This window comes from Thermodesulfovibrio aggregans (genome assembly GCF_001514535.1).
GTDB classification, from domain to species: domain Bacteria; phylum Nitrospirota; class Thermodesulfovibrionia; order Thermodesulfovibrionales; family Thermodesulfovibrionaceae; genus Thermodesulfovibrio; species Thermodesulfovibrio aggregans.
Genome location: NZ_BCNO01000001.1, coordinates 1011012 through 1241697, shown reverse-complemented (window position 1 = coordinate 1241697; position 230686 = coordinate 1011012). Strand labels below are relative to the sequence as shown.

Here is a 230686-nt window from a genome sequence, read left to right as displayed (position 1 = left end):
TACCCATGATTTTGAATAGTTCTTCAAGGAAACTACAGAAACACTTAATATTTCCATAGGCAAAAGCTGTTGAGACAAAGGCAGAAACTTCAATATCAATGGGTTCATTATATCTTTTTGGAAATTTAATTGGATCATGCTCAATGGCGCTTTTAAAATCAAAAGAATAATATAGTTTTTCAAGTGTATTCTTTAAGTTATCCACACTTTATTTTTGATTAAAGAGCCCATTTTGTGCAATAATTAAATTCTATAAAGGATAAAAAGGAGGAAGTCTATGGGAATGACAATAGCTGAAAAAATTCTTGCAGATCATGCTGGAAAAAAAGAAGTCTCTGCCGGTGAAATAATAAATGCAAAGGTTGATCTTGTTCTTGCCAATGATATTACAGCTCCTATTGCTATAAAGGAGTTTGAAAAGCTTGGACTAAAGGATGTTTTTGACAGAGAAAAAATAGCTCTTGTGCCTGATCACTTTACTCCTCAAAAAGATATAAAAGCTGCTGAGCAGTGTAAGATGCTTAGAGAGTTTGCATATAAATACAAAATCAAACACTACTTTGAAATTGGAAGAGTTGGTATTGAACATGCTCTTTTACCTGAGCAGGGATTGGTACTTCCAGGTGATCTTGTAATTGGAGCAGACAGTCATACATGCACCTATGGAGCGCTTGGAGCTTTTGCAACAGGTGTTGGTTCAACTGATGCAGCTGTTGCAATGGCTACTGGTGAATGCTGGTTTAAAGTGCCTGAAACTATAAAGTTTATTTACTATGGAAGTCTTCAAAGATGGGTGGGTGGAAAAGATTTAATTCTTTATACAATTGGAGACATTGGAGTTGACGGAGCTTCATACATGGCGATGGAGTTTACCGGTGAAGTTATTGACAGAATGCCAATGGCTGGAAGATTTACAATGTGTAACATGGCAATTGAAGCAGGTGCAAAGGCTGGCATCATTGTTCCTGATAAAATTACAGAGGAATATGTAAAAGGGCGAGCTAAAAGAGCTTATAAAATCTACAATTCAGACCCTGATGCACAATATGCAGAGGTAAGAGAGTATGACTGCTCAAAAATTTCACCGATGGTTGCCTGTCCTCATCTTCCATCAAATGTAAAACCAGCAAAGGAACTCACTCACATAAAAATTGACCAGGTTGTAATTGGTTCATGCACAAATGGAAGACTTGAAGACCTGAGAGAAGCAGCAGCAGTTCTTAAAGGAAGGAAAGTTCATCCAGAGGTGAGAATGATAATAATTCCTGCAACACAGCTTATTTACATGGAAGCACTAAAAGAGGGATTAATAGAAATATTCATAGAAGCTCAAGCAGTGGTCTCTCCTCCAACATGTGGTCCATGCCTTGGAGGACATATGGGAATCCTTGCAAAAGGAGAAAGGGCAATAGCTACTACAAACAGAAACTTTGTAGGAAGAATGGGACATCCTGAAAGCGAAGTTTATTTGAGTTCTCCTGCTGTGGCAGCTGCAAGCGGAGTGCTTGGAAGAATTGGAGTACCTGAAGAATTAGGACTGTAAAAAACTCAGAATCTTTTCTTCAAGCTTGCGCATTTTTCTTGCTTCATAGGCAGAGCCTTCATGGTCATAGCCTATAAGGTGAAGAATGCCATGAACCAGGATTCTATCAAGTTCCTGTGAGAAGTTTACATTGTACTGTTTTGCCTGAGATAAAACTTTTTTCGGATCAATGATAATCTCTCCGAGAAATAAACTACCTGAAGGTTCCTCTTCTAAATAGGGAAAGGATAGAACATCAGTGGTTGATTTTTTACCTCTGTATCTGAAATTGAGTTCTTTCATTTTTCTCTCTCCAACAAATATTACTGATACGGAAAGCATGGTTGAATTTTCCCCTGTTAGTTTGAATAGATTTTTATTTTTAACTTCATATAAGAACTTGAGTATTTTTTTTACTAAATTTATCACTCTTCGGGATGAAACTATGATTTTTCTCTGTCTGTTGATGACTTCTACTGATACTTTCATGTAGATTTTTCTTTCACAGGTTCTGGATAGGAGATTCTTCTGTGGAATATCCCTGTAAGAATAAATTCAAACTTTCTTTTTATCTCACTTAGGTCTTTCAATGTAATTTCACATTCATCAAGCTGTCCATCAAGGAATATGTTTTTAATTATTTTATCTACGAGTCCTGAAATTCTTGCAGGCGTTGGATCATCAAGCGTTCTTGATGCAGCCTCTACTGCATCTGCAAGCATAACTAAAGCTGCCAGTTTTGTTTGTGGTTTTGGACCTGGATATCGATAATCCTGTTCAGATGGAGGAGTTTCCATCTCTTTTAAAGCCTTTTGATAAAAATATGTAACAAGTGCTGTTCCATGATGTTGCTGGATTACATCTTTTATGGTTTCAGGAAGATTATATTCTTCTGCAAGTTCAACCCCGTCTTTTACATGAGAAATTATAATCATGCTGCTAAGATGAGGTTTAAGTTTTTCATGTTTACTTATACATCCTGTCTGATTTTCAACGAAATACTCGGGCATTCTGATTTTACCTATATCGTGATAATAGGAAGCTACCTTTGCAAGCAAAGGATTAACTCCCACAACCTCAGCTGCTGCTTCTGCAAGAGAACCAACTATCATGCTATGATGATAAGTTCCAGGAGCTTCGACTGAAAGTTGTTTCAGTAGAGGATGATCAATATCAAGTAGTTCAATAAGACTCAATGGAGTTGTTACATTAAAAACTTTTTCTATTAATGGTAGAATAAGAAAACACAATGCTGATACTGATAATCCACTAATAACAGAAAAAAGAGATGAAAAATAAAACATTGAAAAACTAAATTCTTCCATAATAAAAAGAAGAGCTATTGAACTAACTATGTTAGCAATTGCAATGTATATGCCTGCATTTATTATATCTGTTCTTCTTTTGCATCTGATTAAAGTAAATGCACCGATAAGGCATCCGATAAAGACATAAATAGGCATGAGAGAACTTTTCAACCATATTCCAGACATTAAGCTGAGGATTAAAGAAAATGTTATAGCAGTATGGAAGTCGAATAATAATACCACAAGCACAGAACCTATTGCAAAGGGTATTGCAAAGGTGTGAATAACCATACCATCAATTCCTAATCCTTTGGAAAAAACTGAAAATATGTGGTCAAATATTCTTATAAAAATCAATGTTGAAAGCATTAAAGTTACAAGTAAAGTCTTCATTTTTTTCTTCTTAAGGTAAGCAGGTTTGTATCTAATAAGGTCTCTGTAGAAAAAAACAATAAGAAGGAAGATAACGATAAAATTTCCCAAAAATGTCATTTCCGATTTAAAATCATAAAGTAAAAAGGCATTCAAAGCTGATAAAACAATAAGAAAAGGCAATATCTCCATGTCAATAAATTTTTTCTTGTCCTTGCCGTTTTGAGAAGATTTAAATTTTTCAATAAATTTTCTTAAGTAAGATCTATCAGGAGTGACAGGTTTAAGTGGAGTCGTGTCTTTCATATTTTTCATATGCCTTTATTATTTCCTGAACAAGTCTGTGTCTTACGACATCTTTGTCAGTAAAATATATTACCTTTATTCCTTCAATGTCTTTTAGTATCTTTAATGCTTCTACCAATCCAGATACTTTCTGAGGAGGAAGATCTATCTGTGTAATATCTCCTGTTATCACAGTTTTTGACCCAAATCCAAGCCTTGTAAGATACATTTTCATCTGCTCTGTTGTCGTATTTTGGGCTTCATCAAGAATAATAAAAGAATCATTAAGTGTTCTACCTCTCATAAATGCAAGAGGTGCTATTTCAATTGCACCTTTTTCAATAAGTTTTGATGCTCTGTCAAGGTCAAGCATGTCATAAAGAGCATCATAAAGAGGTCTTAGATAGGGGCTCACTTTTTCTTCAATCGCTCCAGGTAGAAATCCCAATTTTTCTCCTGCTTCGACTGCCGGTCTTACAAGTACAATTCTTGATACCTGCCTAGTAAGTAAAAAATGAATTGCCATAGCCATGGCGAGATAGGTTTTCCCAGTGCCTGCAGGTCCTATTCCAAAAACTATGTCATATTTTAGCATAGCTTCCATATATTCTTTTTGAGTTGGTGTTTTTGGAATGATAACTCTCTTCTTGGAAGGGATAGGAATTCCACCTTTGAAAAGACTGACTATTGAGAACTCTTTATCTTCCTTAATTTTCTGAATAGAGTGCATTACATCTTCTGGTTTAACTATGTAACCCTCTCTGTTAATAGCTCTTATGTCTTCTATTACTTTTTCAGCTTTTTTAATGTCTTCTTCGTTTTCACCCTGAATAATTAGTTTATTCCCCCTGATGCTTAGAGTAACATCTAAAACCTCTTCTATCAGTTTGAATATCTTGTCTAACCCTCCATGAATGAAGGGATATTCTCTTTCTTCATCAAGCTCTAATATGCGTGCTATGGCTTACCTCCTTTTATTTTAACTATAAAGTTTTCAAATCCTCTGGAATGCAATTGTTGTGATAGTTTTTTGGCATGAGAAAATCTTTCAAACTTCCCTATTCTCAATTTATACAAATCTTCCTTTACCACAAAAGCATCATATCCTGAATCCTTTAATTTTTTCTGTAATTCATAAACATTTGCCATATCCGAAAATGCCCCAAGCTGAATTGTATAAACTGCTTTTTTATGAGTTTTATATTTAGCGACTTTTGTAAATTTTTTTACCTGTTCTGTCTTGATCTGCTGCTCAGAACTTGTAGTTTGCTTATTTTTATCAATCTGTGCAGATGTTTTCTCCTGTTGTTTTTCTGTAATTTCAGTATTTGACTTTCCTGAACTTTTTTCCTCACTCTGTTTAGTCTGCTCCTGTTTAACTTCTATCTTTGGAGTTTCCTGTCTGTTGGCAAAGGCTGTTCCAACAGTTGTTGATAAAACAGTTTTTTCAGACTCATCAGTCTTGCTTACATATATTTCCTTTACAGGAGTTGTAACATATCCAATGGTATAGCCTATAACAATTCCGACAAAAGCAATTCCTAATAATATTAAAAAAAAGACTTTCTTGCTTATCACCAGAAGTTCCTCACTTTTTTGTTTCATAAGATTAACATAGCATCACCATAAGAAAAAAATCTATACCTTTTTTCAACAGCTTCCATGTATGCTTTTTTAACCTTTTCAGAATCACAAAAGGCATAAACCAATGCAAGAGGAGTTGATTTTGGCAGATGAAAATTTGTAATCAAGGCATCAACAATCTTAAACTCATATCCTGGATAAATAAAAATATCAGTCAGTCCTCTTATTTTAAAATCATCGGTTCCCATATCTTCGTACTCCTCAGAAGCATAACCCTCTAACGCCCTTGTTGTGGTTGTGCCAACTGAAAAAATTTTTTTACCTTCTTTTTTAACCAGGTATATTTCTTCTATAAGTGACTTTTCTATTTCAAAATATTCAGAATCCATTTTATGTTCCTCTAAATTTTTTACTTTAATTGGTTTAAAAGTTCCAACACCCACATGAAGCGTTATCTCTCTTAATTTAACTCCTCTGTTTGCTATATTCTTAAGAAGTTCATCGGTAAAATGAAGACCTGCTGTTGGTGCAGCTATAGAACCATTTGCTTTTGCATAAACTGTTTGATAATACTGTCTGTCAGACTGACTGGGCTGTCTTTTTATGTATGGTGGTAGAGGCATAAAACCTTTTTCATCTAAAAGTTTTTTTACATCCTGAGGACTCATAGAAAAAATAATTTTTTTTCCATCGCAATTAATTCTTATTTCAGCTTTGATATCATCTATGAAAACGTCTCCTTCATATTTTCCTTTTGTCATTATTTCCCATTCCACCTCATTAGATAAAGCTTTCTTCTGTTTGATGAGGAGAATTTCTATTTTTCCTCCTGTTGGTTTCCTCCCTACAAGTCTCGCAGGAATAACCTTTGTATTATTGATAATAAGCATATCACCTTCTTGAAAATAATTGGTAATTTCATAAAAAATTTTGTGCTCTATCTGTCCTGTTTTTTTATGCAAGACAAGAAGACGGGCTTTATCTCTCTCTAATATAGGCTCCTGAGCTATTAAATCTGCAGGTAATGGATAATCAAGTTCAGTTATTTTCATTGATTGTAGTTATTTCTGTACCAGGATAGAAATATTGAAGTATTTCTTTATAATTTTTTCCTTCATGTGCCATCTGAAAAGCACACCACTGACACATCCCTACTCCATGACCAAATCCATATCCTTCAAACACTACACCATCTTCCTCAACCTTTACTGAATTGATCATAGTGCTTGGAATTGCTGTCCACTGAAGAATTCTTCTTAATTCAGTTGTCCTTATTGTTTTTTTATTCTTTCCATCACTAAATTCAAGTTCTTTTACCCTTCCAGTACTGGTGTAACTTTTTATTTTAACATCTGATATTTTATCTATTGATAAAGCTTTTTTAAGAGTATCAAATGAAATTTTTTTCTCCCATAAAGTATAAGGTGAAGGAGTTGATGGTACTTCTACAGACTTTAAGTAGGGATAATTTTTGCCGAAAACTTCCTCTGGATTTTCAGTTTTTCCTATGCTACAGGCATGATAAAAAGCCATTATAGGCTGACCTTCATAAGTAAGTATCTGCCCTTTTGTTTCCCTAACAGCTTTTTCTATCTGTTCCGCACCTTCATCTTGTCTGTAAACCTGATGAAATACAGATGATGTAACATCGTAAAAATTTCTATCTCTATTACGAATAATTTGTGCCACAGCATATGTTCTTGCTGCAACAGCCTGGGCTTTTAGTGCTTCCTCAGGCCAATTAATTCCAACTTCTGATGTCACAACTCCCTTTACATAATCCTCAAGATTAACTACATTTATAAGGAAATAGCCTTCAGAACCTTTCCATATTTCAATTTCTCCAGAATAAACTGAACCATCTATGATCGCTTTTGATGCCACTTTTTTTATGTGTTTTAAATCATTTAACTTTGGTCTTACATCTCCTAAAAGAACTCTAATAAATGACTTATCATTTCTATCAATTCCATAGACCGGTAAACTAAAAAATACAATAATCACAATTGATAAAATTAGCCTCATTATACTCATTTTTTGCTCAAAAGATAAAATATTAAAGAGAGGATAATGCTTAAGAGAACTGATGTGCCTAGTGGAAAATAGAATACAAAGTTTCTTTTCTCAATTATAATATCACCCGGAAGTCTACCAATAAATGGGATTTTTCCCACCATCATCAACAGTAAACCAATTACCATGGTTACTATTCCGATAAGAATCAAAAATTTTCCAATTTCATTCATAATTTATCCTCTTTAAGTATCTTTCAGCTTCTGAATATATACATCCACAGTATTTCTGTCTGTAGAGTTCAAGTTCAACTGCGCTCTTCATTGCCTTTTTAAAACCTTCTCTAAAGTCTTCTCCGATAAAATTAACACCAAAAACTCTACTTAATTCGTTTCCAATTTCTATTATTTTATCAAATTTTTGATAGGGGCTTACCAACAATGTGGTTGAAAATCTTTCAATTCCGATTTCCTTGGCTTTTTCTGCAGTTCTTTCAAGTCTCATTCTATAACATATTTCGCATCTCTCTTTCTCTTTCCCTGCCACAGCCCTTAAAAACTTATAAAATTCTCTGTAATTGTCATCATAAATAACTCTAAGATTCCAGAGTTGTTCAAGCTTTTTTAAAGAATGCATTCTTGCTCGGTATTCAGTGTAGGGATGAATATTGGGATTATACCAGAATAAAATAACATCATATCCTTTCTCTGTTAAAATCTCTATTGGATAAATAGCACAGTTGCTACAGCATGTATGAAGCAGTATTTTCATTAAAAAAGTCTCTCCGGAATCTTCTTTTTCAAAACCTCATAGGCAAGACGGGTAGCAACTCTGCCTCTTGCTGTTCTCTCAATAAAGCCTTCCTGCATTAAATAGGGCTCATAAACATCCTCAATTGTATCCTTGTCTTCTCTTAAAGAAGCTGCAATTGATTCAATACCAGCAGGACCACCATTAAATTTCTCAATTATTGTTAGAAGAATTTTTCTATCCATCTCATCAAGTCCATAACTGTCAACATCCATTGCAGCAAGAGCCTCTTTTGCTACTGTTAAATCTATTGTTTCTTTACCCTGAACCTGAGCAAAATCTCTTACTCTCTTAAGAAGTCTATTTGCTATTCTTGGGGTTCCGCGAGACCTTCTTGCAATCTCCATTGCAGCATCTTCCTCTATTGAAATTCCCAAAATTTTTGATGATCTTCTTATAATCTCTTTAAGTTCATCGGCACTGTAAAACTCAAGTCGGAAGACAACGCCAAATCGGTCTCTTAGAGGAGATGTAATTAATCCTGTCCTTGTTGTAGCTCCTATAAGTGTAAATCTTGGAAGTTTTATCTTTATTGAACGAGCAGAAGGTCCCTGACCAACAATTATATCAAGAGTAAAATCCTCCATAGCAGGATACAAAATTTCCTCAACAACTCTTGGAAGCCTGTGAATTTCATCAATAAATAAAATATCTCTGTCAGAGAGATTTGTAAGAATTGCAGCAACATCCCCTGCTCTTTCAAGAACAGGCCCAGATGTACTTTTAAGATTTACGCCAAGTTCATTTGCTATTACGGTTGCAAGCGTTGTTTTTCCAAGACCAGGAGGTCCGCAGAAAAGAACATGATCAAGAGGTTCCTGTCTTATAAGAGCAGCCTTTATAAAAACTTCAATATTTTCTTTAATTTTCTTCTGACCTATAAATTCTTTTAATGTCCTTGGTCTAAGCGTTATGTCTAAAAACTCATTATTTTCCATCTTTCCCCGTTAAAATGCTAAGAGCTTCTTTGATAATTGTTGCTTCATCTTTTTCATTATTATAAACCTTCTCAAGAACTTCCTTTGCCTCCAATCTCTTATATCCCAAACTTACAAGAGCTGATAATAAATCTTCATATCTCTGATCTCTTTCGTATTTTAATGAAGGTAAAACTCCTTTTAGTTCAAGAAAAATTCTTTGAGCAGTTTTCTTACCAACTCCTGGAATCTTACTTAGTGATTTTATATCCTCATCCTCAATTATTTTTAAAAGAGTTTCTCTATCATAGGTAGAAAGAATATTAATCGCCATCGTTGGACCAATACCTGAAATTTTTATCAACTTTTCAAATAGATCTCTTTCAGAACTATCCAGAAATCCATAAATCTCTATTAATTCTTCCTTTAAAATCAAAGCAGTGTAAATCTGAACTTCCTCATCTGTGTTTATGTATCTGGATAGTCTAACTGGTATTTTGATTGAATAGCCAATTCCACCTGTTTGAACAACAACTCTGTCCTGTTTAACAGTAACAGCTTTACCTATTATAAAATCAAGCATTTATTTATTTTAACACTTTTAAGAACTCTCTTGAATGGATATGGCATATTGCAACAGCCAAAGCATCAGCACAGTCATAGGAAATTTTTCTATCAATATTAAGAAGGTTATATACCATGCTTTTAACCTGAATTTTGTGAGCTCTTCCATATCCTGTAAGTGCTTTTTTTATCTCTGTGGAACTGTATTCATAAACAGATATATTTTTTTGAGCTGCCGCTAAAAGAGCTACTGCCCTTGTATATCCAAGAATAAATGAAGAAGGAATTTTTTTACCTGCAAAAATTTTCTCTACGGCCATCTCGCAGGGATTGTGTCTATCAATAACTTCTGACAAAAGATCATATATATACTTGAGCTTTCCTGGTAAACTCATACTTAGAGGTATGTTGATAGTAGCAGCATCTATTAATTTCATCTTCTCAGAATCAATAATTCCATAGCCAAAATGTCTGCTACCAGGATCAATTCCTATAATGGTCATTGTTTTACTTTCTTTTTAGTTGCCGGAAGCTCAAATAAGATATCCTCAACAACTTCGCATATAATGTGCCCAAGAGTAATGTGGGTTTCCTGAATTCTTGGTGTATCCTCTGATGGAACAGCAAAGGCATAATCAACCTTTGAAATCAGTTTCTCACCTTTAGTGCTTGTAAAAGCTATTGTTTTGAGTCCTCTTTTTTTTGCAACCTCAACTGCTTTAATAACATTCCTTGATGAACCTGATGTACTTATTCCAATTGCTATATCACCAGAGTTTCCCAATGCTTTAATCTGTTTTGCAAAAATCTCTGAATAGTCATAATCATTTGCTATAGCTGTAATAACAGCCATATCTGTATTTAAGGCAATTGCTGGAAGTCCTGGTCTTTCTCTTTTGAATCTATTAACAAACTCTGCAGCAATATGAGATGCATCTGTGGCACTTCCACCATTTCCAAAAATTAAAATTTTTCCACCTTCATTAAGAGTTTTTGCAATAATTTCTGAGACTTCTTTAATCAAATTAATATTTTCCTTAAAAAATTGCTCTTTAACTCTGATTGACTCTTCAAAGGCTTTTTTGATTTTTTCCTCAATTTCCATTATTCTTCCTCCTTAAAGCATGGATAAAGTTTGTCATAGGTTGCAAGGATGTGTTCTGGTACCACTCTTATGTCATCAAGTATTGTCATAAATCCAACATCTCCTGCCCAGCGTGGTACAATATGCCAGTGAAGATGTTCATCAATACTTGCAGAAGCCACTACTCCAATATTGAGTCCTACATTGAATCCATCTGGATGCATTACTTTTTTGAGACACTTCAGACATTTAACAGTAAGAACCATGCATTCTGTAAGTTCCTCTTTATTCAGTTCTTCAAGACTGTGCACATGCCTGTACGGTACTACCATGAGATGTCCTGAACTGTAAGGATATTTATTCATGATAATAAAAGAAAGTTTGCCTCTGTAAAGAATAAGATTATCTCTGTCTCTGTCCTCTTTGGGTTTATCACAGAATATACACCCCTTTTCTTTCTGCCCGAGTATATACTCAATCCTCCATGGTGCCCATAAAACTTTCATTTAAGCCTCCTTAGAGCTTCTTGTGCATCATTCCATGTAAGCCATTTGTCTTTTCTGTTTCTTAGTAAATAAGCTGGATGAAATGTGGGAATAACAGGAATCTGCTCGTAAAAGAAAACCTTTCCTCTTATTTTAGATATCTGTAAATCCTTAAGCTTCCCATGCATTCCCATTAAAGTATATGTTGCAACTTTACCGAGAGTCATAATAACTTTTGGTAGAACTATTTTAATTTCTTTTTTTAAATATTCAAAGCATGAAGATATTTCAGTTTCAAAGGGATCTCTATTCATTGGAGGATGGCATTTCACTGTATTTGTTATATAAACCTCCTCCCTTTTAAAACCCATTTTTTCAATAAGGCTTGTTAAGAGTTTACCAGCCTCACCCACAAAAGGTCTTCCCTGCAAATCCTCATCAACACCCGGAGCTTCACCAACAAACATAAGTTTTGCTGTAATACTACCTTCACCACATACAGGATTTGTTCTTGAATTACTCAGAGGACATTTTTTGCAGTTCCTGATTTGTTCATTCAATTTTTCAATTGAGAGTTTTTCTTGGTCTGAAGATGTATCATAATCTGAAGCTAAAACGTTTAGTGATTGTCTTTCCAGTAAAGAATTAATGAACTGTTCAGGTAAATCTTTAAATCCAAGATTTTTATAAAAATTGAGTATCTCAACTACTTTGTCTATCTCTCGCCCCATCTTAGTTTGTCTCTTAAAATCTTAAAATAATCTCTGCCAACTGGTGCTATCAGATAAGTTTTTTCCTCAGCAATTCTACATCTCACTCTATCATTTTTCTGCAAAGGAAATCCGATCTGACCATCTACTGTTAAAAAAATGTCCTTCCCATGGGTAGATATAACTACATCAATTATAAAATCATCGGGTAAAACAATAGGTCTAACAGTTAGAGTATGGGGACAGATTGGGGTAAATACTAAGCCTTTTAGTGTAGGATAAAGAATAGGACCTCCTGCAGAGAGATTATAAGCTGTTGAGCCTGTTGGGGTAGATATTATTACTCCATCAGCTTTTATTGTTGAAACATAAAGATTATTTATAAATAAATCAAAATCTGAAATTTTTGCCATTATACCCTTACCAATTACAATGTCATTGAGACCAAGATATTCGTTTATTATTTTTTCATCTCTCAGAATCTTGGCATTTATCATACTTCTTTCTTCTATCTCATAATTACCTGAAAATATCTGTTCCAGAGTTTCAAATAAATCAATTCTTGAAATCTCTGTTATGAATCCAAGCTTACCCATATTGATTCCAATTATTGGAACTTTTTTCCCGCCAATAAGTCTTGAAGCACTGAGCATTGTGCCATCTCCACCAAGAACAATGACCGTATCAGAGTTCTGAATTGCCATTATTTCTGAATGACTGAAACTGGATAAAACTCCAACGGAGTGAAAAATTATGCATTCTGCATCTTTATTTTTCAGCCAATCCTGAACTTTAATAGCTGTTTCAAGAGCCGAATTATCATTCTCTTTATAAAGAATTGAAAGCTTTTTAAACATTTACATCTCCATATTAAAAACTCTTGTTGTCTCTGTAACCAAATCTATTTTAATTTTTAAAGTATTTTCGGGTATTTCACTCAGTCTCTCAGCCCATTCTATAACACAGGTACAACTGTCAAAGTATTCCCATAAATCAATATCCTCATCCTTTAAATTATCAAGTCTGTAAAGGTCAATATGACAGAAATCAAATTCTGGATAGTGAGAAACTATCACAAAACTTGAGCTTGCAATATTTTTCTCATCTATTCCAAAGGCAGAAGCAATTCCTTTTGTAAGAACGGTTTTACCTGCTCCCATCTCTCCATAAAGAGCTATGACTTTTATTCCCTCTTTTTGCACAAAACTTCCAAGCATTTTACCTAAAATCTTTGTTTCTTTTTCAGAATAGGTAAAAACTTTCATTTTTTCAGGTTCTTGTAAAGAAAAAGAACAATTCCTATGGTTATAGCTGAGTCAGCTACATTAAAAGCAGGCCAGTGAAACTCTCTCAGATGAAGGTCTATAAAATCTATCACATGACCATAAATAATCCTATCAATAGTATTTCCCAGTGCTCCTGCAACTAAAAGTGAGTAAATAAACCAGTTTTGAGGATCCTTAATATGCATATAAATAAGAAACACTGTAGCACCTAAAGCTATTAAAATAAAAATTTCATTACTTAAAAATTTAAACATTCCAAAGGCTGTGCCTGTATTTTCAACATAAACCAGATTAAAAAAAGGCAAGATCTTAACTACTCCAGATGGAGCTAAAAACTTAATGGCAAGATATTTTGTAAGTTGATCAAATATAAGAACAGGTAAAATTAAAACCAGAGCCTTAGGAACTTTTGAGAACATGATAACATCTTTGGCATACATCAGCAACTTCGAGTTTCCCAACCATAGGAGAATAATTCCAACAGCGCTGACATTTCTCTCCTTCAGCCTTTTCCACTGTAACAGTAAATTCAGTGTCTGTAGATTCTAATTTCTTTAACTCTACCTGGGAAACAATAAATAGAGCTGGTAAAAAATCATAATAGGATTCCAAAAAACTCTTCAATTTTTCATTGACAAATAGTATTATCTTGGCTTCAAGAGAGTTTCCTATGAATTTTTCCTTTCTTTTTACCTCAAGAGCTCTATTAACCTCATCCCTTATCTCAATCAATTTATCCCATCTGAGCTGAAGATTCTCATCTATAAAACTCTCCTCTATCTCAGGCATTTTTTCTAAAAATACGCTTTCAGTTTTCTTAAATGGAAGATGTTGCCATGCCTCTTCTGCTGTAAATGAGAGAATTGGAGCAATCAGTTTAATAAGAGACTCTGCTATGTTATATAAAACCCATTGTGCTGCCCTTCTTTCCAGGGAGTCAGATTTAAATGTATAGAGCCTGTCTTTTAAAATATCAAGATAAAAGGCGCTCATATCAGTAACACAGAAGTTATGAACTGCATGAAATACCTGATGAAACTCAAAATCTTCATAAGCTGCTCTTACTTTTTTAATTAGTTTTTGAAGTCTCATCATTGCCCATCTATCTATCTCAAGAAGATAGGCTGAATAGTCTCTGCCATCATAGTCATAGATATTGCCAAGAAGATATCTCAATGTGTTTCTAATTTTTCTGTATGCCTCTGTAAGTCTTGATAAAATTTCCTGTGAAAGCTTTATGTCATCCCTGTAATCTTCTGCTGAAACCCACAGTCTTACAATATCAGCACCATTAGTTTTTATAATCTCCTGTGGAGCTATTACATTTCCCAGTGACTTGGACATTTTTCTACCCTGTCCATCAACTGTAAATCCATGAGTAAGAACAATCTTATAAGGTGCTTTCCCTTTATTTCCCAGCGAGGCAATCAAAGAACTCTGGAACCATCCCCTATGCTGATCACTTCCCTCAAGATACATATCAGCAGGCCAGCTGAGTCTTGGATCTCTCTCAAGAACTGCAGCATGACTTACTCCTGAGTCAAACCATACATCAAGAATATCTTTTTCCTTTTGAAAATCCTTTGAACCACACTCTGGACATGAATAATCGGGAAGTAAATCTTCTAAATTCAGTTTAAACCAGACATCAGAGCCTTCCTGCTCAACAAGTTCGCAAATTTTATCAAATAATTTTTCATCCTTAACTACATAGCCACATTTTTTACAGACAAATAACGTAATCGGAACTCCCCATGCTCTCTGACGGGAAAGACACCAATCTGGCCTTCTCTCAACCATTGAGTAAATTCTTTCTCTACCCCATGAAGGAATCCATCTTACTTTATCTATCTCCTGAAGAGCTCGCTTACGGAGGTCACCATGGGTCATTGAAATAAACCACTGAGTTGTTGCTCTGAATATTATGGGCTTTTTACATCTCCAGCAATGGGGATAAGAGTGAGTAATACTGCCATGCCAGAGCAGTGAGCCATTTTCTTTCATGTGCTCTATTATTGCCTTATTCGCTTTAAAAACATTCTCACCTGCAAAATAAGGGACATCATCTGTGAATCTTCCTCTATCATCAACAGGTGCATATATTTCAAGCCCGTATTTCAATCCAACTTCATAGTCTTCCTCACCATGTCCTGGAGCGATATGAACAACACCTGTTCCTTCACCAGTTTCAACAAAGTCAGCAACCACAACCTCTGAGATTCTGTCAATAAATGGATGCTTTGCTTTTATACCCTCAAGCTCTTTACCTTTAATCTCAAAAAGAGGTGACTCATCTATTTCAACTTTGTCTTTTAAATTCTTGATAGCTTCTTTAACTACTATTAAAACACCCTTTGGGCTTTTCAATCCCACATAATCAAAATCTGGATGTACTGCCAGTGCTAAATTGGCAGGTAAAGTCCAGGGAGTTGTTGTCCATATTACAATGTATACTGGCAAATCTTCAACTGGTAATCTTTCTTTATCAATTACCTCAAAGGCAACAAAAACTGACGGAGACTCTTTATCAGCATACTCAACCTCTGCGTCAGCCAGAGCTGTTACACAGGAAGGACACCAGTAAACAGGTTTTTTACCTCTGTAAACATAACCATTTTTAACAAATGTGAGGAACTCTCTTACAATTGTTGCTTCATAGTCATTGGACATGGTGATGTAGGGAGTATCCCAGTAACCAAAAACTCCAAGACGAATAAACTCTTCTCTCTGAATATTGATAAATTTTTCAGCATATTCTCTGCAAAGCTGACGCTTTTTAAAAATATCTATACTTTCCTTTTCTTTGCCAAGTGATTTATCTACCTGTAGCTCAATTGGCAGTCCATGACAATCCCATCCTGGAACAAAGGGACAGTACTGTCCAAGCATTGAGTGATATTTGACAATTATATCTTTAAGTATTTTATTCAATGCGTGCCCGATATGAATATGACCATTAGCATAGGGAGGACCATCATGAAGAATAAAACATCTTCCTCCTGTGTTTTTGTTTTTCTCCTGAAGTTTTTCATATATTCTGTTTTCTTTCCAGAACCTTAAAATAGCAGGTTCCCTTTCAGCGAGATTCGCCTTCATAGGAAATTCTGTCTGAGGTAAGTTAAGAGTATCCTTGTAATCCTTAAGCATAAAATAAAGAATACCACAATAGTTTATCAAAATTCAAACTCTAAAGTAGCCATGATGATTTTAACAAAATATTAGAACTTTGCTAAAAAATGATATATTAGAAAAATAACAAAACAAGGAGGCATTGATGGATTTGTTCAGTGATATATTGACTAAGTTAGACGGTGATTATGTTGATGTATTCCTTGAAGAAAAAAATACAACTCAACTTCAGATGGAAGAAAATAAAGTCCAAAAGTGTTCTTCAGTTTTTGATAAAGGATTGGGAGTTAGAGTAATTAAAGAAGGAAAAATATATTATGCCTATACAAACGATTTAACAAAAAATGGAATTGAGGAACTAATTTCTTCATTAAAAAGCAACTATTCAAGTAAAAACATCAACTTGAAAAAAGTTAATCCAACAACTCAATTTTTTATAAAAAATAATCCAGACAGTATCACCATATCAGAAAAGACAGGTTTTATAAAAAGAGCTAATGAAGTATCATGGAAGGAAAGCACAAAGATCAAACAAGTAAAAGTCTTATATGCTGATACTATTCAGAGTATTAAAATAGCTAATTCACTCGGAAATTTTACTGAGGAAAAGAGAGTTCAAACACTCTTTTTAGTCCAAATTGTAGCCTCTGAAAATGGAATTATTCAGACAGGATATGAAGCAGTAGGAGGATTAAAAGGAACCGAACTTTTTGAAGAAATTTCGCCGGAAGATATTGCCCTTAAAGCAGCAAAGAGAGCACTTATGATGCTTAAGGCAAGGCGCATACAGGGAGGAAGAATGCCTGTTGTAATTTCCTCAGAAGCAGGCGGAACAATGATACATGAAGCAGTAGGGCACGGACTTGAAGCAGACCTTGTTCAGGAAGGTCTTTCAGTTTATAGTGAAAAAATCGGTGAAAAAATAGCCTCAGAATTAATAACAGTGGTGGATGATCCCACACTTCCCAATATGAGAGGATCCTATGTTTTTGATGATGAAGGAACACCCTCTCAGAAAACAATTTTAATTGAAAAAGGTGTTCTTGTTAACTATCTTTATGACAGATATACTGCCTTGAAAGAAGGCAAGCCATCAACAGGAAATGGAAGAAGACAATCCTATGAACACTATCCGATCCCTAGAATGAGTAATACTTTTATTGCACCCGGAAAACACTCTCCAGAAGAAATAATCCGCTCTGTTGACAAAGGGCTCTTTGTTAAGAAAATGGGCGGTGGACAGGTTAATACTGTTAATGGAGAGTTTGTTTTTGAGGTTCAAGAAGGATATCTTATAGAAAAAGGTATGATTGGAGAGCCTGTAAGAGGTGCACTGCTGATTGGCACCGGGCAGGAAATCTTAAAAAGTATTGATATGGTTGGCAGTGATCTGGGATTTTCTATTGGAACCTGCGGTAAGAATTCTCAGGGAGTTCCGGTAACAGATGGAATGCCAACAATAAGAATCCCAGAGATAGTTGTAGGTGGAGAAGTAAATTGAATGTTCTATTTTTTCCATGACTGTATCTTTTTAACCACATTAATATTTTTATTGAGCAAATAATATCAACAATTTTATTCTGGCATTATTTTTGTATACTTTTCTTTGATGCCTTTTCAGAAAACAATAAAATCAGAAATAACCCTGTCTGGTATAGGAATACATACTGGAAAAAAGATTAATATAAAGCTTATTCCTGCTCAAAGGGATACAGGTATAGTTTTTTACAGAACAGACAAAGGCGTTCCTGTTAAGGCTAAACTTCCTTTTGTAATTGATACATCTTTAGCAACAACCATAGGAATTGATGGAATAAAAATTAGAACTGTTGAACACCTTCTTGCCACACTATATGCCTTTGGAATAACCAATCTTATCATAGAGATTGATGGCTCAGAAGTTCCTGTTCTTGATGGTAGTGCCCTTGAATTTGCAAAAACCATTATGAAGACAGGAACTGCAAAACAGGGAAAAACAATACCATTATTTAAGATAACAAAGCCTTTTTTGTATGAAAGCTCTCGTTCACGAATTGTAGCTAAACCATACAAAGGATTTAAAATAACCTATAAAATCTTTTATGAACATCCTTTGATTTTAGAACAATCTCTCTCAATTGAAATTAACGAACAAATCTTTCTGAGAGAGATAGCACCTGCAAGAACATTTGGGTTTTTAAAAGATATACAATATCTGCTTCAAAATGGTTTTGCCCGTGGAGGCTCTCTTGATAATGCTCTTGTACTTGATGAAAAAGGAGTTGTAGGAGGGAAACTGAGATTCAGAGATGAATTTGTTAGACATAAAATTCTTGATGCAATCGGTGATTTATCTTTAGTTGGGTATCCAATTAAAGGACACTTTATAATTGAAAAAGGTGGACATACTGCTCATATAAATTTCTTAAAGCATCTTATTGAATCAGGATATTACGAATTAGAGGAAGAGCCCTATTTTAATTTTCAACTGTCAACTCAGGCTGTTTAATCTTCTGTCCAGTGTCTGGGATCAAGAGCATCCCTCAATGCTTCGCCTAAAAGATTAAAGGACAGCACAGTTAAAAATATTGATAAGCCAGGAAATAAACTCATCCACCATGCAACAGTAATGTAGTCTTTGCCAACACTTAAAATCCCTCCCCAGCTTGGCTCTGGTGGTTGAATTCCGAGACCGAGAAAACTAAGTCCACTTTCAATTAATATTGCTCCACCAACAGAAAAAGTCGCAGCAACAATAACAGGATAAATCGCATTTGGGAGAATATGTTTAAAAATAATTCTACCAGAACCTGCTCCAATTGCCCTTGCAGCAAGAACAAACTCTCTTTCCTTTAAAGATAAAACCTCTGCTCTTACAAGCCTTGCCACATCCATCCATCCAGTAAGACCAATCACTACCATAATTATGTAAATGCTTGGTTCCAGAACAGCTACCACAGCTAAAATCAAAAACAGTGTCGGAAAAGCGAGCATAACATCAACAACTCTCATTATAACTGTATCAATCCACCTTCCATAGTATCCTGCTATTGCACCAAGTATTGTTCCAGTGAAAATAGCAATACCCATGGCAAGAAATCCTACTTTAAGAGAAATCCTTGCCCCAAAAATAATTCTCGAAAAAACATCCCGTCCAAGCTCATCTGTGCCAAAAAGATGTTCAGTTGAAGGTGGCTCAAGAACCTTATAAACATTGATTTTGTATGGATCATACGGAGCAATATAAGGTGCAAAAACAGCAATAAAAAATATAAACCCAATAAATGTTAAGCCAGCAACTGCAAGGCGATTCCTTAAAATTCGTTTAACTATCAGCTTAAACATCACCTTTAACCCTGATTCTTGGATCAACTATGAAATAGGCAATATCTGCTAAAAGATTTCCAATCAGCGTTAATAATGCACCTATCAACAATATTCCCATTATTGTTGGATAATCCCTTGCCATGGCAGAAGCGTAAAAAAGTTGCCCCATTCCAGGAATTGAAAAAATGCTTTCAAATATAACACTTCCACCAATAAGTCCAGGAATTGCGAGTCCTAAGAGAGTCACAACAGGTAGTAAGGCATTTCTCAAGGCATGTTTCATAATCACAACCCTTTCAGGTAATCCCTTTGCCCTTGCTGTTCTTATAAAATCCTGCCTCAGAACCTCGAGCATACTTGAACGGGTATATCGGGACATTCCAGCAAGGCCTGCAAAGGACATGATTGTAACAGGTAAGATAAGATGTTTAATCCAATCAATTATTCTCTCGTGAAATGGCAATGTCTCTGCACCAATACTTTGAATTCCAGAAATTGGAAGCAATCCAAGATTTACACCAAAAACAATCATCGCAAGCAGAGCGATCCAGAAAGTGGGCACAGAAAAACCGGTAAATACAAAAACAGTGAGAGCTCTGTCAAAAAAGCTTCCCGGTTTCAGGGCCGAGTAAACTCCAATTGGAATGGAAACGACAAGTATAAGAAGAAGTGAGAGCATATTAAGAGTTACAGTAATTGGAAGTCTTTCTTTAATTTTTTCTTTTACCGGTCTTCCATCGACAAAACTTTTTCCCAAATCCATTGTAATAACCATCCTGAGCCAGTTTAAATATCTTTCATGAATTGGTCTGTCAAGTCCGTAAAGCTTTTTAAGAGCTTCCATAGCCTCTGGAGAAGCCTTTGGTGATAATTCCTCAGTAAAGCTTGCAGGTGAGCCAGGTGCAAGATTTATTACGATAAAACATATAAAGGTGATACCAAAAAGAATTGGAATCATCAAAAGGAATCGCCTGAGTAAATAAAAAAGCATAGATTAAATTTTACAATAAAAAACTAACTATTTGAAAATCTTATTTTTTCAATTTTTAAGCGTTCCGTCTATGTCTACTACTTTTTCTTCAAAGGGAATTTTAACCCCTGCCCTATTCATTGCTTCTTTTACAATCCAGCTTAATCCTCCGCAACAGGGAACAGTCATTCTTACTACAGTTACCGATTTAATATTATTTACTTTGAAAATTTCTGTAAGTTTTTCAATGTAGAATAAGGCATCATCAAGCTTGGGACATGCAATGAGTAACTTTTTATCTTTCAGCAAGTTTTCGTGAAATAGCCTGTATGAAAAGGCTGTGCAGTCTGCAGCAATCACTAAATCTGCTCCTCTAAGGAAAGAAGCATTAACAGAGACAAGTTTTAGTTGAATAGGCCAGTTACTGAGTTTAAGATTTTTAACGAATGCCATACATTCACAAAGTGGTGATTCTGTTTTTTTAAGAAATTCCAGATGCTTTTTGGTTGCTTCTTCATCAAAAGGTTTTGCTTCTCTTTCAACAATAGTTATAGCACCCTTCGGACAACTTCCAAGACAGGCACCCAATCCATCACAGTAGACTTCGTTAACCAGTTTAGCCTTTCCATTAACAATCTGAATAGCACCCTCTGCACAGGCATTAACACAAAGCCCGCATCCATCACATTTATCTTCATCAATCTGAACAATTGGTCTTTTAATCATTTTTCTGTCCTCCATTTGAAAAATTTTTCAACTGCTTTAATTGATTCTATCAGATGACATGGGAAGGAATTTATGATCAAAATCATAAAAATTCATATATTTTTTTCATTTCATCTGTATATTCTCCGTTTTCAGTGTAAATAAAAAGCGGTGGCTCTACCTTAAGAGCAACCCTTCCGCCTTTTACAGCCTCTATAAGTACCATTTTTGCCTCTGTATGTAGTTTTGAATGAACAAAACGGATTCTCTTAACTTCAAGAGAATAACTTCCCATGACTCTAATAATCTCAGTAAGTCTTTCTGGCAGGTGAATCATACAAAGTCTTCCCCTATGTCTTAAAACTCTCTGCCCTATATGAGAAATGTCTCTAATCGTAAGACTTAATTCGTGTCTTGCCAGAGCCTTTTCTTCCAGAGGACTCATCTTACCTGTTCCAGGTCTTCTGAATGGTGGATTTGTAACTACAAGATCGTAATCGGACTCTTTAAAATCTTTTGCATCGGCACATAGGATTCTTACTCTATCTGAAATATTGTTTAAATCACAACTTATTTGAGCAAGTTCTGCAAGTTCTGGTTGAATTTCTATCATTGTAATATGTGATTCAGGATATCTTTTTGCCAGTATAATACCAATTACTCCTGTTCCTGCACCAACATCTAAAATTTTATTAACTCTCTTTAAATTTACAAAGTGAGCAAGAATTAAAGCATCTACACTAAAGCGATAACCTTCTTTTGGCTGGCAGATTTTTATGTCTCCTATTGAATCAACTGTATATTGCATCAAATGATTATAACACACAGGGACATTACTAAAAATTGAAATTTTTGATATACTTAAAAAAAGAAATGGAGGTGTAAAAATGATTGACAGAGAAAAACTTGAAGAGGAAATAAGGCAGGTTGCCTATGAACTTTATGTTAAAAGCGGATGCATTCCTGGAAGAGACCTTGATAACTGGCTTGAAGCGGAAAGAATTGTTTTAGCAAAATATCAAACTGAAGAGATATCAGGATGTTGTGAACCATCTGAAGCAGAGGAAAAACCAAAAAGGAAAAGAGCAGTCAAAAAAGCTTCAAAAGAAAAACCCAGAGGTAAAGGCAGAGGCAAAAAATCATGAAAGAAGCTTTATTTTATGAAAAACTCTCTGATGGAAAGGTGAAATGCGGACTATGCAATCACCATTGTATAATCTCTAATGATGCAAGAGGTATCTGCGGAGTAAGAGAAAACAGAGATGGAAAGCTTTATAGCCTTGTTTATGGGAAAATAATTGCCTATCATATTGACCCTATTGAAAAAAAGCCCCTTTTTCATTTCTATCCTGGTTCTGTATCCTATTCAATTGCTACAGTAGGATGCAACTTTCGGTGTCTTCATTGCCAGAACTACACAATCTCTCAATATCCGAAACTTTACAAAGACATCCCTGGAGAGGAGTTTACACCTGAGGATGTTGTAAAAGAGGCAAGAGCAAGTGGTTGTAAGAGCATTTCCTATACCTATACTGAGCCAACCATTTTCCTTGAGTTTGCCTACGACTGTATGGTTTTAGCCCATAAAGAAGGGATTAAAAATGTATGGGTAAGCAATGGTTACATGTCAGAGGAAGCTCTAAGATTCATCGCACCATATCTTGATGCAATAAATGTTGACCTTAAAGGAGATGACGATTTTTACAAAAAAATCTGTGGTGCAAGGGTTGAGCCTGTAATGAAAAATATTAAACTTCTTAAAGAACTTGGAGTATGGGTTGAAGTTACGACATTAATTATTCCTGATTTAAATGATTCAGAAGAATTTTTAAGAAATACAGCCCGTTTTCTCGTATCAATTGACCCTTCAATTCCATGGCATGTAACGCAGTTTTATCCCACATATCAACTTACAGACAAACCAAGAACTCCTGTGGAAACCTTAAAAAAGGCAAGAAACATTGGCTTTGAAGAGGGGCTCAAGTTTGTGTATGTTGGTAATATTCCGGGGGAAGGAGGAGAAAATACTTACTGCCCTAATTGTAAAAATCTTCTCATTGAGAGATTCGGATTTTTTATCAACAAAATAAATATAAAGGAGTCCCGCTGTAAAAACTGCGGAACTCCAATTGAGGGGGTGGGACTTCCTTAAAGTTTATAATTAATTTTTCTCAAAAACTCTTTTCTGTGCTCTCTGTCTTCAGGTTTTTCAACTCCTTTTGGACTTGCTCCGTCAATAACACCAAGAATTCCTCTTCCGAGCTCGGTTTCTGCAACTACAACTTCAAGGGGATTTGCTGTGGCACAGTAAATACTGCATACTTCCTGACACATCTTTATAGCATTCAAGACACTGATTGGGAAAGCACCTTTCATGAGAATACAGAATACATGACCAGCACCTATGTTTTGAAGATTCAGAATACATGCCTGTCTTAGCTCTTCATCATTTCCTTCAGAACGGATAAGACATGGTCCAGATGCTTCTGTAAAGGCAACTGCAAACTTAGCATGGGGAATATGGGTTGCAAGTATCTCATAAAGATCTTCAGCGGTTTTTATGAAATGGGTCTGTCCAAGTATAATGTTACATCCCTCAGGAATTTCAACTTTTATTGCTTTGATTTCCATAACCCACCTCCAATTAAAAATTTTAACTTTTTAATTTTTCTATTTCTTCTAAAAATTTTTCGAATTTTTTAACCTTGCTGCTCTCTTCAATAGTTTTGCTTGTGATGACAAATGTGCCATCTGTATCAATTTCAGCAATTGCTCTTCCTTTTTTAGCAGGATGTTTAACAACTAAATCACCATCTTCATCGAGGGTGATAAAGAAAACTTTTATCTTTTTTGTTAACCTGCTACTTTTAAGCTTTAAAAACCAATATCCAGTTTGAGCAACTCTCTCTCTTAATGTCGATTTAGATGAAATAACTGCTAAAGCTTTACACTCTTCAGGATTAAAAATAATGACATCAGCATCTGGCAAGTGCATACCAAATTTGCCATAGTCGACCACTAAGCTTCTTTTTACTTTTGATAAACATTCATTTAACTTACTTTCTTCTTTTTCTAATTTATTACCTTTTAAAGCTTTTAAACCTGCTTTTTCAACTTCAACAAATATATTTTCAAGTATGATTTCTTCTAGCAGATTTCCCTTAAATGGTTTCCAGCTTTGTTCAGTGTCTTTAATACCAAACTTTGAAATTTCTTTTATGTAAGTTTCTCTAAAATTTTCTAAAATTTTCGATAGACTCCCAATTCCTTTATCTTTTATCTCTTTTTTTATATTATTTTTGATCTCAGTAAAAAATTTAGTTTTCTCATCTTTCATAGGTGTTCCACTTAATTTTTGGTTTTCTTATTTTTTTATCATTTGAAGAATCTTTCTTAACTATAATGAGATACTTAAACCCTCGTAAATAAAAATTGTGCTTTATTGCCTTACTATGCCAAAAGGGTGTGTTTGAAGCTTGATTTCTTCTTGCTACACAAACTATATCAACAGGGCTGAAATATTTTGTAAGTCTTTCATAAATTTTTAATCCTACTGGAACAAACACTCCTTTTGCCCATTGATCTCCAATAAGCCATGCTAAAATTTTTCCCTCTTTTAAGACTCTAAAGCACTCTCTCATTACATTTTCAAGTTCATCAAAGAACTCTTCAGAAGTTGCTGGGATATTTCCAATGTTGAGAGGATGTGGATTGTATTTTATGTTATCACTATAAGGTGAATCAATGAATATCATATCAATAGAATTGTCCTTAAGAGGCAAACTTCTGGCATCAGCCTGTATTATATCTTTTCTTGTAGGCACAATATCAAATGCAATAATATTCCTTTTTTCTTCTCTGCAAACATCAATAGTAGTTCCAGAGCCAGCCATTGGATCACATACTAAATCTCCAGGTTCAGTATACCTCCAAATAAGGTTAAAGATTATAAATGCTGGAGTAACACCTGGATATTTATTATTTCCCTTTGGTGTATCGCCATAACTCTGGTATGGATAGTCCCAAAATGTTGTAGAAAAAATTGGGGGTCTGTAATTTTCATCAATCAATTTTTCTTTATTCAATGAAACAAAAATCATGTTATCTAAAATAGACCTTAGATAAAGCGCTCCATTTTCATTTAAAATATCTCTCCAAGAAATATTTAATTTATTAAAAAATTTACTTGCATTTCTTATCTCTTTGACCTCAGAAACTGGTTCAACAGCAATGTAATAGGGATATTTACCATTAAAAATTTTCAATGAACTATCAAATGATGGCTCTCCCCTTGCTAAAAAAGTGCCTAAAAGAGTGTCAGTATCAAGATTATACAGAAAAACATAATCTCCATCTCTAACAGCAAAAATTTTATGAGCATATTGCTTCCCGGTTACAATTATTTTTTTTGAAAGCATCTCATTTTCACTCTTTTTAGTACAGGCAAAAATGAAACCGTGTTTTTTAAGCTTATTTGCTGTAGGAGTTTTTCTTGCATAAACTGTGGTCAAAAATTCATCATTACTTATCTCTGCGTTATTTTCCTTGTAATAAAGTTTCTCGTTCATAAACACTTATAAAAATTATATCATTTTTCTCTGCTTCTTAAAAAACTCTGAAGCCTATCCATGTAAAGATAAAACACCGGAGTTACAAACAAAGTCAACATCTGTGAAAAAAGCAAGCCTCCTACAACAGCCAGTCCAAGGGGCTGACGAACCTCACCACCTGCTCCAATCCCAAGTGCAATTGGCAGAGCTCCAAAAAGTGCTGCAGCAGTTGTCATCATGATTGGACGAAACCTTATAAGGCAGGCGCTATAAATTGCTTCCTGTGGTTTCATACCTTCATTTCTCTGGGCATGAAGGGCAAAGTCTATCATCATAATTCCATTTTTCTTTACAAGTCCAATAAGCATTATTATTCCAACGAAAGCATAGATGTTTAATTCAACTCCAAAGACAAGCAATGTAACCAGTGCTCCAAATCCTGCAAAAGGAAGGGCAGAAAGAATTGTCAAAGGATGAATAAAGCTTTCATAGAGAATTCCCAGAACTAAATATACTACAAAAACTGCCACAATCAGCAAAAACCATAGTCCCTCAAAAGACTCTTTAAACGCCTGAGCAGCACCCTGAAAACTTGTCATTATCGTATCTGGAAGAGTTGTTCTTGCAACTTTTTGAATCTCTGTTACTGCTTCACCAAGTGAAACTCCTGGTTTAAGATTGAATGATATCGTGACTGAAGGAAGCTGTCCTGTATGATTTACAGTCAATGGACCTATGCTCTCAGATACAGTGGCAACAGAATTAAGAGGAACAAGCTCTCCCTTTGAGGAGCGAATATAAAGCATTGAAAGTGCTGAAGGATCTTTCTGATACTCGGGCTTAAGCTCAAGAATAACCTGATACTGATTATTTGGAGCATAAATTGTTGATACCCATTTGCTTCCAAAGGCATTCCAGAGCGCATTTTCTATCTGCTCTGCGGTAACACCAAGAGACTCTGCCTTTGCTCTATCAATCTCTATATTCAGTTGCGGAGTTTTTATTTGTAAATTGGATGAAACGTCCTGAATAACTGGAATCTGTTTCATTTTTCCCTCTAAAATCTGGGCATAGTGATAGAGTTCCTGAAGATCACTTCCTGAAAGAGTGAACTGATATAGAGCTTTTGTAAGAGTTCCACCTATACGAATTGTTGGAGGATTTTGAGGATATACTTTAAGCCCGGGAATTGAATTAAGCTTGGGTCTGAGTTGTTCTATTAACTTATCAACATGGGGTCTTTCTGAAAGAGGTTTTAGATGAATAAACATTCTTGCATTATTCGGAGCAGGAGATGCAGGGCCAGGACCAACAGATGTCATAAATGCTCTAACTGTTTGCTCTTTTAAAACAATGTTAGCCAGTTGAAGTTGATGTCTTACCATCTCGTCAAAAGATATGTCTTCTGAAGCTTCTGTTATTATAAAAATCTGACTTTTATCTTCACTTGGTAAAAAACCTGTTGGAATTTTGACAAAAATATAAATCGTAAGAAGCAAAATCACTGCAGAACCAAGCATCATCAATTTGTGATGCTTCAAAGACCAGCTCAAGCTTACTTTATAAACATTAACCATCCACTCAAACCCTTTTTCTAAAGCTAAATAGAGCCTTCCATGTTTTTGATCCTCCACCCTAAGGAATCTACTACACATCATTGGTGTAAGAGTTAGAGAAACCAGTCCTGAAATCAAAATTGCAACTGAGATTGTCACAGCAAACTCTTTAAAAAGCCTTCCTACAATTCCACCCATGAAAAGAACAGGAATGAAAACTGCAACAAGGGACAGTGTCATAGATAGAATTGTAAACCATATTTCTCTTGAACCATTTAAGGCTGCTTCAAAGGGTTTTTCTCCCCTCTCAATGTGTCTTACAATGTTTTCAAGCATAACAATGGCATCATCTACTAAAAAACCAATTGAAAGAGTAAGTGCCATGAGAGAGAGATTATCAAGGCTGTATCCAAGAAGATACATAACAGCAAATGTTCCAATTATTGAGATTGGCAGAGCAACAGAGGGAATTACAGTCGCAGATAGTCTTCTTAAAAAGACAAATATAACCATAACCACTAAAAAAACAGTAAAGAGCAGAGTAAACTGCACATCTCTTACAGACTCTCTTATTGATTTAGAACGGTCATAAAGAAGATGTAGCGAAACAGAGGCTGGCATCTGTTTTTTTAGCTCCTCTACTTTCTTTTTTACATCATCAGCTACTTTAACAGTGTTTGTTCCTGGTTGTCTGTAAACTGCTAAAACCATTGCTCTCTGAAGTTTTCCTTCACTTCCATACCATGCAGCAAGTTTATCATTTTCAACACTGTCAACAGCTTCACCAATATCCTTAATTCTTACAGGAGAGCCTTCTTTGCTTTTTATTATCAATTCATTGTATTGGGAGGCATTGAAAAGTTGACCCGTTGCCTCAATGGTAAATGCCTGATAATTACCATAAAGTGTTCCTGTTGGAAGTTCAACATTTCCTTTTTTTATTGCCTGTTCAACCTCATCAATTCCTATTCCTCTGCTTGCAATTTTCTGAGGGTCTATTCTTACTCTCACAGCATATTTTTGAGCGCCAAATATCTGAACCTGTGCTACACCATTTACCATTGAGATGTTCTGTGCTAAAAGTGTGTCAGCATATTCATGAAGTTTATAAAGAGGCATTGTGGGAGAAGTTATTGCAAAATAAAGAATTGGCATATCAGCAGGATTAACCTTATTATAAGTTGGAGGTGTTGGCATGTTTGAAGGAAGCTGCCTTGATGCCCTTGCAATTGCTGTTTGCACATCCTGTGCTGCCGCATCTATATCTCTATTTAAATCAAACTCCAGTGTTATTTGCGTTACACCTTTTGCATTGACCGAGTTCATTGATTTTAACCCTGAGATGGTTGAAAACTCTTTCTCAAGAGGAGTTGCAACAGCAGATGCCATTGTCTCTGGAGAGGCACCCGGAAGATTCGCTGATACAAGTATTGTAGGAAAATCAACATTTGGAAGTTCAGCTATTGGAAGATAACGATATCCCACCAAACCAAATACAACAATAGCCACCATTAAGAGAGTTGTCATTATAGGACGCTGAATAAAAATCTGGGAAAGATTCATTACTTTTTAATCTCCACCCTTGCTCCTGGTGTGAGCCTTAACTGTCCGTCAATAACAACTGTGTCCCCTGGTTTCAATCCTTTCTCAATTGTAACGTCATCGCCAAACTTAAGCCCTGTTGTAACTTCCCTCATCTCAGCGGTTTTATCATCTTTAACAACCCATACATACTGACCTTTCTGACCTGTCTGAACAGCTCTGTATGGAATTACAACTGCGTTTTTCTTTACTCCAAGAGTTAAAACAACATTGACAAACTGTCCGGGCCAGAGCATCTTGTCTTTATTTGGAAACTCAGCCTTTAGCTTAACTGTCCCTGTTGCCACATCAACAGCATTATCAATGAACACAACCCTGCCCTGTGCAGTATAGCTTGCATCAACACCTTTAACAACAGCTTCAGTTTTAAGCATTCCCTCAGACATTGCCTTTTTAATTCTGAAAAGCTCCTGCTCTGGCACTGAAAAACGGACAAATATTGGAACAATCTGATTTATTACCGCAAGCTGAGTATCATTTGCTTTTATCATGTTTCCGGTATGAACAAGTAGGGAGCCGATTTTTCCATCAATAGGAGAGTAGATATAACAGTAACTTAGTTGCAATCTTGCGTTATTAAGGATTGCTTCATCTGCCTTTACAGTTGCTTTAAGAGATTCATAGTTTGTGCGAATTTTTTCATACTGCTGCCTTGATACAAGCCCTTCTTTTATAAGTTCATCGTATCTTTCAAGATCAGCCCTTGCAAAATCAAGTTGAGCTTTATCTCTCAATAAATTTGCCTCAGCCTGTCTTACAGCTTCTTCAAATGGTCTTGGATCAATAACAAAAAGAAGTTGCCCTTTCCGGACTTCATCACCTTCTTTAAAGTTTGCTTTAATGAGCTGTCCTTCAACTCTTGATTTGATTGTCACTGAAGAGTAGGCTTCCACATTTCCTACTGCTGTAATCTGAACTGGAACATCCTTTACTGATGCCTGAGCAACAACAACCGGAACTGAGGGAGTCTGTTTCTGTTTAGAAGACTTTGAACAAGAAAAAAGAAGAAAACAGCAAAAAATTATCAGAAATGTTTTAAGTATATTCATTCTGCCCCCTTAAATCACCAGCATGTAAGCACTTACTAAAATAAAAGAAAAATGAAGAATTTGTCAATGGATTCATTTAGATTAAACTATATAGGATTAAAAAATTTTTACTTAGTCAAGTTGTCTAATCTTTTCTAAAAATTCATGAATAGTGAAAGGTTTTGAAAGTAAACTTAAACCTTCTTTTATAAGTTCATTAACCTGTTCAATGTTGTTTGCGTATCCAGTCATGAAAATAAACTTTATGTCAGGCTTGACTTTCTTTAATCTTCTGTAAAGTTCAACTCCGTTCATTTTAGGCATAATTATATCGGAAAGGCAAATGTCAAACTTATCTCTGTATTCATCAAAACGCTCAAGCAATTCTAAGGCAGAGGAAATTGAATGAACCTCAAATCCGTATTTATTTAACAACTCTTCTATTCCATCTCTTACTTCATCCTGATCCTCCACAAGAAGAATTCTCTTTTTCTCTAATTGTATTTCTTCAATCTTTGAATCCACTTTTTCTGTTTTTGTCTCAACAAGAGGAAAATATATTTTAAACGTTGTTCCTACGCCTACTTCGCTGTAGACATTAATAAAACCTTTATGTTGTTCCACAATGCTGTAAACAGTTGAAAGCCCAAGTCCTGTACCTTTTTCTTTTGTAGTAAAAAAGGCTCAAATATTTTATCCCTGATTTCCTCAGGTATGCCATGTCCTGTATCGGAAAAACTAATGCAGACAAAATCCCCCTCTTTTAAATTAGAATAAACTCTATATATCTCTCTGTCTATTTTTTTTCTCTCAACTTGAATTTTTATATCACCTCCATTAGGCATTGCATCAATTGCATTTACTACGAGATTAAGTAAAATTTGAGTAAACTGAGTTCTGTCAAGATTCACATATAGAGGTTCAGGGTATAATGTATAGCTAAAAATAATATCCTCTCTTATCGTCGGTTTGAGAAGTTTTATCTCTTCTTTAATGACCTCATTTATATCGTAACTGCCAAATTCAAAAACCTGTTTTCTTGAAAAGGCAAGAAGTTTTTTTATGAAATCTTTTGTTTTATCAACTGCATTAGCTATTCCCTCTGTATATTTCTTTATCTTCTCATTATCTTTGTTGTAAAGCTGTATCAATTGATTATTACTTGAAATAACTGTAAGCATATTGTTGAGATCATGGGCAATGCTACCTGCAAGTCTACCAATGCTTTCCATCTTCTGGGATTGAAAAAGCTGTTCCTGCATTTTTATCTTTTCTGTAATATCTTTTATAGTAGAAATAAGAAAAAGAGGATTTCCTTTTTCATCTCTTACAAGAGACGAAGATATGAGACCATAAAATAAGCTTCTATCAGCACGTTTTAATTTAACTTCAAAACTCTCAACATATCCCTCTTTAATTATCTTTTCTAATATTCTCTTCCTGTCTTCTATGTTGTAATAGAAATCAGTAACGCTCTCTATCTGATTTTTATCCTTATATCCAAAAATCTTAAGTCCCTGAGGATTTATGTTCAAAAGCTTTCCATCAAGAGTAGAAAATACAATTGCATCCCTTGATGTTTCAAAAAGTTTTGACAACTCCATCTCTCTTTCAGCAATTGTCCTTCCCATTTCAATTATGTTTTCAGCAAGAGTATTGGTTTCTTGAAAATATAATGGCTTGGCTTTTATATCATAGTTTTGCTTTTTTATATTATTTATAATTCTAAATAACTCTAAAACAGGTTTCTGTAAAAAAGAAGAGATCAACAAGCTCAAGCCAAGTGATAAAAAGGTAAAGAATATGAAAAGGGAAAAAAGCTGCTTTTTAAATGCATTATATTCTGCAAAAGCCTTTTCATATTTATTACCAATAAAAATATATTTATATAAACAGTTGCAAAATTTTGAATATAAGAGATATTTTTCGCCATCCATTATAAACTCAGTTGGTTCTTGGGTCTCTGATATTTCATTTAATTTAGGGATTAACATCTTTATGTTAGCACCCTCATTTACATATTTCTCATCATAATGAGCTATAATTTTGCCTGCTTCATCAACAATAAAAGAAACATAACCATTTTCATTTAACTCTTTTAAAAAATTATTAAAATTCGGAATATCAACAAGCATGAGGGCATAGCTATCACCAAATTTTTTTGATTGAGCATAATAGGACTTCCTATCAAATAAAAAAACATAGGGACCTGAGAATTTAGCTTTCTCAATATTTTTAAAAAGGGCAGTATTTCCCATATAGAGATTTAAAGCATCTCGTCTGAAAGGATACATCTCTTTAATAAAACCCTCTCTATCAAAAACAATCACATATTTAGCAAAAGGATATAAATTCATGATTTCCTTAAGTTTGTTTTTCTTTTTTTCTAAGTTTTTCTCTTTATCAATTATGTTTATTGCCAAATCAAGAAATTTCTCATTTTCTATTATTGTTTTTTCAAAGTATTGTCTAAAATTACTAATTATGGCTTCGTATGCATTCTGTTTGTCTTTAATTGTGACTACCTTGGTTAATATATATGTTATTGCATTGACAGAAAAAAGGAAAAACAGGCTAAAGATAAATAGTAAAAGGAAAATAAAACTCTTAAAGTTAAAAACTATTCTCATGATTCTATCCTTTCAAAGATGCCATTTTTAATTACTATTACAAAAGGTTCAATTTCAGAATCTCCATATTGGTTTATGCTAATATCTCCTAAGGGAAGATTGAATTTAGAATTCAGAATGTTTTCTCCGATAGAGCCTGATTTAGCAGATTTTAAAATTGCCTCTTTGATAATCATCACGGCATTATATCCATTTATAACTGAAGAATCAGGAGGATAGCCAAATTTTTTCATAAATTTTTCTTTGAATTCCATGTATTTTTTTGTTGACTGATCATAAAAATCAACGCTCAAAACTCCTTCTGAAAAATGACCTGTAAAAACAACTAATCCATAAAATCTTGCCCATGGTGCAATACCCAATTGGACATGACTATTTATTCTTCTTATTTTTTGAATTATTATTGATGCATTAAATATATCCGTTATAATTAATACAAAGTCAGGTCTATAGCTTAATGCATGATTCACTAACTCATCAAAATCTGAAACCTTCTCGCTAATGGTTAAAGTATAAATAGAAGAAATCTTTTTAATTTGATTAATGAAAGAGCCTGCAAAATCACCTGTATAAACTGGATTTCTCTCATCTATCATAATTAAAGTTTTTTTAGGTTTGATTTTTTCTCTTACATATTTTCCAAAAACTCTGGCAAACTTATTATTGCATGGTTCAAGTGTTATGAAATAATCATCTTTTCCTGTAAATTCAGTGGCAGAAACAGTTGGTGATATGGCAAGAAGTTTATGCTCATTAATTAATGGTAAAAGTGCCCTTGCAATTGTGCTTGTTGCAGGACCAATAACTGCAGTCACGCCTTCATTTAAAAATTCTAAGTAATTTTCTTTAGCTATCTCACTATTAGCCATGTTATCCTTTATAATCAACTCTATCCTTCTACCATTAATTCCTCCGCCATTGTTAATTTCCTCTACTGCCATAAAAGCACCATCTCTTATCTCTCTGCCAAGGTCAGGTGAACTTCCTGTAAGAGAAACCATCAATCCCACTTTTATTGGAGGTTTGGGTGGTGGATAAAAGAACCAAAGAAAAATTCCTACAAAAAAAAGAGTTAATGTTGTTATATAAAAAGACTTGGACATTGTTCAGTTTAAATTATATCATGTTATCTTAGTTTTCAAATAGATTAACTATCTTGAAATAAAGTGAAATTGATATCATGGATAAAACTCGTAAGCACCTAAGTCTACACCTGCGCCAGCAGGTCTAACTTTTCCCTCTAAATCATAATTTGGAATTCGCCCCCCTAATTCACCAACATTTAATCCCCTATCAATGGCAGGACTGCCAATCTTCAAATGAGCATCTATATTATTTATGTCATTAAAACGAACAAATAATGGATCTGCATTTATATTCGTAACACCAACTGGCACATCAATCTGAACCCTATAAAAAAGATTGTGATGTATAGTCTCAGGACGGGTGAACTTACCGGGGTCTCCATCACCAATTAGATCAGGCCAATCACCAACTTTTGTTACATTAGGAAATGCATAAAAGATATTATTTACAAGATAAAGCCTCTCATTACCTTTGCATGGTGGAGCATCTGGAAAATCATTAGTTTGACATAAAATCTCTGTCATTGCCCATCCCTCACCAATTATTGTGCTATTTACTACATAATTTTTATTGTTAGGACCTGCTGACAACGAAACGCTTGCTCCTCCTGCACGACAGGCATCCCCAGAGTTTACATCACCCATATCTGGTGCAAAGGGTTTACCTGTAAAGTAGTTGCAGTTTCCGATGATAAGGGAATTATCTATTAAACTCTGTCCGCCAATTTTTATCTGGTTTCCTGCATTTCCATAGGCTTGAACACGATGAAGTTCTACAAATGTATTTGGTATGCCTACTCCTACATAAAGTAAATCTAATCCATCAGAAGTATTATAGCGAAAGATAGAATCCTCAATGATCCAATGCCCTCCTGTGCGTCCTGTCCCAACTCCATCTCCATATCCACCTGCTGACTGAGCCCAGCAATATGAAGGCTGTCTGTCAGGATAGGTTTCAACACAACCATTCCATTCAATTGTAACTTGAGAGAATCTTATTTCTCCACTATTTGAAGAACCTCTATCTTCTTGTAAATCACCATCCCAACCACTCCAGCCATTGCCAGCTATCCTGACCCTCAATAGTCTCCAGTTACTGATACGCCCTGCTTTAATTCCCTCTACAGCAAAACCATGAATATTAAGATCTTGCAAAGTTACATTTTGAGAGTCTTTTGCAAATATACCTCTCTCTCCCCAGTGACCAAATGGTGGATTTTCACGTTGACAACGGGCATTTCTGTTTTTATGAAAATCGGCACAACTTGCATGGTCTGTTAAATCTAAGCAGGCAAGTATCACCTTGTTAGAACCGGTAAGATTAAATATCTGTAAAGCCCTTTCAGTTGCCCAAAGTTCTGGAGGATTGGGACATCCTTTATCCCACCCTTCACCCAGAATCCTCACATTGGATGGAAGTGGTGGTAATACACAATCCCAAGAGAAAGCTCTATCACACCATCCTGTATTTGGTGCTCCATATCCCATCATATAACTTCCTGATTTGATAATCAATGTATCACCTGAAGAAAGGCGCCACCGGGGTAAGCCTCCCTCAATTTTTAAAGCCCAGAATGGATGTGACCATGCACACGGTTGATTTATCCCACTTCCCGGATATGGTTTATCAACTAATCCTGTGCACTGCTTTGCAGTTCCGCCATCTGGTCTTACATAGTAAGTTGCTGAAAAAACTTTAGAAGGTAAAGTTGATAATACAATTAAACTTAATATGGCTATTATAAAAATGCCTTTTCTTTTCATAGCTAAACTCAAGTTCTCTAATTAAACTTTGCTGTATAATGTATAGCAAAAAAATTTAAAAGAATTCAAGTAAGCAAATTCAGATTCTCTCTTTTTGATTTTTGTTGAGATTACGTTCATCATTCTTGGAATTGTTAACCGGTTACCATAAAATATTCTTTTACAATAAACTCTGCAAATGAAAAGGCAGAAGTAAAGGCTGGTGATATGGCATTGAGAATATGAATTGTATTTGAATCCTTGATTACTAAAAAGTCCATTACAAGCTCTTTTTTATTCAAATCAATAAGCTGCGGTCTTATTCCTACTTTATTGGATGGCAAAAGGTCATCAATACTGACTCCTTCAATCATATCCTTAACATCTTCATAAAACTTTTTCTTAAAATATTTTCTCATCTCTGTGAAAGCTGTGTTTCTGAATTTTTCATTGCTCAAAAAAAGAGATAAATCTCTCCAGAGAATTTTCAGGGTTTCAATGCCGAGATCATCAAATACTTTGTAGTTTTCCCTTCCAAAAGCAGGTGTTGCCGTAGGTCCTACATAAACAGTGCCATCATGAATTTTAGTAAAATGAACTCCCAGAAAAGGATTTTTTATATCAGGCACTGGATAGATGTTTCCTCTTACAAGAAATGATTTGCCTTTATTTAACTTCTTATAAAGCCCCTTAAATGGAACGATTCTGTATTGCTTTGCCAATCCAAACATATGAGCGATTCTATCTGCATGAGCACCTGCTGCATTGATAAAATGGTCAAATTCCATATCCCCTCTATCGGTTATAGCAGTTCTGCTTCCCTTTACATCATGTAGTGTAACTCCCTTTATTATCTTCACTCCTTTGCCTGAAAGCTCTGTTTCAAGGGTATTTAAAATTTCTTGAGGATTTATTACTGCTGTCTCAGGAGAAAATAGAGCTTCTTTAAAGGTTTTTGCGTAGGGTTCAATTTTTTTTAAAGCTTTTTCATCTATGAGTTCAACGTTAGCTCCATTTAGCTTTGCTCTTCTGTAAAGTTCATTAAGTGTGGTGAGTTCGCTTTCTTTTTTTGTAACAATTACTTTTCCAGATTCAATAAGAGTTAAACCCTTTTGTCTACAGTATTGCTTCATGAGTCTGTTGCCTTTAAGGCAGAACTTCGCTTTCAAGCTATCAGGCGTGTAGTAAATTCCTGCATGAAGCACACCGCTGTTTCTTCCTGAGGCGTGTTTTCCGAGATTCTGCTCTTTTTCTATAATTGTTATGTCAGAAAATCCATAATTTAGAAGTTCTCTTGCAATTGAAAGTCCTGTAATTCCTGCACCGCAGATTAAAATCATATTTTATATCCCTCTTCTGTATTCAATGAATTTCCTTAATGATATAAGAAATACAAACCATGCAAGGACAAAAAGAATGATTGTAATCCCGATTAAAGGAATATTTCCTGAGGGAAGAAATTTCTTAAACAGAAGAAACCCTAAAGAATAAATTGTTGTTGCAAGCATGAAAATCGCAGGAAGAACTGTAAAAAGTCTCTTCTTATGCATCATTGTAAGCCACAGTGATATGGCTATCAATGCAAGTGCTGCCATGAGTTGATTTGCTGAACCAAAAACAGGCCAGACTACAGCAAATCCATTTTTATAAGCAAGCAAAAACATGGATACAATCATCACAGTAGAGTTAAAAAATCTGGAAAATACAAATCTTGGTGGTTTTTTAAAAATATTCCTCCAGAATTCCTGTAAAATAAGCCTTCCAAGCCTTACTGCTGTGTCAAGAGTGGTTATAACAAATCCTTCTATCATGAGTATTCCGAAAATAGTTCCAATATATGAAGGAATCCCTATAACCTTTTCCATAAACAAACCTGAACTCAAAGAAAAAGCCAAAACAGGATTGGATTTACCTCCTGCGGGGAAAACTATTTCTTTGTATGCCGTATAGGTAAGTCCTGCTCCAATAGCAACAATTACACCAACAGAGAGAAGTCCCTCAAGAAGCATTGCTCCATACCCTACTCTTCTTGCGTCAGACTCTTTTGAAAGCTGTTTTACAGTTGTGCCTGTTGCTACAAGAGTATGAAATCCGCTTATTGCCCCACAGGCAACAGTTATGAAGAGAATAGGCCAGATAGGACCGAGTTTTGCAGTGCCTTCAGCGATATTCAATGATGGTGCTGTAACCTCTATTCCCTTAAATCCTCCAATAATTGCTGAAACTATTAAAGCAACTATACCACTATAAAGAAAAAAAGAATTGATAAAATCTCTTGGCTGAAGCACTATCCACACAGGAATTGCAGAGGCAATAAAACAGTATATGGAAACAAGCACCATCCATGTTTCACGGGAAAATCTTACAGGTAAGACAAAGCCAATAAAAACTGATAAGGCAATTACAATTAAAGAAAAAACAAAAGCATAAAATACTCTCATATTCCTTCTGTATAGAAGGTATCCCATAACCGGTGCAAAGGCTGTAATTATTATCACTGAAGTTGAGGCAATTCCTCCGATTTGTGCTAAAACCTCTCCTGTTTTTTCATCTCTTATGGTTTTGAAAAGTGTCTGTGAATCAGAAAGATTGAGCAGTTTAAGTTTTACCACAGATGTCAAAGCAACACAGGTAAGATCAAGAAAAGCAGCACAGACAAGCAAAAGCATGAAAAATACAAAGAGAATAAACAGAGTAAATCCCCATCTGCCCATTGTTTTCTTTGCTATCTCAACAATGGATTTACCTTTTTCCCTTAAGCTAACAAATATGGAAGTACTGTCATGAACTGCTCCTATGAGTATTGCACCAAATAAAATCCACAACCATGTGGGATAAAATCCATATAACATTGCAACAACAGGACCTACTATGGGACCTGCGCCTGCAATTGAGGAAAAGTGATGGGAAAATACAACCAGTGTTTTTGAAGGCACATAGTCAACTCCATCATTTATTGTTTTAGCAGGAGTTGGATTTCTGTCATCTTCATTGAAAACTCGGGAGATATATCTGGCATAAAACCTGTATGCAATAGAGAAAATAAATGTTGAGATTATTACTACAAGGAGCGTGTTCATAGGCAGTATTTTATATCAAAAAACATGATTTTGAGAACTTCTCTTTCATGTTTTCAAATCAAGCAAAGCATAATGATGTCAAAAAACTAATAATTTGCTTGATAAAATAGACTATAGGGGTATTATTCTTTTTATTGACTTTATCTTTTGTTATTTTTATAATACAAATTATTAACTTTTTAAAAATAGGAGGGGTATATGGAAGGCAGCAGAATTAAAAATTTTCCCATTTCATTTTTTGCTGTCATAATGGGACTTACAGGTCTTGCAATTGCCTATATGAGATTGTCTTTTATAGATGAATTTTTAAGAAATTCTGGTATTTTTCTTACTTATTTTTCCACATCCCTCTTTGGTCTTTTTTTAATTGTATATATAACAAAATTATTTAAATATTCCTCTGAAGTAAAAAAAGAGTTCAATCATCCAGTAAAATCAAGCTTCTTTCCTACAATTTCCATTTCTCTTCTACTTCTCGCTGTTGCCTACGGAGAGATAAATGTTTATTTTGCCTTTTTATTTTGGCTTTTTGGAAGTATTCTACATTTTATATTTCTTGTAAGAACTCTTACCTTCTGGATAAATAAAGAATTTAAAGTGGAAATGATAAATCCAGCCTGGTTTATTCCTGTTGTTGGAGCAATAATTATCCCTATTCAGGGTATTAATTATTCTAAAGAACTGTCCTGGTTTTTCTTCAGCATTGGCATAATATTCTGGATTTGTCTCTTTACAATAGTATTTTACCGATTTATCTTTCATAATCCTTTACCTGAAAGACTATACCCTACATTTTTTATTCTAATTGCTCCACCGGCTGTTGGTTTTATATCATATACAAAAATTAACACCGGTATAGATGCATTTGGAAATATTCTTTTTTATTTTGCCCTTTTCCTGTGTATTGTCTTATTCGCCTTAATAAAGAAATTTATAAAACTGAAATTCTACATATCCTGGTGGGCATATACTTTCCCACTTGATGCTGTCACAATAGCAATTGCATTAAGATATAGAATGACAAATCTTCCGATATACGAATATCTAAGCTATATTTTTGTGGTAATCACAACAGCAGTAATTAGCTTTGTTCTCATTAAAACAATTTTTGCTGTAACAAGAAGAGAAATATGCGTTGAGGAATGAGTTTTTAAATTTTACCTAAACCCTAGATCTACATGCATCAGAGAACCTAATATGCCCTTTTCTGTCAAAAATATGCTTATTTTTATGATTCTTGCCTTTTCTTCATTATTGTTGTCCTTAAGCTGGAAAAGGCTTTCTATGTTATTTAAATACAAAGACCAGGGGTTTCTGTTGTAAGCTGTTCAGGTTGATTTAGGGACTCAGTTAACTACTTTTCAATGGCAGGCTCCTTTATCTTTATTTAAGATGCAGATAAATTGTTAAGACTTAAATTTTCGCATCCGGATTATGCATAAGAATTGCCTTTATTTTTTTCATTTCCTGAGAGTTGTTTCTCAAACTTTCAAGCCTTTTTATTTTATCAAGATTATCTCTGTAGAGCTTTTCATAGTAAAGATATTTTTTGCCATCTACTTTTATTGAAAAATCTCCTTTTATAAACCACTTATCCTTAAGATAAATCCATGAAGCAAAGTCAGATATCTCAAATCCGGGCAGAACTTTTATATTACTGTGCCAGAAGTCTTCAAGTCTCAAACCTCTTTCATCGGCAACTATTCGGTATCCTCCTCTGAACGGCTCTGCACCCTGAATATCTTCATACTGCCACTCAGATACGGAAATCTGCCTACTGCGGTGACAACTTTTACAATCTCTTGCTTTTCCAAATGGATGGGATACCTCTTCAATCTGTAACCATGCTAAATGTTTATTGGCAGATGGCAGTCCATCAAAAGTTCCTATTATGGCATACATATCCCTTGTCTGTCCCTTCTCCCATCTGAACTTAATTCCTGTTGCTGGCACATCTTTCTCTATATTTCCCACAATGTGAGGAAATATTTTTACAGGAAACCAGATACCCCTTTGGTCTTTCATTAAAATGAGAGGTTTTTGAATCCCATAATAGAGAGAGTATTTTTTAAATGGATTTGGTTTTTCTCCAATAAATCCTTTCCCCCATACAGTTATCTGATATCCACCAGCTTCTGTTACATGACAGGCTGTACAGGTAAGATTCTTATGAATTGACTTTGCGTGGGCTTTCTCTATTTCAATGTGGCAGTCTCCACAGGTTGCCTTTCTTTGCATATCCCCCATTCCTCTTTTACCTGTGGGATGACATTCTACGCAGTGAATTCCTTTTTGAAAATGAACATCCGGCTTTCTCCCCTGAGGTATGGAATAAAATTTACCAATATAAGTCTCACCTCTTCTTGAATGGCCTGAACCTGTATGACATACTGAATTACCCCTTCCCCTTCCCATGCAACTGTAGGAATCAGGCACTTTTATGAAAGAGTGTGAACCTTTATCTTTATTTGGTGCATAGTGACAGTCAAGACATCCTGCATGACATACATTGCAAAGTCTCTGCTTGGCTATTGCCTGCTCATCCGTAAATGGCAAATTTATCTCTTTTCTTATTTTTTCCGTATTTGTAAAATCAAATCCTGAAGTCTTTAAAACCTCTGCCGGTGGTAGGTCTGCAAAAGATGGTCCGCAGTTATGAGGTCCATAAGGTTCAAGCCAGCTTCGCATTGTTCTTTGACGAAAATTTGCTCCCATTATGGTGTTCTTAAACTGTTTTAGCTCCTCAGTGTGACATCCTCTTTTGCCACAGGTCTTCTCTGCTATCTTCGGGTCAAAATTAAAGTCATTTGGATTTCTGTCATGCCAGAGAATATTTCGCACCTGAGGATGAAGGGAAATCTCTCCATTTTCTCTTTTCTTTGGTAGAAGTTCAAATAGTGAATTTTCGCCAGCCGGTATGATTTTATTTAACTCTGTTTCCTCTTTAGTGTAAATTTTCTTTCTGTCAACAGGCTCTGCACTCTCATTTACAAAAATAGCCTTTAACATTCCCTTATGTGCCCTCTCCTTATCCCATGCTCTTCCATTTCCAAGATGACAGTCCCTGCATTGAACTGTTTTATGTCCTGTGCCTTTTCTTACATCCTCAAGGGTAACGTAAAACTGAGGATAACCGAATTCTTTCATCTTCTCCTCTGAACCATGACAGTTAATACAACTTTCAGATGAATCCATATAATATTGATATCCAAGAAAACCCGTAATTAGTATGAATTGAAGAAAAAATAAAGTTACTGTAAGAGGGGATGCAAGGTCACTTATTTTACCTAATTTGAAAGGCATTTAGAATTATAACAGAGAGAGGGGGCATAAAGCCCCCTTTAATTAGTTTTCAGTAATTTTATATTTACCACCTTTTTTAATCTGAATTGATGCATCAAGAAATTTTACATTGTATCCTGCTTCTTTAAGGATGTTATAAGCCATCTCTGCTCTCATTCCTGTAGCACAGTGAACGATAATTTCTTTGTCTTTTGGAAGTTCATTAAGTCTGTCCTTGAGTTCATTGACAGGAATGTTTTTTGCACCTTTAATCATTCCCATCTGGGTCTCTTCAGGATCTCTAACATCAAGGATTATTACATTTGGTGGAATCTTACCTGTAATTTTCTTAAATTCTTCAATTCCTATTGTTCCAGGTTTTGGTTTAGGTACATATACAATTTCCTTTTTTAGCTGTCCTGAAAGTACTTCACCTCCTGCCTTTTTCCATGCATCAATTCCACCTTCAAGATATGAAGTATTTATATAACCCCATTTTCTTACAATATCAAAGGCTTTTTGAGAGAGATTGTCCTTGGTGCAGTAGATTATTATGGGTGCATTTTTCTGTTTTGGAAAAAGTTTCTTAGCCTTTGCAAGCTCATCAAGAGGTATATTTACAGCACCTTTTATGTGTTCCTTTTCAGCCTCTTGTTTTGGTCTTACATCAACTAAAACATGAGGAATGTCTTTGCTTATGAGTTCCTGTAAATATTTAACTGTTGATGCAACTGGATAACCCTGCTTTTTCCACTCAGGCATTCCATCTACAAACTGCTTTACATTTGTATAACCTAAAGCTTCTGCTCTCCGAGCAGATGAAGGAGTGAGAGCTCAAGTAGGACCCTGACAGTAGTAAACTATAGGAGCATTCTTGTCTTTGGGAAGTTTGTCAATGTGTTTATCAAATTCTGCAAACCAGATATTTATTGAACCTGGAATATGACCTTCATTATATCTGCCAGCAGGTCTACAGTCAATAATCAAAGCACTCTTTTCATCGTAAATTCTTTTCATCTCAGCAACTTTTACAACTTTTGATGGATCAACGGCAACCGGTGGTTTAACATTAATTAAGGTTGCATAGAGCTCGCCATTTTTCTCTACATAGGTGATAGCTATCTCTTTTTCCTTTGGAAGTTTGTTAAGAGGTTGATTCCAGTTCTTTACTTTCGTGTTTTCATCAAACTTGACTGTCCACAAAGCACCTGTATCAATCTGAATCATCTCAGCTTTTCCAGAGACAGTTTTTAGATTACCCCATAGTTCCCCTGCTTTTGCCGTATGGCATCCAGGTAACGAGCATCCTTTAGCAATTATGGGTTTTTGCTGAGATATACCCTGTGAGGCTACCAGAGCTAAGGCTAAAAATAAAATAAAAACACCTAAAAACAAACCATTTCGTTTTTTACCCATAAAATACCTCCTATTTTTTTCTATAATTTTATCTTTATTTATAGATTTTGTCAATATTTATATACCCAGTGATGGTAAATTTTTTATTTTTTAATAACTTGACTTAACTTAAATCAGAATTATATACTCCTATAAGGTATAAAATCTGCCGTGGGCAGATTAATAACACGAGGAGGTGTAATGTGAGAAGCTTAACAAGAAGTTTTCTTATCATCGGAGCGATTCTTATTATGCTTTTCAACTTAACATGGGCAGCAACTCCACTGAGCGATGAGCGTGTTAAAGAGGCAAAACAATGTGGAATTCAGGAGGTTGATGTAAAAGGTGCAAAGGATTTAATTGCAAAAGGTGCTATCATTTTAGATGTAAGGGAGTATACTGAATACATTGCTGGTCACATTCCTGGAGCTCTATGGACCCCAAGAGGACTCATGGACTTTAAAGCTGATGAATGGATACCGGATAAAGATAAAGTTTATTTAGTTTATTGCAAAACAGGCGGAAGAGGTGCAATCGTTACCTGTGATTTAAAGAAACTTGGTTACAAGAATGTATACAATCTCAAAGGTGGATTTGATGTCTGGATAAAGGCTGGAGAAACCGTAGAAAAAGGAGAACCTCAGGGAATGGGTAAAGGTATAAAAAAGTAAGTTAGGAGGGTTTAAAAATGAGAAAAATTGCTTTGATTTTTTTAGCAACAATAATTCTTACTACATCTGCTTTTGCTTATGATACTGAAATGGCAAAAAAATTTGATACCATGTTTTCACAGATGACCCCTGAAGTTCTTACAATGAGACCATGCCAGATAACCACAAAGGACATACTTGAGATGATTAAAAAGAAAGAAGAATTTGTTATTCTTGACATAAGAACACCTGCTGAGCAAAAGCTAATTGCTCCGGTCTGGAAAGGCTCACTTTTAATACCGATGCATGAACTTTTTAAACCTGAAAATTTAAAAAAACTTCCAAGGGATAAAAAGATTGCTGTACTATGTCACACAGGAGATAGAGCTGCAGCAGCCACAATCGCTCTTAGAGCAATAGGTTTTAACAATGCATTCCAGTTTAAAGGTGGTATTGCTGAATTTGCTAAAGAAGTTGGAAGATTGGCAACAGAGTATGTAAAGGAATAGAAATTAGGGGAGCAGGTGCTCCCCTAATTTCTATTGCACTCATCAGTATAAGATTAAACAACCTTCCAGTTAAAACCAAATAGAAACTCAGAAAAAAGCTTAATTACTCAGATTTTTTAAAGCCTCTTTTGCCTCTTCAACTATGGCAGAATCGGGAAATTTACTGATAATTTCTTCATAATACTTCCTGGCTTCTTCCTTGTTCTCAGTTATTTTTGCCAGTTCAAACAATGAAACATCTTTCATTACAAGAGATTTTCCACTTACGATTTCTTTTAAAACTTTGATTGCCTGTTCTTTATCATTGTTTTTAAGATAAATCATTGCAATCTTGAATTTTGCAAGATTTGAAAAAGCTTCATCATTCATACCTGCCACTTTATTTAAGTATTCAATAGCTTTTTTACTGTCTTCTGCCAGAGAGTAAGAATATCCAGCATTCATAAGATAGATAATTTTTTTCTTTTTTTCATAGGCTTTTACAAATAAATCACCTGCCTGAGAAAATTTCCTCTGAAACAATGCCTTATATGCTTCATATTCAAGCTCTTTTGCATCGCTTTCCTGTTTAAGATTGTAAATATAAAAGCCTGTTATTAGAAAAACTATACCAAGAAATATAAAAACTCCAATTACCAACTTCTTTTTTTGAGCAACTAATTTTTCTTTAAGAGTCTCAACATCTTCTGCCTTATGCTTCATGAAATCTTCCTCCTTACAATTTCTTCCATATTCTGAAATACCCTGTAGATTTCTTCATCTTTAAGCCCTGCACCCTTTAATACTTTTATGGCAAACTCCTTTGAGATGAAATCTCCCGGTGAGTGTGAATCAGTATTAATAACCAGTTTTGCACCATATTTTAAAGCCATGATAGCAACATGTCCGTTACTCAAGCTATGACCTCTTCTTGAAGTAATCTCAAGATATATACCGCGTTCAACTGCCATAGTTACCTCTTCTTCAGTTATCAAGCCAGGATGAGCAAGTATGTCAATGTCTGACTGTAAAGCAATTCTGTTTGTACCTTCTTTAACTGGTTCAACAAGAGTCTCACCATGAACAATGATTATCTTTGCGCCAAGCTTGCGTGCTTCCTTTGCCAACTCTGGAATACTCTCAGGTGGAACATGAGTTAGCTCAACTCCAGGAAGTAAAACAACATTGGTAAAAGGTTGAATTTCCTTCATTACCTTTACAATTCTTGGAATAATCAGGTCTATATTTGAATGGTCTGCATGATCAGTTATTGAAAGAGCTCTGTAGCCTATTGCCTCAGCTCTTCTTATAATCTCTGCAGGTATTAACTCTCCATCACTGAATACACTGTGAATGTGAAAGTCAATCATTTTACAAACTCCAGCATCTTTTTAAACTCTGCTGTTCCTGCTTTCTTTAGAATCTGAAAAATCAGTGTTTCAGTACATGTTATTACTGCGCCTGCATCTTTCATAAGTTTTATACCGATTTTCCAGTTTTCTTTTGTTCTGCTACAAACAGCATCATATGGCACAAAAACATGATAATCTCGTGCAAGAAAATCAAGTGCTGTCTGCCATACACATACATGAGTTTCCATTCCTGTAAGAATGACCTCCTGCCTTCCAAGTTTTTTTATTTTTTCAGCAAACTTTTCTTCACCAAAACAGCTAAAATCTAATTTTTCAATAGCTTCTTCATATAAAAGACTTCTTATTTCCTCAAGAGTTTTTCCAAGCCCCTTTGGATACTGCTCAGTAAAAATAACTGGAATCTGATAAAGCTTACAAAGTTCAATAAATGTAATGATATTTTTCACTGTTTTCGCAAGAACTTCTTCTTTCATAGCTTTGGCAAGTTTTTCCTGCATATCAGTTATTATAAGTAAGGCATTTTCAGATCTTATAAAAAACCTTTCAAGACTCATTCATTCCCCCTCCGCAAGTTCTCTTAAAATTTTTATTATATCATCTATTTTAAATGGTTTGGTAACATACCATTTTACTCCCAACTCTTTCGCTGTCTGTTTATCGATTTCCTGTCCCTTTGCTGTAAGCATAACAATTTTCATATTCCATGAAGGAGGTTCTTTATGAAGAATTCTACAAATTTCAAATCCGCTCATCTTTGGCATCATTATGTCTAATAAAACTATGTCAGGCTTTTCTTTTTTTATTAATTCAAGACCTTCAACGCCATCAGATGCTTCAATTGCCTGTATTTCCATATCTTCTATCTCATCAATTACCTGTAAAATTAACTCTCTGATGAGAGGTTCATCGTCAACTATTAATATCTTCACTGCCTTCCTCCTTTTTCTTTAAAGGAATTGTGAAATAAAATGTGCTTCCTTTACCAACTTCACTTTCAACCCAGATTTTCCCTCCATGAGCTTCAACAATTTGTTTGGAAATTGGAAGCCCAAGTCCTGTACCTTTAGGTTTACCCCTTATTAAATCTCCTACCTGTTTAAATTTTTCAAAAATTCTTTCTTTTTCCTCATCTGGAATACCAATACCTGTATCCTCTACAGATACAATAATTTCATTTCCGTTAAATCTTGCCTTACATTTTACATATCCTCTTTCAGTAAATTTTAATGCATTTGAAAGTAGATTAATTACAACCTGAATAAGTCTTTCTTTATCACCCAGGACAACTGGAAGTTCTGGCGGAACTTCTATATAACAGGGAATCCCTTTTTGTTCAAAAAGCGATGAAAGAGCCTTGTATGCATTTGTTATAACTTCCTCCAATGAAATCTCTGAAAAATTCCATATTGCCTTACCTGACTCAAGCTTTGAAATATCAAGGACATCATTTATAAGTGATGTTATTCTCTCCCCTTCAGAAAGAATAATATTAAAGTTCTTATTAATCTTATTGACTGCTTTGGATAATTTTGGATCATTCATATCAAGATGAGGGAGAATAGTTTCAACGAATTTTTTATTTATTATCTCAACAAATCCAAGTATTGATGTGAGCGGAGTTCTTAATTCATGACTTACTACTGTTATAAATTCGGTTTTCAATCTGTCAACTTCTTTTTCCTGAGTAATGTCTCTTATTAAAATAACAGAACCAAGAATCCCTTTAGCTTCTGATTCTTCAGAGAAATACTCTTTTTTAATGCTTTTTGCAACAGCCTTCCCAACTTTCTGATTAACAAGATTTATTTCAGTTGATACAACTTCTTCAGTATTAAGAGATTTTTTTACTAACTTATCAAGCTCTTTTCCGAGAATTTCTATTTTTTTTCCAATCATCTCAAATTCGGCTTTGCCAAACATTTCTGATGCAGCAGGATTGATGTGATTTATAACTCCGTCTTTATCAACAACTATAAGACCATCTGCCATGTTGTCAATTATTGTGGTTAAATAGGCAAGTGTATCCTGAAGCTCAACAACAGCGTCTTTAAGTGCAAACTCATATCTATCAAATACCTCGTTTATATTGTTTGCCATTGATTGCATTGTATTGGCAAGAAGTCCTATTTCATCTTTTGATTTAATATCTACCTTAGCATCAAAATCATGTGCAAGAAGTTTTTTAGCATACTCAGTGAGTTGATTAAGTGGCTGAGATATTTTATTAACCATAAAATAAGCTAGAATTACACTAAAAACAAAAATTATAAATAAAAGTGTAAGCTGTTTACCAAGCACAGTCCACATCTTTTGATTAATGCTATTTTTATTCATTCCCACATGAACATATCCTACAGCTCCTTCTGTAATAGGAGAGACTACATCTAAAAAATCTCCAACCCCTTCTATACTGACATCTCTTATACCACTTTTATGTATCTGAGCAATCTTATTAATCTCTTCAGGGATTGTTGGAATGAATGTGTGAGAAATTATTTCTCCTGTTGAGTCAACAACAAAAACATAAGAAACTCCTTCAATTTCAAGAAACTGATCTATCATTGCCTGAACAGTTGCTGAATCAAGATTGAGAATTGTTTCTGCAGAAGATGAAGCAATACTGCTTGCAATGGCTGTTCCTTTTGATTTGTACTCTTCAGTAAGATTATTATAGAGATGCCAGCCTGAGAAAATACTAATTGTTACAAAAATGATGGCAAAAAGAAATATTATTCCAATAAGTGTTTTCTGAAAAAGCTTTGACATCCTCATTTTTTCCATTCACTCCAGTCTTTTATTGGAACAAATTTACCATCTTTATAGGTCGTATAATAAACTTTATTTAATGCCTGATGTTTTGTTGGAGAAAAACTGATTTTTTCATCAATTCCTATATCAAGATTTTTTATGTGCTCCACCACTTTTTTAATATTTTCTCTCTTTGGTTCTTTACCAAGTTTTTTTAGAACTTCAACAATAACCTTTGCATTAAGAAAGCCTTCAAAGCTTACAAAACTGTATTTAAGAGGTCTGTAGTCTGGCTCCATCAATTCTGAAGGGGGTAAAGGATTGTATCTGTCCATTAAATCTCTATATTCCTTTACAGCTCGTAAACTCATGTCTTCATAGCTTGGCACTACCTGAGAGTTTATCAAATTGTAAGTGTATTTTCTGCCAGTTTTTTTCTCTTCCTCAAGAAGAAGATTAATCATAAATTCACTTCCTACAAAGGACACATTAGCAATAGGAACATCCCATCCCATGTCTCTTGCATCTCTTATGAATCCTGCACAGGCTGCATAGGCACCCACAGAGATAACAGCATCAGCTCCTGCATTTTTGAGAATTTCAACCTGCTTTTTAAAACTGTCTGAATATTTAGCACCTCTTTTATATGTTGCCTCTGCTACTATTTTAGAGCCATACTTTGCAAGGGTTTTTCTTACGCCATCCCATCCACTTCTTCCATAAGCATCAGCCTGATAAAAAATTCCTATCTTCTTTCTTCCAATCTTTATGAAATTCTCAACAAGCCCGCCTGTTTCCTGTTCATAGGATGCTCTTAAATTAAATACATATTCGTCATAGGGAGGTTTTCTGTGAGGAAGTGCTCCTGTAAAAGGGAAAAATAAATAGATATTTCTATTGCTGTAACTTTTCAGTATCGGTAAAATTCTTGTTACTGTAGGAGTTCCAACATAGTTGAAAAGTGTGAACACATTATCTTCTTCAACGAGTTTTATAGTGTTTTTTATTGTTGGAATAGGATTGTAGCCATCGTCATAGGCTTTAATGACAATCTTTTTACCATAAATACCGCCATTTCTGTTGACATGCTCAAAATATGCCATTGCTCCTCTGTAAAGCTCTATTCCAAGCCCTCCTGTTGGACCCTTAAAAGCAGCTGACATACCAAGGACTATACTGTCACTATTTTGTTCGGCACCTAAAAAGGAAGGAATTAATAAAGCAATAGTGATGATTAAAAAAGTTTTTAAAACTGAACCTGACATCTTTTTACTCCGTTGCCTTCATCTCTTATCCATAAAAGAGTTTTATTGTTTCTTCTGCACCAGTTTTTAACATCATTTTCAAAGGTGGGACAGTCTGCAATGACTTCAAGAATATCTCCTTTTTTCATTTTCAATGCTTTGATTGTCATCTGAATTGTTGGCTGAGGACATTTTAAACCACGAGCATCAAGTAAAATCACTGCCATAACTTACCTCCTCAATCGCTTTCAGTATTCCATCTATTTCAGAGTAAATCTGTTCTTCACTGTAACCTTCCATATCAATTGCCTTTGAAGGACAGGATGCCACACATATCCCACATCCTTCACATAAAACTTCTATAATTTCTGGTTTTTCCTCAACTATCTCAATTGCCTTATAGGGACATTGAGATAAACATATACCACAACGGCTGCATTTATTATAATCTATTTGGGCTATAAATGGTTGTTTAGTTATTTTCTTTTTAAATAAACAAAGAATTTCTCCAATCTGCGCCATCGCATCAGTTTCTGCTTCCTCAATTGTCATTGGCTCTTTCACAGAACCTGCTAAAAATACTCCTGAAAGTTCGGGCAAGTTTTTATCAGAAACAATGGCAGGACAGAGAACAACAATGTCACAGAGAATTTTATATTCCTTGAAATAGATAATTAAAGAATCTTCCTTGTCAATTTTTAATTCATTTAAACTTTCATATCTTAAAATTCTCGTTAAAGGATCTTTAATTGCCTGTGAATAAAGTTTGTATGCCTTTTTACCAGGAAGGACTATTTCCTTAAAAAAGTGAACTATTTCAACATCTGGCAAGATCTGTCTGATAACTCTGTTAAACTTAAAAGCATACTGACAGCATATTTTACTGCAGTAGGGATAGAAATTTTCATCAAGACTTCCAACACAGTGAATAATGGCAATCCTCTGAGGAGACTGCCCTGAGCTGGTTAAAATTTCTCCCTTTGTGGGTCCTTCAGAGTTTAAAATTTCTTCAAACTCAATAGCATTATATACATCTTTAAATCTTCCATATCCAAACTGAGGAATAGTTTTACAATCCATAAGTTCAAATCCTGTTGCCCATAGCACAGACCCAACTTTTATATTTTCCTCTTTTCCCCTCTCATTAAAATTTATCGTATCTGGCACAGGGCATTCTTTTATACAAAGGTTACAATCCTCGCCTTGAAGTGCAATACATAGTTCAGGATTTATTCTTGCCACTGCTGGAAGTTTCATTGGTTCTACTCTGATAGCATTTACTGGACAGACTTCTTCACATTGACCACAGCCAATACATTTTTGAGGATTAACATAAACTGGCTTTGATAAAACCTTTGCAAAAAGGCTTCCGAAAAATCCTTTTAATTCTTTCAATTCTGAATTTAATCGCAGTTCTATATCAGAATTTAAAACCTCTTCAATCATTGGATGCACCACACAGGGTCCACAGGAAAGGGCTGGAAAGAGTTTTTCATATTTGGTGATTTTACCCCCAAGAGAATTTTCCCTTTCAATGAGATAAACTTTCCGACCAGCCTTTGAAAGACTAACTGCTGCCTTAAGACCTGCTATACCTCCTCCAACTATCATTACTTCATCACAGAAGGGAAATTGTTTTTCAAAAAGAGGTTTTTGTTTTTTTAATCTTTCCAAAGCTCCGTTAAAGAGTGCATATGCCTTTTTTAATGCATCCTCCTTTTTTTCAGTGACCCACACAACCTGTTCTCTCAGATTAACAAAGTTTATCATGTAAGGGTTAATTCCAGCCTGTTCAGCAATACTGTGAAATAGGGACTCTTTATTCTTTGGTGAACAGCCAAGAATTAATAATCCATCAGGTTTTCTCAGGGCTAATAAATTTATAATTTTCTTTTTAGTTTCCTCTGAGCAGGCTAAATCAAATTTTTCAAACCATGCGATTTTATCTTTTACAAAGAGTTTTATTTTTTCAAAATCAATTTTTTCAGCTATCTGACCGGCACAACTACAAAAAATAGCCCCAATTTTCAAAACTAACCCCGTTTGTGAAAGTTTTAGACTATTTTACCACAGAAAGGATTAATCTTCTACAAAGACCTCAATGGCTATCTCAGGACAAACAACTGCACACATTGCACATCCTATACAGTTTTCAGGATTTGAAAATCTGGCAGGGAAAAAACCTGATGCATTAAACTCTGATGAAAGTTCAATGCAGCCTTTTGGGCAGGTTAAAATACAGTATTTACAGCCTTTACATCTCTCTGAATCAATAACAATTAAGCCTTTTTTAACTTTTGTTTGCATGGGTTTAATTTTAAATGTTTCGGTGTTTTTATGTCAAATTTTTAAATGAGGGGGAATATCCCCCCTCATTATTAACAGCCTTCAACAGCCTTTTTCTTCTTTGGTGATGCCTCTTTCTTTTCTTTTTCCTTTGTTACAACACCATTCTTTACTTTAACTTTGTCTCCTACTTTAATGCCTTTCGCATCCTTTACCTCCACTGTGACTTCAGTTCCGTCATCCTTCTTAATTGTCAGTTTGTTCCCATCAATTTTTGTAACTGTTCCCTGTACTGTCTCAGTTTTCTTTGTTTCTGCAGCAAAACCAGCAAAAGTCACCGCAAGAATAAATGTTAGAATTACTGAAAGTACTAATGCCTTTTTCATTTTTTCACCTCCTTTCTTTTATGAATGATTAAATTATATCAATAAGGCGATAACTTTGTTAACTGTCCTGCATATACTATTGCTGCTCTTAAAATCAAAGTTCCTGCAATAACTAGCACAGCAGCAAAGTTCATCCTGAAAATCTGAGCCTTTGTAAACTCTTCATGAACTTCATTTTGAAATTCTTTTAATTCACCCAGCTTAATTCTTAATGCAAGAGGAAGCAGTAAGAATATAGCAATCAAAGCAACTGTAAAGATAAAGTGTTCACTGGTTAGTGAGAAAAATGGCTCAATGGCTTTCTTGTATGGTGCTGTTGAGGTATAAAGTCCATAGAAGAACAACGCTATCACTACAAGTTCTGCAACTATCAACCATATGTCAATTTTAGTGAATAAAAATTTTATCTCTGCCTTCTTTGCTATTATAACAATCATAGCTGCACCTGAGGACAAAGCAGAAATAAGAAAAAGAATTGGAAGTGTAGCATTATTCCAGAGAGGAATTGCTGAGAAAGAGCTGAGAAGTACTCCGGTATATATACCAAGAAATATTCCTAAAGCAAAGTTTAACTTTGCGATAGGTCTCATCTTAAGAGCAAGTTTTTCAGATATCTTTATTAAAAAAGAGAATTTTAGGCGATGTCTCTGGTCCTTTGGAATTACAGCTAAGATATAAAGGGCATTAGCAAAAAGTACAATTGGAACTCCCCAGGTACCCCAGGACATCAAAGAGAGAGGCTGAAATGTTAAATAACCCCATATAAGATTAAATGGAGAGCCAAGGTCAAAAATTATAAATAAAGCACCTACAGCAAGTACTATAAAGGCAATTAATGGTGCTCTAACGCACTGAGCAAGCTCTTCAACAGGCTGCTTCGGTATCCTTAAGTTCGCTATTGAGCACATTACAAGCATACCAGCAGAAAGACCTCCTAAAAAGAGATAAAGAACAATTCTCCAGTCCCAAACCTCCAGATAGGGAAATGTTATTGTATTTGTTCCTGTAATTCCTATCTCTATCATCATAGCCCTCCTGCAAATTTTTTGTTAATGTAAAAAACTCTTGGCTTTGTTCCTGCAAACTCAAGTCTGACCGCCGCATCATGCTTCTTCAAAAGTTGTGATACCTCAGAATTTGGGTCGTCAAGATCACCAAAAATTCTTGACTTACCAAGACATGTTTCAACACATGCAGGTTTCTTTCCCTCTTTTATTCTGTGTTCACAAAATGTGCATTTATCAGCCACTCCCTCAGGAGTTGAATATCTTGCATCATATGGACAAGCTAAGATACAGGCTTTACAGCCAATGCATTTCTTTTTGTCAATCTGAACTGTTCCGTCCTTTGCCCTATGGGATGCTCTTGTAGGGCAAGCATCTATGCATGGTGCATTTTCACAGTGATTGCAAAGTTCAGATCTTAATTCCATTTTCAAATAAGGAAACTCACCTCTTACCTCTTCAACAACCCTTGTTCTAAAGTATCCATCTGCAACATTATTTTCTTTTTTACAGGCAATGACACATGCCATACATCCAATACACCTTTCAACATCTATTACCATCACATATTTTGGCATGTTATACCTCCTTGGAAATCTTTACAAAATTAACTCTCATTCCAACACTTCCACTTATTGGGTCAATATCGTATTTTGTTATTAACTGCTGATCATCAGCTCCTCTTAAATATGCTCTATGGAGAAGTTTTGAAGTAGAGGAAAATCCATGAACAAGGTAAATACAATCTTCTCTGATTCTCTCTGTAACTTTTATCCGAACTTTGTTAGATTTTACGCCATCTTGATTTATCAATACTATATAATCTTCATTTTTGAGTCCCATTTTTTTTGCCACCTTTGCATTTACCCAGGCTGTATTTTCTTTCATAAGTTCCCACAAAGATGGATTATTGGTTGTTCTTGAAAAAGTGTGCACTGGAGCTCTTCCATAAATAAGTCTGAACCAGCCTTCCGGTGGTTGCTTGTGTTTTGTGTATTTTGGAACAGGATCAAAACCTTTTTCTTTAAGTTCTTTGCTGTAAAGCTCTATCTTGCCTGATGGGGTCTTAAATTTTGGTTGATTATCAGATGTTATGTACGGGGCTTCACTTTCTGGAAAACTTATATATCCTTTCTTTACAAGCTCGCTGTAGTCTATTCCCCAAGTTTCGCACTTCATTTTTAAGAAATCTTCAAAAGTATTCCATGGAAAGTAATCTTCAAGTCCAAGCCTTTTACCGAGTTCCTTTGCTATCCACCATCCAGGTTTTGAATCATACATAGGCTGAACAACTGGTTGACGAATTGAAATTCCAAAGGCTCTCTCTTTAACAGTGAAGAGGTCGTCATGACGCTCAAGATAGGTGCACTCTGGTAGCACCACATCAGCAAGCATTACTCCATCATAAGGCATCATATCAACAGCTACAAGAAGTTCAAGTTTTTGAATAGCACTCAATGTATCTCTTTGATTTGGCATAGCCTTCATTATGTTCGTTCCTGTAATAAACCAGCCCTTTATTGGATAGGGCTGTTCTGTTAAAGTAGCTTTAACAATTACATGAGTTACCCCTTCTTCACCTGCAAATGGATAGTCACCTTTGTTTAATGCAGGCTTTTGCGGCTCTGGATAATCTTTATCTGATAGGAATACTGGTTCAAGTTTTTTCTTTGGACTGAGATATATTCCACCAGGTCTTCCATAAGCACCTAAAAGTGCTGTCAATATGGCAACAGCACGCTGACGCTGAACATTATCTGAATACCAGGCAGTGTGTCTTCCAGGATGGATTAAAACATGCGGTCTGTTTTTACCAATTACTCTTGCTGTGTCAACAATTAAACTAGATGGAATATCAGTCTCCTTTTCCGCCCACTCTGGTGTATATTCTTTTACAGCCATAGCAACTTCATTAAAACCACTGGTATATTTTGCAACATACTCTTTATCGTAAAGTCCTTCGTTTATTATTACATTTATCCATGACAATAAAAGGGCTAAATCAGTAGCAGGCTTTATTGGCAACCAGTATTTTGCCTTGCCTGCAGCAGTAGAAAATCTCGGGTCAACCACTATAACAGTAGCATCCTTGCCCACTGCTTCTGCAAACTCCTGACATTGAGAATTATGAGCATTCTCACCAAGATGACTACCTATCAAAACAACTACTTTGCTATTCTGAATATCAAGTCTTTCAGGATTACCTACATCTTCTCCAAATGTAAGCTCAAAGGCAACTCCACGAGCACCTCTACATAAAGCAAAAGATGGCATCGCAAAATTTGGAGAACCAAAAGCTTGAAGAAGATGCATGAAATAGGTTGAAATTGTTCCATGTGTAAGTAAAGCTATTGATTCTGCTCCGTATTTTTCCTTAATTTTCTGCATTTTATCTGCAACAAAGCCAAGCGCCTCATCCCATGATGCTTTTTTAAATTTCGCTTCTCCTCTTGCACCTGTATTAATAAGAGGAGTTTTAAGTCTGTCAGGATCATAAAGAAGCCCTATTCCACCATGTCCTCTTGCACAGAGTTTACCCCGAGAGTTTGGATGAAGGGGATTTCCATCAAGCTTTACAACTTTTCCATCAACAACTTTTGCAATTACACCGCATCTCCAGAAACACATCTCACAAGTAGTAGGGATATATTGGGGTAAGGAAACAGGCTTTTTACCAAGACCTAAGACAGAGGTTACAGTTGAAGTTCCAGCTATTGCAAGACCGCCTGTGGCAGCAGCAATTTTTAAAAAATTTCTTCGGGTAATACTCATACCCTCACCCCCTTTATTTTTGTTATACTTTATAAATAGTATCTAAAAAAAATTTTTTTGTCAACAATTTTTATAAGTGTATAGGGGTATGAAAAAAATTAAACCAGAAAATGATAGTTTAGGTAACCAAAAAAGAAGGCTTTTTTTAAAAAAGATAATCAATTTCCTATTTTTAATTACAGGATTTATGTTCGTGATTGTTAGTTTAGTCTCTTTAAAACCCAAAAACCCAAAAAACAGAGCATACAAATTTTTTGAAATAGCTCAAGACAAAATTCCAAAAGAAGGTGTAAGAAAAATAGACATTGTCATTGAAAAAGAAAAATCTTTGAAAATTTTTTTAGTAAAGCAAGAAAACTCAATCATTGCTCTTTCACCTGTATGTACTCATTTAGGTTGTCTTGTAAATTTTGACAGAACAATGAATGAATTTGTCTGTCCCTGTCATGGTGGAAGATATGATATTCAAGGAAGAGTGATTAAAGGTCCCCCGAAAGAGAATCTTCATAGACTTCCTGTTAAAATAGAAAATGGCAAAATCTTTATAGGAATAAAAATATGAAACTTATTGATTGGTTTCTTGATAGATTCAGATTAAAATCAGCGCATAGAGGAGTTTTTGACAGAAAAATTCCAGAAGGAATTAACTATTTCTATTGTTTTGGAGGAATTGCCTTTACAGCTTTTTTAATATGTTCTATCTCTGGATTTTTTTTATCATTCTACTATATTCCCTCTGAAAATGAAGCTTACCTGAGTATTCAGAGAATTCATGAAGAAGTATATCTTGGGAAATTGATGCGGGGAATTCATAAATGGTCTGCCAATGTTTTGATTATAACCCTTATAATCCATTCAATAAGAGTCTTTGTAACTAAAAGTTACAGGCCACCAAGAGAGTTAAACTGGATTGTTGGAGTTATCTTATTTATAATTGTAATGGTAGAAGGTTTTACAGGATATTTGCTTCCATGGGATCAGAAAGCCTACTGGGCAACTGTAGTTGGAACAAATATAGTGGGTTCAATTCCATTTATAGGTGAAACTTTATTATTAATTGTAAGAGGCGGATACGAAGTAACAGGAGTAACTCTCAATAGGTTTTATAGCTTGCATATACTCTGGTTTCCGCTGATTATCATGCTGCTTCTTTGGGCACACTTTCACATGATAAAAAAACTCGGAATATCAAAACCCTTATGAAAAAGAAATTTTATCCCGATTATCTTATTGAGATTTTGTTCTTTATTCTAATTACCTTTGAAGTTATACTTGTCCTGAGCTTTCTTTTTCCTCCTGTTATTGGCAGAGAAATTGATTTTACAGCAGCCTATCAGCCAAGACCTGAGTGGTACTATCTGTGGCTTTTCTGGCTGTTGAGATTTTTTCCAGCAGATATAACCTTTGTAGGCGGTCTATTAATTCCTGGAATTATGGTGCTCTTTCTAATTTTTATCCCCTGGATAGAGAAATATATTGGCTGGAAATGGACCGCATTAATAGGAGTTATTTTTTTCCTATTATTTATCATTGGTACTATAATTGAGATGGCTACATAAAACTTTTTTTAAGAGCCTATCCTATGGAATATCAGGTGGTTTAATCTTGATTTCTTCACCCGATAAAGCCTCTATGAGAAAAGTTTTTAATGCTTTCTTTTCATAATCAGTTAAATTTAAAGGCTTCAACGCTTTGTTGCCCTCTCCTCCTCCTTTATTAAAGAAATCAATTACTTCATCGAGGCTCTTAAATATACCGTTATGCATGTATGGAGCAGTTTTTGCAACTTCTCTTAAAGTTGGTGTTTTGAATGCTTTATAGTCTCTCTTTTCCCTTGTTTTAAAATATCTACCTAAGTCCTCTCTAACATTTACATAGTCTGGATACTTATTTATCTTAGCTACATATCTACGAGTTACAATAAATTTGGTCTCATTTGCATACTTTGGATTTTCTGGAACATGTAATGCATGAAACTTGTTATCACTGAGATAAGCTCCATAGTGGCACTCAATGCATTTGCCCTTTCCTGTAAATACCTCAAGTCCCTTCTTAGCCTCATCACTTAATGCGTTTTTGTCACCTCTTAGATATCTATCAATGGGAGCATTCTTAGATATAAGTGTTCTCTCAAAGGCTGCTATAGCCTGTGCTATTAGTTTTATATTTACGTCTTTACCGAAAATTTTCTTAAAAGACTCTCTGTATTCAGGGACAACTCTTATCTCTTCCTCAACAAAATCAAGATTTTGATTCATTTCAAAGGGAGACATAATTGGAAACTCTGCCTGTTCTTCCAGTGATTTTGCTCTTCCATCCCAGAAAAGATATTTTGCATAGGCTACATTTATTAATGTTGGTGCATTTCTGAAATTTCGTGTTGTTGGATAACTGAGTGAAATTTCTGATGCATCTGTAAATGCCTTTTCAGGATCATGACAGCTTGCACAGCTTGTTGTTCCATCTCCTGAGAGTCTGCGGTCAAAGAAAAGTTTTTTTCCAAGTTCGATTTTCTCAGGTGTCATCGGATTGTTTTTAGGAATAGGAGGAAGAGGTAGAGGCTCAAGCTTTTTTTTAGTTTTATCGGCTGCAATGCTTTCAATAGTTATCAGTAAATTTATAAAGAATAAAAGAGATAAAAAAACTATGGTACTACTTTTTCTCAACATTTTTGAGCTCCTTTAAAATTATTTCTTTGAAGTATTCAGCATCTCTGACTCCAAGAACTTTAATTCCATTGATATAAAAGGCGGGTGTACCATAAAGATCCAATTCTTTTGTAAGTTTAAGATCTCTCTCAATAATTGATGAGCCTTCCTGATTGTCTATAGCTCTTTTGAATTTTTCAATATCAAGATTTAACTCTTTTGCATATTCAATTAAAGAGTCTCTGTCAAGTTTTGGCGATCTCTTTAGTAATAATTCGTGCATCTCGGCAAACTTACCCTGCTTCCACGCCTCAACTGCCGCCTCTGCAGCAATCCTTGCATAATCCCTATATTGATAAGGGAAAAACTTAATTACAAGTTTTATTTTTCCTTCAAATTCTTTTACCAAACTTTCAATGGTCGGACCGACCTCTACGCAGTGTGGTCATTGATAATCAATAAACTCAACAACTGTAACAGGGGCATTCTTATCTCCAATAACAGGAGAATTTTCAGTAGGTATGTCATATCTCTTTTCAGTTGCATTAGCACTTAAAACGTAGAATAAGATGAAAATTATAAAAATTAAGGTTTTGAAAGTTTTCATATTTGTCTCCTTTTGTTTGTTACATTAATTATAACAAATTATTGCAAATTGACAATAAAAAAAGGGGAATATTATAGCACCTCAATTTAAATTTAATAAAACGTTTCTTATTCCTTTACTTTTTCAGTAAATTTCTGACTTTAAGACCATTCAGGGATTAAAACTACAACTCCTGGTAAAGGAAACCCGTGCTCTATTATTATTATTGACCGTGTTGTAAAAAGCGATTGTAAATCTCAGATTTCAAATGAAAAGAACTTGAAAAATTGATTATATTTAAGGTATAAAAAATAGTTATGAAAAACTTACTCAGCCTAATCGCTCTTCTTATTTTTATTCTTTCAATTCCATGTTACGCTGAAGATAATCAGGATATTACACCTTCTCTCAAACAGGACGATAAAAAAGAAGTAATATTCTCAGGAGATGAAAATTTTAAGCTTTTGCCTGATACTAAAGAGAGTTTTATTGAAAAGATTGAGAAACACATTAATCTATTTTCAGAAAGATTGAAAGAGAAATTTTCCCTCTGGTTAAACCGTTCAACAAAGTATATTGAAAAAATGAAGGAAATACTTATAGAAAAGGGTTTACCAGAGGATCTTGTTTATTTACCATTAATAGAAAGCGGATTCAATGTGAATGCTCGATCAAGAGCAAATGCAGTAGGACCATGGCAGTTTATTGAAAGCACCGCTAAAAGATACGGTTTGGTAATTGACTGGTGGAGAGACGAAAGAAAAGATCCTATTAAATCAACAGTGGCTGCTGCAAAATATCTTAAAGATCTCTACAAAATGTTTGGAGATTGGTCACTTGCTCTGGCAGCTTACAATGCCGGTGAAGGAAGAATATATAAAGCAATGAATAGGATTGGTGAAAATGATTACTGGATGCTGCTTAACACCAAGTATTTACCAAATGAAACAAAAAACTATGTACCCAAGTACATTGCTGCTTTAACAATTGCAAAACAACCTGAAAATTTTGGATTTGAAAATATAGAGGAGCAAGATTCCATCGAATATAGTGAAGTTGTAATTCCTTCTCCAACTGATATTGATGTAATTGCCAAGTGTGCAGAGGTTGATGTACGAACCATCAAAGAACTCAATCCTGAACTTAAAAGGTGGTCTACTCCAATGAATGTCAAAGAGTATATTATCAGAATTCCCGAAGATAAAAAAGATACTTTCCTTTCCAACTTTGAAAAAATATCGCCTGAAAAACGCTTTAGCTATGATACATATCTAACAAAAAAAGGTGACACAGTTTACAAAATTGCCAAAAAAACAGGATATTCAACCACTGTTCTATACGAGATGAATGGAACTGAAATATTTAAAAATTTAAAACCGGGCACTAAAATAATGATTCCTCCCCGTGATAAATTTACACCTTCACCGGAGGACAAATTTTATGAAAAGAAAAAATCAAATAAGAAAAAAGCCTCAAAATCTAAGAAAAATTCACAAAACAGTAAAAAAACTATAAAATCAAAAGCCCACAAAAAAGTTTGATTATTTTCGTATAAAGTCTTATCTTTAAATCTATATTAGAAAAACTGGTAGAATTCCAAATATTACAACACCGGTTGCACAGACAACTATGGCTATCTCAAGTTCTTTTGAACGAATTGGTTTAAGCACTGTTACAGGATCTTTCATGTACATATACATTATCACTCTAAGATAGTAGTAGGCTGATACTACTGTAAACAGGACCGCAACTATCACAAGCCAGGTAAATCCTGATTTTACAGCCTGAAGAAATATGCTGAATTTAACTATGAATCCAGCTGTAGGAGGCACACCTGTAAGAGAAAACATAAATATTAACATGGCAAGAGAAAGTGCAGGATGAAACTTGTGAAGTCCTTTATAGTTTTCAATATCTTCTTCATTGAAAGCTATAACCATTGCAAATGCTCCGATGTTCATTAAAGTATAGATAAGCATATAAACAATCACTGCATTTAATCCTGTCTGAGTTCCAACAATCAATCCAATTGTAATGTATCCAGCATGTGCTATACTTGAGTAGGCAAGCATTCTTTTTATGTTTCTTTGAGCAAGGGCAAAAAGATTTCCCACTGCCATTGTAGCAATAGAAAGCACTATCAGAAAACTACTCCAGTCAATGTAGTAGTCTCTAAATATCTCAATCAAAATTCTACCAAAAGCACCCAGAATAGCTACTTTTGGCAAAGTTGATATAAATGCTGTAACTGGTGTTGGTGCACCTTCATATACATCAGGCGCCCACATGTGAAATGGAACAAGTGCTATTTTAAAACAAAGTCCAATCAAAAAAAGACCAATACCTATATAAACCAGTGCAAAATTATTTGAGAGAGATTTAATCAAAACTGAAAAATCAGTAGTATTTGTAGCTCCATATAGAAAGGCTATTCCAAAAAGCATAATCGCTGAAGATAATCCACCAAGCATAAAGTATTTTACTGCTGCCTCATTTGACTTCATATCATATCTTCTTATTCCAACTAAAACATATATGCTTAGTGACATAAGCTCAAAAGAAACAAAAAAACTTATTAGTTCCTTTGCAGATACAAGAAGCATCATACCAACTGCTGAAAAAAGAATAAGAGCTATACTTTCCTTAAGCAAAATCAACTTTTCTTTTAAATACGAATTGAGAACAAGCAGGGACAGAGCGGCTCCAATAAGTATTATTAACTTTAAGTATATTGCCAGGAAGTCATTTAAAAACATTCCTCCAAAAGCTTCACCTTCCTTAAATGGAACTATTAAAACAAGGATGAGTAAGAATAAAACAGAAATCCATACTAAGATTTCATTTTTGATTTTTAACAATCCAGTAAGCAAAATCAATGAAGCAAAACCTGTAAGAAGCATCTCAGGAATCAAAGCTTCGAAATTTAAAGGAATCTGAGGTATATTCATTTCACCGCCCCCGCTGATATAACATGACTAATTAGTTCTCTTACTGATTGATCCATAAAACTTAATAGGGCATTTGGATAAAATCCTATCCAGAGCACTGCTACAAGAAGTGGCATTAATGTAGCTATCTCTCTTGCATTCAAATCTCCATAACCATGTATGTGATGTAAGAAAGCTGGATTTGTTTTTTCAAAGAAAACTCTTTGATAAAGCCAGAGCATATAACCTGCACCTATAATCAATGCAGTTGCAGCAAGTACACACATTAATTTCCATGATTTGAATGCTCCAAGAAGTATCAAAAACTCTCCAATAAATCCATTGGTTCCTGGTAGCCCAATTGAAGCAAGAGTAAAAGCCATAAAGAATGCCGAATAGGCAGGCATTACAGAAGCAACTCCTCCATATTGAGCTATCTCACGGGTGTGGGTTCTCTGATAAATAATTCCAACACATAAAAATAGAGCTCCTGTAATAATTCCGTGATTGAGCATCTGAAGGATTCCACCCTGTATTCCCTGCTGATTGAGTGCAAAAATACCAAGTGTTACAAATCCCATATGACTTACGGAACTGTAGGCGATAAGACGCTTTAGATCTTTCTGTACCAGACATATTAAAGCACCATAAATAATTGCAATCACAGAAAGAATCATCATAAAGGGCTTCATGGCAACTGTTGCCTCTGGAAACATTGGAAGATTGAACCTTAAAAATCCATATGCTCCCATCTTAATGAGAATTCCGGCAAGAATAACGCTTCCTGCAGTTGGTGCCTCTGTATGGGCATCTGGAAGCCATGTATGGACAGGCCACATGGGAACTTTCACTGCAAAGGCAGCAAAAAATGCCCAAAAAAGCCAGAGCTGCATTTTATATGGATATGAAGTTTTCATTAGCGTAAGAATGTCTGAAGTGCCTGTATGGAAATACAAAACTAAAATTCCCACAAGCATGAGAACGCTTCCAACAAAAGTATACAAAAAGAACTTTATAGCTGAGTAAATTCTTCTCGGCCCACCCCACACTCCTATAATCAGATACATGGGAATGAGCATAGCTTCCCAGAATATGTAAAAGAGGAAAATATCAAGACTCATAAAGACACCAATCATTGCAGAATGGGTAATAAGTAAAGCTGCATAGAACTCTTTTATCTTTTTGTTAATCTCCTTCCATGAAACTGTTACGCAAAGAATTGTAAGAAGACTGCTAAGTAAGATAAAAAGCACGCTTATTCCGTCAACTCCTAAAGAATACTTAATTCCCCACTGAGGAATCCACAGATACTCTTCCCTGAATTGCATATGATGTGTTGCTTTATTAAAGGAAACATACAGAGGAATACTTAAAATAAACTCAACAATTGAGATTAAAAGGGCTGAAAACTTTATTAATTCCTCTTTATCTCTTGGAAGGACTGCTATTAAGGCAGCACCTGCAACTGGGAAGAAAATAAGAACTGAGAGAAGTGGAAAATGTAGATTATTTATCCCTAATCCAAACATCAAAATAGTTCCACCAATAAGGAAAAGAATCAAAAGTGAAACTAAAAGATGTTTTCCAAGTTCTTTGTTATTACTATTTTGAACTACCACTTCCTCATGCATATATCAACCTCTGCTTTCAAAATTTTCCAATTGAGAGAACTATTAAAACAAAAATAATGACTCCTGCAATCATTAACATAGCATACTGCTGAAGTTGTCCTGTTTGAACAGGTCTTATCAATAAGCCTGCTTTGTAAATAAGCTTAGGAATACCATTTACAATTCCTTCTATTATCTTTATATCTGTTATTCTTTCAATTAATTTGTCGGCAATCCATAAAGTGGGTTTTACAAAAAGTGAACTATAGAGCTCATCAACATAGTATTTATTCCATAAGATTTTGTATAAGCCTTTGAAAGAGGTTGTCAATTTCTCTGGAACCCATGGCTTTAAAATATACATGTACCACGCAGTAATTATTCCAAGCAGTCCAGCAATAATTGAAATTGTCATTACAACTTTTTCCTTCTCATGAGAAACTGCAACTGCCGGTTTACCAACTAATGGTTCAAGAAAGTGAGGAACTGAAAAATATCCAACCAAAACTGAACCGATGGCAAGAATCACTAATGGAACAGTCATTACTGAAGGTGATTCATGGACATGTTTAAACTCATCTACAGTTCCTCTGAATTTGCCATGAAATGCAACAAAAACGACTCTAAACGTGTAGAAAGCTGTAAGTGCTGCAGTAATTGTTAAAAGAAACCACACAAATTTTCCATAAGGCTTTGCAGAGGCAAAGGCATACCAGAGAATCTCATCTTTACTGAAAAATCCAGAAAGTCCTGGAATTCCTGAAATCGCTAAAGCAGCTATTAAAAATGTTATATATGTGATTGGCATCTTCTTTCTTAATCCACCCATTTTGTATATATCAAGCTCTCCAGCCATTGCATGCATTACACTTCCTGCACCGAGGAACAATAAAGCTTTAAAGAAAGCATGAGTATAAAGATGAAATACACCTGCACCATAGGCAGCAACTCCACAGGCAGCAAACATGTATCCAATCTGGCTTATGGTTGAATAGGCTATTATGCGTTTCATATCTCTCTGGACAACTCCTATCGTAGCTGAATAAAAGGCTGTTACAGCACCGATGATTGCTACTACTGCCAGAGCTGTCTCTGAAAGACTATAGAGAGGACTTAATCTTGTTACCATAAATACTCCAGCAGTAACCATTGTGGCAGCATGAATGAGTGCGCTTACAGGCGTAGGACCTTCCATTGCATCAGGAAGCCATACATAAAGTGGAATCTGAGCTGACTTTCCAACAGCACCGCAGAAAAGTAAAAGTGCAATAAGAGTAATTAACTCAACATTACAGCCCAATAGATTTATTGTCTGCCCCTGAAGTCCAGAAATTTTTGGGAAAACATCAGTATAATTAAGTGCATAAACGTTTATAAACAAAAGAAATATACCGAGGGCAAAACCAAAATCCCCTATCCTGTTAACTATAAATGCTTTCTTACCAGCATCAGCAGCTGATTTCTTTTTATACCAGAAGGCAATTAAAAAGTACGAGCAAAGTCCAACTGCTTCCCAACCAAAATAGAGCATGACAAGATTATTTCCCATTACGAGCATGAGCATTGAAAACACAAAAAGATTTAGATAGGCAAAGTATCTTGAATAACCGGGGTCTCCGTGCATGTATCCAACAGAGTAAATGTGAATGAGCCAGCCAACAAAGCATACAACAAAAAGCATTACTGCAGTGAGCTGATCTATAAGATATCCAAAGCTTACTTTTAAGTCATCTGAGAGTATCCATGTATAGAGATTGTATTCAATTGTTTTTCCTGAAAAAACTTCCTTAATGGCAAATAGGGAAACAACTAACGAGCCAAGAATTGACAACACCCCAATCCAGCTAACCCACCTTGTGTTCACAAATCTGCCAATAACAATGTTAAATAGAAATCCTGCCAACGGAAATAAAAGTATTAAAAAATAAAGTCTCTCATCCATATTAATTCCTCAACTGAGTAATTTCATCGGAGTGATTAATCCCAGTGTTTCTTACCAGAGCCAGAACAATAGCAAGTCCAATGGCAGCTTCAGAGGCAGCTACAGCAATTGTAAAGAGAACAAAAACCTGTCCTGTTAAACTGGCATTATAGTAACTGAAAGAAGCAAAAGCGATATTGACTGCATTGAACATAATCTCAAGACACATGAGCATCACAATAAGGTCTTTTCGTATGATAAATCCAACTAATCCAATGGTAAAGAGAGTTGCACTTAAAGTTAAATACCAGCCAAGAGGTATCATCTATCCTCCCTGGGTAACTTTTTTGCAAGAATTATTCCTCCAATCAGCGCTACCAGCAAAACTATAGAGAGTATTTCAAAGGGTAAGAGATAATAGGAATATAAAAGCTTTCCAACTAAACTTACATCTACCTCTGGCAGATTTTTTTCCGTAATTTTTGCGTCTTTAACAAAAAGATAAACTCCAGAGAAGAACACAGCCCCAATTAAAACTCCTGCCAATGCGAACCTTACAAATCTTTTATGTTTTAATTCTTCCTTTATATTCATCACCATTATTGCAAAAATAAACAGAGCAAGAACACCACCAACATAAACGATAATCTGAATAACCATTAAAAACTCTGCATTTAAGAATAAAAAGACTGCTGCCACATGAAGAAGAAAAATCAATAAATAAAAGGCACTGTGAATAATATTTCTGGAGGCAATTACTCCAATACTTAAAATACAGAGACTTATAAAAAAATACGTAAAAAAAGCCTGTTCAACAACTGGATTCATTCATCTTTCTCCTTCTCTATCTCAATAACTCTTTTAATTGGAATAGGCTTTTGCTCTCTCTTTGTTTTAGGCCATCTTGATGGATCAATTCCAGGAGGTTGCCAGAATTTGTTGAAGTAAAAATCGTGAGGCCATTTACTTACAAATTCATCCCAGTTTTTAAGTAGCTGTTCTTTGTCGAAGATAAGGCTTTTTCTTGTATAAGATGAGTATTCAAAATCTTCTGTCAAAACTAAAGCACATACAGGACAGGCTTCAACACAGTATGCACAGAATATGCATCTTGAAGCATCAATAACATAATCTGTTACAACCATCCTGTTTTCTGTTTTTTCTCTTTTAATGTAAATGCATCTTGAGGGACAAACTGTTGTACATCTCATACATCCAATGCATTTTCCGTCTCCTGTAAATGGATCTCTTACAAGAGCATGCTTGCCTCTGAAACCGTCATGAATTTTTCTTCTTTCAAAGGGATACTGGATTGTCACAGATTTGCTAAAAAGCATTTTCAGTGTCAGTAAAAGCCCTTTAAATATCTCAATCAGGAAGATTTTGTCTATTATATCTCTAACTCTCATAGCCTCTTACGAATAATATTTAAAGATTGAAGTAATCATAATATTTACAAGTGCTAATGGAATCAAAATCTTCCATCCAATTGCCATAAGCTGATCATATCTGTATCTTGGAAGCGTGCCTCTAAGCCAGAAAAATAAAAATATGTGAAAGTAAACTTTTAAAAGAAACCATACTACTCCAGGAACAAATTCAAGAAATGGTAAATTCTTTATTAAAATTGGTGGAATTGTCCATCCTCCCCAAAAACATATAGTGGCTAGTGCGCTCATACAAAACATTGCAAGATATTCAGCAAGATAAAAGAGTGAAAATCTTATTCCAGAATACTCAACAAAGTAACCTGCCACAAGTTCTGTCTCAGCCTCTGGAAGATCAAAGGGAAGTCTGTTGGTTTCTGCAAGCATTGCAACCACAAAAACAAAGTACCCTATAATCTGCGGGAATAAAAACATTCCGTACCAGTATTCACTTTGTTTGTTAACTATCTCGGTTAAGTTAAATGACTCTGCCATTAGAATAACACCAACAAGACTTAATCCAAGAGCAACTTCATAGCTTATCATCTGTGCTGCTGAACGAAGACCGCCCAGAAAAGCATACTTTGAGTTTGATGACCAGCCTGCAAAAATAATTCCATATGTCCCTATTCCTGCGATACCAATAACATAAAGTAAACCAACATTTATATCTGCAATAACCCAGTTTTTATTTACAGGAATCACAGCAAAGGTGCTGAGAGCTGCAGTAAGACTTATAAGAGGTGCAACTTTGAAAATTGTTCTATCTACTTTTATTGGTATAACATCTTCCTTAAAAATGAGTTTTACAACATCTGCAATTGGCTGTAACAAACCGTGGGGACCAACAACCATTGGTCCAAGCCTCAGCTGAATATGTCCTATCACTTTTCTTTCAGCATATGTTGCGTAGGCAACATGAAGCATAAGAATTCCAAAATATATAGCAGTCTTAAGAATCGTTATAACTATAATATGAAGAGTATCCATTTATCTATCGCACTCTCCTAAAACAATGTCTATTGAACCAATATTTGCAATAACATCAGCAACTAATGAACCTTCACAGAGTTTAGGTAGCACACCAGCATGAACAAAAGAAGGTGCACGAACTCTCATTCTGTAAGGCTTTGAAGAGCTATCGCATACAATATAATACCCAAGCTCTCCACGGGGAGCCTCCACTGAGGCATAAACTTCTGTAAATTTCTGGATAAACTCCTGAATTTGTTTATCTTCAGTATATATCTCAAAAACAATATCTCTTTTATCAATCTTCAAAGGAGACTCGGGCATCCTTATTCTTAAAGCATTCTCTGCAAGGATAGGTCCTTCTGGAAGTTTTTCAATACACTGCCTGATTATTCTATTAGACTGTCTGAACTCAAGCATTCTACATTTATACCTATCGTATATATCTCCATTTTTACCAAGTGGAACCTCAAAATCAACTTTATCATAGGCATCATAGGGGAAAAATTTCCGGACATCATAGTAAACACCAGAGCCTCTCAGTGTGGGACCTGTGAGCCCCCAATTTATTGCATCTTTGGCAGTAATTACTCCAACTCCTTTTGTTCTTTTTAACCATACTCTGTTGCGATCAATTAAAGTTTCATATTCTTCAACTTTTTTGGGAAACTCATCTGTAAATTTATATAGTTTATCAAGAAATTCATTATTAACATCACATCTCACACCACCAACTCTTGGATAACTTACAGTTAGTCTTGCACCTGTCACCATCTCAAATAACTCAAGAAGATACTCTCTGTCTCTCATAGCATAGAGAAATACTGTCATCGCACCAATATCAAGAGCGTGTGTTGCAATCCATACGAGGTGACTGCATATTCTTGCCATCTCAGCCATCATTGTTCTTATAAACTTCGCTCTTTCTGGCACCTGAATTCCAATAAGTTTTTCAACTGCAATGCAGAAACCTACATTGTTTACCATACTTGAGAGATAATCCATCCTGTCAGTAAGTGGAAGGCTCTGCACATAAGTTAGATCTTCAGAAAGTTTTTCCACTCCTCTATGCAAGTAACCTATGTAGGGAATGCATTTTTTAATTACCTCTCCTTCAAGCTCAAGAACAAGGCGCAGAACTCCATGGGTCGCAGGATGTTGTGGACCCATGTTTACTGTGAGTTCTTTAATCTTTTTAACTAGCTTCTGCATTTTCTTTCCAGGCTTTTGCAGATTCTTTTAATTCCTTATATGTTTCCCATTCTTTATCACCCAAGTTACTTCTTACAGGATAGTCCTTTCTTAAAGGAAATCCATTCCAGTCTTCAGGCATAAGAATTCTTCTAAGGTCTGGATGTCCCTTAAATTCTATACCAAACATGTCAAAACATTCTCTTTCAAACCAGTTTGCAGTTGCCCAAAGATCAGTGACAGAATCAATAAAACACTGCTGTTCCGGTACTAATGCTTTAACTCTTATTCTATGTCTGTATTTAATTGACATAAGATGATAAACTACATCAAACCGACATTCTCTAAAACCAAGATAATCAACTGCTGAAAGGTCTACAAGATAGTCGAACTCCAATCCAGGTGCATTTTTAAGATAGCTCAAAATTTCTTTTATTTTTTCTTTTTTTACAACAATTGAACACTCATCTCTAAAACATACAAACCATAAAACCTCTTCTGGAAATTGCTCTTTAATCTTTTTCACTACTTCTGCAGGATTCATAACTACACCTTCTCTGAGATTGATCAATTAAACAGACACCAGAGATGCATCCTCTTTTTTTATGAGGTTCATTTTTTATTTTTTCCTGCAACTTTAACAATCCTTCAATCAAAGCCTCCGGTCTTGGTGGACAGCCTGGAATATAGATATCAACTGGTAAAATTTCATCAACTCCCTGAACAGTGCTATAAGTGTTAAAAACTCCACCGCTACAGGCACAGCTTCCCATGGCAATAACATATCTCGGTTCAGGCATCTGGTGATATAAATTAACTATTACAGGAGCCATTTTTTTTGTTACTGTTCCAGCAACTATCATGACATCTGCCTGTCGTGGTGTAGCCCTCATGATAATACCAAATCTGTCAAGATCATAGTGTGATGCTGCAGTAGCCATCATCTCTATGGCACAGCAAGCAAGTCCAAAAGTAAGAGGCCAGAGAGATGAACGCCTACCCCAGCTTGCTATTTTATCAAGTGTCATAATAATCGTATTAGCTGCTGGAATAATTTTTATGCCTTTTTCTACTTCTACAGGCTCTGTAGTTGTATCAACAACGTGAATCATTCTTTACTCCAGTTAAAAACTCCTTTGCCAATTGCATAAAAATATCCAATTAACAGAATGAAAATAAAAAGATACATCTCTACCAAAGCATAAAAACCAATTTTTTTATAAACTACTGCCCAGGGATAGAGAAAAATTGTCTCCACATCAAATACAACAAACACGAGTGCAACAATATAAAATTTCACATTAAATCTTTCCCAGGTATCTTCTATGGAGGGAATTCCACATTCATAGGGAGTGAGTTTTAAAAAATAAGCTCTTTTAGGGCGTAGAAGTTTGCTCAGAAAAAGCATGGAAAAACCAATAATTATTGAAACAACGATAACTATTAAAACAGCTAAATATCGCTGAGTTAAAACATGCCCTTCCATTCTATCTCCCAAAAAATGGTAGCAAATAGTATAACAAAAATTGATGAAAAAAGGAATGGCTCTCTGTGTTTTTGCACAGAGAGCCAGCAAAATTTATTGTGTTTCCTGTTTAGGAGCAAACATCTCTTCTTCTTTTAAGAGTCTTTCCCAGTTTTTATCAACCATTTCCTGAATCTGTTCAATGAGTTTTTCTTTTCCTGGTTCAAAGAGATGTTTAAATCTACCCTGTGCTTTAAGAAATTCTGTAATTGGCTTTTTTTCCTTTGGTTTTACAGTAATTCTTGTAACACCATTCTCAACTTCATAGAGAGGCCAGAAACAGGTTTCAACTGCAAGCCTGCTTAGTAGTATAGCATCGTCTGTTCTTGTTCTCCAGCCACGATTACAGGGAGTAAAAACATTGATAAATTTTGGACCTTCAATCTCAAGAGCTTTTCTCACCTTTTTCATCAAATCTGGCCAGTGACTTGGACTTGCTTGAGCAACATAGGGAATTCCATGGGCTGCCATTATTCTCGTTAGGTCCTTTCTATGTTGTGGTTTCCCGGGAATAACAGAACCAGCGGGACATGTAGTAGTATCAGCAAAAGTTGGTGTTGCTCCAGAACGCTGAATTCCTGTATTCATGTAGGCTCCATTGTCATAGCATACATAAAGCATGTTGTGCCATCGCTCCATTGCACCGGAAAGACTTTGAAAACCTATATCATAAGTTCCACCATCACCAGAGATGGCAATAAATTTAATATCCTTATCAATTTTGCCCTGCTTTTTTAAAGCTCTATACATTGTCTCAACGCCAGAAAGAGTGGCTGCTGCGTTTTCAAAAGCATTATGAATCCATGGCACTTTCCATGCCGTGTATGTTGATATGCATGATGAAACTTCAAGACATCCTGTAGCAGATGCTACAACAACAGGATAGTCACAGGCTGCAAGAAGAATCATTTTAACAACTGTTGGTGCTGCACATCCTGCACAAAGACGATGTCCTGCAGTAAATCTTAGTTCTTTTTTTGATAATTCCTTTAAATTAAGCGGTGTTGTCATATTACTCCCTCACTCCTATGTATTCTTTTAAAACTTTTACTTTACCTGTCTTTGCTATCTCTATAAGCTCTTCAATTACCTGCCCGGCATGTTCAGGCATGTAGTCTCTTCCACCAAGTCCGTATATTCTGTTAATTAAAATTGGTTTTTCTTTGAAATTACAAAGGCTTGCTGCAATATCAAGATAAAGGGGGCCAAAAGAACCTCCAAAAGCATCTGCTCTATCAAGAACACAAACTGCTTTTAAGTGTTTAAGGGCATTTCCAACCTCTTCATATGGGAATGGCCTGAAAAGCCTTGGCTTAAGAAGCCCAACCTTTACTCCTTTGTCTCTGTATTCATCTATAACATCCTTTGTTGTTCCTGCAGCAGAGTTTAAGATTACAATTCCTATTTCAGCATCCTCAAGTCTGTAGGATTCAAACAGACCATAGCCTCTTCCAGATATTTTTTCAAACTCCTTTGCAACTTCAAGCACAACCTGAGGAACCTTTTTATATACCTCAGAATGGGCTTTTCTTACTTCATGGTAAAGATCAGTAAGTATCAATGGACCATAGCTTTTTGGATTGTCCACGTCAAGAAGTGGATAAAGAGGTTTATATTCTCCAACAAAATTTTTTACCACTTCATCATCAAGATACTCAATCCTCTCTATTGAATGACTTATTATAAAGCCGTCATAACAAACCATTACTGGAAGTCTTATATCCATGTGCTCAGCAATCCTGAATGCCTGAATTGTGTTGTCATAAGCTTCCTGTGCATTTTCACTCCAGAGTTGTATCCATCCACTATCCCTTGCACCCATTGCATCTGAGTGGTCGCAGTGAATGTTTATCGGAGCAGAAAGAGCCCTGTTTACAACAGGCATCACAATAGGCAGTCTTAATCCTGAGGCAATAAATAAAATCTCCCACATAAGTGCAAGTCCCTGAGAAGAGGTTGCAGTTGCAACTCTTCCTCCGGCAGCTGCAGCACCAACACAGGCACTCATAGCAGAGTGTTCGCTTTCAACAAGAATCATCTCTGTTTTAACCTGTCCATTGGATACAAAAGCAGCGAATCTCTGCATGAGCTCTGTTTGAGGAGTTATTGGGTAGGCTGCACATACATCAGGCTCTACCTGACGAAAGGCATTAGCAACTGCTTCATTTCCTGTTACTGCAACTATCTTCGTCATTATTTTACCTCCTCTTCCATTACAATAGCTTTGTTACCTTTTTTACCAGGACATTCCAGTGCACAGATTCCACAACCTTTACAATAGTCATAGTCAAAATCTTCTCTCTTTCCATCTTTTACCTTAACTGCATTGTCAGGGCAGTAGAGCCAGCAAAGAAGGCATTGAATACAGTTTTCCTCAATCCATTTAGGTCTATAGGCAGCTCTCCATGAGCCAGTTTTAATTTTTAATGCACTTCCTGGCTCTAATATAACCATTCCTGGTGGTATGTCTTTCCATCCTATCATCCTTCCTTCACCTCCTCGTAACCTCTCTTTACTGCAAGAAGGTTACCATCAATTATTTTCTGGGAAAACTTTTTCCCAAAACTTTTTCTTACATCTTCAAGTAATGTTTCAAGATCTACAAGACCTGTGACTCTATTCAATGCACCAACCATCGGCGAATTTGGCATGGGTCTTCCAAAGCATTCAATGGCAATTTTTGTGGCGTCTACTGTGTAAATCTTTTGAGTTGGTTTAAGATTTAGCTTTTTTCTTAATTCGGCAGGTTCTTTGGAAGTATTGATTATAAACTTAGCATCTTCTTTAGCTCCTTCAGTAACATCAATGCTTTCTATCAAACTTGGGTCAACAACGACAACAACATCTGGATTAGTAACAGGACAATGCATTCTCAGCTCTTTTGAACTTATTCTATTATATGCTCTAAGGGGAGCTCCAGCTCTTTCCGGTCCATATTCAGGAAATGCCTGTACATATCTACCACCACTTAGGCAGGCATCTGCAAAAACCTTTGCCGCAGTTACAGTTCCCTGCCCTCCTCTTCCGTGCCATCTTATTTCTACTTTTTCCATAAAACCACCTCTCAAAAAAGAGTTTTAAATTATTTTACCAAAAATAAAATGATTTAATCACGAAATATTATTTGATTTTGTTACATACCTATAGGACAGATAAATTAAAATAATAATTATTGCCATTACAGCCAGAAAACCAGCAATATATTCCATGTATAACATGCCCTTTTTTACACTTTCTAAAAATTTTCCTCCAAGATATCCTGCTGTAACCATAATAGTAAGAACAACTGCAGAACCAAAGGAATCAATAATTAAAAATTTTGCCATGGAAACCCTTGTGATTCCTGAGAGTAAAAAAACCTGGGTTCTGAAACCAACAAGAAGCCTGCCAAGAAGCATTATAAGGGTGCTGTGTCTTCTGAATTTTTTTTCAATTATCAAAAACTTTGCAGGAGATAGAATCTTTTCAAATCTCTGATTTGTCACTATTTTTCTACCAAATTTTCTTCCTGCCCAGTAAAGCATAAAGTCGGATAAAATAAGTCCTGTATAAGAAATTAAAATTGCAGGAATAGGTTTAATAATTCCAACTGAAATCATAACTCCGCAGGCAATAAGAATTAAATCTTCAGGAAAGAAAGGAACTCCAAGACCGCCAAGAATTAATAAAAAAAATAACCCGGGATAGGAAAACTGCTCTATAATTGAATAAGAATCCATTGTTTTATAAAAGAACGGAGAGGCAGGGATTCGAACCCTGGGTGGAGCTTTTGGCTCCACAACCGCTTAGCAGGCGGCTGCCTTCGACCAGACTCGGCCACCTCTCCATGTATTTTAAATAATAACACTGTTTATCCTAATCTTGCAAGATAACCATTCTTAAGCTGCTCTAAAAGCCTGTTCAATCTTTCGCTATTTCTTTGAGCTTCATCAAGAAGTTTTTTTACCTTTTCATGGTCTCCAGCATTATGTGCCAAAACTATATCTCTTCCAAGAGTATGTGACAATCTGTGAACATCCTCCAGTTCTGAAAAACCTGACAGATCTCTGAATTTCTGTCCTTCTTCGCTGTAATACCACTTACCCAATCCACAGGAACGATAATCTGCAAGTCGGTCTGGATCAAGTCTGTCAATTCCCTTTACATGGGCATGAACTCTTATCATTAAGCGCTCATGATCTCCTTTAAATATGTCAAAAAGCATCTGCTGTGTTCTTTTTGTTTTTACAGCAGCTGCTGTATGTCTCAGATCTGAGGAAACATGTAAAATCTCATAGGAATCTTTAACTATAGTCTCTGCAAGGCGCTCTATCTGAGATGCTATCTTTGCAGATTCTTCAATGTTTCTTGTAACTTCCTCACTTGCTGCAGACTGTTCCTCAACAGCAGTTGCGATCTGTGTAATCTGATCCTTAAGCTTTACTACAGAAGAGACAATTTCTCCAAGAGCATTTCCTATGGTGTTAACAGCCTCTGTTACTTCTGTAACCTCTGTAAGCTCCTTTTTCATTGATTGAGCAGTATCTGAAGTTTCCTTTTGAATCATGCTGATTTTCTGAGCAATTTCCTCAGTTGCCCTGATTGTTCTCTCTGCAAGTTTTCTTACTTCATCGGCAACGACTGCAAATCCTCTTCCCTGTTCCCCTGCCCTTGCTGCCTCAATAGCCGCATTCAAAGCAAGAAGATTTGTCTGATCAGCTATGTCTTTAATAACTGTTACAATGTCTCCTATTTCAGAGGCAGAACTGCTAAGTTTTTCTATCATCTGCCCAAGTTCATTCGTTGTTTGATAAACGATATTAACTTTCTGAACAGCATTCTGAGATAGATTCTGTCCTTTCTTAGCAATCTCCATTGTTTCCTGAGCAGTTTCAGATGCTTTTGATGCATTGTTTGCTATATCTGTAATTGTCTGTGTCATCTCCTCAGCTGCTGTAGCAATCTGATTTGCCTGCTGTGATTGCTTTTTTGCTCCTTCTATTGTTTCGTCTATTACTCTGTTACATTTATCAACTGTCTCAGCAAGTCTTTGAGAATACTCAAAAGATTTGTCAGTAAGATTTATGAATGTTTGTAAAACCTTATCAATACTCTTTGCAAGCCTTCCTACAATATCAACTCTATCTTTAAATCCAACGCTTACAGTTAAATCTCCATCAGATATTTTTTGTAGTGTCTGAGCAAGAAGATTAACAGGTTTGTGAGTGACAATATAGGTTATGTAAACAATTGCCGAAGCTGAAATAATTCCCAGAAAACCAAGCACAGCAAAAACAAGCTGAAGTGTTCTTACCTCTTTCATTATTTCCTGTGGAACTTCTTTTGCACCAAAATGAACTGCTGAATCATAGGCAATTTTGTAAGCACCATAGCCAGTAACAATAACAGTTGCAATAACTCCAAAAGCAATAGCCAAAGCGAGAGGAATAACCATCTTCCAGCGTAACTTTACCTTCCTGTCAAGCTCACTTAAAAATTTTTTCATCTCCCGACCCCCAAACTATACTTTAAATCTAAAAGTTATTATGTCCCCATCTTTTACTTCATATTCCTTTCCTTCTAATCTTAAAAGTCCTTTCTGTTTTGCTAAATTAAGGTCACCTTCTAAAGATAAAAAGTCATCGTAAGATATTACCTCTGCCCGAATAAAACCCCTCTGAATATCAGAATGAATTTTTCCTGCTGCATCTACTGCCACTGTTCCTTTTTTAATGCTCCATGCTCTTACTTCCTGTGGTCCTGCTGTAAAAAAGGATATGTAATCGAGAATTTCATAGGCTTTTCTTATAATCTTTTTACTAACAGGTTCATCTATTCCGAGAGCAATGAGAAAACTTGAGATTTCATCCGGTGGAAGTTGTATAATTTCGCTTTCCAGAGAACCGCATATTGTTAAAATGCCTGTATCCTTGAATCTCCCTTCGTTAAAAGACTTTTCATCTGCATTTATAACTGCAAAAACTGGTTTAAGAGTTAAAAAATTCAAATGCCTTATTTGCTTCATGTTTTTTTCAGTAAGTTTAAGCTTCCGTAAAGGTTCTCCATTTTCAAGATGAGTTCTTAAAACTGTAAGAACTTCCATTTCACCTTCATTTATCTTCTGTCCCTTCTTTTTTTGTTCAGCCATTCTCTCAATTCTCTTAGTCACAAGATCTAAATCAATCATTATAAATTCATATTCAAGTTCATTCAAATCCCTTACAGGATCAATTGTATTAAATTGGTAAGGTACTGAAAGATCTTCAAACCCACGTAAAATGTATATTAAAGCATCAACATCCATTATTTCTCTTATAACTTTAGCATTATGTGAGGGATTGTCTTTAATAAATCCTGCTATATCAAGGCATTCAACCTGGGCAAAGGTTGTTTTTTTAGGTTTAACAATCTCACTTATCTTTTTTAATCTTGAATCATCTACCTGAAGAATTCCTCTGTGAACTTTATCTGCTTGAGTTGGATATGAGGAAATTTCAATTTTCTGGCAGGTTATTGCATTGAAAATCGTGGTTTTGCCTGAGTTGAAAAATCCTGTCAGGGCAATTTTCATATCTTACCTTCCATAAAGTTTTTTATTACTACCATAGCCTGATGAAGTCTTTGAAGTTTCATATTTCTTTTTCTTATTAGTAAAGGCTCATTGAATGGAAAAGGTTCTGTCCTTATCTGGCGTTCTTTTTTGATTAATACATCACGAAGTTCTTTTAAATCCTTTTCTGAAAATTTCTTTAAAAACAGAGGATTTACTGTAATAAATCCTTCTGCAATGTCAGATGCAATTGCTGAAATTGACTTAGTTCTGCCCTCCATCTTTTTTACCTTTTTTATTAAGTATTATTGAAACCCATATGCCGAGTTCATAAAGTATAATCATCGGAACTGCCATAAGTGTTTGATTAAAAGCATCTGGAGTTGGAGTTATAATTGCCGCTGCAACAAAAGCAAGAACTATTGCCAGGCGTCTGTATTTTTTAAGTGTTTGAGGAGTTATAAGACCCATTCTTGTAGTAATTACAATTAAAATTGGAAGCTCAAAAACAAATCCAAAGGCAAGAAGAAATTTTAATAAAAAGTCTATATAGAGCCCTACAGAAAGCATGGGCATTAAAAAGTCGCCCACTTTATAATTTAATAAAAAACTCATAGCAAAAGGTAGCACAATCAAATAGCAGAAAGTAATTCCTACAAGAAAAAGACTGGTGGCAGCAAGTACAAAGGGTAAAACATACTTCTTTTCATGAGAGTAAAGTCCCGGAGAGACAAATCTCCAGAGTTGATAAAAAATTACAGGAATTGTAAGAACAAATCCTGATACAAGCGCTATCTTCATGTTCATCCAGAATGCTTCAGCAGGACCTAAAAATACAAGTTTCGTATTCTGAAGTTTCTGATCAGGGACAAAAACTATACCCTCTTTTAGCGAAAACTGGGGAGAATAATTTAGAGGAAAAAGTAAAAGTTTGAAGATATATTCAGAATAGCTAAATGTTAAGACAAAAGCTATAAGAAGAGCAACGAGACAGACTACTATCCTCTTCCTCAGTTCTGATAGATGTTCCATCAATGACATTTTCTGCTCTTCCATCCATTACTACTCCTTCTTTTCAATCTCTTTTCTTGCAATATTTTCAATATGTTTATCTATTCTTAAATCTTCCAAAGAAGGCATATCTTTAAAAAGTTCATTTTTGAGTTCCAGTGGATCTTTTATATCTTTTTTAACATCATCCACTGTTTCCTTTACTTCATTTATCTCTTTCTCCATCTCTGATTTTGCACTTTGGAAAGCTTTCCTTATCTCATTCATTGTTTTACCAAGAGTATATCCGAGTTCAGGAAGCCTTTTGGGACCAAATATCAGCAGGGCAACTATAAATATTACAATTAATTCCTGAAATCCTAAATCAAACATGAAATTATTATACCATTAATCATTATCTTCTACAATTCTTCTGAATTTATTTTTTTCTGAAGGTAATACCACACTGATACCGAACATAAATCTAACATCAGGAGTTCTGTTTTTTATATCAAAACCGGTACTTACAGTAGTGTAGGAGATATCTGTTATCCTTACTCTATACCCAAGTCTCCATTCTAATAGGTCTATTTTGTTTTTGTTAATAGCTTTCCTTCCTATGACCTCAAAGAGAATACTTGAGTTATAGCTTACTTTAAGCTCTGAACCAAGATTAATATTCCATGTTTCTTTCAGTCCTTCTTTGTCTGGGCGAAAATATATTAAGTTTCCGTGAGCCTTTACGGGTCCTACCTTTTTGGTAACAATAAAACCACCTCCAATACCACCTTCTGTTGAAAACTCATCATTTCCCAAGTCTCCTGATACATAAAGCATGTATGCAAAAGCTGGCAAATATGTTGTTTCATCAACTACTCTGTGTTTAAAGCCAAAATTAATATCCTCAGCACCATTGTCATTTAAAGAATTATGATATGAGAGATTATAGGGAAGATTGGCAATAATTTCTACATTGTTGGTTAATCCATAGGAAAGATTTAAGTTTGTTCTTTTTATGTCAGGATCATTTGCAAATTCAAAACCAAAATCAATTGCTACCTGATTCTGTTTTGGAGACTCTGCAGAAAAAGTAGAGATTACGGAAAATGGTGCTGTCGGTGAAAATCCTTTTCTGTCAAAGGAATAGGCATTGGAGCTTAAAATTAAGAAAAAAATTGAAAAAATTATCAACCGTTTCATTTAAAAAAGAATATCAAAAAAAACAAAATCTGTCAAATTAATTGTTACTTCTGTTAAAATGTTATCTATGGATATTCATCAATTGAAAGTTTTTATCTCAGTATTCAAAAATAAAAGTTTTTCAAAAGCTGCTAAAGAACTATTTCTTACTCAACCAACAATAAGTGAGCATATAAAAACTCTTGAAGCAGAGTTAAACTGCAAATTGTTTGACCGATTTGGTAAAAACATCATACCTACTAAAGAAGCAGAAATACTTTTTGAACATGCTTACGGAGTGGTAGAAAAAGTTGAAAATCTGAAAGATGTTTTGCAAAGAGTAAAATCCAATCCCTCAGGCAATCTACATATTGCAGCAAGTAGCATACCAGGGACTTATATTTTACCCAGAATAATATCATCTTTTAAAAAGACTTATCCTGAAATTTCCATTCGAATTGACATATCAGATTCAAAAACTGCAATAGAAAGCATGCTTTCAGGAGAAATCTTAATAGCAGTTGTAGGAACCAAACTTAATAAATCAAAAATTGACTATGTCCCTTTTATGAATGACGAGCTTGTGATTGCCAGTCCTGACTTTATCAAGGAGTCCTTCATTGAGCCTGAGGAAATTCTCAAGTATCCATTTATAATGAGAGAGGAAGGCTCAGGCACAAAAAAAGAGATGGAGAAATGGCTTCATGAGATGGGAATAAATATAGAAAAACTCAATGTAGTATGCACCCTAAGCAGTACAGACAGTGTAAAAGAGGCAATTAAAAACAACTTAGGTATTTCAATTCTTTCAATTCACTCAATCAAAGATGAATTAGAATGTGGTAAACTTAAAATTGCAAGAATAAAGAACTACACGATGAGCAGAACATTTTACATAGCTACTCATACACAAAGAACTTTACCCTACATATACAATCTTTTTTACAAATTTTTGAAGGAAAAAGCCTTTAGTTTATAATGCTATCAAGTCCCTCAGGTGAAAATCCAATTACCCGCTTTCCATTAAAGGATATAAAAGAAGGTGTCCCATTAATATTAATTTTTTTCATAAGCGCAATAGAATCTTCTATTTTTTTTATTCCCTCGGGACATAGTGATCCTGTCCATTTTGAGTTAAGATAGTCACTAAACTGCATTCCCGAGCAAACTGCCCTTACAGACTTGTCTTTTGCCTCAGGATGAAGTCCTTCAAGAGGGAAAAATATTACTCTCACTTCCACTTTTTTTGAATCTGCCCATTGTTTAACTAATTGTTTTGCTTTTTCACAAAAAGGACAGTCTGGATCAGTAATCATATAAATATACTTGGTAGCACCCTCTGGTTTGTAGGAAAATGCAACAGTTTTTTCAATTTCCGATTGAAAGTCTTTAAAGCTTTTTTCCTGAATCCTTTCTAAAGCTACTTTACTTAAAAATACACCATCTTTATAGATGTCTCCAAATATGAAAGTTTTACCATCAGGATATGCATAAAAAACATTTAATCCTCCACCTCTTTTAATAACAATCTGACAAAGATTGGTTCCCTTTATCTCATTTTTTTCAACAATGCTATCAAAATCAATCTTTAGTGTTTCTTTTAAACTATTCTCTTTGATGCTCGAACATGGATTAGACGTTAAATTGCATGATAGCAGGAAAAGCATTGAAAATATCAAAATTATAAACTTTTTCATATAAACCTCACTTAAGTTTTAAATTAATTTAAAAACAATTTGTCAAAAAAATCAAGAGAGAGTTAAAATTAACAGATGGACATACTAAAAAAAGTAAAACAGACAGTTGAAAAATATAATATGCTCTCAACAGCAGACCATGTTCTTGTAGGTCTTTCAGGAGGATCTGACTCTGTCTGTCTTCTTCAAGTTTTAAATATGCTCAAAACTGAGTACAGATTAAAAATCTCAGCAGCATACATTGATCATGGATTAAGACCTGATGATGTTCCAAAGGAAATAGAATTCTGTAAACAATTGTGCGACTCTCTGAATATACCTTTTTACACTCAATCTATAGATGTTAGAGAATTTTCAAAAACTGAAAAAATCAGTATTCAGGAAGCAGCAAGAATCCTTAGATATGGAGCACTTGATCATATAAGCATTAACATTAAAGCACACAAAATTGCAGTGGCACATAATGCTGATGATCAGGCTGAAACCGTCATAATGAGACTTCTAAGAGGAGCAGGACCTGCTGGATTGAGCGGAATTCCACCGGTGAGAAAAAAAATAATAAGACCTCTTATAGAAGTTGAAAGAGCAGAAATAGAGAAATTCCTCTCAGAAAAAAATATTTCTTATATCATTGATCCATCAAATGAAAGCTTAAAGTATTTAAGAAACAGAATAAGAAAAACCCTGATGCCTGTAATAAAATCAATTTCTCCACAGGCTATAAAAATTATCTCAAAGACTGCAGAGATTTTGAGAGAAGAAAATGATTATATAAATGTATCTGTAACAAAAGCTTTAATGCGACTTATGAGCAGAAAAACTGACAAAACTGTTGAGCTTTTCTGCAATCCAATGGAGGTTCTAAATATTGTTATCTTAAGAAGAGCTTTGAGAGTTGCGATTGATAGCGTGAGAGATTTAAAAGGTTTAACATTTGATCACATAGAAGACATTATTAAACTCATAAAAACTGGCAAACCCGGTGACAGAATTTATCTTCCAAAGGGAATTAGAGCCATAAAGGGATATTCAACTTTGACAGTAACTGCAGAGCTTCCCAAAAAGCTTTCTACATACGAAATAAATGAACCTGCAGATTTAGATCTCAAAGAATGCAATAAGGTTTTAAGTCTAAGGGAGATAAAAAGAGAAGAACTTCAGGATTTTGGCGATGGAAAAAACACGATTTATGCAGATATGGACAAAGTTAAATTTCCTCTAATTGTAAGAGGAAGAAAACCTGGTGATTACTTCTATCCCTTTGGCTTTGGTAAAAAGAAAAAGCTTCAGGATTTCTTTGTTGATGAAAAAGTTCCAAGAGATGAAAGAGATACTGTTCCTGTAATTGAAAGTAACGGAGATATAGTTTGCATTGCAGGTTATAGACTTGACGACAGATTTAAAATTGATGATAATACAAAGAGATGTCTACAGATAAAAATTATGCCAAAGTTATAATTACAGTATTTATTTTTATCACGGCTATTTTATTTTCAAATAGCAAACTTTATTCAGAAGATAGTTTTTCCACGTCATTAAAAAACAAATTTGAGGCAATTTATAAGAATTTTTCATACTCTCTGATTCCTCTTGATGAAGCAGTAGCTGTTGCAATAGATAAAAACTATGCCATAATACCAGCAACAGTGATTGATAGAGCAAAAAATCCTGTAGTTGCTATAGATTCAAAATTAAATATTGCATTAATAAAACTACAAAGAGATCTCACTCCTGTAAATTTTGGAATTTTAAATACACAGGATGAATTATTTTTTCTTCTTACAGTTCTTGAAGAAACCTCTTTATTGCTGGTAAAGGGAGCTATCAATGATAGTAAAATCCTTATTCAGGGTAAACATATTCCTGGCTCACTCCTTATCTCTCTTGACTTAATCCCTCTGGGAATTGTGACTAAAAGTGATACTGTTTCCGAAGTTTTGTTAATTAAACCATTTTATTCAGAGATCAATAGGTTAATTAAAAGAAAACCTGGCTGGTTAGGACTTCAGGGACAGACAGTCACTCAGGAACTTGGAAAAATTTTACTTGTCTCTGAAGGAGTTGTTATTACCAATATTTATGAAGGTGGACCAGCAGACAAAGCAGGATTGAAAAGAGGAGATGTAATTGTTGAAGCAGACGGTTCAAGCATTAAAGAATTGAAGAATTTGCAAAGTATTATATCAACAAAATTTGCTGGAGAGAACATTAATTTAAAAATTTTAAGAGAGGGAATTCAGAAAAATTTCTCTGTAACTGTTGAAGAACCTCCAGAAATTCTAATTCAAACAAAATCTTCTATTACCTCTGGAATAAAGGGTGTTGAAATTACAGAAATTCCTGAAAAATTAAAGGCAAATCTGAAAAAGTCCATAACAGGTGCACTTGTTAAAAAAATCAGTGAAGACAGTCCAGCTCTGGGAATTCTGAAAGAGGATGATATAATTGTTGAGATTAATAAAAAAGCTGTAAACTCAGTAAATGACTTCTATGATATCATCTCAAAAGCTTCAGGGTCTGACCTGCTTATTCTTGTTTACAGACAGGACAGCTATCAATATGTGATAATACCAGGGCAAAAATCTCGTTAGATACAAGCATTCCTCTGTCTGTAAGTTTTACTCTGTTTTCCGAGAAAGTAAGAAGTTTCTCTCTTTCAAAATTTTTCATAAATTCAAGCAAACATTTCTGAGTAATAGTAATACCCTCTGTCATTCTAAGTCCAAGAAAAATCTTCTCTCTTAGTTCTTCCAGTTCATCAACTCTGTAATCCTCTATCCATGCTAATTCACCACTCTGTAAACTTTCTGAATAGGCAAATAAATCTGAAGGGTTATGAAATCTTTTTCTATCTATAAATGAGTGAGCAGAAGGACCAAGCCCAAGATAGGGCATTCTCAACCAGTATGTAATATTGTGTTTGCATTCAAATCCTCTTTTAGCAAAATTTGATATCTCATATTTTATAAAACCTTTTTCTCTTAAAAAATCCGTGGCAAATTCGTACATGCCAGTAATATCATCCTCTGAGGGAAGTAAAAATTTTCCTTTCAGGATTTCCTCTCTAAGAGGAGTATTTTTCTCAATTGAAAGCTCATAGAGCGAAATATGTCTGATGTGCATATTGACAGCTATGTGAAGACTTTCTTCCCAGCCTTTTAATGTCTGCCCCGGAATTCCATAAATCAAATCAATTGAGATGTTTTCAAAGCCTTTTTCTAAAGCAATTTCAACTGTTCTAACTGCATCTTGAGCATTATGAATCCTTCCTAAAAATAAAAGTTCTTTATCATTAAACGACTGAACTCCTATGCTTAACCTGTTAATGCCGTAATCTTTTAATAAATCAAGCTTTTCTCCGCTAACTGTTTTAGGATTTATCTCAATAGAAAACTCAAGCTCTGAAGCTATTTTAAAACTCTCTCTCAAACTTGAAAGAAGCTTTTTAAGTCCATGAATACTCAAACATGAAGGCGTTCCTCCACCTATGTATAGTGTTTTAAGAAGATGAGGAAGCTGTTTTGCAATCTCAATTTCTTTCAGAAGTGCTTTAATATAAAGCTTTTCTAAATCTTCATCATAGGGCAATGAATAGAAACTGCAATATTTACACTTTTTTACACAAAAAGGAACATGAACATAAAGAGATGAAAAAAATGCAGTCATAGTTTATAATAACTCAAATGAAATTCATTGAAAAAATCTTAATGCCCCATCTTGACTGGATTCAAATTGAAGTCTCAGGACTTTGTAATGCCTCTTGTTTTTACTGCCCCCATACAACACACAGAAAACTCTGGAAAGGTAAAAACATGAGTTTAGAAGAATTTCTAAAAATAAAGCCATATCTTAAAAAAGTTGGACTTCTCTATCTTCAGGGATGGGGAGAACCTTTCTGTAATCCTGATTTTTTTAAATTCGTAGAAATCGGTAAAAAATCAGGATGCAAAGTTGGAACAACCACAAATGGAATGTTAATTGAACAATCCCACATAGAAAAAATTATCGAGCTTCAAATGGATGTAATAGCTTTTTCACTTACAGGAATAAAGAAAAATGATATATTGCGTGCTGGAACGAAAATTGATAGAGTTTTTAAAGTAATTAGTGAGTTAAACGAAATGAAAATAAAAAAAGAAACCTCAAATCCAAAGATTCACATTGCCTATATGCTTCTCAGGTCAAATCTTGATGAGCTGGAAGAAATTCCTAAACATTTAAGCTCCTTAGGTATTGACCATATTGTAATCAGTCTTCTTGATTTCATTCCTGATAGTTCTCTTGAAAACGAATCCCTAATACCAAAAACAGAAGAAGATTTCAATTTTCTAAAAGATTTAGCATCCAATTTTGTAAAGGAAGCTAAAAAGTTCAATTTATCAGTTTCTTTTAACATACCCCATCCATTTAAAAAAGGAAAAACCTGTTCTGAAAAACCTCTTAATGCAGTTTTCATAAACTCGCTCGGATATGTATCTCCCTGTGTATTCACAGGAATTCCAGCAGAAGGGTTTAAAAACACTTATTTTGGTAACATAAATGAGAGAACTCTTCCATCTCTCTGGAAAAGTTCAAAGGATTTTAGAAAAAAATTTATTTCAGATAATTCTTCTCTTCCCTGTTATAGTTGTCCAAAACGAAGGATAGTAGAATTTTAAAATTCAGGGGAGGACTGAGCCTCCCCTGAAGTAAAACTATTTCTTTACTTCCTCTGTAGATTTCTGAGCAAGATATTTGATAAAGGATGGTGTTGTTGAACCACTTCTTCCTACAAGTGTTCTCAATACAGAGCCCCAGAATGCAACAGACTCGGATACACGAGGATTCTCGGTAAGCTGGTATACCTTTGGTGAATCCTTAAGAGCAAACACTACTCCCAATCCTCCAAGATCTGTCTCTCCATAAAGCTTGAATCCCTTTGCCTTTGCTTCCTTTATCAATGCGTCTCTGTCTCCAAATTTAATTGCTCCTGTTGGACAGGTCTTTGCACAGGCAGGTGTAAGTCCAGCCCTAACTCTGTCTATACAGAGATGACACTTTGAAATCTTACCCTTACCACCCTGATCATATCTTGGAATATCAAAGGGGCAGGCAGAACGACAGGCATGACAGGCTATGCACTTGTTCTTGTCATAGTAAACTATACCTGTCTCTTTGTCCTTAATCAATGCTCCAACAGGACATATCTGAACACATGCAGGCTCACCACAGTGCATGCATCTTTGGCTTACAAAAAGCCAGCGAACTCCCTTTGCATCAGCGTGTTCAATGAATCTAATTCTATTGAAGTTATTTGCATCAAGGTCTGGCGGATTTTCATGGGTTCCATTATTCTTTGTCTTTGTTGCAGGAAGTTGATTCCACTCCTTGCATGCAACCTGACAGGCTCTGCATCCTATGCATATATCTGGTGTTATTAACAGTCCCTTACGTGCCATTTTTCACCTCCTATGCCTTCTCTATGTTTACCATGAATGCCTTGGACTCAGGTATCATGGTATTTGGGTCACCAATTGACGGAGTAAGTAGATTTGCACTGTCTCCACCAGAACCATCTTCAGGGAATCTCCAGCCATAATGCCATGGCAGACCAACAATGTGGATTGTCTGTCCTAAAACTTTCATTGGCTGCAGTCTTGGTGTAACTATAGCAATAGCCCATAGTTTTCCTCTTGCTGAAGAGACAATTACTTTATCTCCACTCTTTATTCCCTTTTCTTTTGCAAGTACAGGGTCAATTTCAGCGAAAATCTGCGGTTCGAGTTCTCTTAACCAATCTGTATGTCTTGTCATAACTCCTGTCTGCCAGTGCTCTGTTACTCTGTATGTTGTTCCAACATATGGATATCTGTTATCACAGAATACAAATGCATCGGCATCTGTATCAAAAAGCTTTACTGTTGGATTTATTCTGTGTTTCTTGTAAAGTGGATTTTCCTGGAATGGACACTCAAGTGGCTCATAGTGTGTTGGGAATGGTCCATCTGCCATTCCTGCACCAAATATTGCACCAACTCCAAGAGGCTTCATTATAAATGGAAGTTTTCCACCTTCCATTGCAAGTGGAGGAGCTGGTCCGTCAGGTACATCTCCAACCCATTTTTTGTTTGCTGCATCCCATTTAATAACAGCTCTCTTTGGATCCCATGGATTACCCTGTGGATCTACACTTGCACGATTGTAAAGTATTCTTCTGTTTACAGGCCAGCACCATGCCCAGTTTGGATAGAGCCCAAGTCCTGTTGGGTCTTCCTTTCCTCTTCTTGCCATCATGTTGCCTGCATCTGTGTAGCTACCTGAATACAGCCAGTTTCCACAGGCTGTGCTTCCATCATCTCTCAGTAAAACGAAACTTGGTACCTGTTGACCTTTTTTGTATGATTTTTTGTCAACAGGATGTTCCGGTATGTCTGTTGTGAAATATCCATTTATCTCTTTGGCGACCTTATGTATATCTATATGCTTAATCTTACCGTTTTTATCCTTCTCTCCATAGTCCCATGAAAGATTAATTATTGGTTCAGGGAATGCTCCCTTTTCTTTTTCATATAGTTTTTTAACTCTCCAGTAAAGCTCATTCATAATTTCTGCATCGGGCATGGTTTTTCCATATGGCTCAACTGCTTTATATCTCCACTGAGCAATTCTTCCAGAGTTAGTAATGCTTCCTTCTTTTTCTACTGAAGATGCACAGGGTAACATGAATACTTCTGTCTTAATCTTCTTTGGATCCATACCAGGACCACGCCAGAATGAAGCTGTTTCATTATCCCAGAGGTTTACACAGACAAGCCATTCAAGTTTGGCAAGAGCTTTTCTGGTTTTATTTGAGTTTGCACCTGAGCACGCTGGATTCTGTCCCCATGCAAAGAATCCTTTAATTTTACCTTTATACATCTGGTCAAAAATCATTAACCAGGAACAGTTCTGCCCATCATCTCTCTTAGGTAAATAACTGTAACAGAAATCATTTTCTTTTGTGGCTTTATCACCATACATTGCCTTAAGATAACTTACAATATACTTTGGTCTGTTAGACCACCAGTTAACACTCTTTGGCTCTTTTGTTTTAGGAGTGTATTTTTCAATGTATGTTTTAAGGTCTACATCACTTGCAACAGGTGTTGGATTGTATCCTGTTAGAATATGGAAAAGAAGTCCATAGTCTGTTGAGCCCTGAACATTTGACTCACCTCTGAGAGCATTGATTCCTCCACCAGCCATTCCTACATTACCAAGAAGCATCTGAATTATTGCCATTGTTCTGATGTTCTGAGCTCCAACTGTGTGCTGGGTCCATCCCATTGCATAACATTCTGTCATAACTCTGTCTGGTTTACCTGTTGATGCAAGAATTTTATAACATTCCTCAATTTTATCTTTCGGTGCACCTGTTATTTTTGAGACCGTATCAATTGTATATCTTGAGTAGTGCTTCTTTAAAAGCTGAAATACGCAGTTCGGATTCTGAAGGGTTGGATCTTTCTTAGGAAGACCGTTTTCATCAAGCTGGAATTTCCATGTTGATTTATCATAGGCTCTCTTTTTCTCATCATAGCCAGAAAATACTCCATCAAGGTCATCAGGTAACTTGAAGTTAGGATCAACAAGATATGAAGCATCAGTATAATTTACCACATAATCCTTAAAGTATAGATTATTATCAATGATGTACTTTACTAATCCACCTAAAAATACAATGTCTGTTCCAGAACGAATCGGAACATAAAGATCTGCTTTAGAAGCTGTTCTTGTAAACTTTGGATCAACAACTACAAGCTTTGCACCTCTCTGTTCCTTCGCTCTCATTATCCATTTCATTGCTATAGGATGGTTTTCTGCTGGATTACCACCCATTACTAAGATTACATCTGCGTTTTTAAGATCTTGATACTGATTGGTCATTGCTCCTCTACCAAACGACTCTGCCAGAGCCGCTACAGTAGGGGAGTGTCATATACGGGCTTGATGTTCAATATAGACTAGCCCCCATGAACGCATTAATTTTTGAAGAAGATAACATTCCTCATTGTCAAGGGCTGCTGAACCAACATGGGCAATAGCATCTACTCTGTTTACAACCTGCCCCTTTTCATTCTTTGTGATAAAATATTTGTCTCTTGTTTTCTTAACTAATCTGGCAATCTTATTGAGTGCCTCTTCCCATGATATTTTTTTCCACTCAGTTGCTCCAGGTGCACGATAAAGGGGTTCTTTCAATCTGTAAGGATTGTTTGCTATCTGATAAATTGAAGCACCTTTGGGACAGAGTGCTCCTTCATTGATGGGACTGTCAGGATCGCCTTCTGTGTTAACAACCTTGCCATCCTTAACAGAAACAATAATGCTGCAACCAACTGAACAGTAGGGACAGATTGTGGTTGTCTCCTTGGCACCCTTTGTTCTAAGCTCAGCTGCATAGGCTTTTGCAGGTTCAAGATTGAGTCCCAGCGAGCTAAGGAGCAGGGCACCAGTGGAGATTTTCAAAAAATCTCGTCTTGTAAGCTCCATAAAACCTCCTCCTTTTTAGTTTTTTAAAATAAAAAGGGGATACTTCAAGGTTTTAAACCTTAAAGTATTCCCCTTACCATCGATTAAAATCTTCAGGGGGCTGTATGGAAGATTTAATCGATTCATCTATTTATTCTATTAACAATTACTATGCCATAGTATTTTTCTATATTATTCAAGGAATTAACAATTCATAGGGGTGCAACTATGGTTGCTTAAAACGCTATTTAGAAAAAATTTTTTCAGAGGTTTTTTTATGTAACTTATGTAATCTTTTATTAAGTGCCTGTCTGGTTATGCCAAGTATTGAAGCTGCAATACCCTGGTTTCCCTGGGCTCTTCTCAGAGCTTCTTCAATGAGAAGTTCTTCCATTTCCTTTAAGGTTGGTAATTTTTCAGGAAATCTCATCTGTAAGTAAAACTTTACTACTTCGCTTTTAAGCTCTTTGTCAATGCTATTACTTATATCTATTGTGTCTTTAAAAGCATCCAATGATAAAAAATGAGATTTGCATCTTGCTACGGCATCATAAACTATCATCTTTAATTCTCTTATATTTCCTGGGAAAGAATAGTTCATCAGATAGGTTATTACCTCTTTTGGATACTTAGGTGGCTTTTTCCCGAGAGAAATAGAAGCTTCCTCAATAAAATATTCAAGCAAAACAGGTATATCCTCCTTTCTTTCTCTTAGGGGTGGTAAATGAACATGATGAGCTTTAAGTCTATAAAAGAGATCTTTTCTAAATTTTCCTTTAGAAACCATTTCATGAATGTCTTGATTGGTTGCTACTATAATTCTTGCATCAGTACTCTTAGGAATATCAGAACCAAGAGGATAATAAACTTTTTCCTGAAGAACTCTTAAAAGCTTTAACTGGGAAGCTTCAGATAAATCACCAATTTCATCAAGAAAAAGAGTCCCTCCATTTGCCTTTGACATAAGCCCTTCCCTGTTAGAGATTGCCCCTGTGTATGCTCCTTTTTTATGTCCAAATAATGTATCTGAAAACATTGTATCATCAAGTCCCGCCACATTTACTGCTATAAAATCACCTTTTTTCCCGCTTATTTTATGAATTGCTCTTGCAATAAGTTCTTTTCCTGTTCCTGTTTCTCCAGTTATTAAAACAGGCTGGTCTGTTTTTGAGATTACCTCTAGGTATTTAAAAATACCTCTCATTTTTTGATTGACAGTAATAATCTCTGAGAAAGCCTCTTTATATTCAAGTTTATCCTCTATCAATCTTTGTTTAAGTCCTAAAATTTCTTCCTTGAGGCGATTCATCTCAAATGCTTTTTTTATTGATGAAATTAGTTTATTTCTTTCAACTGGTTTTACCAGGTAGTCACTGGCACCCATCTTTATACATTCAACAGCTGTCTCTATTTCTTTTATTGCTGTAAGCACAATCACAGGTATTTCAGGATATTCCATTGATAGATACTTTAAAAGCTCAAAACCCGATATATGTGGCATAGAAAGATCAAGAAGTAAAACAGAAAATGCTCTTTCTTTTAAAACTAAAGGAAGTTCACGGGGATCTTGAATCAAGAAAACATCATTAATTCCAGATTGTTTTAGAATTAATGAGTAAGTATACAAAGACTCTTTTTCGTCGTCTACTATTGCTACAGAGTACTTAAAGTTATCCATTTTTGTCATGATAGGGGATATAAATCAGTATCTGTGTACCCCTGTTTTCTTCTGAATTAATTACAATTTCCCCACCAAGCTCTTCTATTATGGATTTTGATAAATAAAGTCCAAGTCCTGAACCACCGGCTGAGTATTTCGTTGAAAAAAAGGGCTCAAAAATATAAGGCATAATATCTTTTGAAATTCCTATGCCTTCATCTTTAATTTCAATATATATCCTACCATAAGCTAAGCCTGTGGATAAAAAAACTCCTTTTTTTCTATCAGGTAATGACTGTAATGCATTCATCAGTAAATTTATTATAACCTGTTCAAGTTTTTGTGCATTCCCTTTAATTTTTGGTAATCTTTCTGCAAGGGCAAGATTAAAATTTTCAGTGTGTATAAAAATATGATGATTAAGAATTGTTATCACTCTCTTTATGATTTCATTAATGTCGATGATTGTAAATTCCGATTTTAAACCTTCCTTTATGTATTTTCTGAAATCATCAATTGTATCTGAAATTCTATTTATGCCTTCAATTATTGACAAGACAAGTCTTGGAATAATTTTATCAATCTCAGAAGAAGAAATCCCTCCTAAAAGAAACTCTCCATTGTCATTTTCATATTCTTTAATAAGATTAAAAACATCCTGCCATGCCTGCAATGTTATTCTAAGATTATTAACCATAAAGTTACAAATGTTATTTATCTCATGAGATATACTTGAAGTAACCAAATCAACTGATTTTAGTTTATCCTGCAGTATCAATTGGGCCTCTCTTCTTCGGTTTTCTTCTTTTTTCTTTATTTTTTCTGTTATATCATTGAAATTGAAACATACAACCCTTTGATCTTCACATGCTATTGGATACAAATTGAAAAGTAAAACTCCTTTGCTTCCATCAGGCTTTTTATAACTCATAACTCTTCTTTTTTCTATATCATGACATTCATGAATTAATTTAATAAAGTTTTGATATTCCTGTTCTTCAAAAAATCCTGATAACTCTGATTGCTCACCTAAAAAACTCCTTGCAGCCTGATTCATGTAAACTATTTCTATTCTTTCAGGATCAAAAAATACAAGAGGCTCTGAGTAAGATTCAATGAACTTTAAGAAAAATTCTAATAATTGAACTTCTCTCTGAAATATCTTCATACTATTCTGACTTTTCCTTTTCCTCTTATTACCTCACCAATCAAATAAGCTTTATATTCATTCCTGTTTAAGATATTTAATGCCTTTTTTGTATCATTGCTGTCAACAACAAAAACATAACCTATTCCCATATTAAAAACTCTAAACATCTCTTTTTTGTCAATGTTACCAACTCTTTCAATAAAACTAAATATTGGCGGGATATCCCAGCTATTTTTATCTATCTTTGCAGAAATTCCATCTGGAAAGATTCTCGGTAAGTTTCCAGGAATACCACCTCCTGTAATATGAGCCATGCCTTTAATTTTTACTTTATTTTTAAGAGCAAAGTAAGCTTTAACATATATTTTAGTTGGCTTAAGCAACTCTTCTGCAAGGCTACAGCCAAGTTCAGGGATATGGTCTTCCAGTTTAAACTTTCCAATATCAAAAAGAACTTTTCTTACCAGTGAAAAGCCATTGCTATGAAGACCTGATGATGCCAAACCTATTATTGCATCTCCTTCTTCTATCTTCGTTCCATCAATAATTTCGCTCTTTTCAACAACTCCTACAGCAAAACCTGCAAGATCATATTCATTTTCCCTATAAAAACCTGGCAATTCAGCTGTTTCACCTCCTATAAGAGCACAGCCAGACTGTTTACAACCTTCCACAATCCCCTTTATTACCTTAGAAGCTTTTTCAGCACTCAATTTTCCTGTGGCAAAATAATCAAGAAAAAATAAAGGTTCGGCACCAACTGTCAAAATATCATTCACACACATTGCAACAAGGTCAACTCCAACTGTATCGTGTTTGTCTGCTTCAAAGGCGATTTTAAGCTTTGTTCCAACTCCATCAGTACCACTCACAAGCACTGGCTGTCTGTATTTTCTTGTATTAAGCTTAAATAGTCCTGCAAAAAGACCTATATCAGTAAGAACCTCTTTACGAAAAGTAGTTTTCACCATAGGAGAAATTATCCTCACAAATTTGTCAGCTTCATCAATATCAACGCCTGCCTGTTTATAAGTGATACTCATAAAACCTCCTTAATTTTCATACTTATATCAACAGCTTTAGCAGAGTGCGTTAAAGCACCAATAGAGATAAAATCAACACCTGTTAAGGCTATTTGTCTCACATTTTCAAGATTGACTCCACCAGATGCTTCAAGTAAAACTCTACCTTTAGCAATTTTTACTGCTTTTTTCATCTCTTCAATATCCATATTATCAAGCATTACTATGTCTGCACCAGCCATGATAGCTTCTTCAAGTTCTTCAATAGATTTTACCTCAACTTCAATTTTATGATAACCATATGAGCTTTTTGCCTTTAGCACTGCTTCTTTTACTGAACCTGCAATTTTAATGTGATTGTCCTTTATCAAAACTGCATCATAAAGAGCAAAACGATGATTATATCCTCCACCTACTCTTACAGCATATTTTTCCATAAATCTTAATCCAGGTGATGTCTTTCTTGTATCAAGGATTTTTACCCTTAAATCTTTAATCCTTTCAACAAATTCTTTTGTAAAAGTTGCTATTCCTGAAAGTCGCTGTAAAAGATTTAAAGCAATTCTTTCTCCTGCAAGCAATATTCTGGCATTTCCCTTTAATACAGCAATAATACTGCCTTTTTCAACGAAACTTCCATCTGAGTAGTATTCATCAAAAGATAAAATACCATTTTGAATGTTAAAGTATGAAGAAAGGATAGTAAAAAATCTCTTTATAAAGGGTATTCCAGCAAGAACTAAATTTTCTTTACAGATTATCTCAGCAAAAGCAACACAGTCTTTAGGAACAACTATTTCTGAAGTTATATCACCATGTCCAATGTCCTCTAAGATTGCTAGTTTGAAAAGCTCATCAACTAATGAATAATACATTATCTTTTAAAAAATAGTCTTAAAAGTCCGTAGATGCCTCCTGCAACTGCTGTAATTGCAAGAGCACTTTTCCAGTCAAAGAGAGTTGTAACATTACCCTCAATATTTTTACTTATCAATAATAAACTTGCAGAGTTTTTAACCTCCATATTATTACCTATAACTATTCCTGCTGCAGATCTTTTAACTTTAGCTTCCTCTCTCCCAATAGCAATTGGACAGAGAGAAAAATTTATCTCTGTCTTCTGTCCCACTGAAACTCCGGTTATGCACTGATTCATATTTATTTCATTGGCTTTCACAACTCCTATTGCTCCCTGTGTAATTTCAGCCTTTTCTGAATCAATACTTAAAGCACAGATCTGTTGCATCTCTGCCGAACCTGCTTCAACTGCCCTTACCGTGCTTTGCTTTATGGTGAGAAATTCAGCTTCGACTATATCCATACTTTGTCCTTCAATTTCTATCTTCTCTTCCATTTTTTCCTCCTAATCCTGTAATTCTTCAAGAACCTTAAGATTCTCTTTTATTTTATCACTTTTAAGCAAAAGTTCTTCATATTTTTCTTTATCTTTTTCAACCACCTCTTTAGGTGCATTTTTTATGAAATCCTCATTCATAAGCTTTTTATTAAGAAATTTAATATCTGCTTCAGTTTTTTGAAGTTCTTTAATAAGCCTCTTTTTTTCCTGTCCTATGTCAATCATTTCTTTTACAGGAATGTAAATTTCAAACTCTTTTTTTACTGAGATTGCCGAACCTTTTTGTCTAACAATGTCTTTGCTTATCTTTAATGTTTTTGCCCTTGCAAGTTTTTGTATAAATTGATACCCCTCAATTAAAATCTGTTGAGCCTTTTCAGTTAATGGTTTTATAAACACCTCAAGCCCTACAGAAGGAGATATATTTAACTCTCCCCGAATGCTTCTTACTCCTGAAATTGCCTGCATTATGTATTCCATATTTTCAATTGACTCTTCATCTCTTTCCATTGAATCCTCTGTAGGATATGAAAAAATCATAATTGAAGATTCCTTCTTTAATACATTAAGCCAGATTTCTTCTGTCACATAAGGCATAAATGGATGTAAAAGTTTTAAAACATTTTCAAAAACATAAAAGAGACAATTAACAGTTTCTTCCTTATCCTCTGTTTCAGCGTATAAAACAACCTTAGACAACTCTATATACCAATCACAGAACTCATGCCATAAAAATTGATAAACTGAGTTTGCTGCATCATTAAATCTGTATGCCTCTAATGCTTTATTTGTTTCTTCTACCGCCTCTGCAAGTTTTGAAAGAATCCATCGGTTTTTGATAGCTTTTAACTCATTTAAAATTACTTTTTCCTTTGTTCTTAAATGGGCAAAACTCATTATAAACTTCATAGCATTCCAGATTTTGTTTATGAAATGTCTATAACCTTCAACTCGTTCTTCAGAAAATTTTATATCTCTTCCCTGAGCTGCGAAAGCTGCTAATGTAAATCTAAAGGCATCTGCTCCATATTTTTCAATCATAACAAGAGGATCAATTACATTTCCCTTTGATTTACTCATCTTCTGTCCCTTTGAATCTCTAACAAGAGCATGAATATAAACATCCCTGAAAGGAACATCTTTCATGAATTTCATTCCCATCATGATCATTCTTGCAACCCAGAAGAATATAATATCAAAACCTGTAACAAGAACATTTGTTGGATAGAATCTCTTTAAATCCTCTGTTTCCTCAGGCCAGCCAAGGGTTGAAAAGGGCCATAGGGCAGAGGAAAACCATGTATCTAAAACATCTGGATCCTGAATTATTTCTCTGTTGCCACAATGAGGACAAACCTCAGGTTCAGTTCTACTTGCAAAATGAGTAATTTCTTTAGGAATTTTGATAACTTTTGCTCTCTGTTCAATATCTTCCTTTGTTATACCAAGTTTTCTCAGTTCATTGTAAGTACCACCCCATATTTCCCTCCCATTAAGAATAAATGGTTTGTAAAATAAAATCTCTATCAAATCACCTTGTTCAATGCCTTTTTCTGTTTTGCATTTTGCACAGTACCATACAGGAATTCTATGCCCCCACCAAAGTTGTCTTGAAATACACCAGTCTTTTATGTCCCTCATCCAGGCATAGTAGTTGTTAACCCAGCCTTCAGGAACAAATCTTATTTTCCCTTCTTGAACAACCCTAACTGCTTCTTCAGCTAATGGCTTTATTTTCACATACCACTGGACTGTCTGAAGGGGTTCAATAACTGTTTTACATCTATAGCAATGTCCAACTGAGTGTTTATGTTTTTCAACTTTTTCAATAAGTCCAAGCTTTTCAAGGTCTGCAATCACTTGCTTTCTTGCATCATATCTATCAAGTCCTTTATACTTACCCGCTTCCTCTGTCATTCTACCTTCTTCATCAATAACACATACATAGCCAATATTATGTCTCTGAGCAATCTCAGCATCATTAAAATCATGACAAGGGGTTACTTTTACAGCACCTGTTCCAAACTCCATATCAACCACACTGTCTGCAATTATGGGAATCTCTCTATTCATAAGAGGTAGAATCAGAGTTTTTCCAATAAAGTTCCTATATCTTTTGTCTTCAGGATTGACAGCAACTGCTGTATCACCGAGCATTGTTTCTGGTCGGGTTGTAGCTACTGTTATAAATTGTTGAGGATCATCTTTAAAGGGATATTTTATATAATAAAGCTTTCCTTCCAGCTCTTCATGTTCTACTTCAAGATCAGAAAGAGCAGTATGACATCTTGGACACCAGTTAATAAGTCTTAAATCTCTATAAATTAATCCTTCCTCAAAGAGTCTGAGAAAAACTTCTTTTACTGCCTGACTTAATCCTTCATCCATTGTAAAACGAAGACGAGACCAGTCACAGGATGCACCTATTCTTTTTAGTTGTTCTATAATTCTTCCGCCACATGATTCCTTCCACTGCCATACTCTTTGAAGAAAAACAGTTCTACCAAGTTGATATCTACTCAGTCCTTCTTTTAATAGTTCTCTTTCTACAACATTCTGAGTCGCAATTCCTGCATGATCTGTTCCAGGAATCCATAAAGCAGCATACCCAAGCATCCTCTTCCATCGGATTAATATATCCTGAAGAGTTGCGTTTAAAGCATGACCCATATGAAGACTACCAGTCACATTTGGGGGAGGAATTACAATACAATAAGGCAATTTTTTAGGATTACTGTCAGGTTTAAAATAGCCTTTTTCTTCCCAAAATTTGTAAAGTTTTGTTTCAACTTCCTTTGGTTGATATGTGTCACTTATCACATTTCCCTTAAGCATTTCTCTGTTGCATAACCTCCAGAATTTGTTTAAAAATATTTTGTATCTCAATTTTAACTTCCTTGCTTATAAAAGGTCTAAACTTTTCAATAAATTCATTATCTTCATAAGGAGAGATTGTCTGTTCTTTTTTGCCAAGTAAAAACTCTACTTTTTGTTTTAACTCTTCTTTTGTAAATGGCTTAATAATAAAGTCAGCACCTAAATTTTTAAGTTGCTCAAGATTTATTGAAGAATAAAAGTTTAAAACAGCTAAAACTGACAATAAAAGAGAGTGTTTTTCTCTTATGTTCTTAAAAAAATTCAATAATTCTGACTCTTCAATATCAGCACCTGCAATTATCAAATGAGGATTCTGTTCCTTAATGCTCTCTAATGCATTATCAATGTTTGAAAAAGTTAAAACTGAAAAATTGTCTTCATTCAAATAATTTGACAAAAAAGGTGATTTTTCCAATAAAAAAATCTTATACATATTATTTCTCCCTCATTAACTCTTCTAATTGTTTCGTTTTCATTCTTTTTACAAGTTCCTGATAGGAGTAGGTGCGAATTATTTTGTTAAACTGGCTGCGGTAATTACTCACAAGGCTCACTCCTTCAATGACAACATCATAAACTTTCCATTCATTTCCATTAAAATAAAGCCTGTAATTAATTGGAATCTCTTTTCGTTCTTTAGTTATTATCTTTGTTTTCACCTCAGCAAACTTACCATTTTCAATTTTTTCATCTGTATAAATTACTTCTTCATCAGTATAGGATTCAATCTTTCCACTATATGACCTTTCAAGCAAATCTTTATAAAGCTCAACAAACTCTTTTCTTTCCTGAGGAGTTCTGTCTTTCCAGTAAACACCAAGAGAACGTTTTGCCATCTCTTCAAAATCAAAAACTTTACTTATTTCTGCTCTTAAAGCTGCTCTTCTCTGTTGTGCTTTCTTTTGTCCTTTGTATTTAGGGTCCTTAAGAATACTTATTACATTATCGACAGTTTTTTTAATCTGCTCTTTTGGTGAAACAACTGCAAAGGCAAATGATACGGTAAAAAAAGTTATTATTAAGAATATCGCTAATTTTTTCATTACTTAACCTCCCTTTCTCTATCAAGTCCAGATGCCTGAAGTAAATTTGCAATAGCCATCTTTTGATTATAAAGTGCCTTTAAGTAATTAACTCTAGTAGTAGCATATGCTAAAACAGCATCTGCTAAATCCTTTGTCTCTCCAACTCCCATATCAATATTTGCATCTGCTGTTACAAGCCATTTTTTAGCATTTTGATAAGCTTCATCCATATCCCGAGCAGACTTTGTTGCCTCTAAAAGTTCATAATAGGCTTTCATAATCTGAACAGGAATACCACTTTCAGCAAGTTTTTTCTTTTCAAGCACTTTTTGATACTCAATTTCAGCCTCTCTTATTTTACCTTTTGTTATACCAAAATCTATATTGAGTTTCATTCCAAGCACTGCTGCAAGCATTGAGTCATTTAGAGGGTCATAAATATATGGATTGTGGATTCTATCTCTGTTAGTTGCTCCAGCCAGGGAACCCTTTACAAGGAAAAATAACTGAGGATAAAGATTGCTTTTTTCAACATCAATTAATGCCTGTCGTGCCTTAAGTCCTTCCCTTATTTGAATCATTTCAGGTCTTAATTGAAAAGCCTTTGAAATTAATTCATCTGGATTAAATACTACTTCTTCATATTTTAAAGGTTCTGTAATTATCTCAAGCTTTGTATTTTGTGGAACACCTGTCATGAATTTCAGAGCTTCTATTATTATTGACTCATTTTTGTCAATTTCATTCAGATTTCTCTTTACCTCACCCAGGTAAGTTTTAAGTTTATAAAGAGTGAGTTCATCGGCAGAGGGAATATCTTTTTTTAAATCCTCTTCTGTTCTTTTAATTGCCTTTTCAAGCTCATCTTTAATTTCTTTGGCAAGGTTTCTCAAATCCCTGATCATTGAAAGACTCCAATAGAGTTCTTTCGTTTTTAATATAATCTCTGAACGTTTTTTTTCAAGTTCTGCCTCAGAGACCTTTATCCCTCCCTCAGCAGCAGTTCTGTACCCTGAAATCTTTCCAAAGGTATAAATTGGTTGTAAGACCTGCATTGTAATCATGCCAAAAACACCATTAATTGTTGTTGACTTGACATCTGTCTTAATATCTGGAGATATGGCATCTTTTTCTGCTTTTGGTGAAGGACCCCCTAAAGCCATAAGTTCAATCTGAGGGAAAGATGCTGACTGTGCCTGTAAAAGTTTTGCCTTGTAAATTTCAATATCCTGTTTGTATTCACCAAGTTCTGGATGAAATTTAACAGCTCTTTCAACGCATCCCTTAAGATCAAGAACTACTCTATCTTCGGCAAAACAGACTGTTGAAAATAAAACTATAAAGGTAATGATCAAAAATCTAAATTTTCCCGAATACATATTTTGACAATACCTCCTCTATATCTATTGATGACTCTGTTTCTCTAATTTTACCATTCTGAGCAATATATTGTTCAGAACCACCTGGTGTAATCTGAACATATTTCTCCCCTATCAATCCCTTTGTTCTTATTGAAGCAATTGAATCATCTGGAAGTTTAATGGTGTTTGATATCTTCAACTCAACTACTGCCTGATATTTATCATTTAATGTTACCTTTTCAACAGTACCAACAGGAACTCCTGCAATCTCAACAACTGAACCCTTTTTAATTCCCCCTACCTTGTCAAACTCTGCATAAACAGTATAGTAGCCTGTCTGAAACATGTCGATTTTGCCAAGCCTGAAAGAAAGATAACCAAGTGCTAAAATTCCAATTAAAACAAATACTCCCACCACTATTTCAAGATTTTCCCTTTTCATTGTTCCCTCCATCCTCTATTCCCATTATAAAATTTTTTACTACCGGTGTTTCACTTTTCTGAATTTCTTCTGGTGTTCCTACTTCAACAATTCTTCCATCATGAAGCATGGCAACTCTATCAGAAATATCAAAAATCTCAGGAATTTCATGGCTTATTATTAATCCTGTAAATCCATATTGTTTTTGAGTGTCTCTTATAAGTCTATGAATTGAACGCACTAAAATCGGATCAAGCCCTGTTGTTGGTTCGTCAAAAAGAATTATCTTAGGATGAGCTATTAATGCTCTCGCAAGGGCAACTCTTTTACGCATACCTCCACTAAGTTCTGCAGGATATTTATACTCCATTCCTCTTAGTCCTACATCAGAAAGAGCTTTAATAACTCTTTCCTGAATCTCTTTTTTACTTAGCTTAGTCTTCTCTGTAAGAGGAAAAGCAACATTGTCATACACAGTCATTGAATCAAAAAGAGCACCTCCCTGAAAAACAACTCCAATATCCGCTCTTATTTCATCAAGTTTGCTTCCTTTTAGCTTTGTTATATCCTCTCCCTTTATAAATATACTTCCGCTGTCAGGTTTAAGAAGTCCCACAATATGCTTCAGCAAAACAGATTTTCCCCCACCACTTCTTCCAATAACTGCAGTTACTTCTCCTTCATTTATTGTTAAATTAACGCCTTTTAAAACCTGCTGTTTTCCAAAAGACTTATAGAGCTCTTTTATTTCAATCATAATAGAAATGCTCCAAGCATATAATCCCACAGAAGAATAACAACAGAAGAAAGAACAACAGCATTAGTTGTCGCCCTGCTTACACCTCTTGCACCGTAACCGGCATTGTACCCCATAAATGTGCATATCCAGGTAACAAGAAGACCAAAACTCAATGACTTATACAGTCCGATTCTTATATCTTCCATATCAACATAAAGTTCCATCTGCGAAAAATATGTGCCTTCACTGAGTCCAAGAGCATGAACTGAAACAAGATATCCACCATATATTCCAACAACATCAAAAATTGCAGTTAAAAGAGGAAAAGTAACAATACCGGCAAGAATATTGGGTACCACTACATACTTCATTGGATTAACTGCCATTACTGTAAGAGCATCAATCTGCTCGGTAATTCGCATAATTCCTATTTCTGCTGTAACTGCAGAACCTGCTCTTCCTGTAACCATCAGTGCACAAAGCACAGGACCAAGCTCTCTTATGAGAGAAAGTGCTACAACAGGTCCTAAAAGTGCTTCTGCTCCAAATTTATTTAATGCATAGTAACCCTGAAGAGCCAGAACCATTCCACTAAAGGCACCTGTAAAGATTACTACAATCATTGATTTGTTGCCGAAAAATCTTACCTGTCTGAGAAAATTTTTCAGTTTAAGTGGAGGTGTAAAAATGTGATAAATTGAATCAATAAGGAAGATAAACATTCTTCCTAAAAAGATTAAAAGTGCTATTGTGTATCTGCCAACAAATTTTATAAGTGATACCATTGAAGATTTAAGATAGCTATTTCAATATTTTTTTGTCAACATTTGCTTAAACTTCTTATTTAGTGTTAAATTAAAAAAATTTTTTGAAAGGAGTTCAGATTATGAAATATCTGAAAATTTTTATTATTTTGTTAAGTTTTTCTCTTATTTTTGCTTGCAGTAAAGGTGACGAAGTAGTTGTAAAAGCTGGTTCATCAAAACTTACCAAAAAGGAACTTCAAGAGGATCTCAAAAGCCTTCCTCCTCAAACAAAGGTATTTCTTCCTTCACCTGAAGGTGTAAACCGCTTAAAAGACGAGTTAATTAAAAGAGAAGTTTTATATGAAGAAGCCAAGAAAAAAGATCTGGCAAAGTCAGAGGAATTTAAGAGAAGAGTTGAAGAGTTTAAGAAAATCACACTTATTAATATGTTACTTGAGCAGGAATTGAAAAATCTACCACAGGTTACCGAAAAAGACGCAAAAGATTATTATGAAAAAAACAAAGACCAGTTTATTAAACCAACTGAAATAAGATTGAGCCAGATAGTTGTAAAAAATGAAGAAGAAGCTAAAAAAGTTTATGAAAAAATTGATAAAGGTGAAGACTTTGGAAACATAGCCAAAGAACTTTCAAAAGATGAAAAAACAAAAGCCTCTGGAGGAGACATAGGATTCTTTAAAAAAGGACAACTAAGCCCACAGATAGAAAATGTTGCCTTTAACTTAAAAAAGGGTCAAATAAGCATGCCTCTAAACTTGAATGGAAATCTTTACATATTTAAAGTAACTGATGTAAAGGGAACAGCAGTTGAGTTTGAACAAATTAAAGAACAACTTACTGAACAACTCAGAGCAAAAAAACAGCAGGAATGGTTTAACAGTTACATTGAAGAACTGAAAAAGAAGCATAAAGTAGAGGTTAATGAAAAGGCTTTGCAGGAAATACTAAATCAAAATTTAATTGGAGGAAAACCTGAAGAGACTCCACAGAAGACTAAATAACTATTTACCAATACAGAATTCACTGAAGATTATATTCAATATATCTTCAGTAGTAACTACACCTACAATCTGACCAAGACAGTTCAGAGCCTCTCTGAGAAACATAGCAGTTATCTCAAGAGGCTCTTTTTTTTCAAAAGTTTGAAGAGCATTTTCAAGTGCCTCAAGAGCATTATCAAGTGCTATTTTATGTCTCAGTTTTGTAACAACTACTCCTTCTTGCTCATATTTTCCAGTAATTGTTGTATTAAAAATAAGTTCCTTTAATTCTTCTATGCCCTCTCCTTTTAAAGCTGAAATCTCAACTGCTGGCTTATCTTTCAAAGACTCTGGTAGTTGAAATTCCCTGCTTTTTATGTCTTTTTTGTTTATCACAACTATAACTTTTTTATGGATTATCTTGTTTATTATTTCTTCATCGAGACTGTCAATTGGTTTACTACTGTCAAGAACAAGCAAAATAATTTCAGCTAATTCAACTGCCTTTAAACTTCTCTTTATACCCTCTGCCTCTACCAGATCATGAGCTTCCCGAATTCCTGCAGTATCAACAATTTGAAGAGGTATTCCCTTAATATTTACATATTCTTCTATAATATCCCTTGTAGTTCCTGGAATTTCTGTAACAATTGCTCTATCTTTCATAAGTAATGCGTTAAGTAATGAAGACTTGCCTACATTCGGTTTACCAACAATGGCAGCTCTTAAACCCTCTCTGTAAATCTTGCCTTCTTCGTATCCTTCAATTAGTTTTTTAATCTCTTCCTTTACTCTATTTATCTCACTCTGAATCTGTTCCTGAGTTAACCCATCAATGTCTTCCTCTGGAAAATCAATGTAAGCCTCAACATGAGCACAGACTCTTGTAATAGCATCCCTTAATTCATTAATTTTCTCCGAAAGCTTACCACTTAAATGGTCTAATGCAATCTTTTGAGCCTGCTCTGTTTTTGCCTTTATAAGATCTATTACTGATTCTGCCTGACTAAGGTCAATTCTTCCTCTTAGGAATGCTCTTTTTGTAAACTCTCCTGGTTCAGCAAGACGTGCACCATGCAAAAGAACAAGATTAAGAATTTTTTTTAAAGTTATGTATCCTGCATGACAGTTAATTTCAACTGTATCCTCTCTTGTATAGGTATGAGGCGCTCGCATAACAGTCACTAAAACTTCGTCTATTTTCTCACCTGTTTGAGGATTAACTATAAAGCCATAATGAATAGTATGAGTTTTTACATCTGCAAGTTTTAATCCCTTGGGAGAGTGAAATATTTTATCGGCAATTTTAATTGCATCTTTTCCACTTATACGAATTATTCCGATTCCACCTTCCCCTAAGGGAGTGCTTATTGCAGCAATTGTGTCAAACTCTGATGGAATCACTTAGCTTTTTTTATTTTCTGATTAATGTAAAACTGTTGTACAATTCCAAATATGTTGTTTACAAGCCAGTAAAGAACAAGACCTGAAGGAAAACTCAGGAATAAAAATGTAAAAACTACTGGCATAAGTAACATTATTTTTTGCTGAGTCGGATCTGCAGTAGAAGGAGTCATCTTCTGCTGAATTAACATCGTAGCACCCATTAAAATTGGAAGAATATAGTAGGGGTCCTTTACTGAAAGGTCATGAATCCATAACATAAATGGAGCCTGTCTTAGTTCAATGGCAATTGTGAGAATTTTGTAGAGAGCAAAAAATACAGGAATCTGAAGTAATATTGGAAGACATCCACTCATTGGATTGATTTTGTACTTTCTGTAAAGTTCCATCATCTCCTTTTGAAGTCTCTGTGGATCATTCTTGTACTGTTCTTTCAATTGCATTAATTTGGGCTGAAGTTCACTGAGTTTTTGCATTGATTTCTGTCCACGATTAACTATAGGGATAAAAGGAATTCTAACAAGTATTGTTAGAATTATTATGGCAACTCCGTAATTACCAACGAGCGTATAAAGAAGTTTTAAAAACCAAAAAAGAGGACGAGCTATAATTGAGAAAAATCCGAAATCAACTATGTGTTGTAAATCTACATTAAATTTTTTAAGATAATCATAATCCTTTGGAGCAGTGAATACCCTGTACTGATTTATTCCATCCTGAAATTCAACTGCTCCAATAGCATCTCCATTATATGGAAATATAATAAATTTCTCGGCTTTACTTAAAGGAACAATAGCTGAAAAAAAGTATTTGTCTTCCTGAGCAATCCATTTTACACCTTCTCTGTATGTGACAGTGTCTTTTATTTTTGAAGGATTGATTTCAATTCTTTCAGCTTCTTTTAGAATTACTGGACCGAAGTGCGGTGCGTCAGTTTTATCAAAAATTCCGAAATTCTCTCCAAGTGATACATAGTGAGAACCAATTCCGTTTATCTCATCTTTTAGGTCAATTACATAATCGGTTTTATTAAAAATAAAACTTCTTTTAATAGAAATAGTGTCATCAGTATAGGTGAAAACAACCTCTGCTTCATTTGATTTTTTAAATGTTGCCCTTGAGTCATCTATATTGAAGATAACTTTTGCATAATCAAATTTACCATCTTTAATTATTGAAAGAGCAGGAATTTGACCAGAGGAAATTTTAATAGGATTGCCTTTTGAGTCTTTATATTTTTTAAGCTCAACTGATTTAATAGAAGCTCCCTCATTTGAAAGGACTACCTTAAAGACTTCATTTTCTACAACAACTTCCTTGTACTTTGTCTCTTTTACCAGTGGTTTAACCTCTTTTTTATCAGTAGGAAAACTATGAGTTTGAGGAGTTTGAGTTTTTTCCTCTTTTTTCCTTTCTTCTTTTTGCTCAGTAGGCTGAATCGCTGGCTTATAATATTTTGTAAACAAGTACTGACTGCCAAAAAGAATGACCATGCTTAAAAGCACAGCCAAAAAAGCTCTTAATCCTGCATTTTCCATACTATCACCTTAATGGATCATATCCTCCTGGATGAAATGGATGACATTTAAGTAGTCTTTTTATTGACAATAAAATACCTTTTACACCATATTTTTTTATTGCCTGTTCTGCATACTCTGAACATGTTGGATAAAATCTACATACAGGAGGCATAAGTGGCGATATGAACCTCCTGTAAAAAATTATTAAAATTAGGAAAACTCTTGAAATTAAGGAGTTAATCTCCATCTACCCTTTGCTCTTCTTCTTTTTATTACTCTTCTTCCTCCAGGTGTGCTCATCCTTTTAAGAAAACCATGTGTTCTCTTCTTTTTAAGCTTATGAGGATGGTAAGTTGTATAAGCTCCCAATTTTTAACCTCCTGATTAAAATTTGTAAGGAATCAGGGTTTTTATAGTTTTGTACTGAGTTTCATCAACCACAGTTGGATGTCTTAAACTTCTTGTTCTCTTGGAAGGTTTTCCTGTAAGTAAATGACTCTTATTTGCTTTTCTACGCATTATCTTGCCAGTAGCTGTTACTTTAAATCTTTTTGCAGCTCCTCTGTGTGTTTTGAGTTTTGGCATAAACAATCTCCTCCTCAATAAGTTTAGAAAAATATTTTAATAAAACTTTTATGAATTTATCAATCTTTTCCTGGAGCTATGATCATGCTCATACTATTGCCTTCAAGCCGGGGTTCTTGCTCAATACGATGAGAAAAACCTATTAAAAGAGCTTTTATCTTATCAAAAACTTTCATCCCCAGTTCCGGATGCACAATTTCTCTTCCTCTGAAAAAAAGTGTTACTCTTGCTTTGTCCCCGTCTTCAAGGAATCTTTTTATGTGTTTTACTTTAAGTTGTAAGTCATGATCTGATATCTGTGGTCTTATTTTTATCTCCTTTACAGTAGAAGTTTTCTTTGAAGAAATCTTTTTGTCAAGTTGATACTTATATTTTCCATAATCCATAATTTTACACACTGGTGGATTTGCATTTGGCGCTACCTCTACAAGATCATATCCCCTTTCCCTTGCTATTTGAAGAGCTTCTTTAATACTTACAACACCTATCTGCTTACCATTTTCATCAATTAATCTTACTTCCTTTGCTTTAATAGATTCGTTTACTCTAATATCTTTGGTTGCTATTATTTCACCTCCTAAATTTATTTTCTTTGCTGTATTCTCTCAAAAAGCTGTTGTAAAAACTCATCAATTGATATTAGTTCAAGATTCTTACCTTCTTGCAATCTTACTGTGAGTCGACCACTTTCCATTTCTTTTTCACCAACTATTACCATGTATGGTATTTTATTCAAAGTTGCCTGTCTTATCTTGTACCCAATTTTTTCATTTTCAATGTTAAGTTTTACTCGAAAACCTTTTTGTACAAGTTTATCATAAATCTGTTTTGCATAATCCGTGTGTTTTTCAGAAATGGACATAACCTCGACCTGCACAGGTGCAAGCCATAATGGAAAAGCACCTGCATAGTGCTCAATAAGAACTCCCATAAATCTCTCAAGTGAACCCATAAGGGCTCTATGTATCATAATTGGTCTATGTTCTTTACCATCTTTCCCTCTATATGTAATATCAAATCTTTCTGGAATATTAAAATCTACCTGAATTGTACTGCACTGCCAGGCTCTGTTTAATACATCCTTTATTTTTATATCAATCTTTGGTCCGTAAAAAACTCCCTCTCCAGGATCAATCTGATATGGCAAATTTTGTTTTTTAAGTGCCTGCTCCAGAGCTCCTGTTGCTTTTTCCCAGTTTTCAAGACTTCCAACGTATTTTTCTGGTCTTGTTGAAATGTATATTTCGTAATTGTCAAATCCAAAGGTAGATAAAATAAATACCGTGAAATCAAGAACTTTCTGTATTTCTTCTTCAAGTTGCTCTTCTGTGCAAAATATGTGGGCATCGTCCTGAGTAAATCCTCTAACCCGCAAAAGTCCATGAAGTACTCCTGATCTCTCATATCTATAAACTGTTCCAAGTTCTGCAAATCTTAATGGAAGGTCTCTGTAGCTACGAAGTTCTGATTTATATACCTGAATATGAAAAGGACAGTTCATTGGTTTAAGTTGATAGGCAACTTCGTCAATTTCCATAGGAGAGTACATATTTTCCCGGTAAAAATCAAGATGTCCACTCTTTTGCCACAGTTCAAGTTTTGCAATATGAGGAGTATAAAGAAGTTGATAACCTGCTTTTATATGTTCATCTTTCCAGAAATCTTCTATAATTTTTCTAATTAGTGCTCCATTTGGAAGCCATATTATAAGACCAGGACCTATTTCCTCGCTTATTTCGAAAAGTCTCAGTTGTTTACCAAGTCTTCTGTGGTCTCTCTTTTTAACTTCTTCAAGAAATTTAAGATAGCTTTCAAGCTGTTCCTTGGTTGGAAAGGCTATACCATATATTCTTTGTAGCATCTTATTCTTTTCATCTCCACGCCAGTAAGCGCCAGCAACACTGAGAAGTTTGAATGCTTTTACCACTCCAGTATGAGGAACATGAGGACCCCTACATAAATCAATGAATCCACCCTCCTCATATATCGAGACTTTTTCATCTTCTATTTCACTGAGAATCTCAACTTTGTAAGACTCACCAAGAGATTCAAAAAGTTCAATTGCCTCTTGCTTTGATATTTCTTTTCTTGTAAAAGGATTTTTTGCTCTTATAATTTCCTGCATTCTTTTTTCTATTTTTTGAAGATCCTCTTCAGTAAAGGGCTCATCTTTATCAAAATCATAGTAAAATCCATCTTCAATGGCAGGTCCTATGGTGACTTTTACTTCAGGGAAAAGATCCTTTACAGCGTGAGCCATTATATGGGCAGTGCTGTGCCTGAGAATTTCAAGTCCTTCTTCATTATCAGCTGTTATTATTTCAATTTCTTCATCTCCATTTAGGAAGGATAAAAATAGTAAATCTTTTAACTGACCATTTACTTTAATAGCTATTGCCTGATTTTCTTTAATAAGTTTTTTTACTTCTTCAGGCTCTAACTCAAAAATACTGTCTTTAATTTTTACTTTTATGCTCAACCTCCTTAAAAATTTTTCAAAATCTATATTAATCTAAAAGCTTCGTAATAATCAATATCTATGTTAAAGTTCCATCTATCATTCTTAACCTTCTTGTGCATTTTTGAGCAAGTGTTTCGTTATGAGTTACAATTATAAAAGTTGTGCCTTCTTCAGAGTTAATTTTCTGAAAAAGCTCAAAAAGTTCATGGGCTGATCGTGAATCAAGATTTCCTGTAGGTTCATCAGCAAGTACTAAAGAAGGTTTTCTAAATAGAGCTCTTGCTACAGCCACTCTCTGTTGCTCACCACCTGAAAGCTCACCAGGACGATGATAAACACGTTCTGAAAGTCCCAGTTTTTTAAGAATTTCAAAAGCTCTCTCTTTAAGACTATCTTGAGTTTCTTTATTCTTTTTATATTCCCTTGCAATTAACTCAGGCATTATAACATTTTCCATGACATTAAATTCTGGTAAAAGATAGTGAAACTGAAATACAAATCCGATATGTTTATTTCTAAACTCAGAAAGAGCATCAGCAGAGAGTTTGGAAGTATTTATTTCTCTGTCAAATTTGTATAAAATCTCACCAGATGTAGGATTATCTAATGTTCCAATTACATGAAGAAATGTGCTTTTACCAACTCCACTCGCTCCTGTTATTGCGACAATTTCACCCTGATAGGCTACAAAATCAATTCCTTTTAACACTTCTATAGCACCAGCCTTTGTCAGATATGTCTTTCTAAGATTTATTGTTATTAATATCTCTTTCACGGAAGGGTTTTCCAAATTTATTTATATGTTCCATTATATAACGATGAATATCATCAGCTTTGTCTGCAGCATGGTGAAATCCTTTTTTAACTATACCTGTTGTTTTATCACCTATATTTCTAATTTTTTCTCCTCCGAAGAATACTGCTATAAAAAGAAAAACTGTGAGCAATATTATGCTCAGACAACCTATATTTCTAATAAATCTAAACATCACTCATACCTCAAAATCTCTACAGGATTTATTTTTGATGCTCTGTGAGCAGGATATACAGTTGAAATAAGACTGATAAACAAAGCACAGGCACATATAAGTATAATATCAAAAATTTTAATCTTGACTGGTAACCTGCTCAAATAGTAAACATCTGCGGGAAGCTTTACAATTTCGTAAGATTTAATAATCTCACATAAAAAAACTCCTCCCACTAGACCAATAAAAGTGCCTACTAAACCTATAATAAGCCCCTGAAATACAAAAACCTGTTTTATAAGATTATCTGTTGCACCCATTGATTTAAGGATTGCAATATCTCTTTGTTTTTCAGTAACATTTATCATTAACATACTGACTATATTAAAAGAGGCTACAAGAACAATCAATGTAAGAATAAGAAACATTGTAAATTTTTCAAGTTTAAGAGCAGAAAAAAGATTTTTGTTCATCTGCATCCAGTCTTTAACATAGAACTCTCCCCCAAGTTCTCTTGTAAGTTTTTGACTAATAATATCTGCTTTATATATGTCACTAAGTCTTAATTGAATACCTGTTACTTTATCTCCATACTCAAAAAAATCCTGAGCTGTTTTAAGGTCTGTTACTGCAAGATTCATATCATACTCATACATTCCTATTTCAAAAACTCCTGTAACAATAAATTTTTTGACTTTTGGTATTATTCCTAATGGACCAATTGAGCCCATTGGAGATATAACAGTAATTGTATCTCCTGGTAGCACTCCGAGAAGATTTGCCAGTTCTTTACCAATTATTATCCATGGTAGGTCTGTGTAATTTTCGTATTTATACTTAACATTTTTAAAAATCTCTGTAGTTTTCATATCATACTGAGGAATAATACCTCTAAGGTAAACTCCATGAGCCCTTTTACCTGATGAAATTAAAACCTGTCCGATTATAAAGGGAGAACATGCCTCAATTTCCTGTTTTTTTGATAAAAAATCCATTATAGTTTTATAGTCACCTATTCCTCCAGAATAACTTAAAACAACGGCATGCGCCTGTGCACCAAGAATTTTCTTCTGTAAATCCTCATGAAAACCGCTTATTACAGAAATAACAACAATCAGAGCCATTACCCCTAATGCAACTCCACTTATTGAAATTATAGTGCTGAAAGAGATTCCTCTTTTTCGGCTTCTTAGATAGCGTAGGGCAATAAAAAAGGGAAGTTTCATTTTTCAGGTCTTAAAAGAGGAAACAGTATAACATCTCTTATTGAGTGACTGTCAGTTAAAATCATAACAAGTCTATCTATTCCAATGCCTTCTCCTGCTGCTGGAGGCATACCAACTTCAAGAGCTCTTACAAAATCTTCGTCCATTTCAGGAACTTCCTCATCTCCTTTAAGCCTTTCCTCAAGTTGACGGAGAAATCTTTCTTTCTGATCAATAGGATCATTAAGTTCTGAAAAGGCATTTGCAATTTCTCGTCCAGCAATGAAAAGCTCAAATCTCTCAACAAACTCTGGATTGTCTCTTTTTCTCTTTGCTAAAGGAGAAAGTTCAACAGGATAGTCAATAACGAATGTTGGCTGAATTAATTCTGGTTCAACCATTTCTTTAAATATTTCATCAAGGACTTTGCTTAAAGAACTCTTCTCAGGCACCTCTATTCCCTTTTCTTTAGCCCATCTCAAAGCAGCGGTAAAATCTCTCAATACTTCTTCTGGTACACCTTTACTTTTCAAGGCATTGTGCATGGTAACTTTTTTAAATGGTGGGGTAAAATCAATCGTATAATCTCCATATTTTATCTGAAGACTTCCACACACTCTTTCTACAATATAAGTTAGCAGTTTTTCTGTAAAATCCATAAGCCAGTTGTAGTCTTTGTAGGCTACATAAAACTCTACCATTGTAAATTCTGGATTGTGTTTTGTTGATATGCCTTCGTTACGGAAGTTTTTGCCAATCTCAAAAACTCTTTCAAATCCTCCTACAAGAAGTCTTTTTAGATAAAGCTCCGGTGCGATTCTCAAGTATAATTCCATATCAAGTGCTTCATGATATGTTTTAAAAGGTTTAGCCCTTGCTCCTCCTGCAATTGGATGCATCATTGGAGTTTCAACTTCAAGGAATCCTTCACTTTCAAGAAACTCTCTTAAATACTTAATTATTTGCTGCCTTTTTATAAAAGTATCTTTTACCGATGGATTTACAATAAGGTCAACATATCTTTGCCTGTATCTTGCTTCAATGTCTTTGAGTCCATGCCATTTTTCAGGAAGAGGTCTCAGTGATTTACTTAAAAAAACGAAATTATGCACTTCTATTGTTAACTCATTTGTCTTTGTTCTAAAGAGTCTTCCCTCTACACCAATAATATCACCGATATCAAGATTTTTAATTAGAGAAAACTTCTCTCCTAAAATATCCTTTCTAAGATAAATCTGAATTCTTCCTTTTGAATCCTGAATATGAGCAAAAGCTGCTTTACCAAAATCTCTTAAAAGAATTATCCTTCCTGCTACTGAGGTAAATATATTTTCATTTTCCAGTTTTTCTTTATCAAAACTTCCAAATTTTTTAAAGATATCATCAGTACTGTCTTTAGGTTCAAAAACTCCATTATAAGGTTCAATACCAAGACTTCTTAATACTTCAAGTTTTTTAATTCTCTGCTGTATAAGCTCAGATAAAGGTGTTTCCTGCATAATCCCTATTCATACCTCCCGTGATTTATAGTTAAAGTGTCCAGTAAATACCGCCCTGTTTTTCTACTTCTTTCTTATTCAAAATTCCTTTTATGTCCACTACAATCAATGGCTCCTTACATAAAGACTTCAAAAAGGGTAATGTAAAATTTTCAATAAACTCTTTATGTTTTACAGCTATAATCAAAGCATCATAAAACTTTTTTCTTCCTATATCATCAATTAAATCTATGCCATAGTATGCTTTTACTTCCTCTTTATTTGCCCGAGGATCGTAAATATGAATGTCTATGTTGTATTCCTTCAGTTCTTTGTAAAGCTCATATACTTTAGTGTTCCTTACATCTGAAATATTTTCCTTGAATGTAAATCCCAGTATAAGAATTCTACCTTTATTAACTTTTTTATCATTTTTTATCATCAACTTGACTGTCTCTTCTGCTATGAATCGTGGGATGTATTCATTAATACCTCTACCTGCAAGAATAACTTGAGGAGTATATCCGACTTGCTGAGCTTTGTGGGTTAAATAATAAGGATCTACTCCAATACAATGACCTCCAACAAGCCCTGGTTCAAATCTCAAAAAATTCCACTTCGTTGACGCAGCTTCAAGAACTTCCTTGGTATCAATTCCCAACTTATGGAAAACAATAGCAAGCTCATTCATAAGTGCAATGTTTAAATCTCTTTGAATATTCTCAATAACCTTAGCAGCTTCAGCTGTTTTTATATTTGAAGCTCTGTAAACCCCTGCTTCAATAACAGCGCCATAAATTTTTGCAATTAAATCTGTTGTTTGTTCAGTATCTCCTGCAACTACTTTAACAATTTTGTCTATTGTATGCTCTTTGTCTCCAGGATTAACCCTCTCAGGAGAGTATCCAACATTAAAGTCCTTTTTCCACTTAAGTCCACTTTCTTTCTCTAAAATAGGAACACATATTTCTTCTGTAAGTCCTGGCCATACCGTAGATTCGTATACTACTAATGAGTCTCTTTGTAAATTTCTGCCAACACGATGAGAAGCTGATTTAACAAAACTCAAATCAGGATTTTTAATTTTATCTACAGGTGTCGGAACAGCAACAATTATGAGGGATGCCTTTTTTATAAACTTCTCATCGGATGTAAATTGAACAGATGAATTATTTAATTCTTCTGTGAGAAACTCACCTGTTGTATCAATACTTTTTTTTAATTCTTTTATTCTTCTATCATTTATATCAAAACCTATTACATTGAATTTTTTTGAAAGAAGTAGAGCAAGAGGCAGTCCAACATACCCAAGTCCTACTACACAAATAGCCTTCTTTCCCGATAAAAAGTCATCAAAACTGAGCAACTAACCCTCCAAAAAATCTTCATTAAAAAATCGGGGCGAGCCGATTTGAACGGCCGACCACTCGCACCCCAAGCGAGTGCGCTAACCAGGCTGCGCTACGCCCCGATTCAGGAAAGCATTTTCAAAATCTCTTTCAGTTTGAATCTTACTTTTTCTACTATATCCTTTTTTATTAAATTTTCGTCTTTTGCTGGTATTTCATCTTCAACATGCCGATACATTTTACCTAACTTTTGTCTTACTCCTTCTATTGTAAACTTATCTTCATATAGCATTTTTTTTATTAAAAATAAAATTTCTATATCTTTTTTAGTATACAATCTTTGTCCTGTTTTTGTCTTTTTAGGCTTTAAAAAAGGAAATTCTGTTTCCCAGTATCTTAAAACATAAGGCTCTACTCCAACAATTCTGCTTGTCTCACCAATTTTATAAAAAATTTTGAAAGGCAGCTGTTTTTGTATTGGCTCTCCCATTTCAGCTCATACTTTTCTGAATCCTTTGTTTCAACTGCTCACTTGGTCTGAAGGTGACCACCTTTCTTGGTTTAATCTCAACTGTCTGCATTGTTTTTGGATTTCTACCAATTCTACTTCCCTTTCTTCTTACTGTAAAAACTCCAAAACCCGATATTTTAACCACTTCTTCTTCTTTTAAAGCTTCCTTTATTGTATCAAAAACTGTTTCTACAATTTTCTGTATTTCTGTTTTTGGTAAACCAACTCTTTCAAAAATAAAATTAATAAGATCTGCCTTTGTCATTATGTCCTCCTCAAGTTCAGGAATTATGGTTTATTGAATTTTATCTTATTTCATTGCGATATTGTCAAGTTAACAATAGTTTTGCGAAGTATGAGAATCTTGATAGAAAAATTTTTAAAAATCTTGTATAATTTATTGATTTAGTTTGAGGTCTGTGTCAGACAGATAGCAAAAAATATCAGAGTTATAGATATCATGGAAAAAGAACTTCTTAATGAACAGGAAATAGAGAGAATTCTCACCAGGATAACGCATGAAATACTTGAAAAGAATAAAGGTGCCCAGAACATCTGCTTAATAGGCATTGTTACTGGTGGAGTTTATCTGGCTGAAAGAATAAAAAATAAAATAAAAGAAACAGAAGGGATTGATGTGCCACTGGGAGTCCTTGACATATCATTTTACAGAGATGATATAAATATTTCAAAAAAACGAAAAACAATAAAACCTACTAATATTCCTTTCAGTATAGACAACAGAACAGTTATTCTTGTTGACGATGTACTTTTTACAGGAAGATCAACAAGAGCTGCGATGGATGCTTTAATGGATTTTGGAAGACCTGCACAGATTCAACTTGCCGTATTGATAGATAGAGGACATAGAGAATTGCCAATCATGGCTAACTATACTGGAAAATATATCCCAACTTCAAGAGAGGAAAAAATAAAGGTGAATTTTAAAGAAACTACAGGTAAAGATTCTGTATTATTAATTAAACAATGAAAGATCTTGTAGGAATAAAAGAGCTTTCAAGGCAGGATATTGAGGAAATCCTCAATACTGCTAAAGCTTTTAAAGAAGTTCTTCAGAGAGACATCAAAAAAGTTCCTACCCTTAGAGGTAAAACAGCAATAAATCTTTTTTTTGAACCCTCTACAAGAACCAGAACATCTTTTGAACTTGCTGAAAAACGTCTAAGTCTTGATGTGCTTAATTTTTCAGTAAGTACAAGCAGTGTTGTAAAAGGTGAAACCCTTTACGATACTTTGAAAACTATAGAAGCATATAATGTTGACTATATTGTTATCAGACATTCGTGCTCAGGAGCAGCAAAGTTTGTAGCATCTCATACTCCAGCCTCTGTTGTAAATGCAGGAGATGGAACAAATGAGCATCCAACTCAGGCATTGCTTGATGCTTTTAGTATTCTTGAAGTAAAGGGAAGACTTGATGGACTTAAAATTGCCATTGTGGGAGATATAATTCACAGCAGAGTTGCCCGTTCTAATCTATATCTCTTAAGCAAATTTGACACAGAGATAAGATTTGTAGGTCCTCCTACTCTTCTTCCTGAACAACCACCTGATAACGTGAAACTCTTTTATGATCTTAAAAGTGGCATAAAAGATGCTGATATTATCATGCTTCTAAGAATTCAGCTTGAAAGACAGAATGCTGCGTTTATCCCATCTTTAAAAGAGTATTTTCATGTATGGGGATTAAAAAAAGAAGCATTTTCATATATTAAAGATGATGCAATAATTATGCATCCAGGTCCGATGAACAGAGGAGTTGAAATTTCAACAGAGGTAGCAGACAGTCCCCGCTCGGTAATTCTAAGGCAGGTAACAAATGGGATAGCAACAAGAATGGCTGTGATCTATCTTTTGACTCAAAGGGAGGTATAGTTGATTATCAAAATTTACAATGTCAACCTAATTGACCCCTTTACAAATAAAGAAGGAGTTGTTGATATAGTAATTGAAGATGGAATTATTGCTAAATTAAATTTTAAATCTTCAGACATAAACGATTTAGTCGCCTCCAACTCTCAAATTATTGTAGTTCAACCTGATTTTATAGAAATAAATGGAGAGGGTTTATATGTTTTCCCTGGACTCATTGATATGCATACCCATTTGAGAGAACCCGGATATGAATACAAAGAAACTATCAGAACAGGAACTCTTGCTGCTGTAAGAGGAGGTTTTACATCAGTATGCTGCATGGCAAATACAAATCCTGTCAATGACAATCCTGAAGTCACCTATTACATTCTTGCAAAGGCTAAAGAAGAAGGCAGTTGTGATGTATATCCAATAGGAGCTATCACAAAGGGATTAAAAGGTGAAGAACTATCAGAAATGATAATGCTAAAACAAGCTGGTTGTGTTGGTTTTTCAGATGATGGAATGCCTGTGATGAACTCTCTTATTATGAGAAGAGCCCTGCAATATTCAAAAGCGATTGATGCACCAATTATATCTCATTGTGAGGATTTCACTTTAAGTGAAAATGGAGCAATGAATGAAGGAAAACTTTCATTTTATATGGGACTAAAGGGAATTTCTAAGGCAGCAGAAGAAGTAATGGTTGCAAGAGATATAATTCTAAGTAAATATTCAAAAGGAACTTTACACATTGCCCATGTTTCTACAAAAGGCTCAGTTGAACTAATAAAAAGAGCTAAAGAAGAAGGGATAAAAGTAACAGCAGAAACATGTCCTCATTACTTTACTCTTACCGAGGAGGCTTTAAAAGACTATAATACAAGTGCAAAAGTAAATCCCCCTTTGCGTACTGAAGAGGATAAAGAAGCAATAAAAGAAGCTCTGAGAAGTGGAATAATTGATGTAATAGCTACAGACCATGCACCCCATAGTCTTGATGATAAAAATACTCCCTTTGAGCAGGCAGCAAATGGAATATCAGGACTTGAAACAGCATTGGCACTGAGTCTTAGATTGGTTCATGATGAAGTTTTAAGCCTAAATAAACTTATTGAAAAATTTACTGTAAATCCTGCAAAAATATTGAAACTTGAAAAATCAGGTATAAAAGAAGGCCAAGAGGCAGATTTAATACTGGTTGATATAAATAAAGAATGGATTGTCAAAAAAGAAGATTTTGCCTCACTCGGTAAAAATACTCCCTTTGATGGATGGAAACTTAAGGGAAAAGTTTTACTCACTATAAAAGGTAAAAAAGTTTTTAATATGTTGAAGGAGGATAAATGAAAAAAGCAATGCTTGTTTTAAAAGACGGAACAGTGTTTGAAGGCTATGCCTTTGGAGCGGAGGGAGAATCTATTGGAGAAGTAGTTTTTAATACATCCATTACAGGTTATCAGGAAATAATTACTGATCCTTCATATAAAGGTCAAATTGTTGTTATGACCTATACACAGATAGGCAATTACGGAGTAAATGAAGAAGATGTTGAATCATTTGGAGGACCCAAAGTAGAGGGCTTTGTAGTAAGAGAGTACAAGGACTATCCAAGCAACTGGCGTTCAAAGGAAAGTCTTGGAAATTATCTTAAAAAACATGGGATTGTAGGCATCCACGGAATTGATACCAGAGCTCTAACCAAACATTTACGAGACAAAGGTGCACAGATGGGAATTATATCCACGGTAGACCTTGATCCTGTAAGTTTGCATAAAAAAGTACTTGCCCATCCAGACATATCAGAGATTGACCATGTGAGTACAATGATGTGTAAGGAACCTTATTGGTTTCATAAAGATGAAGCCCTTCCTCTATGCATAGTTTATGATTATGGAGTTAAACTTAATATTCTGAAAAATCTTAAAAGAGTCGGCTTTTCAGTTTATGTTGTCTCTGGTAAAACTGCAGCTGAGCATGTTCTTGAGATGAATCCTTCTTGTGTAATGTTAAGCAATGGTCCTGGAGATCCTCGAATTCTTACATATGCAGTTGAAAACATAAAAAAAATCATAGGTAAAAAACCTCTTTTTGGTATATGTCTTGGACATCAAATAATTGGACTTGCATTGGGAGGAAGAATATATAAGTTAAAATTTGGACATCACGGAGGAAACCATCCGGTAAAAGACTTAAAAACTGGCAGGATCTCAATTACAGCTCAAAATCATAACTACTGTGTTGATATTTCAAGTCTTAAGGGTCAGGTAAGCCTCACCCATAAAAATCTCTATGATGGAACAGAAGAAGGAATGGAACATGTTGAGTATCCAGTATTTTCGGTACAGCATCATCCAGAAGCAGGACCAGGACCTAATGATGCTATTGATGTATTTGAAAGATTTAGAGAAATAGTAAAAGAATACGAGAAAATCTAAAGAGGAGCAGGTATGAGTTTAACCTACGATGAAGTATGGATTTCTACAATGCGAGAAATCAATATATGCAAAGATTATATAAAATCTTATGAGAAACAGATAAAAAAACTTGAAGATAAACTTGGTATAAAAGCATCAGATATCAAAGAGGAAATGCTTAAAGATAAAAAAATTAAAAAACTTTATGAAAAAACACTTGCCCTTAAAAGGGAAAAGGAAAGACTTAAAGGATTGGAGGAACTACTAAAGTAATATGCCAAAAAGAACAGACATTAAAAAAATACTTATTATAGGCTCAGGACCCATAATTATTGGTCAAGCCTGTGAGTTTGACTATTCAGGAGCTCAGGCATGTAAAGCTTTAAAGCAGGAAGGATATGAAGTTGTACTTGTAAACTCAAATCCAGCTACAATTATGACAGATCCTTCAATGGCTGACAGCACCTATATTGAACCTCTTACTGCTGAAATTCTTGAACTAATCATAAAAAAAGAAAGACCTGATGCTTTGCTTCCAACACTTGGTGGACAGACTGCTCTAAATCTTGCTGTAGAGCTCGGTGAAGCAGGAGTTCTTGAGAAATACTCGGTCGAACTAATTGGTGCAAACTTAAATGCTATAAAAAAAGCAGAAGACAGAGAGCTTTTCAAACAGGCAATGACAAAGATAGGGCTTGATGTACCCCGTTCAGCTACTGTTCACAGTTTAAAGGAAGGGCTTGAAGTAATAGAATGGATTGGATTTCCTGCAATTCTAAGACCTGCTTTTACTCTTGGTGGAACAGGAGGAGGAATAGCTTACAATATTGAAGAGTTTAAGGAACTTCTTGAAAGAGGGCTTAAACTCAGTCCTATAAGTCAGGTGCTAATTGAAGAGAGCCTTCTTGGATGGAAAGAGTTTGAACTTGAAGTTATGCGTGATAAAGCAGACAATGTTGTAATCATATGTTCTATTGAAAACTTTGATCCGATGGGTGTTCATACAGGAGACTCTATCACTGTTGCACCAGCACAAACCCTTACAGATAAAGAATATCAATTGATGCGTGATAGTGCCATCAAGGCAATAAGAGAGATAGGTGTTGATACAGGTGGAAGCAATATTCAGTTTGCAGTAAATCCAAAAAATGGAAGAATGTGCATTATAGAAATGAATCCAAGAGTGTCCCGAAGTTCTGCTTTAGCCAGCAAGGCTACAGGATTCCCAATAGCAAAAATAGCTGCTCGCCTGGCTGTGGGATATACGCTGGATGAGATTCCAAATGACATAACAAGGGTAACACCTGCAAGCTTTGAACCTGTTCTTGACTATGTTGTTGTTAAAATTCCGAGATTTACCTTTGAGAAGTTTCCAGAGGCAAATCCAGTTCTTACAACTCAGATGAAATCAGTTGGAGAGGTAATGGCAATAGGAAGAACCTTTAAAGAAGCAATTGGAAAGGCAATCCGTTCCCTGGAGATCGGCTCATACGGATTTGAAGAGATAGAAACAACTTCTGATGAAATAGTCTGGAGGCTTAAAAATCCTACAGCAGAACGTCTTTGGTATATTGCAGAGGCAATAAGAAAAGGTTTCAGTGTAGAGGAAATATACGAATTAAGCGGAATTGATCCTTGGTTTTTAAATAATATAAAGGAAATCATAGAAATTGAAAATAGGCTAAAAACTGAAAAACTAAGTCGTGACCTTGTCTTTGAAGCCAAACAAAACGGTCTCTCTGACAGAAGAATAGCGATGCTTACAGGGAAAAATGAAGAAGAAATAAGACAATTGAGAAATGACTTAAAAATAAAACCTGTCTATAAACTTGTTGATACCTGTGCAGCTGAATTCATTGCCTATACACCTTATATGTATTCATGTTATGAGAGAGAATTTTATTGCATTAAGGCTGAAACCCAGACTCTGGAAAATCAACCAATATATGATGCCGATGCACCTCCCACAGAAAATCCCAAAAAAGTGATAATTCTTGGTTCAGGACCAAACAGAATTGGGCAAGGTATTGAGTTTGATTACTGCTGTGTTCATGCAGTCTTTGGACTGAGAGAGCTTGGATATGAAACAATAATGGTAAACTGTAATCCTGAAACAGTGAGCACCGATTATGATACCTCAGATAGACTATATTTTGAACCTCTTACACTTGAGGATGTTTTACATATTGTTGAAAGAGAAAAGCCTCTTGGTGTAATTCTTCAATTTGGTGGGCAGACACCTTTAAAACTGGCAAAAGCACTTGAGAAATATGGAGTAAACATTCTCGGTACAAAGGCTGATGCCATTGACAGAGCTGAAGACAGAAAAAGATTTAAGGAATTGGTGGACAAACTCAATCTAAAGCAGCCTCCAAGTGGAACAGCCACTTCTCTTGAAAAAGCTCTAAAAATAGCTGAAGAACTCGGATATCCAATTCTTGTAAGACCATCCTATGTGCTTGGTGGAAGAGCAATGGAGATTGTTTACGATGAAGACTCGTTACGTAGATACATGAAAGAAGCGGTAAAAGCCTCTGAAGACCATCCTGTACTCATTGACAGATATCTTGAAGATGCTATAGAGGTAGATGTGGATGCTATATCTGATGGTGTTGATGTGGTTGTTGCAGGAATAATGCAACATATTGAAGAAGCAGGGATCCATTCAGGTGATTCTGCCTGCAGTCTTCCTCCTTATAATCTTTCCGAAGAGATAATTCATAAAATTAAAGATGAAACAGTGGCAATAGCAAGGGAACTTGAAGTAAGGGGACTCATGAATGTTCAGTATGCAATTAAAGATGGAGAAATCTATGTTTTAGAAGTAAATCCTCGTGCATCAAGAACAATTCCATATGTAAGTAAAAGTATAGGTGTGCCTCTTGCAGCAATGGCAGCAAAAATTATGGTAGGAAAAACCTTAAAAGAACTCGGGTTAACTAAAGAGATTAAAATTCCCTATGTTACAGTAAAAGAAGCCATATTCCCATTTGATAAGTTTCCTGAGGTAGATGTAATTCTTGGACCTGAGATGAAATCAACAGGAGAAGTTATGGGAATTGATGAAGATTTTGGACTTGCTTATGCTAAAGCCCAGATGAGTGCAATGGGTAAGATTCCATTAAGCGGAAAAGTGTTTATAAGCGTGAAAGACAAAGATAAACCTCATGTTTTACCAATAGCAAAAGAATTTGTTGAACAGGGTTTTACCATAATAGCAACCAGAGGCACTGCAAAATATTTGATAGAAAATGGACTGAATGCGGAAGTTGTAAATAAACTTCAGGAAGGAAGACCAAATGTTCTGGATTTAATCAAAAACAGGCAAATTAGTTTTATAATAAACACTGTGTTTGGTAAAAAAGCCCAGAAGGACTCAATGTACATAAGAAGAGGAGCATTAAACTACAAAATTCCATACACAACTACCATCTCAGGTGCGAGTGCGATTGTTAAAACAATAAAAAGGCTTAAAGAAAGTAAAATTAAAGTAAAATCAATACAGGAGTATCATGAGTGCATTTGAACCTTGAATTTTTAACTTTAAATCGCCCGAAAGGTATTTGAATCACCCATAAGGGCAGAGGAGGTGTAGAGGTGATAAAAAGAGCATTAATAAGTGTTTCTGATAAGCGAGGGCTGGTAGAGTTTGCAAAAGAGCTTAATCGCTTGGGAGTAGAAATTATTTCCACAGGTGGAACTGCAAAAACTTTGAAAGAAGCAGGAATAAATGTGATAGATGTTTCACAGTATACAGGTTTTCCTGAAATAATGGACGGAAGGGTAAAAACTCTTCATCCACTTATTCATGGAGGAATACTCGCAAGAAGGGATAATCCAGAAGATATTGAAAGGATGAAACAACTTGGGATAAAACCAATTGATATGGTAGTTGTGAATCTCTATCCTTTTGAAGCAACTGTAAAAAAAGAAGGAGTAACCCTTGAAGAAGCTATTGAAAACATTGATATAGGAGGTCCAACACTTTTAAGAGCTGCTGCAAAAAATTATAAAGATGTTGTGGTTATTGTTGATCCTGACGACTACTCTGCCATATTAGAAGAGCTAAAAAAAGGTGATGTTTCAATGGATAAAAGAATTGAACTTGCAAAAAAGGTGTTTTCTCATACGGCACGATATGATGCTTTGATAGCCGAATATTTTGACAAAATCAGCACTTCCGAATTCAGACAGGACTGGACATTACCCCTCAAAATGATAAAAAAACTCAGATATGGAGAAAATCCACACCAGAAAGCAGCACTTTATGCCTTGAATGAAACCCCTTCACTGATAGATGCAGAAGTTCTTCAGGGTAAAGAGATGTCATTTAACAACTATCTTGACACGCACTCTGCAGTTCTTCTGGCAGCAGAATTTACAGAGCCTGTATGTGTAATTGTAAAACATAATAATCCCTGCGGAGTTGCTATAGCTGAAAATCTTATTGATGCCTATAAAAAAGCATTTGAGTGTGATCCTGTAAGTGCCTTTGGCGGAATAATTGCATTAAACAGAACTGTTGATAAACAAACAGCCTCAGAGATTATAAACACTTTCTATGAAGTAATTGTAGCACCAGAATTTGATAAAGAAGCACTTGATATTTTCGAAACAAAGAAAAATCTAAGAATAATTAGATTTCCTTGTCTATCAGGCGAAATTACACCATCAGGCTTTGACCTGAAAAGAATTCTTGGAGGATTTATAGTACAACAGTGGGATAAAGTTGATGATGAATTTTGGCAGGTAAAAGTAGCAACAAAAAGACAGCCAACCGACAGTGAATGGAAAGCTTTGAAATTTGCATGGAAAGTCTGCAAACATGTAAAATCAAATGCTATTGTTTATGCAAGAGAAGACAGAACTGTGGGACTTGGAATTGGACAGACGAGCAGAGTATTTTCAGCAAAAATAGGTGCAATGCATGCACTGAGCTCACTAAAAGGAACTGTAGTAGCATCCGATGGTTTCTTCCCCTTCAGGGACAACATTGATGTTCTCGCTCAAAATGGTGTAACTGCCATAATCCAGCCAGGTGGTTCTGTAAGAGACCAGGAAGTAATAGATGCGGCAGATCAATATAATATAGCTATGGTATTTACAGGAATAAGGCATTTCAGACACTAAAATGAGACCTTTTAAAGAAATAAAAGCAAATTACTATTTTACAAAAGATGATGAATTGAGACTTTCAGAGCTCAAGCCTCTAATGGAAAAAAGAGCAGAAAAAGTTGTAGGAGCTCTTTATCAATGGATAATTCAAACAGATTCAGCAAGAAGAATTTTTAAAAATGAGTCATTGATAAAACATGTAATGAGGCTTGTAAGAACATGGTTTATCAGTCTTTTTTCTGGTAAATATGATAACTATTTTTATGATGCCCTCATAAGAATTGGGCAGAAACATGAAAAAGTTGGTGTTGAACCTCATTTTATGACAAGAGCAATAAACATTATAAGAAATGCCTGTATTGATATACTTTGCGAAGAGATGGAACATGACAGGGAGAAATATGTGATTTCAATTAATAAAATACTTGACATAAATCTTGATATTATCTCTTCTGCCTATCTTGAAGAAGAAATAAAAGGTTATTCACCAGCTTACCGGATAAAAAATCAACTTGTCCGATATGGCGAGATATTCTCTCAACTTGTGAGTCTCATGCTTATACTTGGATTAAGCATTCTTACTTTTGCAGTAATATATCTTTGCGGTAAAGATATATATGAAATATTATCAGGCAAACTTGAGCAAAAAATTGTAACAGCTCTTGGTTCAGTTCTTATTCTATGGGTTATGCTTGAGCTTCTAAATACTGAAATTACACATCTCAAGGGAGGAAAGTTCAGAATAAGTGTTTTTGTTGGAGTTGCTCTTGTTACTGTAATAAGAGAGACAATGATTGCAACACTAAAGCACGAAACAATTGAGTTTATAGCCTCCCTTATAGCAGCTATACTTATAATGGGTATAGTCTATTGGTTAGTTAAAAAGACAGAGGAGGAAAGAAGATGAAAGTTCTCGTGATAGGTTCAGGAGGAAGAGAACATGCCATTGTATGGAAACTTGCTCAATCGAGAGTGGTTGATAAAATTTATTGTACTCCTGGTAATGCAGGTATAGCACAAATTGCTGAGTGTGTTGAGATAGAAAACAAGGACTTTTCTGATTTAATTGACTTTGTTAAATATGAATGGATTGATCTTACAGTAGTAGGACCTGAAGACCCCCTTGCAAAAGGAATTGTTGATGCTTTTGAGAAAGAAAAAAGAAAAATAATAGGTCCTACAAAGGCTGCTGCTCAAATTGAGAGTAGCAAAGTATTTGCAAAAGAATTCATGAAAAGACATAAAATCCCCACAGCAGAATACAAGATTTTTACTTCATATACCCATGCAGAAGAATACATCAGAATGAAAGGCACACCAATTGTTATTAAAGCAGACGGACTTGCTGCAGGTAAAGGGGTTTTTGTTTGTCAAAACTATGATGAAGCAGTTAATGCTTTAAAACTTATTATGAAAGAAAAAATCTTCGGTGCAGCTGGAGAAAAGGTTGTCATTGAAGAGTGCCTTCAAGGCAAAGAAGTTTCATATCTTGTTTTTACAGATGGAAAAACTATTATTCCTATGGTTACCTCAAAGGATCATAAAAGACTTCTTGACAATGATGAAGGTCCAAATACAGGAGGTATGGGAACATTCAGTCCCAATCCGATAATTACTCCAGAGCTTGAAAGAGAAATACTTGAAACTATAATAAAACCCACAGTAAAGGGACTCAAGCAGGAAGGGATACCTTACAGAGGTATTCTTTATGCTGGACTTATGATTGTCAATGGCAAACCCTATGTACTTGAATTTAACTGCCGATTCGGTGATCCTGAAACTCAGGTTATTCTGCCAAGACTTGAAACCGACTTAGTTGATATCTTTATGGCAATAGCAGAACAGAAATTAAATAAAGTAGATGTAAAATGGAGTAATAAAGCCTCCTTGTGTGTTGTTCTTGCATCAGAGGGATATCCGGGAAAGTATAAAAAGGGAATACCAATTAAAGGGCTTGATATGATCAAAGATCTTAAGGATGTTATAGTTTTTCATGCAGGAACCAAGTTTAACGAAGAGGGCATTATCGTTACAAATGGTGGAAGAGTTCTGGGAGTAACAGCACTCGGCAATGATTTACAGGAAGCAAGACAGAAAGCATACTCTGCAGTAGGGCTTATCAACTTTGAAGGTATGCAGTACAGAAAAGACATTGGATTGAATATTTAAAGAATGTTTAAAATAAAAGTATGCGAGAGTGGCGGAATGGCAGACGCGCTGGACTTAGAATCCAGTGGGGAAACCCGTGAGGGTTCAAATCCCTCCTCTCGCATTTAATCTTTAAGGCTATTGGAGAAATATGCTATGTTTGTAAGACTGATAAAACTATTAATGATTTTAGTATTAATTACTTTGCCATTAAATTTAAAAGCAGAAGTATTGGTTAAGCAATGTAGTGACAGTGATATCAAAGGCAAATTCAATTTAATTATTTATTCAAACTCCTTCATAAATGATCCTGAAACATTTATAATTCTTGACAGAGTTGATGACAATATTAAAATAGCTCCATATGCTCCAGATTTTAAATACAGAGCAATTGAAAACCTAGACGAAAAAGAGGCTTTAAAAATTGCCAATGAGATTTTGAAAAGTTCTTCTGTTAGCACAATAAAATGTTCGGCCATTTATGATAATGGGAATATAATAGGTTACGAGCTAAAGCCAATTTATTTTTTATGGATATTTGGAGTATTAGAGCCCGTTGAAACAGTTTACAAAAAAGAAGGTAACTCTATATTGATTTTTATCAGACTAAACCCACGAGTGGAAAGACAGCTTAATTCTGGAGGCGATTCAGTCAGAGATAATTAAGTTCTTTTAAATTCTCCACTTTTCCCTCCGGCTTTGTAAATAAGCTTTATCTCATCAATTTCCATTTCTTTGTCAACCGCTTTACACATGTCATAAATTGTTAAAGCTGCTAAAGAGGTTGCAACCATTGCTTCCATTTCAACTCCTGTTTGAGCTGTTGTTTTAACAGTTGTTTTTATTTTAACCTGTGATTTCTCTTCATCTGCTTCAAAATCAATCTCAACAGATGTAATTGGAAGAGGATGACAGAGAGGGATAAGATGTGGAGTCATCTTTGCAGCCATAATTCCAGCAAGACGGGCAACCTGAAAAACATCACCCTTTGCAATCTCTTTATTCAAAATCATTTTTAGTGTCTCAGGCTTCATTTTAACAATGCCTTCAGTAATGGCAATCCTCTCAGTTACAGCTTTGCCTGTAACATCAACCATCCTTGCTCTTCCTTTTTCATCAAAATGTGTAAACTTCATCTTTCCTGCTCTGTTGGTCTGATTAAAAGTTCGTTTACCGAGACATATTCAGGCTGAGTTACCACATAGTATATTGCTTCTGCCACATCAACTGCCTTAAGAGCTCTCATTGAAGCTCTGCTTCTTATCCATTCCTCTGGCATATTTTCACCCCATTCGGTTGTCACAACACCCGGCTCTATTACTGTAACACGGATGTTGTATTTTATCAACTCCTTGCGAATTGATTCAGAAAAACCAACAACTGCCCATTTTGTAGCACAGTATACAGACCATCCTGGAATTCCCACTCTTCCAGCAACTGAAGAAATATTTACAATATGACCGCTCCTCTGAGGAATCATCATTTTTACAGCCATGTGAGTGCAATGAATAAGACCTGTAAGATTCAGATCAATCACTTCTTTCCATTCCTTCGGTGAGCCATGTTCAATGTAGTTAAAAATTCCTCTTCCAGCATTGTTTACTAAAATATCAACTCGCTGAAAATAAGACTTTACCTTTTCAAATACTTTTTCTACTTCTTCAGCCTTTGTAAGGTCTGCAGGTACACTTATTACATCTACTCCATATTTTTTCAACTTTTGCGTAACATTGTTTAACAATTCATGAGACCTTGCTACTAAAACAAGATTAGCTCCCTGAGTGGCAAATTTTTCAGCAGTTGCCAATCCTATTCCTTTTGATGCCCCTGTTATAACTGCAATTTTTCCTTTAATGGACTGCATCTTGAGCCCCTCCTTTCTTTTTATAAATAGGTTTACGGAAAAAGAAAACAGTTGCAATCATTGAGATCATTCCAACACTTAGTATCCAGAATGCTTCATTAAAAGCTATTGCCTGTGCCTGTCTTATAAGTTCCCTATAAATTGCTCCCTCAGGTGGAAGAAATGCTCTTGTTTGCAAATATTCATTCAGTTTTTCAATGGCAATTTGATAGGGAATATCATAGGGAGTAAGATTCTCAATGAGTCTAAACTGATGAAACTGGGCTCTTTGAGATACAATTGTTGTAACTATTGCAGTTCCAACAGATCCTCCAATGTTTCGTATAACAGCACTCAGTGGTGTTGCATCCTGCATTTTTTCTTTTGGAATGTATGCTACTGTCAATGCCGCAAGTGGAGTTATAACAAAAGCCATACCAAGAGCCAGAACAGCTCTTGGATATACAAAATCCCAGAATCCTGCCTGAAGATTAAATAAACTCATAAGATGAGTTGAATAGGCACACATTATAATACCAAAGGCAAGTGGTATCTTCGGATTTATTCGGTCAGATATCTTACCGCTTATTGGAAAAGCTATAAATTGAATTAGTCCAGCAGGTCCAAGAACCAGTCCTGCTAAAAATGCCGTATATCCCATTAAATTTTGAACATAAATGGGCAAAAGAATAATACTGCCAAAGAGGTTTACAAAGGTAAAAAACATTACAAGATTTCCAAAAAAGAAGTTTTTATCTTTAAAAAGTCTGAAATTAACAATCGGATGTTCTGCTCTTTTTAGTTCCCACCACAAAAGCAACCCAAGGCTAACAACACTTATGATTGACAGAGTAACAATAAAATTTGATTCAAACCAGTCTTCCCTTTCACCTTTGTCAAGAACAACCTGAAGGCATCCAATCCCCAGAGCTAGAAGGATTATACCGGGGTAGTCAACTTTTAGTTTTTCTCTTTTAAGATAAGGTGGATCCTCTATAACCAGATAGGTCATTAAAATAGAGATGATACCGACAGGAATGTTTATATAATAAATCCATCGCCATGAAAAGTTATCAGCTATCCAGCCTCCAACAATTGGACCAAGTATTGGTGCCATAATTATTCCCATTCCGTAAATTGCCATTGCTGTGCCGTATTTTTCTTTTGGAAAAACTTCAAGAAGTATGCTCTGACTTAAAGGTTGAAGACCCCCTCCGCCAATGCCCTGAAGAATTCTGAAAAATATAAGAGATGAAAGACTCCAGGAGATTCCACATAAAAATGAAGAAATTGTAAAGAGAGATATGGAAAAAATCAAATAGTTCTTCCTTCCAAAAACTCTACTTAACCATCCAGCCATTGGAATTACAACTGCATTGGAAACAAGATAAGATGTAATAATCCATGTTGACTCATCAACTCCTGCTGAAAGACTTCCCTGAATGTGTCTCAGTGCAACATTATTTATGGTTGTATCAAGAATCTCTATAAAGGTAGGAAGCATCACTGTGAGAACTATCCAGAACCTTTTCATTTAAATATTATAAAAAAATAAATGTAAGTTAGCAATAACTTTATCAGGGAAAAATAAAAAGAGTTCAGGTACTACCTGAACTCTTTAATTACAAAATAAATAGATTCAATTAATTTGCAGAAACTGAAGTTACCAGAGCAGCATTTACCTTTTTCATTAATCTTGAAATTTTTCTTGATGCTGTATTTTTATGAATGATACCTTTTGAAGCTGCTCTACTAATTATTTTTATTGCTTCTTTTAATACCGATTGAATTATTTCTTGATTATTTTGGGCAATTGCTTCTTCAACCTTCTTAATTGAGGTTTTAATTCTGGTCTTCCATGCCTGATTTCTCAATCTTCTTTTTTTGTTCTGTCTTATTCTCTTCAGTACCGATTTACTTCTCTTTTTAACTGTTGATCTCTTAGTTGCCAATTTGCCCTCCTTAAATGAGTATTAATTTTTTAAATTAGCACAGTTTCCATAAATGTTTCAACATCTGTTAAAATTATTTTCATGTTAAAGTTTGGGATATCGCCTTGTCCAAATGATACATTCATATTTTTTGGGATAATTGAAAAAAAAGTAAACACCTATGGACTAAACTTTGATTTTGTAATTGAAGATGTAGAATCTTTAAATTCTTTATGTCTTAAAAAAGAGCTTGATATTTCAAAAATTTCATCCCATGCCATTTATTATCTTCAAAAAGATTATGAACTTCTATCCTCAGGTGGAGCTCTATCTGAATTTGGTCCTGTTGTGATTGCAAAAGATTTAGAAAAAATTAAAAATATTTCAACTGTTAAAGTTGCCCTGCCTGGTAGACTCACAACTGCTTCTTTGCTTATGTGGCTTTATTGGCAAAAAAACTTTTCTCAAAAAAAATACGAACTGAAATTTATGCCTTTTTATGAGATTATTGATAAAGTTGCTAAAGGGGAGGCAGATCTTGGAGTTGTTATTCATGAAGGAAGATTTATCTATTCCTTGAAAGGGCTTAAACTGGTAGCTGATCTTGGTGAGTTCTGGATGGAGGAAACTCTTTTACCAATTCCTCTTGGCTGCATCGTGTCCAGAAAGTCATTGAATATAAAAGAAACTGTTGAAAAAATTATAAAGGAAAGTCTCAACTATGCCTACTCTCATTTTGATGAAGCTATGGATTTTACTAAAAAATACTCCCAAGAAATTAGTGAAGATGTTATAAAATTACATATTCAATGCTATGTTAATGACTTTACTTTTGATATGGGACAAAAAGGCATACAAGCAATAAATGAATTAATCAAGAAGATACAGGAGCATGGAATATGGTCATAGATGAATTTATTAAAGAGCCAAGAATTGCCTATTTTTCAATGGAAATAGGAATAATACCAGAGATGCATACATACAGTGGAGGACTTGGCATTTTAGCAGGTGATACTTTGAAATCAGCTGCTGATCTGAGAATTCCAATGGTAGGAGTTACATTAATTCATAAAATGGGATATTTCAGGCAGGAACTTGATCCCTTTGGCAGACAAATTGAGCATCCTGACCCATGGGATATTGAAAAATATCTAACCAGACTTGATGTAATGGTTACAGTTACTATAGAAAATAAACCAGTTTATGTAACTGCATGGCTCTATGTCATAGAAAGCGGAACTGGCGGAAGGGTGCCTGTATTATTTCTTGACACAGATATTCCGGAAAATGAACCAAATTATAGAACTCTCACCCACTATCTTTATGGAGGAGATTTAGAGTATCGTCTTAAACAGGAAATTGTTCTTGGAATAGGAGGAGTAAGAATTCTTAATGAACTTGGTTTTGAAATAAAAAAATATCACATGAATGAAGGACATTCAAGTTTTCTAACTCTGGAACTTCTTCAGAGATTTAAAAGACCTATTGAAGAAGTATGGTCTGATGAACTTGTATGGGATATAGAAAAAGTTAAAGAGTTATGCGTTTTTACTACACACACTCCAGTTGCTGCAGGACATGACAGATTTCCCTACGAAGTTGTTGAAAAAATAATGGGTGAAGTGGTTCCTTTATGGCTACTGAAAAAGCTTGCAGGAGATGGAATGTTGAACATGACTCTGTTGGGATTTAATCTAAGTGAATACATCAATGGTGTATCAAAAAAACATGAAGAGGTCTCGGAAAAGATGTTCCCTGGATATGAAATACATGCCATAACAAATGGAGTACACTCCTACACATGGGTATCAGAGCCTTTCAAACAACTTTATAATAAACATCTTCCGGGATGGGCAAATGAACCTGAAATATTTGTAAGAGCATGGAAAATTCCTGAGGAAGAACTCTGGGATGCCCATATGCAGGCAAAAAAACATTTAATTGATTATGTAAACAGACTCACCAGTGCAAATTTAAACTATGATACCTTTACAATAGGATTTGCAAGAAGAGCAACTCCTTATAAGAGAGCAGACCTTCTAATGTCTGATCCTGAAAGACTTGCAATGATTGGAGAAGGAAGAATTCAGATTATATACGCCGGTAAAGCTCATCCAAAAGATGAAGGTGGAAAAAAACTGATTCAAAAAATTTTTGAAGTAAAAGAAAGGTTAAAAGACAGGGTTAAAGTTGTTTATTTACCAAACTATGACATGGCAATGGCAATGAAACTTGTTGCAGGGGTTGATATATGGCTTAATAACCCTCAAAAACCCCATGAAGCTTCTGGTACATCTGGAATGAAGGCAGCACACAATGGTGTTCCCAATTTAAGTGTTCTTGACGGATGGTGGATTGAAGGATGGATTGAAGGTTATACTGGCTGGGCAATTGGAACTCTGGAAGAAAGTTCAGATTCAAAAAGAGATGCCGAGGATTTGTACTATAAACTTTCCAGTGAAATATTACCTCTATTCTATGAAAATCGCCATATCTGGGTAAAAATAATGAAAAATGCAATTGCTTTAAATGCCTATTATTTCAATACCCATAGAATGGTCAGATTTTATGTAACTGAAGCTTATATAAGATAGTCCTATCCAAAATACCAATTAAGCAAGCTTTCGCCGAAAAACAAACAGACACAGGCACCAAGAGAAAGAAATGGTCCAAATGGAATCTTTCTATTTCCTGTCTTTTTTAAGATTACAATACCAACAATTGAGCCAGCTAAACTCCCAATAAAAATTGTAAGCAATGCTGCCTTCCATCCAAGAAATGCTCCTACTGCTGCATTGAGCTTTATGTCTCCTCCGCCCATCCCTCCTCTGGTTATCAATGAAACGATTAAAAGACTCCCTCCACCAATAACTATGCCAATCAAGGAATCTTTAATATCATAAGCTAAGTTTATTGAATTATGAGGCAGAAGGGATAAAATAATACCTAAAAAAATCAAGGGAATTGAAATCTCATCAGGAATAATCTGAAAATCAAAGTCAATAAATGAAATAACTATCAAAGCTGAGATAAAAATTAAAACAAATGGTAAAGAAATTGTCAAACCAAAATTTAAATATGCTAAAACATAGAAAATACCATTTAATATCTCAACAACTGGATATCTCAAAGAAATTTTTGCTCCACAATAAGCACATTTACCTTTAAGTATGACAAAACTTAAAACTGGTATATTATGCCACCATTTAATTGAATTACCACAGGAAGGACAGAATGATGAAGGTTTGATTATTGATAGCTTTCTTGGTATTCTGTAAATGCATACATTTAAAAAAGAACCAATTACAAGCCCTAAAATAAATATCAGAACTTCCACTTACTGAGGTCCTCAAGATCACTTAATCTTTTCTTTATCTCCTCTATCTGAGTTTCTACTTCTTTTACTTGTCTTACTAAGCTTGATATTTTTTCACTTTCTTTAATATTTAAATCAGTTGCCCATGCATCATATATTTCTTTACCAATTGATTTGAGAAAGGCATCTCTTTTTGTATTAAGTTTATTCATTTCACTAATAAGTTTTAAAACATTGATTTCAATCTTCACTCTTTCAGAGAGAACCTGAGCCCAGAACTTAAATGTTTTAAGCCCCTGTAAGAAATCTCGCTTAATTGTCTCAAGCATTTCTATCCAACCTGATCAAGATGCCGTATTTTAAAACTAACACCCAAAGAGTTTGCAAGTTCTTCACATTTTTTTAAATCAACCTCTCTAACATCTACAACAGTCACCTGCACCTTAGGGACAAATTCTTTGGCATCTTTTATAAATTCAATCACAGCTTCATAGGCATCGGGATTTGCGGGATTACATATTCTGTTGTAAGTTTCTTTATCCTGTGCATTTAAACTTATTGAAATAGAATCAATAAGACCTGCAAGTTCTGGCAAAATCTTTCGATCATGAATTAAATTTCCCTGTCCGTTTGTATTTATTCTCACTCTGCCGCCATGCTCTTTTATCCATTTTGCAACCTCTTTAATTAAATCAAGCCTTAAAAATGGCTCACCATAGCCGCAAAAGACAATTTCCTTGTAATTCTTAGGATCTCCTATTGCCTCTATGAGTTCTGCTGATGAAGGCTCTCTCTCTAGTCTTAAATTGTGTCCTTTTACATAGTCAGTGTGAAATCTCACACAGAATCTGCACACATTTGTGCATCTATTTGTTACATTTAAATAAAGAGTATCTCTTATTTTGTAAGCAATCTCACCTTTGGGAAGGTTTCCAATTTGAAAAAGTTTGTAAGTGTTTACAGTAGTTATTCTGTCAATATCTTCAACTGTTACTCCTCTTAATTCTGCCAATTCTCTGGCTGTGTAAATTAAAAAAGCAGGTTCATTTCCTTTTCCTCTCATTGGCTCAGGAGCAAGATATGGTGCATCTGTCTCAATTAATAGATAATCATCAGGCACAAACTGAGCAACTTCTTTAATTTTCTTTGCATTTTTAAAAGTAACAACTCCAGAGATTGATATTAAAAATCCAAGTTCAATAGCTTTTTTTGCTTGCGACAGATTTCCACTAAAACAATGCAAAACTCCTCGACTGACACCTGATTCTTTCAAAATCTTTATTGTATCATCAAAGGCTTCTCTTGAATGGACTACTACAGGTAATCCTAAATCCCGTGCAAGTTCAAGCTGACGGACAAAAGCGGATTTTTGAGCTTCTCTTGGAGAATTGTCATAGTGATAATCAAGTCCTATTTCTCCTATTGCAATGACCTTCGGGTGTCTACTAAGTTCAAATATTTTTTTCAAAACTTTATCGTTAAAATCCTTTGCATCATGAGGATGAATTCCCACTGTTGCATAAACCATCGGATATTGTTCTGCAATTTTTACTACTTCATCAAGACTTTCAACATCTGAAGCAACTGTGACAATAGTGCTAACTCCTGAATCATAGGCACGCCTTACTACATCGGAAAGTTCCTCTTTAAACATCTCAAGATGGCAGTGGCTGTCAATCATGCTCCAAACTTCCTCAACCTCAAAGTATTGGCAAGAACCAAAGGCATAATTGCTGTAGCTGGAATTATTCCAAGTTCTCCTTTAAAGCATTCTCTTTCTGTAAATCCATTAACCAATCCACCAAGTACATAGGGCGAGTTAATCAGCAGAGGCACAGGATGCCAGCTATGAGCTTTAAGTAAACTTGGAGTGCTGTGATCCCCTGTAATAACCAGTGTATCAGGATTCAATGAGACAATCTCAGGCAAGTAGTTGTCAAATTCTTCAATTTTCTTTACCTTACCTTCAAAGTTTCCATCTTCACCAAAAGAATCAATCTTTTTAATGTGAACAAAAACAAAATCATAGTCTTTATAAACTTTTTTCAGAGTTTCCACTTCTTCCTTTATATCACCTTCTACTGACAAAGTCTCCATTCCAAGAAGTCTTGTAATTCCACGATACATGGGATATACTGCTATGGAACAAGCTTTGAGTCTGTATTTTTCTTCAAAGGAAGGAATATGGGGAAGAGCAGAAAAACCTCTTAATAAAACATAGTTTGCCTTTTCTTCATTCTTAAGAATTTCTCTTGCTCTTTCAATGAATTTTTTTGCTATCTCTGAAACTTCTCTTGATTCCTCGTTCAAAGGAATTGGTTGTGCCGGAGGTTTTCCTTCCTTTTGCGGATCTGTATCTGTAACCATTGCCTGTTTTTCAGTAATGTTTTTAGGAAAACGCATTACAAGGCAAAATCTGTGTTCCTTTCCCGGTTTTAAAATAATTTTAACATCATCAATTTCTTTAATCTGCTCTGATAATTTTGCTGTAAGCTCTATATTTTTCTCTGTTGGTATTCTTCCTGCTCTTCTGTCAACAATTATATCATCTTTTAGCGTAGCATAATTACATCTTAATGCAACATCTGTTTTTTGAAGTTCTATACCAAGTCCCAGTGCTTCAAGAACACCTCTTCCGATTTCATACTTTAGAGGATCGTATCCAAAAACTCCAAAATGGCCAGGACCACTTCCAGGTGTTATTCCATAAGCCACAGGAATATGCATACCACAGGCAGAAACTCTTGCAAGGGCGTCAAGGTTTGGTTTGTTTGCTGCCTCAAGCTCTGTTTTTCCATTTACAGGAAGTCCACCTATTCCATCAAGAATTATAAAAATTATCTTCCTATCATTTTTCTGAATCAATGATGATATATCCATAACTCACCTCACAAAATGAGATAATTAAATATAACAAAAAAGATATGCTTAGAGAAACATCGTTGACAAATTCATTTTTTTTAACGATAAAATAAGACTTATGCAAATAATTGATTTTCATACTCATGCCTTCCCAGATGAGATTGCAGAAAGAGCAATAAAAAAACTTGAAGAAAACAGTAAAGTCAAAGCTGTTCTTAATGGAACATTGGATGACCTTCTTCGGTCAATGGATAAAAATCATGTAACAAAATCCGTTATATGTAATATTGCTACAAGACCAGAACAGTTTAACTCAATTCTTAAATGGAGTGATAAAATTCGCTCTGATAGAATTATTCCTTTGCCATCTATTCATCCTGAAGATAAGAATTTAAAAGAACATATTAGGCTAATCAAAAAAGAAGGTTTTTATGGAATAAAAATGCATCCTTTTTATCAGGACTTTGCCATTGATGATGAAAAAGTCTATCCTATTTATGAAGCATTGATTGAAAATGACCTTTTAATTGTGATGCACTGTGGTTATGATATAGCCTTTCCTGAGTGGAATATTGCTTCTCCATCAAGAATAATGAATGTTATAAATCATTTTCCTAAACTCAAATTTGTAGCTACACATCTTGGAGCATGGAAACAGTGGGATGAGGTGGAAAAATTAATGATAGGAAAACCAATATACATGGAAATCTCTTTTTCCTTTGGATGGATACCTGATGAAAAAATCAAAGAATTAATTCTCAAACATCCAGAAAATTACATACTATTTGGAACTGATTCTCCCTGGGCAGACCAGGGTAAGGAAATAGAGAATCTCAAAAAACTTGGTCTTTCTGAAGAGTTATTAGACAAAATCTACTATATCAATGCTGAAATTCTACTCAAATGATTACAAAACTTCCAAGAGCTTTTATTGTAAGTTTTAAGGATTTCTACAATGATGAAGGAGTCTTTTTGAGCTCCTCCCTTGCATTTTTTTCAATCCTTTCAATCATTCCTTTAAGCATGTTTATTGTCAATGTTTTAGTTAATATTATGCAGGAAGAGAGAGTTGTAAGATTCGTGTACTCTAAATTAATTGCATTTTTCCCTGCAATAGAATTACAGATGATTAAGGAACTAAGAAATATTTTAGCCTCAAAAGAAGTAAGCAGTATTTCTATTATACTTTATGGTATTTTTTCTTTACAGCTTTTTACAGCAGTTGAGTTTTCTCTAAACAAAATTTTTAGAACTCCTAAAAAAAGACATTTTCTGGCATCTATTGCAATGTCATTCTTTATAATACTTCTTATTACATTTACAGTGGCAGCTTCATTTGCCCTAACATATCTTATCAGAGTTTTCCAGCCTCCAGAGTTTTCTGGATTGAAGACCCTGCTTATTTTCTTTCTTAAACACATTCTTCCTTTCCTGTTAATGTTTGTTATAGCAAGCTTACTTTATAAAATTCTGCCTAATAAAAAAATTAAACTCTCTTCAATTCTAACAGGAGCAGCAGTAACAACAGTATTGATAGAGATAGCTAAATATGTTTTTGCTTTTTATGTTTTAAAAATTATTAAAATAGGCTCTCTCTATGGCTCTGTATCAACCTTTCTTGCTCTTCTTATGTGGCTTTTTTATGGATGGGCGGTTTTTCTTTATGGTGCAGAACTAATTAAAAATATAGAGAAAAAATGATGAAAACAGCTTTAACAATAGGAGCTTCTGATCCTACATCTGGAGCAGGAATCCAGTTGGATTTAAAAGTTTTTTATTCCCTTGACATCTATGGATTGAGTATCCTAACTGCTGTTACTGCCCAAAGTACATCAGAGTTTGTTTTAACCCATCCTGTGCCTCCAGAAGTTATAGAAGCCCAGTTTGAAGTTCTCTTAAAAGATATAAAACCATTTGGAGCAAAAACAGGAATGCTTTACAGTAAAGAAGCTTTACAGTGCATAGTCGAAAAAATAAAAAAATTCAATATAAAAAATCTTGTAATTGATCCTGTAATTACCTCTACTTTGGGAGCAAAATTAATAGAAAACAATGCGTTAAAAATTTTAAAAGAAGAACTCATTCCTCTCTCAATTGCTGTTACAGCAAACATTCCTGAGGCAGAGACACTCACAGAAGTAAAGATTGAAAAAATAGAGGATGTTTATAGAGCTTCAGAAAAACTTTATCAACTTGGATCAAATTTTGCTATAATCAAAGGAGGACATCTTGAGGAAAAAGCAATTGATATACTTTACGATGGGAAAAATTTTTATAAAATAGAAAGCGAAAAATATCCAGGCGAGTTTCATGGAACTGGATGTGCTTTTTCTTCTGCTTTTCTGTCTTTTTTATGTCTTAATTATGAACCCAAAGAGGCTTTTAAGGCTGCAAAAAATTTTGTTAAAAATGCTATCATAAATTCCCTGAAGTTAGGGAAAGGTATGCGTTTATTGAAAATATAATTTAGGAGGAAAACATGGGAAACATTGTTCTTGAAACAAATATTGAAGGTGTTAAATTTCTCAGAAGAGGGAAAGTAAGAGATATTTATGAAGTAGGAGACTATCTTTTAATTGTGGCGACAGACAGAGTTTCTGCTTTTGATGTAGTGCTTCCAACAGGAATTCCAGGTAAGGGAAAGGTGTTAACGCAAATTTCTCTATTCTGGTTTAATATGGTAAAAGACATAATTGAAAATCATATTGTTTCAGCTAATGTAGATGAATTTCCCGAACCTCTTAGAAAATATAAAGATATTCTAGAAGGAAGAAGTATGCTTGTAAAAAAAGCAAAACCTCTTCCTGTAGAATGCATAGTCCGTGGATATATAACTGGTTCAGGATGGAAGGATTATCAGAAAACAGGCATGATTTGTGGAATTAAACTTCCTGAGGGGCTTGTGGAATCTCAAAAACTTCCTGAGCCGATTTACACACCAAGCACAAAGGCTGAAAAGGGACATGATATAAATATAAGTTTTGATGAAACTGTGAAAATTCTTGGCGAAGAAGTAGCTAAAAAAATAAAAGACATATCAATTTCAATCTATAAAAAGGCATCTGAAATCGCAGAAAAAAAGGGTATTATAATTGCTGATACAAAAATGGAATTTGGTTTTTATAATGAACAACTCATACTAATTGACGAACTTTTAACACCTGATTCATCAAGATTCTGGGCAGTGAAAAATTATGTACCAGGAAAACCTCAGGACAGCTATGATAAGCAAATTGTAAGAGATTATTTAATTTCTATAAACTGGGACAAAAAGCCACCTGCACCACCATTACCAGATGAAATTGTAAAAAAGACTGCTGAAAGATATGAAGAAATATTCAGGATTCTAACTTCCTGAGGATTTCTCTTACAGCATTGAGATTTTTTAAATCATCTTCAGGAGATTTTTTAGGTGTCTCGAGAATTAAAGGCACATTGGAGAGTTCTTTTATCTTTAAAAATCTTTCAAAGCCTGATATTCCAATGTGCCCTTTTCCAATATGTTCGTGCCTGTCAATTCCAGAACCTGCAGGTGCTTTTGAATCGTTAAGATGGATTAACTTAATTAAACCAAAAGAGCCAGATTGAAAAACCTCTTCAATAAACTTTGATATTCCATCTTCGCCAGATATATCATATCCGGCTGCAAAAAGATGACAGGTGTCAATACAAATTCCGCCAATGTTTTCACTTTCAATTTTTTGAAGTGTTTCAATCAAATCAGGAATCTGAGATGTTATTTTACTTTTTGCTGTATTTTCTATGAGAATTTTACATTTTTCAAGCTTTCCTATTTTGCTGAAACCTTCTTTAGTTTTAGCATAAATCTCATCCTTGTCCATATCTTTGTTGTCCTTTAAATGAATTACATAATAGTCTGCACCCAGAGCATCTGCCATTAAGACTTCTCTTTTTAAAAGATATCTTGAAGAGGCAATTGTCTTTGGTTTTGATGAGATAAGATTTATCAGATAAGAGGCATGAATAACTAAAGGATTCAATCCATGAAGTTTTCTAAGTCTTTTAAACTCATCAATAACTTGTTCTTCATACTCTGGAATTTCCCAGATCCTGGGACTATGAAGAAATATCTGAAATGTTGTACATTGAAGCTGAACAGCTTCTTCTATGGAATTAATTAAAGTGTTTTTAATTGAAGTATGAACGCCAAGAGGTCTCAAATTAAAAAATCTCTTTTATTTTTTAATAATTTTTTGCTGTTCTCTAAAATAAAAAATTTAAGGCGACGGCCGGATTCGAACCGGCGCATGGCGGTTTTGCAGACCGCTCCCTTAGCCGCTTGGGTACGTCGCCAATAAAAAAAAGCGGGTGGCGGGATTCGAACCCGTGACCCCAACCTTGGCAAGGTTGTGCTCTACCAGCTGAGCTACACCCGCATTTAATTAACTCTTTTTTTAGGATCAAGAGAATCTATAATTTTCTCAAAGACCTCTAATTGCTGTTCCATATTGTCTAATTTTAATTCTAACTCTTTTATCCTTCTATTTGCAAATTCTTCAAGTGCTTCAGCTTTTTTCAATAAATTTTCTCTCATCTCTTCAAATTCTTTTATGAGCTTATTGATTTTTTTAAGCTCCCTTTTCTTCTTCCATTTTTTTAAGAAGGATAACATGTAAAAAATTATCATAAAACATTTCTCTTTGTCAATGCACTAAGTATAAGCTATAGAAACTTTTATAAATAATGCTCCATTGTGGTATATTAAAGTTATGCCTAAAATTAAAATTCTCAATTTTTATCCAGTATTTTATGTTGCAGGTTTTATAATTGTATTAACTGAATTTATTTTACATATTCACGGTAAAAGTATCTGTACTACTCAAGGATGCAGAATTGTTGAAAGCTTTGTTAAAGGAGGAGACCTTATCCTTCTTATTTCAGGATTAGCGCTATTTATAACTTTAATCTTTGTTTCTCTTTATAAATTTCCTCCAAAAATTCAACCATTGATTGAGTATTTTCATTCCGGTATTCTTATTTTAGCTTTGTCTGTAGAGGGTTATTTACTTGGTTTTCAAAGCTTTGTCGTTAGAGAATTTTGTATTTTTTGTATTACCGTATTTGGAATTATTTTATTAAGCTGTTTATTTAGACTTATTAGAAAAAGATTTGAAATAATCTATGCATTTAGTTGTTTTATTAGCATATTTCTCATAACCTATTTTGTAAATCCAGAAATTGGACAGATTCCCTCTTCCCAGTACGTTCTCATATATTCTAAGGAATGTCAACATTGTGAAGAAGTAATACAGTTCTGTAAAACTCATTCAATTTCAGTTCAAGCTATTGAAGCAAAAGAAATTACAGGTGCTCTTAGAACTTTGAAAATACAGCATGTTCCAGTACTATTCTGTGATGAAGGGGCAACAAAAAAATTCATTATAGGGCAGGATAATATTAAAGAGTATCTTCTAAGCAATATCTCTCAAAAAGATATTCAGGAAGGTTTCTGTCCTATTTTTGAAAAAGAGAAATGTCAGTAAGAAGTTCTTTAAGTCTTGATGCATTTTTCACAGCGTATCCCATATAATCATTGTCAAAGTAAACAAATGTAGGCTTATTCCATGTGTTAATCTTTCTAACCCATTCTTTCAACTCTTCCTCTGTATATTCTGAAGCATAAAGTCTCTGAGAGCCATGAAGTCTAACATAGATAAAATCTGCTGTAACTACCTCATAATAGGGAAATCGTCCAGCAGAATCTGCTATGCAAAAGGCAATGTTGTTTTGTTTCAAAATTTCAAAAAATTTATCATGAATGAATGTTTTATTTCTAACTTCAATTGTATACTTATAGGTTTTGTCTAACATAGAAATGAAATCATCAACTAATGTTTCGTCAAACTTTAATCCTGGAGGAAGTTGAATTAGAATAACTCCAAGTTTTTCTTTTAAAGTTGAATACTTCTGAATAAAGCTTTCAATATAGAGTTTGTCAACTTTAAGTCTTTTAAAATGTGTTATCTGTCTTGAAAGTTTAACTGAAAATAGAAAATTTTTTGGTGTTGAATTATACCATTTCTGAAAAGTTGATGTTCTTACATCTCTGTAAAAAGTGACATTAATCTCAACTGTTGAGAAATACTTGGAGTAATAATAAAGCCAGTCTGAATATTTTAATTCTGCAGGATAAAAAATTCCTCTCCAGTGTGCGTATTGCCAGCCGGATGTACCAATATGATAATTTAGTCTTCTCTGTAAAGCTTGCTCCATAAATCTTCATAATAAAACAACTTTTTAAATAGCCATGTTCTATTGTTTAAATTCCACTCTACTGTAGATTTTAATCCTGATTCAAAGCTTGTTACCGGAGACCAGCCTGTTCTGTTTTTTATTTTTTCACTGCATATGGCAACTCTTTTTTCATGTCCTGGACGATCTGGAACAAATTTTATCAGACTTTCAGGTTTATCAAGAATTTTTAATATTCGCCTTACAATCTCTATAACTGAAAATCGTTCTCCACTTCCCACATTATATACATCTCCAGGTTTACCTTTTTCCAGAACCGCAAAAATTGCTCTAACACAATCACAAAGATAAAGCCATTCACGAATTATATCACCTGTTCCATACACCGGAATTTGCTCGTTACGTAAAGCTCTAAGTATTGTCATAGGTATGAGTCTTTCAGGATTCTGCCAGGGACCATATATACTACATAGTCTTAAGGTTATAACAGGAATTTGCAATGCTCTCCAGTAAACCTGTCCAAGCATATCAGCTGATGCCTTGCTTACAGCATAGGGAGAACGAGGATTTAGAGGACAGTCTTCATCTCTTTCTCCTTCCCTAATATCTCCATATTCTTCATAAGAAGTAATGTTTACAAATTTTTCTACTTCAAATTCTTTAACAAGATCAAGAAGACATATGGTTCCTATAATGTTTGTTTCCATAAAAATACTCGGATCTATGACTGATTTATCAATATTTGTCTCAGATGCAAAATGTAAGATTACTTCTGGTTTATGTTTTTTAAATATTTTTCTTAATTCTTGCTTATCAAGAATATCTATATTATAAAAATCTATTCTGTCTTGAATAGGTTTAAGCCTTTCCAAATCACCTGCATAAGTCAATTTATCAACAACTATAACCTTCCAGCCTTTTCTTGCAGCTAATCTTACAAAATCACTTCCTATAAAACCAGCTCCTCCTGTTACAAGAACTTTCATATCTCAAGCCTCCTAAAAAATTCTTACTAAATTATACCAAAAATAAGCATGGATGTTTTAAAATAAATTTTATCAGTATCCTAATAAACAAAGGAGGTGTTGAGTCAGATGCCCATATATGAGTATGAATGCATGGAATGCCACAAAATTCACGAAGTTATTCAAAAATTTAGTGATAAACCTTTAAAAAATTGCCCTGTTTGTGGTGGAGAACTTAAAAAACTTATATCCCTTTCTTCTTTTGTGTTGAAGGGAACTGGCTGGTATGTAACAGATTATGCAAGAAAAAATAATTCAGAGAATACTTCTAATTCAAACAATTCCGATAAAACTTCCAAAAAATCAGAGGAAAAATCTACATAGATGGAAAACCTGCACATTCATGTTCCATACAGTAAAATTTACGATTACATTGATATAATTCAGAAAGAAAAATTTAACCTTGAAATATACTTTGACTCTCAATCACTTGATTGTATTACACAAAAAGATATAACAGAACTTAAGAGGGTTCTTTCCTATGAACCCTCTTTGTCTTTCCATGCACCTTTTATGGATCTTTCACCTGGTGCAGTTGATTCAAAAGTAAGAGAAGTTACAATTGAGAGATTTAATCAGGTTTTTGATATTGCTGAAATTCTTAAGCCAAAATCAATAGTTTTTCATTCAGGTTATGAAAAGTGGAAATATGCTTTCAAAGTAGATGTATGGCTTCAAGCAAGCCTTAAAACATGGGAAAGAATTTTACCAAGAGCAGAAAGATTAAACATTAAAATTGCAATAGAAAATATTTTTGAAGAAGACCCTGAAAATCTGAAAATGCTTGTTGAGAAACTCTATTGTCCTTATTTTGGAATATGTTTAGACACAGGACACTTTAATCTTTTTTCAAAAAAGAGCATTGAAGAATGGCTTAACTCATTGGATAAATATATAATTGAACTTCACTTACACGACAATAATAAACAGTTTGATGAGCATCTCTGTATTGGATGTGGTTCCTTTGATTTTGAAAAATTTTTTGGATTATTCAAAAATAAAAACTGTATTTACACAATAGAAGCTCATAGTCCTGAAGATGTTTTTAAAAGTATAAAAAAATTTAATGAATTGATAAAATAAAAAGAGTTATGGTATTTTATTTTTTAAACTTATAAAATAAGGATAGAGCCATGGCTAAAATGAAAGGTGCAGAAATTTTAATTGAGTGCCTAAAAAGAGAGGGTGTAAAACATATTTTTGGTTACCCTGGTGGAGTAATACTCGATATTTTTGACCTTCTTTACGATGATCCGGATATAAAACTAATTCTTACGAGACATGAACAGGGTGCAACTCATGCTGCTGACGGATATGCAAGAGTTAGTGGAAAACCTGGAGTTGTTCTCGTAACAAGTGGTCCTGGAGCAACCAATACTGTAACCGGAATTGCAAATGCCTATATGGACTCTGTTCCCCTTGTTATTTTTACAGGTCAGGTTCCTACATTTTTAATTGGAAATGACGCATTTCAGGAAGCAGATATTGTAGGAATTACTAGACCATGCACTAAATACAATATTCTTGTGAAAGACGTTAAGGACCTCGCACGGCAAGTAAGAGAAGCTTTTTACATCGCAACAACTGGCAGACCAGGTCCTGTTCTTATAGATCTTCCTAAGGATGTCACACAGGGAAAAACAGAGTTTATTTGGCCAGAAAAAGTTTACATAAGAAGCTATAATCCAACCTATGAAGGCAATTTTTACATGATAAAAAAAGCAGCACAGGAAATAGCTAAAGCCAAAAAACCTGTCATTATTGCTGGTGGTGGATGTATAATTTCCAATGCTCATGAATATCTTAAAGAACTTGCAGAGATTACTCAAATCCCTGTTGCCAATACTTTAATGGGGCTTGGCAGTTTCCCACGCACCCATGAGCTTTCACTTGGAATGCTCGGAATGCACGGAACATATTATGCCAATATGGCAGTTCAGAATTCCGATTTAATCATTGCAATTGGAATGAGATTTGATGATAGAGTAACAGGGAAAACAGATGCCTTTGCACCTCAGGCAAAGATAATTCATATAGATATTGATCCCACATCAATTCGTAAAAATGTAAGAGTTGATATTCCAATAGTTGGAGATGTTAGCAGAGTTCTTCAGGTATTAAATAAAATCCTCAAAGAAGAAATAAAACCTCAATGGGAAGAGATTAGAAAGGCATGGCTCAAACAGATAAATCAATGGAAAAAGGAAAGACCTCTTACATATGAATTTGACCCTGAAGTTATAAAGCCTCAGTATGTTATTGAAAAAATATATGAAGTTACAAAAGGCGATGCAATTATTACAACAGAGGTTGGACAGAATCAGATGTGGACAGCACAGTTTTACAAATTTGACAAACCCCGCAGACTTGTAACCTCAGGTGGACTTGGCACCATGGGATATGGATTTCCTGCTGCAATTGGTGCTCAACTTGCTTTTCCTGATATGACAGTTATCGACATAGCAGGAGATGGAAGTATTCAGATGAATATACAGGAACTCGCAACAGCAGTAGTTTATGATTTACCTGTAAAAGTGGCAATACTTAATAACAGCTATCTTGGAATGGTCAGACAATGGCAGGAAATCTTTTATAATGAAAGGTACTCTCATACCTATCTAAGTACAGCACCAGACTTTGTAAAGGTTGCAGAAGCTTATGGTGCTGTTGGGTTAAGAGCAACTAAACCAAGCGAAGTTGAACCAGTTATAAAAGAAGCCTTATCAATAAGAAAACCTGTATTTATGGATTTCGTTGTTGACTGGAAAGAGAAAGTTTATCCTATGGTACCGCCTGGAGCTCCTATTGATCAGATGATCTTTGAAGAGAAGAAAAAAGAACGGAAACTTAAAGCAGTAAAATAGGGGGCAACTGTGAGACATACAATCTCAGTGCTTGTAGAAAACAAATTTGGTGTTTTAGCGAGAATAGCAGGACTTTTTAGTGGTAGAGGTTATAATATAGAAAGTCTATCAGTAGGAGAAACTATAGATCCCAATATCTCCATAATGACAATTGTAACAACAGGAGATGATAGAGTTATTGAACAGATTACAAAACAACTTAACAGACTCGTTGATGTTATTAAAGTTGTTGATTTAACTGAAATAGACCATGTGGAAAGGGAAATGGTTTTAATTAAAGTTGCACCAAGAAAGGAAAACAGACTTGAAGTTTTGAAAACAGTTGAAATATTTCGTGGAAGAGTGGTTGATTCAGGTCCAACAACCTATACAATAGAAGTAACAGGAGATGAAAAAAAGATTCAAGCCTTTATTGAGCTTATGAAACCAATGGGAATAAAGGAATTTGTTAGAACAGGCAAAGTAGCCATTCCAAGAGAGATTTCACAAAGAAAATAACAACAATTTTTATAACAAGGAGGAAAAATGGCAAATATGGGGAAGGTTTACATTATTGATGTAACAAATAGAGATGGAGTTCAGACTTCACGAATACTTCTTCCAAAGCTTTCAAAAACAATGCTCAATTTATATCTTGATGAAATGGGTGTTTACCAGAGTGAAATTGGATTTCCTACTTTAAAACATGAAGTAAACTATATCAATGCCAATCTTGAACTTGCTGAAATGGGTGTATTAAAAAGAATTCATCTTGAAGGATGGGCAAGAGCAATTCCAGAAGATGTGGAATTAGCTTTTAAGAATTGTCCAAAACTTAAACATCTTAATCTTTCAATTTCCACCTCTGAAATCATGATACAGGGAAAATTTCAGGGAAGAAAAACATGGGATGACATTGTAAAAAGCATGTACAATGCTGTCAAACTTGCAAAAGAACTTGGAGCAGAAACAGTTGGATTCAATGCAGAGGATGCATCCCGTACTGAACTCAGCAGACTCATTGAATTCATCCTTGCAGGAAAAGAAGCAGGTGGAGATAGATTCCGCTATTGCGATACACTTGGATGCGAAGATCCGATTACAATTTACGAGAGAATTCACACGCTTGCTCTCGCAACAAAATTTCCCATTGAAATGCACTGTCATAATGACCTTGGCATGGCTGAAGCAGTTTCTGTTGCAGGAGCTCAAGCAACAGTGGAAGCAGGTGTAGACAGTTACATAAATACAACTATAAATGGATATGGTGAAAGAGCTGGAAATGCCGATTTAGTCTCTACAATACTGGCTCTTAAGTTTTCTCATGGGCTTAAAGAAAAATGTCCTCTTGATGAGCATATAAATCTTAAAATGGCTTGGAAAATTGCCAGATATGCTTCCTATGCTTTCAATATCCCTATTCCGATAAATCAACCTGGAGTTGGTGCAAATGCCTTTGCCCATGAATCAGGAATTCATGCTGATGGAGTTTTAAAAGACAGATCAAATTATGAACTTTACTCTCCAGAAGATGTTGGTCGTGGAGAACCAGAACTTCTTGAAACAGGAAGAATCATCACTACAGGAGAATATGGTGGAATAAAAGGATTCAGATATGTATATAGCAAACTCGGTATAGAGTTTCACGATGATGCTGAAGCAAGAAAAATTCTTGAACTTGTCCAATATGCAAATTTACATACTCAAAAACCTCTTACTGATGATGAGCTTAGATTTATAGCCCAATATCCTGACATTGTCAGGCAAATTCTCACAGTAACACCTTAGGAGGAACTATAGAATGTATACTGTTACTCTTATTCCAGGAGATGGAATAGGTCCTGAGATATCAGAAGCAATGAAAAAAGTCGTTGAAGCAACAGGAGTAAAAATTAATTGGGAAATTCAAAATGCCGGTGAAGAAGTATATTTAAAAGAAGGGAATCCACTTCCTGAAAGAGTGATAGATTCAATTAAAAAGAATAAGATTGCCATAAAAGGACCTATAACAACGCCTGTTGGAACAGGTTTTAGAAGCGTTAATGTTTCTTTAAGGCAAGCTCTTGATCTTTATGCCTGCGTGAGACCGTGTAAAAGCTTTAAAGGTGCAAGGACAAAATATGAAAATGTTGATCTTGTAATAATAAGAGAGAATACCGAAGACCTCTATGCTGGTATTGAGTTTAAGAAAGGTGAACCAGAAACTATAGACTTGATAAAATTTATTGAAGAAAAAACCACCAAAAAAATCAGGCATGACTCTGGAATAAGCATTAAACCAATATCAGTTTTCGGCACAGAAAGAATTGTAAGATTTGCCTTTGAGTATGCAAGAAAAAATAGTCGCAAAAAAGTTACTGCTGTGCATAAGGCAAATATTATGAAATACTCTGATGGGCTTTTTCTTGAAGTTGCAAGAGAAGTTGCAACCAGATATCCGGATATAGAATTTGAAGACAAAATTGTTGACAACATGTGTATGCAACTTGTTCAAAAACCAGAGCTATATGATGTATTGGTGCTGCCCAATCTCTACGGTGATATTATAAGTGATCTTGCAGCTGGATTAATTGGTGGACTTGGATTGGCACCAGGTGCAAATATTGGTGATGAATATGCAGTTTTTGAACCAACCCATGGAAGTGCACCAAAATACAAAGGATTGAATAAAGTAAATCCTTTTGCAATAATATTAAGTGCAGTTATGATGTTAAACCATATTGGTGAAAAAGAAGCTGCCTCTAAAATAGAGAAAGCAATTTCAGAAATTATCAAAGAAGGTAAATATGTAACATATGATATGAAATCACCTGAAGACCCAAATCCACCTGTAGGAACACAGGAGGTAGCAGAGGCACTGATTGAGAAGATTAAATCTTATTAGTTTATGAATGAAGTATTTTTAATATTTCTTTTAATTTTTCTAAACGGTCTGTTTGCTGCTTCTGAAATTGGTGTTGTTACACTGAGAAGATCGAGACTGAAACAACTAATTGAAGAAAAGACTCCAAATGCTGAAGTTGTTCAAAAATTTAAAGAAAATCCAGATCAATTTCTTGCAACTATTCAGGTTGGGATTACACTCATCGGAAGTCTTGCCTCAGCTCTGGCAGGTGCCTATGCAGTAAAGAATATAAAGCCTTTGATTGAAATTTTACCATTCAGTTTTTTAAGAGTATCAGCTGAAGCAATCTCTATAGGAATAGTAGTTATTCTGGTTACATATTTCTCGACAGTACTGGGGGAATTAATTCCAAAGTCCATTGCCCTTTCACATCCTGAATGGATAAGTTTAAAAACTGCAAAGTTTATTGATAAGTTTTCAAAATTGACATTTATTTTTGTAAAAATTCTCACAGTGAGTACAAACTTTCTTCTTAAACCTTTTGGACTTAAAGCATTCTCACAGAGAGGCTTTATTTCACAGGAAGAATTAAAACTTTTAATTGAAGAGGGAGAAGAAAAAGGAATATTTGAACCTGATGAACGTCAGCTTATACATAGTGCATTCAGTTTTAGCGAAATCACAGTTAAAGAAATAATGGTTCCTGCTCCTCAAATGGTTACTGTCAGCATTTACATGAGTATTGATGAGATTAAAGAAATTATTATGGATGAGAAGTTTTCAAGATATCCTGCGCTTGGCAAAGACCTTAATGACATTAGAGGAATTCTTCATGCAAAAGATTTTTACAATGCTCTTATTAAAAATCCAGAAAACTTAGATATAAAGAGACTTCTTAAACCTCCCATGTTTGTTCCCGAGACAATGAAAATAAACATACTCCTTAAGGAAATGCAAAAGAAAAGAGTTCACATGGCACTGGTTGTTGACGAATACGGTGTTGTAACAGGACTTGTAACACTTGAAGATATTATTGAAGAGCTCGTAGGTGAAATAAGAGATGAGTATGATACTGAAACGCCAGTAATCACTCTCCCAGATGGTTCAATGATAATCGATGCAACCATTTCAATAAGAGATTTAAAAGAGGACTACGGAATAGAGATTGAAGAATCAGAAGAGTATGATACACTTGGAGGATTTATTCTTACTACACTTCAAAGAATTCCACGTGTTGGTGACACAGTAGATATTGATGGTAAAGTTTTTAAAGTAATTGAAATGGTTGGACAAAGAATATCAAAAATAAAGTATTCTACGATAAAAGAATAAGTTTACAAAATAGCCATCCTTCTTACAATGAAACGGTAAAATAAAACTACTAAAACCACTACCCCTGAAGAAAGAGCAATTTCCATCCATGTAGGATAATACTTATCAGATAGAGGTACATACCAGTTATATGCTATAAGGCTCACATTAAAACGATTTAGGATTACTCCGACAGCTATTATGAAAGAAATTACTCGCACTATTTTTGCGTCTTTTACTTTTATTGCATTAATTAAAATCACTGCAGGAATTAAAACAAAACCAACAACTTCTAAAATATACCAGTAACCGTAACCAGTAATTAAGTAATGCCATTTGTCATAATGGGCAAGGTCAAGAAGTTTAAGAATTAGATATACAAAAAGACAGCCAACAAGAGCCTTTGCAAGCCCGAGTGTTTTTCTGTTAAATTCTTCCTCATCAAAATTTTTTAGTTGTTCCTTAAAAATCTTATGAGATATGGTGCTTTCAATTATAACCATTGATATACCAGCAAAAATTGCTGAAATAAGGAAAAAAAGCGGAAGAAGTGCCGAATACCAGAGTGGATGCACTTTTGTTGGTGCAATAAGAAACAGTCCTCCAAGAGCTGACTGATGTCCACCTGCTATGATGACTCCGAATACAGTTGCCCAGATTCCAAGCTTTGAGAAGAAATCTCTGAGTTTATCTTTACCAAGCCATTCAAAAAATGCAGGGAACCATTCAATAAGGCAAATAATTATGTACAAAAAGAAATGCCAGGCAATGAGAAACAGTATGGAGTTTAATCCCCATGACCAGCCAATTACATATGGAACACGGTAGTATCTTCCAAGATCAAACATAAGAGCAAAAACAGCAAATACATAGCCAAGCAAACTTGAAAGAATTGCCGGTCTTGCAAATTTTTTGTAATCTTTCATTCCAAAAAGATAAACTGCAGTTCCAACTGTGAGTCCTGGAGCAGCAAGGGCAATTCCTGCAAGGATATCAAAACTTATCCACAATCCCCATGGATAGGTATCAGAAAGATTTGTTGCAGGTCCAAGTCCGTAAATAAGTCTGTAAGCCATTGAATAAAAAGAAAAAGCAAGAATTATAAAAGCTATGACAAACGGTAGTGTAGCATGTTTTGAAACATATTCGCTAAAACTCATTCCTAAAAGTATTTTTTCCTTAAACCAGCTATTATTTCTCATGGCTTTCATCTTTTTTCTTTTTATTTCTTGAAATCATGTAATAAGCTCCCCACACAAGGGGTGCAGCAGCAACAATCTCAAGCACTTTTACAGTAAAAAGAAAGTTTTTACTGTATTCTGGAATAGGTGTTTTATCAAGTTTTGGAAATCCAAGTTTTTCAAAGGGAACTCCAGATATATAAAGCCAGTTCGTTCCACCTGCTTCATGTTCACCATAAACATGCTTTATGTATCTTTCAGGATTATTATTTATTGTTTCATGGGCAAGTTTTAGCATCTCACTTCTTGGTCCAAATTTCATAACATCGGCTGAACATATCTCAACACAGGCAGGAACCTTTCCTTCTGTTATTCTATCAAAACACATTGTGCATTTTGTTATCTGTGGTGTAATTGGGTCATAGTATTCATAGGCTGGTATGTCAAAAGGACAGGCAATCATACAGTAACGACAGCCCACACACAAAGAGGGACTGTAAAGAACTGCTCCATGCGGAGTTTTCTTAAAGGCAGCAACAAAACAGGAAGCTTCACAGGCAGGTTCAGCACAGTGCATGCATTGTTTCTTTACATAAACTGGTTTTTGTCCATCATAAAATCTATTTACCACTGTAAACTGTCCAGCATGGGTTCTACGAATTCTATCAAAAACCGAAGGTTTTCTGTCTTTGGATTCCTCAAACTCTTTAAGTGGTCTATTTGGATTTTTATTCCATTCATTGCATGCCCATTCACATCTTCTACATCCAATGCATTTTGTAAGATCAACAAGTACAGCATAAGGCTCTTTTGGAGAGATTTCTTCTTTTTTTATGCTCTCATATTTTTCCCAGTTTTTCCTGTTTGCCAGATTTCCTGTTGAGTAAACAGAAGAATCCTTAGCTATAGCATTTTTTCCTATGAGTGTTAATCCTGTAATTTTAAGTGCTGTCTTAAGAAAATCTCTTCTATCCATATCTTTCCTCTAATACTTTTTCTTTTCTCCGAGCATACTGAAGATTACTATAAAAACAAATATTGAAAGCACAGCAATTAAATACTCATATCCGTGTCCTGAAAAAAGTTGCTCAATTATATACATTTTCCGCTACCTTTCTTTTGTGACAGTCTTCGCATTTTTTCGGTTTTTCAAGTTTAATGGTTTCGTGACATTTTATGCACATACTGTGATATGCTGCTTGAAGTCTTGGTCTTGCAATTGCTTTTTCATCAAAAGTTACACTATGACAGTTTACACAAAGAGGAGGTCTCTCTCTTTGAGATTCTGCGTCCTCCTTGCTTTTGTGATGACAGCCTCTGCAAATAGTATCTATATCCTTATGAAAGTATGTTGCTATCTTACTCTGGTTTGAGATATCAGTGAGCTTTTTAATCATCTTGTAATGAGGTATTTTTACAGGCTCAAACTCCTTTTCAATGTGCTTTATAGTCACTTCATTTTTTATTTTATCCGATGATAATGCAAAAGTTTTTACTACTTCTGGTTCTTTTTTGCCTGTATGACAGCGACTGCATGTTTGTCCTTTACCAACTTCCGCTTTTACTGGCGGTATAAAGTAATGACAACCATAGCATTCTTCTTTTCTGGTGAAGTTTTTGTGACATCCCTGACAGCTTGTCTCTGAATTTAATGAATGAAATGCTGTAAGAGCATTTACAAATCCACCCTCTTCCTTACCTTTGAGATTATGGCAATCTCGACAGGCCCTTAATGTCTCATGGTGGCAGACTCTGCAGTTTCTATTATTTTTCTCATGGAAGCTATGTTTGAAAGCAACCCCTTTCATTTTTCCCTCTTCAATGTTGAGGAATACCTTATCAGGCTGATCCCTTTCAGGTCTTGGTACATCTTTAAGTTCCTCTATGGTTTTATACTTTCCTGTGTGACACTTTTTACATTCCAATGGACCTGCATCCTTTGCCTGCAGTCTGTTCTTTAGATGACAGTTCAAGCAAAGTAAATGATTTGCATTTTTTATGTCAAGATTCTTTTCCTTTGCTACTTTTACTATCTTTGAAATTTCAGGACCTCTTTTTTTAGTAAAATCATGACAGTAATAACAACTCTGCTCAGTTCCCTTCTCATACACAAGAGCTAAGCTTTTATCTTTTTCTTCAATATCATAGATATGATGACAGAGACTACAGTCTTTTTCATGTTTTTTTACATGTTTTTCATGAAGTGAAAAATCAAACTCAAACAGAGGATACTTTACTTCAACTTTTTCACTCTCTTTTTTATGACAGTCACGGCAAGATAAAATTCCAGGTCCTGTTTTTTTATTCTGAGAACTCAGTGTTTGGTGACAATTTAAGCATCTCATGTGATATAGATTTTTAAGTTCCTCTGAGGATTTTATATTTCCACTACCCTGAAAATCAAAGGAATAATCGCCATATTTATCCCTTAAATGACATTCTCCACAGGTCATCTCTTTTGGTTTATTTAGATGTTTTGCCATTGTATCAATGTGTTTCTGATGTTCAAATAGAACTTTACCATATTCAAGCCTTTTGAAAATCTCTTTATGGGCTATCTCAACCATGTTTTCAGGCTCTTGCGTTGGTATCTGATTTTTTGAGTAAATTGTAACTGTAAAAAATGTAATAATCAAAAATACTATGAAAAATAATCTCTTCATGCTCTCAAGCTCTCAAGGAATTTCCATTTGCTCTGCAATCATATCTGTTAAAAACTTTACATGAACTCCAAGCTTGTAATAATCATTCAAGTCCTCAATTCCCTTGTGACAGGTATGACATGGTGCTATCACTATTTTCGCCCCTGTATCTCTTATCTGTTCTGCCTTAACTTTACCACCTTCAATTCTTGCCATCTTCCAGGGTGGTCCTGCATCTATCATCCCTCCACCAGCTGAGCAACAGTAGTTATGATCATCGTTTGGCGTCATCTCTATAAAGTTTTCGCAGAGACTGTTTACAATGTATCTTAACTTTTCTCCAAGTCCTCTGTATCTTATGATATTACAGGGATCCTGCAAAGTTACAGGCTCTTTGATCTTTTCCCTGATTTTTATTCTTCCACTTTTTAAAAGTTCATAGAAGAACTCCACACCATGAAGATAGGGTATTGGATTTTCCTTCCAACCAATGAGTCTTGTACCTTCATATATGCCTGTTCTGTAAGCATGTCCGCATTCTCCCATAACAATTCTCTTAACATTAAGCTTAAAGGCAATTTCATAATGGGTTCTCACCACTTTTTGAAGAGTCTCCTGATCCTGTGCATAGAATGCTTTGTTTGTATAATCCCAGCCATCTGTATCAGGCATTGTCCAGTCAACCTTTGCCACATTCATTATTTTTGCCATGTTGGTAAGCAGTCCTGTCATGTATTTTGCTTCAAGTCCATGGGCAAGATAAAGGATTTCAGCATTCTTTTTACCAAGAGGAATTCTTGCATTTTTAATTTCTGCTCTTAATTCATCTTCAAGCCATTGAACTGTATCAAGCCATTCATCCTGTCTGAACCATAGCATATTTGTTGTCTGCATATGACTTAATGCCTGATCCTGAATATACTGAGGCACTGCTCCAATTAGACAGCAGATTCTTCTTACAAGTGCTATTAAGTAGGCAATATCTATTCCAAAGGGGCAGAACTGAACACATCTACGGCAGAGATTGCATTCAGAAAATGCAATACGGGCATACTTCTTTATGTCATCTTTGCTAACATTTCCATTTTTATTGAGCATGTCCCATATTGTTTGCTTTACCTTTGCTGCTGGAGCATAGGTTGGATCACCTTCGTGTCCTAAATAGTGATGACAGGAAGTAGTACACATTCCGCATCTCATGCAGGTCTCTACAAATGTTTTAAGTCTTGCTGATGCTTCTTTTCTTAGAACCCAATCAATAGCTTTTTTTATGGTTGACTCATCAACTTTATTGAGTGTTTCATCAATTCCGATGTCTGTAACTGGTTTTCTTTCAAACTTTTCCATAGTTACCTCAATAATCTCTTGAATGTCTTACAGCACCAAACTCACTTCCTGTGTGAGCTCTTGTAAGCCAGAAGAAAAACATATGGCTGAGTCTTGTAAAAGGTATCGTAGCAAGCATAATCTCACCAGTAATCATGTGAATTGTAAGCATCGTTTTATACTCAATTAAAAGCTCGTAATGGGCAAGAAATCCTGTAATAAAAGGTAAAGCTACCAAAGCAATTGCTAAGTAATCACCTTTTCCGGTTAAAAACTTTATATCAGACTGAATAAGTCTCCTTATCAAAAGCAAAATCAAAGAAACTATTACAATCAAAGTCATTGCATCAGCAAGTCCCTGAGGCAAACTCCACCAGTTGAGTTTCCAAGATTCGTACCAAAGCTCAATATGACCAGCAAGAAATATGGGAGTTAAAATCACAGATATATGAAAAACAAAGGTAATCAGTGTAAACCATGGATGTCTTCTCATGCTTATACTTCCATAGGGTGTTAGCCAGTGTATGAATGAACGAAGAGTATATTTCAGGCTGAGATAGGGATATATTATCTTTTCCTTTTTAGCAAGTTGTATGGTCTTATAGATACGATAAAATGTTCCTCCAATGAACACAATAAAAGCAATCCAGACAAGAGGTCCTCTCACAAGAGTGTATATTGATGGATCTTTAAAAAACTGCTCCATTATCTCAAAATCTCTCCAATTGTTAAAATTTTTCTGTAATATCTGCCATTTTTAATGCATCTTATCAGAATTTTATCTCCATCTGGGCTGAAAACAGGTTCCCAAAGCATATCAAAGGTATCCTTTCCAATCTTTCCATCAAGCACTATAAAGAAAACACCATCTCTCTCTGCTATCGCAACAACATGAGAACCATCAGGGCTGAATTGTGGAGTCCATACTCTTTCAAATCCAACATTCCATGCAACTGCATCAACAGCAACTGTCCATAGATTGTTTTCCCTTACAACAGAGGCTACTCTTTTACCATCAGGGCTGAATTGTGGTGGTAGAACAGCCTGAGAAAATGTTCTTTTCCATGGCATTCCATCAACAGCAACTGTCCATTTGCCAAACTCTGTTGCGCAAACAGCGGCAATTTTTTTACCATCCGGGCTTACTCTCTGGTGCCATAGTTGAACAAAATGTCTATTCCACAGAGGCTTTCCATTCAAAGCAAGAGTCCATCCTTTTTCTGTTTTAACTGGCACACATATATCACCTTCATTTACAAAAACAGGCTCCCAAGCGTTATAGAAAGTTTCATTCCAGAGATTTCCATCAACAGCTACTGTAAACTCCTGTTGAGAAAGCCTTACAGTAGCTGCAACTCTCTTACCATAAGGACTGAAGTTTAACCCATAAACAGAGATGAAGTTTTTATCCCATGCAATACCATCAACTGCTACTGTCCAGACACCTTCTTTGAAACTAAATATATCAAGAACCTGAGGATTTTTTGTCCTTACATAGCAGGCAGTTCTTTTCCCATCGGGAGAAATAAATAAATCCCTTGCATCAAAAAATAGATTATCCCACACTTTTCCATTTACACAAAGTCCGTAAGAGTCTCCTTTTTTTATGTTAAATGCTACTGTAGAAGCATCTTCGCTAAACTGAAGGTTCCATGCATAGTCAAAGGATTCATCAAGTAAAACTTCATCTTTTGCCATTGTCCATTCAAAATTTTGTAAAACAAGGCATACTATGGAACTGTCAGGAAGAAAATTTAAAAAGCAAATTCTTTCAAAGGTATCACTCCATGTTTTTCCATTTATACATGGAGTAACCTTTTTATCTTCTATTTCAACAACAGCTGCGATTCTCTCTCCATCAGCACTCGGAATAAACTCATGGACAAGGCTGAATCTCTCCTTCCATTCATTAACATCACAAATAACCTTTTCCTTTGTCTGCCAATCCCAGTTGAACATGTTAATTGTTATCTATTAAAAAACAGATTAAAAAAAAAGTCAAGAGTTTAATTTTTAGACAGACTTGACAAAATTAGAATTAATTCTTATAATTAGATTTATCTAAATATATTTCAATTATTTAAAGGAGGAAGAATATGTGTGTGGCGTTAATTGGAGGAATGGATAGATTAGAAAAACATTATATTGAAGAAGCAAACAAACTTGGAGTAAAGTTGAAAGTTTTTACAAAACCGGAAAAAGATGTTCACAAGAAAATAGGAAATGTTGATGCGGTGGTGATTTTTACAAACAAGGTTTCGCACGAATTAAAAGAAAGCATAAGAAAAAATTTTTCTTTTAAAAAATGCCCCTGTTTAATGTGCCATAGCTGCGGAATAAGCTCTTTAAGAAAAAGCATTGAATACTTAAAAAAAATAAAAGAAAAAGAGGAGGATTTAAAATGAAAAATTTAAAAGTTTCCATTGTAGCTTTCTTAAGTTTACTTTTTTCATTTTCAGTATTTGCGGCTGATATTACAGACTGGCTTTCAGTTTCAGGAACTGCAACCACAGTTTATCAGTGGCTACACATGACCAAAGGATATGTGGATGATGAAACAAAGGACAAAACAAAGGACAGAGGCTCAGCTGTAATTGACTTCAATGTATCTCTTAAACCAACTGAAAACGATGAATTCTTCCTCAGAGCAAGCTTTGCAAAAGGAAGCGGATTTCACTCAGAAAGCTCTCTTTATCCTTTCAATCTCAATCCCAATGCTGATGACCTCTTTGTCGACCTAAAAAACATAAATGGACATCCAAGAGATCATCTACAGGAGCTTTGGTACTCCCATAAGTTTCCAATTCAGAAGGATGTATCGCTAAAGTTTACAGCAGGAATAATTGACTCAACAGCCTTTATAGATGACAATGCCTATGCAGCAGATGAACTTGGACAATTCATGAATGAAGCACTGGTGCATAATCCTCTTGCAAATCTTCCAAGCTATGATGCAGGGGTGGCAGCAGAGTTTGAAGCTGGTAATTTTCATCTGAGACTGGTAGGAATGCGTTCAAAAAATGATAATGAAATAATGGATGTGAAAAACTACAACTGGATTGGAGCACAGATTGGATACAAGCTTGAAACACCAATTGGTGAGGGTAATTACAGGCTCTATGGATACACAACGAATAAGAGATTTGAAAACTGGGATACCGATGCATACAAAGCATTGAAAGGAGTTGGAGTATCCTTTGACCAGCAGTTGATAAAAGACATACTTGGAGCATTTTTCCGTGCAGGCTGGCAGGATGACTCTGCAAAGGTAGATTATAACAGAATGTTTTCACTTGGATTGAATCTAAATGGAAGTGTGTGGGGTCGTAAGGATGATGAAATAGGCTTTGGTTATGCCTATCTAAAGAGCCCATCAAAGAATGAAAAATTACAGGATGAAAATGAAAAATTAAAACACAGTCAGGTATTTGAGTCTTATGTGAAGTTTAAGCTTTTTTCTTACAAATTTCTCAGTTCAGACATAACCCTTGATTATCAGTATATTCGTGATACTGCAAGAGAATCAGACAACACAAAGGCAGGCCATGTTTATGGTGTAAGATGGAATATTAACTTTTAAAATTGGGGGGAAATAATGAAACCAGATGGACTCTTCCTGGGCGATTTATATATAGGTGAATTGGCTGAGATTGTATATATGGACATCAATGTTCCAGCAGTTAAAAGATTAAGAGATATGGGATTAAAAGAAGGAATCCTTGTAGAGTTAATTTCCTATGATCCTGTGATAAATAAAAAAGTCTTATTAAAAGTTAATAATGCTTATCTTGGTTTTGAGTCAGAACTTGCAAATTTCATAAGAGTAAGACCGATAAAATCTTTCTATCATCTTTATAAAGAAAGTGCAATGTATGATTCCCTTACAGGTTGTCTTAACAGAAACACTGCTTATTTATTTTTAGCAGGAGAATATGAGAAAGCTGTGTCAAACAAATTACCCTTTTCACTGATTCTAATAGATATTGATAACTTCAAAAAAATCAATGATACCTATGGTCACGATTTTGGAGACAGGGTTTTAAGAAAGGTTGGGGAGATGTTAAAGAAAAACATAAGAAGGACAGACAATGTTTTCAGGTGGGGTGGTGAAGAATTTCTGATATTGATGAAAGGGGTTAATTTAAAACAATGCTATTTAATAGCAGAGAGACTCAGGGAACTGGCAAAATCTATTGAAATTTCACCATTTGGTACAGGAATCGTAACGATAAGTGCAGGAATTGACGGAACCCCACCTTATATATCTATGGATGAACTTTTAAATAGAGCTGACAAAGCCCTATATATGGCTAAAAAGAGAGGTAAAAACATGGTATGCACTTTCTACTGGAGGTATGCAAATGAGAATGTATAAGAAAATTCCATCAGATGAGTTTTATACAGGTACTTTAGATCAAATTAAAAATGAGTTTATAACAATTCATCAGTTTGCTGAATCTCTATCAAGAGTCATAGATGCAAAAGATGTTTATACTGCTAATCATTCTGAAGAAGTTGCGGAAATAAGTTATGCGATTGCTCTTTCTTATGGATTAAATGAAAAGGAAGCTGAAAAGATTCACATTGCAGGACATTTACATGACATAGGAAAGATTGCAATTCCTGATAAAATTCTAAATAAAAAAGGAAAGTTAACAAAGCATGAATGGAAGATTATCAAAACACATCCGTTGGTAGGATTTGCAATTTTAAAACCCGTTACTTTGCTAACTGACATAAAAGACATGGTTCTTTATCATCATGAGAGATACGATGGCAAGGGTTATCCTTCAGGAATTAAAGCAGAAGAAATTCCCCTTGGTTCAAGAATTATCACAGTAGCAGATGTTATCTCTGCAATGTTACACGATAGGCCTTATAGAAAAGCATTTGATTTTGAAGAAACATTTGAAGAGCTTAAAAATAACTCGGGAATCCAATTTGACCCTAAGGTAGTAAATGCGACCATAACTGTAATGGATAAAATTTGGGAAATTTTTACAAAAAGGAGAGATTTGAATGATACCAATAGCATTGATTCAAAGCGGAGAAAAAGTTGAAATTGTTGATTTCTTCATAAAAGGGAGAGGCTTTAAGGAGCGTATAAGAGATATGGGGCTGTTACCTACTAAAGTGGTGGAGGTATTGAGTAATAACGGAAATGGACCAATTCTTTTAAAGATTGATGACTCAAGAATTGCCATTGGCAGAGGTATGGCAATGAAAATTTTTGTAAGGAGGATATCATGAAACTGAGTGAGCTTAAAGTAGGACAGAAGGCAAAAGTTTTATCAATTAAAACAACTGGAGCTCTAAAAAAGAGACTTATGGATATGGGTGTTCTTGATGGAGAGATTGTTATTGTTGAGAAAATTGCTCCATTGGGAGATCCTGTTGATATTGTTGTAAAAAACTATCATCTCTCATTAAGAAAAAATGAGGCTGAAAAAATAGAAGTGGAGGTGATTTAAATGAAGACAGTTACAGTAGCTGTGGCAGGAAATCCAAACTCAGGTAAATCAACTCTAATAAATACCATTGCCGGTACAAATCTTTATGTTGGAAACTGGCCCGGTGTAACTGTTGAAAAAAAGACTGCCACATTAAAAATTGATGATTTAACCATTAATCTGGTTGACCTTCCAGGGACATACAGTCTAAGCCCTTACACTTTGGAAGAGGTGATTGCAAGGGATTTTCTTGTGAAAGAAAAACCTGATCTTATAATTGATGTTGTTGACTCCACAAATCTTGAGCGAAATCTCTATCTTACTGTTCAGCTTCTCGAACTCGGGATTCCTGTAATTGTTGCTCTCAATATTTATGATGAAGCGAAGAAAAAAGGCTATATAATAGACACAGACAAGATGGAGCAATTACTGGGCGTAAAGGTAGTTCCAACTGTTGCCATAAAAAAAGATGGAGTGAAGGAATTACTTGATGCTTTAAAGGAGGTTGCTGAGCATCCAGAAAAATTCACTCCCGTTAAACTTAATTATGGAGAAGATATAGAAAATTCAATGAAAATAATTGAGGAGGCAATAAGGTCCAATAAAGAATTAGTAGATAAATATCCTTTAAGATGGCTTTCAATGAAACTTCTTGAAGGAGACGAAAGAGTTTTAAAAGAGACCGGTATTAAGGAGGATGAGGATTTCCTGAAAAAAGCAAAAGAACATTTTCTGACAGTTGGTGAAGATATTGAATCTATAATGGCTGATGCGAGATATGGGATAGCTCATGGTATTACAAGAGAGGTTCTCATAAAAAAAGACAGTGAAAAAATAGACCTTACAGAGAAAATAGATAAAATAGTTTTAAACAGATACCTGGGTATACCACTGTTTCTCTTAGCTATGTGGTTAGTTTTTAAAATTGCCTTTGACTTCTCATCTCCCTTCTCTGACTGGATTGACTCTGTAATAGGAGGTCCTGTGACCAAGTGGGCAAAATTTTTGCTTAACTTAGCTGGTAGCCCTGAGTGGATTGTCTCTCTTGTTACAGAAGGAATTATTGCAGGAGTTGGAGCTATTGTTGTTTTTATCCCTCTTATTGGGACAGTGATGTTTATGCTGACCTTTTTTGAGGGAACTGGATACATGGCAAGGGTTGCCTTTGTAATGGACAGGTTGATGCATTCGATCGGGCTTCACGGAAAATCCTTCATACCGATGATTTTAGGTTTTGGTTGCAATGTTCCTTCTATTTATGCAACCCGTGTTCTTGAAACAGAAAGAGACAGAAAACTCACCGCTACGCTTTGTCCTCTAATGTCATGCGGAGCAAGACTATCTGTTTATGTTTTGTTCGCAGGTGCTTTTTTTGCTCATAATGCACCGATGGTTATCTGGTCTCTTTATGTTCTTGGAATTTTAATGGCTGTGTTAATTGGTTTTATCCTGAGTAAAACTTTATATAAAGGCTTTACTCCTGTTTTTATAATGGAGTTACCTCCATACAGGATGCCTCTCTTTAGAGACTTAATGATACATACATGGCAAAAATTAAAACACTTCGTTGTAAAAGCAGGAACCTACATATTGGCTGTGTCTGTCATTATGTGGTTTATGTTAAACATACCTTATGGAGTGGAAAAAGAAAACTCTGTTCTTGGTAAAGTTGGTAAGGCAATAAGTCCTGTATTTGAACCTCTTGGATATGGCACCTGGCAAGCCTCAGCATCACTTATTACCGGAGTTGTTGCAAAAGAGGTTGTTGTAAGCACAATGGCAGTAATTTATGCTCCTGAAAAAAAAGATGAGAATGCAGAGAAAAAAGAAGAAACAGGATTTTTTGAAGATTTACAGGATATTTTTGTTTCCTTTCTTTCAGCTACCGGTGATGCCTTTAAAAATTTAATATCAGGCATTGGCATAAAAACACTGTCCGTTGGTGAAGAAGAAGAACAGTCTTCCATTAAAACCAAGCTTCAGGATGTATTTACACCGCTTAGTGCTTACGCATTTCTTGTTTTTGTTCTACTCTACTGGCCCTGCGCGGTATTTGTCAGTGTTATAAAACAGGAGTTTGGTTCATGGAAATTTTTGGGACAAATATTGATAATTTACACATTACTACCATGGCTTATGAGCTTTATGGTTTATCAGGTTGGGAAAATTTTAGGATTTTAAGGAGAAAAAAATGAGTTTTATAGATATTTTAGTTGCTTCAGGAATCCTTACAGGAGCGGTATACATCTTATACCGCTCCATCTGGAAAAAAGGGCAATGTTCTGGCTGCGGTGGTTGTTGTAATATGCAACGAAATAAAAATTCAGAAATAAAAATCAAACAAACTGGTAGCTCAGGTAAATCTTAGTTATACCTTTCTGCTGTGCATATTTGAATACATAAGGATTTGCAACCTGATGGGTTACGAGTATCAGAAGTTTTTCTTCTGGATAAATTTTATCGAGCTTTACAACTTTTTTGAGAAAACTATCAATATCTGACTTCTTAAGCTGGGTTTTTGCTTCACCCAGTATTACTACTTTTTTACCATTCTTTATCCCTTTGCCAAAAATATTTATCTCTTCAAATCTGCCATCATAGATTTCTATGAAGTCTCTCAGTAGTCTTCCTGCAATTTTTACTCCAAAGTCTTCCATAAGAAGTTTCGGCAGATGTTTATATGCTTCATTTTCAAGAATATAGCCCACTGTGTGTGAAAGCCCTCCAAGATGCTCTCTCGTTTTTTTGTGATCTTCTGTAAGCTTTTTTAAGGCCTCTTCAGTACGCTTCTGCGCTTCTGCAAGCTCTTGTAGAGCTTTATCTAAGCGAGAGACTTCTTTCTGGGTCTGCCTCTGTGCCTCTGCAAGCTCTCCTACTACCTGTTCAGTTCGTTTCTGTGCTTCTGCAAGCTCTTTAACACTTTTTGTGAGTAGCTCAACTTCCTTTTTAAGTTCAAGGAAGTCCTCTCGCTTTACAACCTCACCGATTGTCTTTTCGATAATCTTGAGAATTTTAAGAAAGGCAGACCTTATATGAGGGTCAAGTTTTTCAAGTTCTTCTATTAATTCTACACCAAAAATCACAATAAAAATATAACATTTTAAGTGATAAAAAATGAATACTGAGATGTGGAAAAAAATAATGCAATAAAAATTCTAGCATATTTTATGTTATAATTTAATATGAATGCTCAAACAAAATTAGAATTGACTGAAAATCTTGAAGATTATCTTTTTGATATCTTTGAAATTTTAAAAAAAGCACCTGTCGTAAGAATAAAAGATATTGCAAAAAAACGAGGAGTGAAACTCTCAAGCACGGTTGTAGCGGTTAAAAGTCTTGCAGAAAAAGGACTCGTCAATTATCAGAAATATGAATACATTACACTTACAGAAAAAGGGCTTGAAATAGCTCAAAGAATTGAAAACAGAAAAAAAATCCTTTATAAATTTTTAACAGAAATTCTGAATGTAAGTGAACAATCAGCTATAAGAGATGTCCATAAGATGGAACATGACCTTTCAGAGGAAACGATAAATAAAATTATTGAATTTACAGAAAAATCGCAACAATAATATACTGGAGGCTTGTAATGAAAACATTGCTTGATATAAATAATGGCAAACGAGTAAAAATTCTCAAAATTTCAGGCGGGAAAGGGGTGCGACAGCATCTTCAATGCCTCGGCATTCATATCGGTGACATTGTAACTTTGAAAAAAAGCTCTTTCTTAGGTGGTCCTGTTCTTCTGGAAGTAAATGGTTTTGATGTAGCGCTTGGTAGAGGTGTGGCTTCAAAGATAGAAGTGGAGGAAATAGAATGAGAATCGCCTTTGTAGGACAGCCCAATGCTGGTAAAAGCACAATATTTAATGGTCTTGCTGGATATAAAACAATTACTGCCAACTTCCCGGGACAAACAGTCCATTATACAGTAAGCAAAGTAAAAGTTGGAGATGAAATCTTTGAAATCGTTGATTTGCCAGGGATTTATTCTCTTACTGCCATTGATCTTGCTGAGCTTGAATCAAGAAAATACATTCTGTCTGGACAGGCAGACGTTGTTATAAATGTAATTGATGCATCCGCTTTATCAAGGAGTCTTGAACTTACACTTCAACTTGCAGAATTACAGGTTCCGATGGTTATCTGTTTAAACATGATAGATGAAGCCCGAAGAAAAGGTATTGAAATCAACATAGAGAAGCTTTCTCAAATCTTTGGAGTGCCTGTTATTGAAACTATTGCAAATAAAGGAATAGGACTTGATAATATCTTCAACTCAGCAAAACAGGCATATTATAAAAAACTTATTCCAAAAATTCAGTTTTTTCACAAAGACATAGAAGAAAAAATTGAAGAAATTGAAAAAATTATTCCCGAGGATTTTTTAAAAAACATTCCAAGAAGATATATTGCTGTAAAATTATTGGAGGGAGATAAGGAAATTTTTGAAGAAATTAAAGATATTCCTGAAATTTCAGAGAAGGTTACAAAATTAAGAGAAGAAATTAAAATAACCCATGGAAGGCACGCTGATACTGTAATCTCCTCTGAAAGACATGCCCTTTCAATGAATATATTTGAAGATGTAGCAAAAGTTGTAGAGCCTTTAAAATCATTTAGAGAAAGGGTCGATGATCTGCTCACAAATAAATACTTGGGCTATCCTTTGTTATTTTTAATTTTATTTGGAATTTTTTATATAGTTTTTGAAGTTGGAAAATTTATTGAAGAGCCAATTACAGAAGGTTTTGATTCTTTAATTCAAAAATTGCCCCAGTTTATTGAAGAAAACAGTTTATTATACTTTATTGTCAAAGGATTACTTGAAGGTTTTTCAGGAGGACTTGGCGTTGCCATTCCTTACTTAATACCATTTTTTATTGGATTAACTGTTCTGGAAGATATAGGTTATCTGCCAAGAATGGCTTTTTTAATGGATACAATAATGCATAGAATTGGATTGCATGGAAAAAGTATTCTTCCATTTGTTGTTTCCTATGGCTGTAATGTTCCTGGAGTTATGGCAACGAGAATACTAGAGTCTCCAAGAGATCGCTTTATTACAGCAACTCTTTCTGTTTTAATTCCCTGTGCAGCAAGAACAACCGTGATATTTGGACTGGTTGGAGCATACATTGGAGGATTAGCAGCAGCAGGACTTTATCTTTTTAATCTTTTTGTAATCATGGGTTTGGGTGCTGTATTAACAAAATTTATCCCTGAAATTACTCCTGGATTAATAATGGAGATTCCACCATTGAGAATTCCGGCAGTAAAAAATGTTTTTATGAAAACATGGCTGAGACTCAAAGATTTTATTCTTGTTGCCTGGCCCCTGCTTGTTATAAGTAGCGTTGTTCTAAGTTTTATAGAATATCTAAAGCTTGATTTAATTTTAAATAAACTCTTTTATCCAGTAATTACTCAAATTCTTGGACTGCCTGAACAAACAGGAATAACGCTTCTTTTTGGTATTCTCAGGAAAGAACTCTCTATGATAATGCTTTTTCAGGCAATGGACACAACTCAGCTCAATACAGTTATGACCAATCTTCAATTGATTGTATACACAATATTTACGATATTTTACATGCCCTGTGTAGGAACAATGGGAGCATTAGTAAAAGAACTTGGTTTTAAAAAAATGATTTTAATTAGTGGTTTAACTATCCTTTTAGCATTAATACTGGCTTTAACTTCAAGAATAACACTGTCTCTTATTATTTGAGAAAAGATTTAAAAATTTGATATCCTTGAAGTAAGGAGGCAGATTAAAATAGCTAAAATTTACGGCAATATATCTGGATTAAAAAAAAGCATAATACATGGATTAGAAAGACTTTACAGGAAAAAACAACCTATAGATGTTTTTATTACTCCTGAATTAGCGAAGTCTTTATGCTCTATATCTTACGAAATTAATAGACAAATTGGAGTTTTAATTGACAGAGCAGGTAATATAACTCATGTTATAATCGGGACTGCCCATTCAATTCTAATCCCATCACTTGAAGATTTTCCTATGGGAAGAAAACCTCTAAGGGGCTTAAGATACATTCATACACACTTAAATAAAGAAATGCCTAACAGGGAAGATATAACTGACCTGAGGCTTTTAAGATTTGATACTCTGGGTGTTTTAACTCATGAAAAAGGCTCACCTGAAATCATTCATATTGTTCATCTTTTACCTTATGGAAAAGAAAATCAAATTGAACTCATTTCATCAAATTTTTATTCTCTTAAGCTAAATTTTAAAGAATTCATCAATAATCTGGAAGCAGAAATGGATAGAGCAAGAGTTATTGATATGCACGATCCAAGAGAAAAAGCTATACTTATTAGTGTATCTACCGCACCAAAGTATGTTCTTGAAGAACAGATGGAAGAATTAGAAGAACTGGCAAAATCAGCCGACTTAATCGTAATAGATAAAATCATTCAAAGAGTAAAACAGATAAATCCAAAATATCTGCTTGGTGAAGGAAAACTCAGAGAGTTAATTATTAAAGCAATGGACATGGGAGCAACCCTTCTGGTATTTGATCAGAATTTAACACCATCACAAATAAGAGCAATAACTGATATGACAGAGTTAAAGGTAATAGATCGTAGTCAGCTTATACTCGATATTTTTGCTAAAAGAGCTCACACAAGGGATGGAAAAGTTCAGGTAGAGCTTGCTCAACTAAGATACATGCTTCCAAGACTTACAGGTAAAGGAACTGCCATGTCAAGGCTTGCTGGAGGAATAGGGGGGAGGGGTCCTGGAGAGACAAAACTTGAGATTGACAGGCGAAGAATAAAAGAAAGGATTCATCATCTTGAAAATGAACTAAAAAAACTAACCTTAGCAAGACTGCAAAGAAAAAAACGCAGAAAAGAGTTTTCAATCCCTATTGTATCAATCATAGGGTATACAAATGCTGGTAAATCAACACTTCTTAATGCTCTTACAAAAAGTTCAGTTTTTGTTGAAGACAAAATGTTTGCAACTCTTGATACATCTTCAAGAAGATTGAAATTTCCTGAAGAAAAAGAACTTATAATTACTGATACAGTGGGTTTTATCAGAGATTTACCTGAAGATCTTGTTGCTGCTTTTAAGGCTACACTTGAAGAACTTGAAGATGCATCTTTACTTATTCATCTCGTTGATATTTCTAATCCTCAGTTTGAAAATCATATTGAAGCAGTAAATAAAATTTTAAAAGAATTAGAACTTGAAACGAAACCTGTTATACTCGTTTTTAATAAAATTGATAAACTTTCATCTTTTGATACAAAGCAGATTTGCAGTAGATACAATGCGATAGGAATTTCCGCACTTGATAAACAAACACTTATCCCCTTAATAGAAGAAATAAAAAATAAGCTCTGGCAGGAAGCTACCTGTACCGCTCCACTTTGAATTTATAAATCTCTATATCAGGGTCATATGGATCAATGCCTGCTTTCAGCTTGGCAATTCTTAATTGTTCATCAACAGTGTTTACTCCCTCTATATCAGGAAGTAGTAAACCTTTCTGCCATCCTTTTATAACAATTACTCCATATTTTTTAGGATCAAGCTCATCAAGGCTTTTTACAGGTTCTGGTGGGCTGAGTATGTCAACTGAATACTCCAATTCTTCAAGTTCCTTAGGACTAACAGGAGGGAAACGAGGATCCTCAGTTGCTGAAGCTATAGCATTTCTAACAATTTCTGTGTATATATTTTCAGTGGCAGGTAAAAATGTTCCTATACATCCACGAAGTTGACCTTTTTTCTTAATTGAAACAAATACTCCAGCCCTTCTTTTCATATCAGCAGGAATATTTTCAGGAATAGGAGGTATCTTTCCGGTTTTTACATATTCTTCCACAGTTTTCTTGGCAAGTTCTACATAAGGATGCATAATTAAGTATATACTAAATCCTGGATAAAATCCAATAACTTTAAAGTTATTTTAAACATTACATACCTTAACGGTTTGACAATTTAAACATTTTTATGATATATCAATAAAAGATTGGGGAGTCGTCTAACGGCAGGACGGCAGACTCTGGATCTGCTTGTAGGGGTTCGAATCCTCTCTCCCCAGTTAAAACTAAGGTCCCATCGTCTAGCCAGGTCTAGGACGTAGCCCTCTCAAGGCTAAAGCACGGGTTCGAATCCCGTTGGGACCGTTTAAAAAATGACGAAATATGAAAAAATGGTTTTATTTAATTATATTCTCCATATTGTTTAATTTTGGTATCTCCTACGGAGAAACTTTCTCTATTTCTCAAGATACAACAATCATTGGAAAACTTCAAATTCATACAGTAAAAAACAAAGAATCACTTATAGAAATCGCAAGACATTATGACTTAGGTTATAATGAAATAGTAGATGCCAATTCTCAGATAGATCCTTTTGTCCCGGGAGATGGAAATAAAGTAATAATTCCGACTTTTTGGATTCTGCCAGACAGACCAAATAATTTTCAAGGAATAATCATAAATCTTTCTGAAATGAGACTTTACTATTTTCATAAAAAATCAAAAGATCAACTAGTTACAACATTTCCAATTGGAATCGGCGATGATGGAGTTGAAACTCCAGTAGGAAAGTTCAAAATATCACATAAAATTGTTAATCCTCCATGGTATGTTCCCGAATCAATTAGAAAAGAAAGACCAGAACTTCCAGAAGTTGTTCCACCAGGTCCAGAAAATCCTTTAGGAACTCATGCGATGAGACTATCAGGATTAAGCTATCTTATTCACGGAACAAATAGACCATGGGCTATAGGTAGAAAAGTCACTCATGGCTGTATTAGGCTTTATCCAGAGGATATTCCAAAACTATTTGATATGGTTCCAGTTGGAACTGAAGTATTGATTATAAGGCAACCTGTAAAAGTAGGAAAAATTGGCGATAATGTGTATGTAGAAGTTCACAGAGACGATCAATTGAGAGATTTTGATTATCTTAAAGATGCTATGGAACAACTCAATAAGAAAGGACTTCTAAAATATGTGGATACATTTAAACTTTACAATACAATTAAACAAAAAACTGGAATTCCAACTTCAGTGAGCATTCAAAATAAAGAGCCACAGATCATACCTTCTGATCTGTGGCTCTAAAAAAATCTAACAAAATAAATTACTTCTTCTGCTGAAGCTCAAATGCCTTTCCTGCTTTCTGTGCAGCAGCTTCTGCTCTCTTTGCTGCATCCTCTGCTTTCTGTGCAGCAGCTTCTGCTCTCTTTGCCGCATCATCTGCCTTTGTGCAACAATCATCAATCTTCTTGTCTAAAGCATTAACCTTTGATTCAAGATTGTTTACTTTAGTTTCCAGCTTTCCAATTCTGTCTACAAGTGGGTCAATCTCCTGCTTCACATAATCCTTGCTGGCACAACCAAAAGCAAAAATAAACATGGCAGCTATCATGACAGTTAAAAGCTTTTTCATCCTATCTCACCTCCTTTCTTGAAAAAGTTTTAATTAATACAACTTTAGCTTAAAATGAAAAATTTTTCAACCCTTTTTTAAATATCCTTCAATAAAAATATCACCTGATATTCTCTTTATCTTTAAATCCCTTACTTCAAAAGCTTCATTGAGGTTCTTATAAAACTTCCCTCCAATACTTGGATAAGAATTTGAACCACCTATTATCTTTGGTGCGACAAAGATCATTAATTTATCCACGACTCCATCCCATAAAGCATAACTGTTCAACGATGAACCGCCTTCAATCATCAAAGAAGTAATCTCTCTTTTCCCAAGCTCTTTCATAAGCCATTTAAGATCAACTTTCTCAGAAGAAAAAAAGATAGTTTCTATTCCTCTATCATTTAAAAGTTTTAATTTATCGTCACTTAGTTTTCTCTCATGGACAACAGCTATTGTAGCTGGTGGAGGATTATAGACATGATAATTTAAGGGAATCTTGAGTTCAGGATCTATTATAACTCTTAATGGATTTTTACCATTTTTTATTCTTGATGTAAACATCGGATTGTCTTTTAACACTGTGCCATAAGCAGTCAGTATTGCATCAACTCTTGAACGCATTAAATGTACTAATTTTCTTGACTCCTCTGATGTAATCCATTTAGACTCTCCTGAAGGAGTGGCAATTTTCCCATCGAGGGTCATTGCTATTTTGAGAATTACAAAAGGAGTTTTTGTTGTTATGTATTTTATGTAAAACTCGTTTAATTTTCGGGCATCTTCTTCAAAAATCCCTTCGATTACCTCAATACCATGACTTTTCAGTATTTCTATTCCTTTTCCTGATACTTTTGGATTAGGATCTTTCATGGCAATAACAACTCGTTTAATCCCTGATTTTATTATTGCATCTGTACATGGAGGTGTCTTTTTATCTCTGTGACAGCATGGTTCAAGCGTTACATAAAGGGTGGCGCCATTTAAATGCTCTTTTGCCTTCATTATAGCTTCAACTTCAGCATGAGGTAAGCCTGCTTTTTTATGATAACCTTCTGCGATAATCTTGCCATTTTTTACAATAACAGCACCAACCATAGGATTTGGAGATGTTCTCCAATTTGCCTTTTTTGCAAGATAGAGTGCTCTTTTCATAAAAAATTTATCATCCAACATATTTAAATTGTAATAAAACTAAACCACATTTAGCAATGAAGATAATTGATTTTTTTAAAACTAATTCAGTATAATAACCAAAACTATGAATTTGTTCACCCAGAAAGAACAAATAAAAGGAATTATTGAATCTTTACTTTTTGTTGCAGAAAAACCTCTATCAATAAAAATTTTACATACCATTTTAAATATCCATGAAAGTTATCTTAAAGAAATAATTTATGAACTTGCTGAAGAATATAAACGTAGAAATTCAGGGATTATGATTATCAAAATTGAAGATTCCTATCAGATGGTTACAAATCCTCAGTATGCTGATTGGATAAAAATATTTAAACAGCAAACAAACAATAAACTTTCTGAACAGGCACTTGAAACACTTGCTATAATAGCATATAAACAACCTATTACAAAGGCTGAAATAGAAAAAATAAGAGGCGTAAATTCTGATTATGCAATAAAAACTTTAATGGAAAAAAAACTTATAAAAATTGTAGGTAAAAAAGAAGTACCTGGCAGACCTTTTGTTTATGGAACAACAAAGGAATTTTTAAAACTTTTCGGGCTTTCGAGCTTAAATGAACTGCCCGGGATTATTGATTTTAAAGAAGTCAACGCTGCTTAAGGAGGTGATTTATGAGTAAAATCTTTGTCTTTATAGCAATTTTAGTTATTTTACCCTGCCTTGTATTTGCTCAGCCATATACAGTAAAAAAAGGTGACAATATCTGGAAAATTTCCAAGAAATTTAATGTTTCAGTTACAGAGATAAAAAAGGCAAATAACTTAAAAAATAATAAATTACAAGTAGGTATGAAATTAGAAATCCCTCAAAAAAATGACAAAATCATAAAAAAATCAGATACAACTGAATATCATACTGTTAAAAAAGGTGAAAATTTATTCAGAATTGCAAAAAAATACAATATATCAGTAGAAGAACTTAAAAGATTGAATGGATTAAATAGCAATAAGCTTAGCACAGGGCAAAAGCTTATTGTAAAAGTTCCAGAAAAACCAAAAGAGATAGTTTCTACAATAAGAGAAGATGAAAAAGTTCCTGTTTTAGCTTCTGCAAGACCAGATATAAAGGAAAAAATAGAAGAAATAGAGGAAATCAAAGCATCAGAGGATCTCTCTCAAATGACTATTACTGAAAGGTTGCTTCTTTTTGCAAAGAAGATGCTTCATTTGCCCTATAGATTTGGTGGAAATAGCTTTAGTGGTCTTGACTGCTCTTTCTTTGTGAAAAAAGTTTATTCAATGGTCGGTATTGAACTACCAAGAAGTGCAAGAGAACAATTTACAATTGGAATCCCGGTGAATAAAAATGAACTTCAGCCTGGAGACCTTGTATTTTTCAGAACCTATGCAAAATTTCCATCTCATGTAGGAATCTATCTTGGAGAGAACCTATTTATTCATGCTTCAACAAGGTCAAAAAAGGTAACCATTGATAGTTTAGAAGCACCCTATTATCTAAGCAGATTTATCGGTGCAAAAAGAATTCTTGGAATTGACAAAGAATCTATAGAGAAAACAATTGAAGAAATTAAGAAACAAGAGGATTAATTAGAATAAATTGTCTTTCCCATATCACGTATATCATATCCTCCAAGAGATTTCACTGCTTCTTTGAATTCTTTATCTTCCCTTATAACCTTCAAAACTGCTTGAATTATTGGTAATTCAAAAAATTCCTGAGGAATCAAAATATCGTATCTTTCTTCAGTAACAGGAATAAAATCTAGACCAAGTGCCTGTGCAGCAGAAAAAATACCCAATCCCACATCGGCTCTTCCTGTAAGTACTGCTGAAGCCACTGCCATGTGTGTATATTCATCTCTGTCGTAACCTTTTATTGCAGTTGGAGATATTCCAAGTTCTTTCAAATGTTTATCAAGAAGTAGTCTCGTTCCTGAACCAGCCTGTCTGTTTATGAAAATTACATCTTCTCGAGCAAGGTCTTCAAAACCTCTTATGTTTTTAGGATTTCCTTTTTTAACAATGAAACCCTGAATTCTATAAACAAGATTTATGAGAACAACTTTTTTTTCTGGTAAGAGCTTCTTTATAAAAGGAACATTGTATTCACCAGTCGCTTCATCAAGAAGATGAGTTCCTGCTATATGGGCTTCACCTTTTTTGACTGCAATAAGACCACCCATTGAACCAACATGGGCAGAGGATAGAGTTACATGGGGATAATTTTTTCTAACAAAATTATACAAAACATCAAGAGTGTTGTCATGGCTACCAATACAAACAACAGTATTGTTAATTTCATTCTTACTTCTCCAGAGATGAACAGTTACTTCACTACCCTGAGAAAATCCTTCAGAACCTCTTGGAATTACTATATATCCATCAGCTCTAACAACACTCATAAGAAGTCCCGCTCCTCTTCCCATTGGAGTTACAATGTATTTTCCTCCTACCCTACCCACCTTTACTCTTACAAACTCATCAACTCCAATGCTTGATGATATCTGTCTTGAGAGAATTGCTCTGAGTTCCTCTTCTGTCTTAATTGATACACCGAGGTAAAGCTCTATCAGAGGTTTAACAAAGAGGTCAAAACACAAAAAAGCTGATACAGGATATCCTGGAATTCCCAGTACTGCCTTTTTATTTATAAATCCTGCAATAAAAGGTTTACCTGGTTTTATTGCAACACCATTTATGATGACCTCACCAAGTTCATTGAGAACTTTATATGTAAAATCCTCCTTTCCGTAGCCAGAACCAGCATTCAATAAAAGGAGGTCACACTCTTTTAAAGCATTCAAAATAGCATTTTTTATCGCATTTTCTTCATCTGGAACAACTGGATAAATCTTGGCTTCTGCTCCTACTTCATTTATCAGACTACCAAGAACTGCTGAATTATACTCTATCAACTCTGGTGGATTTGGCATTCTTTGTTTAATTGTTTCAGCATCAATAAGTTCTGAACCTGTTGGAATTATTCCAATAACAGGTTTTTTTCGCACTCTTATCTCTGTTATTCCACTTGCAAGCATTGCTCCAATGTCAGCTGCACGCACTATATGACTTTCAGGAATAATCAACTCTGTTGCAACAATATCTTCTCCAATCGGTCTTACATCATTGTAGGGAGGTACAGAAGCGTAAATTTCTATAAATCCGTCTCTTACATTTACATCTTCAACTGGTATTACTGCATCAAACCCATCTTGAAGCGGATCTCCTGTTTCAATCCATTGAGCATCAACCCCTATTTTTAGTCTTACAGGCTCTCTTTCGGATGCTAAAAATGTATCTCTGGCTCTAACAGCATATCCATCCATTGCAGCAGAATGGAAATAGGGAGAAGAAAATTTAGCTGTAACAGGCTCTGCCGTTACTCTTCCCAAAGAAGATTTAACAGAGATAGTCTCAGAATCAATAGGGATAGAAACTCTTTCCCTAAAAGCATTAAAAAGTCTCTGCTTTGCTTCATCTAACGATAAAAGTTCGTGAAAAACTTTTTTACCCATTTATTCAATTATCCTCAATCCAATGTAATTTGGAGAACGTCTTATATAGCCACGCTTCTGAACCACAATGTCAAGAGGCAGGCTTACTATGTCAATTAGAAAAGGGTCTCTATATTTTATATAATGGTTTTCTCTGAAACTCTTTATGTAGGTATTACATTCAAGACATAGTTCAGCTCTTATTTCTTCATCATCAAGAAGGATTTCAATCCTACTTGAATCTTTATTAAAACAGTAGGGACATCCTATTCTAAAAAAGCTTCCGCCATGTTCACATAGAGGACAAATCATAATTTTTTCATTATTTTCAGTAATCATAGCAAGGGATGAATCGGTCCCACAAATTGGACATTTTCCTGTATCCATAAATGATGCCTGCTCACCTTCTTTCCTTAAAAAAACAAAAAAGGGTTTGCTCAGGATAAAAAGCATTCTTTCTATTTCTTCCCTTGATATTTCTTCACTTTGAATTTGCATTGACCATAAACTCGCAGGTTCCTTTACAGGATTCTTTCCACTTTTTAAAATCTCCTCTTTCAAAAATGAAATAGATTCGTAGGGAATCTGGAAAACCGATGAAAAATTTTTAAGAACAATATCAATCAATTCAGTTTCGCTGTCAAGTTTTACCATTTCTCGGTCTTTTTTACATTGTTCATTTAATGTTTTTATTTTTTGATACAGTTCAAGAGGACTCTGTAAATGAGGTTTTTCTTTTATTAGTTCTTCAAATTTCATATTTCCTCCAACTATTTAATTTTATTTCATTATAACACAATGTCAGTCTCATAAATTCGTAAGGTTTTATATCTTATGGCATTAATTATTTGAGTCAAATTTATTGTATCAAAGTTATCCTCAAGGATCCAAGAAAATTCAACCTTTTTAAATCCATACTTTTTTGCTCCTTTGAAGGCTTCTCTGAGCATTATTGATTCTACACCTTTATGCCTCATATCTTTCTTTACTCCAAAAAGAAGAAGCCTGATTGAGTTAATTTTTCTCCTGTAGTACAAAGCCTTAATTATTGACAATGGCGTCAATTTTCCTTTTATCTTTCTTAATACTTCATTAAAATCCGGAATGGCACCAAAAAAACCAACAGGCTTACCATCTTTTTCAGCAACTATAATCAATTCCTGTAATGCTATTGGCTTAAGTTTCATTGCCATATAGTCAATTTCTTCCTTTGTTATTGGAATAAATCCCCAATTATGAGCCCATGCTTCATTGTAAACTTCCATAAATGCATAAAGCTCTTGAGTTAAATTTTTCAAATTCACAGTTCTTACCTTTATTCCTTGTTTTTCTGCAAAATTAGCAATTCTTTCAATTTTTTGAGGAAGTTTCTCAGGAATATCTGCTAAAAAACAGTAAAGATCCTTAGCTTTTCTCATTCCATAAGACTTAACAAGTTCATTGTAATATGGCGGATTGTAAGGAATCATTATCATTGAAGGAGTATCAAATCCTTCATAAAGAAATCCGCATTCTTCATTTGTTGAAAGATTCATTGGACCGCGCATTATGGAGAGATTATTTTCTTTCAAAAACTTCCTTGTTTTATCAAATAAGGAATTAGCAACAGCCTGGTCATTTATGCATTCAAAAAGTCCAAAAAAACCTGCATTATCATTGTGATATTCAAGATGAGCATAATTAACAATAGCAGCAATCCTTCCAACAGGTTTCTTATTTTTATAAGCAATATAAAATTTAGCCTTAGCTCTTTTAAAAAATGGATTTTTCTCTGTAAGATGTTCAGTCATCTCATTGATTAATGGAGAAGCATAAAAGGGATCGTTTTTATAAAGTTTCAATGGTAAATAAACAAATTCTTTAAGCTCTTTTTTTGTTGTAACTTCTCTTATTTCCAATGCCCTTTATCCGAAATATTTGGTAATCTGCATAATTAAAAGTGTAAATGCAATTAACTTTTATTGTCAACATAATCAATTGAAACTTTAGGTTAATTTGTTTTATGATTTTAGATTATGCAAATTAATCAGGGAGGGCTCTATGCAAGAAGATATGAAAAAGTATTACGAAGAAGTTAAAAACTTCAAACTCACTGTACCAGAGAAATTTTCATTTCCATTGGATGTTTTTGACAAATGGGGTGATAAAACTGCCCTTTTGTGGACAGATGGTAATGAAGTAAAGAGTTTCAGTTTTAGTGAGTTAACCCAGCTATCAAGTAAACTTGCAGGAGGCTTTAAAAAACTTGGAATAAATAAAGGAGATAAGGTTTTAATAATGCTCCCCAATAAACCAGAATGGTGGGTAATTGTTCTTGCGACAATGAGAATCAACGCAGTTACTATTCCAGCTACAACACTTCTTACTGCAAAAGATATTGAATACAGACTTAAAGCAGCCGACATTAAAGCTGTTATATCAGACAGTGAAAATGCCCCAAAAATAGAAGAAGCTGTCAACAAGCATGGGAAAGACATAATATTAATAAATCTGGAAAATCAACCAGGTTGGCACAAGTATGAAGAAGTTATGAAAAGTGAAGCCTTCATTGGTGAAAGAACATTCTCTAATGAACCTGCATTCATATTTTTCACATCTGGAACTACAGGGCTACCAAAAATGGTTCTTCACACACAGGTAAGCTATCCTCTTGCTCATATTATCACTGGAAAATTTTGGCTTGATCTAAAACCAGGAGATATTCACTGGAATATTTCTGATACAGGCTGGGCAAAGGCGGCATGGTCAAGCTTTTTTGGACCATGGAATATGGGAGCTACAGTTTTTAGCTATCATAGAAAAGGAAAATTTTCTCCTGCTCTTATTGTAGAAACATTAAAAAAATACCAAGTTAATACTTTGTGTGGACCTCCAACTGCTTATAGAATGATTGTTAAAGAGATTCCTTTGAATGAGTTAAAATTCAAAACAGTAAGACATTTTGTTGCTGCAGGTGAACCTCTAAATCCTGAGATAATTAATTTATGGAAAGAAGCAACAGGAGAATACATTTACAATGGATATGGACAAACTGAAACAGTAAATACACTTGCCATGTTCAGATTCATTTCAATGAAACCAGGAGCCACAGGACTTCCAACACCGGGCTTTGAGATAGATATAGTTGACGACGAAGGCAATCCCCTTCCTCCTGATACAGAAGGAAACATTGCAATAAAAATAAATCCTAATAGACCAGTTGGACTATTTCAGGAATATGTTGGTGACAAATTAGAAATGGCTGCTGCGTTCAGAGGTGATTGGTATTATACAAGAGACCGCGGGTACAAGGACAAAGATGGATACTTCTGGTTTGTCGGAAGAGAAGATGATGTTATCATAAGTGCAGGATACCGTATTGGTCCTTTTGAAGTTGAAAGCGCTCTTATTAAACATCCCGCAGTCAAGGAAGCTGCAGTCGTTGCAAGCCCTGATGAAGTCAGAGGAGAAGTTGTTAAAGCTTTCATTGTCCTTACGCAGGACTATGAACCTTCTGAAAGTCTTATTAAGGAAATCCAGGAGTTTGTTAAAAAAGAGACAGCACCATATAAATATCCAAGAAAAATAGAGTTCGTTGATGAACTTCCCAAAACAATAAGTGGTAAAATAAAAAGAAAGGAACTAAAACTTAAAGAATTCGGGAAATTAAAATAATATGCCATACATAGCAGTCATAGGAGCAGGAAGCTGGGGCACCACCCTGGCTTCTCTTCTTTCAAAAAAAGGATTTGATGTAATAATATGGGCAAGAGAAAAAGAAGTTGCCGATGCGGTAAATTATAAAAAAGAAAATCCTGTATATTTACCTGAAATTAAGCTACCAGAAAGTTTAATTGCCACTAATGATATCCTTGAAGCAATAAAAAAAGCCCGATTTATTGTAAATGCTGTTCCAACTCAGCATATAAGAGTTGTATTTTCAGCTTTGCAAAATAAATTAAATAGTGAGCATATAGTTGTAAGTGCTTCAAAAGGTATTGAAAAAGAAACTTTAAAAACACCATCTATGATTCTTGAAGAGATACTGAATAAAAAAGTTTATGTTCTTTCAGGACCAACTTTTGCTTTAGAAGTTGCCCAAGAAAAACCTACAGCTGTAACTATTTCAGGAATAGAAAAAAAAGAAAGACTTCTATTGCAGGAAATCTTCAGCACTCCCTATTTTCGAGTTTATGAACATGACGATCCTCTTGGAGCAGAAATTGGAGGAGCTGTGAAAAATGTTATCGCAATTGCTGCTGGTATCTGTGATGCTCTTGAACTTGGCAATAATGCACGAGCTGCACTAATTACAAGAGGATTACATGAAATTATGAGACTTGGTAAGAAAATGGGAGCTAATGAAAGAACATTTTCAGGATTAAGTGGACTTGGAGACCTTTTCCTTACATGCACTTCAAATCTTTCAAGAAATTACACTGTTGGATATAGACTCGGTAAAGGTGAATCAATGGAAGAAATCTCAAAAAGCATGCGTGGAGTTGCAGAAGGAGTTGAAACAAGTCTTTCTTTAATGCAACTTTCAAAAAAACTTGATATTGAAATGCCTATTACTGCTGAAGTATATCAGGTCATCTACAAAGGTAAATCACCTAAACAGGCAGCTTTAGACTTAATGAACAGAACTTTGAAACCAGAGTTTTACTAACTTAAATCAAGTTTCATAATTATGGCATCTTCCTCTGGAAGCATATAATATTTTTTTCGTATTCCAACTTTTTTAAATTTCATTTTTTCATAAAAACTGATTGCCTCTTTATTTGATACTCTTACTTCAAGAAAACAGCTCTTTACACACCCTTTTATCTCATCAAGAACACTTTTCATAAGATATGTAGCAATACCTTTTCTTCTTAATTCAGGCTTTACAGCAATTGAAAGCAGTTCTGCCTCATCTAATATTTTTCGTAAAACTATGTATCCGGCAATTTTTCCATCAAACTCAGCAACTTTAATGATTGATTGGGTATTTAACATCTCACTCACAAAAGATTGTAAAGACCATGGTATTGAAAAGCTCTGTTTTGAAATCTCTAAAACTTCTGGAAAATCTTCTTCTTTAAGTTCTCTTATGAATAACTTCATCCAAACTTTATCTCTGCCTCTGACTTTCTAAGATAAATAGGTTTTAAATCTTTTCCATGAATTGCTTCGTCTATTCTTTTTGATGCTATGTAGGCTACAATTGAAGGACTGGCAACTGAGTATATTGAATCAACAAATATAGCTTTTCTACCAAATTTTTCAATCAGCTTTTCCTTATAGAGTTCAACAGCACTTCCAACAAATACAGTTTCTTCCTTAATCCATTCAGCTAAAGTTTCAATATTAATTACCGAATCTTCTTTAAGTCTCTCAATCTTATTATCGGTCCATCTGAACAAAGCCGCAAAAATTTCCTTTTTTCTTGCATCAATAATTGGAGATATTTGATATTTACAGTACGGCAATCTCCAGGCAATAACTTCAAGAGTGGATACGGGAATCACTTTTTTTTGAGTAACAAAACTTAATCCTTTTACTGTACTTACTGCAACTCTCAATCCTGTAAAAGAACCTGGTCCAACAGTTACAGAATAATAATCAATTGTTTCAATAGGAATCTTCATGGTCTCAAGAATATGAACTATCTCTGGAAGGAGTTTCTCGGAATGAGAAGCCTTAAACTTCATAATGGACTGAGCAATGAGCTTATCATCCTCTAAAATAGCCACACCTGCATACTCTGTTGATGTATCAATACCTAAGATACGCATCTTTTATTTATTTTTACAATATATCTTTTACCATCTACCACAGGTAGATCAAACTCTTTTATCTCAACCTCATACTCTTTCGGTAACTCATCAATCTCTTGCTGTAGTTTAAGAGACTTACTTATCAAAAAAAATCCTCCATCTTTTAGTAAATGTTTACACCTTTGCACAAACTCTTTTATGCTCCATAGAGCTCTTGAAATAACGATGTCAAATTTTTCCCTTACTTCCTCAGCTTTTGATTGATAAACTTCTATGTTTCTGAGTTCAAGCTTTCTTTTTAAATTTTTTAAAAAAGCTACTTTTTTCCATGAGGGCTCAATTAATGCTATTTTTAAATCTTCTCTAACAATAGCAATAGGTACACCTGGGAAACCTGCTCCACTGCCCACATCGGTAATACTGAATGGCTTTTCAGGAATAAACCAGAGATAAAAAAGAGAATCTAAAAAATGTTTTACCACTATTTCTTTTTCATCTTCAATTGAAGTGAGATTGTATGCTTTGTTCCATCTTTTCAGTTCTTTTAGATAAATTAAAAATTTCTCAATTGCTACTTCGTCATTGAGATTTAAACATTGTTTTAAAAAACTCTTTAATTCTTCCATGGGCACTATTTTCTACTAAATGCACCTTTCTGAATAGCTACCATAAGAATAGATATAGCTGCTGGAGTTACTCCTGGAATTCTCATAGCTTGACCTATTGTTCTTGGTCTTACTTCATTGAGCTTTTGAATGACCTCTTTTGAAAGTCCAGGAAGATTGAAATCAAAATCCTCTGGAATAATCTTCTCTTCAAACTGTTTCATCCTTTCAACCTGCTCCATCTGTTTTGCAATATAGCCCTCATATTTAATGTGAATCTCAACAAGTTCTTCAATTTCTTTTGTTAGAGATTCCTCAGAAGGTGCAAATCGTTTGATAAATTCATAATTAATTTCAGGTCTTTTAAGAATTTTATCAAGGTGGGTTGCTTCTTCAATAGGAGTTGTTCCTGCATATGTTAAAGCTCTATTAAGCTCATCCGAAGGTTTTATAATAGTTGTCTTTAATCTTTTGATCTCCCTTTCAAGAGCTTCCTTTTTCTTCAAAAACTTTTCATAGGTCTCCTCATCAACCAAGCCAATACGAAATCCATACTCTCTAAGTCTAAGATCTGCATTATCATGTCTAAGAAGCAAACGGAACTCTGCCCGAGAGGTAAACATTCTGTAGGGCTCCTGAGTCCCCTTTGTAACTAGGTCATCAATTAAAACACCTATGTATGCTTCATCTCTGCCAAGAATAAGAGGTGGTTTACCTTTTATTTTTAATGCTGCATTTACTCCTGCCATCAATCCCTGAGCAGCAGCTTCTTCATATCCGCTTGTTCCATTTATTTGACCTGCCAAATATAGACCTTCAATTCCCTTAACTTCAAGTGTATGAGTTATCTGAGTTGGATAAACAAAGTCATACTCAATTGCATATCCTGGTCTCATTATCTCAGCATCTTCTAGTCCTGGGATAGTTCTTACAAATGCAACCTGAACATCATATGGTAAAGAAGTGGGAATTCCATTTGCGTAGTATTCTTTTCTACTTAATCCCTCTGGTTCAAGGAATATCTGATGTCTTGGCTTTTCTCTGAATTTTACTACTTTATCTTCAATAGAAGGACAATATCTTGGTCCAATACCAACAATTTTTCCACTATAGAGCGGAGAACGATCAAGATTTTTAAGTATTATCTCATGAGTTTTTTCATTTGTGTAGGTAATGTAACATGGAACCTGTGGATTGGTAATCTCTTTTGTAGAATAGGAAAAAGGTGGTGGAGGAAAATCTCCCCACTGTTCCTCTGTCTTTGAAAAATCTATTGTTTTAGCATCAATTCTCGGTGGAGTACCAGTTTTAAGTCTACCAAGCTTTAATCCCAGTTTTTTTAAAGAATCAGACAATCTTTTTGAGGGAAACTCGCCTGCCCTTCCGGCTTCAAAAGAATCAAGCCCGATGTGAATTAATCCATTTAAAAAAGTCCCTGGAGTTACTATAACAGCCCTTGCTCCGTAAAAAACGCCAAGAGAAGTAATAACACCTTTTACTTTACCATTTTCAACAACTATTTCTTCAACCATTGCCTGCTTTATAAAGAGATTTTCTGTTGCCTCAAGAAGTTTTCTCATATAAACATTGTAGAGAATTCTATCAGCCTGAGCACGTAAAGACCAGACAGCAGGTCCTTTTGATCGATTAAGCATCCTGAATTGAATTCCTGCCATGTCAGTTACCTTTGCCATAATTCCACCCAATGCATCAATTTCCCTTACAAGATGTCCTTTTGCTAAACCTCCAATAGCAGGATTACAGCTTAGTTGAGCAATCGTATCAAGATAAATTGTAAAAAGAGCTGTAGCAAAACCCATTTTTGCACATGCATGGGCTGCTTCACAACCTGCATGACCTGCACCAATAACTATTATGTCAAAATCTTTTTCCCTGTACATTTTTTTCTTTTATTTTCTATGCTTTTTTATTATAATAGATTTTATGAGTTTTCCTGTATTCAGGCATACTATTTCAAGATTTAGAGAGCTTTTGAAAGAAGACGGACAAAGAGTTTCTCAATTAATAAGATACGATCCCATAATTGCCTATCTAATCTTTCAGGAAGTTAATAAACCCTGCGGAAAAGTAGAAATAACAAACTTTTCCCAGATGGTAAACTATCTTGGAATAGATAAAATTGAAAATTTAATCATTCAAAGAGATCTATTCCTTGAAAGTGAAGATTTACATATATGGATCTATGGAGTACTGAGTGGTGAAATTTCAGCTTTAATATCAGAAAAATTTTCTCATATTCACAGAGATGAAGCATTTTTTGCTGGACTTTTACCATGTCTTGGCTTACTTTTTATGATGAATGAGTTCCCCAAATACAGAAGCATAATTCATTTTCTGATAAAACTTCCAATAGAAGACCGAGTATTTCTTGAGGAGAAGGTCTTTGGAACAAATCATATAGATACTCTTAGGAGAAACATACTCTGTCCTCCCTTTAAAGAGGTGGTAAACTTATTGATTAAAATATTTTTTGAAGGAAATAAGGATATAAAAAATGCTGCTCCTCCAAAAGGCTCTGCACTTCAAAGTTTTTATGATTTAGCATTGCTTGCAGATCTTTCTTCCTATGGTGCTCAAGCGCTGATGTTTCCTTCAGTTGTTGACAATCGTGAATTGTTTATTGAATTCAGTAAAAAATATTTTCGCATAAAGGAGCCAGATTCAATTGAAATTCTTCAAACTGCTATGGATAGATTCATATCTGTTGCTCAGGAGTTTAATGTCATTGAAGAAATTCCTTTTTCTACAGAGACGTTCTATCAGCTTAAGAAATTCCAGTTTGAAACAAAAAATCCTGTTTTTCATAATATGATCAAAAAATTATTTGAAGAAAATGGTAAAGACAAAAATATTTACATCTATGGAGAAAGAGCTGTAGGGAAAAGACTTCTTGCTGCTGCTCTCTATACAGATGATAATAATCCTCGAAAAGAAAAACCATTTGTAATGATCTTTTGCGATATTGAAGAAGAAATATTGGAAGAGGAATTTTTTGGCATTAAAGAGGGATACTTTGGTAAAAAAGGAAAAAGAGGTGTATTAAAAAATGCAGAAGGAGGAACTCTTGTAATAAAAGAGTTTGACAGCATGCCAATAAGTTTTCAGGAAAAATTTGAAAAAGCTATCAAAAAAGGAAAGTTTTATAGAGTGGGAGATATAAACCCAGTTGATTTTCCCGATGTAAAATTCATTCTTGTTGGGAAAGAGGATATCAGAATAAAAGCAGCTAAGGGTGAGTTCTCAAGCTCTCTTATTAAGCTTTTAAATCCTGTTTTTTTAAGAATTCCTCCATTAAGAGAAAGAAGAGAGGATGTTTTTTATATTGCCGGGGAGATTGTTAAAAAATACAATTTAAAAATTGAAGACAAACTCTCCCAGCCAGAAATCATAGAAAAGCTGCGAACTGATCCATTCCCAAATAATCTCAGGGATTTAAAAAGATTTCTATTCCTTCTTTACATTCAAAGGCTTCTTAAATCTTAAATACTCAACTCCGCCAGTAAAAGAAGCAAAAACTTGAGAAAGAAACCATAAAAAGGAGACTGCTACAATCGGAGTATCACCAAAGGATTTTCCAAAAAATAAAATAAAACTCCATTCTCTCACTCCAATACCTGATAGAGATATAGGAAGCATTGAAATAAGTATAATAATCGGCAAGAAAATACATACTTCAAAAAAAGAAACCGAAATCCCAACTCCGAGAAAAATCACATAAACAGAGAGGATTACAGTAAACTGAACAAGGAAAGAGTAAAAAAGCGCCTGCAATATCTGATTTTTATTAAAAGTCAAAATATAATCATGAAATTCTCTAAAAAATTTAGTTTTTCCAATCAATAAAAGAAAAATAGTACCTAATATAAAAAGCAAAAAACCTGCTGGCACACTCCATATAAGAATATTCTGTGGAAGCTTTTTATAGAACAAACAGAAAAATATAAAGCTAATTAATAATAAAGCACAAAGTCCTGTATATCTTTCCATAAAAACTGAGGCAAAAGCCTTTTTAAGTCCAACTTTTTCTTTTATCATGAAAATTTTTACTACATCTCCTCCTATGATTCCGGGTAAAACATTATTAAAAAATGAACCGATCAGATAAAGAGAAAAAAGCTCTGATACTTTTACTTCATTTGATAAAAAAATTTTCCATCTCAGCGTTGATATGTATGATGAAAGAATGTATAGAAGAGAAGCAGACAAAAAAATTAATGGATTTATCAGAAAAAGATGATTTAAAACATGTTTAACTTCAATTTTCTTAAAAAGGTATAAAATCAATAAAACAGTTACTGTAAAACGGATGAAAAATTTTATGTATTTTTTCAATCTCCCGGTCCCAGAATTTTCTTTAAAATATAAATTGGTTTTTTCTGAGTTTCATGATAGACTCTTACTATCATCTCTCCAAGAAGTCCCATGCCAATAAAATTAAGTCCTATCAAAACAGAAAAGAATCCACCAAGAAGAAGAGGTCTTCCACCTATGGAGATTCCATAAAGGATTTTAAGTAAAACAAGATATCCAACAATTGCAGCACCAAGCACCATAAATAAAACTCCAATTGGACCAAAGAACTGAATTGGCTTTGTTGAAAAACTGTGTAAGAATTTTACAGTGACAAGGTCCAAAAGCACCTTAATTGTTCTTCCTATTCCATATTTGGATTTTCCTCTGTATCTTGGATGATGTTGAACTTCAATCTCTTTTATTTTCACTCCATACCAGCTTGCAAGGGCTGGAATGAATCTGTGCATTTCTCCATAAAGCCTTAAATTTTTTACAACCTCTCTTCTGTAAGCCTTTAAAGAACATCCATAGTCATGAATTCTTACTCCTGTAACCTTTCCAATAAGCCAGTTTGCTATAATTGAAGGAAGTCTTCTTGATAAAAAGGGGTCTTTTCTTTTTTTTCTCCAGCCACTTACCAAGTCAGCATCCTTGATTGCTTCAAGAAACTTTGGAATATCAGCTGGATCATTCTGTAAGTCTCCATCCATTGTAATTACAACATCTCCTCTTGTAAAATCAAATCCTGCTGCAAAGGCTGCGGTCTGACCGAAATTTCTTCTGAAACTTAAAACAACAACATGGGAGTCCTTTTTTTGAATCTCTTCAAGATATTTCAATGTATTGTCTGTGCTTCCATCGTCAATATAAATAATTTCATAGGTGATTGATAGTTTACTTAAAGTTTCTGTTAGTTTCTTATGAAGTTCATTTATATTTTCTTCTTCATTATAAAGGGGTATCACTACTGAGAGATCCATGTTATCTCCTCCTTAGTAACTTTCTGGTAATTTTAGTTGCATGCCTTTAAAATTGTAACATCTAAAAATTGTATAATCTCTAATTTTAACTCTTTTTTTATAAACTGTAAAATGCTCTGAATTACAGCTTTCAAATGCTGATGAAACATAAAGCTCGGGCATATCTTTTTGTCCATAAACAACATAAATTCCATGGACTGTTTTACCATTAAGTTCACTATTTATTGACTGCCAAAGATCATATTGATTCATTCTTCTTCCAAGATTTATACAGTAAACAATTGGATTACCTTGTGTATAAAAAGCAAGTTCGCTTGAAATCTGATATCTGTCAGAGAAAATAACCACTTTTCCGCTTTTTTCAAGCTCTTTTTTTATATCTGACACCTTTAATCCAAGTTCTTTCCAACCTTTAAGCCTCTGAGAAGGATCAACTTTTTCTGGAAGATTTAGATAGGGCAAAGCATAGTTAAAAATTGTAAAAATAATTGCCATCAACACTGTTAACATAATAAGTTTTTTATAAACCTTATGAGTTAGAGCATAAGCAATAACAATCAAAAAAGGAATATAGGCTGGCATTGCCCAGTTTGCCTGAACTTTTCCCTGTATGCTTTTAAGTAAAAAGAAAATAAAAATGGGCATTGAGAAAGATATAAGAAACCAGGGGGTGTTAAAAAATCTCTTTTCATCAAGCTGAAGTTTCAAAGGTTTAATTATTAAATAAAAACCAAGAATAAAAATCAAAGGAGTTAAGACAATGAGTTGACTACCAATAAATTCTGCAAAATATTTAAGTGAAATTCTCAATCCATCATAAATATGAGCCTGTCCTGCAGTGTGTTTAAGTGTAACCCATTCATGCTGAGCATTCCAGATTATGACTGGAGAAAATACGACTAAAGAAACTATCACGCATCCATAAAGCCACGGATTTGTTAAAGCAGTTCTTAGAGAATTTTCTCTCTTTATTAGATAGATAAGCATACAGACAAAGAAAAATGCCATCGTATACTTGGTAAGAAGCCCAAGCCCAATGAAAAATCCAAGAATTAACCAGTAAACTTTTCCCCTTTCTATTGCAATCATTAGAAAATACAGTGAAACAATCCAGAACAAAATAAAAGGACTATCAATTGTAAAAAGAACTCCGAAGGTTGAAAAAAGAGGGATTAACTGAAAAAGAATCCCGCTTATGTATCCTGTTTTTTCATCAAAAAGTTTTTTGCCAATTTTGTATAGAAAAATGCTACTCAAAAAGGAACAAACAACTGCGAAAATTCTCACTCCAAAAGGATTATCACCAAAGAGATAAGTAGAAAAAGCTATCAAATAGGCAATCATAGGGCCCTTTGAGTAATAACTTAGGTCAAGTCTTCTTGACCACTCCCAGTAATGGGCTTCATCAGGGCTAAGGTCTAATGGTCCATGAAGAATAAAATAAATTCTGAAAAGGCTTATAATTACGAGAAAAAAGTAAAAAAATCTTTTCATATTTACCACTGATAACGTGGCTTTAGAAACTCCAACCCCAATAATTAATCCAATTAAAGCACCACCCAGCACATCTGTCAGCCAGTGAACTCCAAGATAAAGCCTTGATAAACATATAAACAGGGCTACTGAAATAATATAGAGTAAAACCAACTTAGTTTTCCATATTCTTTTACCGAATAATATTAAAACAGTAGCCACAGCCAGAGAATTTGCTGCATGATTTGAAGGAAAACTATAAGAAGCTGTGCATCCAACGACTCCTCTAAAATACTCCACATGGCAGGGACGAACTCTCTGAACAATATTTTTAATTTCAAGAGAAAACCAGTCAGAAATAAATACACATAATGTGATAGCTGTAATTAAAGAGGCAATCTCTATGTAGTCCCTTTCCCTGAAGTATCTAAATATCATGTAAAGAAATACTGGAAACCACAGTATCCATCCTATCTGAGTAAAAAAAAGCATTGTATTATCTAAAAAACTGTTTGCAATAGTTTTATGAAAAAATATGAAAATTTCTTTTTCCATGCTCAACTTGGAATTATAACATGTTATAATTTCATTATGCCCGTTTTTGTAAAAGACAGTGAAAAATGTGTTGGATGTCTAATCTGCATGTTTGCTTGTAGCAGAGCACATCAATCTGCAGGACTTGAATCATCCTGTATAAAAGTAAGATCTCAGGGAGGAATATCAAGAGGTTTTTCAGTTTTTGTATGTCGTGGTTGTGAAGATCCACCCTGTGCCCGTGCCTGTCCTGAAGATGCATTAATAGTTAGAAAAGGTGGTGGTGTTTTGCTGAAAGAAGAAAGATGCACAGGATGTGGATACTGCGTAAAAGCCTGTATTCTTGATGCAATAGGTTGGAAAAATGAGAAAAACAAGCCTGTCATATGCATTCAATGTGGAGAATGTGCAAAAAGTTGTCATTATAAAGTTTTGGAGTTTGTAAGAAAATGATTAAAGATGATCCTTTAAAAAGAGTTCTTTATATTGACTTAACGAAAAAGAGATTCTGGATTGAGGAAAGACCTGATCTTTTCACACATTATATTGGTGGTTGCGGAGTCGCCATAAAACTTCTTGATGAAAACTGCTCTCCAGATACACATCCATTTTCTTCTGATAATCCGATTGTCTTTGCGGTAGGACCGTTAACTGGACTTTTCCCTATAGCATCCAAGACTGTAGCAATGTTTAAATCGCCTCATACGGGAAATCTTGGTGAATCCCATGCAGGAGGTAGAAGTGCTATTGCTATCAGAATGGCAGGATATGGAGCAATAGTTATCAAAGGAAGAAGTGAAAGACCGTGCTATATTTCAATCCATGACAATAAAGTATTTTTCAGGGATGCAACAACACTTTGGGGATTAGAAGAATCTGCAGGAAAAATAATTAGAAATCGTGAACCCGGTGCCGGGCTAAGAACCATAATGAGAATTGGACCCGCAGGTGAACGCCTCATAAGCTTTGCCTGTGTAACTCTTGAAACCTACAGACATTTTGGAAGACTTGGGCTTGGAGCTATATTTGGAAGCAAAAATCTTAAGGCTGTGCTTATTACTGGTAAAAGAGACCTGCCTGTAACAGATTTTAAAGAATACAAAAATCTTTATTTGGACCTCATCCGTCAACTTTCAGAATCTGAAAAGATGAAAAAATATCATGAACTTGGTACACCTGCAAATGTTTTACCCTTAAGTTTTTCAAAAGGAATTCCAATAAAAAATCTCCTCGATACCGAACTCAGAGGAATTGAAAACATCTCAGGTGAAAACTTTGCTCAGAGATATCTTGCAAGAAGAGTCGCCTGTGCTCACTGCCCTGTTGCCTGTGTTCACCTTGCTGCATTGAGAAAGCCCTATGAAGATGAAGCATACTTTTACAGAACTGTTTATCTATCTTACGACTATGAACTTATATATGCGCTTGGTTCAATGTTAGGAATTACTGAATGCGAAGATGTCTTAAAATTAATTGAAATTGTTGAAGATATGGGAGTTGATGCTATATCAACAGGTGTGACTCTTGCATGGATAACAGAGGCTTTTGAAAAAGGAATAATAAACGAAAAGCAAACCGAAGGAATTATTCCACAGTGGGGAAAAGTTGACTCCTACATTGAATTGGTAAGAAAAATCGTTTACAGTGAAGCAGAATTTTTCAAAGATGTTGCCAAAGGAATTGATTTTGTATCTTCAAAATACGGTGGAAAAGATTTTGCTTTAACTTATGGTAAAAACGAAATGCCAGGTTATCACACAGGATTAGCAGCACATCTTGGATACTTATTTGGTGCAAGGCACAGTCATCTTGATTCTGCTGGATATGCAATCGACAAAGAGGCAATGATAAAGCCTGTAACTGCAGAACAATTGGTTGAAAAAATTCTCAATGAAGAACAGTGGAGACAGATTTTGTCTAGCCTTGTAATATGCTTTTTTGGAAGAGAGATTTATACTCCAGAAATCGTGCTTAAATGTTTAAAAATTGCAGGATTTAATTTAAATGAAGAAGAAATTTTAAGAATCGGTAAAAAAATCTATGCTAATAAATACAGTTTTAAAATCAACTCTGGTTTTGATATTGAAAATTTAACTCTGCCAAAAAGAGTATTTGAGACTCCTTCAAGCAATGGATTGCTTGACAAAGATTTTTCAGACAGGGCAATAACATTACTAAAAGAAAATATCAAAAGTTTGTTATAATTTTTCATGATAGAGAAGATAAAATATGCAATCTTTCCTTTATTAATACTTTTACTCTTTTCATCAGCACATGCAAAAGAGATTATTGTGCTTACAGTAAACGGGGTGATAAATCCACCTCATGCTGAATATACAATTAAGGGAATAAAAAAAGCCCATGAAACAAAGGCAGAAGCAGTTATAATTCAACTTGACACACCAGGTGGGCTTGACACATCAATGAGAAGTATAGTTAAAGAGATGCTTAATTCTCAAATACCAATTATTGTATATGTTTCACCAAAGGGAGCCCGTGCTGCAAGTGCTGGAGCTTTTATAACACTTGCTGCTCATATAGCTGCTATGGCTCCTGGGACAAATATAGGTGCTGCCCATCCTGTAGCTATTGGAGAGAAAATGGATAAAACAATGGCTGAAAAAGTTACAAATGATGCAGTTGCTTACATTAAATCAATTGCTAAACAAAGAGGAAGAAATATTGAATGGGCTGAGCAAGCTGTAAGAAAAAGCATTTCATCCACTGAAACAGAAGCATTAAAACTCAAAGTAATTGATTTAATCGCTGATGATCTTGATAGTCTCATAAAAGAGATAAACGGAATGAAGGTAAAAACAATTTATGGAGAGGTTACTTTAAATACAAAAACAGCAAAAATAAACAAAATTGAGATGAACTTTAGAGAAAGGCTTCTTAACTTCATAAGTGACCCTAACATTGCTTACATTCTTTTGATGATTGGAATTTATGGCATAATATTTGAGCTCAGTAATCCAGGTGCTATACTACCAGGTGTAATTGGTGCAATCTCTTTAATTCTTGCCTTTTACAGTCTTCAAACACTTCCAATAAACTATGCTGCTGCAGGACTAATTCTTCTTGGTGTTATCTTATTTATTCTTGAGCTAAAGTTCACATCTCATGGACTTTTAACACTTGGAGGAGTTATATGTTTTATACTTGGTTCAATAATGCTTTTTGATACAGCAAATCCATTATTTAAGCTTTCTCTTTCTGTTATTATACCTGTAACTGCTGTAACAGCAATGTTTTTTGGAATTTTATTGAGACTTGCCTACAAAGCTCATAAAAGAAAGCCAGTTACTGGAGTGGAGGAACTAATTGGTATGAAAGGAATAGCAAAAACTGATATTGATAGACAAAGAGGTATGGTTATGGTTCATGGAGAACTTTGGCAGGCTATATCTGATCATGAAATAAAAAAGGACGAAGAAATCATAGTTGAAGAAGTAATAGGACTTACTCTTAAAGTGAGGAAAGCTGAGTGAGAGTTCTTGTTACAGGTGGAACAGGTTTCATAGGAAGTCATCTTGTAGAGAATCTTTTGAAAGAAAATCATGAAGTTTATTGTATAGTTAGAAATCCTACTCGCCTTCGTTTTCTTGAAGGACTTAATATAAATATTATTAAAGCTGATCTTTCAGATAAGGAAAGCCTAAAAAAGATTGAATGGACATTTGATTATGTCTTTAATCTTTCAGGAATCACTAAAGCATCTCATCCAGAAGAGTTTTTTCAGTCAAACTATATTGGTACCAAAAATTTTGTTGAAATAGTAGTAGAGAGAAATTCTTTTCTCAAAAGATTTGTTCATATAAGCAGTCTGGCTGCTGTAGGACCTTGTGTCAATAGTAACCCTGTTACAGAAGAAACAAAACCCTCTCCTGTATCTGAGTACGGTAAAAGTAAACTTATGGGTGAGCAAGCTGTCCTGTTCTTCAGAGATAAAATACCGGTTACGATAATAAGACCTCCAGCTGTATATGGACCAAAAGATAGAGACTTTCTTACCTTTTTTAAAATGATTAAAGCAGGCATTGTATTATACCTTACAGAAGGTAAATATTCCATGATATATGTAGATGACCTGATAAGAGGCATAATCACTGCATCAAGAGATGATAAAGCAGTTGGAGAGATTTTTTTCATTGCCGACTCTCAACCTTACAATACGCATGAGATAGTTGAAGCCATATCAGAAGCGATAGGGAAAAGACCTGTTAAAATTAAAATTCCTCAGTCAATTGGCACATTTTTTATAAAAGTATTTCAAAAATTTGACAAAAAAAGTATAATAAATAGCGATAAACTGAAAGAACTCGCCCAGCCATGCTGGGTTTGCTCTACAGAAAAAGCCGAGCGTTTGCTTGGCTTCAAAACAAAAACTAAGTTAAAGGAAGGGATGCAATGGACAGCAAAGTGGTATCTGCAAAATCACTGGATATGAAAAAGGATGTATTTGAAAAATGTTTTAAATTTACTATAGCATATGAACTTCAAAAGATAGGAGTTTATCCTTACTTCAGAATGATTGAGTCTGCTCAGGGTCCTGAAGTAATAATGAATGGAAGAAAGATGATTATGATTGGCTCAAACAACTATCTGGGGCTTACAAATCATCCAAAAGTTAAAGAAGCAGCAATAAATGCAATAAAGAAATACGGAACAGGTTGTGCTGGCTCAAGATTTTTAAATGGCACTCTTGACATTCATGTTGAGCTTGAAGAAAAACTTGCAAGATTCATGAGAAAAGAAGCTGCCTTAATATTTACTACAGGATTTCAGGTAAATCTTGGAGTAATCTCATCTTTAATTGGAAAGGATGATGTTGTAATTATTGACAAAATGGACCATGCAAGCATTGTTGATGGATGTCGTCTTTCCTTTGGCGAAGTTAAAAGATTCAAACACAACGATATGGAAGACCTTGAAAGAGTTCTCAAAGAAACTGAAGGAAAATCAAAACTTGTTGTTGTTGATGGAGTATTTAGTATGGAAGGTGATATAGTAAAACTTCCGGAAGTTGTAAATTTATGCAAAAAATATGGTGCAAGAATTATGGTTGATGATGCTCATGGAATAGGTGTTCTTGGCAGAACAGGTCGTGGAACTGCTGAACACTTTGATCTTGAACAAGATGTTGATCTTATAATGGGAACATATAGTAAGTCTCTCGCTTCAATTGGTGGCTTTATTGCTGGAGACAAAGATGTAATAAACTATATAAAACACTTTGCAAGAGCATTCATTTTCAGTGCAAGCCCCCCACCTGCATCAGTAGCTGCAGTCTCAGCAGCAATTGATATAATTGAGTCTGAACCAGAAAGAAGAGAGCAACTCTGGAAAAATACAAATAAGATGTTAAAGGGATTTAGAGAGTTAGGTTTTGATATCGGAGTAGCAGAAACACCGATAATTCCCGTAATTGTTGGAGAAGATGAGCTTGCCTTTAAATTTGTAATGATGCTACAGGATGAGGGTATATTTGCCAATGTAGCCGTTTCTCCTGCTGTACCACCAGGAAAAGCTTTGATAAGAACAAGTTACATGGCAACTCATACTGATGAACATCTTGACAGAGTCCTCGAGGCATTTAAAAAAGTTGGTAAAGCTTTAGGTGTAATTTAGAGTTTATTGTATAACAGATTATGATATTTAATGTAGAACTAATTGAAGAACTTGAGAAACTTGAACCTCAGGTAAGGTCTGCGTTTCTTAAAATCCTTAGATTTATTGAAAAAACAATTGGTGAAGTTGTAAAGCGAGAAGACTTTCTTGAACTTAAAAGAGAAGTTGAAAAACTAACAAAAAGTGTTGCAGAACTTGCCGAGGCTCAGAAAAAATCTGAAGAAAGACTTACAAAACTTGAACATACTTTAGCTGAACTCGCTGAAGCTCAGAAACGCACAGAGCAAAGACTAAATGAACTCGCTGAAGCTCAGAAACGCACAGAACAAAGACTAAATGAACTCGCTGAAGCTCAGAAACACACAGAACAAAGACTAAATGAACTCGCTGAAGCTCAGAAGAAAACTGAGGAAGAACTTAGACAGCTCATAGGGGAACACAAAAAAACAAGAGAACAACTCGGTGGACTTACCCACACTGTAGGATACATTCTTGAAGACAGAGCATACAAAGGACTGCCTGACCTTCTAAAAAGAGATTTTGGTTTGGGAACAATAGATTTTATTAAAAGAGACTTCATTGAGATTTCGGCAAACAGATATGAAGAGATAAACATTTTTGGTAAAGGAAAAATAGATGAGAGAGACAAATGGATAATTGGGGAATGCAAAACACAACTTAAGAAAACAGATATAGATAATTTTCTTAATAAAGTAAGAAAAATTGAAAAAGTTCTCACTGGAGAAAAAATACTTGTTATAGTTACCTATCAAGCATCACCATCTGTAAGAAATTACGCTAAGGAAAAGGGTATAAGAATATACTTCTCCTATGAACTACCCTTAGCCTGAGATTTGTAATCAATCATCAAATTCCGTATCATAAACCATTTACTGTCTTTAAGTTTTTCCAGTCAGTAAAGAGTACAAGCAAAAAAGCAATTGCAAAATTGTAAATCTAATGAGATAAAATCTTGTCTTTTCCATTGATAGAATTGAATATTTAGCTATATTTGTTTCATAATATGCAGTTGTATGCACAATTTAATGAATTTAATTATAGCAAGACTTGACGGTGATAAAATCAATGATTCCCGATACAGAAATTACATTGAAAGACTTGTCAAAGACGGAATAGGCGGCTTTGTGGTTTTTGGAGGAGATTATAGTGAAATAAAAAAATTTATCTTTCATATTCAAAAAATGGTATCAAACCCATTAATAATCGCCTCTGATATTGAAAGAGGCGTGGGGCAACAGATAAAAGGTGGAACATTAATTCCGTCTCAAATGGGAATTGTAGCAGGATTTAATTTAAAACAGGAAAAAAATGAGCTTAAAACTCTCTATTCAATCGTTATAAAAGAAGCATTTGATGTGGGAATAAATCTCGCTCTTATACCTGTGCTTGATGTAAATACAGAGCCTCAAAATCCTATAATCTCCACAAGAGCTTTTTCAGATGATCCTGAAGTTGTTTCAAAGTATGGTAGATTTGTTATAAAATTCTTTGAATCTTACGGATTGTTGACATGCGGGAAACACTTTCCCGGTCATGGTGGCACACAAAAAGATTCTCATCTGGAACTTCCTGTTCTTAAAGATGATATTGAAATACATCTAAAACCCTTTAAAGAAGCAATTAAGTCAAAGGTTTCCTCAATTATGGTCGGGCATATAGTTGCCTCCGACATATATCCTGCATCACTTTCAGAGAAAATAATTGATGATTTGCTAAAGCAGAAACTCGGTTTTAAAGGCACAGTGCTTACAGATGCAATGAATATGAAAGCCTTGAGAGATTATAAAAATCCTCATGCTTTAGCTCTTATGGCAGGAGCAGATGTAATTCTTCATCCTGAACAACCCTACGAAGTTCTAGAAGAGATAAAATTAGCCTATGAAAGGGGAATGATTACCGAAAGAAGAATAAAAGAAGCTCTAAGAAAAATTAATAATTTAAGAAAAAAGATAAAAAAAATACTTCCAACAATTGTTACCTATGAAAAAAAGTCTTTAGTCAACCGAGCATTCAAAAAAACAGTTACTATAATAAAAAATGAAATAGATGATTTAAATAGGAGACAGATTATTCCCTATCTTACAGAAGGTTATAGCGATGAGATAAAAAGGGCATTTCAGAATTACTTTGGTTCTGTATATGATTTGAAAGATTATAAACCTTCAAAAGCCACACCATTAATTGCAACATTCACAAACATTAAGGCAGCAGGAAAAGAATATATGTTAAAAAAACATGAAGAGACTACAATAAGGAAAATCATATCAAATAATGATGCAGTTGTTGTTTCCTTTGGTAATCCTTATATTTTAAGACCTTTCAGGAAAGCAAAAACAGTAATAGCTGTTTATGACTCAAATGAACTTGCTGTATCTGCTTTTATTGAGTCATTCAGTGAGGGGTTTAAAATCAAAGGCAGACTACCTGTAAAGATAGAATGGATTGATGAGTAAACGGACAAAGGATATAGCAGTTGTAACTGCACTTGGTTTTGCTTCTGGACTTCCATTTCCTCTCATAAGTGGAACTCTTCAGGCATGGCTTACAACTGAAGGAATTGATATAGAAACAATAGGTATTTTGACAATACTTACATTTCCTTACAGTTTTAAGTTTCTGTGGTCTGCCCTGTTTGACAGATTTAGCATTCCAGGTTTTGGAAGAAGACGGGGCTGGATTATTATTTGCCAGATTCTAATTTTAGCTGGAATTTTTCTGATGATAACATTCACTCCAAAGCATCTTTTAATTTTCAGTATGGCGGCAGCAGCGGTTGCTTTTTTTTCAGCATCTCAGGATATATCAATTGATGCCTACAGAACAGAAATCCTTAGACCAAAAGACAGAGGTATTGGCGCATCCTTTGCTGTAACTGCATACAGAGTTGCATTAATTGTTGGAGGAGGACTGTGCCTTTTACTTGCAGACTATCTTGGATGGCAGATTGCTCTTACAATAATAAGCTCTTTTTTGATTATCGGAATAATAACAACTATATGGGCAGATGAGCCAGATGATATTAAAAAACCAGCTACATTGAAAGAATCATTCATTGAACCTTTCAGGGATTTACTCAAAAGAGAAAAAAGCTTTATTTTGCTTTTATTCATTGTTCTATACAAAATTGGTGATGCCTATGCAAGCTCTCTCAGTACTGCATTTTTTATAAGAGCTGTTGGATTTTCTCTAAGTGAAGTAGGAACGGTTAATAAAATTGGCGGACTACTTTCAGCAATTGTAGGTTCTTTAATTGGCGGTTTTTTACTAAGAAAAATAAGTGTTTATAAGGCTTTGATTTCATTTGGAATACTTCAGGCAGCATCAAATCTTATGTTTATGCTTCTATCTATAGAAGGTAAGAACTTAGTATTGTTTGTTCTAACAGTAATTATTGAAAACTTTACTGGCGGTATGGGAACAACTGCATTTTTAGCTTTCCTGATGGGATTATGTAATCGAAGTTTTGCTGCAACACAGTATGCACTTCTTTCATCCCTTGCTTCTTTTGGTAGGGTAATGATAAGTCCTACAGCGGGTTTTGTTGTTGAAAACATTGGTTGGACAGCTTTTTATTTTTTAACTTTTCTTGTAGCAATTCCAGGAGTGATTTTAATAATTGGGTTAAAAAATCAAATTATTTATCATGCTGATAGATGAGAAACAATCTATCTTACTCTCACAGGTAATCTTATTATAAATGTGCTCCCTTTTTGTGGTTCACTTTCAACTGAAATAAAGCCTCTATAATACTGAACAATAGTAAGAGCTACTGTAAGTCCAAGACCAGGACCATATACTTTTGATGTAAAAAATGGATCGAAAATTCTCTTAATTAATTCTTTAGGAATTCCTTTACCTGTATCAGAAATCTTTATCAATACTTCATCTCCAACCTGTTCAAGAGAAATCTTTAATAAACGCTTTTCTGACTTCTCCATTGCCTCTATTGCATTCTTTATTATGTTTCGGAGAACAATTTTTAAATGTTCCCTATCTATATAAACTTCTGATACATCCTTAAAATCTGTTTCCACCTCAATAGCCTTTTCTTCTATTTCCCTGCCAACTTCACTTAAAACCTCTTCTATAGCAATTTTGGGATCAACATTTTCCATAAACCCAATTGCTATCATTTTTAAGTTCAGGATTTCTTTCAAAAGTCTTTCCAGCCTTTCTGATTCCTGAAGTATGGTCATCAGATAAGGTTTATTTGGATCCCCTGGAGGAAGATTGTCATATACTTTTTTAGCAAATCCTGCAATGCTTACAATGGGATTTCTTATTTCATGAGAAAGACTATCTATGAGTTTTCTTACTGCCTCTGTTCTTTTCTCCTCAATTGCTTTCTCTGAAGTTTCTTTTTTCAAAAGCAGAGAACGAATTCTTGCTGATAATTCCCTATAATCAAAAGGCTTTGGAACATAATCATCTGCACCTATATCAAGTCCTTTAACTTTACTTTCAACATCACTTTTTGCTGTAAGCATAATTATTGGAATAAACTTAGTTCTTTCATCAGTTTTAAGCCTCTGACAGACCTCATATCCATCCATTACTGGCATCATAACATCAAGAACTATCAAGTCAGGAAAGCTTTCATATACCTTTTTTAAAGCTTGCTCTCCATCATAAGCTTCTTCTGTATTGTAGCCCTCTGCCCTTAATCTCTTTCTTAAAAGTTCAACTGTATCTATGTTATCATCGACAATTAAAATAGTTTGCTTCTGCTCGTTCATTTTTCCTTCAAGTAGATTTTTATTTGCTCTGGAAACTCTCTCACATTGATTGGTTTTGAAATATAACCATCACATCCAGCCTCAAGCGCTTTTTCCTGATCACCCCTCATTGCATGGGCAGTAAAAGCTATTATTGGTGTGTCTTTAAAATCAATTCTAGATTTAAGTCTTTTTGTGACTTCATAACCATCTATTTTGGGAATTGATATATCCATAAGGATAAGGTCTGGTCTGTATGCAATAGCCTTTGCTAAAGCATCTTCACCATCTACTGCTTCTATAATTTCATATCCTTGTTTTTTTAAAATCTTTTTTACAAGCTCTCTTGAATCCTCATTATCATCAACAACAAGAATTGTTTTCACTCTTAACCTCCTATTTTCTTTAAACTATTTTTTAGTTCTGATATAAGTTCTTCTTCTGAAAAGAGAGCCTTGTTTATTACTTCTTTTATTCTACCATCTAAAGCTTCTTTTTCTTCATCTGTTAATTCTTTATTTGTAAGAGCAATAATTGGTATTTCCTTTAATTCAGGCGATCCTTTTATAAAATCAAGAAAATTGAAGGCGCTACTTTCAGGATCAGTTATATTAACTATAAAAAGATCTGGCTTATGAAGTTTAACAATATTTATGGCTTCTGAACTATCCCTTGCAACTGTCACCTCATATCCTGTCTCTTTTAGAATACCTGTCAGGTCTTTTGAAGTCTTTTCATCTCTCTCAAGAACAAACACTTTCTTAACAGGTTTATATATCTCAATGGATTTAATCTTTTTGAGGAGAGAATGTCCATCAAGAGGTTTTACAAAATAATCGGCAGCTCCGAGGCTGAATGCCAGAGTTTTGTTGTCTATTATTGAAACAATTATGACCGGTATATCCCTTGTTTCTTTATCTTCTTTTAGTTCTTTCAAAACCTGCCAGCCATCTTTCTTGGGCATCATTATATCAAGAGTTATTGCAACTGGTTTAATCTCTTTTGCCTTTTTAACTGCTTCTTCACTACTGAGAAGTCCAATGACTTTATAGTCTTTCTCAAGATATTTTCTAATCAAATCAATTGCATCAGGATTGTCATCTATGGCTAGTACAACTTTTTCTTTTTCCGATGGTTTGGATTCTATTATTAAAGGCTCTCTATGCAAAACAAGATCACGGACAACTTCACAGATTCTACATGCTTCCACTTTTTCTGGCCATGAAGCTATCCTCATACCTTTACAATGAGTTCCAAGAACAAGCCAGCAACGTTTTTCAGAAGAGCCATACTCAGGGCAATTAACATGTCCACACTGAGTATAATCCCAGCATCTTACTGATTTACCTTCATAAGAAGGCTCCTCAAGGAAAACCTCCTTTGGAACTTCAAAATACTGAGAGAGTGTTTCAGCCATTTTCTCCTCAACAACAGGACCAGGGTTGTCAAAAACTTCCTTTTTTAAAGGCAAAAGAACATAGAAAGTGCTTCCCTTACCTACCTCGCTTTCAGCCCAGACCATTCCTTTGTGAAGTGCCACAAGTCCCCTTACGATGCTCAAACCAAGACCTGTTCCTTCATACTGCCTCGTTGTTGATACATCAGCCTGAGCAAATTTATCAAAGATTTTATCAAGGTCCTCCCTCTTAATTCCAATTCCTGTATCAGCTACAGAAATTTCAACAAACTGCGGATTTCCCTGTTTATCCAAGCCTCTTTCTGAAATTCTCGCCTTTACTGTTATTCCACCCTGATGCGTAAATTTGACAGCATTGGAGATTAAATTTATAAGAATCTGTTTTGCTTTGTCCTCATCAACATAAAGTTTTTCTGCTCCATTGTCTATGTTCAACTCAAAGCTTAATCCTTTTTTAGCTATCAATGGTTCAAATGTTACCATAATGCTATCAATTAATCCTTTTAGATCAACCTCCTTTGGCCTTAATTCAATCTTTCCTGATTCAATTTTTGAAATATCAAGGACATCATTTATTAATTGCAATAAATGTCTTGCGTTTGCAGCTACTTTTTTCAACGAAGCTTTCTGATCTTCATTCAAAGGACCATCAACCTCATCAAGCAATAAATCAGTATAACCAATGATTGCATTCATTGGAGTTCTTAATTCATGAGACATGTTTGCTATAAAAGCAGATTTAAGAGTATCAAGCTCTTTTAACTGTTTATTCGCTTTCTGAAGCAAAGCCACAAGCTCATCTCTTTCCTCAAGAAGCCTTGCTCTACGTGTGAGTTCCTTTTCAAGTTCCATTTTTGATTTGGCAACTTCATTAACCATGTAATTGAATGTTTTTATAAGAGTTCCTATCTCATCGGGAGGATATTTTTCAATCACGGGCATTTCACCTTTAGCAAATCTATGAGTTGCCTCAACAAGAGTATTGAGAGGTTTTCTTATGAATTTAGTTACGAAAATATGTGTTACAAAAATTGCCAGTAAAGATGCAAATACTGTCAGAGCTAAAGACCTATTCCTCTGGTCAATTACGGTTTTATAGACATCCTCAACATCCGTCTTCATAACAAGTGCACCTAGAATTTTTCTTGATGAACCGTGACAATGGAAACACTCAGGTGCGTTTTTTATGGGAATAACCGAAATAAGATTCCGCCTTTTTTGAATGTTAAAAACTAATGATTTATATTCATCGCCATTACCCTTAAAACTTTCATTAAGACTATCAATAAACTCTTTGCTACTTATTATCTGGTCTATTTTTTTATTTATTACCTTTTTATCTGTGGAAAAAGAAATATCTCTGTTAAAATCGCAGAGATAAACACTAATGTTTTTATATTTCTGTCCTATTTCTTCTAAATCTCTATGAATTGTATCACTGTCACCAACTGTTAGCGGATGTTTCATTGTTGCATAGATAGTATCCATAACTTCTTTATTCCCCATTTCTGCAATTCTTAGTCTGTCCTGTACTCCAAAATAGATTCTGAAGGTCATCTCAATGACCATAACAATTAAAATAATTCCGATGAATGTAAGCATCAATTTATTTCCAATTTTTTCTCTTATGAATTTAAACATCAATGAGCACCTCCATAAAGTAGAGGCTTAAATCTAAAAGCTCTTATTCTTTCTTCTGTATGACAGGGTTCACATATTTGAAGTGTGAATTTTCTTGTTATGTATTTTGCATTCTTTGTTTCAACATGTTTTTTCCCGGGTCCATGACAGACCTCACATCCTGTATGTTTTAAATTAGGCGTTTTTTCAATAGAAACAAAACCGCCTTTTTTACCATATCCTGTTGTATGACATTGGTAGCAACTGTTTAGTTCTTCTTGAGTAAGTTTATTCTTCATCTTTTCTACAGCATCAAAAGAACGAGACATTCTTGAATACTTAATAAAATTCTCGTATTGCTTAATATGACATGTTTTACAAACATCTGTTCCTACATAGTCAGAGAATGCAATAAGCGGGAAGGTCAAAATTAAAAAAATGGAAATAATTGAATTTTTCATAATTAAAGATTATCAAAAAAAAGGAAATTTGTAAACTACTACTGTCTTAACATTAATCTAATAATATTTTTTGAAGTAGCTGTGGCTTTGTCAATCTGAACTACAACTGCGGAGAATATTGATGCAGCGGAAGGAACATCAAACTTTTTAGGCATCTGAGTTAAAAACTTCTCCAATATTTCATCTTTTTTAAAGCCTATTATAGAGTCTTCAGGCCCTGTCATTCCCACATCAGTGATATAGGCAGTGCCTTTTGGAAGTATCCTTTCATCTGCTGTCTGAACATGAGTATGAGTTCCTAATACAGCACTAACCTGTCCATCAAAATAGTAACCAAAGGCCATCTTTTCAGAAGTTGCTTCTGCATGAAAATCTATCAATATAACTTTTGTCTGCTCTCTGATTCTCTTTATTTCTTCTTCTGTGCTTTTAAAGGGACAATCAAGCAAATTCATAAAAACTCTTCCTGAAACATTTATAACAGCTATGAGATTGTTTTTTCTTGTTTTTGTTACAATACTACCAAATCCTGGAACTCCCTGTGGATAGTTCAATGGTCTCAAAATTCTTGATTCTTTTGCAATATATGGAATCGCTTCTTTTTTATCCCATACATGGTTTCCTGTTGTTATTAAATCAATTCCATATGAGAAAAGTTCCTGAGCTACTTTCTCTGTTATCCCAAAACCACCAGCAGAATTCTCTGCATTAGCAATGACAAACTCAATTTTATACTGATCTATAACTTTTGGAAGTAATGACTTTACAATTTGTCTGCCCGGTTTACCTACTATGTCACCAATAAAAAGAATATTTAATGTTTCATTATTTTGCATACTCTATGAATCTTGTTTCTCTTATTACTGTTACTTTTATCTGTCCAGGATAACTAAGTTCTTTTTCTATTCTCTTGCTTAATTCTTTTGCAATTAAAGCACACTCTTCATCTGAAACCATATCAGGTCTTACGATTAATCGTACCTCTCTTCCTGCCTGAATAGCATAGCAGTTTTGAACTCCCTGAAAAGACATGGCGAGTTCCTCAAGTTTTGTAAGTCTCTTAATATAACTTTCAATTGTTTCTCTTCTTACTCCTGGACGAGCTGCTGAAAGAGCATCTGCTGCTGCAACCAATGCAGACTCAACACAACTGAATTCTACATCTTCATGATGACTGAGGATTGCATTTATCACCTCTTCACTTTCACCATATTTTCTTGCCAGAGTTGCACCTATCTCTTGATGGGAGCCTTCCATCTCATGATCCACTGCTTTTCCGATATCATGTAAAAGTCCTGCTCTTTTTGCAAGTTTCACATTTACACCAAGTTCACCTGCCATAATTCCACTGAGCCATGCCACTTCCTTTGAATGTTGCAAAACATTCTGTCCATAAGAAGTTCTGTACTTTAATCTACCTATAAGTTTTATAAGTTCAGGATGAATCCCACTAAGTCCAAATTCAAATACTGCTTTTTCTCCTTCCTCTTTTATTGCCATTTCTACCTCTTTTTTTGCTTTTTCCACTACTTCTTCTATCCTTGCTGGATGAATCCTCCCATCCATAATTAACCTTTCAAGCGCTATTCTTGCAACCTCTCTTCTTATTGGATCAAAAGATGAGAGGATAACAAGTTCTGGAGTATCATCAACAACAAGATCAACTCCTGTTAAGGCTTCAAAGGCTCTTATATTTCTTCCTTCTCTACCAATTATTCTTCCTTTCATTTCATCATTTGGAAGACTCACTGCAGTAACTGTAGCATCTACAACATAATCGCTGGCATATCTCTGAACAGCAAGACTGAGTATCTCTTTTGCTTTTCTGTCTGCTTCTTGTCTTGCCTCATCTTCTATCCTTTTAATCAGTTTTGCTGCCTCAAAACGAGCTTCCTGTTCAACTTTTTTGAAAAGTTCCTGTTTTGCTTCCTCTTCTTTCATTCCTGCTATTTTCTCAAGAAGTTGTTGCTGCTCAGCAATAAGCTTGTTATAATAATTTTCTTTTTCCTGTAAAAGTTTTTCTTTTGAACCTATTTCCTTTTCTCTTCTATTTAATTCTATTTCTCTTTTTTCAGCCTGTTCAATTTTGCGATCAAGGAGTTCTTCTTTTTGTCTCAGTCTCTTTTCCTGATAACTTATCTCTTTTGCTTTTTCTTTTAGTTCCTTTTCTGCTTCAGATTTTAATTGATAAACAACTTCCTTTGCTTCAAGATGAGCTTCTTTCTTTATTGTTTCTGCTTCTTTTTTTGCTTCTTCAAGAATTCTTTCTACTTCTTCATCGATCTTTCTTTTTGCTTCCTTAAGTTTACTTTTCTGAAAAACATATACTCCATATCCAGTAGCAGCACCAATGACAATTGCAATAAGAATGTATAAAAATTCCATTTTACAACCTCCAGATTTATTTTGTAGGCTTACAGGGGGTTATGATGATGGGAGAAAAACTTGTTATAAAATCTATTTAAAATAAAATTAAAAATTTAAATAACTTTAAAAATCTATCTTAAAATGGATTTCTCCACCATCATCATAACCCCGCCCTGCCGTGTGATAAGGAAAGTTAGATCCCACTCAGACAAGTGGGTGCCTTGTAGGTAGGTTAGGCTTCCTCCGAAGAGGCATGCACACCGCTACCTACGCTGGCTCCCTAACGGATCTAACTGCCGGATCCCCTTTTCCTCACATCACGAGCAGGGCAGGAAGCCTTTAATTATTTTATACCAAAAAAACATCAACCTATGCAATCTATATTTTAAATTAGGTAACTTCAGGTATAATTAAAAAGATGCTATTTTATCCTATTGACATAGACGACTCCTCTGAAGGCATTCTTCTATTTGGAATAACAGAAGACGGCAGGAGGGAAAAATTCATTGATTCTTCATATCGTCCTTATTTTTTAGTACTTCCTTCAGATAAAAAAAAGGCTGCTGCAGAAATTGAAAAAATTGTCAGGGAAAAATCCCTTCCAGTTACTGAAATAACTGAAGATAAAAGAATTTTTTATGGTCAAGAAAGGGAGTTCATAAAAATTTATACAAAACGACATCAGGATTTACAAAAAGTAAGAGATGCAATAAAAATTCTTGAGGCAAAAAGAGGTGGATCTGGCTCAATAATTGATGAATTTGAATATCAGATATCTCCATACAGAATGTATCTTGCTGAAAAACAACTGTCCTGTCTTCAATGGCTTGAAATTGAAACTCATAGAAATCAGATTAAATCAATTAAAAAAGCTACGGCAAATCCGCCTAAGCTCAAAATTCTTGCTTTTGATATGGAAGTTATTGAGGTGCAAAGAGGAACTCCATCCATTGTAATGATTTCAATTTTCGGTGAGGGATTATCCAGGGTTATTACATATCAGGAAGCAAAATACACTATAGATGCTACAGTTGTTAAGAATGAAAAAGAGCTTATAAAAAACTTTATTGAAAATGTAAGAGATTACGATCCTGATATTATTGTTGGATACAATACAGACCTCTATGACATGCCAATACTGAGAGAAAGGGCAAAACAGCTTAAGGTTGACATAGGAATTCTTTCACGGGATAACTCAGGTATTACTCTTTCAAAAAGAGCAAGATTTACAACAGCAAGACTTATTGGAAGAGTCCACATTGACATATTTAACTTTGTTTTTAATATTCTTTCACCAATCCTTCAAAGTGAGCAACTTACTTTGAAAAATGTTTCCCAGGAACTTCTTGGCGATACAAAACTTGAGATGGAGTACGAAGAAATTTTACAGGCATGGGATAAAGGTCATGAACTTGACAAACTGGCAAGATACTGCTTAAAAGACAGTGAACTTGTGTATGAACTTTCAAAAATGCTACTTCCTGATATCATGGAACTTACAAAAATTACAGGACAGTCTCTATTTGACACATCAAGAATGCCTTATAGCCAGCTTGTTGAGTGGTATTACATAAAAAAGGCAAAGCAACAAAACAGAGTAATTCCAAATCAGCCAAAGTTTGATGAGATAAAGGAGCGTCAGAAAATTACATATGAAGGAGGCTTTGTAAAAGAACCGGAAGTAGGACTTCATAAAGGAATTGCTGTCGTTGATTTTGCTTCGCTTTATCCATCAATAATTGCTACATACAACATCTCAATTGATACCCTTAATTGCAACTGTTGTAAAGAAAGTGGCTACAAAGTTCCGGACTTTCCCTACTGGTTCTGTAAAAACATCAGAGGTTTTGAATCTCAGGCAATTGAAGAACTTCTGATGGAAAGACTTGAGCTGAAAAAACAACTAAAAACACTTAATCCAGAATCTCATGAATACTTAGAGCTTGATACAAAACAGAAAGCACTGAAAACAATTATAAATGCATCCTATGGGTACTATGCTTATCCTGCAAGTAGATGGTATTCCAAGGAATGTGCTGAAGCAATTACAGCTCTTGGAAGATACTGGATTAAGGAGGTTTTAACTAAAGCTGAACAAAAAGGGTTTCATCCAATATATGCAGACACAGATTCAGCATTCCTGAAAATAGATAGCAAAGAAGAAGTTTTACAGTTTATTAAAGAGATAAATCAGAGTTTGCCAGGAGTTATGAGGCTTGATTTTGAGGATTTTTATGTTAAAGGGCTCTTTGTTCCAAGACAAATAGGCGGTGTGGCAAAGAAAAGATACGCTCTGGTTGATGAAAAAGGAAGATTGAAAATAAGAGGACTTGAAGTTGTAAGAAGAGACCTCTGCAGATATGCAAGAGCCACCCAGCAGGAGATTCTCAGAATATGCCTTATTGAAGAGGATATTCCAAAAGCCTTCAAATATCTTGATGAGAGAATTAAAGCCTTACGGGAAGGCAAGTACGACTTGAAGGATCTCGTAGTTTATGAGCAGCTTTCAAAACCTGTTTCAGAGTATAAATTAATATCTCCCCATGTAGCAGCTGCTAAGAGACTGCTTGAAAAAGAAATCCCAGTTGGTGAAGGAAGTGTAATAGGATACATAATTCAGAAAGGCTCTGGTTCAATAAGTGAAAGAGCTTATCCAATAGAACTTGCAGAACCATCAAAAATTGACATTGATTATTACATTGAAAATCAAATTTTACCAACGGCAATGCGAATTTTGAAAGTTTTTAAGAAGGAAAATAAATTATTTTAAACTTTTTAAAATTTCCTTTTTAATTTTATCAATCTTTTCCTTATGAGTTCCCTGCCAGTAAATTTTACCACATGATTTGCAAATTATAAACTCTTGACTGGAAAATAAAACATAATCAGGTATTTCCCCTTTAATTTCTTCCTTTTTTATGCTTTCAGTTTCTCCATTGCAAACAGGACATCTTGGTTTAAGACTAAGTAAATCCAATGAAATTTCGATTTTAGACAAAACTTCAATAATTTGCTCCCTGATTTCTTCTGATTGAATCAAAAAAACCTTTTTCAATAATTTTGATCTTGCGAGCGCATTGTCTCTGGTTAAAAGTATTCTATCTTCTTGCAGAGAAAGCTTAATCAGTTCCTTATCGGTGTAATCATTCCTGTATAGTGTATCAAAACCAAAAAGCCTGAGCCATCGGCTCAGGCTTCCAAGCATAACATCTGCTATAAAGCGAGGTAGTATCAATTTTCTTCAATATTTTCGTAGCTCAATTGCCCCACTTGCATGTTGTAGAATTCACCTTTTATCAAAGTATCTTTATATACAGGACATCCTGTGCCTGCAGGAATAATTCTTCCCATTATTACATTTTCTTTTAATCCTCTCAGTTCATCGATTTTTGCCTCAATTGCTGCATCAGTAAGAACTCTTGTAGTTTCCTGGAATGAAGCTGCTGAAACCCATGACTCAGTTGACAGGGCTGCTTTTGTAATTCCAAGTAAAAGCGGTTTTGCCTGAGCAGGTTTACCTCCACGGGCTATAACTTTTTCATTCTCCTCAATAAATACAAATCTATCGACTTCATCCCCTATTAGAAAAGATGTGTCTCCAGGATCTTCAATTCTTACCTTTTTCATCATCTGTCTTACAATCACTTCAATGTGTTTGTCATGTATTGAAACACCTTGAAGTCTATACACTTTCTGAATTTCATCAACAAGATATCTCTGAAGTTCTGTTGGACCTAATATTTCAAGTATGCTGTGAGGATTAATTGATCCGTCTATAAGAGGTTCACCAGCCTTAACCCAATCTCCATCATGAACTATTACATGTTTACCTTTAGGAATTAGATATTCTCTTGTTTCGTCTGCTCCCCTGACAACTATAACTCTTGACCCCTTCTGACTTCCCTTAAACTCCACTATTCCGTCTATCTCACTGACAATTGCTGTTTCTTTTGGTCTTCTTGCTTCAAAGAGTTCTGCAACTCTTGGAAGACCTCCTGTGATATCTTTTGTTTTAATTGTCTCTCTTGGAATTTTTGCCAAGATGTCTCCTGGTTCTACTACATCACCCTTGTCAACAACTAAAATTGCTCCTGCTGGCAGAAGATATCTTGCAGGACTTCCTGAAGGAAGTTTAGCTGTTTTTCCATCCTTATCCTTTATGGTAACACGAGGTCTGTAAGTAGCTGGATAATCAATGATTATTTTATGAGAAAGACCTGTCGTAGGATCTGTTTCTTCTTTAAATGTTACACCTTCAACAAGGTCACCAAGAGCTATCTTGCCACCTATTTCAGTAATAATAGGTGTTGTATAGGCATCCCACTCAGCCAATCTTTGTCCTGCTTCAATTTTTTGTCCTTCTCTAACAAGAATTTTAGCACCATATACAAGATTATATTTTTCCCTCTCTCTTCCTGATGCATCTACAATAGCAATCATGGCATTTCTATTAAGAACAATCATTGAACCATCTTTTTTTTCTACATAGTGAATGTTTTTAAAGACCACTGTTCCTGAGCTTTTAGCTTCAAGTACAGCCTGTTCAACTATTTTTGTTGCTGCTCCACCTATGTGGAATGTTCTCATTGTAAGCTGTGTGCCTGGTTCTCCAATAGACTGAGCAGCTATGACTCCAATTGCCTCACCTATCTCAACAGGTTCACCTCTGGCAAGATCCATTCCATAACATTTTGAGCAAACACCAAATTTTGTTCTACAGGTAAGAACTGAACGAATTTTTACTCTATCAATTCCTGCATCTACAATCTTCTTTGCAAGAACCTGATCTATCAAAGTATCTCTTTTTGCAATTATTTCACCTGTTAAAGGATCTTTAACATCCTCTGCTAAGGTTCTGCCATATATTCTCTCTTCAAGAGTCATCACTATTTCTCCGCCTTCCACCAGGGCAGTAGTATATATTCCTTCTTTTGTTCCACAATCATGTTCAACAAGGAATACATCCTGTGCTACATCAACGAGTCTTCTTGTTAAATAACCGGCATTTGCTGTTTTTAACGCTGTATCCGCAAGACCCTTTCTTGCACCATGAGTGGATATAAAGTATTGCAGAGGAGTAAGACCTTCTCTAAAGTTAGCTGTAATAGGTGTTTCTATAATCTCACCTGATGGTTTTGCCATCAGTCCTCTCATACCAGCAAGCTGTCTTATCTGAGCAATACTACCACGAGCACCAGAGTCAGCCATCATAAATATGCTGTTAAATGATCTTCTTTCTACAAGTTCCTCTGGAGTTAGTTCTTTACCTTCTTCTGCGCCAAGTTCTTTCATCATTTCGTCGGCAACTTTCTCAGTAACATTTGCCCATATATCTATGACTTTGTTATATCTTTCACCCTGCGTAATTAATCCTTCAGCATACTGCCTCTGGACTTCCATTACCTGAGCTTCTGCTTCTTTAATCAACTCTGCTTTCTTTGAAGGTATATGCATATCATCTATACATATAGAAATTCCTGATTGTGTGGCAACTTCAAATCCTAATTTTTCAAGTTTATTCAAAAATAAAACTGTTGCTCTCTTACCAAAATTGTAGTGAATGTATTCAATCAGTTTTCCAAGTTCTTTTTTTGTCAACTCCTTATTAATCATCTCAAAAGGAACACCCTCAGGCACAATCTCTCTAAAAAGAATTCTCCCTACAGTGGTCTCAACGAGCTTTCCATTTAATTTGACTTTTATAGGAGCATGTTTTTCCACCACCTTGCTCTGATAAGCAAGAATAACTTCTTCAGGATCAGAAAAAACTTTACCAGCACCTTTCGCGTCTTTCTTTACTTTTGTAAGGTAGTAAATTCCTAAAACCATATCCTGTGTTGGTACAACAATTGGCTTACCATTAGCAGGAGAAAGAAGATTTCCAACTGACATCATTAAAACTCTTGCCTCAATCTGAGCTTCATAAGAAAGAGGAACATGAACAGCCATCTGGTCACCATCAAAGTCTGCATTGAAAGCTGTACATACCAGAGGATGAAGTTTTATCGCTTTTCCTTCAACAAGCACTGGATCAAATGCTTGAATTCCTAATCTGTGAAGTGTAGGAGCTCTGTTTAAAAGTACAGGATGTTCCTGAATAACCTCTTCAAGAGCATCCCAAACTTCATGTTTTTCCTGTTCAACCAGTCTTTTTGCCTGTTTTATTGTTGTAGCATAACCTTTTTCTTCAAGTTTATTAAAAACAAAAGGCTTAAACAACTCAAGAGCCATTGTCTTTGGCAATCCACATTGATGCATATCAAGTTCAGGACCAACTACAATAACAGATCTTCCTGAATAGTCAACTCTTTTACCAAGAAGATTCTGTCTGAATCTTCCTTGCTTACCTTTTATCATATCACTCAGAGATTTAAGAGGTCTGCGAGTGCCTGCTTTCAAAGCTTTTGAACGCTTGGTGTTATCAAAAAGTGTGTCAACAGCTTCCTGAAGCATCCTTTTTTCATTTCTGATAATTACGCTTGGAGCCTTAAGTTCCATAAGTCTTTTCAATCTGTTATTTCTGTTTATAACCCTTCTGTAAAGGTCATTTAAATCTGAAGAAGCAAATCTTCCGCCATCAAGAGGCACAAGAGGTCTCAACTCTGGAGGAAGCACAGGAATGATATCAAGAATCATCCACTCAGGCCGATTTCCTGAATTTTTGAAAGCTTCTACAACTTTAAGTCTTTTTGTAAGTTTTCTCTTGATTCCTGTTGATGTAGCAGTTTCTATTTTTTCCTTAAGTTCTTTTGCAAGAACTTCAAGATCAATCTTCTTAAGGAGTTCTCTTATAGCTTCTGCTCCCATTCCAGCTTTAAATTTGGTACCGTATTGGGCAAAATATTTTTTGTATTCTTCTTCAGTGAGAATATCTTTTTCTTTTAAAGGTGTATCACCAGGATCAATAACTATATAGTCTTCATAATAAATAACTCTTTCAAGTTGTCTTACTGAAAGATCAAGTAAAAGACCCATTTTACTTGGAACGCCTCTCACAAACCATATATGGGCTACAGGAGAGGCAAGTTCAATATGACCCATTCTCTCTCTTCTTACTTTACTCTGAATTACCTCAACACCACATTTATCACATATAACACCTTTATGTTTCATCCTTTTATATTTACCACAAAGACACTCCCAATCTTTTATCGGACCAAAAATTTTAGCACAAAAAAGCCCCTCAGGTTCTGGCTTAAATGTTCTGTAATTAATCGTTTCTGGCTTTTTTACTTCTCCGTATGACCATTCTCTTATTTTTTCGGGTGAAGCAAGCTTTATTCTTATAGCATCAAAATCTCTCGGATTTTTAGGTTTTTGAAATAGTGAATAAATATCTTCTATCAAGGTTTATACCCCCTTTTATAAGTAATTCAAAATTTAAAGTTCAATGTTCATTATTCAAATTTTTTCTTTTTCTCCAGAAGTTCCACATCAAGACAGAGACTCTGGAGTTCTTTTATCAAAACATTAAATGATTCAGGAACTCCTGGTTCCAGCACAGGATGTCCTTTTACAATAGCTTCATACATCCGTGTTCTACCTGTTATATCATCACTTTTTACAGTTAAAAACTCCTGAAGTGTGTATGCAGCACCATAGGCTTCAAGTGCCCAAACTTCCATTTCACCAAGTCTCTGTCCACCAAATTGTGCTTTACCTCCAAGGGGTTGCTGGGTAACAAGAGAATAAGGACCTATGGAACGAGCATGAATTTTATCTGCAACAAGATGGTGAAGTTTAAGCATATACATATAACCAACCGTAACTGGCCTTTCAAAAGGCTCCCCTGTTCTGCCATCATAAAGAGTTACCTGGCCTGTAGTTGAAAATCCTGCTTTCTTAAGCATCTCTTTTATTTCATCTTCTTTTGCACCTTCAAAAACAGGGCTTGCAATATGAAGACCAAGAGCCTTAGCAGCAAGTCCTAAATGAGTCTCAAGAATCTGTCCAACATTCATTCTTGAAGGAACTCCTAAAGGATTGAGTACTATATCAACAGGTGTACCATCCTCAAGATATGGCATATCCTCCTCAGGCAGAACCATTGAAACAACACCCTTGTTTCCATGTCTTCCTGCCATCTTGTCTCCAACCTGAATTTTCCTTTTCATGGCAATGTAAACTTTCACTATCTGATTAACACCAGGAGGAAGCTCATCCCCTTTACGAATTCTTTCTATCTTTTCATTGTATTTTGCGTAAATCTGTTTTATGTTCTGCTCCACCTCTTTGTTAACCCTGTTTACCTCTGCCTTAACATCAGGGTCTTCCACTTTCAGCTTAAGCAGTTGATTTACATCAAGAAGATTAACAACATTTTCTGTAAGTACTTCTCCTTTATGGCACAGAATTTTGTCACCTTTTTTGACATCTTCAAGAACAACTTTACCCTGCAGTATCTTTCTAATTCTGCTTGCCTTTGTCTCTTTAAGAATTCTTATCTCATCTTCTCTGTCTCTTTCTATTCTCTTTATTTCTTCCTCTTCTATGGCAAGAGCTCTCTTAGATTTTTCTTTTCCTTTTCTTGTTAAGATCTTTACATCAATAACAACTCCTTCTATTCCTGGAGGAACATAAAGGCAGCTTTCTTTAACATCTTCTGCCTTTTCGCCAAATATTGCGTAAAGAAGCTTTTCTTCAGGAGTAAGAACTCTCTCTCCCTTTGGTGTTACCTTTCCAACAAGGATATCACCTGATTTTACTTTAGCTCCTATTCTTATAATTCCATCTTCATCAAGATTTTTAAGAAGTTCTTCATTTACATTAGGAATTTCCCTTGTGATTTCCTCTGGACCAAGCTTTGTATCTCTACATTCAATCTCGAATTCATCAATATGAATGGAAGTATAAACATCTTCTTTTACCAATCTTTCACTTATCAGGATAGCATCCTCAAAGTTATATCCACCCCAAGGCATAAATGCTACAAGAACATTTCTACCAAGTGCTAACTCACCTTTATCCATGCTAGGACCATCAGCCAGAATTGTTCCTCTTTCTACAATCTGTCCTACTTTCACAATAGGCTTTTGATTCATGCATGTTCCTTGATTGGATTTGTGAAACTTGACCAAATTATATATATCGACTCCACCGCCCTCTTCAGTAACTCTAACTACAATTCTTGTAGCATCAACACTTTCCACTATTCCTGCCCTTTTTGCAACAACAAGCCATCCACTGTCTCTTGCTGCATAGAGTTCCATTCCGGTACCAACTACAGGAGCTTCAGTTTGAATTAAAGGAACTGCCTGTCGTTGCATGTTCGAACCCATCAAAGCTCTGTTTGCATCGTCATTTTCAAGAAATGGAATTAAAGAAGCAGACAAACTAACTATCTGTTTTGGAGAGACATCCATGTACTGCACTTCATCACGGGATACCATCTTGAAATCTCCCTTAACCCTTGCTGAAACTGTCTCTCCGATAATGTTTCCATCTTTATCTACTGGAGTCGTTGCCTCTGCGATGACATAATTCTCACTTTCAAGAGCACTTAAATAATGTATCTCATTTGTGACTTTTCCATTAACAACTTTTCTATAAGGAGATTCTATAAAACCAAACTCATTAATTCTTGCATAAGTTGCAAGAGAAGTTATAAGACCAATATTAGGTCCTTCTGGAGTTTCAATAGGGCATATTCTTCCATAGTGAGTTGGATGAACATCTCTCACTTCAAATCCTGCTCTTTCTCGGGTAAGTCCTCCAGGACCAAGAGCACTGAGTCTTCTTTTATGTGTAATCTCACTCAATGGATTGGTCTGATCCATAAATTGACTGAGCTGGCTTGTGCTGAAAAACTCCTTAACTGCTGCCATTACAGGTTTTGTATTTATTACATCATGAGGCATGGCTGTTTCAACATCTGTTATTGTCATTTTTTCTCTGATTGCTCTTTCCATTCTTACAAGACCAATGCGGAACTGATTTTCAAGAAGTTCGCCAACTCCTCTTACTCTCCTGTTTCCAAGATGATCTATATCATCTACCTCTCCCTTGCCTGTTCTGAGATTTAGAAGATATTTAACAATCTCTATGATATCTTTATCAGTAAGAACTCTTACATCAAGAGGAATATCAAGGCCTAATTTTTGATTCAGTTTAAGCCTTCCAACTGCAGAAAGATCATATCTTTTTGGATCAAAGAATAATCCATAGAACAATTCCTCTGCTGCTTCTTCAGTAGCAGGTTCTCCAGGTCTTAATTTTTTGTATATTTCTCTTAATGCATCCTTTTTACTTGTAACTCTATCAGTAAGTAATGTCTCTCTTAATGAAGGAAGATAATTAACATTATCTATGAAAAGCAGTTCTAATTTTTGAATTTTAGCAGCCAGAATTCTGTGGAATGCCTCTTCTGTAATCTCTTTATTACTGTCAACTATAACTTCTCCTGTTTCAGGATCAACAATATCTGAAAGGGTTATTCTTCCTATAATTTCACTTCTCGGGATTGGGATTTCTTGAATCCCAAGTTCCTTCATCTTTTTCAGAGCATATTTTGTAATTTTACTGCCTTCCTTGACTATAATCTCACCATCAGGACTAACAATATCTACTTTTGTTCTAACTCCTGCCAAAATATCAGTTACAACTCTTGTATATGTGTTTTCATCTTTAATTCTTATTTCCTCTATGGGATAAAAGATTTTCAACAAGTCCTCATTCGTATATCCCAATGCTTTAAGAACAATAGTGGCTGGTAACTTTTTCCTTTTATCAATACGGACATATAAAAGATCCTTTGAATCAAATTCAAAATCAAGCCATGAACCTCTAACTGGTATAACTCGTGCTGAATAAAGAAATCTTCCACTTATCCTGCTTTTGCTTCTGTCTGGGGCAAAATAAACACCTGGAGATCTATGTAACTGGCTAACAATAACCCTCTCAACTCCATTTATTATAAAACTCCCTGTTTCAGTCATCATTGGGAGGTCACCAAGAAAAACTTCCTGCTCCCTTGATTCTTTCAGAATTTTCCTTCCCTCATCATCTCTATCCCATATATTTAAACGAACTTTCATCTTTATTGGAACTGAATAGGTCAACCCTTTGACCATGCATTCATAAGGAGTAAGTTTAGGCTCTCCAACTGAGTATGAAATAAATTCTATTGTAGTTGTTCCGTTATAGTCGCTTATAGGGAAAACACTATTTAGAGCTGCTTGAAGCCCCTCATCAGCCCTTTCATCTGGTGGAACATCTTTCTGAAGAAATTTCTCAAAAGATTTTTTCTGAAACTCTAAAAGATAAGGCACCTCCACAAGTGGAGGTACCTTTCCGAAGTTTATTCTCTCTCTTAAAGGCTTTATCATGGTTCTCCTTCTTTTTTTATTTTTTACTGTATTTCTACTGTTGCTCCTTCAGCTTCAAGTTTTGCCTTAATCTGCTCAGCTTCCTCCTTAGAAACACCTGTTTTCACTGGCTTTGGAGCACCATCAACGAGATCCTTAGCCTCTTTAAGACCAAGTCCAGTAAGTTCTCTTACTACCTTAATTACCTGAATCTTTTTATCTCCTGCTGCCTTTAAGATTACATCAAAGCTTGTTTTTTCCTCTGCTGCTGGAGCTGCTGCAGCTGCTGCTGGAGCTCCTGGTACTGCTGCTGCGACTGCTACAGGGGCTGCTGCTGTAACTCCGTATCTTTCCTCAAACTCTTTAATAAATTGACTGAGTTCAATAATTGTGAGATTGTCAAAAAATTGAAAAACCTCTTCTTTTGTAATTGCCATAACTTTTTCCTCCTTTTATTGAGTTTTCTTATTTTTCAATGCTTCTAATGCGTAAAGTAATTTAAGAGTAACTCCTTGCATTGCATAAGCCATTTTTTGCAATGGAGAACTCATACCACCAACAAGCATACCAAGTAAAACATTTTTTGAAGGTAATTTGGAGATCTCTTTAAGTTCTGCTAAAGAGTATACCTTGCCTTCAACAACACCCTGTTTAATTTTAAACTTCTCATTTTTTTCAGAAAAATCAAGTGCTTTCTTAACTACAACAACAGGGTCATCATAACCAAAAACAACACCAGTGCATCCCTTTAGAGAACTCTCTAACTGCTCTCTTAGAGAAACATCTGACACGGCTATCTTAAAAAGAGTATTTTTGCATACCTTATACTCTCCACCAGAGTCTTTTATTGCCTGCCTTAATTCTGATATTTCAGCAACTGTCAAGCCCTGAAAATCAGTTAAAATAAAAGATTTGGCTTTAGATAGCCTGTCAGTAAGTTCTTCAACTGTTTTTTTCTTTTTTTCTTTAATCGTGCTCAGATTATCCCTCCTTTCCCGGACAGCAGTGCGGATGAAGGCTTTGTCAATCTATTGTTCTCCTAATCTCGGCAGGCGGTTTAACCATTAAGCCTCATGGCACCTGCTGTCTCAGATTATTTGTAACAGGCAAAGCCTGTTTTAAAGTTTAAGTTTTGATATATCTATTTTCAAACCCGGTCCCATTGTAGAAGACAAAACTACTTTCTTAATGTATTTACCTTTTGATGTAGGTGGCTTTGCTTTAATTACTGACTTCAAGACCGCTATGGCATTTTCAATAAGCTTTTCTTTATCAAAAGAAAGTTTACCGATAGGAACATGGACAACTCCACCTTTATCAGTTCTGTATTCGATTTTTCCTGCTTTTGCCTCTTTAACTGCCTTTGCAATATCAAAAGTTACAGTTCCAAGTTTTGGATTGGGCATTAATCCTCTTGGACCAAGAATTTTACCAAGCTTACCAACCTGTCCCATCATATCTGGAGTTGCAATAGCTCTATCAAATTCGAGCCATCCCTGTTGAATCTTCTCTATTAAATCTTCCGCGCCTACATAATCAGCTCCTGCTTGTTCTGCTTCTTTTTCTTTTTCACCTTTAGCAAAAACCAACACCCTTACCTGTTTTCCTGTTCCATGAGGAAGAACCACTGTACTACGAACAACCTGATCTGATTTTCTTGGATCAACTCCTAAATTTATTGCCATTTCAACAGTTTCATCAAACTTCGCAAAACTATTTTCTTTTAAAATGTCAATCGCTTCTTCAAGTGTATACTCTTTTGTTAAATCTAATTTTTCTTTAACAGCAGCTAATTTTTTACCCATTTTAAATTACCCCCTTATCTCCACGCCCATGCTTTTTGCTGTACCAATAACCATCTTCATTGCTGCCTCTAAGGATTTTGTATTCAAATCTGGTAATTTTGTTTTTGCGATTTCTTCCACCTGCTTCATAGTTAATGTGCCTACTTTTTCTTTACCTGTTGCACCCGAGCCTTTAATAATTCCAGCAGCTTTTTTGATAAGCTCACTTGTAGGTGGAGTCTTAAGTATAAAAGTAAATGACCTATCCTTATAGATCGTTATTACAACAGGAATAAGAGTATCTCCCATATTTTGGGTTTGAGCATTAAATTGCTTGCAAAACTCCATAATGTTGATACCATGTGGACCAAGTGCTGGTCCTACTGGTGGAGCAGGATTAGCTTTACCTGCAGGTATTACAAGTTTTACCTGTCCTACTACTTCCTTTTTTGCCATAATGTATTCCTCCTTTAAACCTTTTCAACCTGTGAAAAATTAAGTTCTACAGGTGTCTGTCTTCCAAAGATACTTACCATAACCTTAACTCTTTCCTGTTCAGAATTTACTTCATCAATATATCCTGTAAAATTAGTAAATGGTCCATCAGTAATTCTCACAGTTTCGCCTTTTTCAAAATGGGCTTTTATCTGTGGAGCTTTACCTTTTTCAAGTTGCTGTAAGATCATTTCTACTTCTTCCTCTGGAATAGGAGCAGGTTTTTTGCCACCAACAAATCCTGTCACTCTTTGAGTTGTTCTTATTAAATGCCATGTTTCTTCATTGAGTTCCATTTCTACAAGAATATATCCTGGATAAAATTTCTTTTCCTGTTCTTTTTTCTTCTTACCTTTTACTTCAATTATCTTTTCAGTAGGAATTAAAATTCTTGAAATTTTATCTTCAAGTCCTTTACTTTTAACTCTCTCTTCAATGGAAGCCTTAACCTTTTCCTCAAAACCTGACATTGTATGAACTACATACCACTGTTTTGCCATATTCTCACCTGATAAATTCAGCTACAATTCTTGATAAAACAAAATCTACTAAACCAAGAAAAAAAGAAATTAAAACAACTGTCACAATAACTACCCATGTAGAAGCAATTACTTCGTCTTTTTTGGGATAGTTAACTTTTTTTGCCTCTATTTTTACTTCATTAAAAAAATTCTTAATCTTTGCTATCATATCTCACCTCAAAAAAACATAACGAACAGGCCAGGAGGGATTCGAACCCCCAACCCCCGGATTTGGAGTCCGGTGCTCTAGCCGTTAGAGCTACTGGCCTATTCTTATGCTTTTGTTTCTTTATGTAATGTATGTTTTCTACAATGTTTACAATACTTTTTTAACTGTAATTTATCAGGTGTATTTTTTTTATTCTTAGTTGTAGAGTAATTTTTGCTTTTACATTCTGTACATTGAAGTAAAATTATGTCTCTCATCTTTACTCCAGCACCTCTGTAACTACACCTGCACCTACTGTTCTTCCACCCTCTCTTATGGCAAACCTAAGTCCCTCTTCCATTGCTATCGGTGCTATCAACTCCACTGTCAGATTCACATTGTCCCCAGGCATCACCATCTCCACTCCTTCAGGTAACTTTATTACTCCAGTTACATCTGTCGTCCTAAAATAAAACTGTGGCCTATATCCATTGAAAAATGGTGTGTGCCTTCCTCCCTCTTCCTTCGTAAGTACATACACCTCTGCCTTAAACTTTGTATGCGGTGTGATACTCCCAGGCTTCGCAAGAACCATACCACGCTCTACTTCATCCTTCCCTATCCCCCTTAAAAGCACTCCTATGTTGTCTCCAGCTCTACCCTCATCAAGTATCTTACGAAACATCTCTATACCTGTTGCTACCGTCTTCCTTGTCTCTCTCAATCCAACTATCTCTACTTCATCTCCTACCTTTATTATCCCCCTCTCTACTCTACCTGTCACTACTGTTCCACGTCCAGATATGCTAAATACATCCTCTATCGGCATTAAAAATGGCTTGTCTATCGGTCTCTCAGGCTCAGGTATATAACTGTCCAGTGCATCCAAAAGTTCCTGTATAGGCTTGTACTCCTCTGCATTAGGATCTTTGCTACTACTCTCCAATGCCTTCAATGCACTGCCCCTTACTACCGGTATCTCATCTCCAGGAAATCCATACTTGCTCAATAACTCCCTCACCTCAAGCTCTACTAAATCCAGTAACTCAGGATCATCTACCATGTCTGTCTTGTTCATAAATACTACTATGTAAGGCACTCCTACCTGCCTCGCAAGTAGTATGTGCTCCCTGGTCTGTGGCATAGGTCCATCATTTGCTGCCACTACCAGTATAGCTCCATCCATCTGCGCTGCCCCTGTTATCATGTTCTTTATATAGTCTGCATGCCCAGGACAGTCTACATGCGCATAATGACGCTTCTCTGTCTCATACTCTACATGTGCTGTGTTTATCGTTATACCCCTCGCCTTCTCCTCAGGTGCATTGTCTATCTGGTCATAACTCCTGAACTGCGCCAATCCCTTCAAATCCAAATACTTCGTTATCGCTGCTGTCAATGTGGTCTTACCATGATCAATATGCCCTATCGTGCCTACATTTACATGCGGCTTCTTCCTCTCAAATTTTGCCTTAGCCATCGTCTCCTCCTTAAAATCTTTAAAACTTTTATTTTCCTCTTCTCTAAAGCCCATGACCGGGATCGAACCGGTGACCTCGTCCTTACCAAGGACGTGCTCTGCCGACTGAGCTACATGGGCATAAAAAAGCGGGAAACGGGATTTGAACCCGCGACCCTCAGCTTGGAAGGCTGACGCTCTACCGCTGAGCTATTCCCGCATATATGGAGGGGGAAGGATTCGAACCTTCGAAGGCTGACGCCAACAGGTTTACAGCCTGTCCCCTTTGGCCACTCGGGAACCCCTCCGCAACAATATTATAAATTGTTCTCTTCAAGTAATTCAAGCCACCGAAGGGATTCGAACCCCCGACCCGCTGATTACAAATCAGCTGCTCTACCCGCTGAGCTACGGTGGCATCCATAACTAATAATATAAGAATTTTTAAGCTGGATTGTCAACTTTTTATAAAACTTGTATAATATTTTAACAAAAACAATATCTGGAGGTAAAGAGATGAATACAAAGGTAAAAGAAATAATGAATACCAAGCTTGAAACAATACAACCAGATGCCACTGTTTATGATGCTATTGAAAAACTTGTAGATAGAAGAATGCGTTCACTAATTGTTCTTCCCAAAGATGATAATGATGTATATGGAGTAATAACAGTAAGAGACATCGTTTTTAAGGTTATATCCAAAAATTTAGACCCTCATAAAATAAAAATAGAAGAAATTGCATCAAAACCTGTTATAAGTATTGACAAAGAAACAGAAATTGAACATTTAATAAAGCTCATGGAAAAGTTTAATATTGCAAGAGTATTTGTTCATGAAGGCAAACAAATTGTAGGAGTTGTATCTCTTTTTGATGTTCTTTCTGCAACATTAATAGCAAGAGCAAGGAGAGATTAAAAAATGTTTGAAAAATTATTATCCGGTGGTAAATTAGAAAAAAAAGTAATAGAGAGTATTAAAACTCACTTAAAAATTCTGTGCTCTGCCACTGAATGTTTTGAAAATTCTATAATAACAGAACAAAAAGAAGGAACTTTTTGTGTTTCAGACCTTGAAAGGGAAGCAGACTCTGTAAGAAGAGAAATAATAACAACCATTCATCAGGGAGCATTTCTTCCTTTTATAAGACCTAACATCTGCAAATTTATAGAAATAGTTGATGAAGCCTTTGACATTCTTGAAGATGCCGCTTTTGAATTCAGATATGTAAAAGATGAGATTTATAAAATCATAAAAAATGAATGCATCAGAGTTTCAAAAATCAACTCAGAGATGTGTAAACTGCTTTCAATCGCTTTTGATGCTTTTATAGGAAAAGGAGATTTAAAAGAAAAAAGTTTGGCTATAAGAATATATGAAAAACAGGTGGATGATCTTAAATTTGACATATCTGAGAAACTAAGAACGGTTGAAATAAAAGATTTTTGGGATGGAAAAACAATAAATGACTTTGTAGGTTATCTGACAAAAATAAGCGATTTAATAGAAGACGCAAGTGATTATCTATATATTATTGAATTAAGCCTCAGGTAAAGAATTAGAATTGATTACAGGAAGGGTGGGATGATAGAGGTTGCAGTTGTTGCAAGCTTTCTTATTGCCTTTGGAATAGGCTCAAATGATGCCTCAAATGCTCTTAGCATATGTGTAGGAGCAGGAATAATAAAATTAAAAAGAGCCATATTTCTTTTTGGAATTCTTGTCTTTCTTGGAATCTTTTTACAGGGACAGAAAGTTATGAAAACAGTAGGGAAAAATACAGTTGATGTAAATTTATCAATTGTTATAGTCGCTTTAACAATATCTGCCATATTGATAATAATTTCAAACTGGAGAAAACTACCTTTATCTACTCATCAGGTTATTATAGGAAGTTTAATAGGCTCTGCTGTTGCTTCTGATAGCCATGTTAATATTACATCTATTATAAAAATAATAACTTCCTGGATAATTTCACCATTTGTGGCAATGTTTTTTTCTTTTGTTCTTTATAAAGCCCTTGAAAAAACCATATCAAAATTTTCCTTTTTCCATATCGAGAAACTTCTAAGAATATTTTTGATTTTTAGTGGTATGTTAATCTCTTATAATACAGGAGCAAATGAACTTGCCACTGTTCTTGGTCCTGTGATGCATTCAGGTATTGAAATCAATAAAATCTTTTTATTTTCAATAGCATCGATTATGGTTTTCTCTGGAGCGATTCTTTTAAGTCATAGAGTAATAGAGACTGTTGGAAAGGGAATTACTACATTAGACCCTTACTCTGGGTTTGCTGCTCAATTTGGTGCGGGTGGATGTGTATTATTCTTTACATTTTTGGGAATGCCTATATCAACAACCTATTGCATTATAGGAGGTATAAGTGGGGTAGGATTAACAAAAGGGATAAATACTGTTAAGTTAGGACTTTTGAAAAAGATTGGGATTAATTTTGTATTAACGCCATCTTTAGCTTTTTTATTAGGATATTTTGCAATTAAAATATTTAGATTAATTTATTCCTAAATATTCCTTTATTCTTGAAACAGCCTCAGGTATTGCAGCCTCTACAGAAGGGCTTAACTGTCTGGTTAAGGTTTCAACATCTTCAACTTCCACGCCAATGATTTTTATCTCTTTTGGCATTTCATCTGGATATATGGATTTTCCAATTCGTATCAATTCAAATATTGAAAGATTGTGTGTTCCACTTGCATAAACATTTCCCCAATAATCTGTATTAAACTCAATGATGCTCCCAGGCTCTTTTCCTGTTTTTACTCCATCTACAATCAATGCTCTTTCATATCCTAATAATGAATCAATTAGATTAAAACCTATATTTAAAAGCTTAACAGTATCAACAATTCCCTCAAAATGTTCAACTATTTTTAATCCTATTCCGTCATCTTTAAAATTTGGATTACCAATACCAACAATTATAGTTTTCATTTATCCTCACTAAATAATTGAATATTAGGAAGCGGGGGTGTTACCCCCGCTTATTTTAGATACTTTTTAGACTAATTCATAGTTTCTGAGGGTTTTCACAAGTTCGCCATGATGGTCTATTATGTCTATTCTTACAGGAATTCTTCCAGGAAGTGTGTGAGTTGAACAGGCAAAACAGAGGTCATACGGACGATAAGCGATTTCAACAAGATTAAGAATTCCCTCATCGACTTTTCCATTCTTTATAAAGTTTTCTGCAGCTCTCTTTACAGCTATGTTCATAGGTCCTTTATTATGAGTTGTAGCAACTATCAAATTAGCATCCGTAACAATTCCCTTCTCATCGGTCCTGTAATGATGTATCAATGTACCTCTTGCTGCTTCAACAATGCCAACGCCTTCACCCACAGGACTGCCAAGCTCCTGACGAACATTGGGATCAGTAATAGATTCGTCAGAAGCAATCTTTTTAATGTTTTCTGCAGCATTCATAAGCTCTATTGCTCTTGCCCAGTGATAGGCAAGCGTGTTATGAACAGGCTTGCCACCAAAGGCAGCAACCATCTTTTCATAGGCTTCCTGTGCTAAAGGAGTATCAAATCCGCTTCCTACATTAAATCTTGCAAGAGGTCCTACACTGTAAATGCTGGTTCCATCTCCATCTACAAGTCCCTTCCATCCAATTTTCTTTAGATATGGAGCTTTCTGATAACTCCATGGAAGTGTTCTTTCTGCAATGTAGTCCAGATATCCTATACCTTTAAATCTTCCTATTTCATTCCCTTTCGTATCAACAATCTTCTGTGTTCCGTCATAATAAACAATTTTGTCATTTTCATCAACTGTTCCCATGTAATTGGTAACAACTTTGTAAACATTACCGGTTACAAGTTCCATATATTCTTTGTTCTGAAGAACGACTTTATCAAATACATCGAGGGTTAATTTCCCGAGTTCTATACAATCGTCAGCAAGCTTAAGAATTTCTTGCCTTTCTTCCTCTGTTATTCTCTTTGACCATCCACCTGGAAGTGCTGCAACTGGATGGCTTGTTCTTCCTGCGGTTAGCTCGAAAATTTTAACTGCGGAAAATCTTTTCTTTAATACGAGCTTACCAACATCTGCACCTACTTTTAAAATAAGACCTATGAGATTTCTTTCAGCTGGTGAAGCTGTTGGTCCGCATACAAAATCTGGAAAACCAAGAGCATAAAGAATTCCTGTGTGGTCTTCTACATAATGAGCATTATAAAAAAGTTCTCTAATTTTCTTTGCTGTTGGAGTGGGCTCCACTCCATAAACTGCGTCTGCAGCCTTCACTGAGGCTGTAAAATGCACGCCCCTTCAAACACCGCATATGGTGCTTACAGTTCGGGGAACTTCCTCAATAGGCATTCCAATGAGAAATTTCTCATAGCCCATGAATTCAACAACCTGCATAAAAGCATTTTCTACATTTCCTTGTTCATCAAGGAAAATAGTTATTTTTCCATGGCCCTCAAGCCTTGTCATCGGATTGATTTCGATTTTTTTCATTCCCTTTCCCCCCTTCTGGGTTATTTTTTTTATTATATCTTTCAGGCTCATTAAATTATCTCTTTAATCTTTTACCCAAAAACGAACTTGGCAGTGTATATCTGTAGAATAAATGAACTGGGTCTGGAATCTGGTCAACAAGCTCTTCATTGTCAAGCATGCTTGCAATAGCACTGATTGCTCTCAAACCAAAGTCTTTGACTCCAGGAATAGGTCCGCCACATCCTCTACATGGCATATTGGCAGCTGGACATTTTGACCCACAGTCACCCTGGGTTACTGGTCCAAGACATAAATAACCTTCTTCAAGAAGACAACCATCTTCGCTTGGTGCTCCATCAATAGTTCTTTTTACAGTTGTTGCAAGCTTCTTTGGTTTACCTTTTAATACAGGATTTCTATCACATACTTCACATACTGCTTTACCCATTGTAATCCATGAGCCTGGAGGTGGAAGCTGTCCAGAAAGCAAAGCTGTAAATGCCTTTGCTATGTGCTCATGATACGGAGGGCATCCTCCAATGTAGTAATCAACCTTTACAACCTGATCAAGTGCTCTCGCATCCATCAAAGTTGGCAAAGTTAATTCATACTTTCCGTCCACTGTAACTGTGGTCTGAGGCAGAACTTTTTCTGGATTATCTGTGCTAAATGTGTTTATATAAGCTTTATCAAGCAGTTGTTCTGTTGTATGTAAATTTACAAGTCCTTTTATTCCACCACAGGCTGCACATATTCCAAAGGCAATTAGAATTTTACATTTTTGCCTTAATACCTTTGCGATATGCTCATGCTCTGAATTTCTAACATTACCAGAAAACAGACCTACATCAATTGAGCCATCTGGCATTGCTTCAAGGTCTTTATATTTAGCATCTGCCACTGTAGGTGCCCAAAATACTATATCTACTGCAAGGGCAACATCTACCAATGCTTCAGATAAATCTACAACAGCAATATCACAGCCACCACAACCACCAGCAAGATAATATGCAAGTTTAGGTTTGCTCATTGTGCCCCTCCTTTTAATGGATTTGGTCCAAGTTCCCTTATTTTAGCATCAAACTCTGTCATGGCTTCAGAAAATCTCTTTCCTTCACTTCCTGAAATCCACTCAAGCTGAATTCTTTCTGGCTCAATTCCAAGATCTGTTGCTACTCTCTTGAAAAGCTTAAATCTTCTTATTGCTTTGTAGTTACCTTCTTTATAGTGGCAGTCACCAAAGTGGCATCCACCTATAAATACTCCATCTGCACCCCTTTTGAGGGCTTCTGCTATAAATTCAGGCTCCACTCTACCACTACAGGGCACTCTAATTATATGCACTGTAGGAGGATAACTGTAACGCAGGCTTCCTGCCAAATCTGCTCCTGCATAAGTACACCAATGGCAGGCAATCACAATAAGTCTTGGCTCCCATGCCATATTAATTACCTCCTTTTATCTTAGTTATTACTCCGTTCAAAGGAATTGATGCCATAGCAGTTGCTTTTTCAACATCTGCCCCCATTGCTATGGCTGCAAGTTGAACGATGTGAATAGCTGGAATTTTATAGTCAAGCTTTTTTTGCTCTACCAAAAGTGCCTGTCCAGCATCAAACTGAAGAAGACAAGAACTACAGCCCATTACATTCACATCAGGGTCTACTTCCTCTTTTATTACATCAAGTTTTTTCTTAAACAGTGCAAGAGACTTTTCAGATGCAGTTGACCTTAAAGCACCCATCCCACAGCAGTCAGTTATTGTGCTGTAATGGGGTGCAACTCCACCCATAGCTTCGCAAATTTCTCTAAGCCTCGTTGGATAGAAAGTATTTTCTTCATTTGTTGGATAGGCTCTGCTGGGCCAGAGATTATGACATCCTGTCTGGACTGCGCATTTTAAACCATTAAGATTGTATTTTATTTTTGATTTGAGATTGTCGAGTCCTACTTCTTCATAGAGGAAATTAATAAAATTCCATACCTTTGTAGTTCCTTTATATTCCTTACCAACTTTGGCAAGAATTTTATTTACCTGCTCCTTTATCTCAGGATGTTTTTCCATGTGATATCTTGCTTCATTAAGAGAACCATAGCATGAACCACAGCCTGTAATTATATCAACACCTTTTTCTTCAGCAATTGATAAATTCCATGCTGAAGCTGCTGCCCAGCCAACTAAGTCAAGAGATGGCATGGTTCCAAAGGCAGGACAGCAGGTAGCTCCTTCAAGTTCAACTATTTCATAGCCAAGCTCATTAAGAAGATATCTTGCAGAATACTCAACATCAGGTCTATTAAAAGGTATGTTACATCCAAGGAAAAATCCTATTTTCTTCATCTTTATCCTCCTTAATCAAGCGGGAATGGTGCTATTTCTTCCAGGATGGTTTGTTTTAATACCTCCTGGTATTTCTTTCTTAACTCATCAAAACTGATTGCTGTTGGTGGTTTCTCAGGTAATCCTACTTTCTTTCTTCTTTCTTCATATCCCTTTGGATATACTGCATGCCCAAATCTATAAAGATTTCTTAAACCTTCATAGGTATTGGCAGGACATGATTCAACCTTCATTGCAGCTCTTCTTACTGCCTGAATTACCTCATAAGGTTTTACATCCATTGGGCAAATCTCTACACAGCGATTACAGGACTGACAACCCCATACAGAAGAATCTTCAAGAAGGACATCTCTTAAACCAAGATTCGCTGCATGGATTATTCTTTTGATAAAAAATTCTAAACCTGCTAATGCCATTGGACATGTAGATGCACATTTTCCACACTGTATGCATTCTCTCAATTCCTCTGCCCCGAGTTCTACTAACTCTTTTATAAAACTTTCGTCTGCCTGGGTAAGGTCAATTACATTTACGCCACCCTCTTCCATTTTTCCCTCCTTTTATTTTTATGCTTCAGTTAATGCATCAATCTGTGCCATAATCTGCTCAGTTGTAAATCCGTGGAATGTGATTGCTCTTGATGGACATGCACTGGCACAGACTCCACATCCTGCACAAAGCGCAGGTTCAATATAAGCCTTTTCTTTACCTTTATATTCCTCAAGCTTTATTGCACCATAAGGACAAAGTGGTACACAAACACCGCAGCTACTACATTTATCTCTATCTACCTCAGAAACTATTGCTTCAAACTTAATTTTTCCAGGAATAATTAAAGCTGCTGCCGCAGATGCCGCTGCTCTCGCCTGAGCAATTGATTCTGGAATATCCTTTGGTCCTTGAACACATCCAGCGATAAATACACCTCTTGCTGAAGTTTCAACAGGATAAAGTTTTGTGTGAACTTCTCTTAAGAATCCTTCTCTTCCACAAGTTGCACTAAACATTCGACTAAGTTCATCCACACCATCTGGTGGCTCAATAGCTGTTGCAAGAACAACCATGTCTGCATCAAGCTCAACAGGTGCGCAGAGGTCAGAGTCAAATCCTCTTACTCTCAGTTTTCCATTTGGTTTTACATCAACTGCTGAAACTCTACCACCTTTAATAACCTTAACACCTAATTCTCTTGTATAAACATAGAATTCTTCAAAGTCTTTACCAGCTGTTCTTACATCTATGAAGAAGAGATAAAGTTTGATATCTGGATATTTTTCTTTAAGAATCCTTGCATGTTTTAGCATATACATGCAGCATACCTTTGAACAATAGGTATGATATCTTTCATCTCTACTTCCAACACAGGAGATAAAGACTATTGTCTTTGGTTTTGTACCATCAGATGGCCTTTTGAGTTCTCCACCAGTTGGTCCTGTGGCAGATAAAATTCTTTCAAATTCCATTGAAGTTATAACATCTGGGCTGTGAGGAGAATATTCTTTAAAGTAATGTTTAGGCATTGGCTTAAAACCAGTGGCAATAATTACAGCTCCAACCTTGATATTCACATATTCATCTTTATCATCAAATTTTATTGCATCGGCTGGACATCCTTGTATTCCTTTCGGTGGGATGCCTTTTTTACATATTTCACAAGCGGGTTTACCTGTCTTTTTCATTGATTTAAAATATAAACAATTAGCTTCATCTATAACTGCTTTTTTAGGAACTGCTTGAGGGTACTCTATGTATGCTGCTCTTCTCTGATTTAAACCAAAATTATATTCATTAGGAACTCTTGATGGACAAATTTCTGTGCATACACCACAACCTATGCATTTGTCCCAGTCCACATATTTTGCCTTTTTCTTTATCCGAATATCAAAATTTCCAACATATCCTTTAACCTCGTCTACTTCTGCGTAAGTAATAAGCTCTATATTTGGATGCTGGGCGACCTCGCCCGTCTTAGGCGTGAGTATTCAAGCCGAACAATCCATAGTGGGGAAGGTTTTATCAATCTTTGACATATTGCCACCAATTGATGGCTGTCTCTCCACAAGATAAACTTTAAGCCCCATATTTGCAAGATCAAGTGCTGCGAACATTCCAGCTATTCCACCTCCAACAATCAAAACTGACTTTTCCATATCTCCGTAGCGATCCTCAAGAGGCTCGTTTAGTCTTACCTTTGCTACAGCACTTCTTATCAATCTTTTTGCTTTCTCAAGAGCACCAACTTTGTTATGCCAGTGTGGCCAGCTGTCCTGATCTCTTACATTAGCCATTTCAAAAAGATATCCATTAAGACCAGCATCTTCAACAGCTTTTTTAAAAATAGGTCCGTGGGTTCTTGGAGTACAGGCAGCTACCACAACTCTGTCAACTAAACCATTTTTAATATCTTGCTTTATTAAGTCTTGTCCTGCATCTGAACACATAAAAAGATAGTTTCTAACAACAGCTACATCTGGTAGAGATTCAGCAAATTTTTTAAGTTCTTCAATGTTAATGGCACCTGCAATATTCTCACCACAGTGACATAAGTAAACCCCGATTTTTGCCATTTTAAGCCCTCCTTTGAATGGATTTTTTATTGTAGTTTAACCCTTTATAGCATTTTTGGCAAAATTTGTCAAGAGGTATTTTAAAGTGCTTGCAAAATATTGATTTTTTATGGTATTGTTTTTTTCATAGCCGGTGTGGTGGAACGGCAGACGCGGCGGACTCAAAATCCGCTGGGAGCAATCCCGTGTGGGTTCAAATCCCACCACCGGCATTGTTTATTACTTTTGAATTCATTTCCGTTGATTTAAATTTCTAAGCAATTTTGTGTAAAATAATTTATGTATTTGATTCAATCTATGAGAGAATGGAGAAATAGACTTGTAGTGCTTTCTCATAAGAAAATGAAATTACATATTTCATCTATCCCTCCCAGAAAAATTGTAACATTCTCAATATGTTTTGAACAAATCCATCTCAATGGAAGGTAATGTCAATAACTTTGTGTAAATTCATAAATAGGTGTATTCCTCCATTTTTCGTTTAAATGGCTTATCACTGCAAAAACTATTCTTTCAATACTTTCAACATTATTAAAACAACTCATAGTTCTCGTTCTTCGCCTTACTTCCCTAAATGCCCTCTCTATTATGTTTGTTGTCCTTAACTTCTTCCATAATGCCTTAGGTGTCTTGTAAAAAGCTGTCAATTGCTCCCAGTTCTTCCTTATACACTCTGCTGCTTTAGGATAAAGTCTGCCCCACTTGCTCTCCCATAACTGAAAATTTCTCTTTGCCTCTTTTAAATTCTCTGCACTATATATCTTCTTAGCTTCAAAAAGACATTCCTTTTCATCTTTCTTTCTAAGATA

The 230686-nt window shown here is 35.0% G+C and carries 228 protein-coding genes, 13 tRNA genes, 1 other RNA gene and 4 pseudogenes (1 of these 246 running past the window's edge); 74 read left to right on the top strand and 172 right to left on the bottom strand.

Annotated features, from left to right (window positions below):
• A protein-coding gene (locus tag TAGGR_RS06335) for a TIGR02757 family protein (protein ID WP_059176478.1) crosses the window boundary here: on the bottom strand, nucleotides 1-205 show its beginning. It extends 581 nt beyond the left edge of the window; the window shows 205 of its 786 coding nt (coding positions 1-205); it begins with the start codon at nucleotides 203-205; its stop codon lies beyond the left edge, outside the window.
• A gap of 72 nt (nucleotides 206-277) precedes the next feature.
• Here TAGGR_RS06335 and leuC point away from each other — a divergent pair, with 72 nt between their 5' ends.
• Nucleotides 278-1543, top strand: coding sequence for a 3-isopropylmalate dehydratase large subunit (leuC, locus tag TAGGR_RS06330; RefSeq protein WP_059176477.1), 1266 nt, complete (start codon nucleotides 278-280; stop codon nucleotides 1541-1543).
• On the opposite strand, the gene ybeY is transcribed toward leuC, so the two are convergent.
• From ybeY to ileS, 18 genes are all read right to left on the bottom strand, one after another.
• Nucleotides 1532-2011: an rRNA maturation RNase YbeY gene (gene ybeY, locus TAGGR_RS06325; RefSeq protein ID WP_059176476.1), complete on the bottom strand. Its 480-nt coding sequence runs from the start codon at nucleotides 2009-2011 to the stop codon at nucleotides 1532-1534. The two genes, leuC and ybeY, sit on opposite strands and share 12 nt — an antisense overlap.
• Nucleotides 2008-3516, bottom strand: a complete 1509-nt coding sequence (locus tag TAGGR_RS06320; RefSeq protein WP_059176475.1) for an HD family phosphohydrolase — start codon at nucleotides 3514-3516, stop codon at nucleotides 2008-2010. The genes ybeY and TAGGR_RS06320 overlap by 4 nt, the downstream gene beginning before the upstream one ends.
• The gene (locus tag TAGGR_RS06315; RefSeq protein ID WP_236698908.1) at nucleotides 3485-4216 is read right to left on the bottom strand and encodes a PhoH family protein; all 732 of its coding nucleotides are present in this window, start codon (nucleotides 4214-4216) and stop codon (nucleotides 3485-3487) included. Before TAGGR_RS06315 ends, TAGGR_RS06320 begins: the two co-directional genes overlap by 32 nt.
• A 227-nt stretch (nucleotides 4217-4443) precedes the next feature.
• Entirely contained in the window at nucleotides 4444-5091 is a 648-nt protein-coding gene (locus TAGGR_RS06310) for an SPOR domain-containing protein (protein WP_059176473.1), read from the bottom strand.
• Nucleotides 5088-6122, bottom strand: coding sequence for a tRNA preQ1(34) S-adenosylmethionine ribosyltransferase-isomerase QueA (queA, locus tag TAGGR_RS06305; protein WP_059176472.1), 1035 nt, complete (start codon nucleotides 6120-6122; stop codon nucleotides 5088-5090). The genes TAGGR_RS06310 and queA overlap by 4 nt, the downstream gene beginning before the upstream one ends.
• Nucleotides 6109-7095, bottom strand: coding sequence for a SpoIID/LytB domain-containing protein (locus TAGGR_RS06300; RefSeq protein WP_153000464.1), 987 nt, complete (start codon nucleotides 7093-7095; stop codon nucleotides 6109-6111). Before TAGGR_RS06300 ends, queA begins: the two co-directional genes overlap by 14 nt.
• Before the next feature lie 5 nt (nucleotides 7096-7100).
• The gene (locus TAGGR_RS06295) at nucleotides 7101-7316 is read right to left on the bottom strand and encodes a DUF2905 domain-containing protein (protein WP_059176470.1); all 216 of its coding nucleotides are present in this window, start codon (nucleotides 7314-7316) and stop codon (nucleotides 7101-7103) included.
• Nucleotides 7309-7854, bottom strand: coding sequence for an epoxyqueuosine reductase QueH (locus tag TAGGR_RS06290; RefSeq protein WP_059176469.1), 546 nt, complete (start codon nucleotides 7852-7854; stop codon nucleotides 7309-7311). Before TAGGR_RS06290 ends, TAGGR_RS06295 begins: the two co-directional genes overlap by 8 nt.
• A complete protein-coding gene (ruvB, locus tag TAGGR_RS06285) occupies nucleotides 7854-8831 on the bottom strand; it encodes a Holliday junction branch migration DNA helicase RuvB (RefSeq protein WP_059176468.1) in 978 nt (325 codons plus the stop codon). Before ruvB ends, TAGGR_RS06290 begins: the two co-directional genes overlap by 1 nt.
• Complete coding sequence (ruvA, locus tag TAGGR_RS06280) at nucleotides 8821-9393, bottom strand: Holliday junction branch migration protein RuvA (protein WP_059176467.1); 573 nt, start codon at nucleotides 9391-9393, stop codon at nucleotides 8821-8823. Before ruvA ends, ruvB begins: the two co-directional genes overlap by 11 nt.
• A gap of 4 nt (nucleotides 9394-9397) precedes the next feature.
• Nucleotides 9398-9877, bottom strand: a complete 480-nt coding sequence (gene ruvC, locus TAGGR_RS06275) for a crossover junction endodeoxyribonuclease RuvC (RefSeq protein ID WP_059176466.1) — start codon at nucleotides 9875-9877, stop codon at nucleotides 9398-9400.
• Complete coding sequence (locus tag TAGGR_RS06270) at nucleotides 9874-10479, bottom strand: D-sedoheptulose-7-phosphate isomerase (RefSeq protein ID WP_059176465.1); 606 nt, start codon at nucleotides 10477-10479, stop codon at nucleotides 9874-9876. The genes ruvC and TAGGR_RS06270 overlap by 4 nt, the downstream gene beginning before the upstream one ends.
• A complete protein-coding gene (locus TAGGR_RS06265) occupies nucleotides 10479-10964 on the bottom strand; it encodes an HIT family protein (RefSeq protein ID WP_059176464.1) in 486 nt (161 codons plus the stop codon). Before TAGGR_RS06265 ends, TAGGR_RS06270 begins: the two co-directional genes overlap by 1 nt.
• The gene (locus TAGGR_RS06260) at nucleotides 10961-11674 is read right to left on the bottom strand and encodes a uracil-DNA glycosylase (RefSeq protein WP_059176463.1); all 714 of its coding nucleotides are present in this window, start codon (nucleotides 11672-11674) and stop codon (nucleotides 10961-10963) included. The genes TAGGR_RS06265 and TAGGR_RS06260 overlap by 4 nt, the downstream gene beginning before the upstream one ends.
• Entirely contained in the window at nucleotides 11659-12510 is an 852-nt protein-coding gene (locus tag TAGGR_RS06255; protein ID WP_059176462.1) for an NAD(+)/NADH kinase, read from the bottom strand. Before TAGGR_RS06255 ends, TAGGR_RS06260 begins: the two co-directional genes overlap by 16 nt.
• Nucleotides 12511-12918 carry a tRNA (adenosine(37)-N6)-threonylcarbamoyltransferase complex ATPase subunit type 1 TsaE gene (gene tsaE / locus TAGGR_RS06250; protein ID WP_059176461.1) on the bottom strand — a complete coding sequence of 136 codons (408 nt, stop codon included), beginning with the start codon at nucleotides 12916-12918 and terminating at the stop codon, nucleotides 12511-12513.
• The gene (gene lspA / locus TAGGR_RS06245) at nucleotides 12915-13358 is read right to left on the bottom strand and encodes a signal peptidase II (RefSeq protein ID WP_153000463.1); all 444 of its coding nucleotides are present in this window, start codon (nucleotides 13356-13358) and stop codon (nucleotides 12915-12917) included. Before lspA ends, tsaE begins: the two co-directional genes overlap by 4 nt.
• Nucleotides 13339-16086 carry an isoleucine--tRNA ligase gene (ileS, locus tag TAGGR_RS06240; protein WP_059176459.1) on the bottom strand — a complete coding sequence of 916 codons (2748 nt, stop codon included), beginning with the start codon at nucleotides 16084-16086 and terminating at the stop codon, nucleotides 13339-13341. Before ileS ends, lspA begins: the two co-directional genes overlap by 20 nt.
• Before the next feature lie 127 nt (nucleotides 16087-16213).
• Between ileS and TAGGR_RS06235 the strand changes: the two genes are divergently transcribed.
• Together TAGGR_RS06235 and lpxC are read left to right on the top strand one after the other, a co-directional pair.
• Entirely contained in the window at nucleotides 16214-17569 is a 1356-nt protein-coding gene (locus TAGGR_RS06235; protein WP_059176458.1) for a TldD/PmbA family protein, read from the top strand.
• Between the two features lie 108 nt (nucleotides 17570-17677).
• Complete coding sequence (lpxC, locus tag TAGGR_RS06230; protein ID WP_059176457.1) at nucleotides 17678-18556, top strand: UDP-3-O-acyl-N-acetylglucosamine deacetylase; 879 nt, start codon at nucleotides 17678-17680, stop codon at nucleotides 18554-18556.
• Here the strand turns inward: lpxC and opp4C are convergent.
• The 4 genes from opp4C to TAGGR_RS06210 all read right to left on the bottom strand — a co-directional run bounded on the left by opp4C (nucleotide 18553) and on the right by TAGGR_RS06210 (nucleotide 21857).
• Nucleotides 18553-19392, bottom strand: a complete 840-nt coding sequence (gene opp4C, locus TAGGR_RS06225) for an oligopeptide ABC transporter permease (protein WP_059176456.1) — start codon at nucleotides 19390-19392, stop codon at nucleotides 18553-18555. The genes lpxC and opp4C overlap by 4 nt on opposite strands.
• A complete protein-coding gene (locus TAGGR_RS06220) occupies nucleotides 19385-20365 on the bottom strand; it encodes an ABC transporter permease (protein WP_059176455.1) in 981 nt (326 codons plus the stop codon). Before TAGGR_RS06220 ends, opp4C begins: the two co-directional genes overlap by 8 nt.
• A gap of 48 nt (nucleotides 20366-20413) precedes the next feature.
• Nucleotides 20414-21070 carry an ATP-binding protein gene (locus TAGGR_RS06215; RefSeq protein ID WP_153000462.1) on the bottom strand — a complete coding sequence of 219 codons (657 nt, stop codon included), beginning with the start codon at nucleotides 21068-21070 and terminating at the stop codon, nucleotides 20414-20416.
• An 82-nt stretch (nucleotides 21071-21152) separates the two neighbouring features.
• The gene (locus tag TAGGR_RS06210) at nucleotides 21153-21857 is read right to left on the bottom strand and encodes a tRNA1(Val) (adenine(37)-N6)-methyltransferase (protein WP_059176454.1); all 705 of its coding nucleotides are present in this window, start codon (nucleotides 21855-21857) and stop codon (nucleotides 21153-21155) included.
• Between the two features lie 79 nt (nucleotides 21858-21936).
• Between TAGGR_RS06210 and TAGGR_RS06205 the strand changes: the two genes are divergently transcribed.
• Complete coding sequence (locus TAGGR_RS06205; RefSeq protein WP_059176453.1) at nucleotides 21937-22194, top strand: DUF2934 domain-containing protein; 258 nt, start codon at nucleotides 21937-21939, stop codon at nucleotides 22192-22194.
• Entirely contained in the window at nucleotides 22191-23201 is a 1011-nt protein-coding gene (amrS, locus tag TAGGR_RS06200; RefSeq protein WP_059176452.1) for an AmmeMemoRadiSam system radical SAM enzyme, read from the top strand. The genes TAGGR_RS06205 and amrS overlap by 4 nt, the downstream gene beginning before the upstream one ends.
• On the opposite strand, the gene TAGGR_RS06195 is transcribed toward amrS, so the two are convergent.
• The 11 genes and pseudogenes from TAGGR_RS06195 to TAGGR_RS06145 form a co-directional block, all read right to left on the bottom strand.
• Nucleotides 23198-23680: an adenosine-specific kinase gene (locus TAGGR_RS06195; protein WP_059176451.1), complete on the bottom strand. Its 483-nt coding sequence runs from the start codon at nucleotides 23678-23680 to the stop codon at nucleotides 23198-23200. The two genes, amrS and TAGGR_RS06195, sit on opposite strands and share 4 nt — an antisense overlap.
• Nucleotides 23681-23702: 22 nt before the next feature.
• Nucleotides 23703-24386 (bottom strand): BsaWI family type II restriction enzyme, encoded by a 684-nt coding sequence (locus TAGGR_RS06190; protein ID WP_059176450.1) that lies wholly within the window; start codon nucleotides 24384-24386, stop codon nucleotides 23703-23705.
• The gene (locus TAGGR_RS06185) at nucleotides 24376-25617 is read right to left on the bottom strand and encodes a TRM11 family SAM-dependent methyltransferase (protein ID WP_082673575.1); all 1242 of its coding nucleotides are present in this window, start codon (nucleotides 25615-25617) and stop codon (nucleotides 24376-24378) included. The genes TAGGR_RS06190 and TAGGR_RS06185 overlap by 11 nt, the downstream gene beginning before the upstream one ends.
• 20 nt (nucleotides 25618-25637) lie before the next feature.
• The gene (locus tag TAGGR_RS06180) at nucleotides 25638-28718 is read right to left on the bottom strand and encodes an efflux RND transporter permease subunit (protein ID WP_059176449.1); all 3081 of its coding nucleotides are present in this window, start codon (nucleotides 28716-28718) and stop codon (nucleotides 25638-25640) included.
• Nucleotides 28718-29806, bottom strand: a complete 1089-nt coding sequence (locus TAGGR_RS06175) for an efflux RND transporter periplasmic adaptor subunit (protein ID WP_059176448.1) — start codon at nucleotides 29804-29806, stop codon at nucleotides 28718-28720. Before TAGGR_RS06175 ends, TAGGR_RS06180 begins: the two co-directional genes overlap by 1 nt.
• Before the next feature lie 114 nt (nucleotides 29807-29920).
• A pseudogene (locus tag TAGGR_RS11245) lies at nucleotides 29921-31027 on the bottom strand (sensor histidine kinase); the annotation flags it as partial.
• A 41-nt stretch (nucleotides 31028-31068) separates the two neighbouring features.
• A pseudogene (locus TAGGR_RS11240) lies at nucleotides 31069-31389 on the bottom strand (PAS domain-containing protein); the annotation flags it as partial.
• 1022 nt (nucleotides 31390-32411) lie between these two features.
• Nucleotides 32412-33518, bottom strand: a complete 1107-nt coding sequence (locus TAGGR_RS06160) for an ABC transporter substrate-binding protein (RefSeq protein WP_059176445.1) — start codon at nucleotides 33516-33518, stop codon at nucleotides 32412-32414.
• Between the two features lie 75 nt (nucleotides 33519-33593).
• Entirely contained in the window at nucleotides 33594-35264 is a 1671-nt protein-coding gene (locus TAGGR_RS06155) for a choice-of-anchor Q domain-containing protein (protein ID WP_059176444.1), read from the bottom strand.
• Nucleotides 35265-35398: 134 nt separating this feature from the next.
• Nucleotides 35399-36583: an L-2-hydroxyglutarate dehydrogenase gene (gene lhgD, locus TAGGR_RS06150; protein ID WP_059176443.1), complete on the bottom strand. Its 1185-nt coding sequence runs from the start codon at nucleotides 36581-36583 to the stop codon at nucleotides 35399-35401.
• A gap of 3 nt (nucleotides 36584-36586) precedes the next feature.
• Nucleotides 36587-38323 carry a carbon starvation CstA family protein gene (locus tag TAGGR_RS06145; protein ID WP_059176442.1) on the bottom strand — a complete coding sequence of 579 codons (1737 nt, stop codon included), beginning with the start codon at nucleotides 38321-38323 and terminating at the stop codon, nucleotides 36587-36589.
• 198 nt (nucleotides 38324-38521) lie between these two features.
• Between TAGGR_RS06145 and TAGGR_RS06140 the strand changes: the two genes are divergently transcribed.
• Nucleotides 38522-39469: an SLAC1 anion channel family protein gene (locus tag TAGGR_RS06140; RefSeq protein WP_059176441.1), complete on the top strand. Its 948-nt coding sequence runs from the start codon at nucleotides 38522-38524 to the stop codon at nucleotides 39467-39469.
• Between the two features lie 267 nt (nucleotides 39470-39736).
• Here the strand turns inward: TAGGR_RS06140 and TAGGR_RS06135 are convergent, their stop codons facing one another.
• From TAGGR_RS06135 to TAGGR_RS10650, 3 genes are all read right to left on the bottom strand, one after another.
• Entirely contained in the window at nucleotides 39737-41626 is a 1890-nt protein-coding gene (locus TAGGR_RS06135) for a cytochrome c3 family protein (protein WP_059176440.1), read from the bottom strand.
• Nucleotides 41627-41668: 42 nt separating this feature from the next.
• On the bottom strand, nucleotides 41669-42367 hold the full coding sequence (locus TAGGR_RS10655) for a rhodanese-like domain-containing protein (protein ID WP_059176439.1): 699 nt from the start codon (nucleotides 42365-42367) through the stop codon (nucleotides 41669-41671).
• Between the two features lie 72 nt (nucleotides 42368-42439).
• On the bottom strand, nucleotides 42440-43021 hold the full coding sequence (locus TAGGR_RS10650; protein ID WP_059176438.1) for a rhodanese-like domain-containing protein: 582 nt from the start codon (nucleotides 43019-43021) through the stop codon (nucleotides 42440-42442).
• Between the two features lie 182 nt (nucleotides 43022-43203).
• On the opposite strand from TAGGR_RS10650, the gene TAGGR_RS06120 reads away from it, so the two are divergent.
• Nucleotides 43204-43671 carry a rhodanese-like domain-containing protein gene (locus TAGGR_RS06120; protein ID WP_059176437.1) on the top strand — a complete coding sequence of 156 codons (468 nt, stop codon included), beginning with the start codon at nucleotides 43204-43206 and terminating at the stop codon, nucleotides 43669-43671.
• Between the two features lie 17 nt (nucleotides 43672-43688).
• Entirely contained in the window at nucleotides 43689-44159 is a 471-nt protein-coding gene (locus tag TAGGR_RS06115; protein ID WP_059176436.1) for a rhodanese-like domain-containing protein, read from the top strand.
• Nucleotides 44160-44258: 99 nt separating this feature from the next.
• On the opposite strand, the gene TAGGR_RS06110 is transcribed toward TAGGR_RS06115, so the two are convergent.
• From TAGGR_RS06110 to TAGGR_RS06050, 13 genes are all read right to left on the bottom strand, one after another.
• Complete coding sequence (locus tag TAGGR_RS06110) at nucleotides 44259-44861, bottom strand: tetratricopeptide repeat protein (RefSeq protein WP_059176435.1); 603 nt, start codon at nucleotides 44859-44861, stop codon at nucleotides 44259-44261.
• Nucleotides 44858-45508, bottom strand: coding sequence for a histidinol phosphate phosphatase domain-containing protein (locus TAGGR_RS06105; RefSeq protein WP_059176434.1), 651 nt, complete (start codon nucleotides 45506-45508; stop codon nucleotides 44858-44860). The genes TAGGR_RS06110 and TAGGR_RS06105 overlap by 4 nt, the downstream gene beginning before the upstream one ends.
• Entirely contained in the window at nucleotides 45505-46065 is a 561-nt protein-coding gene (locus tag TAGGR_RS06100) for a hydrolase (RefSeq protein WP_059176433.1), read from the bottom strand. Before TAGGR_RS06100 ends, TAGGR_RS06105 begins: the two co-directional genes overlap by 4 nt.
• Nucleotides 46066-46440 (bottom strand): response regulator, encoded by a 375-nt coding sequence (locus tag TAGGR_RS06095; RefSeq protein WP_059176432.1) that lies wholly within the window; start codon nucleotides 46438-46440, stop codon nucleotides 46066-46068.
• The gene (locus tag TAGGR_RS06090) at nucleotides 46421-48277 is read right to left on the bottom strand and encodes an ATP-binding protein (RefSeq protein WP_161936182.1); all 1857 of its coding nucleotides are present in this window, start codon (nucleotides 48275-48277) and stop codon (nucleotides 46421-46423) included. Before TAGGR_RS06090 ends, TAGGR_RS06095 begins: the two co-directional genes overlap by 20 nt.
• Before the next feature lie 2 nt (nucleotides 48278-48279).
• A complete protein-coding gene (locus TAGGR_RS06085) occupies nucleotides 48280-49524 on the bottom strand; it encodes an ABC transporter substrate-binding protein (RefSeq protein WP_059176430.1) in 1245 nt (414 codons plus the stop codon).
• Entirely contained in the window at nucleotides 49506-49730 is a 225-nt protein-coding gene (locus tag TAGGR_RS06080; protein ID WP_059176429.1) for a sulfurtransferase TusA family protein, read from the bottom strand. Before TAGGR_RS06080 ends, TAGGR_RS06085 begins: the two co-directional genes overlap by 19 nt.
• Nucleotides 49711-51534 carry a CoB--CoM heterodisulfide reductase iron-sulfur subunit A family protein gene (locus TAGGR_RS06075; RefSeq protein WP_059176428.1) on the bottom strand — a complete coding sequence of 608 codons (1824 nt, stop codon included), beginning with the start codon at nucleotides 51532-51534 and terminating at the stop codon, nucleotides 49711-49713. The genes TAGGR_RS06080 and TAGGR_RS06075 overlap by 20 nt, the downstream gene beginning before the upstream one ends.
• Nucleotides 51535-51582: 48 nt before the next feature.
• The gene (locus tag TAGGR_RS06070) at nucleotides 51583-51810 is read right to left on the bottom strand and encodes a 4Fe-4S dicluster domain-containing protein (RefSeq protein ID WP_059176427.1); all 228 of its coding nucleotides are present in this window, start codon (nucleotides 51808-51810) and stop codon (nucleotides 51583-51585) included.
• A 71-nt stretch (nucleotides 51811-51881) separates the two neighbouring features.
• Nucleotides 51882-52175: a selenite/tellurite reduction operon protein ExtJ gene (gene extJ / locus TAGGR_RS06065; RefSeq protein ID WP_059176426.1), complete on the bottom strand. Its 294-nt coding sequence runs from the start codon at nucleotides 52173-52175 to the stop codon at nucleotides 51882-51884.
• A 38-nt stretch (nucleotides 52176-52213) separates the two neighbouring features.
• Nucleotides 52214-53200 (bottom strand): NrfD/PsrC family molybdoenzyme membrane anchor subunit, encoded by a 987-nt coding sequence (nrfD, locus tag TAGGR_RS06060; RefSeq protein WP_059176425.1) that lies wholly within the window; start codon nucleotides 53198-53200, stop codon nucleotides 52214-52216.
• The gene (locus tag TAGGR_RS06055) at nucleotides 53200-53757 is read right to left on the bottom strand and encodes a 4Fe-4S dicluster domain-containing protein (RefSeq protein ID WP_059176424.1); all 558 of its coding nucleotides are present in this window, start codon (nucleotides 53755-53757) and stop codon (nucleotides 53200-53202) included. The genes nrfD (TAGGR_RS06060) and TAGGR_RS06055 overlap by 1 nt, the downstream gene beginning before the upstream one ends.
• A gap of 1 nt (nucleotide 53758) precedes the next feature.
• A complete protein-coding gene (locus TAGGR_RS06050) occupies nucleotides 53759-55951 on the bottom strand; it encodes a molybdopterin-containing oxidoreductase family protein (protein ID WP_059176423.1) in 2193 nt (730 codons plus the stop codon).
• Nucleotides 55952-56039: 88 nt separating this feature from the next.
• On the opposite strand from TAGGR_RS06050, the gene TAGGR_RS06045 reads away from it, so the two are divergent.
• Genes TAGGR_RS06045 through TAGGR_RS06035 form a run of 3 tightly spaced genes read left to right on the top strand, consistent with a single transcriptional unit; the run spans nucleotide 56040 to nucleotide 57510 of the window.
• A complete protein-coding gene (locus TAGGR_RS06045; RefSeq protein WP_059176422.1) occupies nucleotides 56040-56513 on the top strand; it encodes a QcrA and Rieske domain-containing protein in 474 nt (157 codons plus the stop codon).
• Nucleotides 56510-57154 carry a cytochrome b N-terminal domain-containing protein gene (locus TAGGR_RS06040; RefSeq protein ID WP_059176421.1) on the top strand — a complete coding sequence of 215 codons (645 nt, stop codon included), beginning with the start codon at nucleotides 56510-56512 and terminating at the stop codon, nucleotides 57152-57154. The genes TAGGR_RS06045 and TAGGR_RS06040 overlap by 4 nt, the downstream gene beginning before the upstream one ends.
• Nucleotides 57151-57510 (top strand): cytochrome b family protein, encoded by a 360-nt coding sequence (locus TAGGR_RS06035; RefSeq protein ID WP_059176420.1) that lies wholly within the window; start codon nucleotides 57151-57153, stop codon nucleotides 57508-57510. The genes TAGGR_RS06040 and TAGGR_RS06035 overlap by 4 nt, the downstream gene beginning before the upstream one ends.
• Nucleotides 57511-57531: 21 nt before the next feature.
• Here the strand turns inward: TAGGR_RS06035 and TAGGR_RS06030 are convergent, their stop codons facing one another.
• From TAGGR_RS06030 to TAGGR_RS10645, 3 genes and pseudogenes are all read right to left on the bottom strand, one after another.
• Nucleotides 57532-58620: a cytochrome-c peroxidase gene (locus TAGGR_RS06030; RefSeq protein WP_059176419.1), complete on the bottom strand. Its 1089-nt coding sequence runs from the start codon at nucleotides 58618-58620 to the stop codon at nucleotides 57532-57534.
• Nucleotides 58604-59032, bottom strand: a pseudogene (locus TAGGR_RS06025) (DsbA family protein); the annotation flags it as partial. The pseudogene TAGGR_RS06025 and the gene TAGGR_RS06030, both read right to left, overlap by 17 nt.
• A gap of 12 nt (nucleotides 59033-59044) precedes the next feature.
• A complete protein-coding gene (locus tag TAGGR_RS10645; protein ID WP_161936181.1) occupies nucleotides 59045-59206 on the bottom strand; it encodes a hypothetical protein in 162 nt (53 codons plus the stop codon).
• Between the two features lie 296 nt (nucleotides 59207-59502).
• On the opposite strand from TAGGR_RS10645, the gene TAGGR_RS06020 reads away from it, so the two are divergent.
• Entirely contained in the window at nucleotides 59503-60726 is a 1224-nt protein-coding gene (locus TAGGR_RS06020; RefSeq protein ID WP_059176417.1) for a lytic transglycosylase domain-containing protein, read from the top strand.
• A 30-nt stretch (nucleotides 60727-60756) separates the two neighbouring features.
• Here the strand turns inward: TAGGR_RS06020 and TAGGR_RS06015 are convergent, their stop codons facing one another.
• The 23 genes from TAGGR_RS06015 to TAGGR_RS05905 form a co-directional block, all read right to left on the bottom strand.
• Complete coding sequence (locus TAGGR_RS06015) at nucleotides 60757-62133, bottom strand: NADH-quinone oxidoreductase subunit N (protein WP_059176416.1); 1377 nt, start codon at nucleotides 62131-62133, stop codon at nucleotides 60757-60759.
• The gene (locus TAGGR_RS06010; RefSeq protein WP_082673573.1) at nucleotides 62130-63743 is read right to left on the bottom strand and encodes an NADH-quinone oxidoreductase subunit M; all 1614 of its coding nucleotides are present in this window, start codon (nucleotides 63741-63743) and stop codon (nucleotides 62130-62132) included. The genes TAGGR_RS06015 and TAGGR_RS06010 overlap by 4 nt, the downstream gene beginning before the upstream one ends.
• A 16-nt stretch (nucleotides 63744-63759) precedes the next feature.
• Entirely contained in the window at nucleotides 63760-65664 is a 1905-nt protein-coding gene (gene nuoL / locus TAGGR_RS06005) for an NADH-quinone oxidoreductase subunit L (protein ID WP_059176415.1), read from the bottom strand.
• 1 nt (nucleotide 65665) lies between these two features.
• Complete coding sequence (gene nuoK, locus TAGGR_RS06000) at nucleotides 65666-65968, bottom strand: NADH-quinone oxidoreductase subunit NuoK (RefSeq protein WP_059176414.1); 303 nt, start codon at nucleotides 65966-65968, stop codon at nucleotides 65666-65668.
• Nucleotides 65965-66471: an NADH-quinone oxidoreductase subunit J family protein gene (locus TAGGR_RS05995; RefSeq protein WP_059176413.1), complete on the bottom strand. Its 507-nt coding sequence runs from the start codon at nucleotides 66469-66471 to the stop codon at nucleotides 65965-65967. The genes nuoK and TAGGR_RS05995 overlap by 4 nt, the downstream gene beginning before the upstream one ends.
• Complete coding sequence (locus TAGGR_RS05990) at nucleotides 66468-67052, bottom strand: NuoI/complex I 23 kDa subunit family protein (RefSeq protein WP_059176412.1); 585 nt, start codon at nucleotides 67050-67052, stop codon at nucleotides 66468-66470. Before TAGGR_RS05990 ends, TAGGR_RS05995 begins: the two co-directional genes overlap by 4 nt.
• Before the next feature lie 6 nt (nucleotides 67053-67058).
• Nucleotides 67059-68060, bottom strand: a complete 1002-nt coding sequence (nuoH, locus tag TAGGR_RS05985) for an NADH-quinone oxidoreductase subunit NuoH (RefSeq protein WP_059176411.1) — start codon at nucleotides 68058-68060, stop codon at nucleotides 67059-67061.
• Complete coding sequence (nuoD, locus tag TAGGR_RS05980) at nucleotides 68061-69254, bottom strand: NADH dehydrogenase (quinone) subunit D (RefSeq protein WP_059176410.1); 1194 nt, start codon at nucleotides 69252-69254, stop codon at nucleotides 68061-68063. It lies immediately after the preceding gene.
• Nucleotides 69238-69777: an NADH-quinone oxidoreductase subunit C gene (locus tag TAGGR_RS05975; RefSeq protein ID WP_059176409.1), complete on the bottom strand. Its 540-nt coding sequence runs from the start codon at nucleotides 69775-69777 to the stop codon at nucleotides 69238-69240. Before TAGGR_RS05975 ends, nuoD begins: the two co-directional genes overlap by 17 nt.
• Entirely contained in the window at nucleotides 69746-70345 is a 600-nt protein-coding gene (locus tag TAGGR_RS05970) for an NADH-quinone oxidoreductase subunit B (protein ID WP_059176408.1), read from the bottom strand. Before TAGGR_RS05970 ends, TAGGR_RS05975 begins: the two co-directional genes overlap by 32 nt.
• Nucleotides 70342-70719 carry an NADH-quinone oxidoreductase subunit A gene (locus TAGGR_RS05965; protein ID WP_059176407.1) on the bottom strand — a complete coding sequence of 126 codons (378 nt, stop codon included), beginning with the start codon at nucleotides 70717-70719 and terminating at the stop codon, nucleotides 70342-70344. The genes TAGGR_RS05970 and TAGGR_RS05965 overlap by 4 nt, the downstream gene beginning before the upstream one ends.
• 93 nt (nucleotides 70720-70812) lie before the next feature.
• Nucleotides 70813-71769 (bottom strand): thiamine pyrophosphate-dependent enzyme, encoded by a 957-nt coding sequence (locus TAGGR_RS05960; RefSeq protein WP_059176406.1) that lies wholly within the window; start codon nucleotides 71767-71769, stop codon nucleotides 70813-70815.
• 1 nt (nucleotide 71770) lies between these two features.
• On the bottom strand, nucleotides 71771-72952 hold the full coding sequence (gene porA, locus TAGGR_RS05955; protein ID WP_059176405.1) for a pyruvate ferredoxin oxidoreductase: 1182 nt from the start codon (nucleotides 72950-72952) through the stop codon (nucleotides 71771-71773).
• Entirely contained in the window at nucleotides 72952-73242 is a 291-nt protein-coding gene (locus TAGGR_RS05950) for a 4Fe-4S binding protein (RefSeq protein ID WP_059176404.1), read from the bottom strand. Before TAGGR_RS05950 ends, porA begins: the two co-directional genes overlap by 1 nt.
• The gene (locus TAGGR_RS05945; RefSeq protein ID WP_059176403.1) at nucleotides 73239-73811 is read right to left on the bottom strand and encodes a 2-oxoacid:acceptor oxidoreductase subunit gamma family protein; all 573 of its coding nucleotides are present in this window, start codon (nucleotides 73809-73811) and stop codon (nucleotides 73239-73241) included. The genes TAGGR_RS05950 and TAGGR_RS05945 overlap by 4 nt, the downstream gene beginning before the upstream one ends.
• A gap of 57 nt (nucleotides 73812-73868) precedes the next feature.
• Nucleotides 73869-74477, bottom strand: coding sequence for a DedA family protein (locus TAGGR_RS05940; RefSeq protein ID WP_059176402.1), 609 nt, complete (start codon nucleotides 74475-74477; stop codon nucleotides 73869-73871).
• A gap of 15 nt (nucleotides 74478-74492) precedes the next feature.
• Nucleotides 74493-74584 (bottom strand) — tRNA-Ser (locus TAGGR_RS05935).
• Nucleotides 74585-74608: 24 nt separating this feature from the next.
• A complete protein-coding gene (locus TAGGR_RS05930) occupies nucleotides 74609-76243 on the bottom strand; it encodes a methyl-accepting chemotaxis protein (protein ID WP_059176401.1) in 1635 nt (544 codons plus the stop codon).
• Between the two features lie 15 nt (nucleotides 76244-76258).
• Nucleotides 76259-77308: a redox-regulated ATPase YchF gene (ychF, locus tag TAGGR_RS05925; protein WP_059176400.1), complete on the bottom strand. Its 1050-nt coding sequence runs from the start codon at nucleotides 77306-77308 to the stop codon at nucleotides 76259-76261.
• Complete coding sequence (locus tag TAGGR_RS05920; protein ID WP_059176399.1) at nucleotides 77305-77568, bottom strand: hypothetical protein; 264 nt, start codon at nucleotides 77566-77568, stop codon at nucleotides 77305-77307. The genes ychF and TAGGR_RS05920 overlap by 4 nt, the downstream gene beginning before the upstream one ends.
• Nucleotides 77552-78343, bottom strand: coding sequence for a twin-arginine translocase subunit TatC (gene tatC, locus TAGGR_RS05915; protein ID WP_059176398.1), 792 nt, complete (start codon nucleotides 78341-78343; stop codon nucleotides 77552-77554). Before tatC ends, TAGGR_RS05920 begins: the two co-directional genes overlap by 17 nt.
• Before the next feature lie 6 nt (nucleotides 78344-78349).
• Nucleotides 78350-78670 carry a Sec-independent protein translocase protein TatB gene (gene tatB / locus TAGGR_RS10265; protein ID WP_082673571.1) on the bottom strand — a complete coding sequence of 107 codons (321 nt, stop codon included), beginning with the start codon at nucleotides 78668-78670 and terminating at the stop codon, nucleotides 78350-78352.
• 15 nt (nucleotides 78671-78685) lie between these two features.
• Nucleotides 78686-79477, bottom strand: coding sequence for a hypothetical protein (locus tag TAGGR_RS05905; protein ID WP_059176397.1), 792 nt, complete (start codon nucleotides 79475-79477; stop codon nucleotides 78686-78688).
• A 67-nt stretch (nucleotides 79478-79544) separates the two neighbouring features.
• On the opposite strand from TAGGR_RS05905, the gene TAGGR_RS05900 reads away from it, so the two are divergent.
• Nucleotides 79545-80435, top strand: a complete 891-nt coding sequence (locus TAGGR_RS05900) for a selenium metabolism-associated LysR family transcriptional regulator (protein ID WP_059176396.1) — start codon at nucleotides 79545-79547, stop codon at nucleotides 80433-80435.
• Here the strand turns inward: TAGGR_RS05900 and TAGGR_RS05895 are convergent.
• A complete protein-coding gene (locus TAGGR_RS05895; RefSeq protein ID WP_059176395.1) occupies nucleotides 80425-81153 on the bottom strand; it encodes a DsbC family protein in 729 nt (242 codons plus the stop codon). The two genes, TAGGR_RS05900 and TAGGR_RS05895, sit on opposite strands and share 11 nt — an antisense overlap.
• Before the next feature lie 75 nt (nucleotides 81154-81228).
• On the opposite strand from TAGGR_RS05895, the gene tilS reads away from it, so the two are divergent.
• Nucleotides 81229-82611 carry a tRNA lysidine(34) synthetase TilS gene (gene tilS, locus TAGGR_RS05890; RefSeq protein WP_059176394.1) on the top strand — a complete coding sequence of 461 codons (1383 nt, stop codon included), beginning with the start codon at nucleotides 81229-81231 and terminating at the stop codon, nucleotides 82609-82611.
• A complete protein-coding gene (locus tag TAGGR_RS05885) occupies nucleotides 82578-83744 on the top strand; it encodes a PDZ domain-containing protein (RefSeq protein ID WP_059176393.1) in 1167 nt (388 codons plus the stop codon). Before tilS ends, TAGGR_RS05885 begins: the two co-directional genes overlap by 34 nt.
• Here TAGGR_RS05885 and hemW read toward each other — a convergent pair.
• On the bottom strand, nucleotides 83680-84819 hold the full coding sequence (gene hemW, locus TAGGR_RS05880) for a radical SAM family heme chaperone HemW (RefSeq protein ID WP_059176392.1): 1140 nt from the start codon (nucleotides 84817-84819) through the stop codon (nucleotides 83680-83682). The genes TAGGR_RS05885 and hemW overlap by 65 nt on opposite strands.
• A 17-nt stretch (nucleotides 84820-84836) precedes the next feature.
• Here hemW and TAGGR_RS05875 point away from each other — a divergent pair, with 17 nt between their 5' ends.
• Nucleotides 84837-85811 carry a radical SAM protein gene (locus TAGGR_RS05875; RefSeq protein ID WP_059176391.1) on the top strand — a complete coding sequence of 325 codons (975 nt, stop codon included), beginning with the start codon at nucleotides 84837-84839 and terminating at the stop codon, nucleotides 85809-85811.
• Nucleotides 85812-85847: 36 nt separating this feature from the next.
• Here the strand turns inward: TAGGR_RS05875 and TAGGR_RS05870 are convergent, their stop codons facing one another.
• From TAGGR_RS05870 to TAGGR_RS05800, 14 genes are all read right to left on the bottom strand, one after another.
• Nucleotides 85848-86591 (bottom strand): 4Fe-4S dicluster domain-containing protein, encoded by a 744-nt coding sequence (locus TAGGR_RS05870; RefSeq protein WP_059176390.1) that lies wholly within the window; start codon nucleotides 86589-86591, stop codon nucleotides 85848-85850.
• 10 nt (nucleotides 86592-86601) lie between these two features.
• On the bottom strand, nucleotides 86602-89664 hold the full coding sequence (gene fdnG, locus TAGGR_RS05865) for a formate dehydrogenase-N subunit alpha (RefSeq protein ID WP_082673569.1): 3063 nt from the start codon (nucleotides 89662-89664) through the stop codon (nucleotides 86602-86604).
• Between the two features lie 223 nt (nucleotides 89665-89887).
• Complete coding sequence (locus TAGGR_RS05855; protein WP_059176566.1) at nucleotides 89888-91321, bottom strand: sigma-54-dependent transcriptional regulator; 1434 nt, start codon at nucleotides 91319-91321, stop codon at nucleotides 89888-89890.
• Nucleotides 91314-92471 carry a PAS domain-containing sensor histidine kinase gene (locus TAGGR_RS05850; RefSeq protein ID WP_059176387.1) on the bottom strand — a complete coding sequence of 386 codons (1158 nt, stop codon included), beginning with the start codon at nucleotides 92469-92471 and terminating at the stop codon, nucleotides 91314-91316. The genes TAGGR_RS05855 and TAGGR_RS05850 overlap by 8 nt, the downstream gene beginning before the upstream one ends.
• Nucleotides 92468-93490 carry a phosphoribosylformylglycinamidine cyclo-ligase gene (purM, locus tag TAGGR_RS05845; RefSeq protein ID WP_059176565.1) on the bottom strand — a complete coding sequence of 341 codons (1023 nt, stop codon included), beginning with the start codon at nucleotides 93488-93490 and terminating at the stop codon, nucleotides 92468-92470. Before purM ends, TAGGR_RS05850 begins: the two co-directional genes overlap by 4 nt.
• A 2-nt stretch (nucleotides 93491-93492) precedes the next feature.
• Complete coding sequence (nadC, locus tag TAGGR_RS05840; protein WP_059176386.1) at nucleotides 93493-94353, bottom strand: carboxylating nicotinate-nucleotide diphosphorylase; 861 nt, start codon at nucleotides 94351-94353, stop codon at nucleotides 93493-93495.
• Nucleotides 94350-94829: a hypothetical protein gene (locus TAGGR_RS05835; protein ID WP_059176385.1), complete on the bottom strand. Its 480-nt coding sequence runs from the start codon at nucleotides 94827-94829 to the stop codon at nucleotides 94350-94352. Before TAGGR_RS05835 ends, nadC begins: the two co-directional genes overlap by 4 nt.
• 9 nt (nucleotides 94830-94838) lie before the next feature.
• Nucleotides 94839-97667: a valine--tRNA ligase gene (locus TAGGR_RS05830; protein WP_059176384.1), complete on the bottom strand. Its 2829-nt coding sequence runs from the start codon at nucleotides 97665-97667 to the stop codon at nucleotides 94839-94841.
• Complete coding sequence (locus TAGGR_RS05825; protein ID WP_059176383.1) at nucleotides 97660-98142, bottom strand: response regulator; 483 nt, start codon at nucleotides 98140-98142, stop codon at nucleotides 97660-97662. The genes TAGGR_RS05830 and TAGGR_RS05825 overlap by 8 nt, the downstream gene beginning before the upstream one ends.
• Nucleotide 98143: 1 nt before the next feature.
• Nucleotides 98144-98752 (bottom strand): MlaC/ttg2D family ABC transporter substrate-binding protein, encoded by a 609-nt coding sequence (locus TAGGR_RS05820; RefSeq protein WP_059176382.1) that lies wholly within the window; start codon nucleotides 98750-98752, stop codon nucleotides 98144-98146.
• Entirely contained in the window at nucleotides 98752-100113 is a 1362-nt protein-coding gene (locus TAGGR_RS05815; RefSeq protein WP_059176381.1) for a TolC family protein, read from the bottom strand. Before TAGGR_RS05815 ends, TAGGR_RS05820 begins: the two co-directional genes overlap by 1 nt.
• Nucleotides 100094-100537 carry an outer membrane lipid asymmetry maintenance protein MlaD gene (mlaD, locus tag TAGGR_RS05810; protein ID WP_059176380.1) on the bottom strand — a complete coding sequence of 148 codons (444 nt, stop codon included), beginning with the start codon at nucleotides 100535-100537 and terminating at the stop codon, nucleotides 100094-100096. Before mlaD ends, TAGGR_RS05815 begins: the two co-directional genes overlap by 20 nt.
• Nucleotides 100518-101273: an ABC transporter ATP-binding protein gene (locus TAGGR_RS05805; protein WP_059176379.1), complete on the bottom strand. Its 756-nt coding sequence runs from the start codon at nucleotides 101271-101273 to the stop codon at nucleotides 100518-100520. The genes mlaD and TAGGR_RS05805 overlap by 20 nt, the downstream gene beginning before the upstream one ends.
• Entirely contained in the window at nucleotides 101270-102040 is a 771-nt protein-coding gene (locus TAGGR_RS05800; protein ID WP_059176378.1) for an MlaE family ABC transporter permease, read from the bottom strand. The genes TAGGR_RS05805 and TAGGR_RS05800 overlap by 4 nt, the downstream gene beginning before the upstream one ends.
• Nucleotides 102041-102141: 101 nt before the next feature.
• Between TAGGR_RS05800 and TAGGR_RS05795 the strand changes: the two genes are divergently transcribed.
• Complete coding sequence (locus tag TAGGR_RS05795) at nucleotides 102142-103023, top strand: peptidylprolyl isomerase (protein ID WP_059176377.1); 882 nt, start codon at nucleotides 102142-102144, stop codon at nucleotides 103021-103023.
• Here the strand turns inward: TAGGR_RS05795 and mnmE are convergent, their stop codons facing one another.
• The 15 genes and pseudogenes from mnmE to TAGGR_RS05720 form a co-directional block, all read right to left on the bottom strand.
• Nucleotides 103024-104406 (bottom strand): tRNA uridine-5-carboxymethylaminomethyl(34) synthesis GTPase MnmE, encoded by a 1383-nt coding sequence (gene mnmE, locus TAGGR_RS05790; protein WP_059176376.1) that lies wholly within the window; start codon nucleotides 104404-104406, stop codon nucleotides 103024-103026.
• Nucleotides 104403-105914 (bottom strand): annotated as a pseudogene (yidC, locus tag TAGGR_RS05785) (membrane protein insertase YidC); the annotation flags it as partial. The pseudogene yidC and the gene mnmE, both read right to left, overlap by 4 nt.
• A 34-nt stretch (nucleotides 105915-105948) precedes the next feature.
• Nucleotides 105949-106173, bottom strand: a complete 225-nt coding sequence (gene yidD, locus TAGGR_RS05780) for a membrane protein insertion efficiency factor YidD (RefSeq protein WP_059176374.1) — start codon at nucleotides 106171-106173, stop codon at nucleotides 105949-105951.
• Nucleotides 106155-106295 carry a 50S ribosomal protein L34 gene (gene rpmH / locus TAGGR_RS05775; RefSeq protein WP_012545609.1) on the bottom strand — a complete coding sequence of 47 codons (141 nt, stop codon included), beginning with the start codon at nucleotides 106293-106295 and terminating at the stop codon, nucleotides 106155-106157. The genes yidD and rpmH overlap by 19 nt, the downstream gene beginning before the upstream one ends.
• 15 nt (nucleotides 106296-106310) lie before the next feature.
• Entirely contained in the window at nucleotides 106311-106511 is a 201-nt protein-coding gene (gene rpmI, locus TAGGR_RS05770) for a 50S ribosomal protein L35 (protein ID WP_059176373.1), read from the bottom strand.
• 59 nt (nucleotides 106512-106570) lie between these two features.
• On the bottom strand, nucleotides 106571-107062 hold the full coding sequence (infC, locus tag TAGGR_RS05765) for a translation initiation factor IF-3 (RefSeq protein ID WP_059176372.1): 492 nt from the start codon (nucleotides 107060-107062) through the stop codon (nucleotides 106571-106573).
• A gap of 32 nt (nucleotides 107063-107094) precedes the next feature.
• Entirely contained in the window at nucleotides 107095-108984 is a 1890-nt protein-coding gene (thrS, locus tag TAGGR_RS05760) for a threonine--tRNA ligase (protein WP_059176564.1), read from the bottom strand.
• Between the two features lie 64 nt (nucleotides 108985-109048).
• On the bottom strand, nucleotides 109049-109747 hold the full coding sequence (locus TAGGR_RS05755; RefSeq protein ID WP_059176371.1) for an ABC transporter ATP-binding protein: 699 nt from the start codon (nucleotides 109745-109747) through the stop codon (nucleotides 109049-109051).
• A complete protein-coding gene (locus TAGGR_RS05750; RefSeq protein WP_059176370.1) occupies nucleotides 109716-109961 on the bottom strand; it encodes a hypothetical protein in 246 nt (81 codons plus the stop codon). Before TAGGR_RS05750 ends, TAGGR_RS05755 begins: the two co-directional genes overlap by 32 nt.
• On the bottom strand, nucleotides 109961-111166 hold the full coding sequence (locus tag TAGGR_RS05745) for a lipoprotein-releasing ABC transporter permease subunit (protein WP_059176369.1): 1206 nt from the start codon (nucleotides 111164-111166) through the stop codon (nucleotides 109961-109963). The genes TAGGR_RS05750 and TAGGR_RS05745 overlap by 1 nt, the downstream gene beginning before the upstream one ends.
• Nucleotides 111163-112644, bottom strand: a complete 1482-nt coding sequence (gene lysS, locus TAGGR_RS05740; protein ID WP_059176368.1) for a lysine--tRNA ligase — start codon at nucleotides 112642-112644, stop codon at nucleotides 111163-111165. Before lysS ends, TAGGR_RS05745 begins: the two co-directional genes overlap by 4 nt.
• A gap of 31 nt (nucleotides 112645-112675) precedes the next feature.
• Nucleotides 112676-113989, bottom strand: a complete 1314-nt coding sequence (locus tag TAGGR_RS05735) for a nucleotide sugar dehydrogenase (protein WP_059176367.1) — start codon at nucleotides 113987-113989, stop codon at nucleotides 112676-112678.
• Nucleotides 113990-114019: 30 nt separating this feature from the next.
• Nucleotides 114020-114094: transfer RNA gene (locus TAGGR_RS05730), tRNA-Pro, on the bottom strand.
• Nucleotides 114095-114096: 2 nt separating this feature from the next.
• Nucleotides 114097-114462: a MerR family transcriptional regulator gene (locus TAGGR_RS05725; RefSeq protein WP_059176366.1), complete on the bottom strand. Its 366-nt coding sequence runs from the start codon at nucleotides 114460-114462 to the stop codon at nucleotides 114097-114099.
• A 1-nt stretch (nucleotide 114463) separates the two neighbouring features.
• Nucleotides 114464-114748: an integration host factor subunit alpha gene (locus tag TAGGR_RS05720; protein ID WP_059176365.1), complete on the bottom strand. Its 285-nt coding sequence runs from the start codon at nucleotides 114746-114748 to the stop codon at nucleotides 114464-114466.
• A 192-nt stretch (nucleotides 114749-114940) separates the two neighbouring features.
• Between TAGGR_RS05720 and pyrR the strand changes: the two genes are divergently transcribed.
• The 11 genes from pyrR (at nucleotide 114941) to TAGGR_RS05665 (ending at nucleotide 126704) form a co-directional block, all read left to right on the top strand.
• Nucleotides 114941-115474 (top strand): bifunctional pyr operon transcriptional regulator/uracil phosphoribosyltransferase PyrR, encoded by a 534-nt coding sequence (gene pyrR, locus TAGGR_RS05715; RefSeq protein ID WP_059176364.1) that lies wholly within the window; start codon nucleotides 114941-114943, stop codon nucleotides 115472-115474.
• Nucleotides 115471-116379 (top strand): aspartate carbamoyltransferase catalytic subunit, encoded by a 909-nt coding sequence (locus TAGGR_RS05710; protein ID WP_059176363.1) that lies wholly within the window; start codon nucleotides 115471-115473, stop codon nucleotides 116377-116379. Before pyrR ends, TAGGR_RS05710 begins: the two co-directional genes overlap by 4 nt.
• Nucleotides 116380-117708 (top strand): dihydroorotase, encoded by a 1329-nt coding sequence (locus TAGGR_RS05705; protein WP_059176362.1) that lies wholly within the window; start codon nucleotides 116380-116382, stop codon nucleotides 117706-117708.
• Nucleotides 117705-118796 (top strand): glutamine-hydrolyzing carbamoyl-phosphate synthase small subunit, encoded by a 1092-nt coding sequence (carA, locus tag TAGGR_RS05700; protein WP_059176361.1) that lies wholly within the window; start codon nucleotides 117705-117707, stop codon nucleotides 118794-118796. Before TAGGR_RS05705 ends, carA begins: the two co-directional genes overlap by 4 nt.
• Before the next feature lie 12 nt (nucleotides 118797-118808).
• A complete protein-coding gene (locus TAGGR_RS05695; RefSeq protein WP_059176360.1) occupies nucleotides 118809-119048 on the top strand; it encodes a hypothetical protein in 240 nt (79 codons plus the stop codon).
• 1 nt (nucleotide 119049) lies between these two features.
• Nucleotides 119050-122301 carry a carbamoyl-phosphate synthase large subunit gene (carB, locus tag TAGGR_RS05690; protein ID WP_059176359.1) on the top strand — a complete coding sequence of 1084 codons (3252 nt, stop codon included), beginning with the start codon at nucleotides 119050-119052 and terminating at the stop codon, nucleotides 122299-122301.
• Between the two features lie 71 nt (nucleotides 122302-122372).
• The gene (gene purH / locus TAGGR_RS05685) at nucleotides 122373-123905 is read left to right on the top strand and encodes a bifunctional phosphoribosylaminoimidazolecarboxamide formyltransferase/IMP cyclohydrolase (RefSeq protein ID WP_059176358.1); all 1533 of its coding nucleotides are present in this window, start codon (nucleotides 122373-122375) and stop codon (nucleotides 123903-123905) included.
• A 1-nt stretch (nucleotide 123906) separates the two neighbouring features.
• Nucleotides 123907-124797 (top strand): protoglobin domain-containing protein, encoded by an 891-nt coding sequence (locus tag TAGGR_RS05680; protein ID WP_059176357.1) that lies wholly within the window; start codon nucleotides 123907-123909, stop codon nucleotides 124795-124797.
• Complete coding sequence (purD, locus tag TAGGR_RS05675) at nucleotides 124794-126059, top strand: phosphoribosylamine--glycine ligase (protein WP_059176356.1); 1266 nt, start codon at nucleotides 124794-124796, stop codon at nucleotides 126057-126059. Before TAGGR_RS05680 ends, purD begins: the two co-directional genes overlap by 4 nt.
• 22 nt (nucleotides 126060-126081) lie before the next feature.
• Nucleotides 126082-126162: transfer RNA gene (locus TAGGR_RS05670), tRNA-Leu, on the top strand.
• Nucleotides 126163-126194: 32 nt separating this feature from the next.
• A complete protein-coding gene (locus TAGGR_RS05665; RefSeq protein WP_059176355.1) occupies nucleotides 126195-126704 on the top strand; it encodes a hypothetical protein in 510 nt (169 codons plus the stop codon).
• Here TAGGR_RS05665 and moaC read toward each other — a convergent pair.
• The 4 genes from moaC to rpsT all read right to left on the bottom strand — a co-directional run bounded on the left by moaC (nucleotide 126701) and on the right by rpsT (nucleotide 129833).
• Nucleotides 126701-127174 (bottom strand): cyclic pyranopterin monophosphate synthase MoaC, encoded by a 474-nt coding sequence (gene moaC / locus TAGGR_RS05660; RefSeq protein WP_059176354.1) that lies wholly within the window; start codon nucleotides 127172-127174, stop codon nucleotides 126701-126703. The genes TAGGR_RS05665 and moaC overlap by 4 nt on opposite strands.
• Nucleotides 127171-127902 carry an SDR family oxidoreductase gene (locus TAGGR_RS05655; RefSeq protein ID WP_059176353.1) on the bottom strand — a complete coding sequence of 244 codons (732 nt, stop codon included), beginning with the start codon at nucleotides 127900-127902 and terminating at the stop codon, nucleotides 127171-127173. The genes moaC and TAGGR_RS05655 overlap by 4 nt, the downstream gene beginning before the upstream one ends.
• The gene (locus TAGGR_RS05650; RefSeq protein ID WP_059176352.1) at nucleotides 127889-129415 is read right to left on the bottom strand and encodes a DHA2 family efflux MFS transporter permease subunit; all 1527 of its coding nucleotides are present in this window, start codon (nucleotides 129413-129415) and stop codon (nucleotides 127889-127891) included. The genes TAGGR_RS05655 and TAGGR_RS05650 overlap by 14 nt, the downstream gene beginning before the upstream one ends.
• Before the next feature lie 109 nt (nucleotides 129416-129524).
• Nucleotides 129525-129833, bottom strand: a complete 309-nt coding sequence (gene rpsT / locus TAGGR_RS05645; protein ID WP_059176351.1) for a 30S ribosomal protein S20 — start codon at nucleotides 129831-129833, stop codon at nucleotides 129525-129527.
• 81 nt (nucleotides 129834-129914) lie between these two features.
• Here rpsT and TAGGR_RS05640 point away from each other — a divergent pair, with 81 nt between their 5' ends.
• Nucleotides 129915-130721 carry a 1,4-dihydroxy-6-naphtoate synthase gene (locus tag TAGGR_RS05640; RefSeq protein WP_059176350.1) on the top strand — a complete coding sequence of 269 codons (807 nt, stop codon included), beginning with the start codon at nucleotides 129915-129917 and terminating at the stop codon, nucleotides 130719-130721.
• A complete protein-coding gene (glgP, locus tag TAGGR_RS05635; protein ID WP_059176349.1) occupies nucleotides 130712-132406 on the top strand; it encodes an alpha-glucan family phosphorylase in 1695 nt (564 codons plus the stop codon). The genes TAGGR_RS05640 and glgP overlap by 10 nt, the downstream gene beginning before the upstream one ends.
• Nucleotides 132407-132408: 2 nt before the next feature.
• Here the strand turns inward: glgP and TAGGR_RS05630 are convergent, their stop codons facing one another.
• Genes TAGGR_RS05630 through TAGGR_RS05615 form a run of 4 tightly spaced genes read right to left on the bottom strand, consistent with a single transcriptional unit; the run spans nucleotide 132409 to nucleotide 136008 of the window.
• Nucleotides 132409-133149, bottom strand: coding sequence for a prepilin peptidase (locus tag TAGGR_RS05630; protein WP_059176348.1), 741 nt, complete (start codon nucleotides 133147-133149; stop codon nucleotides 132409-132411).
• Nucleotides 133137-133457: a hypothetical protein gene (locus TAGGR_RS05625; RefSeq protein ID WP_059176347.1), complete on the bottom strand. Its 321-nt coding sequence runs from the start codon at nucleotides 133455-133457 to the stop codon at nucleotides 133137-133139. Before TAGGR_RS05625 ends, TAGGR_RS05630 begins: the two co-directional genes overlap by 13 nt.
• 2 nt (nucleotides 133458-133459) lie before the next feature.
• Nucleotides 133460-134809, bottom strand: a complete 1350-nt coding sequence (locus tag TAGGR_RS05620; RefSeq protein WP_059176346.1) for a TatD family hydrolase — start codon at nucleotides 134807-134809, stop codon at nucleotides 133460-133462.
• The gene (locus TAGGR_RS05615; protein WP_059176345.1) at nucleotides 134806-136008 is read right to left on the bottom strand and encodes a 2,3-bisphosphoglycerate-independent phosphoglycerate mutase; all 1203 of its coding nucleotides are present in this window, start codon (nucleotides 136006-136008) and stop codon (nucleotides 134806-134808) included. The genes TAGGR_RS05620 and TAGGR_RS05615 overlap by 4 nt, the downstream gene beginning before the upstream one ends.
• A gap of 100 nt (nucleotides 136009-136108) precedes the next feature.
• On the opposite strand from TAGGR_RS05615, the gene TAGGR_RS05610 reads away from it, so the two are divergent.
• The 4 genes from TAGGR_RS05610 to TAGGR_RS05595 are packed head-to-tail and all read left to right on the top strand — an operon-like array spanning nucleotide 136109 to nucleotide 139348.
• Nucleotides 136109-136897 (top strand): amidohydrolase family protein, encoded by a 789-nt coding sequence (locus tag TAGGR_RS05610; protein ID WP_059176344.1) that lies wholly within the window; start codon nucleotides 136109-136111, stop codon nucleotides 136895-136897.
• Nucleotides 136894-137691 carry a YihY/virulence factor BrkB family protein gene (locus TAGGR_RS05605; RefSeq protein ID WP_059176343.1) on the top strand — a complete coding sequence of 266 codons (798 nt, stop codon included), beginning with the start codon at nucleotides 136894-136896 and terminating at the stop codon, nucleotides 137689-137691. The genes TAGGR_RS05610 and TAGGR_RS05605 overlap by 4 nt, the downstream gene beginning before the upstream one ends.
• Nucleotides 137691-138455: a bifunctional hydroxymethylpyrimidine kinase/phosphomethylpyrimidine kinase gene (gene thiD / locus TAGGR_RS05600; protein WP_059176342.1), complete on the top strand. Its 765-nt coding sequence runs from the start codon at nucleotides 137691-137693 to the stop codon at nucleotides 138453-138455. The genes TAGGR_RS05605 and thiD overlap by 1 nt, the downstream gene beginning before the upstream one ends.
• Nucleotides 138456-138469: 14 nt before the next feature.
• Nucleotides 138470-139348, top strand: coding sequence for a phosphoribosylaminoimidazolesuccinocarboxamide synthase (locus TAGGR_RS05595; protein WP_059176341.1), 879 nt, complete (start codon nucleotides 138470-138472; stop codon nucleotides 139346-139348).
• On the opposite strand, the gene TAGGR_RS05590 is transcribed toward TAGGR_RS05595, so the two are convergent.
• From TAGGR_RS05590 to TAGGR_RS05575, 4 genes are all read right to left on the bottom strand, one after another.
• Nucleotides 139329-140171, bottom strand: coding sequence for a deoxyribonuclease IV (locus tag TAGGR_RS05590; protein WP_059176340.1), 843 nt, complete (start codon nucleotides 140169-140171; stop codon nucleotides 139329-139331). The two genes, TAGGR_RS05595 and TAGGR_RS05590, sit on opposite strands and share 20 nt — an antisense overlap.
• A 60-nt stretch (nucleotides 140172-140231) precedes the next feature.
• Nucleotides 140232-140304 (bottom strand) — tRNA-Cys (locus TAGGR_RS05585).
• 10 nt (nucleotides 140305-140314) lie between these two features.
• A tRNA-Gly gene (locus TAGGR_RS05580) sits at nucleotides 140315-140387 on the bottom strand.
• Nucleotides 140388-140389: 2 nt separating this feature from the next.
• Nucleotides 140390-140638 (bottom strand): hypothetical protein, encoded by a 249-nt coding sequence (locus TAGGR_RS05575; RefSeq protein WP_059176339.1) that lies wholly within the window; start codon nucleotides 140636-140638, stop codon nucleotides 140390-140392.
• 82 nt (nucleotides 140639-140720) lie between these two features.
• Between TAGGR_RS05575 and TAGGR_RS05570 the strand changes: the two genes are divergently transcribed.
• A complete protein-coding gene (locus TAGGR_RS05570; RefSeq protein WP_059176338.1) occupies nucleotides 140721-141494 on the top strand; it encodes a hypothetical protein in 774 nt (257 codons plus the stop codon).
• Here the strand turns inward: TAGGR_RS05570 and TAGGR_RS05565 are convergent.
• Nucleotides 141466-142224: a DUF72 domain-containing protein gene (locus tag TAGGR_RS05565; RefSeq protein WP_059176337.1), complete on the bottom strand. Its 759-nt coding sequence runs from the start codon at nucleotides 142222-142224 to the stop codon at nucleotides 141466-141468. The genes TAGGR_RS05570 and TAGGR_RS05565 overlap by 29 nt on opposite strands.
• Entirely contained in the window at nucleotides 142197-143189 is a 993-nt protein-coding gene (locus TAGGR_RS05560; protein WP_059176336.1) for a dTDP-glucose 4,6-dehydratase, read from the bottom strand. The genes TAGGR_RS05565 and TAGGR_RS05560 overlap by 28 nt, the downstream gene beginning before the upstream one ends.
• Before the next feature lie 108 nt (nucleotides 143190-143297).
• Here TAGGR_RS05560 and TAGGR_RS05555 point away from each other — a divergent pair, with 108 nt between their 5' ends.
• From TAGGR_RS05555 to TAGGR_RS05525, 7 genes are read left to right on the top strand one after another with little or no spacing between them, the layout of a single operon-like run.
• Complete coding sequence (locus TAGGR_RS05555) at nucleotides 143298-143552, top strand: FmdB family zinc ribbon protein (RefSeq protein WP_059176335.1); 255 nt, start codon at nucleotides 143298-143300, stop codon at nucleotides 143550-143552.
• Nucleotides 143553-144311, top strand: a complete 759-nt coding sequence (locus TAGGR_RS05550; RefSeq protein WP_059176334.1) for a sugar phosphate isomerase/epimerase family protein — start codon at nucleotides 143553-143555, stop codon at nucleotides 144309-144311.
• 50 nt (nucleotides 144312-144361) lie between these two features.
• Nucleotides 144362-146092 carry a biosynthetic-type acetolactate synthase large subunit gene (gene ilvB, locus TAGGR_RS05545; protein WP_059176333.1) on the top strand — a complete coding sequence of 577 codons (1731 nt, stop codon included), beginning with the start codon at nucleotides 144362-144364 and terminating at the stop codon, nucleotides 146090-146092.
• Nucleotides 146093-146101: 9 nt separating this feature from the next.
• Complete coding sequence (ilvN, locus tag TAGGR_RS10455; RefSeq protein ID WP_059176332.1) at nucleotides 146102-146590, top strand: acetolactate synthase small subunit; 489 nt, start codon at nucleotides 146102-146104, stop codon at nucleotides 146588-146590.
• A gap of 36 nt (nucleotides 146591-146626) precedes the next feature.
• Nucleotides 146627-147859, top strand: a complete 1233-nt coding sequence (locus TAGGR_RS05535) for a LeuA family protein (RefSeq protein WP_059176563.1) — start codon at nucleotides 146627-146629, stop codon at nucleotides 147857-147859.
• Nucleotides 147860-147872: 13 nt separating this feature from the next.
• A complete protein-coding gene (locus TAGGR_RS05530) occupies nucleotides 147873-148955 on the top strand; it encodes an isocitrate/isopropylmalate dehydrogenase family protein (RefSeq protein ID WP_059176331.1) in 1083 nt (360 codons plus the stop codon).
• Nucleotides 148956-148958: 3 nt separating this feature from the next.
• Nucleotides 148959-150248 (top strand): hemolysin family protein, encoded by a 1290-nt coding sequence (locus TAGGR_RS05525; RefSeq protein ID WP_059176330.1) that lies wholly within the window; start codon nucleotides 148959-148961, stop codon nucleotides 150246-150248.
• A gap of 2 nt (nucleotides 150249-150250) precedes the next feature.
• On the opposite strand, the gene nrfD (TAGGR_RS05520) is transcribed toward TAGGR_RS05525, so the two are convergent.
• The 6 genes from nrfD (TAGGR_RS05520) to tmcD form a co-directional block, all read right to left on the bottom strand.
• Entirely contained in the window at nucleotides 150251-151438 is a 1188-nt protein-coding gene (gene nrfD, locus TAGGR_RS05520) for an NrfD/PsrC family molybdoenzyme membrane anchor subunit (RefSeq protein ID WP_059176329.1), read from the bottom strand.
• Nucleotides 151419-152384 (bottom strand): 4Fe-4S dicluster domain-containing protein, encoded by a 966-nt coding sequence (locus tag TAGGR_RS05515; protein ID WP_059176328.1) that lies wholly within the window; start codon nucleotides 152382-152384, stop codon nucleotides 151419-151421. Before TAGGR_RS05515 ends, nrfD (TAGGR_RS05520) begins: the two co-directional genes overlap by 20 nt.
• Before the next feature lie 112 nt (nucleotides 152385-152496).
• On the bottom strand, nucleotides 152497-154071 hold the full coding sequence (gene hmcA / locus TAGGR_RS05510; RefSeq protein WP_059176327.1) for a sulfate respiration complex hexadecaheme cytochrome HmcA: 1575 nt from the start codon (nucleotides 154069-154071) through the stop codon (nucleotides 152497-152499).
• Between the two features lie 12 nt (nucleotides 154072-154083).
• A complete protein-coding gene (locus tag TAGGR_RS05505) occupies nucleotides 154084-155397 on the bottom strand; it encodes a (Fe-S)-binding protein (RefSeq protein ID WP_059176326.1) in 1314 nt (437 codons plus the stop codon).
• A gap of 7 nt (nucleotides 155398-155404) precedes the next feature.
• Nucleotides 155405-156082 (bottom strand): TmcC family electron transfer complex membrane anchor subunit, encoded by a 678-nt coding sequence (gene tmcC, locus TAGGR_RS05500; protein ID WP_059176325.1) that lies wholly within the window; start codon nucleotides 156080-156082, stop codon nucleotides 155405-155407.
• On the bottom strand, nucleotides 156082-157335 hold the full coding sequence (gene tmcD / locus TAGGR_RS05495; RefSeq protein ID WP_059176324.1) for an electron transfer complex subunit TmcD: 1254 nt from the start codon (nucleotides 157333-157335) through the stop codon (nucleotides 156082-156084). The genes tmcC and tmcD overlap by 1 nt, the downstream gene beginning before the upstream one ends.
• 137 nt (nucleotides 157336-157472) lie before the next feature.
• On the opposite strand from tmcD, the gene TAGGR_RS05490 reads away from it, so the two are divergent.
• From TAGGR_RS05490 to feoB (TAGGR_RS05460), 7 genes are read left to right on the top strand one after another with little or no spacing between them, the layout of a single operon-like run.
• Nucleotides 157473-157781 carry a DUF2325 domain-containing protein gene (locus TAGGR_RS05490; protein ID WP_059176323.1) on the top strand — a complete coding sequence of 103 codons (309 nt, stop codon included), beginning with the start codon at nucleotides 157473-157475 and terminating at the stop codon, nucleotides 157779-157781.
• Complete coding sequence (locus TAGGR_RS05485; RefSeq protein WP_059176322.1) at nucleotides 157778-158956, top strand: carbohydrate porin; 1179 nt, start codon at nucleotides 157778-157780, stop codon at nucleotides 158954-158956. Before TAGGR_RS05490 ends, TAGGR_RS05485 begins: the two co-directional genes overlap by 4 nt.
• A gap of 15 nt (nucleotides 158957-158971) precedes the next feature.
• Nucleotides 158972-159751, top strand: coding sequence for a GGDEF domain-containing protein (locus tag TAGGR_RS05480; RefSeq protein ID WP_059176321.1), 780 nt, complete (start codon nucleotides 158972-158974; stop codon nucleotides 159749-159751).
• The gene (locus TAGGR_RS05475; protein WP_201783822.1) at nucleotides 159738-160436 is read left to right on the top strand and encodes an HD-GYP domain-containing protein; all 699 of its coding nucleotides are present in this window, start codon (nucleotides 159738-159740) and stop codon (nucleotides 160434-160436) included. The genes TAGGR_RS05480 and TAGGR_RS05475 overlap by 14 nt, the downstream gene beginning before the upstream one ends.
• A complete protein-coding gene (locus tag TAGGR_RS05470) occupies nucleotides 160396-160626 on the top strand; it encodes a FeoA family protein (RefSeq protein ID WP_059176320.1) in 231 nt (76 codons plus the stop codon). The genes TAGGR_RS05475 and TAGGR_RS05470 overlap by 41 nt, the downstream gene beginning before the upstream one ends.
• Nucleotides 160623-160847, top strand: coding sequence for a FeoA family protein (locus TAGGR_RS05465; protein WP_059176319.1), 225 nt, complete (start codon nucleotides 160623-160625; stop codon nucleotides 160845-160847). Before TAGGR_RS05470 ends, TAGGR_RS05465 begins: the two co-directional genes overlap by 4 nt.
• On the top strand, nucleotides 160848-163007 hold the full coding sequence (feoB, locus tag TAGGR_RS05460; protein ID WP_059176318.1) for a ferrous iron transport protein B: 2160 nt from the start codon (nucleotides 160848-160850) through the stop codon (nucleotides 163005-163007).
• A 155-nt stretch (nucleotides 163008-163162) separates the two neighbouring features.
• Here the strand turns inward: feoB (TAGGR_RS05460) and TAGGR_RS05455 are convergent, their stop codons facing one another.
• Nucleotides 163163-163909 (bottom strand): DUF8196 domain-containing protein, encoded by a 747-nt coding sequence (locus TAGGR_RS05455; protein WP_201783821.1) that lies wholly within the window; start codon nucleotides 163907-163909, stop codon nucleotides 163163-163165.
• A 99-nt stretch (nucleotides 163910-164008) separates the two neighbouring features.
• Here TAGGR_RS05455 and TAGGR_RS05450 point away from each other — a divergent pair, with 99 nt between their 5' ends.
• The 4 genes from TAGGR_RS05450 to hflX all read left to right on the top strand — a co-directional run bounded on the left by TAGGR_RS05450 (nucleotide 164009) and on the right by hflX (nucleotide 168242).
• Nucleotides 164009-164401: a metal-dependent transcriptional regulator gene (locus tag TAGGR_RS05450; RefSeq protein ID WP_059176316.1), complete on the top strand. Its 393-nt coding sequence runs from the start codon at nucleotides 164009-164011 to the stop codon at nucleotides 164399-164401.
• 17 nt (nucleotides 164402-164418) lie between these two features.
• Complete coding sequence (locus tag TAGGR_RS05445; protein ID WP_059176315.1) at nucleotides 164419-164649, top strand: FeoA family protein; 231 nt, start codon at nucleotides 164419-164421, stop codon at nucleotides 164647-164649.
• Nucleotides 164646-166559: a ferrous iron transport protein B gene (gene feoB, locus TAGGR_RS05440; protein WP_059176314.1), complete on the top strand. Its 1914-nt coding sequence runs from the start codon at nucleotides 164646-164648 to the stop codon at nucleotides 166557-166559. The genes TAGGR_RS05445 and feoB (TAGGR_RS05440) overlap by 4 nt, the downstream gene beginning before the upstream one ends.
• Nucleotides 166560-166853: 294 nt before the next feature.
• Nucleotides 166854-168242 (top strand): GTPase HflX, encoded by a 1389-nt coding sequence (gene hflX, locus TAGGR_RS05435; protein ID WP_236698904.1) that lies wholly within the window; start codon nucleotides 166854-166856, stop codon nucleotides 168240-168242.
• Here hflX and amrA read toward each other — a convergent pair.
• Nucleotides 168220-168729: an AmmeMemoRadiSam system protein A gene (gene amrA, locus TAGGR_RS05430; RefSeq protein WP_059176312.1), complete on the bottom strand. Its 510-nt coding sequence runs from the start codon at nucleotides 168727-168729 to the stop codon at nucleotides 168220-168222. The two genes, hflX and amrA, sit on opposite strands and share 23 nt — an antisense overlap.
• 115 nt (nucleotides 168730-168844) lie before the next feature.
• Between amrA and TAGGR_RS05425 the strand changes: the two genes are divergently transcribed.
• The 3 genes from TAGGR_RS05425 (at nucleotide 168845) to TAGGR_RS05415 (ending at nucleotide 169945) form a co-directional block, all read left to right on the top strand.
• A tRNA-Gln gene (locus tag TAGGR_RS05425) sits at nucleotides 168845-168915 on the top strand.
• Between the two features lie 10 nt (nucleotides 168916-168925).
• Nucleotides 168926-169000: transfer RNA gene (locus tag TAGGR_RS05420), tRNA-Glu, on the top strand.
• A gap of 18 nt (nucleotides 169001-169018) precedes the next feature.
• Nucleotides 169019-169945 carry a L,D-transpeptidase family protein gene (locus tag TAGGR_RS05415; RefSeq protein ID WP_059176311.1) on the top strand — a complete coding sequence of 309 codons (927 nt, stop codon included), beginning with the start codon at nucleotides 169019-169021 and terminating at the stop codon, nucleotides 169943-169945.
• A gap of 19 nt (nucleotides 169946-169964) precedes the next feature.
• Here the strand turns inward: TAGGR_RS05415 and TAGGR_RS05410 are convergent, their stop codons facing one another.
• Both TAGGR_RS05410 and ribD read right to left on the bottom strand, forming a co-directional pair.
• Nucleotides 169965-170273, bottom strand: a complete 309-nt coding sequence (locus TAGGR_RS05410) for an Lpp/OprI family alanine-zipper lipoprotein (RefSeq protein WP_059176310.1) — start codon at nucleotides 170271-170273, stop codon at nucleotides 169965-169967.
• 66 nt (nucleotides 170274-170339) lie between these two features.
• Nucleotides 170340-171410 carry a bifunctional diaminohydroxyphosphoribosylaminopyrimidine deaminase/5-amino-6-(5-phosphoribosylamino)uracil reductase RibD gene (ribD, locus tag TAGGR_RS05405; RefSeq protein ID WP_059176562.1) on the bottom strand — a complete coding sequence of 357 codons (1071 nt, stop codon included), beginning with the start codon at nucleotides 171408-171410 and terminating at the stop codon, nucleotides 170340-170342.
• A 106-nt stretch (nucleotides 171411-171516) separates the two neighbouring features.
• On the opposite strand from ribD, the gene scpB reads away from it, so the two are divergent.
• Both scpB and TAGGR_RS05395 read left to right on the top strand, forming a co-directional pair.
• The gene (gene scpB / locus TAGGR_RS05400; protein WP_059176309.1) at nucleotides 171517-172056 is read left to right on the top strand and encodes an SMC-Scp complex subunit ScpB; all 540 of its coding nucleotides are present in this window, start codon (nucleotides 171517-171519) and stop codon (nucleotides 172054-172056) included.
• An 11-nt stretch (nucleotides 172057-172067) separates the two neighbouring features.
• Nucleotides 172068-173003, top strand: coding sequence for a C40 family peptidase (locus TAGGR_RS05395; RefSeq protein WP_059176308.1), 936 nt, complete (start codon nucleotides 172068-172070; stop codon nucleotides 173001-173003).
• On the opposite strand, the gene TAGGR_RS05390 is transcribed toward TAGGR_RS05395, so the two are convergent.
• Genes TAGGR_RS05390 through TAGGR_RS05380 form a run of 3 tightly spaced genes read right to left on the bottom strand, consistent with a single transcriptional unit; the run spans nucleotide 173000 to nucleotide 176808 of the window.
• Nucleotides 173000-174931, bottom strand: a complete 1932-nt coding sequence (locus TAGGR_RS05390; protein WP_059176307.1) for a molybdopterin biosynthesis protein — start codon at nucleotides 174929-174931, stop codon at nucleotides 173000-173002. The two genes, TAGGR_RS05395 and TAGGR_RS05390, sit on opposite strands and share 4 nt — an antisense overlap.
• Nucleotides 174932-175669 carry a formate dehydrogenase accessory protein FdhE domain-containing protein gene (locus TAGGR_RS05385; protein ID WP_059176306.1) on the bottom strand — a complete coding sequence of 246 codons (738 nt, stop codon included), beginning with the start codon at nucleotides 175667-175669 and terminating at the stop codon, nucleotides 174932-174934.
• A 29-nt stretch (nucleotides 175670-175698) separates the two neighbouring features.
• On the bottom strand, nucleotides 175699-176808 hold the full coding sequence (locus TAGGR_RS05380; RefSeq protein ID WP_059176305.1) for a GNAT family N-acetyltransferase: 1110 nt from the start codon (nucleotides 176806-176808) through the stop codon (nucleotides 175699-175701).
• 142 nt (nucleotides 176809-176950) lie between these two features.
• Here TAGGR_RS05380 and TAGGR_RS05375 point away from each other — a divergent pair, with 142 nt between their 5' ends.
• Together TAGGR_RS05375 and TAGGR_RS05370 are read left to right on the top strand one after the other, a co-directional pair.
• On the top strand, nucleotides 176951-178564 hold the full coding sequence (locus tag TAGGR_RS05375; RefSeq protein WP_059176304.1) for an acyl--CoA ligase: 1614 nt from the start codon (nucleotides 176951-176953) through the stop codon (nucleotides 178562-178564).
• 1 nt (nucleotide 178565) lies between these two features.
• The gene (locus TAGGR_RS05370; protein ID WP_059176303.1) at nucleotides 178566-179558 is read left to right on the top strand and encodes an NAD(P)H-dependent glycerol-3-phosphate dehydrogenase; all 993 of its coding nucleotides are present in this window, start codon (nucleotides 178566-178568) and stop codon (nucleotides 179556-179558) included.
• Here the strand turns inward: TAGGR_RS05370 and rimI are convergent.
• From rimI to mnmG, 4 genes are read right to left on the bottom strand one after another with little or no spacing between them, the layout of a single operon-like run.
• Nucleotides 179555-179995, bottom strand: coding sequence for a ribosomal protein S18-alanine N-acetyltransferase (gene rimI, locus TAGGR_RS05365; protein WP_059176302.1), 441 nt, complete (start codon nucleotides 179993-179995; stop codon nucleotides 179555-179557). The two genes, TAGGR_RS05370 and rimI, sit on opposite strands and share 4 nt — an antisense overlap.
• Nucleotides 179992-180666 carry a tRNA (adenosine(37)-N6)-threonylcarbamoyltransferase complex dimerization subunit type 1 TsaB gene (gene tsaB, locus TAGGR_RS05360; RefSeq protein ID WP_059176301.1) on the bottom strand — a complete coding sequence of 225 codons (675 nt, stop codon included), beginning with the start codon at nucleotides 180664-180666 and terminating at the stop codon, nucleotides 179992-179994. Before tsaB ends, rimI begins: the two co-directional genes overlap by 4 nt.
• A complete protein-coding gene (rsmG, locus tag TAGGR_RS05355) occupies nucleotides 180654-181274 on the bottom strand; it encodes a 16S rRNA (guanine(527)-N(7))-methyltransferase RsmG (RefSeq protein ID WP_059176300.1) in 621 nt (206 codons plus the stop codon). The genes tsaB and rsmG overlap by 13 nt, the downstream gene beginning before the upstream one ends.
• Before the next feature lie 5 nt (nucleotides 181275-181279).
• Complete coding sequence (gene mnmG, locus TAGGR_RS05350) at nucleotides 181280-183154, bottom strand: tRNA uridine-5-carboxymethylaminomethyl(34) synthesis enzyme MnmG (protein ID WP_059176299.1); 1875 nt, start codon at nucleotides 183152-183154, stop codon at nucleotides 181280-181282.
• Between the two features lie 43 nt (nucleotides 183155-183197).
• Here mnmG and TAGGR_RS05345 point away from each other — a divergent pair, with 43 nt between their 5' ends.
• A complete protein-coding gene (locus TAGGR_RS05345; RefSeq protein ID WP_153000453.1) occupies nucleotides 183198-184757 on the top strand; it encodes a sigma 54-interacting transcriptional regulator in 1560 nt (519 codons plus the stop codon).
• Here the strand turns inward: TAGGR_RS05345 and TAGGR_RS05340 are convergent.
• The 3 genes from TAGGR_RS05340 to TAGGR_RS05330 are packed head-to-tail and all read right to left on the bottom strand — an operon-like array spanning nucleotide 184719 to nucleotide 188512.
• Entirely contained in the window at nucleotides 184719-185606 is an 888-nt protein-coding gene (locus TAGGR_RS05340) for a lysylphosphatidylglycerol synthase transmembrane domain-containing protein (RefSeq protein WP_059176297.1), read from the bottom strand. The genes TAGGR_RS05345 and TAGGR_RS05340 overlap by 39 nt on opposite strands.
• Entirely contained in the window at nucleotides 185603-186547 is a 945-nt protein-coding gene (locus tag TAGGR_RS05335) for a glycosyltransferase family 2 protein (protein WP_059176296.1), read from the bottom strand. The genes TAGGR_RS05340 and TAGGR_RS05335 overlap by 4 nt, the downstream gene beginning before the upstream one ends.
• Before the next feature lie 12 nt (nucleotides 186548-186559).
• Nucleotides 186560-188512 carry a glycosyltransferase family 39 protein gene (locus tag TAGGR_RS05330; RefSeq protein ID WP_161936180.1) on the bottom strand — a complete coding sequence of 651 codons (1953 nt, stop codon included), beginning with the start codon at nucleotides 188510-188512 and terminating at the stop codon, nucleotides 186560-186562.
• 33 nt (nucleotides 188513-188545) lie between these two features.
• Between TAGGR_RS05330 and TAGGR_RS05325 the strand changes: the two genes are divergently transcribed.
• The 8 genes from TAGGR_RS05325 to TAGGR_RS05290 all read left to right on the top strand — a co-directional run bounded on the left by TAGGR_RS05325 (nucleotide 188546) and on the right by TAGGR_RS05290 (nucleotide 197863).
• Complete coding sequence (locus TAGGR_RS05325; protein WP_236698903.1) at nucleotides 188546-189007, top strand: 4Fe-4S dicluster domain-containing protein; 462 nt, start codon at nucleotides 188546-188548, stop codon at nucleotides 189005-189007.
• The gene (locus TAGGR_RS05320) at nucleotides 189004-190758 is read left to right on the top strand and encodes an aldehyde ferredoxin oxidoreductase C-terminal domain-containing protein (RefSeq protein WP_059176294.1); all 1755 of its coding nucleotides are present in this window, start codon (nucleotides 189004-189006) and stop codon (nucleotides 190756-190758) included. Before TAGGR_RS05325 ends, TAGGR_RS05320 begins: the two co-directional genes overlap by 4 nt.
• A gap of 6 nt (nucleotides 190759-190764) precedes the next feature.
• Entirely contained in the window at nucleotides 190765-192045 is a 1281-nt protein-coding gene (locus TAGGR_RS05315; protein WP_059176293.1) for an NfeD family protein, read from the top strand.
• Entirely contained in the window at nucleotides 192042-193004 is a 963-nt protein-coding gene (locus tag TAGGR_RS05310; protein ID WP_059176292.1) for an NAD-dependent epimerase/dehydratase family protein, read from the top strand. Before TAGGR_RS05315 ends, TAGGR_RS05310 begins: the two co-directional genes overlap by 4 nt.
• Nucleotides 192965-194185, top strand: a complete 1221-nt coding sequence (locus TAGGR_RS05305) for an aminotransferase class I/II-fold pyridoxal phosphate-dependent enzyme (RefSeq protein WP_153000452.1) — start codon at nucleotides 192965-192967, stop codon at nucleotides 194183-194185. The genes TAGGR_RS05310 and TAGGR_RS05305 overlap by 40 nt, the downstream gene beginning before the upstream one ends.
• A 20-nt stretch (nucleotides 194186-194205) precedes the next feature.
• Nucleotides 194206-195036, top strand: a complete 831-nt coding sequence (locus TAGGR_RS05300) for a hypothetical protein (protein ID WP_201783820.1) — start codon at nucleotides 194206-194208, stop codon at nucleotides 195034-195036.
• A 195-nt stretch (nucleotides 195037-195231) separates the two neighbouring features.
• A complete protein-coding gene (locus TAGGR_RS05295) occupies nucleotides 195232-196659 on the top strand; it encodes a glycoside hydrolase family 3 protein (protein WP_059176290.1) in 1428 nt (475 codons plus the stop codon).
• Complete coding sequence (locus TAGGR_RS05290; protein WP_059176289.1) at nucleotides 196652-197863, top strand: AmpG family muropeptide MFS transporter; 1212 nt, start codon at nucleotides 196652-196654, stop codon at nucleotides 197861-197863. Before TAGGR_RS05295 ends, TAGGR_RS05290 begins: the two co-directional genes overlap by 8 nt.
• Nucleotides 197864-197871: 8 nt before the next feature.
• Here the strand turns inward: TAGGR_RS05290 and TAGGR_RS05285 are convergent, their stop codons facing one another.
• The 7 genes from TAGGR_RS05285 to ssrS all read right to left on the bottom strand — a co-directional run bounded on the left by TAGGR_RS05285 (nucleotide 197872) and on the right by ssrS (nucleotide 205124).
• A complete protein-coding gene (locus TAGGR_RS05285) occupies nucleotides 197872-198942 on the bottom strand; it encodes an ATP-binding response regulator (protein ID WP_059176288.1) in 1071 nt (356 codons plus the stop codon).
• Nucleotides 198939-199307: a response regulator gene (locus TAGGR_RS05280; protein ID WP_059176287.1), complete on the bottom strand. Its 369-nt coding sequence runs from the start codon at nucleotides 199305-199307 to the stop codon at nucleotides 198939-198941. Before TAGGR_RS05280 ends, TAGGR_RS05285 begins: the two co-directional genes overlap by 4 nt.
• Nucleotides 199308-199309: 2 nt before the next feature.
• On the bottom strand, nucleotides 199310-201979 hold the full coding sequence (locus tag TAGGR_RS05275) for an ATP-binding response regulator (protein ID WP_059176286.1): 2670 nt from the start codon (nucleotides 201977-201979) through the stop codon (nucleotides 199310-199312).
• Nucleotides 201979-202419, bottom strand: coding sequence for a cytochrome c family protein (locus tag TAGGR_RS05270; protein WP_059176285.1), 441 nt, complete (start codon nucleotides 202417-202419; stop codon nucleotides 201979-201981). The genes TAGGR_RS05275 and TAGGR_RS05270 overlap by 1 nt, the downstream gene beginning before the upstream one ends.
• A gap of 38 nt (nucleotides 202420-202457) precedes the next feature.
• Nucleotides 202458-203255, bottom strand: a complete 798-nt coding sequence (locus tag TAGGR_RS05265) for a TIGR00282 family metallophosphoesterase (RefSeq protein WP_059176284.1) — start codon at nucleotides 203253-203255, stop codon at nucleotides 202458-202460.
• Nucleotides 203245-204804: a ribonuclease Y gene (gene rny, locus TAGGR_RS05260; protein WP_059176283.1), complete on the bottom strand. Its 1560-nt coding sequence runs from the start codon at nucleotides 204802-204804 to the stop codon at nucleotides 203245-203247. The genes TAGGR_RS05265 and rny overlap by 11 nt, the downstream gene beginning before the upstream one ends.
• A 143-nt stretch (nucleotides 204805-204947) precedes the next feature.
• Nucleotides 204948-205124: non-coding RNA, 6S RNA (gene ssrS / locus TAGGR_RS05255), on the bottom strand.
• A gap of 80 nt (nucleotides 205125-205204) precedes the next feature.
• Here ssrS and TAGGR_RS05250 point away from each other — a divergent pair.
• Complete coding sequence (locus TAGGR_RS05250) at nucleotides 205205-207556, top strand: DNA-directed DNA polymerase (RefSeq protein WP_059176282.1); 2352 nt, start codon at nucleotides 205205-205207, stop codon at nucleotides 207554-207556.
• Here TAGGR_RS05250 and TAGGR_RS05245 read toward each other — a convergent pair.
• The 16 genes from TAGGR_RS05245 to TAGGR_RS05170 form a co-directional block, all read right to left on the bottom strand.
• Nucleotides 207548-208021 carry a Mut7-C RNAse domain-containing protein gene (locus TAGGR_RS05245; RefSeq protein WP_269083322.1) on the bottom strand — a complete coding sequence of 158 codons (474 nt, stop codon included), beginning with the start codon at nucleotides 208019-208021 and terminating at the stop codon, nucleotides 207548-207550. The genes TAGGR_RS05250 and TAGGR_RS05245 overlap by 9 nt on opposite strands.
• Nucleotides 208018-212130 carry a DNA-directed RNA polymerase subunit beta' gene (gene rpoC, locus TAGGR_RS05240; RefSeq protein WP_059176559.1) on the bottom strand — a complete coding sequence of 1371 codons (4113 nt, stop codon included), beginning with the start codon at nucleotides 212128-212130 and terminating at the stop codon, nucleotides 208018-208020. The genes TAGGR_RS05245 and rpoC overlap by 4 nt, the downstream gene beginning before the upstream one ends.
• Before the next feature lie 53 nt (nucleotides 212131-212183).
• The gene (rpoB, locus tag TAGGR_RS05235) at nucleotides 212184-216110 is read right to left on the bottom strand and encodes a DNA-directed RNA polymerase subunit beta (RefSeq protein ID WP_059176280.1); all 3927 of its coding nucleotides are present in this window, start codon (nucleotides 216108-216110) and stop codon (nucleotides 212184-212186) included.
• A gap of 23 nt (nucleotides 216111-216133) precedes the next feature.
• Entirely contained in the window at nucleotides 216134-216526 is a 393-nt protein-coding gene (gene rplL / locus TAGGR_RS05230; RefSeq protein WP_059176279.1) for a 50S ribosomal protein L7/L12, read from the bottom strand.
• A gap of 15 nt (nucleotides 216527-216541) precedes the next feature.
• On the bottom strand, nucleotides 216542-217060 hold the full coding sequence (rplJ, locus tag TAGGR_RS05225; protein ID WP_153000451.1) for a 50S ribosomal protein L10: 519 nt from the start codon (nucleotides 217058-217060) through the stop codon (nucleotides 216542-216544).
• A gap of 147 nt (nucleotides 217061-217207) precedes the next feature.
• Nucleotides 217208-217894, bottom strand: a complete 687-nt coding sequence (rplA, locus tag TAGGR_RS05220; RefSeq protein WP_059176277.1) for a 50S ribosomal protein L1 — start codon at nucleotides 217892-217894, stop codon at nucleotides 217208-217210.
• 6 nt (nucleotides 217895-217900) lie between these two features.
• Nucleotides 217901-218329, bottom strand: a complete 429-nt coding sequence (rplK, locus tag TAGGR_RS05215) for a 50S ribosomal protein L11 (RefSeq protein WP_059176276.1) — start codon at nucleotides 218327-218329, stop codon at nucleotides 217901-217903.
• A gap of 14 nt (nucleotides 218330-218343) precedes the next feature.
• Nucleotides 218344-218868, bottom strand: coding sequence for a transcription termination/antitermination protein NusG (gene nusG / locus TAGGR_RS05210; RefSeq protein ID WP_059176275.1), 525 nt, complete (start codon nucleotides 218866-218868; stop codon nucleotides 218344-218346).
• Between the two features lie 4 nt (nucleotides 218869-218872).
• On the bottom strand, nucleotides 218873-219058 hold the full coding sequence (gene secE / locus TAGGR_RS05205; RefSeq protein ID WP_059176274.1) for a preprotein translocase subunit SecE: 186 nt from the start codon (nucleotides 219056-219058) through the stop codon (nucleotides 218873-218875).
• A 26-nt stretch (nucleotides 219059-219084) separates the two neighbouring features.
• Nucleotides 219085-219158, bottom strand: a tRNA-Trp gene (locus tag TAGGR_RS05200).
• Between the two features lie 4 nt (nucleotides 219159-219162).
• Complete coding sequence (gene rpmG / locus TAGGR_RS05195; protein ID WP_059176273.1) at nucleotides 219163-219315, bottom strand: 50S ribosomal protein L33; 153 nt, start codon at nucleotides 219313-219315, stop codon at nucleotides 219163-219165.
• Nucleotides 219316-219317: 2 nt separating this feature from the next.
• Nucleotides 219318-220517: an elongation factor Tu gene (tuf, locus tag TAGGR_RS05190; protein WP_059176272.1), complete on the bottom strand. Its 1200-nt coding sequence runs from the start codon at nucleotides 220515-220517 to the stop codon at nucleotides 219318-219320.
• A 47-nt stretch (nucleotides 220518-220564) separates the two neighbouring features.
• Nucleotides 220565-220637 (bottom strand) — tRNA-Thr (locus tag TAGGR_RS05185).
• A 7-nt stretch (nucleotides 220638-220644) separates the two neighbouring features.
• Nucleotides 220645-220716: transfer RNA gene (locus TAGGR_RS05180), tRNA-Gly, on the bottom strand.
• 5 nt (nucleotides 220717-220721) lie between these two features.
• Nucleotides 220722-220804: transfer RNA gene (locus tag TAGGR_RS05175), tRNA-Tyr, on the bottom strand.
• Nucleotides 220805-220841: 37 nt separating this feature from the next.
• Nucleotides 220842-220914: transfer RNA gene (locus tag TAGGR_RS05170), tRNA-Thr, on the bottom strand.
• A 98-nt stretch (nucleotides 220915-221012) separates the two neighbouring features.
• Here TAGGR_RS05170 and TAGGR_RS05165 point away from each other — a divergent pair.
• From TAGGR_RS05165 to TAGGR_RS05155, 3 genes are read left to right on the top strand one after another with little or no spacing between them, the layout of a single operon-like run.
• Nucleotides 221013-221414, top strand: a complete 402-nt coding sequence (locus TAGGR_RS05165) for a CBS domain-containing protein (protein ID WP_059176271.1) — start codon at nucleotides 221013-221015, stop codon at nucleotides 221412-221414.
• Nucleotides 221415-221417: 3 nt separating this feature from the next.
• Nucleotides 221418-222050 carry a TIGR00153 family protein gene (locus TAGGR_RS05160; protein ID WP_059176270.1) on the top strand — a complete coding sequence of 211 codons (633 nt, stop codon included), beginning with the start codon at nucleotides 221418-221420 and terminating at the stop codon, nucleotides 222048-222050.
• 30 nt (nucleotides 222051-222080) lie between these two features.
• On the top strand, nucleotides 222081-223025 hold the full coding sequence (locus tag TAGGR_RS05155) for an inorganic phosphate transporter (protein WP_059176269.1): 945 nt from the start codon (nucleotides 222081-222083) through the stop codon (nucleotides 223023-223025).
• Here the strand turns inward: TAGGR_RS05155 and TAGGR_RS05150 are convergent.
• From TAGGR_RS05150 to TAGGR_RS10915, 7 genes are all read right to left on the bottom strand, one after another.
• Nucleotides 223011-223451, bottom strand: a complete 441-nt coding sequence (locus tag TAGGR_RS05150; protein WP_059176268.1) for a hydrogenase maturation protease — start codon at nucleotides 223449-223451, stop codon at nucleotides 223011-223013. The genes TAGGR_RS05155 and TAGGR_RS05150 overlap by 15 nt on opposite strands.
• Nucleotides 223452-223517: 66 nt before the next feature.
• Nucleotides 223518-224987, bottom strand: coding sequence for a Ni/Fe hydrogenase subunit alpha (locus TAGGR_RS05145; RefSeq protein ID WP_082673595.1), 1470 nt, complete (start codon nucleotides 224985-224987; stop codon nucleotides 223518-223520).
• Between the two features lie 55 nt (nucleotides 224988-225042).
• Nucleotides 225043-225999, bottom strand: a complete 957-nt coding sequence (locus TAGGR_RS05140; protein ID WP_059176267.1) for an NADH-quinone oxidoreductase subunit B family protein — start codon at nucleotides 225997-225999, stop codon at nucleotides 225043-225045.
• Nucleotides 225996-226418, bottom strand: a complete 423-nt coding sequence (locus TAGGR_RS05135; protein WP_236698918.1) for a hydrogenase iron-sulfur subunit — start codon at nucleotides 226416-226418, stop codon at nucleotides 225996-225998. Before TAGGR_RS05135 ends, TAGGR_RS05140 begins: the two co-directional genes overlap by 4 nt.
• Entirely contained in the window at nucleotides 226414-227310 is an 897-nt protein-coding gene (locus TAGGR_RS05130) for a CoB--CoM heterodisulfide reductase iron-sulfur subunit B family protein (RefSeq protein WP_059176265.1), read from the bottom strand. The genes TAGGR_RS05135 and TAGGR_RS05130 overlap by 5 nt, the downstream gene beginning before the upstream one ends.
• Nucleotides 227311-227321: 11 nt before the next feature.
• Nucleotides 227322-227858 carry a 4Fe-4S dicluster domain-containing protein gene (locus TAGGR_RS05125; RefSeq protein WP_059176264.1) on the bottom strand — a complete coding sequence of 179 codons (537 nt, stop codon included), beginning with the start codon at nucleotides 227856-227858 and terminating at the stop codon, nucleotides 227322-227324.
• Between the two features lie 18 nt (nucleotides 227859-227876).
• The gene (locus tag TAGGR_RS10915) at nucleotides 227877-229877 is read right to left on the bottom strand and encodes a CoB--CoM heterodisulfide reductase iron-sulfur subunit A family protein (protein WP_082673560.1); all 2001 of its coding nucleotides are present in this window, start codon (nucleotides 229875-229877) and stop codon (nucleotides 227877-227879) included.
• Between the two features lie 129 nt (nucleotides 229878-230006).
• On the opposite strand from TAGGR_RS10915, the gene TAGGR_RS05115 reads away from it, so the two are divergent.
• A tRNA-Leu gene (locus TAGGR_RS05115) sits at nucleotides 230007-230089 on the top strand.
• A gap of 219 nt (nucleotides 230090-230308) precedes the next feature.
• Here TAGGR_RS05115 and TAGGR_RS10640 read toward each other — a convergent pair.
• Nucleotides 230309-230686 (bottom strand): transposase (locus tag TAGGR_RS10640; RefSeq protein ID WP_173636693.1); only part of this gene is annotated, 378 nt, incomplete at its 5' end.

Excerpts from the sequence above, each read along its gene's own strand:
- leuC (WP_059176477.1), top strand. The coding sequence starts at position 278 with ATGGGAATGACAATAGCTGAAAAAATTCTTGCAGATCATGCTGGAAAA.
- ybeY (WP_059176476.1), bottom strand. The coding sequence starts at position 2,011 with ATGAAAGTATCAGTAGAAGTCATCAACAGACAGAGAAAAATCATAGTT.
- TAGGR_RS06320 (WP_059176475.1), bottom strand. The coding sequence starts at position 3,516 with ATGAAAAATATGAAAGACACGACTCCACTTAAACCTGTCACTCCTGAT.
- TAGGR_RS06315 (WP_236698908.1), bottom strand. The coding sequence starts at position 4,216 with ATGCACTCTATTCAGAAAATTAAGGAAGATAAAGAGTTCTCAATAGTC.
- TAGGR_RS06310 (WP_059176473.1), bottom strand. The coding sequence starts at position 5,091 with ATGAAACAAAAAAGTGAGGAACTTCTGGTGATAAGCAAGAAAGTCTTT.
- queA (WP_059176472.1), bottom strand. The coding sequence starts at position 6,122 with ATGAAAATAACTGAACTTGATTATCCATTACCTGCAGATTTAATAGCT.
- TAGGR_RS06300 (WP_153000464.1), bottom strand. The coding sequence starts at position 7,095 with ATGAGGCTAATTTTATCAATTGTGATTATTGTATTTTTTAGTTTACCG.
- TAGGR_RS06295 (WP_059176470.1), bottom strand. The coding sequence starts at position 7,316 with ATGAATGAAATTGGAAAATTTTTGATTCTTATCGGAATAGTAACCATG.
- TAGGR_RS06290 (WP_059176469.1), bottom strand. The coding sequence starts at position 7,854 with ATGAAAATACTGCTTCATACATGCTGTAGCAACTGTGCTATTTATCCA.
- ruvB (WP_059176468.1), bottom strand. The coding sequence starts at position 8,831 with ATGGAAAATAATGAGTTTTTAGACATAACGCTTAGACCAAGGACATTA.
- ruvA (WP_059176467.1), bottom strand. The coding sequence starts at position 9,393 with ATGCTTGATTTTATAATAGGTAAAGCTGTTACTGTTAAACAGGACAGA.
- ruvC (WP_059176466.1), bottom strand. The coding sequence starts at position 9,877 with ATGACCATTATAGGAATTGATCCTGGTAGCAGACATTTTGGCTATGGA.
- TAGGR_RS06270 (WP_059176465.1), bottom strand. The coding sequence starts at position 10,479 with ATGGAAATTGAGGAAAAAATCAAAAAAGCCTTTGAAGAGTCAATCAGA.
- TAGGR_RS06265 (WP_059176464.1), bottom strand. The coding sequence starts at position 10,964 with ATGAAAGTTTTATGGGCACCATGGAGGATTGAGTATATACTCGGGCAG.
- TAGGR_RS06260 (WP_059176463.1), bottom strand. The coding sequence starts at position 11,674 with ATGGGGCGAGAGATAGACAAAGTAGTTGAGATACTCAATTTTTATAAA.
- TAGGR_RS06255 (WP_059176462.1), bottom strand. The coding sequence starts at position 12,510 with ATGTTTAAAAAGCTTTCAATTCTTTATAAAGAGAATGATAATTCGGCT.
- tsaE (WP_059176461.1), bottom strand. The coding sequence starts at position 12,918 with ATGAAAGTTTTTACCTATTCTGAAAAAGAAACAAAGATTTTAGGTAAA.
- lspA (WP_153000463.1), bottom strand. The coding sequence starts at position 13,358 with ATGTTCTCAAAAGTTCCTAAGGCTCTGGTTTTAATTTTACCTGTTCTT.
- ileS (WP_059176459.1), bottom strand. The coding sequence starts at position 16,086 with ATGCTTAAGGATTACAAGGATACTCTTAACTTACCTCAGACAGAATTT.
- TAGGR_RS06235 (WP_059176458.1), top strand. The coding sequence starts at position 16,214 with ATGGATTTGTTCAGTGATATATTGACTAAGTTAGACGGTGATTATGTT.
- lpxC (WP_059176457.1), top strand. The coding sequence starts at position 17,678 with ATGCCTTTTCAGAAAACAATAAAATCAGAAATAACCCTGTCTGGTATA.
- opp4C (WP_059176456.1), bottom strand. The coding sequence starts at position 19,392 with ATGTTTAAGCTGATAGTTAAACGAATTTTAAGGAATCGCCTTGCAGTT.
- TAGGR_RS06220 (WP_059176455.1), bottom strand. The coding sequence starts at position 20,365 with ATGCTTTTTTATTTACTCAGGCGATTCCTTTTGATGATTCCAATTCTT.
- TAGGR_RS06215 (WP_153000462.1), bottom strand. The coding sequence starts at position 21,070 with ATGATTAAAAGACCAATTGTTCAGATTGATGAAGATAAATGTGATGGA.
- TAGGR_RS06210 (WP_059176454.1), bottom strand. The coding sequence starts at position 21,857 with ATGCAATATACAGTTGATTCAATAGGAGACATAAAAATCTGCCAGCCA.
- TAGGR_RS06205 (WP_059176453.1), top strand. The coding sequence starts at position 21,937 with ATGATTGACAGAGAAAAACTTGAAGAGGAAATAAGGCAGGTTGCCTAT.
- amrS (WP_059176452.1), top strand. The coding sequence starts at position 22,191 with ATGAAAGAAGCTTTATTTTATGAAAAACTCTCTGATGGAAAGGTGAAA.
- TAGGR_RS06195 (WP_059176451.1), bottom strand. The coding sequence starts at position 23,680 with ATGGAAATCAAAGCAATAAAAGTTGAAATTCCTGAGGGATGTAACATT.
- TAGGR_RS06190 (WP_059176450.1), bottom strand. The coding sequence starts at position 24,386 with ATGAAAGATGAGAAAACTAAATTTTTTACTGAGATCAAAAATAATATA.
- TAGGR_RS06185 (WP_082673575.1), bottom strand. The coding sequence starts at position 25,617 with ATGAACGAGAAACTTTATTACAAGGAAAATAACGCAGAGATAAGTAAT.
- TAGGR_RS06180 (WP_059176449.1), bottom strand. The coding sequence starts at position 28,718 with ATGAATCTTTCCCAGATTTTTATTCAGCGTCCTATAATGACAACTCTC.
- TAGGR_RS06175 (WP_059176448.1), bottom strand. The coding sequence starts at position 29,806 with ATGAATATACTTAAAACATTTCTGATAATTTTTTGCTGTTTTCTTCTT.
- TAGGR_RS06160 (WP_059176445.1), bottom strand. The coding sequence starts at position 33,518 with ATGTCCAAGTCTTTTTATATAACAACATTAACTCTTTTTTTTGTAGGA.
- TAGGR_RS06155 (WP_059176444.1), bottom strand. The coding sequence starts at position 35,264 with ATGAAAAGAAAAGGCATTTTTATAATAGCCATATTAAGTTTAATTGTA.
- lhgD (WP_059176443.1), bottom strand. The coding sequence starts at position 36,583 with ATGATTTTAATCTGCGGTGCAGGAATTACAGGACTTTCAATTGCAAGA.
- TAGGR_RS06145 (WP_059176442.1), bottom strand. The coding sequence starts at position 38,323 with ATGAACACGCTCCTTGTAGTAATAATCTCAACATTTATTTTCTCTATT.
- TAGGR_RS06140 (WP_059176441.1), top strand. The coding sequence starts at position 38,522 with ATGGAAGGCAGCAGAATTAAAAATTTTCCCATTTCATTTTTTGCTGTC.
- TAGGR_RS06135 (WP_059176440.1), bottom strand. The coding sequence starts at position 41,626 with ATGCCTTTCAAATTAGGTAAAATAAGTGACCTTGCATCCCCTCTTACA.
- TAGGR_RS10655 (WP_059176439.1), bottom strand. The coding sequence starts at position 42,367 with ATGCCTGAGTGGAAAAAGCAGGGTTATCCAGTTGCATCAACAGTTAAA.
- TAGGR_RS10650 (WP_059176438.1), bottom strand. The coding sequence starts at position 43,021 with ATGGGTAAAAAACGAAATGGTTTGTTTTTAGGTGTTTTTATTTTATTT.
- TAGGR_RS06115 (WP_059176436.1), top strand. The coding sequence starts at position 43,689 with ATGAGAAAAATTGCTTTGATTTTTTTAGCAACAATAATTCTTACTACA.
- TAGGR_RS06110 (WP_059176435.1), bottom strand. The coding sequence starts at position 44,861 with ATGAAGCATAAGGCAGAAGATGTTGAGACTCTTAAAGAAAAATTAGTT.
- TAGGR_RS06105 (WP_059176434.1), bottom strand. The coding sequence starts at position 45,508 with ATGATTGACTTTCACATTCACAGTGTATTCAGTGATGGAGAGTTAATA.
- TAGGR_RS06100 (WP_059176433.1), bottom strand. The coding sequence starts at position 46,065 with ATGAGTCTTGAAAGGTTTTTTATAAGATCTGAAAATGCCTTACTTATA.
- TAGGR_RS06090 (WP_161936182.1), bottom strand. The coding sequence starts at position 48,277 with ATGTCAAAGCTTTTTCAGAAAACACTTATTGGAATAATATTTCTTTTT.
- TAGGR_RS06085 (WP_059176430.1), bottom strand. The coding sequence starts at position 49,524 with ATGTCAGGTTCAGTTTTAAAAACTTTTTTAATCATCACTATTGCTTTA.
- TAGGR_RS06080 (WP_059176429.1), bottom strand. The coding sequence starts at position 49,730 with ATGGCAGTGATTTTACTTGATGCTCGTGGTTTAAAATGTCCTCAGCCA.
- TAGGR_RS06070 (WP_059176427.1), bottom strand. The coding sequence starts at position 51,810 with ATGCAAACAAAAGTTAAAAAAGGCTTAATTGTTATTGATTCAGAGAGA.
- extJ (WP_059176426.1), bottom strand. The coding sequence starts at position 52,175 with ATGAAAAAGGCATTAGTACTTTCAGTAATTCTAACATTTATTCTTGCG.
- nrfD (WP_059176425.1), bottom strand. The coding sequence starts at position 53,200 with ATGATAGAGATAGGAATTACAGGAACAAATACAATAACATTTCCCTAT.
- TAGGR_RS06055 (WP_059176424.1), bottom strand. The coding sequence starts at position 53,757 with ATGCCAAAATATGTGATGGTAATAGATGTTGAAAGGTGTATTGGATGT.
- TAGGR_RS06050 (WP_059176423.1), bottom strand. The coding sequence starts at position 55,951 with ATGAGTATTACCCGAAGAAATTTTTTAAAAATTGCTGCTGCCACAGGC.
- TAGGR_RS06045 (WP_059176422.1), top strand. The coding sequence starts at position 56,040 with ATGAAAAAAATTAAACCAGAAAATGATAGTTTAGGTAACCAAAAAAGA.
- TAGGR_RS06040 (WP_059176421.1), top strand. The coding sequence starts at position 56,510 with ATGAAACTTATTGATTGGTTTCTTGATAGATTCAGATTAAAATCAGCG.
- TAGGR_RS06035 (WP_059176420.1), top strand. The coding sequence starts at position 57,151 with ATGAAAAAGAAATTTTATCCCGATTATCTTATTGAGATTTTGTTCTTT.
- TAGGR_RS06030 (WP_059176419.1), bottom strand. The coding sequence starts at position 58,620 with ATGTTGAGAAAAAGTAGTACCATAGTTTTTTTATCTCTTTTATTCTTT.
- TAGGR_RS10645 (WP_161936181.1), bottom strand. The coding sequence starts at position 59,206 with ATGAAAACTTTCAAAACCTTAATTTTTATAATTTTCATCTTATTCTAC.
- TAGGR_RS06020 (WP_059176417.1), top strand. The coding sequence starts at position 59,503 with ATGAAAAACTTACTCAGCCTAATCGCTCTTCTTATTTTTATTCTTTCA.
- TAGGR_RS06015 (WP_059176416.1), bottom strand. The coding sequence starts at position 62,133 with ATGAATATACCTCAGATTCCTTTAAATTTCGAAGCTTTGATTCCTGAG.
- TAGGR_RS06010 (WP_082673573.1), bottom strand. The coding sequence starts at position 63,743 with ATGCATGAGGAAGTGGTAGTTCAAAATAGTAATAACAAAGAACTTGGA.
- nuoL (WP_059176415.1), bottom strand. The coding sequence starts at position 65,664 with ATGGATGAGAGACTTTATTTTTTAATACTTTTATTTCCGTTGGCAGGA.
- nuoK (WP_059176414.1), bottom strand. The coding sequence starts at position 65,968 with ATGATACCTCTTGGCTGGTATTTAACTTTAAGTGCAACTCTCTTTACC.
- TAGGR_RS05995 (WP_059176413.1), bottom strand. The coding sequence starts at position 66,471 with ATGAATCCAGTTGTTGAACAGGCTTTTTTTACGTATTTTTTTATAAGT.
- TAGGR_RS05990 (WP_059176412.1), bottom strand. The coding sequence starts at position 67,052 with ATGAGAGTTAGAGATATAATAGACAAAATCTTCCTGATTGAGATATTT.
- nuoH (WP_059176411.1), bottom strand. The coding sequence starts at position 68,060 with ATGGATACTCTTCATATTATAGTTATAACGATTCTTAAGACTGCTATA.
- nuoD (WP_059176410.1), bottom strand. The coding sequence starts at position 69,254 with ATGCAGAAGCTAGTTAAAAAGATTAAAGAACTCACAGTAAACATGGGT.
- TAGGR_RS05975 (WP_059176409.1), bottom strand. The coding sequence starts at position 69,777 with ATGAATCCTGCAGAAGTAGTGAAAAAGATTAAAGAGCAATTTCCAGAA.
- TAGGR_RS05970 (WP_059176408.1), bottom strand. The coding sequence starts at position 70,345 with ATGATTCACGTTGTTGATACAACTACAGAGCCTGTAGAAGTAGAAAAA.
- TAGGR_RS05965 (WP_059176407.1), bottom strand. The coding sequence starts at position 70,719 with ATGGAAGGGCATGTTTTAACTCAGCGATATTTAGCTGTTTTAATAGTT.
- TAGGR_RS05960 (WP_059176406.1), bottom strand. The coding sequence starts at position 71,769 with ATGACAACACCGCTTAATTTAAAGGAATTATCAAAAAAAGAACTAAGA.
- porA (WP_059176405.1), bottom strand. The coding sequence starts at position 72,952 with ATGACGAAGATAGTTGCAGTAACAGGAAATGAAGCAGTTGCTAATGCC.
- TAGGR_RS05950 (WP_059176404.1), bottom strand. The coding sequence starts at position 73,242 with ATGATAGGATGGAAAGACATACCACCAGGAATGGTTATATTAGAGCCA.
- TAGGR_RS05945 (WP_059176403.1), bottom strand. The coding sequence starts at position 73,811 with ATGGAAAAAGTAGAAATAAGATGGCACGGAAGAGGAGGGCAGGGAACT.
- TAGGR_RS05940 (WP_059176402.1), bottom strand. The coding sequence starts at position 74,477 with ATGGATTCTTATTCAATTATAGAGCAGTTTTCCTATCCCGGGTTATTT.
- TAGGR_RS05930 (WP_059176401.1), bottom strand. The coding sequence starts at position 76,243 with ATGAAAAAATTTTTAAGTGAGCTTGACAGGAAGGTAAAGTTACGCTGG.
- ychF (WP_059176400.1), bottom strand. The coding sequence starts at position 77,308 with ATGAAAATTGCCCTGACAGGATTTTTCAACTCAGGCAAAACCACGATT.
- TAGGR_RS05920 (WP_059176399.1), bottom strand. The coding sequence starts at position 77,568 with ATGGAGGGCAGAACTAAGTCAATTTCAGCAATTGCATCTGACATTGCA.
- tatC (WP_059176398.1), bottom strand. The coding sequence starts at position 78,343 with ATGGAAGAGCAGAAAATGTCATTGATGGAACATCTATCAGAACTGAGG.
- tatB (WP_082673571.1), bottom strand. The coding sequence starts at position 78,670 with ATGTTTGATTTAGGATTTCAGGAATTAATTGTAATATTTATAGTTGCC.
- TAGGR_RS05905 (WP_059176397.1), bottom strand. The coding sequence starts at position 79,477 with ATGAAACGGTTGATAATTTTTTCAATTTTTTTCTTAATTTTAAGCTCC.
- TAGGR_RS05900 (WP_059176396.1), top strand. The coding sequence starts at position 79,545 with ATGGATATTCATCAATTGAAAGTTTTTATCTCAGTATTCAAAAATAAA.
- TAGGR_RS05895 (WP_059176395.1), bottom strand. The coding sequence starts at position 81,153 with ATGAAAAAGTTTATAATTTTGATATTTTCAATGCTTTTCCTGCTATCA.
- tilS (WP_059176394.1), top strand. The coding sequence starts at position 81,229 with ATGGACATACTAAAAAAAGTAAAACAGACAGTTGAAAAATATAATATG.
- TAGGR_RS05885 (WP_059176393.1), top strand. The coding sequence starts at position 82,578 with ATGTCTACAGATAAAAATTATGCCAAAGTTATAATTACAGTATTTATT.
- hemW (WP_059176392.1), bottom strand. The coding sequence starts at position 84,819 with ATGACTGCATTTTTTTCATCTCTTTATGTTCATGTTCCTTTTTGTGTA.
- TAGGR_RS05875 (WP_059176391.1), top strand. The coding sequence starts at position 84,837 with ATGAAATTCATTGAAAAAATCTTAATGCCCCATCTTGACTGGATTCAA.
- TAGGR_RS05870 (WP_059176390.1), bottom strand. The coding sequence starts at position 86,591 with ATGGCACGTAAGGGACTGTTAATAACACCAGATATATGCATAGGATGC.
- TAGGR_RS05855 (WP_059176566.1), bottom strand. The coding sequence starts at position 91,321 with ATGGATAACTTTAAGTACTCTGTAGCAATAGTAGACGACGAAAAAGAG.
- TAGGR_RS05850 (WP_059176387.1), bottom strand. The coding sequence starts at position 92,471 with ATGAAGATATTTCAGAGAGAAGTTCAATTATTAGAATTTTTCTTAAAG.
- TAGGR_RS05835 (WP_059176385.1), bottom strand. The coding sequence starts at position 94,829 with ATGGAAGAGAAGATAGAAATTGAAGGACAAAGTATGGATATAGTCGAA.
- TAGGR_RS05830 (WP_059176384.1), bottom strand. The coding sequence starts at position 97,667 with ATGCTTAAGGGAAATGTGATAAGTGACACATATCAACCAAAGGAAGTT.
- TAGGR_RS05825 (WP_059176383.1), bottom strand. The coding sequence starts at position 98,142 with ATGTATAAGATTTTTTTATTGGAAAAATCACCTTTTTTGTCAAATTAT.
- TAGGR_RS05820 (WP_059176382.1), bottom strand. The coding sequence starts at position 98,752 with ATGAAAAAATTAGCGATATTCTTAATAATAACTTTTTTTACCGTATCA.
- TAGGR_RS05815 (WP_059176381.1), bottom strand. The coding sequence starts at position 100,113 with ATGTATTCGGGAAAATTTAGATTTTTGATCATTACCTTTATAGTTTTA.
- mlaD (WP_059176380.1), bottom strand. The coding sequence starts at position 100,537 with ATGAAAAGGGAAAATCTTGAAATAGTGGTGGGAGTATTTGTTTTAATT.
- TAGGR_RS05805 (WP_059176379.1), bottom strand. The coding sequence starts at position 101,273 with ATGATTGAAATAAAAGAGCTCTATAAGTCTTTTGGAAAACAGCAGGTT.
- TAGGR_RS05800 (WP_059176378.1), bottom strand. The coding sequence starts at position 102,040 with ATGGTATCACTTATAAAATTTGTTGGCAGATACACAATAGCACTTTTA.
- TAGGR_RS05795 (WP_059176377.1), top strand. The coding sequence starts at position 102,142 with ATGAAATATCTGAAAATTTTTATTATTTTGTTAAGTTTTTCTCTTATT.
- yidD (WP_059176374.1), bottom strand. The coding sequence starts at position 106,173 with ATGGAGATTAACTCCTTAATTTCAAGAGTTTTCCTAATTTTAATAATT.
- rpmI (WP_059176373.1), bottom strand. The coding sequence starts at position 106,511 with ATGCCAAAACTCAAAACACACAGAGGAGCTGCAAAAAGATTTAAAGTA.
- TAGGR_RS05750 (WP_059176370.1), bottom strand. The coding sequence starts at position 109,961 with ATGTTTAGATTTATTAGAAATATAGGTTGTCTGAGCATAATATTGCTC.
- TAGGR_RS05745 (WP_059176369.1), bottom strand. The coding sequence starts at position 111,166 with ATGAAACTTCCCTTTTTTATTGCCCTACGCTATCTAAGAAGCCGAAAA.
- lysS (WP_059176368.1), bottom strand. The coding sequence starts at position 112,644 with ATGCAGGAAACACCTTTATCTGAGCTTATACAGCAGAGAATTAAAAAA.
- TAGGR_RS05725 (WP_059176366.1), bottom strand. The coding sequence starts at position 114,462 with ATGGGAGAGCCAATACAAAAACAGCTGCCTTTCAAAATTTTTTATAAA.
- TAGGR_RS05720 (WP_059176365.1), bottom strand. The coding sequence starts at position 114,748 with ATGACAAAGGCAGATCTTATTAATTTTATTTTTGAAAGAGTTGGTTTA.
- TAGGR_RS05710 (WP_059176363.1), top strand. The coding sequence starts at position 115,471 with ATGAAAGATCTTGTAGGAATAAAAGAGCTTTCAAGGCAGGATATTGAG.
- carA (WP_059176361.1), top strand. The coding sequence starts at position 117,705 with ATGAAAAAAGCAATGCTTGTTTTAAAAGACGGAACAGTGTTTGAAGGC.
- TAGGR_RS05695 (WP_059176360.1), top strand. The coding sequence starts at position 118,809 with ATGAGTTTAACCTACGATGAAGTATGGATTTCTACAATGCGAGAAATC.
- carB (WP_059176359.1), top strand. The coding sequence starts at position 119,050 with ATGCCAAAAAGAACAGACATTAAAAAAATACTTATTATAGGCTCAGGA.
- TAGGR_RS05680 (WP_059176357.1), top strand. The coding sequence starts at position 123,907 with ATGAGACCTTTTAAAGAAATAAAAGCAAATTACTATTTTACAAAAGAT.
- purD (WP_059176356.1), top strand. The coding sequence starts at position 124,794 with ATGAAAGTTCTCGTGATAGGTTCAGGAGGAAGAGAACATGCCATTGTA.
- TAGGR_RS05665 (WP_059176355.1), top strand. The coding sequence starts at position 126,195 with ATGTTTGTAAGACTGATAAAACTATTAATGATTTTAGTATTAATTACT.
- moaC (WP_059176354.1), bottom strand. The coding sequence starts at position 127,174 with ATGAAGTTTACACATTTTGATGAAAAAGGAAGAGCAAGGATGGTTGAT.
- TAGGR_RS05655 (WP_059176353.1), bottom strand. The coding sequence starts at position 127,902 with ATGCAGTCCATTAAAGGAAAAATTGCAGTTATAACAGGGGCATCAAAA.
- TAGGR_RS05650 (WP_059176352.1), bottom strand. The coding sequence starts at position 129,415 with ATGAAAAGGTTCTGGATAGTTCTCACAGTGATGCTTCCTACCTTTATA.
- TAGGR_RS05640 (WP_059176350.1), top strand. The coding sequence starts at position 129,915 with ATGTTAAAGTTTGGGATATCGCCTTGTCCAAATGATACATTCATATTT.
- glgP (WP_059176349.1), top strand. The coding sequence starts at position 130,712 with ATGGTCATAGATGAATTTATTAAAGAGCCAAGAATTGCCTATTTTTCA.
- TAGGR_RS05625 (WP_059176347.1), bottom strand. The coding sequence starts at position 133,457 with ATGCTTGAGACAATTAAGCGAGATTTCTTACAGGGGCTTAAAACATTT.
- TAGGR_RS05620 (WP_059176346.1), bottom strand. The coding sequence starts at position 134,809 with ATGATTGACAGCCACTGCCATCTTGAGATGTTTAAAGAGGAACTTTCC.
- TAGGR_RS05615 (WP_059176345.1), bottom strand. The coding sequence starts at position 136,008 with ATGGATATATCATCATTGATTCAGAAAAATGATAGGAAGATAATTTTT.
- TAGGR_RS05610 (WP_059176344.1), top strand. The coding sequence starts at position 136,109 with ATGCAAATAATTGATTTTCATACTCATGCCTTCCCAGATGAGATTGCA.
- TAGGR_RS05605 (WP_059176343.1), top strand. The coding sequence starts at position 136,894 with ATGATTACAAAACTTCCAAGAGCTTTTATTGTAAGTTTTAAGGATTTC.
- thiD (WP_059176342.1), top strand. The coding sequence starts at position 137,691 with ATGAAAACAGCTTTAACAATAGGAGCTTCTGATCCTACATCTGGAGCA.
- TAGGR_RS05595 (WP_059176341.1), top strand. The coding sequence starts at position 138,470 with ATGGGAAACATTGTTCTTGAAACAAATATTGAAGGTGTTAAATTTCTC.
- TAGGR_RS05575 (WP_059176339.1), bottom strand. The coding sequence starts at position 140,638 with ATGATAATTTTTTACATGTTATCCTTCTTAAAAAAATGGAAGAAGAAA.
- TAGGR_RS05570 (WP_059176338.1), top strand. The coding sequence starts at position 140,721 with ATGCCTAAAATTAAAATTCTCAATTTTTATCCAGTATTTTATGTTGCA.
- TAGGR_RS05565 (WP_059176337.1), bottom strand. The coding sequence starts at position 142,224 with ATGGAGCAAGCTTTACAGAGAAGACTAAATTATCATATTGGTACATCC.
- TAGGR_RS05560 (WP_059176336.1), bottom strand. The coding sequence starts at position 143,189 with ATGAAAGTTCTTGTAACAGGAGGAGCTGGTTTTATAGGAAGTGATTTT.
- TAGGR_RS05555 (WP_059176335.1), top strand. The coding sequence starts at position 143,298 with ATGCCCATATATGAGTATGAATGCATGGAATGCCACAAAATTCACGAA.
- TAGGR_RS05550 (WP_059176334.1), top strand. The coding sequence starts at position 143,553 with ATGGAAAACCTGCACATTCATGTTCCATACAGTAAAATTTACGATTAC.
- ilvB (WP_059176333.1), top strand. The coding sequence starts at position 144,362 with ATGGCTAAAATGAAAGGTGCAGAAATTTTAATTGAGTGCCTAAAAAGA.
- TAGGR_RS05535 (WP_059176563.1), top strand. The coding sequence starts at position 146,627 with ATGGGGAAGGTTTACATTATTGATGTAACAAATAGAGATGGAGTTCAG.
- TAGGR_RS05530 (WP_059176331.1), top strand. The coding sequence starts at position 147,873 with ATGTATACTGTTACTCTTATTCCAGGAGATGGAATAGGTCCTGAGATA.
- TAGGR_RS05525 (WP_059176330.1), top strand. The coding sequence starts at position 148,959 with ATGAATGAAGTATTTTTAATATTTCTTTTAATTTTTCTAAACGGTCTG.
- nrfD (WP_059176329.1), bottom strand. The coding sequence starts at position 151,438 with ATGAAAGCCATGAGAAATAATAGCTGGTTTAAGGAAAAAATACTTTTA.
- TAGGR_RS05515 (WP_059176328.1), bottom strand. The coding sequence starts at position 152,384 with ATGGATAGAAGAGATTTTCTTAAGACAGCACTTAAAATTACAGGATTA.
- hmcA (WP_059176327.1), bottom strand. The coding sequence starts at position 154,071 with ATGAAGAGATTATTTTTCATAGTATTTTTGATTATTACATTTTTTACA.
- TAGGR_RS05505 (WP_059176326.1), bottom strand. The coding sequence starts at position 155,397 with ATGGAAAAGTTTGAAAGAAAACCAGTTACAGACATCGGAATTGATGAA.
- tmcC (WP_059176325.1), bottom strand. The coding sequence starts at position 156,082 with ATGGAGCAGTTTTTTAAAGATCCATCAATATACACTCTTGTGAGAGGA.
- tmcD (WP_059176324.1), bottom strand. The coding sequence starts at position 157,335 with ATGTTCAACTGGGATTGGCAGACAAAGGAAAAGGTTATTTGTGATGTT.
- TAGGR_RS05490 (WP_059176323.1), top strand. The coding sequence starts at position 157,473 with ATGTGTGTGGCGTTAATTGGAGGAATGGATAGATTAGAAAAACATTAT.
- TAGGR_RS05485 (WP_059176322.1), top strand. The coding sequence starts at position 157,778 with ATGAAAAATTTAAAAGTTTCCATTGTAGCTTTCTTAAGTTTACTTTTT.
- TAGGR_RS05480 (WP_059176321.1), top strand. The coding sequence starts at position 158,972 with ATGAAACCAGATGGACTCTTCCTGGGCGATTTATATATAGGTGAATTG.
- TAGGR_RS05475 (WP_201783822.1), top strand. The coding sequence starts at position 159,738 with ATGAGAATGTATAAGAAAATTCCATCAGATGAGTTTTATACAGGTACT.
- TAGGR_RS05470 (WP_059176320.1), top strand. The coding sequence starts at position 160,396 with ATGATACCAATAGCATTGATTCAAAGCGGAGAAAAAGTTGAAATTGTT.
- TAGGR_RS05465 (WP_059176319.1), top strand. The coding sequence starts at position 160,623 with ATGAAACTGAGTGAGCTTAAAGTAGGACAGAAGGCAAAAGTTTTATCA.
- feoB (WP_059176318.1), top strand. The coding sequence starts at position 160,848 with ATGAAGACAGTTACAGTAGCTGTGGCAGGAAATCCAAACTCAGGTAAA.
- TAGGR_RS05450 (WP_059176316.1), top strand. The coding sequence starts at position 164,009 with ATGAATGCTCAAACAAAATTAGAATTGACTGAAAATCTTGAAGATTAT.
- TAGGR_RS05445 (WP_059176315.1), top strand. The coding sequence starts at position 164,419 with ATGAAAACATTGCTTGATATAAATAATGGCAAACGAGTAAAAATTCTC.
- feoB (WP_059176314.1), top strand. The coding sequence starts at position 164,646 with ATGAGAATCGCCTTTGTAGGACAGCCCAATGCTGGTAAAAGCACAATA.
- hflX (WP_236698904.1), top strand. The coding sequence starts at position 166,854 with ATGGGAAGAAAACCTCTAAGGGGCTTAAGATACATTCATACACACTTA.
- amrA (WP_059176312.1), bottom strand. The coding sequence starts at position 168,729 with ATGCATCCTTATGTAGAACTTGCCAAGAAAACTGTGGAAGAATATGTA.
- TAGGR_RS05415 (WP_059176311.1), top strand. The coding sequence starts at position 169,019 with ATGAAAAAATGGTTTTATTTAATTATATTCTCCATATTGTTTAATTTT.
- TAGGR_RS05410 (WP_059176310.1), bottom strand. The coding sequence starts at position 170,273 with ATGAAAAAGCTTTTAACTGTCATGATAGCTGCCATGTTTATTTTTGCT.
- ribD (WP_059176562.1), bottom strand. The coding sequence starts at position 171,410 with ATGAAAAGAGCACTCTATCTTGCAAAAAAGGCAAATTGGAGAACATCT.
- scpB (WP_059176309.1), top strand. The coding sequence starts at position 171,517 with ATGAATTTGTTCACCCAGAAAGAACAAATAAAAGGAATTATTGAATCT.
- TAGGR_RS05395 (WP_059176308.1), top strand. The coding sequence starts at position 172,068 with ATGAGTAAAATCTTTGTCTTTATAGCAATTTTAGTTATTTTACCCTGC.
- TAGGR_RS05390 (WP_059176307.1), bottom strand. The coding sequence starts at position 174,931 with ATGGGTAAAAAAGTTTTTCACGAACTTTTATCGTTAGATGAAGCAAAG.
- TAGGR_RS05385 (WP_059176306.1), bottom strand. The coding sequence starts at position 175,669 with ATGAAATTTGAAGAACTAATAAAAGAAAAACCTCATTTACAGAGTCCT.
- TAGGR_RS05375 (WP_059176304.1), top strand. The coding sequence starts at position 176,951 with ATGCAAGAAGATATGAAAAAGTATTACGAAGAAGTTAAAAACTTCAAA.
- TAGGR_RS05370 (WP_059176303.1), top strand. The coding sequence starts at position 178,566 with ATGCCATACATAGCAGTCATAGGAGCAGGAAGCTGGGGCACCACCCTG.
- rimI (WP_059176302.1), bottom strand. The coding sequence starts at position 179,995 with ATGAAGTTATTCATAAGAGAACTTAAAGAAGAAGATTTTCCAGAAGTT.
- tsaB (WP_059176301.1), bottom strand. The coding sequence starts at position 180,666 with ATGCGTATCTTAGGTATTGATACATCAACAGAGTATGCAGGTGTGGCT.
- rsmG (WP_059176300.1), bottom strand. The coding sequence starts at position 181,274 with ATGGAAGAATTAAAGAGTTTTTTAAAACAATGTTTAAATCTCAATGAC.
- mnmG (WP_059176299.1), bottom strand. The coding sequence starts at position 183,154 with ATGTACAGGGAAAAAGATTTTGACATAATAGTTATTGGTGCAGGTCAT.
- TAGGR_RS05345 (WP_153000453.1), top strand. The coding sequence starts at position 183,198 with ATGAGTTTTCCTGTATTCAGGCATACTATTTCAAGATTTAGAGAGCTT.
- TAGGR_RS05335 (WP_059176296.1), bottom strand. The coding sequence starts at position 186,547 with ATGGATCTCTCAGTAGTGATACCCCTTTATAATGAAGAAGAAAATATA.
- TAGGR_RS05330 (WP_161936180.1), bottom strand. The coding sequence starts at position 188,512 with ATGCTTTTTTTTACTCAGATAGGATGGATACTGTGGTTTCCAGTATTT.
- TAGGR_RS05325 (WP_236698903.1), top strand. The coding sequence starts at position 188,546 with ATGAAAAAATATGAAAATTTCTTTTTCCATGCTCAACTTGGAATTATA.
- TAGGR_RS05320 (WP_059176294.1), top strand. The coding sequence starts at position 189,004 with ATGATTAAAGATGATCCTTTAAAAAGAGTTCTTTATATTGACTTAACG.
- TAGGR_RS05315 (WP_059176293.1), top strand. The coding sequence starts at position 190,765 with ATGATAGAGAAGATAAAATATGCAATCTTTCCTTTATTAATACTTTTA.
- TAGGR_RS05305 (WP_153000452.1), top strand. The coding sequence starts at position 192,965 with ATGGACAGCAAAGTGGTATCTGCAAAATCACTGGATATGAAAAAGGAT.
- TAGGR_RS05300 (WP_201783820.1), top strand. The coding sequence starts at position 194,206 with ATGATATTTAATGTAGAACTAATTGAAGAACTTGAGAAACTTGAACCT.
- TAGGR_RS05295 (WP_059176290.1), top strand. The coding sequence starts at position 195,232 with ATGAATTTAATTATAGCAAGACTTGACGGTGATAAAATCAATGATTCC.
- TAGGR_RS05290 (WP_059176289.1), top strand. The coding sequence starts at position 196,652 with ATGAGTAAACGGACAAAGGATATAGCAGTTGTAACTGCACTTGGTTTT.
- TAGGR_RS05285 (WP_059176288.1), bottom strand. The coding sequence starts at position 198,942 with ATGAACGAGCAGAAGCAAACTATTTTAATTGTCGATGATAACATAGAT.
- TAGGR_RS05275 (WP_059176286.1), bottom strand. The coding sequence starts at position 201,979 with ATGTTTAAATTCATAAGAGAAAAAATTGGAAATAAATTGATGCTTACA.
- TAGGR_RS05270 (WP_059176285.1), bottom strand. The coding sequence starts at position 202,419 with ATGAAAAATTCAATTATTTCCATTTTTTTAATTTTGACCTTCCCGCTT.
- TAGGR_RS05265 (WP_059176284.1), bottom strand. The coding sequence starts at position 203,255 with ATGCAAAATAATGAAACATTAAATATTCTTTTTATTGGTGACATAGTA.
- rny (WP_059176283.1), bottom strand. The coding sequence starts at position 204,804 with ATGGAATTTTTATACATTCTTATTGCAATTGTCATTGGTGCTGCTACT.
- TAGGR_RS05250 (WP_059176282.1), top strand. The coding sequence starts at position 205,205 with ATGCTATTTTATCCTATTGACATAGACGACTCCTCTGAAGGCATTCTT.
- rpoB (WP_059176280.1), bottom strand. The coding sequence starts at position 216,110 with ATGATAAAGCCTTTAAGAGAGAGAATAAACTTCGGAAAGGTACCTCCA.
- rplL (WP_059176279.1), bottom strand. The coding sequence starts at position 216,526 with ATGGCAATTACAAAAGAAGAGGTTTTTCAATTTTTTGACAATCTCACA.
- rplA (WP_059176277.1), bottom strand. The coding sequence starts at position 217,894 with ATGGGTAAAAAATTAGCTGCTGTTAAAGAAAAATTAGATTTAACAAAA.
- rplK (WP_059176276.1), bottom strand. The coding sequence starts at position 218,329 with ATGGCAAAAAAGGAAGTAGTAGGACAGGTAAAACTTGTAATACCTGCA.
- nusG (WP_059176275.1), bottom strand. The coding sequence starts at position 218,868 with ATGGCAAAACAGTGGTATGTAGTTCATACAATGTCAGGTTTTGAGGAA.
- secE (WP_059176274.1), bottom strand. The coding sequence starts at position 219,058 with ATGATAGCAAAGATTAAGAATTTTTTTAATGAAGTAAAAATAGAGGCA.
- rpmG (WP_059176273.1), bottom strand. The coding sequence starts at position 219,315 with ATGAGAGACATAATTTTACTTCAATGTACAGAATGTAAAAGCAAAAAT.
- tuf (WP_059176272.1), bottom strand. The coding sequence starts at position 220,517 with ATGGCTAAGGCAAAATTTGAGAGGAAGAAGCCGCATGTAAATGTAGGC.
- TAGGR_RS05165 (WP_059176271.1), top strand. The coding sequence starts at position 221,013 with ATGAATACAAAGGTAAAAGAAATAATGAATACCAAGCTTGAAACAATA.
- TAGGR_RS05160 (WP_059176270.1), top strand. The coding sequence starts at position 221,418 with ATGTTTGAAAAATTATTATCCGGTGGTAAATTAGAAAAAAAAGTAATA.
- TAGGR_RS05155 (WP_059176269.1), top strand. The coding sequence starts at position 222,081 with ATGATAGAGGTTGCAGTTGTTGCAAGCTTTCTTATTGCCTTTGGAATA.
- TAGGR_RS05150 (WP_059176268.1), bottom strand. The coding sequence starts at position 223,451 with ATGAAAACTATAATTGTTGGTATTGGTAATCCAAATTTTAAAGATGAC.
- TAGGR_RS05140 (WP_059176267.1), bottom strand. The coding sequence starts at position 225,999 with ATGAGCAAACCTAAACTTGCATATTATCTTGCTGGTGGTTGTGGTGGC.
- TAGGR_RS05130 (WP_059176265.1), bottom strand. The coding sequence starts at position 227,310 with ATGAAGAAAATAGGATTTTTCCTTGGATGTAACATACCTTTTAATAGA.
- TAGGR_RS05125 (WP_059176264.1), bottom strand. The coding sequence starts at position 227,858 with ATGGAAGAGGGTGGCGTAAATGTAATTGACCTTACCCAGGCAGACGAA.